General features: G+C 65.8%; 193 protein-coding genes, 8 tRNA genes and 2 pseudogenes. 114 read left to right on the forward strand and 89 right to left on the reverse strand.

The annotated features are described in order from the left end of the window. Positions 1–575: 575 nt before the first annotated feature. A tRNA-Trp gene (locus tag GV027_RS15670) sits at positions 576–652 on the reverse strand. A gap of 315 nt (positions 653–967) precedes the next feature. Between GV027_RS15670 and rpsL the strand changes: the two genes are divergently transcribed. From rpsL to tuf, 4 genes are all read left to right on the forward strand, one after another. Further along, positions 968–1,339 (forward strand): 30S ribosomal protein S12, encoded by a 372-nt coding sequence (rpsL, locus tag GV027_RS15675; protein WP_010164594.1) that lies wholly within the window; start codon positions 968–970, stop codon positions 1,337–1,339. A gap of 76 nt (positions 1,340–1,415) precedes the next feature. Further along, positions 1,416–1,886: a 30S ribosomal protein S7 gene (gene rpsG, locus GV027_RS15680; protein WP_031393769.1), complete on the forward strand. Its 471-nt coding sequence runs from the start codon at positions 1,416–1,418 to the stop codon at positions 1,884–1,886. Positions 1,887–2,009: 123 nt separating this feature from the next. Then, positions 2,010–4,106 carry an elongation factor G gene (gene fusA, locus GV027_RS15685; protein ID WP_031393768.1) on the forward strand — a complete coding sequence of 699 codons (2,097 nt, stop codon included), beginning with the start codon at positions 2,010–2,012 and terminating at the stop codon, positions 4,104–4,106. Positions 4,107–4,212: 106 nt separating this feature from the next. After that, positions 4,213–5,406, forward strand: coding sequence for an elongation factor Tu (tuf, locus tag GV027_RS15690; protein ID WP_031393767.1), 1,194 nt, complete (start codon positions 4,213–4,215; stop codon positions 5,404–5,406). 676 nt (positions 5,407–6,082) lie between these two features. On the opposite strand, the gene GV027_RS15695 is transcribed toward tuf, so the two are convergent. Beyond that, positions 6,083–6,478 (reverse strand): endonuclease domain-containing protein, encoded by a 396-nt coding sequence (locus GV027_RS15695; RefSeq protein WP_268893570.1) that lies wholly within the window; start codon positions 6,476–6,478, stop codon positions 6,083–6,085. A 186-nt stretch (positions 6,479–6,664) separates the two neighbouring features. Between GV027_RS15695 and rpsJ the strand changes: the two genes are divergently transcribed. The 33 genes from rpsJ (at position 6,665) to GV027_RS15860 (ending at position 29,140) form a co-directional block, all read left to right on the forward strand. Beyond that, entirely contained in the window at positions 6,665–6,973 is a 309-nt protein-coding gene (gene rpsJ / locus GV027_RS15700; protein ID WP_007406109.1) for a 30S ribosomal protein S10, read from the forward strand. 287 nt (positions 6,974–7,260) lie between these two features. Continuing rightward, a complete protein-coding gene (gene rplC / locus GV027_RS15705; protein WP_031393765.1) occupies positions 7,261–8,007 on the forward strand; it encodes a 50S ribosomal protein L3 in 747 nt (248 codons plus the stop codon). A gap of 2 nt (positions 8,008–8,009) precedes the next feature. Further along, a complete protein-coding gene (gene rplD, locus GV027_RS15710) occupies positions 8,010–8,636 on the forward strand; it encodes a 50S ribosomal protein L4 (RefSeq protein ID WP_031393764.1) in 627 nt (208 codons plus the stop codon). After that, positions 8,629–8,943 (forward strand): 50S ribosomal protein L23, encoded by a 315-nt coding sequence (locus tag GV027_RS15715; protein WP_031393763.1) that lies wholly within the window; start codon positions 8,629–8,631, stop codon positions 8,941–8,943. Before rplD ends, GV027_RS15715 begins: the two co-directional genes overlap by 8 nt. 4 nt (positions 8,944–8,947) lie before the next feature. Beyond that, positions 8,948–9,787 carry a 50S ribosomal protein L2 gene (gene rplB / locus GV027_RS15720; protein WP_031393762.1) on the forward strand — a complete coding sequence of 280 codons (840 nt, stop codon included), beginning with the start codon at positions 8,948–8,950 and terminating at the stop codon, positions 9,785–9,787. A 1-nt stretch (position 9,788) separates the two neighbouring features. Further along, the gene (rpsS, locus tag GV027_RS15725; protein ID WP_031393761.1) at positions 9,789–10,064 is read left to right on the forward strand and encodes a 30S ribosomal protein S19; all 276 of its coding nucleotides are present in this window, start codon (positions 9,789–9,791) and stop codon (positions 10,062–10,064) included. After that, positions 10,064–10,441, forward strand: coding sequence for a 50S ribosomal protein L22 (gene rplV / locus GV027_RS15730; protein ID WP_037529220.1), 378 nt, complete (start codon positions 10,064–10,066; stop codon positions 10,439–10,441). Before rpsS ends, rplV begins: the two co-directional genes overlap by 1 nt. After that, positions 10,441–11,148, forward strand: coding sequence for a 30S ribosomal protein S3 (gene rpsC / locus GV027_RS15735; protein ID WP_031393759.1), 708 nt, complete (start codon positions 10,441–10,443; stop codon positions 11,146–11,148). The genes rplV and rpsC overlap by 1 nt, the downstream gene beginning before the upstream one ends. A 15-nt stretch (positions 11,149–11,163) precedes the next feature. Continuing rightward, positions 11,164–11,598, forward strand: coding sequence for a 50S ribosomal protein L16 (rplP, locus tag GV027_RS15740; RefSeq protein ID WP_031393758.1), 435 nt, complete (start codon positions 11,164–11,166; stop codon positions 11,596–11,598). Between the two features lie 4 nt (positions 11,599–11,602). Continuing rightward, positions 11,603–11,809, forward strand: coding sequence for a 50S ribosomal protein L29 (rpmC, locus tag GV027_RS15745; protein ID WP_031393757.1), 207 nt, complete (start codon positions 11,603–11,605; stop codon positions 11,807–11,809). Between the two features lie 10 nt (positions 11,810–11,819). Continuing rightward, on the forward strand, positions 11,820–12,092 hold the full coding sequence (gene rpsQ, locus GV027_RS15750) for a 30S ribosomal protein S17 (protein ID WP_031393756.1): 273 nt from the start codon (positions 11,820–11,822) through the stop codon (positions 12,090–12,092). A 164-nt stretch (positions 12,093–12,256) separates the two neighbouring features. Further along, positions 12,257–12,625: a 50S ribosomal protein L14 gene (gene rplN / locus GV027_RS15755; protein ID WP_031393755.1), complete on the forward strand. Its 369-nt coding sequence runs from the start codon at positions 12,257–12,259 to the stop codon at positions 12,623–12,625. Further along, positions 12,625–12,942 carry a 50S ribosomal protein L24 gene (gene rplX / locus GV027_RS15760; protein ID WP_031393754.1) on the forward strand — a complete coding sequence of 106 codons (318 nt, stop codon included), beginning with the start codon at positions 12,625–12,627 and terminating at the stop codon, positions 12,940–12,942. Before rplN ends, rplX begins: the two co-directional genes overlap by 1 nt. Then, positions 12,935–13,549, forward strand: coding sequence for a 50S ribosomal protein L5 (rplE, locus tag GV027_RS15765; protein ID WP_042466294.1), 615 nt, complete (start codon positions 12,935–12,937; stop codon positions 13,547–13,549). Before rplX ends, rplE begins: the two co-directional genes overlap by 8 nt. Before the next feature lie 65 nt (positions 13,550–13,614). Then, entirely contained in the window at positions 13,615–13,920 is a 306-nt protein-coding gene (rpsN, locus tag GV027_RS15770) for a 30S ribosomal protein S14 (RefSeq protein ID WP_031393752.1), read from the forward strand. Positions 13,921–13,930: 10 nt separating this feature from the next. Continuing rightward, complete coding sequence (gene rpsH, locus GV027_RS15775) at positions 13,931–14,326, forward strand: 30S ribosomal protein S8 (protein ID WP_031393751.1); 396 nt, start codon at positions 13,931–13,933, stop codon at positions 14,324–14,326. After that, a complete protein-coding gene (rplF, locus tag GV027_RS15780; RefSeq protein WP_031393750.1) occupies positions 14,326–14,859 on the forward strand; it encodes a 50S ribosomal protein L6 in 534 nt (177 codons plus the stop codon). The genes rpsH and rplF overlap by 1 nt, the downstream gene beginning before the upstream one ends. Further along, the gene (rplR, locus tag GV027_RS15785; protein WP_031393749.1) at positions 14,859–15,215 is read left to right on the forward strand and encodes a 50S ribosomal protein L18; all 357 of its coding nucleotides are present in this window, start codon (positions 14,859–14,861) and stop codon (positions 15,213–15,215) included. The genes rplF and rplR overlap by 1 nt, the downstream gene beginning before the upstream one ends. 3 nt (positions 15,216–15,218) lie before the next feature. Further along, entirely contained in the window at positions 15,219–16,010 is a 792-nt protein-coding gene (gene rpsE, locus GV027_RS15790) for a 30S ribosomal protein S5 (RefSeq protein ID WP_043156692.1), read from the forward strand. Between the two features lie 6 nt (positions 16,011–16,016). Continuing rightward, positions 16,017–16,193, forward strand: coding sequence for a 50S ribosomal protein L30 (rpmD, locus tag GV027_RS15795; protein ID WP_031393747.1), 177 nt, complete (start codon positions 16,017–16,019; stop codon positions 16,191–16,193). Positions 16,194–16,310: 117 nt separating this feature from the next. After that, entirely contained in the window at positions 16,311–16,853 is a 543-nt protein-coding gene (rplO, locus tag GV027_RS15800; protein WP_159512427.1) for a 50S ribosomal protein L15, read from the forward strand. Between the two features lie 324 nt (positions 16,854–17,177). After that, the gene (secY, locus tag GV027_RS15805; protein ID WP_031393745.1) at positions 17,178–18,542 is read left to right on the forward strand and encodes a preprotein translocase subunit SecY; all 1,365 of its coding nucleotides are present in this window, start codon (positions 17,178–17,180) and stop codon (positions 18,540–18,542) included. 51 nt (positions 18,543–18,593) lie between these two features. Then, the gene (locus GV027_RS15810; RefSeq protein WP_159512428.1) at positions 18,594–19,244 is read left to right on the forward strand and encodes an adenylate kinase; all 651 of its coding nucleotides are present in this window, start codon (positions 18,594–18,596) and stop codon (positions 19,242–19,244) included. A gap of 210 nt (positions 19,245–19,454) precedes the next feature. After that, a complete protein-coding gene (locus GV027_RS15815) occupies positions 19,455–20,147 on the forward strand; it encodes a winged helix-turn-helix domain-containing protein (RefSeq protein ID WP_031395241.1) in 693 nt (230 codons plus the stop codon). A 6-nt stretch (positions 20,148–20,153) separates the two neighbouring features. Then, positions 20,154–21,497, forward strand: a complete 1,344-nt coding sequence (locus GV027_RS15820; protein ID WP_056674861.1) for a sensor histidine kinase — start codon at positions 20,154–20,156, stop codon at positions 21,495–21,497. 49 nt (positions 21,498–21,546) lie between these two features. After that, positions 21,547–21,780, forward strand: a complete 234-nt coding sequence (locus GV027_RS15825; protein WP_159512429.1) for a hypothetical protein — start codon at positions 21,547–21,549, stop codon at positions 21,778–21,780. A gap of 215 nt (positions 21,781–21,995) precedes the next feature. After that, complete coding sequence (gene rpsM, locus GV027_RS15830; RefSeq protein WP_031395238.1) at positions 21,996–22,364, forward strand: 30S ribosomal protein S13; 369 nt, start codon at positions 21,996–21,998, stop codon at positions 22,362–22,364. A gap of 84 nt (positions 22,365–22,448) precedes the next feature. Continuing rightward, positions 22,449–22,838 carry a 30S ribosomal protein S11 gene (gene rpsK, locus GV027_RS15835; RefSeq protein WP_031395237.1) on the forward strand — a complete coding sequence of 130 codons (390 nt, stop codon included), beginning with the start codon at positions 22,449–22,451 and terminating at the stop codon, positions 22,836–22,838. Positions 22,839–22,938: 100 nt separating this feature from the next. Beyond that, positions 22,939–24,009: a DNA-directed RNA polymerase subunit alpha gene (locus tag GV027_RS15840; RefSeq protein WP_031395236.1), complete on the forward strand. Its 1,071-nt coding sequence runs from the start codon at positions 22,939–22,941 to the stop codon at positions 24,007–24,009. 252 nt (positions 24,010–24,261) lie between these two features. Next, positions 24,262–24,684 (forward strand): 50S ribosomal protein L17, encoded by a 423-nt coding sequence (gene rplQ / locus GV027_RS15845; RefSeq protein WP_031395235.1) that lies wholly within the window; start codon positions 24,262–24,264, stop codon positions 24,682–24,684. A gap of 94 nt (positions 24,685–24,778) precedes the next feature. Further along, positions 24,779–26,335 carry a glutamine-hydrolyzing GMP synthase gene (gene guaA / locus GV027_RS15850; protein WP_159512430.1) on the forward strand — a complete coding sequence of 519 codons (1,557 nt, stop codon included), beginning with the start codon at positions 24,779–24,781 and terminating at the stop codon, positions 26,333–26,335. A gap of 107 nt (positions 26,336–26,442) precedes the next feature. Further along, positions 26,443–28,059, forward strand: a complete 1,617-nt coding sequence (locus tag GV027_RS15855; protein WP_159512431.1) for a carboxylesterase/lipase family protein — start codon at positions 26,443–26,445, stop codon at positions 28,057–28,059. Positions 28,060–28,708: 649 nt separating this feature from the next. Further along, entirely contained in the window at positions 28,709–29,140 is a 432-nt protein-coding gene (locus GV027_RS15860; RefSeq protein ID WP_159512432.1) for a c-type cytochrome, read from the forward strand. A gap of 6 nt (positions 29,141–29,146) precedes the next feature. Here GV027_RS15860 and GV027_RS15865 read toward each other — a convergent pair. Beyond that, positions 29,147–29,223, reverse strand: a tRNA-Arg gene (locus GV027_RS15865). Between the two features lie 106 nt (positions 29,224–29,329). Between GV027_RS15865 and GV027_RS15870 the strand changes: the two genes are divergently transcribed. Beyond that, entirely contained in the window at positions 29,330–30,031 is a 702-nt protein-coding gene (locus tag GV027_RS15870) for a queuosine precursor transporter (protein ID WP_236559256.1), read from the forward strand. A 106-nt stretch (positions 30,032–30,137) separates the two neighbouring features. Here the strand turns inward: GV027_RS15870 and purQ are convergent, their stop codons facing one another. From purQ to GV027_RS15900, 6 genes are all read right to left on the reverse strand, one after another. Next, positions 30,138–30,806, reverse strand: coding sequence for a phosphoribosylformylglycinamidine synthase subunit PurQ (gene purQ, locus GV027_RS15875; protein WP_159512434.1), 669 nt, complete (start codon positions 30,804–30,806; stop codon positions 30,138–30,140). Continuing rightward, the gene (purS, locus tag GV027_RS15880; protein WP_031396309.1) at positions 30,803–31,033 is read right to left on the reverse strand and encodes a phosphoribosylformylglycinamidine synthase subunit PurS; all 231 of its coding nucleotides are present in this window, start codon (positions 31,031–31,033) and stop codon (positions 30,803–30,805) included. Before purS ends, purQ begins: the two co-directional genes overlap by 4 nt. Further along, a complete protein-coding gene (gene purC, locus GV027_RS15885) occupies positions 31,034–31,813 on the reverse strand; it encodes a phosphoribosylaminoimidazolesuccinocarboxamide synthase (protein ID WP_031396310.1) in 780 nt (259 codons plus the stop codon). Between the two features lie 148 nt (positions 31,814–31,961). After that, complete coding sequence (locus tag GV027_RS15890; RefSeq protein ID WP_159512435.1) at positions 31,962–33,065, reverse strand: acyltransferase family protein; 1,104 nt, start codon at positions 33,063–33,065, stop codon at positions 31,962–31,964. 140 nt (positions 33,066–33,205) lie between these two features. Then, the gene (gene kynU, locus GV027_RS15895) at positions 33,206–34,420 is read right to left on the reverse strand and encodes a kynureninase (protein ID WP_159512436.1); all 1,215 of its coding nucleotides are present in this window, start codon (positions 34,418–34,420) and stop codon (positions 33,206–33,208) included. Positions 34,421–34,454: 34 nt separating this feature from the next. Then, positions 34,455–35,351 (reverse strand): alpha/beta hydrolase, encoded by an 897-nt coding sequence (locus GV027_RS15900; protein ID WP_159512437.1) that lies wholly within the window; start codon positions 35,349–35,351, stop codon positions 34,455–34,457. Positions 35,352–35,573: 222 nt separating this feature from the next. Here GV027_RS15900 and parC point away from each other — a divergent pair, with 222 nt between their 5' ends. Beyond that, entirely contained in the window at positions 35,574–37,823 is a 2,250-nt protein-coding gene (parC, locus tag GV027_RS15905) for a DNA topoisomerase IV subunit A (RefSeq protein ID WP_159512438.1), read from the forward strand. Between the two features lie 186 nt (positions 37,824–38,009). After that, positions 38,010–39,686, forward strand: coding sequence for a putative bifunctional diguanylate cyclase/phosphodiesterase (locus GV027_RS15910; protein ID WP_159512439.1), 1,677 nt, complete (start codon positions 38,010–38,012; stop codon positions 39,684–39,686). Between the two features lie 4 nt (positions 39,687–39,690). Here GV027_RS15910 and GV027_RS15915 read toward each other — a convergent pair whose 3' ends face one another. From GV027_RS15915 to GV027_RS15930, 4 genes are all read right to left on the reverse strand, one after another. After that, entirely contained in the window at positions 39,691–40,884 is a 1,194-nt protein-coding gene (locus tag GV027_RS15915) for a CCA tRNA nucleotidyltransferase (RefSeq protein ID WP_159512440.1), read from the reverse strand. Further along, entirely contained in the window at positions 40,875–41,471 is a 597-nt protein-coding gene (locus GV027_RS15920; RefSeq protein WP_031395196.1) for a CoA pyrophosphatase, read from the reverse strand. The genes GV027_RS15915 and GV027_RS15920 overlap by 10 nt, the downstream gene beginning before the upstream one ends. After that, positions 41,468–42,058 (reverse strand): DUF1285 domain-containing protein, encoded by a 591-nt coding sequence (locus GV027_RS15925; RefSeq protein WP_081877670.1) that lies wholly within the window; start codon positions 42,056–42,058, stop codon positions 41,468–41,470. Before GV027_RS15925 ends, GV027_RS15920 begins: the two co-directional genes overlap by 4 nt. Positions 42,059–42,134: 76 nt before the next feature. Next, the gene (locus GV027_RS15930) at positions 42,135–42,644 is read right to left on the reverse strand and encodes a GNAT family N-acetyltransferase (protein WP_159512441.1); all 510 of its coding nucleotides are present in this window, start codon (positions 42,642–42,644) and stop codon (positions 42,135–42,137) included. A gap of 138 nt (positions 42,645–42,782) precedes the next feature. Between GV027_RS15930 and GV027_RS15935 the strand changes: the two genes are divergently transcribed. Together GV027_RS15935 and GV027_RS15940 are read left to right on the forward strand one after the other, a co-directional pair. Then, the gene (locus GV027_RS15935) at positions 42,783–43,154 is read left to right on the forward strand and encodes a dihydroneopterin aldolase (RefSeq protein ID WP_031395199.1); all 372 of its coding nucleotides are present in this window, start codon (positions 42,783–42,785) and stop codon (positions 43,152–43,154) included. 4 nt (positions 43,155–43,158) lie between these two features. Continuing rightward, positions 43,159–43,449, forward strand: coding sequence for a Rossmann fold domain-containing protein (locus tag GV027_RS15940; protein WP_159512442.1), 291 nt, complete (start codon positions 43,159–43,161; stop codon positions 43,447–43,449). A 24-nt stretch (positions 43,450–43,473) separates the two neighbouring features. On the opposite strand, the gene GV027_RS15945 is transcribed toward GV027_RS15940, so the two are convergent. Then, on the reverse strand, positions 43,474–44,433 hold the full coding sequence (locus GV027_RS15945; protein ID WP_236559257.1) for a hypothetical protein: 960 nt from the start codon (positions 44,431–44,433) through the stop codon (positions 43,474–43,476). Positions 44,434–44,687: 254 nt separating this feature from the next. Here GV027_RS15945 and GV027_RS15950 point away from each other — a divergent pair, with 254 nt between their 5' ends. The 5 genes from GV027_RS15950 (at position 44,688) to GV027_RS15970 (ending at position 47,829) form a co-directional block, all read left to right on the forward strand. Continuing rightward, on the forward strand, positions 44,688–45,368 hold the full coding sequence (locus tag GV027_RS15950) for an energy transducer TonB (protein ID WP_056406249.1): 681 nt from the start codon (positions 44,688–44,690) through the stop codon (positions 45,366–45,368). 51 nt (positions 45,369–45,419) lie between these two features. After that, on the forward strand, positions 45,420–46,214 hold the full coding sequence (locus GV027_RS15955) for a MotA/TolQ/ExbB proton channel family protein (RefSeq protein WP_031395815.1): 795 nt from the start codon (positions 45,420–45,422) through the stop codon (positions 46,212–46,214). 92 nt (positions 46,215–46,306) lie between these two features. Then, positions 46,307–46,786, forward strand: a complete 480-nt coding sequence (locus GV027_RS15960) for an ExbD/TolR family protein (protein WP_031395816.1) — start codon at positions 46,307–46,309, stop codon at positions 46,784–46,786. 33 nt (positions 46,787–46,819) lie between these two features. Beyond that, entirely contained in the window at positions 46,820–47,248 is a 429-nt protein-coding gene (locus tag GV027_RS15965) for an ExbD/TolR family protein (RefSeq protein ID WP_031395817.1), read from the forward strand. 233 nt (positions 47,249–47,481) lie between these two features. After that, on the forward strand, positions 47,482–47,829 hold the full coding sequence (locus tag GV027_RS15970) for a tetratricopeptide repeat protein (RefSeq protein WP_235516361.1): 348 nt from the start codon (positions 47,482–47,484) through the stop codon (positions 47,827–47,829). A gap of 90 nt (positions 47,830–47,919) precedes the next feature. Here the strand turns inward: GV027_RS15970 and dcd are convergent, their stop codons facing one another. Then, a complete protein-coding gene (gene dcd / locus GV027_RS15975) occupies positions 47,920–48,474 on the reverse strand; it encodes a dCTP deaminase (protein WP_031395819.1) in 555 nt (184 codons plus the stop codon). Between the two features lie 119 nt (positions 48,475–48,593). On the opposite strand from dcd, the gene GV027_RS15980 reads away from it, so the two are divergent. Further along, positions 48,594–50,135 carry a porin gene (locus GV027_RS15980; protein WP_159512443.1) on the forward strand — a complete coding sequence of 514 codons (1,542 nt, stop codon included), beginning with the start codon at positions 48,594–48,596 and terminating at the stop codon, positions 50,133–50,135. Positions 50,136–50,142: 7 nt separating this feature from the next. Here the strand turns inward: GV027_RS15980 and GV027_RS15985 are convergent, their stop codons facing one another. The 3 genes from GV027_RS15985 to GV027_RS15995 are packed head-to-tail and all read right to left on the reverse strand — an operon-like array spanning position 50,143 to position 51,773. Beyond that, the gene (locus GV027_RS15985) at positions 50,143–50,607 is read right to left on the reverse strand and encodes a cytidine deaminase (RefSeq protein ID WP_159512444.1); all 465 of its coding nucleotides are present in this window, start codon (positions 50,605–50,607) and stop codon (positions 50,143–50,145) included. Continuing rightward, positions 50,604–51,281 carry a GH25 family lysozyme gene (locus GV027_RS15990; RefSeq protein ID WP_031395822.1) on the reverse strand — a complete coding sequence of 226 codons (678 nt, stop codon included), beginning with the start codon at positions 51,279–51,281 and terminating at the stop codon, positions 50,604–50,606. The genes GV027_RS15985 and GV027_RS15990 overlap by 4 nt, the downstream gene beginning before the upstream one ends. A 9-nt stretch (positions 51,282–51,290) precedes the next feature. Next, the gene (locus tag GV027_RS15995) at positions 51,291–51,773 is read right to left on the reverse strand and encodes a UPF0262 family protein (RefSeq protein ID WP_031395823.1); all 483 of its coding nucleotides are present in this window, start codon (positions 51,771–51,773) and stop codon (positions 51,291–51,293) included. A 143-nt stretch (positions 51,774–51,916) separates the two neighbouring features. Between GV027_RS15995 and GV027_RS16000 the strand changes: the two genes are divergently transcribed. Beyond that, on the forward strand, positions 51,917–53,407 hold the full coding sequence (locus tag GV027_RS16000; protein WP_031395824.1) for a replicative DNA helicase: 1,491 nt from the start codon (positions 51,917–51,919) through the stop codon (positions 53,405–53,407). Between the two features lie 162 nt (positions 53,408–53,569). Here GV027_RS16000 and GV027_RS16005 read toward each other — a convergent pair whose 3' ends face one another. The 5 genes from GV027_RS16005 to cobA form a co-directional block, all read right to left on the reverse strand. After that, entirely contained in the window at positions 53,570–54,322 is a 753-nt protein-coding gene (locus GV027_RS16005; RefSeq protein WP_056674896.1) for a phosphoadenylyl-sulfate reductase, read from the reverse strand. After that, positions 54,315–54,755 carry a DUF934 domain-containing protein gene (locus GV027_RS16010; protein ID WP_031395826.1) on the reverse strand — a complete coding sequence of 147 codons (441 nt, stop codon included), beginning with the start codon at positions 54,753–54,755 and terminating at the stop codon, positions 54,315–54,317. The genes GV027_RS16005 and GV027_RS16010 overlap by 8 nt, the downstream gene beginning before the upstream one ends. Next, positions 54,748–56,379: a nitrite/sulfite reductase gene (locus tag GV027_RS16015; RefSeq protein WP_159512445.1), complete on the reverse strand. Its 1,632-nt coding sequence runs from the start codon at positions 56,377–56,379 to the stop codon at positions 54,748–54,750. The genes GV027_RS16010 and GV027_RS16015 overlap by 8 nt, the downstream gene beginning before the upstream one ends. Before the next feature lie 279 nt (positions 56,380–56,658). Then, complete coding sequence (locus GV027_RS16020; RefSeq protein ID WP_159512446.1) at positions 56,659–56,955, reverse strand: DUF2849 domain-containing protein; 297 nt, start codon at positions 56,953–56,955, stop codon at positions 56,659–56,661. After that, the gene (gene cobA / locus GV027_RS16025; RefSeq protein WP_159512447.1) at positions 56,952–57,740 is read right to left on the reverse strand and encodes a uroporphyrinogen-III C-methyltransferase; all 789 of its coding nucleotides are present in this window, start codon (positions 57,738–57,740) and stop codon (positions 56,952–56,954) included. The genes GV027_RS16020 and cobA overlap by 4 nt, the downstream gene beginning before the upstream one ends. 199 nt (positions 57,741–57,939) lie before the next feature. Between cobA and GV027_RS16030 the strand changes: the two genes are divergently transcribed. Further along, positions 57,940–59,757: a DUF885 domain-containing protein gene (locus GV027_RS16030; protein WP_159512448.1), complete on the forward strand. Its 1,818-nt coding sequence runs from the start codon at positions 57,940–57,942 to the stop codon at positions 59,755–59,757. A gap of 63 nt (positions 59,758–59,820) precedes the next feature. Here GV027_RS16030 and astD read toward each other — a convergent pair whose 3' ends face one another. After that, the gene (gene astD, locus GV027_RS16035) at positions 59,821–61,233 is read right to left on the reverse strand and encodes a succinylglutamate-semialdehyde dehydrogenase (RefSeq protein WP_159512449.1); all 1,413 of its coding nucleotides are present in this window, start codon (positions 61,231–61,233) and stop codon (positions 59,821–59,823) included. A 69-nt stretch (positions 61,234–61,302) separates the two neighbouring features. Continuing rightward, positions 61,303–62,682 carry a protein adenylyltransferase SelO gene (locus GV027_RS16040; RefSeq protein ID WP_159512450.1) on the reverse strand — a complete coding sequence of 460 codons (1,380 nt, stop codon included), beginning with the start codon at positions 62,680–62,682 and terminating at the stop codon, positions 61,303–61,305. A gap of 37 nt (positions 62,683–62,719) precedes the next feature. Here GV027_RS16040 and GV027_RS16045 point away from each other — a divergent pair, with 37 nt between their 5' ends. From GV027_RS16045 to GV027_RS16055, 3 genes are all read left to right on the forward strand, one after another. Next, positions 62,720–63,601, forward strand: a complete 882-nt coding sequence (locus GV027_RS16045; protein WP_159512451.1) for an alpha/beta fold hydrolase — start codon at positions 62,720–62,722, stop codon at positions 63,599–63,601. Between the two features lie 62 nt (positions 63,602–63,663). After that, positions 63,664–64,422: an SDR family oxidoreductase gene (locus tag GV027_RS16050; RefSeq protein WP_159512452.1), complete on the forward strand. Its 759-nt coding sequence runs from the start codon at positions 63,664–63,666 to the stop codon at positions 64,420–64,422. Between the two features lie 139 nt (positions 64,423–64,561). Continuing rightward, complete coding sequence (locus GV027_RS16055; RefSeq protein WP_159512453.1) at positions 64,562–65,677, forward strand: glycosidase; 1,116 nt, start codon at positions 64,562–64,564, stop codon at positions 65,675–65,677. Between the two features lie 35 nt (positions 65,678–65,712). On the opposite strand, the gene GV027_RS16060 is transcribed toward GV027_RS16055, so the two are convergent. Further along, the gene (locus GV027_RS16060; protein ID WP_236559258.1) at positions 65,713–65,958 is read right to left on the reverse strand and encodes a hypothetical protein; all 246 of its coding nucleotides are present in this window, start codon (positions 65,956–65,958) and stop codon (positions 65,713–65,715) included. Between the two features lie 100 nt (positions 65,959–66,058). On the opposite strand from GV027_RS16060, the gene GV027_RS16065 reads away from it, so the two are divergent. From GV027_RS16065 to GV027_RS16080, 4 genes are all read left to right on the forward strand, one after another. Continuing rightward, entirely contained in the window at positions 66,059–67,195 is a 1,137-nt protein-coding gene (locus GV027_RS16065) for a glycosyltransferase family 4 protein (protein WP_159512455.1), read from the forward strand. Between the two features lie 68 nt (positions 67,196–67,263). Next, positions 67,264–68,667 (forward strand): NAD(P)H-dependent flavin oxidoreductase, encoded by a 1,404-nt coding sequence (locus tag GV027_RS16070; protein WP_159512456.1) that lies wholly within the window; start codon positions 67,264–67,266, stop codon positions 68,665–68,667. A gap of 25 nt (positions 68,668–68,692) precedes the next feature. After that, entirely contained in the window at positions 68,693–69,319 is a 627-nt protein-coding gene (locus GV027_RS16075) for a LysE family translocator (protein WP_031441353.1), read from the forward strand. Positions 69,320–69,441: 122 nt separating this feature from the next. Next, the gene (locus GV027_RS16080) at positions 69,442–69,690 is read left to right on the forward strand and encodes a hypothetical protein (RefSeq protein ID WP_197975206.1); all 249 of its coding nucleotides are present in this window, start codon (positions 69,442–69,444) and stop codon (positions 69,688–69,690) included. Positions 69,691–69,737: 47 nt separating this feature from the next. Here the strand turns inward: GV027_RS16080 and GV027_RS16085 are convergent, their stop codons facing one another. Then, positions 69,738–69,929, reverse strand: a complete 192-nt coding sequence (locus tag GV027_RS16085; RefSeq protein WP_031395371.1) for a hypothetical protein — start codon at positions 69,927–69,929, stop codon at positions 69,738–69,740. A gap of 90 nt (positions 69,930–70,019) precedes the next feature. Beyond that, complete coding sequence (locus GV027_RS16090; protein WP_107929601.1) at positions 70,020–71,042, reverse strand: 2-hydroxyacid dehydrogenase; 1,023 nt, start codon at positions 71,040–71,042, stop codon at positions 70,020–70,022. 162 nt (positions 71,043–71,204) lie between these two features. Between GV027_RS16090 and GV027_RS16095 the strand changes: the two genes are divergently transcribed. The 9 genes from GV027_RS16095 to GV027_RS16135 all read left to right on the forward strand — a co-directional run bounded on the left by GV027_RS16095 (position 71,205) and on the right by GV027_RS16135 (position 84,958). Then, positions 71,205–71,696 (forward strand): SH3 domain-containing protein, encoded by a 492-nt coding sequence (locus GV027_RS16095; RefSeq protein ID WP_159512457.1) that lies wholly within the window; start codon positions 71,205–71,207, stop codon positions 71,694–71,696. A gap of 32 nt (positions 71,697–71,728) precedes the next feature. Next, positions 71,729–72,196 (forward strand): GNAT family N-acetyltransferase, encoded by a 468-nt coding sequence (locus GV027_RS16100; protein WP_159512458.1) that lies wholly within the window; start codon positions 71,729–71,731, stop codon positions 72,194–72,196. A gap of 61 nt (positions 72,197–72,257) precedes the next feature. Continuing rightward, the gene (locus tag GV027_RS16105) at positions 72,258–73,031 is read left to right on the forward strand and encodes a prepilin peptidase (RefSeq protein ID WP_236559259.1); all 774 of its coding nucleotides are present in this window, start codon (positions 72,258–72,260) and stop codon (positions 73,029–73,031) included. Further along, entirely contained in the window at positions 73,028–73,471 is a 444-nt protein-coding gene (locus GV027_RS16110; RefSeq protein ID WP_159512459.1) for a hypothetical protein, read from the forward strand. Before GV027_RS16105 ends, GV027_RS16110 begins: the two co-directional genes overlap by 4 nt. A 154-nt stretch (positions 73,472–73,625) precedes the next feature. After that, positions 73,626–75,743, forward strand: a complete 2,118-nt coding sequence (locus tag GV027_RS16115; protein WP_236559260.1) for a BamA/TamA family outer membrane protein — start codon at positions 73,626–73,628, stop codon at positions 75,741–75,743. Beyond that, a complete protein-coding gene (locus GV027_RS16120) occupies positions 75,743–79,999 on the forward strand; it encodes a translocation/assembly module TamB domain-containing protein (RefSeq protein ID WP_159512460.1) in 4,257 nt (1,418 codons plus the stop codon). Before GV027_RS16115 ends, GV027_RS16120 begins: the two co-directional genes overlap by 1 nt. Before the next feature lie 725 nt (positions 80,000–80,724). Further along, positions 80,725–82,014 carry an EAL domain-containing protein gene (locus GV027_RS16125; RefSeq protein ID WP_201302632.1) on the forward strand — a complete coding sequence of 430 codons (1,290 nt, stop codon included), beginning with the start codon at positions 80,725–80,727 and terminating at the stop codon, positions 82,012–82,014. Continuing rightward, a complete protein-coding gene (locus GV027_RS16130) occupies positions 82,015–84,501 on the forward strand; it encodes an ATP-binding protein (protein ID WP_236559261.1) in 2,487 nt (828 codons plus the stop codon). Positions 84,502–84,565: 64 nt separating this feature from the next. Then, on the forward strand, positions 84,566–84,958 hold the full coding sequence (locus GV027_RS16135) for a response regulator (RefSeq protein ID WP_031394137.1): 393 nt from the start codon (positions 84,566–84,568) through the stop codon (positions 84,956–84,958). 22 nt (positions 84,959–84,980) lie between these two features. Here GV027_RS16135 and GV027_RS16140 read toward each other — a convergent pair whose 3' ends face one another. The 10 genes from GV027_RS16140 to GV027_RS16185 all read right to left on the reverse strand — a co-directional run bounded on the left by GV027_RS16140 (position 84,981) and on the right by GV027_RS16185 (position 96,257). Beyond that, positions 84,981–86,135, reverse strand: a complete 1,155-nt coding sequence (locus tag GV027_RS16140; RefSeq protein ID WP_159512462.1) for an N-acetyltransferase — start codon at positions 86,133–86,135, stop codon at positions 84,981–84,983. Positions 86,136–86,203: 68 nt separating this feature from the next. Then, positions 86,204–87,301, reverse strand: coding sequence for an LPS export ABC transporter permease LptG (lptG, locus tag GV027_RS16145; RefSeq protein ID WP_031394135.1), 1,098 nt, complete (start codon positions 87,299–87,301; stop codon positions 86,204–86,206). After that, positions 87,298–88,491, reverse strand: a complete 1,194-nt coding sequence (gene lptF / locus GV027_RS16150) for an LPS export ABC transporter permease LptF (protein WP_031394134.1) — start codon at positions 88,489–88,491, stop codon at positions 87,298–87,300. Before lptF ends, lptG begins: the two co-directional genes overlap by 4 nt. A 115-nt stretch (positions 88,492–88,606) precedes the next feature. Beyond that, the gene (locus GV027_RS16155) at positions 88,607–90,496 is read right to left on the reverse strand and encodes an ATP-binding protein (protein WP_159512973.1); all 1,890 of its coding nucleotides are present in this window, start codon (positions 90,494–90,496) and stop codon (positions 88,607–88,609) included. A 124-nt stretch (positions 90,497–90,620) separates the two neighbouring features. Next, on the reverse strand, positions 90,621–91,883 hold the full coding sequence (gene spt, locus GV027_RS16160; protein WP_159512463.1) for a serine palmitoyltransferase: 1,263 nt from the start codon (positions 91,881–91,883) through the stop codon (positions 90,621–90,623). A gap of 135 nt (positions 91,884–92,018) precedes the next feature. Then, positions 92,019–92,264, reverse strand: a complete 246-nt coding sequence (locus tag GV027_RS16165) for an acyl carrier protein (RefSeq protein ID WP_031394130.1) — start codon at positions 92,262–92,264, stop codon at positions 92,019–92,021. Positions 92,265–92,322: 58 nt separating this feature from the next. Continuing rightward, positions 92,323–93,222 (reverse strand): NAD-dependent epimerase/dehydratase family protein, encoded by a 900-nt coding sequence (locus tag GV027_RS16170; protein ID WP_159512464.1) that lies wholly within the window; start codon positions 93,220–93,222, stop codon positions 92,323–92,325. 34 nt (positions 93,223–93,256) lie between these two features. Beyond that, complete coding sequence (proB, locus tag GV027_RS16175) at positions 93,257–94,357, reverse strand: glutamate 5-kinase (RefSeq protein WP_159512465.1); 1,101 nt, start codon at positions 94,355–94,357, stop codon at positions 93,257–93,259. A gap of 187 nt (positions 94,358–94,544) precedes the next feature. After that, a complete protein-coding gene (gene obgE / locus GV027_RS16180; RefSeq protein WP_107929587.1) occupies positions 94,545–95,591 on the reverse strand; it encodes a GTPase ObgE in 1,047 nt (348 codons plus the stop codon). 66 nt (positions 95,592–95,657) lie between these two features. Then, on the reverse strand, positions 95,658–96,257 hold the full coding sequence (locus GV027_RS16185; RefSeq protein ID WP_159512466.1) for a TetR/AcrR family transcriptional regulator: 600 nt from the start codon (positions 96,255–96,257) through the stop codon (positions 95,658–95,660). Between the two features lie 33 nt (positions 96,258–96,290). Here GV027_RS16185 and GV027_RS16190 point away from each other — a divergent pair, with 33 nt between their 5' ends. Continuing rightward, positions 96,291–97,190 (forward strand): metal-dependent hydrolase, encoded by a 900-nt coding sequence (locus GV027_RS16190; protein WP_159512467.1) that lies wholly within the window; start codon positions 96,291–96,293, stop codon positions 97,188–97,190. Positions 97,191–97,392: 202 nt separating this feature from the next. On the opposite strand, the gene GV027_RS16195 is transcribed toward GV027_RS16190, so the two are convergent. The 4 genes from GV027_RS16195 to hspQ form a co-directional block, all read right to left on the reverse strand. Continuing rightward, on the reverse strand, positions 97,393–97,944 hold the full coding sequence (locus GV027_RS16195) for a GNAT family N-acetyltransferase (RefSeq protein WP_167396665.1): 552 nt from the start codon (positions 97,942–97,944) through the stop codon (positions 97,393–97,395). Between the two features lie 175 nt (positions 97,945–98,119). Next, positions 98,120–98,410, reverse strand: a complete 291-nt coding sequence (gene rpmA, locus GV027_RS16200) for a 50S ribosomal protein L27 (protein ID WP_031393730.1) — start codon at positions 98,408–98,410, stop codon at positions 98,120–98,122. A 13-nt stretch (positions 98,411–98,423) separates the two neighbouring features. Then, entirely contained in the window at positions 98,424–98,768 is a 345-nt protein-coding gene (gene rplU, locus GV027_RS16205; protein WP_031393729.1) for a 50S ribosomal protein L21, read from the reverse strand. 173 nt (positions 98,769–98,941) lie between these two features. Continuing rightward, entirely contained in the window at positions 98,942–99,376 is a 435-nt protein-coding gene (hspQ, locus tag GV027_RS16210) for a heat shock protein HspQ (protein WP_159512468.1), read from the reverse strand. Positions 99,377–99,521: 145 nt separating this feature from the next. On the opposite strand from hspQ, the gene GV027_RS16215 reads away from it, so the two are divergent. From GV027_RS16215 to GV027_RS16225, 3 genes are all read left to right on the forward strand, one after another. Beyond that, positions 99,522–99,611 (forward strand) — tRNA-Ser (locus tag GV027_RS16215). A gap of 204 nt (positions 99,612–99,815) precedes the next feature. Beyond that, positions 99,816–100,136, forward strand: coding sequence for a hypothetical protein (locus tag GV027_RS16220; protein WP_037529079.1), 321 nt, complete (start codon positions 99,816–99,818; stop codon positions 100,134–100,136). Between the two features lie 268 nt (positions 100,137–100,404). After that, the gene (locus GV027_RS16225) at positions 100,405–101,658 is read left to right on the forward strand and encodes a glycosyltransferase (RefSeq protein ID WP_159512469.1); all 1,254 of its coding nucleotides are present in this window, start codon (positions 100,405–100,407) and stop codon (positions 101,656–101,658) included. A 209-nt stretch (positions 101,659–101,867) separates the two neighbouring features. On the opposite strand, the gene GV027_RS16230 is transcribed toward GV027_RS16225, so the two are convergent. Both GV027_RS16230 and GV027_RS16235 read right to left on the reverse strand, forming a co-directional pair. Next, positions 101,868–102,950, reverse strand: a complete 1,083-nt coding sequence (locus GV027_RS16230) for a cellulase family glycosylhydrolase (RefSeq protein ID WP_159512470.1) — start codon at positions 102,948–102,950, stop codon at positions 101,868–101,870. Between the two features lie 244 nt (positions 102,951–103,194). Then, positions 103,195–103,268: transfer RNA gene (locus tag GV027_RS16235), tRNA-Cys, on the reverse strand. Between the two features lie 181 nt (positions 103,269–103,449). Between GV027_RS16235 and GV027_RS16240 the strand changes: the two genes are divergently transcribed. From GV027_RS16240 to GV027_RS16270, 7 genes are all read left to right on the forward strand, one after another. Then, positions 103,450–104,652, forward strand: a complete 1,203-nt coding sequence (locus GV027_RS16240) for a helix-turn-helix domain-containing protein (RefSeq protein ID WP_236559262.1) — start codon at positions 103,450–103,452, stop codon at positions 104,650–104,652. A 148-nt stretch (positions 104,653–104,800) separates the two neighbouring features. Further along, on the forward strand, positions 104,801–105,430 hold the full coding sequence (locus GV027_RS16245; RefSeq protein WP_107046053.1) for a protein-L-isoaspartate O-methyltransferase family protein: 630 nt from the start codon (positions 104,801–104,803) through the stop codon (positions 105,428–105,430). Between the two features lie 8 nt (positions 105,431–105,438). Beyond that, a complete protein-coding gene (locus GV027_RS16250) occupies positions 105,439–106,968 on the forward strand; it encodes a TolC family outer membrane protein (RefSeq protein WP_159512472.1) in 1,530 nt (509 codons plus the stop codon). 35 nt (positions 106,969–107,003) lie between these two features. Beyond that, on the forward strand, positions 107,004–107,615 hold the full coding sequence (locus GV027_RS16255) for a DUF2497 domain-containing protein (RefSeq protein ID WP_236559263.1): 612 nt from the start codon (positions 107,004–107,006) through the stop codon (positions 107,613–107,615). 148 nt (positions 107,616–107,763) lie between these two features. Continuing rightward, entirely contained in the window at positions 107,764–109,365 is a 1,602-nt protein-coding gene (locus tag GV027_RS16260) for a histidine kinase famiy protein (RefSeq protein ID WP_159512473.1), read from the forward strand. A 39-nt stretch (positions 109,366–109,404) separates the two neighbouring features. After that, positions 109,405–112,206 carry a valine--tRNA ligase gene (locus GV027_RS16265; RefSeq protein ID WP_159512474.1) on the forward strand — a complete coding sequence of 934 codons (2,802 nt, stop codon included), beginning with the start codon at positions 109,405–109,407 and terminating at the stop codon, positions 112,204–112,206. A 114-nt stretch (positions 112,207–112,320) separates the two neighbouring features. After that, positions 112,321–113,790: an MATE family efflux transporter gene (locus GV027_RS16270; protein WP_159512475.1), complete on the forward strand. Its 1,470-nt coding sequence runs from the start codon at positions 112,321–112,323 to the stop codon at positions 113,788–113,790. Positions 113,791–113,798: 8 nt separating this feature from the next. Here GV027_RS16270 and GV027_RS16275 read toward each other — a convergent pair whose 3' ends face one another. Further along, the gene (locus GV027_RS16275) at positions 113,799–114,746 is read right to left on the reverse strand and encodes a diacylglycerol/lipid kinase family protein (RefSeq protein ID WP_159512476.1); all 948 of its coding nucleotides are present in this window, start codon (positions 114,744–114,746) and stop codon (positions 113,799–113,801) included. Positions 114,747–114,864: 118 nt separating this feature from the next. On the opposite strand from GV027_RS16275, the gene hemB reads away from it, so the two are divergent. Genes hemB through GV027_RS16290 form a run of 3 tightly spaced genes read left to right on the forward strand, consistent with a single transcriptional unit; the run spans position 114,865 to position 118,601 of the window. Then, positions 114,865–115,857: a porphobilinogen synthase gene (gene hemB / locus GV027_RS16280; RefSeq protein ID WP_031396015.1), complete on the forward strand. Its 993-nt coding sequence runs from the start codon at positions 114,865–114,867 to the stop codon at positions 115,855–115,857. Continuing rightward, entirely contained in the window at positions 115,850–116,395 is a 546-nt protein-coding gene (locus tag GV027_RS16285) for a GNAT family N-acetyltransferase (protein WP_159512477.1), read from the forward strand. The genes hemB and GV027_RS16285 overlap by 8 nt, the downstream gene beginning before the upstream one ends. Then, entirely contained in the window at positions 116,388–118,601 is a 2,214-nt protein-coding gene (locus tag GV027_RS16290) for a hypothetical protein (protein WP_236559264.1), read from the forward strand. The genes GV027_RS16285 and GV027_RS16290 overlap by 8 nt, the downstream gene beginning before the upstream one ends. Before the next feature lie 16 nt (positions 118,602–118,617). On the opposite strand, the gene GV027_RS16295 is transcribed toward GV027_RS16290, so the two are convergent. Continuing rightward, positions 118,618–119,133 (reverse strand): hypothetical protein, encoded by a 516-nt coding sequence (locus GV027_RS16295; protein WP_159512478.1) that lies wholly within the window; start codon positions 119,131–119,133, stop codon positions 118,618–118,620. A 94-nt stretch (positions 119,134–119,227) separates the two neighbouring features. Between GV027_RS16295 and GV027_RS16300 the strand changes: the two genes are divergently transcribed. The 6 genes from GV027_RS16300 to GV027_RS16325 all read left to right on the forward strand — a co-directional run bounded on the left by GV027_RS16300 (position 119,228) and on the right by GV027_RS16325 (position 124,231). Then, positions 119,228–119,304 (forward strand) — tRNA-Arg (locus tag GV027_RS16300). 65 nt (positions 119,305–119,369) lie between these two features. Then, positions 119,370–119,446 (forward strand) — tRNA-Arg (locus GV027_RS16305). Positions 119,447–119,676: 230 nt separating this feature from the next. Continuing rightward, positions 119,677–119,753 (forward strand) — tRNA-Pro (locus GV027_RS16310). 284 nt (positions 119,754–120,037) lie between these two features. Continuing rightward, positions 120,038–120,721 carry an NAD(P)H-dependent oxidoreductase gene (locus GV027_RS16315; RefSeq protein WP_159512479.1) on the forward strand — a complete coding sequence of 228 codons (684 nt, stop codon included), beginning with the start codon at positions 120,038–120,040 and terminating at the stop codon, positions 120,719–120,721. A 79-nt stretch (positions 120,722–120,800) separates the two neighbouring features. Next, the gene (locus GV027_RS16320; protein WP_443029544.1) at positions 120,801–123,197 is read left to right on the forward strand and encodes a phosphoketolase family protein; all 2,397 of its coding nucleotides are present in this window, start codon (positions 120,801–120,803) and stop codon (positions 123,195–123,197) included. Beyond that, entirely contained in the window at positions 123,185–124,231 is a 1,047-nt protein-coding gene (locus GV027_RS16325) for an acetate/propionate family kinase (protein WP_159512481.1), read from the forward strand. Before GV027_RS16320 ends, GV027_RS16325 begins: the two co-directional genes overlap by 13 nt. A gap of 23 nt (positions 124,232–124,254) precedes the next feature. Here the strand turns inward: GV027_RS16325 and GV027_RS16330 are convergent, their stop codons facing one another. From GV027_RS16330 to GV027_RS16355, 6 genes are all read right to left on the reverse strand, one after another. Continuing rightward, a complete protein-coding gene (locus GV027_RS16330; RefSeq protein ID WP_159512482.1) occupies positions 124,255–124,668 on the reverse strand; it encodes a response regulator in 414 nt (137 codons plus the stop codon). 70 nt (positions 124,669–124,738) lie between these two features. After that, positions 124,739–125,371 carry a response regulator transcription factor gene (locus GV027_RS16335; protein ID WP_159512483.1) on the reverse strand — a complete coding sequence of 211 codons (633 nt, stop codon included), beginning with the start codon at positions 125,369–125,371 and terminating at the stop codon, positions 124,739–124,741. Then, positions 125,364–126,911 carry a PAS domain-containing sensor histidine kinase gene (locus GV027_RS16340; RefSeq protein ID WP_236559265.1) on the reverse strand — a complete coding sequence of 516 codons (1,548 nt, stop codon included), beginning with the start codon at positions 126,909–126,911 and terminating at the stop codon, positions 125,364–125,366. The genes GV027_RS16335 and GV027_RS16340 overlap by 8 nt, the downstream gene beginning before the upstream one ends. Before the next feature lie 186 nt (positions 126,912–127,097). Further along, positions 127,098–127,673, reverse strand: a complete 576-nt coding sequence (locus tag GV027_RS16345; protein ID WP_159512484.1) for a GNAT family N-acetyltransferase — start codon at positions 127,671–127,673, stop codon at positions 127,098–127,100. 163 nt (positions 127,674–127,836) lie between these two features. Continuing rightward, positions 127,837–127,911: transfer RNA gene (locus tag GV027_RS16350), tRNA-Glu, on the reverse strand. A gap of 113 nt (positions 127,912–128,024) precedes the next feature. Next, complete coding sequence (locus tag GV027_RS16355; protein ID WP_031441317.1) at positions 128,025–129,398, reverse strand: class II 3-deoxy-7-phosphoheptulonate synthase; 1,374 nt, start codon at positions 129,396–129,398, stop codon at positions 128,025–128,027. Between the two features lie 208 nt (positions 129,399–129,606). Between GV027_RS16355 and GV027_RS21290 the strand changes: the two genes are divergently transcribed. Continuing rightward, positions 129,607–129,762 (forward strand): hypothetical protein, encoded by a 156-nt coding sequence (locus GV027_RS21290; protein WP_183936458.1) that lies wholly within the window; start codon positions 129,607–129,609, stop codon positions 129,760–129,762. A 37-nt stretch (positions 129,763–129,799) separates the two neighbouring features. Here GV027_RS21290 and GV027_RS16360 read toward each other — a convergent pair whose 3' ends face one another. Together GV027_RS16360 and cysS are read right to left on the reverse strand one after the other, a co-directional pair. Further along, positions 129,800–130,738: a D-2-hydroxyacid dehydrogenase gene (locus tag GV027_RS16360; RefSeq protein WP_159512485.1), complete on the reverse strand. Its 939-nt coding sequence runs from the start codon at positions 130,736–130,738 to the stop codon at positions 129,800–129,802. Between the two features lie 61 nt (positions 130,739–130,799). Next, positions 130,800–132,266, reverse strand: coding sequence for a cysteine--tRNA ligase (gene cysS, locus GV027_RS16365; RefSeq protein ID WP_159512486.1), 1,467 nt, complete (start codon positions 132,264–132,266; stop codon positions 130,800–130,802). Positions 132,267–132,452: 186 nt separating this feature from the next. On the opposite strand from cysS, the gene rpsU reads away from it, so the two are divergent. Beyond that, positions 132,453–132,659, forward strand: a complete 207-nt coding sequence (rpsU, locus tag GV027_RS16370; protein ID WP_031394635.1) for a 30S ribosomal protein S21 — start codon at positions 132,453–132,455, stop codon at positions 132,657–132,659. 133 nt (positions 132,660–132,792) lie between these two features. Further along, positions 132,793–133,356, forward strand: coding sequence for an FKBP-type peptidyl-prolyl cis-trans isomerase (locus GV027_RS16375; RefSeq protein ID WP_159512487.1), 564 nt, complete (start codon positions 132,793–132,795; stop codon positions 133,354–133,356). Positions 133,357–133,799: 443 nt separating this feature from the next. On the opposite strand, the gene GV027_RS16380 is transcribed toward GV027_RS16375, so the two are convergent. Next, entirely contained in the window at positions 133,800–134,045 is a 246-nt protein-coding gene (locus tag GV027_RS16380; protein WP_201302633.1) for a hypothetical protein, read from the reverse strand. 169 nt (positions 134,046–134,214) lie between these two features. Continuing rightward, positions 134,215–135,015 (reverse strand): metallophosphoesterase family protein, encoded by an 801-nt coding sequence (locus GV027_RS16385; protein WP_159512488.1) that lies wholly within the window; start codon positions 135,013–135,015, stop codon positions 134,215–134,217. Between the two features lie 92 nt (positions 135,016–135,107). Between GV027_RS16385 and GV027_RS16390 the strand changes: the two genes are divergently transcribed. Next, positions 135,108–136,196 (forward strand): M48 family metallopeptidase, encoded by a 1,089-nt coding sequence (locus GV027_RS16390; protein ID WP_159512489.1) that lies wholly within the window; start codon positions 135,108–135,110, stop codon positions 136,194–136,196. On the opposite strand, the gene wecC is transcribed toward GV027_RS16390, so the two are convergent. Then, positions 136,193–137,488 carry a UDP-N-acetyl-D-mannosamine dehydrogenase gene (gene wecC, locus GV027_RS16395; protein ID WP_159512490.1) on the reverse strand — a complete coding sequence of 432 codons (1,296 nt, stop codon included), beginning with the start codon at positions 137,486–137,488 and terminating at the stop codon, positions 136,193–136,195. The two genes, GV027_RS16390 and wecC, sit on opposite strands and share 4 nt — an antisense overlap. A gap of 12 nt (positions 137,489–137,500) precedes the next feature. Then, a complete protein-coding gene (gene wecB, locus GV027_RS16400; RefSeq protein ID WP_159512491.1) occupies positions 137,501–138,652 on the reverse strand; it encodes a non-hydrolyzing UDP-N-acetylglucosamine 2-epimerase in 1,152 nt (383 codons plus the stop codon). Positions 138,653–138,776: 124 nt separating this feature from the next. Between wecB and galU the strand changes: the two genes are divergently transcribed. Next, a complete protein-coding gene (gene galU, locus GV027_RS16405; protein WP_031441309.1) occupies positions 138,777–139,646 on the forward strand; it encodes a UTP--glucose-1-phosphate uridylyltransferase GalU in 870 nt (289 codons plus the stop codon). Positions 139,647–139,704: 58 nt separating this feature from the next. Here galU and GV027_RS16410 read toward each other — a convergent pair whose 3' ends face one another. The 7 genes from GV027_RS16410 to GV027_RS16440 all read right to left on the reverse strand — a co-directional run bounded on the left by GV027_RS16410 (position 139,705) and on the right by GV027_RS16440 (position 146,303). Then, positions 139,705–140,460, reverse strand: coding sequence for a HesA/MoeB/ThiF family protein (locus GV027_RS16410; protein WP_159512977.1), 756 nt, complete (start codon positions 140,458–140,460; stop codon positions 139,705–139,707). Then, positions 140,457–140,972, reverse strand: a complete 516-nt coding sequence (locus GV027_RS16415) for a hypothetical protein (RefSeq protein WP_159512492.1) — start codon at positions 140,970–140,972, stop codon at positions 140,457–140,459. Before GV027_RS16415 ends, GV027_RS16410 begins: the two co-directional genes overlap by 4 nt. Continuing rightward, positions 140,969–141,409 (reverse strand): dUTP diphosphatase, encoded by a 441-nt coding sequence (gene dut, locus GV027_RS16420; protein WP_159512493.1) that lies wholly within the window; start codon positions 141,407–141,409, stop codon positions 140,969–140,971. The genes GV027_RS16415 and dut overlap by 4 nt, the downstream gene beginning before the upstream one ends. Positions 141,410–141,419: 10 nt before the next feature. Beyond that, positions 141,420–142,613: a bifunctional phosphopantothenoylcysteine decarboxylase/phosphopantothenate--cysteine ligase CoaBC gene (gene coaBC, locus GV027_RS16425; protein WP_159512494.1), complete on the reverse strand. Its 1,194-nt coding sequence runs from the start codon at positions 142,611–142,613 to the stop codon at positions 141,420–141,422. Positions 142,614–142,623: 10 nt separating this feature from the next. After that, the gene (locus GV027_RS16430; RefSeq protein ID WP_159512495.1) at positions 142,624–143,745 is read right to left on the reverse strand and encodes a hypothetical protein; all 1,122 of its coding nucleotides are present in this window, start codon (positions 143,743–143,745) and stop codon (positions 142,624–142,626) included. A 13-nt stretch (positions 143,746–143,758) separates the two neighbouring features. Next, the gene (ubiB, locus tag GV027_RS16435; RefSeq protein ID WP_159512496.1) at positions 143,759–145,291 is read right to left on the reverse strand and encodes a 2-polyprenylphenol 6-hydroxylase; all 1,533 of its coding nucleotides are present in this window, start codon (positions 145,289–145,291) and stop codon (positions 143,759–143,761) included. 232 nt (positions 145,292–145,523) lie between these two features. Further along, the gene (locus GV027_RS16440; protein WP_159512497.1) at positions 145,524–146,303 is read right to left on the reverse strand and encodes a class I SAM-dependent methyltransferase; all 780 of its coding nucleotides are present in this window, start codon (positions 146,301–146,303) and stop codon (positions 145,524–145,526) included. A 56-nt stretch (positions 146,304–146,359) separates the two neighbouring features. Between GV027_RS16440 and mutM the strand changes: the two genes are divergently transcribed. The 3 genes from mutM (at position 146,360) to dnaA (ending at position 149,474) form a co-directional block, all read left to right on the forward strand. Next, positions 146,360–147,175, forward strand: a complete 816-nt coding sequence (gene mutM / locus GV027_RS16445) for a bifunctional DNA-formamidopyrimidine glycosylase/DNA-(apurinic or apyrimidinic site) lyase (protein WP_056675002.1) — start codon at positions 146,360–146,362, stop codon at positions 147,173–147,175. A gap of 107 nt (positions 147,176–147,282) precedes the next feature. Then, a complete protein-coding gene (gene rpsT / locus GV027_RS16450; protein WP_031394736.1) occupies positions 147,283–147,546 on the forward strand; it encodes a 30S ribosomal protein S20 in 264 nt (87 codons plus the stop codon). 461 nt (positions 147,547–148,007) lie between these two features. Further along, the gene (gene dnaA, locus GV027_RS16455; protein WP_236559266.1) at positions 148,008–149,474 is read left to right on the forward strand and encodes a chromosomal replication initiator protein DnaA; all 1,467 of its coding nucleotides are present in this window, start codon (positions 148,008–148,010) and stop codon (positions 149,472–149,474) included. Positions 149,475–149,644: 170 nt separating this feature from the next. Here the strand turns inward: dnaA and trpS are convergent, their stop codons facing one another. From trpS to secB, 3 genes are read right to left on the reverse strand one after another with little or no spacing between them, the layout of a single operon-like run. Continuing rightward, complete coding sequence (gene trpS, locus GV027_RS16460; protein ID WP_056675004.1) at positions 149,645–150,652, reverse strand: tryptophan--tRNA ligase; 1,008 nt, start codon at positions 150,650–150,652, stop codon at positions 149,645–149,647. A 9-nt stretch (positions 150,653–150,661) separates the two neighbouring features. Further along, positions 150,662–152,227, reverse strand: coding sequence for a murein biosynthesis integral membrane protein MurJ (murJ, locus tag GV027_RS16465; RefSeq protein ID WP_159512499.1), 1,566 nt, complete (start codon positions 152,225–152,227; stop codon positions 150,662–150,664). A 23-nt stretch (positions 152,228–152,250) separates the two neighbouring features. After that, positions 152,251–152,760, reverse strand: coding sequence for a protein-export chaperone SecB (secB, locus tag GV027_RS16470; RefSeq protein WP_031394740.1), 510 nt, complete (start codon positions 152,758–152,760; stop codon positions 152,251–152,253). A 184-nt stretch (positions 152,761–152,944) separates the two neighbouring features. On the opposite strand from secB, the gene GV027_RS16475 reads away from it, so the two are divergent. Genes GV027_RS16475 through GV027_RS16485 form a run of 3 tightly spaced genes read left to right on the forward strand, consistent with a single transcriptional unit; the run spans position 152,945 to position 155,518 of the window. Then, positions 152,945–153,592: a Tim44/TimA family putative adaptor protein gene (locus GV027_RS16475; protein ID WP_159512500.1), complete on the forward strand. Its 648-nt coding sequence runs from the start codon at positions 152,945–152,947 to the stop codon at positions 153,590–153,592. Further along, positions 153,589–154,959, forward strand: coding sequence for a murein transglycosylase A (gene mltA, locus GV027_RS16480; RefSeq protein ID WP_236559267.1), 1,371 nt, complete (start codon positions 153,589–153,591; stop codon positions 154,957–154,959). Before GV027_RS16475 ends, mltA begins: the two co-directional genes overlap by 4 nt. Next, on the forward strand, positions 154,934–155,518 hold the full coding sequence (locus tag GV027_RS16485) for a Smr/MutS family protein (RefSeq protein ID WP_201302634.1): 585 nt from the start codon (positions 154,934–154,936) through the stop codon (positions 155,516–155,518). Before mltA ends, GV027_RS16485 begins: the two co-directional genes overlap by 26 nt. Positions 155,519–155,527: 9 nt before the next feature. Here GV027_RS16485 and dapE read toward each other — a convergent pair whose 3' ends face one another. From dapE to GV027_RS16525, 8 genes are all read right to left on the reverse strand, one after another. Then, positions 155,528–156,649, reverse strand: coding sequence for a succinyl-diaminopimelate desuccinylase (gene dapE / locus GV027_RS16490; RefSeq protein WP_159512501.1), 1,122 nt, complete (start codon positions 156,647–156,649; stop codon positions 155,528–155,530). After that, a complete protein-coding gene (locus GV027_RS16495) occupies positions 156,646–157,320 on the reverse strand; it encodes a glutathione S-transferase (RefSeq protein ID WP_031393802.1) in 675 nt (224 codons plus the stop codon). Before GV027_RS16495 ends, dapE begins: the two co-directional genes overlap by 4 nt. A gap of 66 nt (positions 157,321–157,386) precedes the next feature. Then, positions 157,387–158,049: a ribosome biogenesis GTP-binding protein YihA/YsxC gene (gene yihA / locus GV027_RS16500; RefSeq protein WP_031393803.1), complete on the reverse strand. Its 663-nt coding sequence runs from the start codon at positions 158,047–158,049 to the stop codon at positions 157,387–157,389. 26 nt (positions 158,050–158,075) lie between these two features. Beyond that, positions 158,076–159,785, reverse strand: a complete 1,710-nt coding sequence (gene yidC / locus GV027_RS16505) for a membrane protein insertase YidC (protein ID WP_159512502.1) — start codon at positions 159,783–159,785, stop codon at positions 158,076–158,078. Next, the gene (gene yidD, locus GV027_RS16510) at positions 159,782–160,030 is read right to left on the reverse strand and encodes a membrane protein insertion efficiency factor YidD (RefSeq protein ID WP_159512503.1); all 249 of its coding nucleotides are present in this window, start codon (positions 160,028–160,030) and stop codon (positions 159,782–159,784) included. Before yidD ends, yidC begins: the two co-directional genes overlap by 4 nt. Positions 160,031–160,226: 196 nt before the next feature. Next, on the reverse strand, positions 160,227–160,619 hold the full coding sequence (gene rnpA / locus GV027_RS16515) for a ribonuclease P protein component (RefSeq protein WP_159512504.1): 393 nt from the start codon (positions 160,617–160,619) through the stop codon (positions 160,227–160,229). A gap of 32 nt (positions 160,620–160,651) precedes the next feature. Further along, the gene (gene rpmH, locus GV027_RS16520; protein WP_031393806.1) at positions 160,652–160,786 is read right to left on the reverse strand and encodes a 50S ribosomal protein L34; all 135 of its coding nucleotides are present in this window, start codon (positions 160,784–160,786) and stop codon (positions 160,652–160,654) included. Between the two features lie 87 nt (positions 160,787–160,873). Next, positions 160,874–161,191 carry a hypothetical protein gene (locus tag GV027_RS16525; protein ID WP_236559268.1) on the reverse strand — a complete coding sequence of 106 codons (318 nt, stop codon included), beginning with the start codon at positions 161,189–161,191 and terminating at the stop codon, positions 160,874–160,876. A 137-nt stretch (positions 161,192–161,328) separates the two neighbouring features. Between GV027_RS16525 and GV027_RS16530 the strand changes: the two are divergent. After that, positions 161,329–161,970: pseudogene (locus tag GV027_RS16530) on the forward strand (magnesium chelatase domain-containing protein); the annotation flags it as partial. 32 nt (positions 161,971–162,002) lie between these two features. Next, a complete protein-coding gene (locus tag GV027_RS16535; RefSeq protein WP_159512506.1) occupies positions 162,003–163,610 on the forward strand; it encodes a recombinase family protein in 1,608 nt (535 codons plus the stop codon). A 45-nt stretch (positions 163,611–163,655) separates the two neighbouring features. On the opposite strand, the gene GV027_RS16540 is transcribed toward GV027_RS16535, so the two are convergent. The 5 genes from GV027_RS16540 to GV027_RS16560 all read right to left on the reverse strand — a co-directional run bounded on the left by GV027_RS16540 (position 163,656) and on the right by GV027_RS16560 (position 166,879). Next, on the reverse strand, positions 163,656–165,140 hold the full coding sequence (locus GV027_RS16540; RefSeq protein ID WP_159512507.1) for a hypothetical protein: 1,485 nt from the start codon (positions 165,138–165,140) through the stop codon (positions 163,656–163,658). Positions 165,141–165,451: 311 nt separating this feature from the next. After that, entirely contained in the window at positions 165,452–165,742 is a 291-nt protein-coding gene (locus tag GV027_RS16545; RefSeq protein WP_159512508.1) for a hypothetical protein, read from the reverse strand. Next, entirely contained in the window at positions 165,739–165,915 is a 177-nt protein-coding gene (locus GV027_RS16550; RefSeq protein WP_159512509.1) for a hypothetical protein, read from the reverse strand. Before GV027_RS16550 ends, GV027_RS16545 begins: the two co-directional genes overlap by 4 nt. 159 nt (positions 165,916–166,074) lie before the next feature. Beyond that, positions 166,075–166,278 (reverse strand): hypothetical protein, encoded by a 204-nt coding sequence (locus GV027_RS16555; protein ID WP_159512510.1) that lies wholly within the window; start codon positions 166,276–166,278, stop codon positions 166,075–166,077. 376 nt (positions 166,279–166,654) lie between these two features. Then, positions 166,655–166,879, reverse strand: a complete 225-nt coding sequence (locus GV027_RS16560) for a hypothetical protein (protein WP_159512511.1) — start codon at positions 166,877–166,879, stop codon at positions 166,655–166,657. Between the two features lie 432 nt (positions 166,880–167,311). Between GV027_RS16560 and GV027_RS16565 the strand changes: the two genes are divergently transcribed. Continuing rightward, positions 167,312–168,475 (forward strand): plasmid recombination protein, encoded by a 1,164-nt coding sequence (locus tag GV027_RS16565; RefSeq protein WP_159512512.1) that lies wholly within the window; start codon positions 167,312–167,314, stop codon positions 168,473–168,475. A gap of 111 nt (positions 168,476–168,586) precedes the next feature. Here the strand turns inward: GV027_RS16565 and GV027_RS16570 are convergent, their stop codons facing one another. After that, on the reverse strand, positions 168,587–169,909 hold the full coding sequence (locus GV027_RS16570) for a hypothetical protein (RefSeq protein ID WP_159512513.1): 1,323 nt from the start codon (positions 169,907–169,909) through the stop codon (positions 168,587–168,589). A gap of 85 nt (positions 169,910–169,994) precedes the next feature. Here GV027_RS16570 and GV027_RS16575 point away from each other — a divergent pair, with 85 nt between their 5' ends. The 11 genes and pseudogenes from GV027_RS16575 to GV027_RS16625 all read left to right on the forward strand — a co-directional run bounded on the left by GV027_RS16575 (position 169,995) and on the right by GV027_RS16625 (position 182,526). Continuing rightward, complete coding sequence (locus tag GV027_RS16575) at positions 169,995–170,834, forward strand: AbiV family abortive infection protein (protein WP_159512514.1); 840 nt, start codon at positions 169,995–169,997, stop codon at positions 170,832–170,834. Between the two features lie 249 nt (positions 170,835–171,083). Then, positions 171,084–171,338, forward strand: a complete 255-nt coding sequence (locus GV027_RS16580) for a hypothetical protein (protein WP_159512515.1) — start codon at positions 171,084–171,086, stop codon at positions 171,336–171,338. A 272-nt stretch (positions 171,339–171,610) separates the two neighbouring features. After that, positions 171,611–173,344, forward strand: coding sequence for a retron Ec67 family RNA-directed DNA polymerase/endonuclease (locus tag GV027_RS16585; RefSeq protein WP_268893571.1), 1,734 nt, complete (start codon positions 171,611–171,613; stop codon positions 173,342–173,344). 314 nt (positions 173,345–173,658) lie between these two features. Next, positions 173,659–174,690 carry a phospholipase D family protein gene (locus GV027_RS16590; protein ID WP_159512517.1) on the forward strand — a complete coding sequence of 344 codons (1,032 nt, stop codon included), beginning with the start codon at positions 173,659–173,661 and terminating at the stop codon, positions 174,688–174,690. A 233-nt stretch (positions 174,691–174,923) separates the two neighbouring features. Then, positions 174,924–175,802, forward strand: a pseudogene (locus GV027_RS16595) (YifB family Mg chelatase-like AAA ATPase); the annotation flags it as partial. A 167-nt stretch (positions 175,803–175,969) separates the two neighbouring features. After that, a complete protein-coding gene (locus GV027_RS16600; RefSeq protein WP_328799483.1) occupies positions 175,970–176,815 on the forward strand; it encodes an EAL domain-containing protein in 846 nt (281 codons plus the stop codon). A gap of 139 nt (positions 176,816–176,954) precedes the next feature. Next, positions 176,955–177,767, forward strand: coding sequence for a DUF1206 domain-containing protein (locus tag GV027_RS16605; RefSeq protein WP_031441669.1), 813 nt, complete (start codon positions 176,955–176,957; stop codon positions 177,765–177,767). 83 nt (positions 177,768–177,850) lie between these two features. Beyond that, on the forward strand, positions 177,851–179,482 hold the full coding sequence (locus GV027_RS16610; RefSeq protein ID WP_159512518.1) for a M28 family peptidase: 1,632 nt from the start codon (positions 177,851–177,853) through the stop codon (positions 179,480–179,482). A 145-nt stretch (positions 179,483–179,627) separates the two neighbouring features. Then, positions 179,628–181,205 carry a L,D-transpeptidase family protein gene (locus GV027_RS16615; protein ID WP_236559269.1) on the forward strand — a complete coding sequence of 526 codons (1,578 nt, stop codon included), beginning with the start codon at positions 179,628–179,630 and terminating at the stop codon, positions 181,203–181,205. Between the two features lie 11 nt (positions 181,206–181,216). Continuing rightward, the gene (locus GV027_RS16620) at positions 181,217–181,570 is read left to right on the forward strand and encodes a hypothetical protein (protein WP_201302635.1); all 354 of its coding nucleotides are present in this window, start codon (positions 181,217–181,219) and stop codon (positions 181,568–181,570) included. Positions 181,571–181,575: 5 nt separating this feature from the next. Further along, the gene (locus GV027_RS16625) at positions 181,576–182,526 is read left to right on the forward strand and encodes a D-alanyl-D-alanine carboxypeptidase family protein (RefSeq protein WP_236559354.1); all 951 of its coding nucleotides are present in this window, start codon (positions 181,576–181,578) and stop codon (positions 182,524–182,526) included. Between the two features lie 69 nt (positions 182,527–182,595). On the opposite strand, the gene GV027_RS16630 is transcribed toward GV027_RS16625, so the two are convergent. Beyond that, positions 182,596–182,892 (reverse strand): hypothetical protein, encoded by a 297-nt coding sequence (locus GV027_RS16630; RefSeq protein ID WP_031393817.1) that lies wholly within the window; start codon positions 182,890–182,892, stop codon positions 182,596–182,598. 37 nt (positions 182,893–182,929) lie between these two features. Further along, on the reverse strand, positions 182,930–183,439 hold the full coding sequence (locus tag GV027_RS16635; RefSeq protein WP_159512519.1) for a hypothetical protein: 510 nt from the start codon (positions 183,437–183,439) through the stop codon (positions 182,930–182,932). Positions 183,440–183,702: 263 nt separating this feature from the next. Between GV027_RS16635 and GV027_RS16640 the strand changes: the two genes are divergently transcribed. Beyond that, positions 183,703–184,932 carry an ROK family transcriptional regulator gene (locus tag GV027_RS16640; RefSeq protein WP_159512520.1) on the forward strand — a complete coding sequence of 410 codons (1,230 nt, stop codon included), beginning with the start codon at positions 183,703–183,705 and terminating at the stop codon, positions 184,930–184,932. Between the two features lie 71 nt (positions 184,933–185,003). Next, a complete protein-coding gene (locus GV027_RS16645; RefSeq protein ID WP_159512521.1) occupies positions 185,004–185,900 on the forward strand; it encodes an ROK family protein in 897 nt (298 codons plus the stop codon). A 54-nt stretch (positions 185,901–185,954) separates the two neighbouring features. Here the strand turns inward: GV027_RS16645 and GV027_RS16650 are convergent, their stop codons facing one another. The 4 genes from GV027_RS16650 to GV027_RS16665 all read right to left on the reverse strand — a co-directional run bounded on the left by GV027_RS16650 (position 185,955) and on the right by GV027_RS16665 (position 189,484). Then, a complete protein-coding gene (locus GV027_RS16650) occupies positions 185,955–186,647 on the reverse strand; it encodes a dienelactone hydrolase family protein (RefSeq protein ID WP_236559270.1) in 693 nt (230 codons plus the stop codon). A gap of 86 nt (positions 186,648–186,733) precedes the next feature. Further along, positions 186,734–187,792, reverse strand: coding sequence for a sensor histidine kinase (locus GV027_RS16655; RefSeq protein ID WP_159512523.1), 1,059 nt, complete (start codon positions 187,790–187,792; stop codon positions 186,734–186,736). A 70-nt stretch (positions 187,793–187,862) separates the two neighbouring features. Continuing rightward, a complete protein-coding gene (locus tag GV027_RS16660; protein ID WP_159512524.1) occupies positions 187,863–188,663 on the reverse strand; it encodes a class I SAM-dependent methyltransferase in 801 nt (266 codons plus the stop codon). 170 nt (positions 188,664–188,833) lie between these two features. After that, the gene (locus GV027_RS16665; RefSeq protein ID WP_159512525.1) at positions 188,834–189,484 is read right to left on the reverse strand and encodes a carbonic anhydrase; all 651 of its coding nucleotides are present in this window, start codon (positions 189,482–189,484) and stop codon (positions 188,834–188,836) included. An 873-nt stretch (positions 189,485–190,357) separates the two neighbouring features. Here GV027_RS16665 and GV027_RS16670 point away from each other — a divergent pair. After that, positions 190,358–193,192, forward strand: a complete 2,835-nt coding sequence (locus tag GV027_RS16670) for a TonB-dependent receptor (RefSeq protein WP_236559271.1) — start codon at positions 190,358–190,360, stop codon at positions 193,190–193,192. 178 nt (positions 193,193–193,370) lie between these two features. On the opposite strand, the gene GV027_RS16675 is transcribed toward GV027_RS16670, so the two are convergent. After that, positions 193,371–194,195: a Crp/Fnr family transcriptional regulator gene (locus GV027_RS16675; protein ID WP_159512526.1), complete on the reverse strand. Its 825-nt coding sequence runs from the start codon at positions 194,193–194,195 to the stop codon at positions 193,371–193,373. Between the last annotated feature and the right edge of the window lie 420 nt (positions 194,196–194,615).

Consider the following 194,615-nt stretch of genomic DNA (forward strand, 5'->3'; position numbering starts at 1 on the left):
CCTGTGAAGGGTCGCCCCGTCAATAGGGCCCCGTCAAAGGGGTCGGGCATGCGTCCGTCTCGCTGTCGGATGGCGGCGCAGATAGCTTCCGCGCCAACGGAACGCAAGGGGTGGGGCGGCAGCGCCCGCCGGGCGGCCCCGTTATGACCCGACTCGGCAGCGCATGAGGCGCCCTGCACCAGCCTTTCGCGCATGATTGAAAGCATAAGGGGATGCGTGGGAGGCGGGACCGGAAGGCGCGGGGGCGGGCGTTTGCGCCCTCTCCCCCGCCGGCCGTCAACCGGTGCCGGTCTTGCCGGCGGCGCCTCTCCTGCGTTTCTGTTATGTTTGCCGGCGTGACGGACCGACATCGGTATATCAGCGCACAGACCAAAAAAAAGGCCGGTCAAAGACCGGCCGTAAAAGTTTTAGGAGAGGATGCCTGAAAGGCACAGTCTTTGTGCATCGCAGCAGCGAATTTCACAACTGCGCAAATTGCATTGTGAAATGCGTTTTGTGCAATCGCGATTGACGCGACTTTACTGATCCCTGACCCCATGGTCAGAGATGCATATCGACGACGATGTGAGAAGATCTGGCAGGAGTGCTCGGATTCGAACCGAGGGCCTTCGGTTTTGGAGACCGACGCTCTAACCAACTGAGCTACACTCCTGTGCGGTGGCGGGCTCTAGCGCCATGTCCGCGGCAGGGCAAGCGCCTGTTCATGCCCGACGTACGATTGTCGAACGTGCAACCAATCTGGCGTCGGGTTCAGGGCAGGGTGGGGTGATCCCCGTGTTGACCGCAGCTGACTCCTGACCTATAGGCGCGCCCTGTTCTTCGGGAGTCTTTCCCGCCGGGCATGCTTGAACATTGCTGGATGCATTCCAGGGCCTGAGGAGCGTTTTGCGCTTCCTAGGGTCCTTTTTGTATTCTCAGGCGCCTCAATGGCTCCAGCAAAGTAACCATTTGAAAGGTGAAGGCTTCAATGCCGACGATCAACCAGCTGGTCCGCAAGGGCCGCGATCCGCAGAAGGCCAAGTCGAAGGTCCCTGCGATGGAAGCCAACCCGCAGAAGCGCGGCGTTTGCACCCGCGTCTACACGACGACCCCGAAGAAGCCGAACTCGGCTCTGCGCAAGGTGGCCAAGGTTCGCCTGACCAACCAGCGCGAAGTCATCAGCTACATCCCGGGCGAGGGCCACAATCTTCAGGAGCATTCGGTTGTCCTGATCCGTGGCGGTCGTGTCCGCGATCTTCCCGGTGTTCGCTATCACGTCCTGCGCGGCGTGCTCGATACACAGGGTGTGAAGGACCGCCGTCAGTCGCGTTCCAAGTACGGCGCCAAGCGTCCGAAGTAAGCCGATCAATGCCAACCGACGCAAGTCGGCACTGGTATGTTTGATCACACAGGCTGAAGTTTAGAAGGAATATAAAATGGCACGTCGTCGTCGTCCCGAAAAGCGGGTCATCCTGCCTGATCCCAAGTTCGGGGATGAGGTTCTGTCGAAGTTCATGAACAGCGTCATGCTGGACGGCAAGAAGTCCGTCGCAGAGCTGATCGTGTACGGTGCATTCGAAACCGTCGAGAGCCGCGCCAAGCGCGACCCGATCGGCGTTTTTCATGATGCGCTGAACAACGTGAAGCCGGGCATCGAAGTCCGTTCGCGTCGCGTCGGTGGTGCAACCTACCAGGTTCCCGTCGAAGTGCGTCCCGAGCGTGCACAGGCGCTGGCGATCCGCTGGCTGATCGGTGCGGCACGTTCGCGCAGCGAGAACACGATGGCCGCACGGCTGTCGGGCGAGCTGATGGACGCGGCCAACAACCGCGGCAACGCGGTCAAGAAGCGCGAAGACACGCACCGGATGGCAGAAGCCAACCGTGCATTCTCGCACTACCGCTGGTAACAGCGGGCTTCGAAGCCTAGCATTGGTAACCGTGTCACGGGCGGTCTTTCGCCCGTAACGCAAACACCTATATATTGGGGAGCCGGCACGTTCGGCTCCCCATATCCTTAAGGAAGCACGATCATGGCCCGCAGCCATCCGCTCGACCGTTACCGCAACATCGGCATCATGGCGCACATCGACGCCGGCAAGACGACGACGACCGAGCGCATCCTCTATTACACCGGCAAGTCCTACAAGATCGGCGAAGTGCATGAAGGCACCGCGACGATGGACTGGATGGAGCAGGAGCAGGAGCGCGGGATCACGATCACGTCGGCTGCAACCACCTGCAAGTGGCGCGCCGAAGAAGGTAAGGGTGAAGAGCACCTTATCAACATCATCGACACCCCGGGCCACGTCGATTTCACGATCGAAGTCGAGCGTTCGCTGCGCGTCCTCGACGGCGCGGTCGCGTGCTTCGACGGCGTTGCCGGTGTCGAGCCGCAGTCCGAGACCGTGTGGCGTCAGGCCGACAAGTACGGCGTGCCGCGCATGTGCTTCGTCAACAAGCTCGACCGCACCGGTGCCGACTTCTACTTCTGCGTCGACTCGATCATCGAGCGTCTCGGTGCGCGCCCGGCGGTCCTGTACCTGCCGATCGGCATGGAAGGCGGCTTCAAGGGCCTGGTCGACCTCGTCGAGAACCGCGCGATCATCTGGCTCGAAGAGAGCCTGGGCGCGAAGTTCGAATATCAGGACATCCCGGCGGACATGGCCGACAAGGCCGCGAAGTATCGCAGCGACCTGATCGAGATGGCTGTCGAGCAGGACGATGCTCTGATGGAAGCCTATCTTGAGGGTAACGAGCCCAGCGTCGCCGACCTCAAGAAGCTGATCCGCAAGGGTACGCTCAGCATGGCGTTCGTCCCCGTGGTCTGCGGTTCGGCGTTCAAGAACAAGGGCGTCCAGCCCCTGCTCGACGCCGTGGTCGACTATCTGCCGTCGCCGCTCGACGTTCCCGCGATTCAGGGTCTGAAGCTCGACGGCGTGACGCCGGACGAGCGTCCTTCGTCGGACGAGGTTCCGTTCTCGGCACTGGCGTTCAAGATCATGAACGATCCGTTCGTCGGCACGCTGACCTTCGCCCGCATCTATTCGGGCAAGCTGGAGACCGCATCGCAGGTCACCAACTCGGTCAAGGACAAGAAGGAAAAGGTCGGCCGCATGCTGCTCATGCATGCGAACAGCCGTGAGGACATCCAGGAAGCGTTCGCGGGCGACATCGTCGCTCTCGCAGGCCTCAAGGACACGACCACGGGCGACACGCTCTGCGCGATGAACGCACCGATCATCCTCGAGCGGATGGAATTCCCCGAGCCCGTGATCGAGCTGTCGGTGGAGCCGAAGACCAAGGCCGATCAGGAGAAGATGGGCGTCGCGCTCAATCGTCTCGCACGCGAGGATCCGTCGTTCCGCGTGTCGTCGGACCCCGAGTCGGGCCAGACCATCATCAAGGGCATGGGCGAGCTCCATCTCGAGATCCTGGTCGACCGCATGAAGCGTGAGTTCAAGGTCGAGGCCAATGTCGGTGCTCCTCAGGTCGCGTATCGCGAATATCTGAAGAAGCCGGTCGACGTCGACTACACGCACAAGAAGCAGTCGGGCGGCACCGGCCAGTTCGGTCGCGTGAAGGTCAAGGTCACGCCGGGCGAGCGCGGTTCGGGCATCACGTTCAAGGACGAGATCAAGGGCGGCAACATTCCGAAGGAATATCTGCCCGCGATCGAGAAGGGCTTCCGCGAGACCGCCGCGTCGGGTTCGCTGGTCGGCTTCCCGATCATCGATTTCGAGATCGTGCTGTATGACGGCGCGTATCACGACGTCGACTCGTCGGCTCTGGCGTTCGAAATCTGTGCACGTGGCGCAATGCGCGAAGTCGCGCAGAAGTCGGGCATCACGCTGCTCGAGCCGGTCATGAAGGTTGAGGTCGTCACCCCGGAGGACTATCTGGGCGACGTCATCGGCGACATGAACAGCCGTCGTGGCCAGATCCAGGGCACCGACAGCCGCGGCAACGCGCAGACGGTCGAGGCGATGGTGCCACTGGCCAACATGTTCGGCTATGTGAACTCGCTCCGCTCGTTCACGCAGGGCCGCGCGCAATACTCGATGCAGTTCTCGCATTATGATGAAGTGCCGCAGAACGTCGCTGACGAGGTGAAGGCGAAACTGGCCTAACCCTTTAAGGGGGTAGGGCTAGCGTCAGGCTTTAACAGCCGCTATGGGGCCGCGTTCGCGCGGTTCCCGGTGTGGCACCGGAATACGAATCAGAAGGTAGGAAACAATGGCCAAGGCAAAATTTGAGCGGAACAAGCCGCATCTCAACATCGGCACCATCGGTCACGTCGATCATGGCAAGACGTCGCTCACCGCTGCGATCACGAAGGTTCTCGCCGAGACGACCGGCGGTACCGCTGTCGACTTCGCAAACATCGACAAGGCTCCCGAGGAGCGCGAGCGCGGCATCACGATCTCGACCGCACACGTCGAGTACGAGACGGCCAACCGTCACTACGCGCACGTCGATTGCCCGGGCCACGCCGATTATGTGAAGAACATGATCACCGGCGCAGCCCAGATGGACGGCGCGATCCTCGTCGTTTCGGCGACCGATGGCCCGATGCCGCAGACCCGTGAGCACATCCTGCTCGCACGCCAGGTCGGCGTGCCTGCCATGGTCGTGTTCATGAACAAGGTCGATCTGGTCGACGACGAGGAAATCCTCGAGCTGGTCGAGATGGAAATCCGCGAGCTGCTCAGCTCGTACGACTTCCCGGGCGACGACATCCCCGTCATCAAGGGTTCGGCAACCTGCGCGCTGTCGGGTTCGAACCAGAAGCTCGGCGCCGACGCCGTCACCGAGCTGATGCAGGCTGTCGACGACTACATCCCGCAGCCCGAGCGTCCGCTCGACAAGCCGTTCATGATGCCGATCGAGGACGTGTTCTCGATCTCGGGTCGTGGTACGGTCGTCACCGGCCGCGTCGAGACCGGCATCGTCAAGGTTGGCGAGGAAGTCGAGATCGTCGGTATCCACCCGACCGTTCGCAAGACCACGGTCACGGGCGTCGAGATGTTCCGCAAGCTGCTCGACCAGGGCCAGGCTGGCGATAACGTCGGCGCGCTGATCCGCGGCGTCGCTCGCGACGAAGTCGAGCGTGGCCAGGTGCTCTGCAAGCCAGGCACGATCAAGCCGCACACCGACTTCAACTCGGAAGTGTACGTGCTGTCGAAGGAAGAGGGTGGCCGTCACACGCCGTTCTTCGCCAACTACCGCCCGCAGTTCTACTTCCGTACGACGGACGTGACCGGCACCGTCGAGCTGCCTGAGGGTACCGAGATGGTCATGCCAGGCGACAACGTGTCGCTCGGCATCAAGCTGATCGCACCGATCGCCATGGACGTGGGCCAGCGCTTCACGATCCGCGAAGGCGGCCGTACCGTCGGTGCAGGCGTCGTCAGCCAGATCGACAAGTAAGCATCCTCTCCTTCGGGAGATGATCGAAGAGCCCGGCTTCTCGCGAGAGAGGCCGGGCTTTTTGTGTTTGGGAAAGTGGCGTTCGGGAAGTGTGTCGATCAAATCGATCAGCGTCCTCGGCGGCCGCCCGCTAGCGGACATTCGTGATACCGGGCAAAACAAGCGTATGGCATTTCAAAACCCTCTTCCGCTCATCGCTGCCTGCCTTGCTCTTAGCGGGTGCGGACAGGCTGTGGAGGAGCTGCCCGAGATCCTTATCGGCGCCACGACGACAGGAGGGAGCAACTCGCTATGCGAAGGCGGTAATGATCACGGCTCTCCGACTGAAACTGCATCCCACTCGCCTGAAATCGTCGAGCGGCTTCGGGCTGACTATCCAGCCGGATCGCCAGCTTCGAAACTTAGGACCACCCTCTTGCGGCAAGGGTTCATCATTCACGACGGTTGCTCATTCGACAAAACCGTAAGCTGGGCTGAGTTTCGGCAGCGGCGGTCGAACGGAGTTGCGACTTATCAAGCGGCGTTTGGGACCGTGTATTGGAAGCAGGATCCCGCTGGTCGTGTGATTTGGGCGACTGGCGATATTGCCTACACTGGCTTGTAGACCTGCCTTCCGTGCAAATCCTCCCCCGCTAGGGGGAGGTGGCGCCTGAGGCGTCGGAGGGGGAGGGGGCGATCAGCTCTCGATGGTGGTCCGGCGTTGCAGTGCGACGGACGTGATCTGGCGGACGACGTCGTCGAGATTGGCCAGCATTTCGCGGGCTGGGTAGCGGAGGACGCGGATGTCTTGGGCGATTAGCCAGGCGTCTCGCGTTGCATCTCGTTCGGGGCGGTTGCCGTGATTGTGGGCTTCGCCGTCGACTTCGATCGCAAGTTGGGCTGCGGCGCAGTAAAAGTCCAACACATACTGCCCTGCAGCATGTTCTCGTCTGAAGCGGAGTCCTGCCTCGTTACCTCGTAACGCCAGCCACAATGCTATCTCGGGCGGGGTCATCTGTTTCCGTAGCCGCTTGCGTTGCTGCGGCCGGTCAGGGATCCTTCGAGCTACATCACTTTCCTCCCCCTCCGTCACGCTTCGCGTGCCACCTCCTCTGGAGGGGAGGATCGATGGGTAGCATGGCGTTCGACAGATCGATCCGGAAAACCCACAACCGCCGGTTGCATTTCACCCGACTCTCCCGTAATGGCCCGCCTTCGGTTTAAACATCAACCAGCAAGAGCCCGGAAACGGGCCCGCTCTTTCGCATCGGTAGGGACTATGGACAGCAATATCCGCATTCGTCTGAAGGCGTTCGATCACCGTGTGCTCGATCAGGCCACTGGCGACATCGCCGACACCGCACGCCGCACCGGCGCGCTCATCCGCGGTCCGATTCCCCTTCCGACGCGCATCGAAAAATTCACCGTGAACCGCGGCCCGCACATCGACAAGAAGTCGCGCGAGCAGTTCGAGGTGCGCACGTACAAGCGTATGCTGGATATCGTCCAGCCGACGCCGCAGACGGTCGATGCGCTGATGAAGCTGGACCTCGCCGCTGGCGTTGACGTCGAGATCAAGCTCGCCTAAGGGCGAGCGCGGCGCGGTCGACCGGTAACGGTCCCGCGCCGTTCGACATTGGGATACCGCCGTCGGTGCAAACCGACGGGGCAGCGTCCCCCGTCACGCTCTCGCATTCGCAGGAGCACCAGCCCGGGACGGGGCGCGTTTCGTATTTACCGGGTTGATCCGACTCCATTCAGGGCTTTTGCCGTGGATGGGGTCAGGTGGATGCATCATGGAGCTTGCTCCGGACATGGTCCGCAAGCCCCCGAGGAATAGTCCGACGGGGCCTCTGTCTAGGAAGGGACAAGATCATGCGTACTGGCGTGATCGCGAAGAAAATGGGGATGACCCGCCTGTTCCAGGAAGATGGTCGGCACGTGCCGGTCACCGTTCTGGCACTCGAAGGCAATCAGGTCATTTCCGTTCGCGAAATGGATCGTGACGGCTACACGGCCGTCCAGCTTGGTGCAGGCGTTGCCAAGTCGAAGAATGTCGCAAAGCCGCAGCGCGGCCATTTCGGCAAGGCCGAAGTGGAGCCCAAGGCTGTCGTCCATGAGTTCCGTGTGAACGCAGACGGCCTGCTCGACGTTGGCGCCGAGATCTCGGCCGACCATTATGTCGCAGGCCAGATCGTCGATATCCAGGGCAAGACCCAGGGTAAGGGCTTCCAGGGCGGCATGAAGCGTTGGGGCTTCGGCGGTCTGCGGGCAACCCACGGCGTGTCGGTCTCGCACCGTTCGCTCGGTTCGACCGGTCAGCGCCAGGATCCGGGCAAGGTCTTCAAGAACAAGAAGATGGCCGGCCACATGGGCGACAAGTATCGCACCCAGCAGAACCTCGAGATCGTATCGACGGACGTCGAGCGTGGTCTCCTGTTCGTCAAGGGTTCGGTTCCTGGCTCCAAGGGCGGCTGGCTCTTCGTCAAGGACTCGGTGAAGGTCGCGCGCCACGCCGACGCACCGTTCCCCGCCGGTCTCAAGACCGTCAACAGCAACACCGCAGCAGACACGCCGGCCGAAACGACCGACGCACCTGCAGCCGACGGCCAGGAGGGCTGAGCGTGAAGATCAAGCTTTCATCTTTCGCCGGCACCGAGGGCGCGGACATCGAGCTCAACGACGAGATCTTCGGTCTCGATCCGCGCGCCGACATCCTGCACCGTGTGGTCACCTGGCAGCTCGAGAAGCGTCGCGAGACGGCTCGTGGCACCCGTGAGCGCGCAGACGTCGCTCGCACCGGCAAGAAGTTCGGTCGCCAGAAGGGCGGCGGTACGGCACGTCACGGCGATCGCCGCGCGCCCGTGTTCATCGGTGGTGGTAAGGCACACGGCGCTCGCGTCCGTGACTTCAACCCGTCGCTGAACAAGAAGGTTCGCGCGCTCGGTCTGCGCATGGCGCTCAGCAGCCACGCCAAGGCGGGTTCGCTGGTCATCATGGACAGCCTGGCTGTCGAGGGTGGCAAGACCAAGACGCTGCAGGGCGATCTCGCCAAGCTCGGCTTCGGCAAGCGTGCGCTCGTCATCGACGGCGACATGGTCGACACCAGCTTCGCATTCGCTGCGGGCAACCTGTACGAAGTGAACGTGATGCCGGCAGCTGGCGCGAACGTTTACGACATCCTGAAGCATGACACGCTGGTGCTGACGCGCGCCGCTGTCGAAAAGCTGGAGGCGCGCTTCCATGGCTAAGAAGCAGAAGGCGGGCATCGATAATCGTCATTACGACGTTATCCTCGCCCCGCACATCACCGAGAAGACGACGACCCTGTCGGAGCACAACGCGGTGGTGTTCAAGGTGTCCAACGACGCCACGAAGCCCGAGATCAAGGCGGCCGTAGAGGCACTGTTCGACGTGAACGTCGTCGGCGTGAACACGCTCGTCCAGAAGGGCAAGACCAAGAAGTGGAAGGGCACGAACTACTCGCGCTCCGACATGAAAAAGGCAATCGTGACGTTGAAGGACGGTCAGTCCATCGACGTGACGACGGGGATCTGAGGCCATGGCACTCAAGCATTATAATCCGACATCGCCGGCACGCCGCGGTCTCATCCTGGTCGACAAGTCGTCGCTCTGGAAGGGCAAGCCCGTCAAGGCGCTGACCGAAGGCAAGCACAAGACCGGCGGCCGTAACAATAAGGGTCATGTGACCTCGCGCGGCATCGCCGGTGGTCACAAGCAGAAGTACCGCTACATCGACTTCAAGCGTCGCAAGTGGGACGTCGAGGGTACGGTCGAGCGGATCGAGTATGATCCCAACCGCACCGCGTTCATCGCCCTGGTCAAGTACCCGGACGAGGAACTCGCCTACATCCTGGCGCCGCAGCGTCTGGCCGTTGGCGACAAGGTCCTCGCGGCCAAGAAGACCGACGTGAAGCCAGGCAATGCCATGGAACTCGGTCAGATGCCGGTCGGCACCATCGTCCACAACGTGGAGATGAAGCCGATGAAGGGTGGTCAGATCGCCCGTTCGGCCGGCACGTATGTGCAGGTTGTCGGTCGCGATAAGGGCATGGTGATGGTCCGCCTGAATTCGGGCGAGCAGCGCTACATCCGCAGCGATTGCATGGCGACGGTTGGCGCGGTTTCGAACCCCGACAACCAGAACCAGAACCTGGGCAAGGCAGGGCGTTCGCGCTGGCTTGGTATTCGTCCGCTGACGCGCGGCGTCGCCAAGAACCCGGTCGACCATCCGCACGGCGGTGGTGAAGGCCGCACCTCGGGTGGCCGTCATCCGGTCACGCCTTGGGGCAAGCCGACGAAGGGTGCGCGCACGCGTCACAACAAATCGACCGACAAGATGATCATCCGGTCGCGTCATTCGACGAAGAGGAAGGGCTAACATGGCTCGTTCAGTCTGGAAGGGTCCGTTCGTGGACCTTCATCTGCTCAAGAAGGCAGAAACCGCCCAGGACACCAACGCGCGTTCGCCGATCAAGACCTGGTCGCGTCGCTCGACGATCCTGCCGTCGTTCGTGGGCCTCACGTTCAACGTCTATAACGGCCGCAAGTTCGTGCCGGTCTCGGTCAACGAGGACATGGTCGGGATGAAGCTGGGCGAGTTCGCGCCCACGCGCTACTTCCCCGGCCACTCCGCCGACAAGAAGGGCAAGCGCTGATGTCTAAGCAAGTCAGCCCGCGCAAGGTCGCGGACAACGAGGCGCTTTCGGTCGGTACGCAGATCCGCGGTTCCGCGCAGAAGCTCGGCCTCGTGGCTGCGCTCATTCGTGGCAAGAAGGTCGGCGATGCGATGAACATCCTCGCCTTCTCGACCAAGGGCATGGCGATCGAAGCCCGCAAGGTGCTGGCCTCGGCCATCGCCAATGCGGAGAACAACCACAACCTCGACGTCGACTCGCTGGTCGTCGCCGAGGCATCGGTTGGCAAGTCGATCACGATGAAGCGCTTCGCGACCCGCGGCCGCGGCAAGTCGACCCGCATCCTCAAGCCATTCAGCCGTCTGCGCATCGTCGTGCGCGAGCAGGAAGAAGCATAATGGGTCAGAAGAGCAACCCCATCGGTCTGCGTCTGCAGATCAACCGTACCTGGGATAGCCGCTGGTACGCCGAAGGCGCCGACTATGGTCGGCTCCTGCTCGAGGATCTCAAGATCCGCGCATATATCATGAAGACGCTGCCGCAGGCTGCGATCTCCAAGGTTGTGATCGAGCGTCCGGCCAAGCTGGCCCGCATCTCCATCTTCGCTGCACGCCCCGGCGTGATCATCGGCAAGAAGGGTGCGGACATCGAGAAGCTGCGTTCGACGATCGGCAAGATGACGTCGTCGACCGTGTCGCTGAACATCGTCGAGATCCGCAAGCCGGAAGTCGATGCGCGTCTCGTCGCGCAGGGCATCGCCGATCAGCTCGAGCGTCGTATCGCCTTCCGTCGCGCCATGAAGCGTGCGGTTCAGTCGGCGATGCGTCTCGGTGCCGAAGGCATCCGCGTGAACTGCGGCGGCCGTCTTGGCGGCGCCGAGATCGCACGGTCGGAGAGCTATCGTGAAGGTCGGGTTCCGTTGCACACGCTGCGCGCGAACATCGATTATGCCGAGGCTACGGCGCACACGTCTTATGGCGTTTGCGGCGTGAAGGTCTGGGTCTTCAAGGGCGAGATTCTCGGCAACGATCCGACGTCGTACGACCGCATCATGATGGAGGCTCAGACCTCCGGCGTGCGGCCGCAGCGCGACGATCGTCGCTAAGGGGCAGGAACAGACATGCTGCAACCAAAAAAGACCAAGTTCCGGAAGGCCTTCAAGGGCAAGATTTCGGGCGACGCCAAGAGTGGCTTCTCGCTCAATTTCGGCTCCTACGGCCTGAAGGCCATGGAGCCCGACCGGATCACCGCACGTCAGATCGAGGCGGCTCGCCGCGCGATCACGCGCCACATGAAGCGCCAGGGGCGTTTGTGGATCCGCATTTTCCCAGACCTTCCGGTCTCGGGAAAGCCAGCCGAAGTCCGCATGGGTAAGGGCAAGGGCGCGCCGGAATATTGGGCCGCTCGCGTCAAGCCGGGTCGGATCCTGTTCGAGCTCGACGGCGTCGACGGCAAGATCGCCGCCGAGGCATTCGAGCGGGCGGCCATGAAGCTGCCGATCAAGGTAAAGGTCGTTGCCCGCCTGGGCGACACCTCGCATCTGGGAGGCGAGTAAGATCATGGCTCGTATCGACGACATGAAGGCCAAGAGCGACGACCAGCTGTCGGAGTCGCTTGGCGAACTGAAGCGCGAGCAGTTCAACCTGCGCTTCCAGGCCGCCACGAACCAGCTCGAAAAGCCGAGCCGCGTTCGTGAGGTCCGCCGCGACATCGCTCGCATCAAGACCCTGCAGGCTCAGCGCACCAGCGCTGACGCCGCGAAGTAAGGAACACATCATGCCGAAGCGCGTGCTGACCGGTCTGGTCGTGTCCGACAAGGGCGACAAGACGGTGGTCGTGAACGTCGAGCGTAAGGTGAAGCACCCGCTCTACGGGAAGATCATCCGTCGCTCGAAGAAGTATCATGCTCATGACGAGAGCAACGAGTTCAAGCAGGGCGAGACCGTGCGGATCGAAGAGACCGCACCGATCTCCAAGCTGAAGACCTGGAAGGTGATCGAGCGGGTCAACACCCACGCGACGCCGGAGCGGGCTTCGGCCGAGGGCTGAATCAAACATGAGGGCAGGGGGGCAACTCCCTGCGCTCTTGTTTTCGTAGCCAGGAACGGCTAAGCGGCCGCTCCTCCCCGTTGCGGATTCGTCCGCGGCGGGGTGATTTTTTAGGCGGGGTTCGGTCGGTATCGACCCCAGAGACAGAGAAGGGATACGGATCCATGATCCAGATGCAGTCCAATCTCGACGTCGCTGACAACAGCGGCGCGAAGCGGGTGCAGTGCATCAAGGTGCTTGGGGGTTCCAAGCGTCGTGTTGCAGGCGTTGGCGACATCATCGTCGTCAGCATCAAGGAAGCGCAGCCACGGGGCCGCGTGAAGAAGGGCGACGTTCACCGCGCGGTGATCGTTCGTACCGCCAAGGATATCCGCCGTGCAGACGGTACAGTCATCCGCTTCGACGGCAACGCCGCGGTGCTGGTCAACAAGAACGAGGAGCCGATCGGCACCCGTATCTTCGGCCCAGTCGTTCGCGAGCTGCGTGGCAAGAAGCACATGAAGATCATCAGCCTTGCGCCGGAGGTGCTGTAATGGCGAGCCAGCGTATCAAGAAGGGTGACAAGGTCATCATCCTGTCCGGCAAGGACAAGGGCAAGACCGGCGAAGTCACGATGTCGATGCCGAAGACCGACAAGGTCGTCGTCTCGGGCGTGAACATCGCGGTGCGCCACACCAAGCCGACCCAGGGTGACCCGCAGGGTGGCCTGGTTCGCAAGGAAGCACCGATGCACGTCTCGAAGGTCGCTCACGTGACCGCAGACGGCAAGCCGACCCGCGTCCGCTTCGAGGAGCAGGATGGCAAGAAGGTCCGCGTGGCCGTCAAGACCGGGGAGAAGATCAATGGTTGATCAGAACACCGCCGCTGGCACCGAGGCCGCCTACACGCCGCGCATGCGGAAGATGTATGATGAGACGATCATCAAGGCGATGACCGAGAAGTTCGGCTACAAGAACGTCATGGAGATCCCCCGGATCGACAAGATCGTGCTGAACATGGGTGTCGGCGAAGCGACGCAGGACAAGAAGAAGGTCGACCAGGCAGCCCAGGAAATGGAGCTGATCGCCGGCCAGAAGCCCGTCGTGACGAAGGCCAAGAAGTCGATCGCGCAGTTCAAGCTGCGTGAGGGCATGCCGATCGGCGTGAAGGTTACCCTTCGCCGCGAGCGCATGTACGAGTTTCTCGACCGTTTCATCACGATCGCTCTTCCCCGCGTCCGCGATTTCCGCGGTCTCAATCCGAAGAGCTTCGATGGCCGTGGCAACTATGCCTGCGGTATCAAGGAGCAGATCGTGTTCCCAGAAATCAGCTATGACCGGGTCGACAAGGTCCGCGGCATGGATGTGATCGTGACGACGACCGCCAAGACCGACGACGAGGCTCGCGAGCTTCTCCGTCTCTTCGGCTTCCCGTTCCCGATCGAAGACGACGCTGCCGACGAGAAGAAGGCAGCTTAACTACCAACCGCCGCCCCTGACCTCGTGTCACGGGCGGCGCTTCAGGAAAGAAAGAACTTAAGTCGATGGCGAAACTGAGTTCAGTCAACAAGAACGAGCGCCGCAAGCGCATGGTCAAGCAGTATGCCCCGAAGTACGCGGCACTGAAGGCGATCGCAGCGGACAAGACGCTCGACGATGGTGAGCGTCTGATCGCTCGCCTCAAGATGGCGGCAATCCCGCGCAACGCGAACCCGACCCGTATCCGTAACCGGTGCGAGCTGACCGGTCGCCCGCGCGCCTATTACCGCAAGTTCCGGCTCTGCCGTATTCAGCTGCGCGATCTGGCCAACAAGGGCCTGATCCCCGGCGTCACGAAGTCGAGCTGGTAAGGACTACATCATGGCAGTGACCGATCCCCTGGGTGATTTGCTCACCCGTATCCGTAATGGCCAGCGCGCGAAGAAGGACTCCGTCCTGACTCCGGCGTCGAAGCTGCGCGTCCGCGTGCTCGACGTTCTGCAGCGTGAAGGCTATATCCGTGGCTATAGCGAAGAGCAAATGGGCCCCGCGGCCGGCCTTCGCATCGAGCTGAAGTATTTCGAGGGCCAGCCTGCGATCAAGCATGTCGCGCGCGTCTCGAAGCCCGGCCGTCGCGTCTATTCCGGCTCGCAGGAACTTCCCCGCGTCCGTAACGGCCTCGGCATCACCATCGTCTCGACGCCCCGCGGCGTGCTTTCGGATTCCGAAGCACGTGAGCAGAACGTCGGCGGCGAAGTCCTCGCGGAGGTGTTCTGATGAGCCGTATTGGTAAGAAGCCGGTCACCGTACCGGCGGGCATCACGCCGACGATCGAGGGTAAGCAGCTGACGATGAAGGGCCCCAAGGGAACCCTGAAGATGCCGCTGCGTGACGAGATCAGCTACACGATCGAAGACGGCGGCATTTCGGTGCAGCCGGCCAACGACACGAAGCGCGCCCGCGCGTTCTGGGGCATGCAGCGGACCATGGTGCAGAACCTGGTCACCGGTGTGTCGGAAGGCTTCACCAAGAAGCTGCTGATCAGCGGCGTCGGCTATCGTGCCGCAGCCCAGGGTCGCAACCTCAAGCTGCAGCTTGGCTACAGCCATGACGTCAACATCGACGTGCCCGAGGGCATCGAGGTGAAGACGCCGGACAACACGACGATCGAGATCTCGGGTTCGGACAAGCAGATGGTTGGCCAGCTGGCCGCGGAGATTCGTCAGTGGCGCAAGCCCGAGCCGTACAAGGGCAAGGGCATCAAGTACGACGGCGAGTTCATCTTCCGCAAGGAAGGGAAGAAGAAGTAATGACCAAGGGACTTTCTCTTTTCGCCAAGCGGCGTCGCCGCAACCGTACCGCGCTGCGCGCACGCGCCGGCACCCGTCCGCGCCTGTCCGTGCATCGCTCGGGCAAGCACATCTATGCCCAGGTGATTGACGATGCCGCCGGCACGACGGTCGCTTCGGCCTCGACGCTGGAGAAGGACGTGCGCGGCACGTCCGGCGCCAACATCGACGCGGCGACCTCGGTCGGCAAGCGCGTCGCCGAGGCTGCCAAGGCGGCGGGCGTGACCCAGGTCGTGTTCGATCGCGGCGGCTTCCTCTACCACGGTCGCGTGAAGGCTCTTGCCGATGCCGCGCGCGAAGCCGGATTGGAGTTCTAAGACATGGCTGACGAAAACAACACGCCAGCGGTAATCGCACCCGAGACGACCGCACAGGACGTCACGGCTCAGAACGTGCCCCAGAGCACCGGGTACCAGGGCAACAGCGGCGGTGGCCGTGGTCGTCCCGGTGGCGGCGGCGGTGGCGGTCGTGGTGGCCCCGGCGGCAATCGCGGCGGTGGCCCCGGTGGCAACCGTGGTGGTCGCGATGGCGGTCGTGGCGGTCGTGACAATCGTGGCGGTCGTCCGGGTTCGGACGATGGCGGCGAAGAGCTGATCGAGAAGCTGGTGCACATCAACCGCGTCTCGAAGACGGTCAAGGGCGGTAAGCGCTTCGGCTTTGCAGCACTTGTCGTCGTCGGCGACGGCAAGGGCCGTGCAGGCTTCGGCCATGGCAAGGCACGCGAAGTGCCGGAAGCCATCTCGAAGGCGACGGCAGCTGCCAAGAAGAAGATGGTTCGCGTTCCGCTTAAGGACGGTCGCACGCTGCATCATGACGGCAACGGTCACTTCGGTGCCGGTAAGGTCACGCTGCGGTCGGCGCCTCAGGGTACGGGCATCATCGCCGGTGGCCCGATGCGCGCCGTCTTCGAGTCGCTGGGTGTCGCAGACGTCGTGACCAAGTCGGTCGGCACGTCGAACCCCTACAACATGATCCGCGCAACGTTCGAAGCCCTTGGCGAGCAGACCTCGCCCAAGGCCGTCGCACAGCGTCGCGGCAAGAAGATCGCCGACCTGCTCGGCCATGGTGGTTCGAAGACCGCCGAGGCCGATGCAGCTGCGATCACGGAGTAAGCGATCATGGCTACCATCAAGATCACGCAGACCGGTTCGCCGATCCGCCGCGAGAAGGACCAGCGCGCAACGCTGGTCGGTCTCGGCCTGAACAAGATGCACAAGACCCGCGAGCTGGAAGACAGCCCAGAGGTCCGCGGCATGATCCGCAAGGTGCAGCACATGGTGTCGGTCGAAGGCTGAGCCTTCACGACCCACGTGACAAATACGGGAAAGGGGGCTAACGGCCCCCTTTCTTATTCCAGAATCCAACCCCGGTTTTTCAACCAGCGCGTAACAAGCGAAAGCGAGTGCATTACCATGAAGCTCAACGAACTCCGAGATAACGAAGGTGCCCGTAAGTCCAAGATGCGCGTCGGACGCGGCATCGGCTCGGGCAAGGGCAAGACCGGCGGCCGCGGCCAGAAGGGCCAGAAGAGCCGTGAGGGCGTGTCCATCGCCGGCTTCGAAGGCGGCCAGATGCCGCTCCACATGCGTCTGCCTAAGCGCGGCTTCAACAACATCTTCCGCAAGGACTTCGCAGAGGTCAACCTCGGCGCGATCCAGCTCGCGGTCGATGCCGGCAAGATCGAGGCGAACGCCACGCTCGACCACAACGCGCTCAAGGCCGCTGGCCTGGCACGCGGCGGCAAGGACGGCGTCCGCCTCCTCGCCAAGGGCGAGTTGACCACGGTCCTCTCGTTCACCGTCGACGGCGCGTCGAAGGGCGCGATCGAGGCGGTCGAGAGGATCGGCGGCAAGGTCGAAGTGATCCACTTCGTCCCCGCAGCCGAGAAGGCTGCCGCCAAGAAGGGCGTGAAGTACAAGGAGCGTGCGGCGCACAAGGCGTCGTTCAAGGCCTGAGCCGAACAAGAAAGGGGGCGGGTGCGAGAGCGCCGGCCCCCTTTTTATTTGCCTGACCTGGCGGCTACCTGTCGCCCGCTTCCGACCCGCCCGTTTTTCGGGACCACCCTCTCCTTCGTTCGCCCTGAGCGTAGTCGAAGGGTACGTCACCTGGGGCAACGTCCTTCGACTTCGCTCAGGACGAACGGGGCAGGGGGCGACCGAGCGCCCCTCGGGCTCGCATAACGCACCTAGGCATTAGACAAGCGCGCTCCTGCGCCTATATGAGCGGCGGGGGCGGTCACAACGCTTCCCGCCTTCTTTGTTTCCAGGACGATCACACGTATGGCATCCGCAGCCGACCAGATGGCGCAAAGCGTCAGCCTGTCCAAATTCGCCAAGGCGACCGATCTCAAGAAGCGGTTGTGGTTCACGATCGGCGCCCTGATCGTCTTCCGCCTGCTCAGCTATGTCCCGTTGCCGGGTGTCGACCCGACCGCGCTGGGGCTGTTGTCGCAGCAGACGCAGGGCGGCGTGCTCGACTTCTTCAACACCTTCTCGGGTGGCTCGCTCAGCCGCATGTCGCTGATCGCGCTCGGCGTGATGCCCTACATCACCGCCTCGATCGTGGTGCAGCTCGCGACCTCGCTGAGCCCCACGCTCGCCGCGATCAAGAAGGACGGCGAATCGGGCCGCAAGCGCCTCAACCAGTATACCCGCTACGGCACCGTCGGCCTGACCGCGGTGCAGGGCTATTTCATTGCCGTCGGGCTCGAGACGCTCGGCGCGAACCAGGGCATCGCCGCGGTGATCGAGCCGGGCATGACCTTCCGTATCGCGGCGGTCATCTCGCTGATTGGCGGGACGATGTTCCTGATGTGGCTGGGTGAGCAGATCACCAGCCGCGGCATCGGCAACGGCGTCTCGCTGATCATCATGGCGGGCATCGTCGCGCATCTGCCGACGACGCTGGTCAACCTGCTCGAGGGCGGCCGTTCGGGCAGCCTCGATCCGATCAAGCTGATCGGCATCATCGTCGCGGTCGTCCTGCTCGTCCTGTTCATCTGCTTCATGGAGCGCGCGCAGCGTCGCATCCTGATCCAGTATCCCAAGCGCCAGACGCAGCGCGGGATGCAGGCGGATCGCAGCCATCTGCCGCTGAAGATCAACACCGCCGGCGTCATCCCGCCGATCTTCGCCTCGTCGCTGCTGCTGATGCCGCTGACGATCTCGCAGTTCGCCGGACAGCGCGTCGCGGGTGAGTCACAGTGGGGCGATTTCATCATCACCCTCAACCAGTATCTGCAGCACGGCAGCCCCGTGTACATGCTGCTCTACGGTGCCGGCATCATCTTCTTCTCGTTCTTCTACACCGCGATCGTCTTCAACCCCGAAGAGACGGCGGACAATCTGAAGCGGCATGGCGGGTTCATCCCCGGCATCCGTCCGGGCAAGAACACCGAGAACTACTTCGATTATGTTCTGACGCGCATCACCGTCATCGGTGCCGCCTATCTGACGATCATCTGCCTGCTGCCCGAATATCTGGTCACGGCGCTGTCGATCCCCTTCTATCTCGGCGGCACCAGCCTGCTGATCGTCGTCAACGTGACGATGGATACGGTGACACAGATCCAGAGCCATCTGCTCGCGCATCAATATGGCGACCTGATCAAGAAGGCGAAGCTGAAGGGCGGTCGACTTCGCTAAGTTGCGGGGTTACCGGTTTATAATCCTGCACGAACGAGGGGAGTGCGTTTCGTGAATATCATCCTTCTTGGCCCGCCAGGCGCGGGCAAGGGCACGCAGGCCGCGACGCTCGTGGCCGAACGCGGCATGGTCCAGCTGTCGACCGGCGACATGCTGCGCGCTGCGGTCGCGGCGGAATCACCCGTCGGCCTTCAGGCGAAAGCCGTGATGGCCGCCGGCGGCCTGGTCAGCGACGACATTGTGTCGGGCATCATCGGTGAGCGGCTCGACAAGCCCGATACCGCAAACGGCGTGATCTTCGACGGCTATCCGCGCACCGCGGCCCAGGCCGAGGCGCTCGACGGGCTGCTTGCAGCTCGCGGTCGCACGCTCGACTACGTGATCGAGCTCGGTGTCGACGAGGCCGCGCTGATCGACCGCGTCGTGGGCCGGTACACCTGTGCCAACTGCGGCGCGGGCTATCATGACCGGTTCAAGCAGCCGGCGGTTGCCGGGGTCTGCGACGTGTGTGGCTCGACCGAGTTCAAGCGCCGTCCCGACGACAATGCCGAAACCGTCAAGACGCGGATGGCCGAATATCGCGCCAAGACCGCGCCGATCCTGCCGATCTACGATGCGCGTGGTCTCGTGCGCCGCGTCGACGGGATGGCGGACATCGGCCATGTCGGCGTCGCGATCGCAGCGATCCTCGACGACCGCTGATTAGACGATCACCGACCCGAACATGACAGGTTTGTCATGTTCGGGTCATCCCCCTGTCGAGTGCCCGATCCTAAGAGACGCGTGTCGCCCGAAAGAGCGGCGCGAGTTTCCAGAGATCGGTGCCCGTCACTCCCGGGGGTACCGTGGGGGCCGGCGGGAAGTGATTTCCGCCGGCCTTTCCGTTATGGGACAGGGGAAAGCGATGACGCCGTGAACCGCAAGATCCTGATTGTCGAAGATGATGTCTCGACCGCGAGCTATCTAGCCAAGGGGCTGACCGAAGCGGGTTATGCCGTCGAGACCTGTGGCGATGGACGTGACGGACTGTTTCTCGCCAGCGAGGGCATCTTCGACCTCATCATCGCCGACCGGATGCTGCCGGGGCTCGACGGTCTCGCCATGGTCAGCGCGGTCCGCGCGGCCGGCATCGTCACCCCGGTTCTCATCCTCTCCGCGCTCGCGGCGGTCGACCACCGCGTCGACGGGCTGAAGGCCGGGGCCGACGACTATCTGTGCAAACCCTTCTCGTTCGCGGAACTGTCGGCGCGTGTCGAGGCGCTGGTGCGCCGGTCGGACCGCCTCGCGAGCGATCCGCAAAAGACCAAGCTGTCGGTCGGCGATCTCGAGATCGACCTGCTTTCACGCGTCGTGTCGCGCGGTGGGCACACCATCCCGCTGGGTGCGCGTGAATTCAACCTGCTCGAATTCCTCGCCCGGCATGCAGGGCAGGTCGTGACGCGGACGATGATGCTCGAGAAGATCTGGAACTATCACTTCGATCCGGGATCCAACGTCGTCGACGTTCATATCGGCCGTCTGCGGCGCAAGCTCGAGGACGGGTTTCCGACGCCGATCCTCCATACGGTACGCGGGGCAGGATACCGGCTCGCCGTGGAGGGCTGAACCGCGATGCGCCTGTCGGTCACCGCGCGGATCGCGCTGCTCGCGATCATGCTGTCGCTGGTGTCCAACCTCGCGCTGATCGGCTTCGTCTGGAAACAGACCAGCGCCGATGCGATCGATGCGATCCGGCGCGAGACCACCGAACAGTCGGATGCGCTGCGCACCGTCTGGCAGGTCGGCGGTATTCCTGAATTGCGGCAGGCGATCGGCGAGGCGGTCAGCCCCGGCGACGTCTCGCTGGTACTTGCGCTCGTCGACGCGGACGGACGGACCGTCCAGGGGGTGGCGCCCGCGCGACTGACCGTGCCGCTGCGGATGACCCGGTTCAGGATTGCCCGGCTTGGCGACGATGCGTTGTGGAACGCGCGCGAGACGGGGTACGCCCTGTATCCGATCGGCCGGCAATGGCTGCTGACGGGCCGCAACCTCGATCTGATCGCGGCGGAGGAACGTGCGATGGAGCGCGCGCTGGCCTTCGCCATCACCCTCTCGCTCGCGCTCGGCATCGTTGGGGGACTCGTTCTCGCGCGCTATGTCGGGCGGCGTCTCGACGGGATAGCGAGCGTCGTCGAGGCTGCGGGCGAGGGTGACCTGTCACGCCGTGTGGCCGTGGTCGCGGGTGGCGGTGACGCGTTCGACCGGCTGGCCGCGCGGCTGAACGTCATGCTCAGCAAGCTCGAGGGGGTGATGGCCGAGCTGCGCGTCGTGACCGACAGCCTGGCGCACGACCTGCGCTCGCCGCTGGCGCGTCTGCGGACCAAGACCGAGCAGGCGGTGCTGATCGCGGATCCCGACGCGCGTGAAGTGGCGCTGGGCGGGCTGCTGACCGAGACTGACCTGGTCATGCGGATGCTGACGATGGTGATCGAGATCAGCCGGTCGGGATCGGTGTCGCGCGACCGGTTCATCCAGGTGTCGCCTGCAAACCTGCTCGAGGAGATCGGTGAGCTCTATGCCCCGGTCGCCGAGGATGCGGGCCTGAGCTTCGTCGTGGCGATCGATGATCGGCCACCGGCCATGGCGCTGCACCGCGAACTGCTGAGCCAGGCGATCACCAACATGATCGACAACGCGCTGCGGCATGGGGCCAGTGGTGGCATGGTAACGCTCCGCCTGATCGAGCGCGGTGACGGCGTCGTGATCCAGGTCGAGGATCGCGGGCCGGGGATCGCGGTGGCGGACCGCGCGCAGGCGCTCAAGCGATTCGGTCGGCTCGACAGTGCACGCACGACTCCGGGGGCGGGGCTGGGCATGGCGCTGGTCGAGGCGGTCGCGCGGCTGCATGACGGGCGGTTCGAACTGGGTGACAATGCGCCCGGCCTCGTCGCGCGGATCGTCCTGCCGGTCTGACCGCGCGCGGGGATGGCTTTGTACGTGCGGACGCGGCAAGAGGCGGCCGATGGACGCACTTTCGCTTTTCGGGCTTGCCGCGGTCTCCTTCACCCTGCTGTGCTATGCCAGGGAATCGGGATCGCACTGGTGGACGTTCGGCTTCGCGGTGGGGTGCCTGTTCGGATCGGCCTATGGCTTCCTGCAGGGGGCATGGCCGTTCGGCCTGGTCGAGCTGATCTGGTTCGTCGTCGCGCTGCGGCGCTGGATCGTGATGCGACGGGTGGCCGAGCCCCGGCCCTGACGCGGTTGCGCGGCGCGCATCGCAGGGGTGCATCACGCGGGCGGCGGAACCCGCGGCTTGACAGTTCGTTAGCGCGCGCCTAATTCGACCTCCCCGATACGACGGTTCCCGGCGGCGCTCTTTTGCGTTCGCCGTTATCGTGCGTTTCGGATCATCGCTAGGAGATGAGGGCCGTGCAGCCATGCCGGACCTCGTGGAGCAGGAGAACCAAGTTCATGGCACGTATCGCGGGTGTTAATATCCCGACCAACAAGCGCGTGGTGATCGCGCTGACCTATATTCACGGCATCGGTTCGACCAAGGCCAAGGAAATCGTCGCGAAGCTCGGCATTGCCGACACCGCGCGTGTCCAGGACCTGACCGACCAGGAAGTGCTGCACATCCGTGAGGCGATCGACGCCGACTACACCGTCGAAGGCGATCTGCGTCGCCAGGTGTCGATGAACATCAAGCGCCTGATGGATCTCGCCTGCTATCGTGGTCTTCGTCACCGCAAGGGCCTGCCGGTCCGCGGCCAGCGCACGCACACCAATGCGCGCACCCGCAAGGGCAAGGCTAAGCCGATCGCCGGCAAGAAGAAGTAATCCGACCCAACACCGGATTACTCCGCCGGCGCTGGTCCCGAGGGACCGCCCGGCGTCACGCAGATACAGGTCAGGAAATACACCATGGCACGCGAACCTCAGCGCATTAAGCGGCGCGAGCGCAAGAACATCACCTCTGGCGTCGCACACGTGAATGCCAGCTTCAACAACACCATGATCACGATCACCGATGCCCAGGGCAACGCGATCTCGTGGTCGTCGGCCGGCGCAATGGGCTTCAAGGGCTCGCGCAAGTCGACTCCGTACGCGGCGCAGGTCGCAGCGGAAGACGCGGGCAAGAAGGCCGCCGAGCACGGCGTCCGGACGATCGAAGTCGAAGTGAAGGGCCCCGGTTCGGGCCGCGAGTCGGCACTGCGCGCGCTGCAGGCAGTCGGTTTCCAGATCACGTCGATCCGCGACGTGACCTCGATCCCGCACAACGGCGTTCGTCCTTCGAAGCGTCGTCGCGTCTGATTTCTCCGACGTTGCCCGTGCGCGGTTGATCGCGCGGCACGGGTGCATATTCATGGCCGGTGGACGTCCTGTCCGCCGGCCCCCAAATTAGGGGAAGCAAGTGTCTGTCAACGCAAAGAACTGGCAGGAACTCAAGAAGCCCAGCGGCCTGGAGAAAAAGGCCGGTGGCGACACCAAGCGCAAGGCGACCTTCATCGCCGAGCCGCTCGAGCGTGGCTTCGGCCTGACGCTCGGCAACGCGCTGCGTCGCGTGTTGCTTTCGTCGCTGCAGGGCGCGGCCGTGACCTCGATCAAGATCGAGAACGTGCTGCATGAGTTCTCGTCTCTGGCCGGCGTCCGCGAGGACGTGACCGACATCGTCCTCAACGTGAAGCAGATCGCGATCCGCATGCAGGGCGAGGGGCCCAAGCGCCTCCAGCTCTCGGCAACGGGTCCGGGTGAAGTCAAGGCCGGCGACATCGCCGTCTCGGGCGACATCGAGATCATGAACAAGGATCTCGTGATCTGCCACCTCGATGAGGGTGCGACGCTCAACATGGAGCTGACCGCCGACATCGGTAAGGGTTACGTGCCCGCGACCGCAAACCGCCCGGCCGACGCGCCGATCGGTCTGATCCCGGTCGATGCGCTCTACTCGCCGGTACGTCAGGTGTCGTACAAGGTCGACCCGACCCGCGTCGGTCAGGACCTCGATTACGACAAGCTGACGCTGACGATCGAAACCGACGGCACGATCACTCCGGAAGACGCAGTCGGCTATGCCGGTCGCATTCTCCAGGACCAGCTCGCGCTGTTCGTGCACTTCGACGATTCGTCGGTCACGCGTTCGTCGGCCCCGATCGGCCAGGCAGCACCCGCTGCCGGTGGTGCGGAGCCCGCAGGCGACACGCAGCAGATCAATCGTTACCTTCTCAAGAAGGTCGACGAGCTCGAGCTGTCGGTGCGTTCGGCGAACTGCCTCAAGAACGACAACATCATCTATATCGGCGATCTGGTCGGCAAGACCGAAGCCGAGATGCTGCGCACGCCTAACTTCGGCCGCAAGTCCTTGAACGAGATCAAGGAAGTGCTGTCGTCGATGGGTCTTCGCCTGGGCATGGAAATCCCGGGCTGGCCGCCTGAGAACATCGAAGAGATGGCCAAGAAGCTCGAGCAGGAAATCATGGGCTGATCTGGCACCGGGGCAGCCATGCTGCACCGGAGACCAGACAGCCCGGCCGGCGGGTCGGTTTCGACCGACCCGTTCGACGACACGGCTTTGCCGGGTCGCCACACGGCTGAAGACAAAGTGGGCCAGGTGCGGGTTTCGTGATTGACGAAACCCGTCCTTGCCGTCTTTACGAAGGCAACGGTCGCCGGCCTTAACGGCGACCAGCTCCCGGGTACCTCATACGGCCCCTGAACGAACGAAAAGGTATTAAACATGCGCCATCGCGTAGGCGGCCGTAAGCTTCAGCGGACCTCGGCCCACCGTCTTGCTCTGTTCCGCAACATGAGCGCCGCGCTCATCAAGCACGAGCAGATCACCACTACCGTCGCCAAGGCGAAGGAACTGCGTCCTTACATCGAGAAGCTGATCACGCTCGCGAAAAAGGGTGGCCTGTCCAACCGTCGTCTCGCGCACGGCAAGCTGCTCGACGATGCCCAGCTGGTGAAGCTGTTCGACGTTCTGGCGACCCGCTATGCGGATCGCAACGGCGGCTATACCCGCGTCATCAAGGCTGGCATCCGCATGTCGGACGCCTCGCCGATGGCCGTCATCGAGTTCGTCGACCGCGACGTCTCGGCGAAGGGCCAGGATTCGGGTCCGGTGATGTCGGACGAGGATTACAACGAAGCGGCATAATCCCCGCCTCTCGTTAGTCGAATTGCAGGCCGCGTTTCCCATCCGGGAGGCGCGGCCTCTTTCGTTACGGGTCCCATCCGGCTATGCGCCCGACATGGAGCACCCAGACAGCATTCTCATCGTCGATTTCGGCAGCCAGGTAACCCAGCTGATCGCCCGCCGCGTGCGCGAGGCGGGCGTCTATAGCGAGATCGCCCCCTTCCAGTCCGCCGCGGCCGCGTTCGAGCGGATGCAGCCAAAGGGGATCATCCTGTCGGGTGGCCCCGCTTCGGTCACGACCGAGAACAGCCCCCGGGTGCCGCAGCATTTCTTCGAGGCGGGGATCCCGATCCTCGGCATCTGCTACGGCCAGCAGGTCATGTCCGCGCAGCTCGGCGGCAACGTGATCGTCTCGGGTGACGGCGGCGAGTTCGGCAGCGCCTTCGTCGAGGTGAAGTCGCCTTGCGCGCTGTTCGACGGGCTGTGGGCCGAAGGCGAGCGGCACCAGGTCTGGATGAGCCATGGCGACAAGGTCGATGCGATCCCCCCAGGATTCACCCCCGTCGCGGTATCGACCGGTGCCCCCTATGCGATCGTCGCCGACGAGGCGCGGCGCTTCTACGGCGTGCAGTTCCACCCTGAGGTCGTCCACACGCCCGATGGCGGCAAGCTGATCGCGAACTTCGCGCGGCACGTCTGCGGTCTCAGCGGCGACTGGACGATGGCCGAGTTCCGCGAGACCAAGATCGCCGAGATTCGCGCGCAGGTCGGTAGCGGCCGGGTTATCTGCGGCCTGTCGGGCGGCGTCGACTCGGCGGTGGCGGCGGTGCTGATCCATGAGGCGATCGGCGAGCAGCTCACCTGCGTCTATGTCGACCACGGGCTGATGCGCGCAGGCGAGAGCGAGCAGGTCGTCAGCCTGTTCCGCGGCGCCTACAACATCCCACTGATCCATGTGAACGTCGAGGAGCTGTTCCTGACCGGTCTCGCCGGGATCACCGACCCCGAGCTGAAGCGCAAGTTCATCGGCAAGACCTTCATCGACGTGTTCGATGCCGAGGCCAAGAAGCTAGGCGGCGCCGAGTTCCTGGCTCAGGGTACGCTCTATCCCGACGTGATCGAGAGCGTCAGCTTCACCGGCGGTCCGTCGGTGACGATCAAGAGCCACCATAATGTCGGCGGTCTGCCCGAGCGGATGAACATGAAGCTCGTCGAGCCCTTGCGCGAACTGTTCAAGGACGAGGTCCGCGCGCTTGGTCGCGAGCTCGGGCTGCCGGAAATCTTCGTTGGCCGTCATCCGTTCCCCGGACCCGGCCTCGCGATCCGCATCCCCGGCGAAGTCACCAAGGAACGCTGCGACATCCTGCGCAAGGCGGATGCGATCTACCTCGAGGAGATCCGCGCGGCGGGGCTCTACGACACGATCTGGCAGGCGTTCGCGGTGCTGCTGCCCGTGCGCAGTGTCGGCGTGATGGGCGACGGCCGAACCTACGACAACGTCCTCGCCCTGCGCGCGGTGACGTCGACCGACGGGATGACCGCGCAGGCGTTCCAGTTCCCGGGCGATTTCCTGCCGCGCGTGGCGACCCGGATCATCAACGAGGTCAAGGGCATCAACCGCGTCACCTACGACTATACGTCGAAGCCGCCCGGCACGATCGAGTGGGAGTGAGCCCCATGGGCGGCGTGCGCCTCTTCGCCTGAGCGGTTTCCCCGATTGCAGGATGGGCGCGGGTGTTCCATTCCCTCGGAGACAAGCAGAACCGGGGGAGAGCGGTGATGAGCATGCAGAGGGCGTCGAAGGCGCTGGCGATCGCGATGACGTGTGTTGCCGCGATGGTCCCGGGCACAGGCGCGGCGCAGGGCGTGACGCCCGCGGTCAAGGTCGAGGGCGGGTCGGTGACCGGCACGACGGACGCAGGCGTCGCGGTCTTCAAGGGCATACCCTTTGCAGCGCCGCCGGTCGGCCCCTTGCGCTGGCGGGCGCCGCAGCCGGTGCAGACATGGTCGGGCGTGCGCGCGGCGGACCGTTTCGGGCATGACTGCATGCAACTGCCCTTTCCGAGCGATGCGGCGCCGCTCGGCACGACGCCGGCGGAGGATTGTCTCGTCCTCAACGTCTGGCGTCCGGCGGCGTCAGCGGCGCCGAAACCCGTGCTGGTCTGGATCTATGGCGGCGGGTTCGTGAATGGCGGGTCGTCGCCTGCGGTCTATGACGGGTCGGCGTTCGCACGGCAGGACGTCGTGTTCGTCAGCTTCAACTACCGGCTCGGACGGTTCGGCTTCTTCGCGCATCCCGCGCTGAGCGCGGCGAACGAGGGACCGCTCGGCAACTATGCGCTGCTCGACCAGATCGCGGCGTTGCAATGGGTGCGGGCGAATATCGCGAAATTTGGGGGCGATCCGGCGCAGGTCACGCTGATGGGTGAATCGGCAGGGGGCGCTTCGGTTTTGAACCTGATGGCGTCACCGATGGCAAAGGGCCTGTTCGCGCGGGCGATCGTGATGTCGGGCGGCGGGCGTACATTGATCGGTGGGGTTCCGCTTCGCGCCGAGGCGGGCGGCAGGGCTTCGGCCGAGATGATCGGCGTCAACTTTGCGACGACTCAGGCCATTACGGGACAGTCTGCGGCGGAAACGCTCGCGGCGCTTCGCGCATTGCCCGCCGAGCAGGTGCGCGGCGACTTGAACCTTGCCTATCGGGGCCCGGTGGATGTGCCGACCTATGCGGGCGGACCGATCGTCGATGGCCGCGTCGTGGTCGGCACGACCGACGGGGCGATGCGGCGGGGGACCGCGATGGCGGTACCGATGATGGTCGGGACCACCGATGCGGATATCGCGGGCTTTGGCGAGACGTCCAAGGAGGGGCTGTTCGCCAGCTTCGGTGCGCAGGCCGACGCCGCCCGCGCCGCCTATGATCCCGCGGGCACGCAGGAGCTTGCCGCGATCGGTCCCGAGGTGGGACGCGACCGCCTGATGCACGAACCCGCGCGGCTCGTCGCGCAGCAGACGCAGCGCGTGGGCCAGCCCGCCTATCTCTATCGCTTCGGCTATGTCGCGCAGTCGATGCGCAAGGACTGGTCGGGCGCACCGCATGCCACGGACATCCCGTATTTCTTCGACACGGTTGCCGCGAAATACGGCGCGGCGCTGACCCCGCAGGATGCCCGCGCCGCGCAGCTCGCCAACCGCTATGTCGTCAATTTCGTGCGGAAGGGCGATCCCAACGCGCCCGGACTACCGCGCTGGCCGGCCTTCGACGCCCGCCGGGGCGCACTGCAGCTGCTGCAGGCCGATGCGAGTGCGATCAACGGCGTGGATCCGCTCAAGGCCCGGCTGGACGCGGTACAGGGGGCCGCCGACGCCGTGGCAGCAGGCCCCGAACGGCGCTGAGGCACGCCGCGCAGCCGCTTGCGCACATAGTTCGAGCGTCTGGCGTCCGCGTCTTCTGTCGATTTCAGTAGGAATCGGCCCGCTCGAGAAAAGGGGATAACTCGTGCGGGCCGCAGTCCAGCGCCGACGCTGCTGTCTTGGGGAAGCGCGTCGGACTGATCGGATATGGGCGGAATGCCGCGATGTATCAAGACTTTTGAAAGGAAGTTGTGCTGACCGATTGCGGGACAGACCTGGAGATCGAGTTGCGATTCGGCGATCCCGATTGCGCTGTGTGTGGTCTGCACCGAACGATGCCGACAAAGCAGGGAAGGATGGTGCTGCGCGCCCCGCCGGCCCGTGTGACTGAAAACTGGCGGGGCGCTGAAGGTTACGCGATACTCGGCAACGCCTCTGCCCATGGCTTATGCCAAGCAGTCGTGAATTGAAAATGAACGGGGCGCCCCGCCCGTCCGTGCGACACTCTCGTATCCAGGCGGGGCGCCGAGGACGCGATGCCGTATCGGCACTGCGTCGCTGACAACAAGCTAGCATCGGCGGCGAAACTTGACAGCACCGCTCGTCACGCCGCTGCCTCGTTTCGCCCGAAAATCTGCGCTAGGCGGGGGACGCGGCCGTTCGGACGGGCCGGTGGTATCGGAGCGAAGGCATGCGGAGGATCGGGGTGACACTGGGGCTGATGCTCGTCGGCGCATGCCAGCAGACGGGCGATGGCCGGGATGCCGCCGCCGTGGAACGCCGCGTGGTGGTCGGGACGCTGACGGGCGACCCCGTGGCGGGTGCGCGCGTGTTCGTTCAGTGCAAGGCCTGCCACACGATCGGTGCGGACGCCCCCGATACCGACGGTCCCAATCTCTACGACGTGGTCGACGGCCCGGTCGCGCAACGCCGATCACGTTTTGCCTATACCGCGGCGTTGCAGGCAATGGGCGGGCGCTGGGATGCAGCGCGGCTCGATGCGTGGCTTCGGGCACCGCAGGGCCTGGTGCCGGGGACGACGATGCGCTTTGCCGGTCTGTCCGATGCGCAGCAGCGCGCCGACGTGATCGCCTATCTCGCGACCTATCGCCGAGACCGTTAGGGAAATTGGCGCGCCCGGAGGGAGTCGAACCCCCGACCGAGGAGGTAGAAGCTCCTTGCTCTATCCAACTGAGCTACGGGCGCGCACGCGTTCCGATTAGCGTGCATTGCACGAGCTTGGAACCGTCATCATAACGACGCGATGAATATCGTGGATCACGACGCGCCCGAACCCGTGGCGGCCACTGCCATGCGCAGCGAACAGTTCCGCTATTTCGATTTCGTGATGGCGGCATTCGTCACGATCCTGCTGCTGTCCAACGTCATCGGCGCGGGCAAGCGGGCGGTGGTCGACCTGCCGTTCATCGGTGCCTGGCCGTTCGGCGCGGGGATCCTGTTCTTCCCAATCAGCTATGTGATCGGCGACGTGCTGACCGAAGTCTACGGCTATGCGCGCGCGCGCCGCTGTATCTGGGCCGGGTTCGGCGCGATGCTCTTCATGGTGTTCATGTCGACCGTCGTCGTCGCGCTGCCGCCGGACGCGGGGTGGACGGGGCAGGCGGCCTATGAGTCGGTGTTTGGACAGGTGCCGCGGATCGTGCTGGCCTCGATCTGCGCGTTCTGGGTTGGCGAGTTCGCCAACAGCTTCGTGCTCGCGCGGATGAAGATCTGGACCAAGGGGCGCATGCTGTGGACGCGGACGATCGGCAGCACGGTAGTGGGGCAGGCGTTCGACAGCCTGATCTTCTATCCGCTGGCCTTTTACGGCGCGCCCGACTGGCCGGTCGAGGCGATGCTGATGGTGATGGTCAGCCAGTTCGCGCTGAAGGTGTCGTGGGAGGTGCTGCTCACGCCGCTGACCTATGTCGCGGTGGGGTGGCTCAAGCGGCGCGAGGGGGTCGACGTGTATGACGAGGGGACGGACTTCTCGCCGTTCCGGACGCGGGTGTGACACACATCCCCCCGTTCGTGCTGAGCGAAGTCGAAGCACCTGGGTCTCAGGCCCTTCGATTTCGCTCAGGGCGAACGGATGGGGTGAGGTGGGGTGACGAACCCGATTAAGCGCTGACGGCTTCCATCAGGCCTTCGAACAGGCGCCGGCCATCGGTGCCGCCATGCGCCGCTTCGATCCGGCGTTCGGGGTGCGGCATCATGCCAAGTACGTTGCCCTTGTCGTTGAGCAGGCCAGCGATGTTGCGCGCCGATCCGTTGACGCTCTCGGCATAGCGGAAGGCGACGCGGCCTTCGCCTTCGAGGCGGTCGAGCGTCTCGGTGTCGGCGAAGTAATTGCCGTCGTGATGCGCGACCGGGAAGGAGACGCGTTCGCCAGCGCTATAGCCAGACGTGAAGCGGCTCGAGGACGTCTCGACAGTCAGCGCGACGTCACGGCAAACGAAGTTCAGCCCCTGGTTGCGCATCAGCGCGCCGGGCAGGAGCCCTGCCTCGGTCAGCACCTGGAAGCCGTTGCAGATGCCGAGCACGGGCAGGCCCTTGCCCGCCTCCTCGACGACCGCGCGCATGATCGGCGAGCGTGCGGCGATCGCGCCCGAGCGCAGGTAATCGCCGTAGGAGAAGCCGCCGGGCACCGCGACCAGCCCGACATCGCCCGGCAGGTCGGCGTCGCCGTGCCAGACCATGGTCGGCTTGACGCCGGTCACCGTTTCCAGCGCGACGGCGATGTCACGGTCGCAGTTGGAGCCGGGGAAGACGATGACCGCGGTCTTCATGCCTTCTCGACCCGGTAATTCTCGATCACCGTATTGGCGAGCAGCTTGCGGCACATGCCGTCGATCGTCGCGTCGTCGGTATTGTCGGCGACCTCCAGCTCGATCAGCTTGCCCTGGCGGACGTCCTGCACGCCGTCGAAGCCGAGGCTGCCGAGTGCGTGATGGATGGCGCGGCCCTGCGGATCGAGCACGCCGGGCTTGAGTGTCACGAAAACCTTGAGTTTCATTTACTTGCCCCGGTTCTTGCGATGCTTTTCGAGGTCGAGGACCGAATTGTCGCCGCCTTCGGGCAACAGGCCAAGACGGCGAGCCACCTCCTGATAGGCCTCGACTTCGCCGCCGAGATCGCGGCGGAAGCGGTCCTTGTCCATCTTCTCGTTGGTTTCCATGTCCCACAGACGGCAGCCATCGGGGCTGATCTCGTCCGCGAGGATGATGCGGCCATAGTCGTTGTCGAAGATGCGGCCGAATTCGAGCTTGAAGTCGACGAGGCGGATGCCGACGCCGGCGAACAGGCCACACAGGAAATCGTTCACGCGGATCGCGAGGTCGGCGATGTCGTGCATCTCCTCCTGGCTCGCCCAGCCGAACGCGGCGATATGCTCGTCGGAGATCATCGGATCGCCGAGTGCATCGTCCTTGTAGTAATATTCGATGATCGTGCGGGGCAGCTTGGTGCCCTCCTCGATCCCGAGGCGCTTCGAGATAGAACCCGCGGCGACGTTGCGCACGACGACTTCGATCGGGACGATCTCGACCTGGCGGATCAGCTGCTCGCGCATGTTGAGCCGGCGGATGAAGTGCGTCGGCACGCCGATATGATCGAGCAGCGTGAAGATGTGCTCGGAAATCCGGTTGTTGAGAACGCCCTTGCCGTTGATCGTGCCCTTCTTCTGGGCATTGAACGCGGTGGCGTCGTCCTTGAAATACTGGATCAGCGTGCCGGGCTCGGGACCCTCATAGAGGATCTTGGCCTTGCCTTCGTAGATCTGGCGGCGGCGAGCCATGCGCGGTCCCCTGAAAATTGAGCGGCCCCGACCCCCACGATAATCTTCGCGGAGCCGAGGCCGGAATAGGCCGCGCCTATAGGCGAAGGGCGCGGGCGGTGCAATCGGATCGGCGTACCGGTGTGAACGGAATGCAAGGCTGTCGATGCTATCCGGCGACTTCGGGAAGCGGCTGGTCCACCGGTGCCGCCCGGGCGGGGCGGGCCGGGGTCAGTCGGCGAACGAGACCGAGCAGCGGTTTCTCTACCAGCAGATGGGCGAGCAGGCCGATGATGATCGCGATGATGACGATCAGGACCACGACGGGTTGCTGCGGCAGTCGGCTGGCCGCGGGGATCTTCACCAGCCATCCATAGCCCATCATCACGAAGGCGTGGGTGAGATACAGCGCATAGGAGGCGTCGCCGAGCAGGACGAGGAACCGCGCCACCGCGTTGCGTGGTGCACCGATCGTCAAGACGCTGGCGACGACGACGACTGCGGGCAGGCCCCACGCCGCGATGCGCGGCAGTTCGGGCAGGCTGGTGGTGGCGTCGTGCGCGACGAACAGCGGCACGACGGCCATGACCGCCATTGCGACAAGTGCCATGACGGGCGGCACGGGCCAGGCCCGGTCGCGGCGTGTCCAGGCGGCATAGCCATATCCAAGGACGAGGCCGAAGCAGAATTCGAGCGATAGCGGGCTCGCTAGAAACTTGGCGGTGGCGGTCGGAGGCATCAGCGATCCCGCGACCTGCAGGCACAGGATCGCCGCGATCGTCGCGATCACCGATAGCGTCGCCGAGCGCGCCCAGAGCGTGGCCGCGAAGAGAAGGTAAAAATACATTTCAAAGACGAGCGTCCACGCGGTTCCGAGCAGCGCATTGCCCGGCAGCAGGATCAGCGCGCCGGCGATCGTCCGTGCGGGATAATGGTTGGAAGCAAGGAATCCCATCGCCGAGATCGTCAGGACGGCGAGGCAGCACAACCAGTAGAAGGGGTAGATGCGGGTTGCGCGGCGGAACAGGAAGGTCCCGGGTGTCGGCGGGCCGCGGCGATCCCTGAACGTGACGTGGAACATGATGAAGCCGCTGATGACGAAGAATATGTCGACGCCGGAGGCGCCCGATGTCGTCAGCCAGTCGGGGCTGAACTTTCCGATCGCACCCCCCGACTCCTCCAGCGTGTGATGGACGACGACGGCCAGCGCCGCGATCGCACGCAGCATCTGAATGCCGTATAATTCGACATGACCCGACTGTTTGATTGTCACTGTTACGCCCCCGCGGCGCGACGCTCCCCATGCGCCGCGCCTATCGGCTAACAGATCATGTAATGAAAGTCAGTGTTGCTTCGTCGGATACAAAGCGGCGTTATTTTACAACTCTTGGCCGTCAGCGAAGGCTTCTATTCTCAGGTAACGGCAAGTCGTTCCGAATACTGTGGATTCTGCCACTCTCGTGTTTCGACGATCTTTTTCAGCATCTCGCCCGCGCACCAGACGTCTTCATGACTGAGATAGAGCGGGGTCAGGCCGAGGCGGAGGATGTCGGGGTCGCGGAAGTCGCCGATGACGCCGTGCGCGATGAGCGCCTGCGTGATCGCATGCGCATGGGGGTGGCGGAAGCTGATATGGCTGCCGCGCTGGGCGGGATCGCGCGGACTGACGCAGTCGAGCTCGAGCGCGTTGCCGGCGGCGGCGAGGATGTCGAACAGACGCGCGCTTTTGGCGGCGGCGGCGTGCTGGTCGATATCGGCCCAGAGATCGAGCGCGGTTTCGAGCGCGGCGGTCGACAGCATCGCGGGGGTGCCCGCGAGCCAGCGCTTCATCCCCGGCGCAGGGCGATATGCGTCCTCGAACGCGAAGGGCGCGGCGTGGCCCATCCAGCCGGAAAGCGGGCTGGCGAGCTTGTCCTGCCAGCGCGTCGCGACGTAGATAAAGGCGGGCGCGCCGGGGCCGCCGTTGAGATATTTATACGTGCAGCCGACCGCCAGATCGGCGTCGGCGCCGTTCAGGTCGATCGGCACCGCGCCGACGCTATGGCTGAGGTCCCAGAGCATCAGCGCGCCGGCATCGTGGGCGCGGGCGGTCCACGCGGTCATGTCGAAGCGCTCGCCGGTCTTGTAGTGGACATGGGTGAGCAGCAGCACCGCGGTGTCCTCGTCCAGCGCCTCTGCGAGATCCGCACGCGCGACCACCTTCAGCCGGGCGTCGGGGACGCAGGCGACCGCGCCCTCGGCGATATGGAGGTCGGTCGGGAAATTGCCGGCCTCGCTCAGGACGGTGTGGCGGTCGGGGTCGGCGCGCAACGCCGCGACCAGCGCCTTGAACAGATGCGTCGAGGTCGTGTCGCCGATGATCACCTCGTCGGCGGCGGCGCCGATCAGCGGGGCGATCTTCGCGCCGATCCGCTGCGGCGCGTCGATCCAGCCTTCGTTCCAGCTGCGGATCAGCCGATCGCCCCATTGCCGGGTGGCGACGTCGGCAAGTGCGGCGGGCGTCGCCTTGGGGAGCGCGCCGAGTGAATTGCCGTCGAGATAGATCACGCCTTCGGGCAGCGCGAACTGCGCCCGGTAGGCTGCCAGAGGATCGGCGGCGTCGAGTGCGCGGACTTCGTCGAGGGTCATGGTCGGGCCTTTGTAGATACGGGCGGGTTCAGGGTCATTTCAGGGCAGCCGCGATCAGCCGTTTCGCTTCCGCCCAGGCGGGCGTCTCGGGTGCGACGAGTTCGACATGGCCGGTCGCCGGAATGGTGTGGAGGACGGCGACGTCGCCTGCGGCTTTCGCCCTGGCGACATAATCGGTGGCGAAGGGGAAGGGGATGATCCGATCCTCGCGGCCGTTGACCAGATCCTGCGCGATGCCGAGCGGAAGAAGGCGCGGGACCGAGGTGTCGGCGTACACATCCGCACGGGCCGCGCTGGGTGTACCGACGAGCTTGGCAACGACCTCCGTGCCGCAGCCATTGGCGGGGGTGGCCGCCGTCGCCTCAAGATCGGGCAACCCGCCGAGGCTGATGACATGGTCGATGCGAAGCGGCGCGCTGCTGTGGAGCGGGCTGGCAGCAGGCATCTTTGCGCGGGCGGCGAGCCAGAGCGCGAGATGGCCACCGGCGGAATGGCCGATCGCGACGATGCGGCGCGTGTCGAGACTGAAGGTCGCCGCGTTCGCAGTGAGCGCGTCGGTCGCCTTCGCCGCGTCCTCGAAGGTCCCCGGATAACCCCCGCCGGCGCGGTCGACGCCGCGATAATCGATGTTCCAGACCGCGATGCCGTCCCTGCGCAAATCGTCCGCGACCCAGTTCATCAGGGTGCGATCGGCGATGCTCGTCGTCCAGCAGCCACCATGCACCATCACCACGACCGGGAAGGGGCCTTTGCCCTTCGGCCGCCAGAAATCGACCTTCTGCATCTGGTCTGGGCCATAGGCGATGGTCACGTCGGGGCTGGGCTTCGGGCGTTTGACGAGGTCGGGCCAGGTCAGGAGCTTGGGTGCGGGCGGTTCGGCGATCACCGGTGTGGAGATGGCGGCGAGCGCGAGAAAGGCAAGGCGGATCATGGGGTTGCGGGGCCTTTCGGGGAGCAGGTGACGAACGCAGCAGCGGTCATGGTCTGACGGTGGCGGACGTTGCGGGTGGACGCAATATCGGTGGGAGGCTTGGCTCGTGGGTCCTGATGTTCGTCAGGGTGACGGGGAGCGGATGAGGACAGGGCGGCCTGGTCGGGGTGTTGAGAACAACAGTGGAACCTTTGGGCCGCGCTTGCTATCCACAAGGCAACTATGGTCACCGATTTCAAAGATCCCTTCGATTCCATCGTCGACGCTCCGTTCGACAGCGCGCTGAGCGAGCGGTATCTCGTCTATGCGCTCTCGACGATCACCGCGCGGTCGCTGCCCGATGTGCGCGACGGGATGAAGCCGGTGCACCGGCGGCTGCTCTGGGCGATGCGTCTGCTGAAGCTCGATCCGAGCCAGGGCTACAAGAAATGCGCGCGCGTCGTCGGCGACGTGATCGGCAAATATCATCCGCATGGCGACCAGTCGGTCTATGACGCGATGGTCCGTCTCGCGCAGACCTTCTCGCTGCGCTATCCGCTGGTCGACGGGCAGGGCAATTTCGGCAATATCGACGGGGATAACGCCGCCGCCTACCGCTATACCGAGGCGCGGCTGACGCAGGTTGCGGTCGACCTGATGGACGGGCTCGACGAGGATGCGGCCAATCTTCGCCCGACCTACAATGGCGAGGACGAGGAACCCGAGCTGTTCCCCGGCATGTTCCCCAATCTGCTCGCCAATGGCGCGAGCGGGATCGCGGTCGGGATGGCGACGAGCATCCCGCCGCACAACGCCGCCGAGCTGATCGAAGCGGCGATCCTGCTGATCGATCAGCCCGATGCCGACAATGACGCGATCCTGGCGCATGTGACGGGGCCGGACTTTCCGACCGGCGGGCTGGTCGTCGATCCGCCCGCGGTGATCCGCGAATCCTATGCCACCGGGCGCGGCGGATTCCGGGTGCGCGCACGCTGGAGCATCGAGCGCGAAAAGGGCGGGATGTGGACGCTGATCGTGTCCGAGATCCCCTATGGCGTTCAGAAGGGCAAGCTGATCGAACAGATCGCCGACCTGATAAACGCCAAGCGCCTGCCGATCCTGGCGGACGTGCGCGACGAATCGGACGCCGAGATCCGCATCGTGCTGGAGCCGCGGAGCCGGACGGTCGATCCGCAGGTGCTGATGGACGGGCTGTTCCGGCTGACCGATCTCGAGACGCGGGTCAGCCTCAACCTTAACGTGCTCGACAAGGATCGCACGCCGCGCGTGATGTCGCTGCGCGAGGCGCTGGCGGCCTGGGTCGAGCATCAGTTCGTCGTGCTGACCCGGCGCACCCAGCACCGGCTGGAAAAGATCGCGGACCGGATCGAGCTGCTCGACGGCTATCTGATCGCCTATCTCAATCTCGACCGCGTGATCGAGATCATCCGCACCGAGGATGAGCCGAAAAAGGTGATGATCGCCGAGTTCAACCTGACCGATCGTCAGGCGGAGGCGATCCTGAACATGCGACTGCGGTCGCTTCGCCGGCTCGAAGAGTTCGAGATCAAGACCGAACGCGACAAGCTCGATAAGGAACAGGCGACGCTGACCGCGTTGCTCGCCGATCCCAAGCTGCAGAAGAAGCGGATGAAGGCGGACCTGCGCAAGATCCGCGACCGCTATGGCGCCGAGACGCTGCTCGGCAAACGCCGCACGACGATCGAGGAGGCCGCGCCGACCCGCGACATTCCGCTCGAGGCGATGATCGAACGCGAGCCGATCACGGTGATCCTGTCACAGCGCGGCTGGATCCGGGCGATGCGCGGGCATAATGATTTGGCGAGCCCCGAGGCGCTGAAGTTCAAGGAGGGCGATGGCCCCGCCTTCGCCTTCCATGCGCAGACGACCGACAAGCTGCTGCTCGCGGCGGAGAATGGCCGATTCTTCACGCTGGCGGCGGACAAGCTGCCGGGCGGGCGCGGCTTTGGCGAACCGGTGCGCGCGATGATCGACCTCGACGGCAGCGTCGGGATCGTCGCGCTCTTGCCCGCGGCGCGGCAGGCCAAGCTGATGGTCGCGGCGACTGACGGTCGCGCGTTCATCGCGACCGCGGCGGACGTGATCGCGGAGACTCGCAAGGGCAAGACGGTGATGACGCCGCGGATCGGTGAGAAGGTGAAACTGGTCCGCCCGGTCGACCCCGCGGACGATTATGTCGCGGCGATCGGCGACAACCGCAAGTTGCTGGTGTTCCCGATCAACGAACTGGTCGAGATGAATCGCGGGCAGGGGGTGCAGCTCCAGCGCTACCGTGACGGCGGGCTGGCGGATGCGATCACCTTCGTCTTCGCCAACGGCTTGAGCTGGGCGATGGGCGGCGAGACCAAGCGGACGCGGACCGAGGCGGATCTGGGGCCGTGGCGCACGGCACGCGGCGCGGCCGGGCGGATGCCCCCCACAGGTTTTCCCCGCGACAACCGGTTCGGCTGAAATTCGTCTATGCTAAGGCGATGCGTGCTGACCATCGCGATCTGACTCCAGGGTAAATCGGGGGCCAGCGGCCGGGTCGTCGCGGACTGGTGCCGGGCTGTCTGAACCGGCGTTGAAATAATCGTACTCGTTTTGGGTCTTTTGTAAATTTCACGCGGCCTTAACGAAGCCGGGTTAGGCAGGACTATGGAATGGGTTCTTCACGAGGCCGAACAACCGGCAACCGTCTCGGCTGAACTCGTCGCGCGGGGCCTCGAGCTGAGCCCGATTCCGATGGTCCACCTGACGCTCGAGAACGGTGGGCTAGAGCTGTTCGCGATGAACCGGGCCTATCGCCTCGCCGGGCTGGGCGTCGTCGCGACGCGGTCGCCGATGATCGCCGATCTGGGCGATCGGATCATCGCCTTTCTGCTGACGTCGCAGACCCGACTCGACTTCGACTGGGCCTTTGGCGACACGATCGATTGCCGGCATTACCGCGTGACGATCGCGCGGAGCAGCGCAGCGATCCACGACCGGTGCACGCTGAGCTTCGTCGATCGGACCTCGCAGATCCATACCGAACGCAGCATGCGGCGCGAGATGACGACCGACAGCCTGACCGGGCTGCTCAACCGCGAAGGGTTCGAGGATCTGGTCGAGGCGGTCGAGGATCACGCCGCGCGCGCGGTCCTGGCGATCGATATCGACCGGTTCGGGCGGCTGAACGCGTGTCTGGGATCTCTGGTCGGCGACGAGATGCTGATCACCGTCGCGCGGCGGATCAAGGGCGCGCTGCGGGTGCGCGATACGCTGGCGCGGGTCGGCGGCGGGCAGTTCGCGGTGCTGATGACGATCGACGAGGATCCCGCAGAGGCACTGCGTCTCGCCGACCGGATCCAGCGCGCGCTGATCGCGCCGTTTCGCCTGACCGATTACGAGATCCGGGTCGAATGCTCGATCGGCATCGCCTATGGCCGGGACGAGACCGGCGACACCGCCGAGATGATCCGCCACGCGCAGTTCGCGGTGAAGCGCGGCAAGGCGACGGGTCGGACCGAATGCTATCAGCGCCAGGAATTCGTGATCGCCCGCGAACAGTTCGGCATGGAGACCGCGCTGCGTCGCGCGATCGAGAATGACCGGCTGCGGCTTGCCTATCAGCCGATCTGCGATCTTGCGACCGGGCGTATCGTCGCGTTCGAGGCGCTGGCGCGGTGGACCGACGAGGATGGTCGCGAGATCCCGCCGACACAGTTCATTCCGGTCGCCGAGGAATCGGGGCTGATCGTTCCACTGGGGCGCTGGGCGATCGATGCGGCGGCGCGGACGCTGGCGGCGTGGGACGTACGTGCCGGCGGGCATTGCGGCGTTCGGGTCGCGGTGAACCTGTCCGCGATCCAGCTGCAGCGCGACGCGATCGCGCCGGTGGTCGAGTCGGCGCTGTCTCGCTCGCGACTCGGCGGCGATCGGTTCACACTCGAATTGACCGAAAGTGCGATCGTGTCCGACCCGGACCGGATCGCGCAGGCGATGCATGCGCTGAAGGATCTCGGCACGACGCTCGCCATGGACGATTTTGGGACCGGTTATTCCAATCTCGCCTATCTCCAGAAACTGCCGATCGATGTGCTGAAGATCGACCGGAGCTTCGTGACGGGGATGCTGGCGGACCGCGACAAGGTGTCGATCGTCCGCGCGATCCTCAGTCTCGCGCAGGCGCTCAACATGCAGACGACCGCGGAGGGGATCGAGACGGGCGATTTGGCCCAGACGCTCGCAGCGCTCGGATGCACCTATGGCCAGGGCTATGTCTTCGCGCGGCCGCTCGAGGCGGCTCAGGCGTTCGAGTCGATCTTCAACCGGGTCCCGATCCTGGCCTGAAGGTTCAGGCGAGCGTTTCGGTGACCGCCTTGTCCGCGATCGCATCGACTCTGGCCTGATCGGGAAAGCCCTCCGCGATCCACTGAGTCTCGATCCGCCGGCGCATCGCCGCGACATCGGGCCCCTTGCGCAGGCCGCGTTCGACCAGCGCGCCGCCGCTGATCGGAAATGCCGGCGGCGACCAGTCGGCGATCGGCGCGACGTCCGCACCCGCGATCAGCAACCGGTCGATCGCGCCAGCCACACCGTGGCGATAGGCGAGTGCGCGAGGGCCCTCGTCGCCAATCCCCTGCGTCGCCGCGACGACGCGTTTGCGATTGGTGTTCGACAGTTTCAGTCGTGCAGCGACCACATCGCCGTCGCGGGCGGGGATCAGTGCAGCCAGACGGCGGATCGGATCGGGCGCAATGCCGGCCGCATGTTCGTGATCGACCAGCGCGGCAAGTCTTGCGACCCCGTCGGCGTCGATCTCGGGCAGCACCGCGCGCCAGATGCCGCGCTCGACCATCAGTGCGATCACCGCAACGGCGCGCGCCGCGACGAGCAGCTTGAGCAGTTCGGCGGCGATCCGCTCGCGGGACAGCGCCATCAGGTCGTTGGCGCGGGTGGTGCACGCCTCCAGCCCGGCGGCGTCGATCTGGGTCCCGAACCGCGCATGGAAGCGGAAGAAGCGCAGGATCCGCAGGTGATCCTCCGCAATCCGCTGCAACGGATCGCCGATGAAGCGGACGCGTCCTGTTGAAAGATCGTCCAGGCCGCCGAAATAGTCGAAGATCTCTCCGCTGACGGGATCGGCATAGAGCGCGTTGATCGTGAAATCGCGGCGCGCGGCATCCTCGCGCCAGTCATCGGTATAGGCGATCGTCGCATGCCGCCCGTCGGTCGCGACGTCGCGGCGCAGCGTCGTAATCTCGACGGTTCCCCCCTCGGTCACCGCGGTGATCGTGCCATGCGCGAGCCCGGTCGGCACCGCGCGGATCCGCGCATCCTCGAGCCGTTCGAGCACCTCCTGCGGGGGAAGGCTCGTCGCGATGTCGATGTCGATCGCGCCGGTATCGGCAGGCGCCAAGCCGAGCAGCGTGTCGCGCACCGCCCCGCCGACGAAGCGCGACTGCGCCGACGCCCCGCCCAGCACGGCGGTCAGCGCGGCCAGGCCGGGGCGCGTGCGCCAGGCGGCATTGGGAAGGCTCATGCCCATTGCAGTCGTCGCCTCAGATTGACGATCATCGCCGCGGTGGCGCCCCAGATGCGGCGGTCGTTCCAGATGATCTCGTAATAATGCCGCTCATGACCCTGCCACTCGACGCTGGCTTCGACATGATTGCCCGAATCGAGCAGGAATTCGAGCGGAACCTCGAACACGTTAGCGACCTCCGCCTCGCTCGGGTGAAGCACGAGGTCGGGGGGGATGACGCCGATCACCGGCGTCACCTGAAAGCCGGTGACGGTGCGATAGGTATCGGCCTGGCCGATGACGGTCACGCGGTCGCGCGGCAACGCGATCTCCTCCTCGGCCTCGCGCAGTGCGGCGGTGACGATATCCTCGCCGGGATCGATCCGGCCGCCGGGAAAGGCGATCTGGCCCGCATGCTTGCGCATCGTCTCGGTACGCTGGGTCAGGATCACCCCGGGTTCGGCACGATCGGTCACCGCAATCAGCACCGCCGCGGGCAGCAGCGTATCGCCGGGCGGCAGATCGATATCGTCACGGTCGCCGGTCAGCAGGATCATGCCCGGCTCGACACCCCGCGACAGCGCGCTGCGCAGCCGATCGGCGAGCGTCACGCGGCGATGTCTTCGGGCGACGGCATCGCGGGTTCGAGCGGGAAGAACTGGCCGTCGCTCCACAGCCCAACCGGCGACTCGCCGCCCGCGATCGCGCGGTCGGCGAGCTCGTAATAGACCGGCCGGGCGACCACCGCCTCCATCCCGCCACGGACCATCAGATAGGGTCGCGGGCCGTCTTCATCCTCGACGAAGCGGATCGGGTGCGCGGCCCCCGCGGTGACCAGGTCGCCGGTGTTGAGCCGGAAGGTCAGCCTGGTCGCCGGACCCTCGCCATCGATCTTCACCTCGACCGCGACGAACGGCACGTCCTCGACGACGATGTCGAGCTTCTCGACCGGGGTAACCAGAACATAGCCGCCCGATGGCTCGCGCCGGAGGATCGTCGAGAAGAGCCGGACCATCGCCTCGCGGCCGATCGGCGTGCCCTGATGATACCAGGTCCCGTCGCGCGCGATCCGCATTTCGCTGTCGCCACAATGCGACGGATTCCATTTGTCGACCGGCGGCAGTTTCTGCTCGTCGGCGAGCCGGGCGATTTCGGCGAGGCTCAGCGAGGCAAGATCGGGGAGGGGGTCCATAGGCATGAGCGCGAGGTAGGGTGCGCATGGCCTCTCGTAAAGTCTCGCCGCAGGCGAAGCGCCAGGCCGCGCTGCGGCGTCGTCAGCCGGCTGCGCCTGGGCGCGGGCCGAGCATTCCAGCGTCGTCGGGTACGGCCCCCCCTAGTGCAAGAAGCCGGTGACGTTCGACCGGACCCGGTGCCTGCCACGCGGCTGTGCGCTCGGCGGAAAAGCCGAAGAACCGGCCATAATAGTCTGGATCGCCGATCAGCATCAGCGCGTTGCCCAGATCGCTCGCCGCAGCGACCTCGAGTGCGCGCGCCACCAGTGCACGGCCGATACCGTCGCCCTGATGCCCCGGCGCGACCGCGACCGGGCCGACCATCACCAGCGGCAATGCCGCCTGCGCGGTCATGAGCGCGATCGGCCAGCACTGGATCGAGCCCAGCAGCATGTCGCCCGACACGGCGGCGAAGCTGAGCGTCGGGATCGCGATTCCGTCGCCGCGGATCATATAGGCGGTCCGGCCATGACGATCCTGCCCGAACGCGCGGTCGAGCAGCGTCTCGACCTCGGCATGCGGGACGGCGTTCAAGGGGACGAGTTCGAACACCGGCTTCTCCAGCGCCGGCGCAGGAACGTCCGGGGCCGCGCGCTTTACGCAGCACGTCGCCGAACGCAAGCGGAACCGGCGCAGCGGCGCGTCCGCCCCGGGCCTTCCCTACGGTCGCGGCTCTGCTAGAGCGCGGCGATGCAAGACAGTCTTCAGCTCGAAGTGCACGACATGGAAGTGCAGGTGCTCACCGGAATCTATTCGGAGGAGACGCATCTGCCCCAGCCGCTGCGGATTTCGCTCACCGTCGATCTCACCTGCCCGAGCCGGTTCGACCCCGACACGCCCCTGTCGGCGTCGAAAAACTATCTCGATCTGAAACACGCCGCGACCACGGCCTTGCCGACGGGCGTGCATTTCACGCTGATCGAGGCCGTTGCCGACCATATCTGCGAGACGTTGTTCCTGCAGGACGCGCGTGTTCAGCGGGTCGCGGTGAAGATCGTCAAGCTGGCGATCGCCGAAGCGGGCGAGGCGATCGGCGTGACGCTCGTGCGACATCGTCGGTGAGATCGTGCGGCTGATCCTGAGCGAGCGTGACGATATCGCGGCGTGCGTGCGCGATGCGCGCGCGGGGCTGGGCATCGACGACAGCCTGGTCGTCGTGATTCGCGAAAGCAGCGATTCGCTTTTTGCCGCCCAGGCCCGCGCGTTGATCGCACCGCTCGCGATCGAGGCGGCGCCGGTGACGCGAATCAACGCCATCCTGTCCCATAATGGGGCGCGGGCCGCCGATGTCGAAGCGGCGATCAGCTACCTAGAGGCCGCCCTGTCGACGACCGGGCAGATCCTCGAGATCCGCTGAGCGGACCCTCGCTCGGCGGTCCGGTCAGCGCCGCGGGCTGCGTCCGCAGGGGCCGAGCGCACGCAGAACGAATTGATAATCCTCACGCGCGATCACCGCGTCGGTGGCGGCCATCGACGCGACGCTGCGATCCGGCATCGCGGCGGGAAGCGCGCAGGCCAGCCGGTACCACAACAGCGAACCACGCGGCGGAGGGGCCGCGGCCTCGTCGACGATCTCGCTCAGCGCGACCGCCCAGCGGGGTTGCTCGCCGGGCCGCCGCAGGATCGACAGCGAGACGGGACGCTGATCCGAAGTGGTCAGGAAGATCTGCGTTTCGCCTTCGCCGGGCAGGGCGCCCGGCACGTGAAAGGCGTTGCCGATCCCGGTGATGACGGGCGGCGCGTCGGCGGCGAGCACCTCGCGGGCGATGCGGCGGACCTGCGCGTCGAGGGCCGGCGTCCAGTCGCGTTGCGCGTCGCGCGCGACGAGCTGGATCTGGGCGGTCGATGTTCCGGCGGTACGTGCAAACAGCAGCACGCGCGCCTTTTTCAGCTTTGGTAGGCGACCGTTCGAATCCGGTGCAACATCAAGCAGATAGCCGAGTCTTGGGGCCACACCACCACTGCCGCGAATCAGCGCGGTTACGTCGGCCTCGACATAGAACCGGACGAGCCCGGGTGCGACATCCGCCGCCTCTGCGCCCTTGATGCGCGCGGTCGAGCGAATCGTCGCGTCGGCGATCACCGGCGCTGCGAGAACGAGATCCGCAAGGTCCGCATAGCCGGCACCCTGGTCGACGGCCGCGGGCTGGGCCGGCTCCGCGCCAGCCGCTCCAGCGGGCGCTGCATCGCGCGCGCCTTCCCATTGCCGATCAAGCTGTTCGGGGGTCAGCGTCGTCGAGTCGCCGGCGCTGTTTTGCTGCGGCGCGGTCGGCACGGATTGCGGCGGGGGGGCCGTTTGCGCAACGATCGGGGCCGCGGCGATGACGGCGAAGAGGGTCATGAGCGGTGGGATGGAACGTGGGGATATCATCGCCATGGGCTACGCGATGGCGCATGAACGTTACAGAAATAAAATTGCCATCATACGCTTGTACGTTTGTTGCGTCCGACAAAGCGTTTGCGTGTCGCATGGCGTGGCGATAGACATTGCGCACTGCCGCGTGGAATTTTTGCTTCACGGCACACGTTTGCGTTGCGCCTGCCCCCATGCGCGACTGCGTGAAGGCAGACAGAATAAGGGAGTGTCGTTGCTGAATGGCCTATGTTGACCAGAAGATGTCCTCAGGCAAAATCGTCGCGATCGTCATCGTCGCGCTGATTCATGCTGCCTTGGGCTATGCTTTCGTCACCGGCCTCGCGTTTCAATACGTGAAAAAGGCCACCGAAAAGTTAAACACGTTCGACGTGGAGCCGCCGCCACCGCCGCCTCCGCCCGACGAGCCCCCGCCGCCGCCGCCTGACCAGCCCAACCTGCCGCCGCCGCCGACCACCGTCGTCGTGCCGCCGCCGGTCGTTGTTACGCCGTCGCCCGCTCCGGCGATCACGACGTCGAACATCATCCCGCTGAGCCAGCCAACGGCACCGCCGGCGCCTCCCGCGCCGCCAGCGCCGCCGGCCCCGCCAGCAGCACCGACGGTCAGCAAGGCCGCGGGCGCCAAGGGTAATCCGGCGACTTGGGTGAGCCAGGACGACTATCCGCCGAGCGCGATCCGTGCCGGCGAACAGGGTGCGGTCGCGATGCGCTGGGACATCAATGCCCAGGGTCGTGTCGAGAACTGCACCGTGACGTCGTCGAGCGGTTCGCCTGCTCTCGATCGGGCAGCCTGTGCGGCGATGACGCGACGTGGTCGCTACTCGCCGGCGCTCGATCAGGCCGGGAACCCGATGCGTTCGAGTGCGACGCAGCGTATCCGGTGGACGTTGCCGGAAAATTAATCTGCGTCTCGGCGCACTTAGACCAACGAATCTTAAGAGGATCATCCGACCATGTTCACCACTATCCTTGCCGCGGCGGCGCCCGCAGCAGCCGAAGCCAACCCGTACGGCCTCGAAGCGGCACTTCGCGAAGGCGGTCTCATCTCCCAGACCGTGTTCGGCATTCTGGTGCTGATGTCGGTGGTTTCGTTCTACATCCTGTTCTCCAAGCTGTTCGAGCAGCAGAAGATCATCGGTCAGGGCAAGCGCGTCCGTCAGGCCTTCTGGTCGTCGAACAGCCTTCGCGAAGGTTCGGCCAAGCTCGAGAAGAACTCGGCCTACAAGCAGATCGTCGACGACGGCCTGGCCGCTCAGGAGCAGCATTCGAAGCTGACCGATCCGGTCGAGGCGCATGACTGGCTGCACGGTTCGCTCGCGCGTTCGGAAGCTGCGATCAACTCGAAGCTGGGTGGCGGTCTCGCCTTCCTTGCAACGGTCGGTTCGGTTTCGCCGTTCATCGGTCTGTTCGGTACGGTTATCGGCATCTACCGCGCACTCGTGAAGATCGGTGCATCGGGTCAGGCATCGATCGACAAGGTCGCAGGGCCGGTCGGTGAAGCACTGATCATGACCGCACTGGGTCTCGTCGTCGCGGTTCCTGCCGTTCTGTCGTACAACTGGCTGCAGCGTCGCAACAAGTCGATCGCAGAGGACCTGTCGGCCTTCTCGAACGACGTGCTCGGCTTCCTGGCATCGAACGGTGCCGTGCGTCCGATCACCGCTTCGGGCGTCAAGCCGGTTGTGGCCAAGCCTGCTACGGCGACCACGACTGCCGGTCAGACCGGTGGCGTGCCGCGCGCTAACTAAGACGCGAGAAAGGCGGGGCTGCCGTTCGCGGCAGCTCCGCTTCCTTCCCGCCGGCGGTGCCGGTGGCGATAAAAGAATAGGATAGTTCGCACATGGCGATGAGTGTTGGTGGCGATTCCACCGAGAAATCGATATCGGACATCAATACGACGCCGCTGGTCGACGTCATGCTCGTGCTCCTGATCATCTTTCTGGTGACGACGACCGTCGCGGTCCAGGCGGTGCAGCTGAAGCTCCCCGAGGTCAAATTTGATCCGACCACGACCAAGCCCGAAAATGTCTCGCTGTCGGTGACGACAAATGGCGATGGCAGCTGTGCAGTGTATTGGAACATGACCCCGGTCACCTCGACCGAGCTGCTCGATCGCGCGGTCGCCAAGCTGAAGACCGAGATCGATCGTCAGGGTGGCGTGAATGCCGCAGGTCTTGAGCTGCCCGAGGCGCATATTCGCGGCGACGTGAACACGCCGTACAAGTGCATCGGCGGCACGATCTACACGATGCAGCGCGCCGGCTTCGCCCGCGTCGGCTTCATCTCCGAGCCGCCCCCCGGCGGCACCACCGAACGCTGACGATCGCTCGGACGTATTTAGGAGTAGTATAGAATGGCAATGGGCGGCGGCAAAGAAGATGACGGGCCGATGATGGAAATGAACATGACGCCGTTGATCGACGTCCTGCTCGTTCTCCTCATCATGTTCATCATCACGATCCCGATCCAGACGCACGCGGTCAAGGTCGACCTTCCGGTCAACAGCAAGAACCCGCCGCAGAACCCGATCGACCCCGAGAAGAACAAGATCTCGATCGACGCATCGGGCACGGTGGCCTGGAACGGGTCGCCGGTCGACGAGGTGACGCTGCGCCAGTATCTGGACCAGACCGCGGGCATGAACCCCGAGCCGGAACTTCACTTCCAGCCGGACCCGCAGGCGCGGTACGAAGTCGTCGATCGCACGCTGGCCGTCGTGAAGCGGTCTTCGATCACGAAGCTCGGCTTCATCGGTAACGAGCAGTACCGCAACGACTTCTAAGTCACGCGACACGATCGATACGATGCCAGGGGCGGTCCGCAAGGGCCGCCCCTTTTGCATGTCCGACGTCCATGACACCGGGGGCGGAAAGAGCGCCGGCATGCCGCGCGCGCACCTCACGGCCTTACCAGGGCAATATCCGTAAAAATCCCATATTGCGCCACAGTCATCGAAGTGACACAACAGTGTCACAAAAGTGAAACCTTTCGACTCAGAAGGGCGATGGAGACGGGATGATGCGCAAATTCGGCTTTGTAGTTCTTGCCCTTGTCGGCGCGGCAGCACCGGCGCTCGCGGCGGATCAGAATGGCTACCAGGCGATCGTGTCGGGCGATCTTGCCGCGGCCGAACGCCATATCCTGGCAGAACAGGCGGTCTATCCGGGTCGCCCCGAACTGATGCTCAACCTTGCCGCGGTTTACCGGCGGACCGGCCGCGAGGCGGACGCACGGGCGTTGTACAAGCGCGTGCTCGAACGCCGCGACATCGCGATGGACCTACCCTCGGGTGCGGTGGCCTCGTCGCACGATCTGGCACGACGCGCGCTCGGCGTGGCCCCGGTACAGATCGCCACGCGCTAAACCAGGGGCGACGCGCTCGTCCGGCGCCGGTCCTGTGGTTCCGGTAGTGAGGCAGAGGCGTCGACCTCGCGCGGTCGACGCCTGAGGCGGTCAGAGCCGGGGCAGGGTGACCCCGCGCTGGCCCATATATTTGCCCGCGCGGTCGGCATAGCTGATCTCGCACGGCTCGTTGCCGCGCAGGAACAGGAACTGGCAGGCGCCCTCGTTCGCGTATATCTTCGCGGGCAGCGGCGTGGTGTTCGAGAATTCGAGCGTCACATGCCCCTCCCATTCGGGCTCGAGCGGGGTCACGTTGACGATGATCCCGCAGCGCGCATAGGTCGATTTGCCCAGACAGATCACCAGCGTGTCGCGCGGGATGCGGAAATATTCGACCGTCCGCGCCAGCGCAAAGCTGTTCGGCGGAATGATGCAGACATCCGTCTTGCGGTCGACGAAGCTGTTCGCGTCGAAATTCTTCGGATCGACGATCGCACTGTCGACATTGGTGAAGATCTTGAACTCGTCGGCGACGCGCGCGTCATAGCCATAGGAGGACAGCCCGTAGCTGATACAGCCATCGCGGCGCTGCGCCTCGTGAAATGGCTCGATCATCGCATCGCCCAGCGCGCGTTCGCGAATCCAGCGGTCGGACATGACGGACATGAGACATTCCCCTTTTCGCCGCTGCTTTCGCGCGGATGGTCGATGGCGGCAAGAGCGCGCGCACGCGGAGAGCGATTTTGCCGTTGCAGCCGGCGTGTCGGGCGGTCATGGGGCGCGGCATGAACCAGATTCGGCAGCCTTTTCCGCGCGGTACGTCCGTCGAGCCACAGCTTCCGGACCATGATGGCGAGCGGGATCGCGCCGCGATCCGCGCGCGCCGCGCCAGCCGCTATGTGCGGATCGCGCTGGTAGGATCGATCGCGCTGTCGGGTACGACGGCACGGGCGCAGTCGGTGCAGGACCTGCAACGCCAGATCGACGAACTGAAGGCGACGATCGCCGAGCTCAAGGCCGCGCAGAACGGACCGATTGCCCAAACGGCGCCAGTCCCTGCGCCAGTCCCCGCGCCGGTTGCGGTTGCGGCAACGCCTGCGCCCGCCCCGGCGCCCAAGCCGGCACCAGCGGCCGCCCCCTCGACGCAATTGGCCGCGGCAACGCCCGAGCCGAAGCGCGCCTGGTATGATCGCATCGCGATCCGCGGCTATACGCAGATGCGGTTCAACGAGATCGTGTCGGGCGATCGCACCGCGCCGGACGGCCAGTCGCGGTTGCGGTCGGTGCATGACGGCAGCATCGGCGACAATACCGGCTTTTCGCTCCGCCGCGTCCGGCTGGTCCTGCAGGGCGATCTGACCGACCGGGTGTCCTTCTATCTCCAGCCCGACTTCGCGGTGAACGTCAGCAACCAGTCGGGCGGCGAGCGACGCGAGGGCTTTGCCCAGCTGCGCGACGCCTATGTCGACACGTTCCTCGACGCGGATCGCCGCTTCCGGCTGCGGTTCGGGCAGTCGAAGGTGCCATTCGGCTGGGAGAATATGCAGTCCTCGTCGAATCGCATCACGATCGATCGCAGCGACGGGATCAACAGCGCGGTCCCCGGTGAGCGCGATCTGGGCATCGTCGCCTATTACACGCCCACCGGCGTGCAACGGATATGGGACCGCCTTGAGGAGGACGGGCAGAAACTGTTCGGCAATTACGGTGCGTTCGCTCTTGGCGTCTATAACGGCCAGGGGATTAGCCGTGCCGAGACCAATGATGGCGCGATGACGGTGGCGATGGCGACGTGGCCGTTCGCGCTCGACGGGCTTGGCGGGGCGTTCACCGGACAGGTGTTGGAGGTCGGCGCGGCGGCGTTCCGCAACCGCGTCCAGCCCGAACTGCGCAGCGGCGGGGTCAGCGACACGAGCTTTGCCGATGAGCGGTTCGGCGTCCACGCGATCCTTTATCCGCAGCCCTTCGGGTTTCAGGCGGAGTGGAACTGGGGGCGCGGCCCCGAATATGACGACGTGTCGCAGTCGATTACGACCAAGCGGCTCAACGGCGGCTATGTCCAGGCGATGGCGCGCGTGCGGTCGTCGCCGCTCGGCCCGTTCATGCCCTATGCGCGCCGGCAATATTATCGCGGCGGGTGGAAGGCGCTGCCCAACGCGCCGCGGCTCGAGACCGACGAGTTCGAGCTGGGGATCGAATTCCAGCCGACCCCGCCGATCGAGCTGACCATCGCCTATGCGCGGATGACGCGGCGCGAGGCCGACGAACGCCGCGAGGGCCGGGCGGAGGGCGATCTGATCCGCACGCAGTTGCAGTTCAACTACTGACCGCGGATCAGCCGATCCCGAGGTCCGCCGGGCCGAACGCGTCGGGTAGAAGCTCCGACAGGCGGTAGCTGCGGACAGCCTCGCCCTGCGCCGCGCCGCAATGCACGGGGAGATCGCGCCCGCCCATCTGCGCCGCCTCGTTGATCACTTGGCGGCAGCGGCCGCACGGGCTCACGGGAGCGTTGCCGGTCGCGCGACCTTCTGAGTCCATAGCGCCGCCGATCACGCCGATCGCAACGACGTCACGCAGGCGGCCCTGCGCGCTTGCGGTCGCCAGCGCGACGGTTTCGGCGCAGAGCGACAGGCCATAACTCGCATTCTCGAAATTGGCGCCGGTGATCACGCTGCCGTCGTCGAGCAGCACCGCGGCGCCGACCGCGAATCGTGAATAGGGCGCATGCGCGTGACGCGCGGCGTCGCGCGCCGCGGCGATCAGGCGGGTCGCCTGGTCGGTATCGAAACCATCGTTCATCCTGCCACCACGTCCCAGTTCACCGGTCCCTCGATTCCCTCGACACGCCGAAAATTGCTCGCGCGCCACATTCGCCATGGCCGTGCCGCATAATCGGGCTTGAGCAGATTGGCCATCGCCCAGACCGGCCGCGGCAGTGCCGCCGACAACGCATAGCTGCCCTCGACCGACTTGCCGATGCGCAGCAGGACGGGCTTGCCGGTATGCGTCTCGACCATCGTCACGAAGCGCGTCAGATCGGCGACCAGCGCGGCCTTTTCGGGGCGGGCGACGCAATCATCCCGGAACTGCACGTCTACGGCGACGGGCAGCGCATCGGCGGCGGCTGGCACGAAGGTATTGAATGCATTGGCCTGTTCGACCGCAGGCTGGCACAGCGAATAGATATGCACCGCGCCGCGCCGCAGCCCGGCTTCGGGAAGCGCCGCCCAGTTCGCCTCGAACGCCGGATCGCGGCGATCCTTGCCCGAGGTCGCGACGATATAGGCGAAGTCGACGCCGCGCGCGCGCACCGTTCCCCATTCGACCGGCGCGGGATTTTCGCCGAGGTCGACGCCTTGCAGCGGATAGGTCTCGGTCGCGGGATGCCACTGCGTCGCATAGGCCCAGCCGCCAATCGCGATGCCGCCCGTGCCGAACAACAGCGTCGCAAGCTTCAGCAATGTTGTCGCCATCAGCGTTGCTCAGCCACGCAGATGAAGGACGCAGATGAGCGTGAACAACCGGCGGGCGGTGTCGAAATCGACCTCGATCTTGCCCGACAGCCGGTCCTTGAGCAGCTCGGCAGCCTCATTGTGGACGCCGCGCCGGGCCATGTCGACGGTTTCGATCTGCGCGGGCGAGGACTGGCGAATCGCCTGGTAATAGCTGTCGCAGATCGCGAAATAGTCCTTGATCGGTCGGCGGAAACGGCCGAGCGCGAGCACCAGTGTCTCAAGATGCGTGTCGTCCTCACGATGAATGTGAATGCCGAGACGGCCTTCCTCCGTCTCGAGCCTGATGCGGTACGGGCCGGCATAGCCATCGGCATGCTGGCGCTGCGGCGCGAAATAATTACCCTCGATCAGGTCGAAGATCGCGATCCGGCGTTCCTGTTCGATATCCGCGGAGCGCCACGCAATCGTGCGCTCGTCGAGCTGTATGTCGATGATCCGCGGGTCGGCCATGCCATGTGCGATAGCGATGGTCGTAACGCGTGTCACTTGTCGCCTGCACCGGCGGCCGCCGATCGCGGCGGGCTGGTCGACTTATCCCCATCATTCTGGCGCAGTTGGCTTGGAGCGATCGCGCGCAGTGCGTAGAACGCAGTATGGCAACCCTCGCATTCCCCGTCCCCGCCGTGGCCGAACCACAGCAGCTTCCCCGCAACGTCGAGGCCGAAGCCGCGATGCTCGGCGCGATGATGATCGACAACCGGCTCGCCGACGATCTGGTCGACAAGCTCGAACCCACGCATTTCTTCGAACCCGTGCACGGGCGCATCTTCGCCGCGATCAAGACGCTGCGCGGCAACGACATGCTGGTCACGCCGGTCACGCTGCGGCCGATGTTCGACGCGGACGAGGGCATGCGCGAGCTGGGTGGCCCCGCCTATCTGGCCGGCCTCACGGGCAGCGGCGCAGGGCTGATCGGTGCGCGCCAGTTTGCGCAGCAGATCTATGACCTGGCGATGCTGCGCGCGCTCGTCTCGGTCGGCCGCACGCTGGTCGACCGCGCGATGGATACCTCGGAGGAGGTCAATCCGCGTGCGCAGATCGAGCTGGCCGAGGAGGAATTGTTCAAGGTCGCCGCCGATGGCGGGGCGGAGAACTCGGTGAAGACGTTCGCGCAGGCGACCACTGCGGCGGTCAAGATGGCCGAGCGGGCGCTCAATTCGGGCGGCAATCTGTCGGGTGTCACGACGGGTATCGACTCGATCAACGCCAAGATCGGCGGCATGCATCACAGCGATCTCATGATCCTCGCCGGGCGCCCGGGCATGGGCAAGACGTCGCTCGCCACCAACATCGCGTTCAACGCCGCGCGGCGCTGGATGCGCGACATGGCCGACGGGATCGCGCCGAAGGATTCGGTCGGCGCGAAGGTCGCGTTCTTCAGCCTCGAAATGTCCGCGGATCAGCTGGCGACGCGTATTCTCGCCGAGCAGTCGCAGATCAGTTCCGAATCGCTCCGCATGGGCAAGATCAGCCGCACCGAGTTCGCGCAGCTTGCGGCCGCGGCGGCTGAGCTCGAGAACCTGCCGCTGTTCATCGACGACACGGGCGGCCTGTCGATCGGCGCGCTGCACACGCGCGTCCGCCGGCTGCAGCGTCGCCACAATAACGAGATCGGGCTCGTGGTGGTCGACTATCTCCAGCTGCTGTCGGGGTCGGGCAAGAGCAAGGACGGCAACCGCGTCCAAGAAATCTCCGAGATTTCGCGCGGGCTGAAAACGCTGGCGAAGGATCTGAACGTGCCGGTGCTGGCACTGTCGCAGCTGAGCCGCGCGGTCGAAAGCCGCGAGGACAAGACGCCGATGCTGTCCGATCTTCGCGAATCGGGGTCGATCGAGCAGGACGCCGACATGGTCTGGTTCGTGTACCGCGAGGATTATTACGTTGCGTCGAAGGAGCCCAAGCGTCCGGCCGAGGGCGACAGCGCGAAGATCTTCGAGGATCACGCGTCCTGGGCGGCCGAGATGGAGCGGGTCTACGGTCTTGCCGAGCTGATCATCGCCAAGCAGCGCCACGGCGCGACCGGCAAGGTGCGGATGAAGTTCGACCCGACGATCACGAAGTTCTCGGATCTCGCGGAATATTGACCGCTTCTCCCTCTCCCCGCGGGGGAGAGGGAAGGGGCCCGCGGCACTTGCCGTGGGAAGGGTGAGGGGTGTGAGGCGCGGGACGGTTCGCCCCAACGCCCCTCACCCTTCCGTCGCCTGCGGCTCCTCCCTCCCTCTCCCCAAAGGGGCGAGGGAATTCAGTCAGATGATCGGGTCGTAACCCCCGGGGGCGTGGATGCCGCATTCGACCTTGTCGAAACTGCGCCAACGCCCCGCGCGCGGATCCTCGCCGGGGGCGACCTTGGTCGTGCAGGGCGCGCAGCCGATCGAGAGATAACCCTGCGCCTCGAGCGGATGCCGCGGCAGGTCATGCTCGCCGAAATAGGCGTCGAGCTTGGCCTTGTCCCAGTCGGCGAGCGGGTTGATCTTCAACCGGCCCTCATCCTCCTCGAACCGCGGCAGCGCGGTGCGCGTGCCCGACTGGAAGCCCTTGCGCCCCGAGATCCACGCGTCGAACGGCGCGAGCGCGCGTCGGAGCGGCTCGACCTTGCGCAGGTCGCAGCAGCCATCCGGGTCATAGGACCAGCGTTCGCCGGCCCGATCCTTGATCGCCAGCAGCCGCGGATCGGGTCTGAACACGCGCAGGTCGGTGAGGCCCAGCCGTTCGGCGAGCGCATCACGATAGGCGAGCGTCTCGCCGAACATCTTCTGCGTGTTGGTGAAGACCACCGGCACGTCGACATCGACCTGCGCGACCATGTGCAGCAGCACCGCCGATTCGGCACCGAAGGACGAGACCGACGCGATCCGCCCGGCCAGCTCGCCGGTCAGCAGCTCGCGCAGCATCTGCGCCGCAGGAACGCCGGCGAACCGGTCCTGCATCGCCTGTGCATCCGCCTTCGTAAAGGCGGGGGTGACGTCGATCGTGTCGATCCGGCGGAGCGCTTCACCCATGGCGCAGCTTCCAGACCGGCACGGCGCCGTCCGCCGCCTTCTGATAGGGCGTGTCGTAGCGCGCGAGGCTGGCGCGGAGCACGTCGATATCGATCGGGGCCTCGGGCGCGAAGCTGTCGAAGCCGCAGCGGCGCATCAACGGAATCTGGTCGACAAGCACGTCGCCCGCCGCACGCAGCTCGCCGGTATAGCCCGCCTCGCGCAGGATCCGCGCCGCCGAATAGCCGCGCCCGTCGCGATAGCCGGGAAAGCTCACCTCGATCAGCGCGAGCTGGTCGATCTGCGGCAGCAGCGCGCGCGCATCGTCACCCGCTTCGAGGCGGACGGCGGCGGCGTTGCTCTGGCCGATGAACGAATCGAGCGTCACCGCAGGCTCGTCATGCGGCTCGTCATCGCGGAATCGGAGCAGCGTCTGGTCCGGATACTCAACCATAGATCGCCTCCTTGAACGTCTCGAAGCCGACGCGGCGATAGGTGTCGAGGAAGCGCTCGCCGGGGTCACGGACCTGGAGATAGCGGTCGGTAACGCGTTCGATCGCGTCGACGACGCCATCCTCCGAGAAGCCGGGGCCGGTGATCTTGGCGAGGCTCACATCCTCCGCGCCCGATCCGCCGAGCGAGAGCTGGTAATTCTCGGTGCCCTTCTTGTCGACGCCGAGGATGCCGATGTGCCCGGCATGGTGATGCCCGCAGGCGTTGATGCAGCCGCTGATCTTGAGCTTGAGCTCACCCAGCTCGCGCTGACGGCCGAGATCGCCGAAGCGCGTCGCGATCTTCTGCGCGAGCGGGATCGACCGCGCATTGGCGAGGCTGCAATAATCGAGGCCGGGGCAGGCGATGATGTCGCTGATCAGGTCGAGATTGGCCTCGGCCAGACCGGCCTCGTTGAGCGTCGACCACACCGCGTGTAGATCGGCCATGCGGACGTGCGGCAGGACGATGTTCTGCGCATGCGTCACGCGCAGTTCGTCGAAGCTGTAGCGCGTGCCGAGATCGGCCATCACGTCGATCTGGTCCGCCGACGCGTCGCCGGGGATGCCGCCGACGGGCTTCAGGCTGATGTTGACGATCGCATAGCCGGGCTGCTTGTGCGCCTTCACATTCTGGTCGAGCCAGACCGCGAAGTCGGGATCGCTGCGGTCGATCTCGGTGGACGCGTTTTCCTCGAATGCGGGCGCGCCGAAATGGCTCGTGATCCGCTCGAGTTCGGCGCGCGGCGGATCGAGGCCGAGGCCCTTCACCGCGGCGAATTCCTCCTCGACCTGGCGACGATATTCGTCGGGGCCAATCTCGTGCAGCAGGATCTTGATCCGGGCCTTGTAGATGTTGTCGCGGCGGCCGTAGCGGTTGTAGACGCGCAGGCACGCCTCGAGATAGCTCATCAGGTCGTCGGCGGGGACGAAATCGCGGATCTCGTGGCTGATCATCGGCGTGCGGCCCATGCCGCCACCGACATAGATCTTCGCGCCGAGTTCACCGTCGCGGACGTGCAGCCCGATGCCGATGTCGTGCAGCCGCATCGCCGCGCGATCCTCGTCCGCCGCGATCACGCAGATCTTGAACTTGCGCGGGAGGTAGGTGAATTCGGGGTGGAACGTGCTCCACTGACGGATCAGCTCGGCCCAGGGGCGCGGATCGGCGACCTCGTCCGCGGCGGCGCCGGCGAACTGGTCGGAGCTGATGTTGCGGATGCAGTTGCCCGAGGTCTGGATGGCATGCATCTCGACCGTCGACAACTCCTGGAGGATGTCCGGGGTCTGGTCGAGCTGGATCCAGTTGAACTGGATGTTCTGCCGCGTCGTGAAATGCCCGTAGCCGCGATCATATTTGCGCGCGATATGGCCGAGCATCCGCATCTGCCGGCCGTCGAGCGTGCCGTACGGCACCGCGACGCGCAGCATGTACGCGTGCAGCTGGAGATACAGGCCGTTCATCAGCCGCAGCGGCTTGAACTGGTCCTCGGTCAACTCGCCCGACAGGCGGCGGCGGACCTGATCGCGGAACTCGTCGACGCGCTGGTCGACGATGGCCTGGTCGTATTCGTCGTACTTATACATGGGGGGGTCCCGGTAGAATTTGGTTCACGCGGCGCCTGTCCTGAGCGAAGCCGAAGGAGCGCGATGGCGCGAAGAGATTCAGAAGAATTTTGTTCGCGCGGAGACGCGGAGACGCGGAGGAGAAAGAAGAGGGAACTCCCGCGCCAGCGGGTATCGAACCTGTCGCGGCTAGTGATTGTGAAGGCCGCTGCGCGGCGAGCGCAACACCTCCGCGTCTCCGCGTCTCCGCGCGAACCACCTTCTCACTAAACTCTTCGCGCATTCGCGCCTTCGCGTGAATCATATCACCCAACTCCCAGCGCTAGGATCGGCCGGCTTGAGCGTAAGGTCGGGCCGCATCGTCGGACCCAGCGCACGGATGCGGTCCTTGATGTGCGCAGGGCGGGGGCCGTCTGCGGTCGCGGTCGCCTCGATCAGATAAGGGACGTTGACGCGGCGTGCGCCTTCCTCTGCCTGGAGGATCGATTCACCCGCGACGCCGACATCGGCCGCATCCTCGATATGGCGCGACCAGCCGTCGCCGGTCCACCAGATCACGTCGCCGGTGGGAAGGTCGTTTCCAGTCAGGAGCTTCATGCGGCGGCCTCTGCGATTCGTGCCCAGCGGGCGAGCTTGTCCTGCGCGTTGGAGAGTTCGACGACCTCGCCGACGACGATGATCGCGGGGCTCTTGACCGCCTCGCGCTGCACCATCGGGCCGAGATCGGCGAGCAGGGTCCGCATCGCACGGCTGCCCGATAGCGTGCCGCGCTCGAGCACCGCAACCGGCATGTCGGGCGCGACGCCATCGGTCATCAGCTTGTCGGCGATATCGGTCGCGGTCGCGATGCCCATGTAGATGACGAGCGTACGGCCCTGGCCGGCAAGTCCCGACCAGTCCTGTTCGGTCAGACCCTTGCACTGGCCCGCGACGAAGCTGACCGCGCTCGAATGATCGCGGTGGGTGAGCGGCAGCATCGCCTCGGCCGCGCAACCCAGTGCTGCGGAGACGCCGGGGATCACCTCGACCGGCAGGCCCGCCGCACGCACCGCCTCGACCTCCTCGCCGCCGCGACCGAACACGAACGGATCGCCGCCCTTCAGCCGGACGACGATCGCGCCGGTCTTCACATGCGCGATGATCAGAGCGTTGATCGCCTCTTGCGGCAACGTGTGGCGCGCGCGCTGCTTGGCGACCGAGATGCGCTGCGCTGCAGGCGGCGAAATGTCGAGCACGCGCGGATCGATCAGCCCGTCATGGACGACGACGTCGGCGATCTCGAGCGCGGCGACCGCACGCACGGTCAACAGTCCGGGATCGCCGGGCCCCGCCCCGACGAGGATGACGCGCCCGCGGGCACCGGGGTCTAGCAAGCTTACCATGTCAAGAAGATGGGCTCTGGGCGGGCGGTTGGCGAGCCCAGCATTATTTGCCCCGGGGCTAGTCCTGCTTTCCCACGCGGCGCGGGTGCCAACGCACGAAACGTTCGCAGGCCCCGGTCACGGGCTGGTGGCGGTGGAATCCGCGCGATAGGAAGGCGCGACGAACCGGGTAACCCGGACGCGATGGGGAACTTCGATAATGCGCCTGACCTGCCTTGCCGCCATGTTGCTGGCGACCACCTTCATCGGCGCGGTGCCGGTGTCGAGCCAGGCGCTGCCGCCGCCCGCGCCGATCGCCGGCGACGGCCCCGAGGATCCGAAGCTCAAGCAGCTCTTCTATGCGAGCGACGAACGCGATCTGAAGAATGATCCGCTGCAGGCGATCTTCCGCGGTGACATGCGCTATGCCGATCGCTTCGGCGAATATCTGACCGATGCGCGCACCGCGCAGGACAAGCGCAATGTCGAGCAGGACTTGGCCGCGATCGCCGCGATCGACCGGGCGAAGCTGACGCGGGTCGACCAGATCGCCTATGACGTGTTCCGCAACGGCCGCGAGGTCGCGCTGCGCGGGTTCGCGCCGAACCTGGTCGCGATCGACCGGTTGTTGCCGCTCAGCCATTTCGGCGGATTCCAGACCTTCTATCCCGATTTCGCGTCGGGCAAGGGCGGCGCGCCGTTCAAGACGGTCGCGGATTACGAGAACAACCTTCTTCGCAATGCGGGCTATGCCGCGGTCTATGACCGGGCGATCGCGCGGTTCCGTGAGGGGATGGCGAAGGGCGTGACCCAGCCCAAGCTGGTCGTGCGCAACATGATCGGCCAGTTCGACAATCTGATCGCCGAGGGTGTCGAGAAATCGACCTTCTACGCGCCGGTGACGATGTTCCCCGCGTCGATTTCGGCGGCCGACCGCACGCGCCTGACCGCGGCCTATGCCAAGCAGGTGCGCGAGGTGATCAATCCCGCGCATGTCCGGATGCGCGACTTCCTCGCCAACGAATATCTCGCCAAGGCGCGCGACACGGTCGGGCTGTCGGCGCTGCCGGGCGGTGCCGCGCTTTATGCCCAGCGGATCGAGGACAGCACGACGCTGCCGCTCGAGCCCGAGGCGGTGCATCAGCTCGGCCTGTCGGAGGTCGCGCGGATCACGCAGGCGATGGAGGCGCAGAAGACCGCGGTCGGGTTCAAGGGCACGCTCGCCGCCTTCTTCGATCATCTGCGCACCGATCCCCGCTTCCAGCCCAAGTCGGCGGCGGCGGTGCGCGAGGGCTATGAGGCGATCGGCAAGCGGGTCAACGCCCGGATCGCGACGCAATTCTCGCTGGTGCCTAAAAGCCCGCTCGAGATCCGTGCAGTGCCCGATTTCCGCGCGAAGACGGATGCGGCGGGGTCGTATCAGCAGGGGACCCCCGACGGCACGCGGCCGGGGATCTTCTACTACAACACCTATGACCTGCCGACGCGGTATTTGTGGGGGATGGAGACGCTGTACCTGCACGAGGCGGTGCCGGGGCATCATTACCAGATCAGCCTGGCGCAGGAGAATGTCGCGCTCCCCGCGTTCATCCGGTTCGGCGGCAACACCGCCTATGTCGAGGGCTGGGCGCTCTATGCCGAGACCTTGTGGAAGGAACTGGGCGTCGAAAGCGATCCCTATCAGCGGATGGGCGGCCTGAACGACGAGATGCTGCGCGCGATGCGGCTGGTCGTCGATACCGGGATCCACGCCAAGGGGTGGAGCCGCGACCAGGCGATCGCATACATGCTCGCCAATTCGCCGATGGGGCGGACCGACGCGACCGCCGAGGTCGAGCGCTACATCTCGATTCCCGGGCAGGCGCTGGCGTACAAGATCGGCCAGCTGACGATCCTCAGGATGAAGGCCAAGGCGCAGGCGGCGCAGGGTGCCGCGTTCGATCCGCGCGCCTTCCATGCGCAGGTGCTCGATACGGGGGCACTGCCGATGCCGGTGCTGGAGAAGAAGATCGACGACTGGCTGGGCGGGGCGAAGTAAGCCCCATGATCCTCCCCCTGGCGGGGGAGGATTGCAGTTCAGCTTTGGGGGCCGCTACCTGCCTCAGCCGTCGCGAAGGCCGATGCCGATGCTCGCCCGCGCGCTTTCGGATTCGCTGCTGACGACCGGATAGGCGCAATAGTCGGCGGCGTAATAGGCGCTGGGGCGGTGGTTGCCCGACCAGCCGACGCCGCCGAACGGCGCGCCCGACGAGGCGCCGTTGGTGGGCTTGTTCCAGTTGACGATGCCGGCGCGGATATTGGCCCAGAACCGGTCGTAGAGCGCGGGCGTCTGGCTGATCAGCGCGGCGGACAGGCCATAGCGGGTGTTGTTCGCCTCGGCGATCGCGGCGTCGAAATCATCGGAGCGGAAGACCTGCAGGATCGGTCCGAACAGCTCGAGATCGGGCCGCTCCGCCATGTCGGTGACGTCGATCATCGCCGGGCGCAGGAAGGGCAGCGTATCGACCGGGCGTTCGAGATGCCGGATCGGGCGGCCGCCGCGCATCAGCAGCTCGAGAAAGCTCTCGGTCAGCTGGTCCGCCGCCTGGTTGTCGATCACCGGGCCCATGAACGGCGCCGGGTTCGCATGCGGCTCGTCGACGATGATCCGCGCGATCATCCGCTCGATCGTGTCAAGTAGCGGCTGGGCGAGCCGTTCCTGGACGATCAGCCGGCGCGCGGCGGTGCAGCGCTGGCCGGCGGTGGTGAAGGCGGACTGGACGACGAGCACCGCCGCGGTGTGCAGGTCCGGCGTGTCCCAGACCATGATCGGGTTGTTGCCGCCCATTTCGAGCGCGAGGATCTTCTCGGGCTTCTCGGCAAAGGCGCGGTTGAGCGCGAGGCCGGTCTGGGCCGAACCGGTGAAGAGCAGGCCGTCGATATCGGGATGCGCAGCCAGCGCCTTGCCCTCCGCGGGGCCGCCGACGAGCAGTCTGATGCAATCCTCGGGCACACCCGCGGCGCGGTAGCATTCGACGAGGAACGCGCCCGATGCGGGGGTCTTCTCGGACGGTTTGAAGACGACCGCGTTGCCGGCGATCAGCGCGGGGACGATGTGGCCATTCGGCAGGTGTGCCGGGAAGTTATAGGGGCCGAGCACCGCGAGCACGCCGTGCGGCTTGTGGCGCAGCGCGACGCGGCTGTTCATCGGCGCCTCCATCCGGCGCTGCGCGGTGCGTTCGGCATAGGCGCTGACCGAGATGTCGACCTTGGCGATCACCGTCTCGACCTCGCCGCGCGCTTCCCAGATCGGCTTGCCCGTCTCGCGCGCGATCAGGTCGGTGAACGCGTCGTTGCGCTGGCGGACGACATTGGCGAACCGGCGCATCGTCTCGATCCGGAACGCGAGCGGCTTGGACGCCCAGCCGGCCCAGCCCGACCGCGCGGTCGCCACTTCGGTATCGACATCCCCGATCGGGTGACGCCACAACAGCGTACCGGTTGCGGGTTCGTAGGAGAGGATCTCATCGGCCATATCGGGCTCTTGCCCCAATTTTAGAAGAGTTTCCACCACCCGCCGCACCGTCGGCCGCGGCACCCGCGATCAGGCAAGAGCGTCGCCCATCGCCCGGATCGCCGCGACCTTCGCGGTAAGACGGCTCCAGTCGTCGGCGTCGGCGATCGGCGCCCAGATCGATTCCACCTCGTCGATAAGCAGGCTGCACGGCGTGCCCGACCAATAGGAATGGGTGCGATCCTTGCGCGCGGCATAGCCGCCAAGCGCGGCGCGGACCTCGTCCCAGTCGGGGCCGTAGCTTGCGGGAAGCTCGCCGCCGAACGCATCGAAGAAGAATCGGTCGATACCCGCCCCGCTGGTCCGCAGCGCGCGTTCGGTCGCCTGGACGAGCGCGCGGTCGCTGTCGGGATCGCGCGGGCGGACGCCCAGCCGCCACAGGATCGCCGCGCCCACTTCGGTCTGATAGGCGGGGCCGAAACCGTCGAGCGCGGCGATCAGCGGATCGCTCTCGGCGATCGTGCGCAGCGATACCGCGAGCTGCATCACGTCCCAGTGGATCGCCTCGGGCTGGCGACCAAAGGCGTACAGCCCCTGATGATCGAAATAGGCGGCGGTGAAGCCCGGGTCCCAGGTCGGCGCGAACCGCCACGGGCCATAGTCGAAGCTTTCGCCGGTGACGTTGATGTTGTCCGAATTGAGCACGCCGTGGACGAAGCCCGCGGCCATGTAGCGCGCCGCAAGCCGCGCGGTCCGCGCGACGACGAGCGCGAGGAGGCGGACCGGATCATCGCCTTCCCCGTTCCCGTCCTCGTCGAATAGGTTGCACAATGTATAGCCGACCAGCCGGCGCAGGGCGTCCTCGTCGCGATGATAGGCAAGGCGCTGGAACGTGCCGATCCGGACATGGCTGTGGCTGAGCCGGACCATGACCGCGGAGCGGGTCGGGCTCGGCTCGTCGCCGCGCTGCAGGTCCTCGCCGGTTTCGATCAGCGACAGCGTGCGCGAGGTCGGGACGTTCAGCGCCTCGAGCATCTCGGTCGCAAGGATCTCGCGCACGCCGCCTTTCAGCGTGAGCCGGCCATCGCCCGCGCGGCTCCACGGCGTCTGCCCCGAACCCTTTGTGCCGAGATCCATCAGGCGGCCGCGATCGTCGCGCATCTGGGCAAAGGTGAAGCCGCGCCCGTCACCCAGATCGGGATTGTAGTTGCGGAACTGATGACCGTGATAGCGCAAGGCAAGCGGCCCGGGCAGCGTGCCCGGCAACGGCGCGAACCGGCCAAAATGCCGGGTCCATTCGTCGTCGTCGAGCGTCGCCAGGCCGACCTGTGCGGCGGCGCGATCGTTGCGGAAGCGGAGCTCGGTGCGCGGGAAATCGGCCGCCGCGACCGGATCGAAGAACGGGTCGCCCAGGTCGAGCAACGTGGTTTCGGGGCGATAGGCGGGGAAGGCTTGCGGGTCGATGGGCATGCGGCGATATGGTGGCCGCTACCCGAAGGACGCAACCATGGCCGCTTACGAAAACCTCTATTGGTGGTCCAGGGACGGGCTGCGGCTGCACGCACGCGACTATCCGGGCGGCGGCGATGGTCGTCCGCCGATCCTGTGCCTGCCCGGGCTGACACGCAACGCGCGCGACTTCGATGCGCTGGCGGCGCGGCTGGCGGGACGCTGGCGGCTGATCGCGATCGATCTCCGCGGGCGCGGCGAGAGCGCCTATGCCAAGGATCCGATGTCCTATGTCCCGCTGACCTATGTCCAGGATGTCGAGGCGTTGCTGGCCGAGCATGGCATCGACCGTTTCGTCGCGTTCGGGACGTCGCTCGGCGGGATCGTCACGATGCTGATGGCGGGGCCGGCGCGCGGGCGAATCGCAGCCGCGCTGCTCAACGATGTCGGCCCCGAGATCGACGCGCAGGGCCTGTCGCGGATCCGCGGCTATGTCGGCAAGGCGAGCGTTTTTCCGACCTGGATGCATGCTGCGCGCTGCGTGTCGGAGAGCAATGCCGACGTCTATCCCGACTGGACGATCGAGGACTGGCTGGCGATGGCCAAGCGCATCTACCGGCTCAACAGCTCGGGCCGGATCGTGCTCGATTACGACCTGAAGATCGCCGAACCGTTCCGCGTGCCGGGCAGCGAGGCCGGGCCGGACATGTGGCAAGCGCTGGCGGGCCTGCGCGAGATCCCGACGCTGATCGTGCGCGGTGGTCGATCCGATCTGTTGTCCGCCGCGATCGCGGATCGGATGGTCGCATCGCTCGACCGCGCGACACTCGTCACCGTGCCCGGGGTCGGTCATGCCCCAACGCTGAGCGAGCCGATCGTCCAGGCGCCGATCGACGACCTGCTGGCGCAGGTGCTTGAGGGGGATGCTGTCCGCGCCTAGGGGACGGGGACGAGGCGTCGCATCTGTGCCTCGTCCCGCCTGCTCGATGACCGGAACAGCTTATGACCGCACCCGCCGACCTTCATGTGAATCATCGCTCCCTTGAGGGTCGACGCGCGATCATCACGGGGGGGACGACAGGGATCGGCCGGGCGATCGCGGTGCTGCTCGCGGCGGGGGGCGCCAAAGTCTATATCTGCGGTCACGATGCGGGTCATCTCGAGGACGCGCTCGCCTGCATCCGCGCGGTCGGCGAAGGCGACGGGATGGTCACCGAGCTTGCCGATCCGGACAAGGTCCGCGCCTTTTTCGATGCCGGCGAGGCGTATCTGGGCGGGTTCGACATCACCGTCGTCAACGCCTCGATCGCCGCGGGCGGGCTGACGCAGATGGACGAGGACGCGCTGCGCTACGCGATCGCGGTCAATTTCACCGCCTATCTGCTCAGCGCGCATCATGCCGCGCACCGGATGACGCCGATCGGCGACCTGGTCCTGATCGGTTCGCTCAGCGCGCATATCCTCGGGCCGAGCTCGACCGTCTATGCGGGCATCAAGTCGGGCATCGCCGGTTTCGCCGAGGCGCTGCGTCGCGAGCTGGGGCCGAAGGGGATCCGGGTGTCGCTGATCGAGCCGGGCAAGGTCGGCTCGAACATGCAATATCCCGACGTGCCCGACGAGAAGCAGCGGCAGATGATCGCAGCGGAGCAGATGCTGCGCGGCGAAGACATCGCTGCGGGCGTCGAGTTCCTGCTGACGCAGCCGACGCGAAGTGTGATCCAGCAACTCGTGATCGTGCCCCGCGCGCTGGAGGGGGAATAGCGACACCGCTCATCCGTCCCGTTCGTGCTGAGCGAAGTCGAAGCACCTCCGCTCGGGGCATGCCCTTCGACTTCGCTCAGGGCGAACGGGAGAGGGGCGGGGCGGGGCGGCCGAACAACAAGAATTTTAGGAGAATAGCATGTTCGATCAGCTCGTCTTCACTCCCGCCGACATCGACCTGTCGCGCTCGCCGCTGGCGGGCAAGGTCGGGGCCGAGACCTATGTGCTCGGCGCCTTCAATCCGGGGATGACGCGGCTGGCGAACGGCAATCTGCTGCTGATGGTGCGCGTGGCGGAGGCGTTGCGCGAGCCGGTCAAGGGCGGCAACGTCCATGCGATCCGCTGGCAGGACGGCGCCTATCTGCGCGATGCGTGGCCGTTACAGATGGTCGACACCAAGGATCCGCGCAAATTCCTGATCCCCGGCGGCGGATGGAAGGTGATGGCGCTGACCTCGCTGTCCTGGCTGCTGCCGGTCGAACTCGACGCCGAGGGCCGTTCGGTCGTCGCGGTCCATTACGACAGGGCGATCGCGCCGCGCACGCCCTACCAATGCTACGGCGTCGAGGATGCCCGCATCTCGAAGGTCGGCGACCGCTATCTGATGACCACCTGTTCGGTCAGCCCGGAACGGCATTCGACCACGCTTTATTCCTCCGCCGACGCGCTCGACTGGCAGCTCGAGGGGATCGTGCTCGATCACCAGAACAAGGACATGCTGATCTTCGAAGGGCTGATCGGCGGGCAATATTGGGCGCAGACGCGGCCGCTCGGCGAACTGTATTTCGCCTATCCACCGGGCAGCGAATGGCGCGCCGGGCCGTCGATCAACCTGTCGCGCTCACCCGACGCGCTCCACTGGAAGCCGCACGACAAGCCCGGCATCCGCCCGCACGCCGCCACGGTCTCGACCGCACGGATGGGCGGGGGGACGCCGCCGATCCTGACCGATCGCGGCTGGCTGAGCCTGTGGCACGGCGTCGAGCCGTCGGGCGTGGTCGGCATCTACCGCACCTATTGGTCGATCCTCGACAAGGACGACCCGTCGATCACGATCGCAACCCAGCACGCGCCGCTGCTCGAGGCGAACCCCGCGCTGACCGAGCCGCTGAAGGACCAGATGTACGTCGACAATGTCGTCTTCACGACGGGCATTGCGGACGCAGGCGACTTCTACGTGGTCGCGAGCGGCGAGGCGGATCTGGCGTGCCGGATCACGCATATCGCGAAGGCTGCGTTCGACCCGCCCGCTTGATGCGGTTTGCGGCGTATTTTGGTGGGGAGCGGACGTTACCTCTTCAAGGCTGACACAAGACTGGTGAAAGCATCTACGTTCGCTTTCTGATGCGAAAGCACCCCGGCAGTAATATCCTGCGTAGTGCCATCCGGCATGACAAGCTGTGCCTTCACTCCGCCGTTACTGAAGAGATCGACCTGTCGCAGAGATTCTTTGCGCTGTTCGTTCGCCCATTCGATCAAGTCATTCAGTGTTTTCACCGTCCGCCCCTCTCCGTTGTCGGCATCATAGCACGGCATGAAATTATGCTTCTAGTGTCCGATTGTGGGCGGCAGCGGACAGCGATCCGGCGCGCCTGCTCCCTTGAAACCCCGGCGAGAAATCGGCATCGCGTCGGGCATGGCCGCACCCGTCAACATCCTGCATCTCCACTCCTCGTTCGACCTCGGCGGGAAGGAGGCGCGGGCGGTGCGGTTGATGAATGCGTTCGGCGATCGCGCCAAGCACACCATCGTGTCGGGCGTGCCCGATGCGCTGGGCGCGCAGGCGTCGATCGCCAAGGGGATCCGCTACGAGATCGCGCAGAACCCGCCGCCGCTGACGGGCAAGCCGTCGGTCGCGCGCTACGAGGCGATCGCGCAGTATATGCGGCGGTTCGACCTGGTGCTGAGCTATAACTGGGGGGCGATCGACGGGGCGATGGCGCGCCGCGCGTTCGGCAAGGGCGCGCCGCCGCTGGTTCATCACGAGGACGGGTTCAACGCCGACGAGGCGGGTGGGCTGAAGATCGAGCGTAACATCTATCGCCGCCTCGCGCTGGGCGCGGCGCATGCGCTGGCGGTCCCGTCCGAGGTGCTCGAGGCGATCGCGCTGAAGACCTGGAAACAGCCGCGCGAGCGGGTGCACCGGATCGTGAACGGCATCGGCACCGCCTATTACGCGCAAAAGCCCGAACCCAAGGCGATCCCGGGGTTCGTCCCGAAGGCGAAGGAGGTCGTCATCGGCGCGCTGGCGGGCCTGCGCGAGGTGAAGGACCTGACCGCACTGGTGCGTGCGGTCGGCGGCGTGTCGGGGCGGGTGCGGCTGGTGATCGTCGGCGAAGGACCCGAGCGCGCGCGGATCGCCCAGGCGGCAGCGGCGATGGGAATGGCCGACACGCTGGTCCTGCCGGGATTTCTCGATCGGCCCTATCGTTATATCGGACATTTCGACATCCTCGCTCTGTCGTCGCGCAGCGAGCAGTTTCCGATCTCGGTGGTCGAGGCGATGGCCGCCGGCCTGCCGATCGCGAGCTATCCGGTCGGCGACGTTGCGCGGATGGTAGCGCCCGAAAACCTGCCGTTCATCACCGAAGCGCCGAGCGAGGTACGGCTGCGCGATGCGTTGCAGGCGCTGGTCGCGGATCCCGCGCTGCGCGCGTCGATCGGCGCGGCGAATCAGCGGCGGGCGCGGGCCGAATTTGACGAATCGGTGATGATCGCGCGCTACCGTGCACTGTACGAAGAGGCGCTCAGCAGACCCGGCGCGCTAACCTAGGTCTTAATTTGCTCGCACGCTGCGTCCTTGCGATATAGGGGGCCGTATTTTCCGGGAGAGGTGACGTCGTGTTCAAGGGCCTGAAGCCTATCGTCTATAACGGTCGCGAAGTGTGGCCGCTGGTGGAAGGCGGCAAGGGAGTCGCGGCGACCAACCATGCGTCGGCCGGAGCCTGGGCCGCCGCAGGTGGCATCGGCACGGTTTCTGCCGTGAATGCCGATAGTTACGATCCAGAGGGCAAGATCATCCCGCAGGTCTATGCCGCGCTGACGCGGCGTGACCGGCATGAGGAGCTCGTCCAGTATGCGATCGACGGTGCGGTCCAGCAGGTCGAGCGCGCCTATGAGATCGCCGACGGCAAGGGCGCGATCAACATCAACGTGCTGTGGGAAATGGGCGGCGCGCAGCGGATCCTGCACGGCGTGCTCGAGCGGACGCGCGGCAAGGTGGCGGGCGTCGCCTGTGGTGCGGGCATGCCCTACAAGCTCAGCGAGATCACCGCGTCCTACGGCGTCAGCTATCTGCCGATCGTCAGTTCGGGGCGGGCGTTCCGTGCGCTGTGGAAGCGCGCCTATTCGAAGGCGGCACAGTGGCTCGCCGCGGTCGTGTACGAGGATCCCTGGCTCGCGGGCGGGCATAACGGCCTGTCGAATGCCGAGGATCCGCTGAAGCCGCAGGATCCCTATCCGCGCGTGAAGGAACTGCGCGACGTGATGCGCGAGGGCGGTATTTCGGACGACGTGCCGATCGTGATGGCGGGCGGCGTCTGGTATCTGCGCGACTGGAACGACTGGATCGACAATCCCGAGCTCGGCACGATCGCGTTCCAGTTCGGCACCCGCCCGCTGCTGACGCGCGAAAGCCCGATCCCGCAGGGATGGAAGGACGCGCTGACGAAGATCGAGGAAGGCGATGTGCTGCTGCACAAATTCTCGCCGACCGGTTTCTATTCCTCGGCGGTGCGCAACCCGTTCCTGCGCAGCCTCGAGGCACGGTCCGAGCGCCAGATCGCGTTTTCGACGCAGGAGGCGGGCGACCACATCTTCCAGCTCGACGTCGGCGTGAAGGGCAAGAATTTCTGGGTGACGCGCAACGACCTGCTGCGCGCACGCCAGTGGTTCGGCGAAGGCTTCACCGACGCGCTCAAGACCCCGGACAACACGCTGGTCTTCGTCGGTCCGGAAGAAAAGGGCATGATCCGCAAGGATCAGGCGGATTGCATGGGCTGCCTGTCGCAATGCTCCTTCTCGAGCTGGGCGGATACCGAGACCAACTCGACGGGGCGGCTCGCCGACCCGCGCAGCTTCTGCATCCAGAAGACGCTGCAGGATATCGCGCATGGCGGCGACATCGACCAGAACCTGATGTTCGCAGGTCATGCGGCGTATAACTTCAAGAAGGACCCGTTCTATTCCAACGGGTTCGTGCCGAGCGTCGGGCAGCTGGTCGATCGGATCCTGACCGGCGACTGAGTCGGTCAGGGTAGGGGGCAAAGGCATGACGCTGCATGCGTGGACGGTGTTCCTGGTCGCGGTGATCCTGTTGTGCGGGACGCCGGGGCCGAACATGCTGCACGTCATGACGCGCAGCATGACCTTCGGCGCGCGGCGCAGCCTGGCGGCGATGGCGGGGTGCCTGACCGCGCTGGTCCTCGTCCTCGCGGCATCGGCGGCGGGGGTTGCGGCTTTGCTGACTGCCTGGCCGCGGGTGTTCGATGCGCTGCGCTATGCCGGTGTCGCCTATCTGATCGTGCTGGGGATCAAGGCGTGGCGCGGTGCCGGCGGGCCGGTCGATCTGGGCGCCGACACGCTGCCGCGCACGATGTCGGCCGCACGGCTGTTCCGCGGCGGGTTCGTGATCGGGATCAGCAATCCCAAGCTGCTGCTGTTCGCAGCCGCCTTCCTGCCGCAGTTCGTCAACCGCGCCGCGCCGCAGGGGCCGCAGTTCGCGATCCTCGTCGTCACCTTCGCAGTGGTCGAAAGCCTCTGGTATGCGGTCTATGCGATGAGCGGGCGGACGCTCGCGCGGCATCTGACGCGACCGGCATTGCGGCGCGCCTTCGACCGCGCGACGGGGGCGGTGTTCGTCGGCTTCGGGCTCGCACTGCTCGGAACACGCGTCTGACGCGGCGGCCGAGGTTGCCGATCGGCAGGATAGCGCGCATACCGGACGCATTGCGGCGCTTCATTCGGGCAAGCCACGACTGAGAGACGTATCGCGCTCCCGCTCCCTGCCGGGATTATCAGATGACCACCACGCCCAGCGCCGATGTTGCGCCCATTTCGCGTGCGATGAACGTACGCGTCACCGAGGCCCAGGCCGTCGCGATGTGCGCCAAGCACAAGGCCGAGATCAGCGCGATCGAATCGCTGCCGTCGGGCGGAACACGGATCGTCCTGATGAACATTGCGGATGCCGCGACCGTCGCCAAGGCGTTCGGGTCGAAGGTCCTGACGGGCACCGTTCAGCGGACCGGCTGGATCCGCGCACGGTGACTTGAGGGGCGACGCGCGGACCTTCAGGCCCGCGCGCGCCAGACGTTTCAGTCGGCGACCGTGCCGACCACCGCGCCGCCGGCACCACCGACCGCTGCGCCCTTTTCGACGCTACCGCCCGTCGCCGCGGCGACACCCGCACCGCCGGCTGCACCAATGCCTGCGCCCTTGAGCGTCGAACAGGCGCTCATCGACACGGCGGACGCGATCAGCAGCGCGGAAACAGCAATCTTCTTCATGGGATACTCCTTTTTCTCTCCGGGGGTATCCAACAAATGCCGCACTGCGGAATCAGTTCCGGGCACGGGAAAGGGGACGGGGAGCGGCCGTCAGGCCCAGCCTTCGAGCACCTGGTCTGGCGGACGGTGGCCATCGGCCCACATCCGGATGTTCTGGATCACCTTCTCGCCTGTCGCGATCCGCCCCTCGAACGTCGCCGATCCCATGTGCGGGAGCATCACGACGTTATCGAGCGCGAGCAGCCGCGGATCGATCTGCGGCTCGTGGCGCCAGACGTCGAGTCCTGCACCGGCGAGCCGCCCTGCCTCGAGCGCGTCGACCAGCGCGGTCTCGTCGACCACGCCGCCGCGCGAGGCGTTGATGAGGAAGACATGCGGGCGCATCAGCGCGATCCGCCGCGCGTCGATCATGTCCCGGCTGTCGGCGTTCAGCGGGGTGTGGATCGTGACGATGTCGACTGCGCCGAGCAGCTCGTCGAGCGAGGCGTGCCACGTCGCCCCGAGCGCCTGTTCGAGCGCGACGGGCAGGCGGCGGCGATTGTGATAGTGGATCGAGAGGCCGAATGCGGCGGCGCGGCGCGCGACCGCCTGTCCGATCCGGCCCATCCCGACGATGCCGAGTGCCTTGCCGCCGATCCGGTGGCCGAGCATCCCGCCGGGGCTCCAGCCGGTCCATGCGCCCGAGCGGACGAGCTTCTCGCCCTCCGCCAGCCGCCGCGGCACCGACAGGATCAGCGCCATCGTCATGTCCGCGGTGTCTTCGGTCAGCACCCCCGGCGTGTTGGTGACGATGATCCCGCGCGCACGCGCCGCCTTCAGGTCGATATGGTTCACGCCCGCTCCGTAATTGGCGATCAGGCGAAGGCGATCGCCCGCGCCGGCGATCAGCGCGGCGTCGATGTCGTCGGTCACTGTCGGGACCAGCACGTCGCAATCGGCCATCGCCGCGGCCAGCTGGTCGCGGCTGAGCTTGGCATCGCCGTGGTTGTTGGTCGTGTCGAACAGCGCCGCCATACGGTCCATGACCGCATCGGCGAGTTCGCGCGTGACGACCACCTTGGGGTTGGGGCAGCGCCGGGTGTCGGGCCAGCTATCGGGGCGTGGATCGGGCATGACCGTGGCTTGGCGAACGTCATCCACGGCGTCAACGATGGAGCGGCAAAACCGCGCTGCCATCCGTGGAACGGCGGCGCGCGCGCTTAGCAGTTGAAACCGCCGCCGCGGTGGCGATAGAGCTTGGCCGGACACGAACCGCGTCGGCAACAGGACATCAGCATGCGCATTCTCGCCTTCGGGCTCGCCGCCCTCGTCACGGCGGCGCTGGGCACCGAGCCTGCCGCCGCCGCGGATCCGGTACGCAAGCTCCCTTATTATGCCTCGATCTCGGCGGGGCGCGCGCGGTTGCGGACCGGGCCGGCCCGCGCCTATCCCGCCAGCTGGCTGTATCAGCGTGCCGACCTGCCCGTGCGCGTGATCGCGATCCACAAGGAATGGCGCAAGATCGCCGATCCTGACGGCACCGAAGGCTGGATGCAGGCCAATCTGATGAGCAGCACGCGCACCGCGATCGTGCGCGGCACGACCCCGATCGCGATCCTCGACCGCCCGAGTGACACCGGACGCCTGCAGTGGCGCGCGGCCCCCGGCGTCGTCGGTCGGCTGAGCCAGTGCGGCAATGGCTGGTGCAAGATGGACATCAAGGGACAGGCCGGTTTCGTGCGCGTCGACGCGCTGTGGGGAATCGATGCGGACGAAGCGTTGCCCTGAGCGATGACGCGCCGTCGCACCCGGATCGCGTCATGCGGATAGAGCGCGACGATCTGACGCGCGACGCGGTCGTCGATCTGGTCGCGCTGCACCAGCGCGCCGCGCATGCCAATTCGCCGCCGGGCTGTGTCTTTGCCCTCGACCTCGCCGGGCTGCGCGATCCGTCGGTGGTGGTGTGGTCGGCCTGGGACGGGGCGGGGGGCGATTCGACCCTGCTCGGGATCGTCGCGGTGAAGCCGCTCGACGCGGGGCATTGCGAACTGAAATCGATGCGGACGCATCCCGACCATGTACGCCGCGGCGTCGGCGCGGCGCTGCTGGAGCATGCGATCCGCCATGCCAGAGACATGGGCGCGGCCCGGATCAGCCTCGAGACCGGGAGCAACGCCGCCCATGCCGCGGCGCGCGCACTGTACGAACGCGCAGGCTTTGTCCGCTGTAAGCGGTTCGGGTCCTATCCGCCCTCGCGGTTCAGCCGATATTACACGCTAGGTCTCTGACGCCGGCAACGCCGGCCGGGATCGACTTGACGGCGCGGGACGTGCCCGGCACGCGCGGCGGATGATCGACGCCATGCCCGTGCCGAGCCCGATGATCGCCGCGGCGGCGCTGGGCGTGCTCGGTGCGATCGTCGGCAGCTTCATCGCCGCGCTGGTGATTCGCTGGCCGCAAGACCGGTCGGTCGTTCGCGGGCGGTCGGCGTGCGATGCGTGCGGGCGCACGCTGACCGCGATCGATCTCGTCCCACTGGTCAGTGCGCTGCTGCTGCGGGGGCGGTGTCGGTCTTGCGGTGCGCAGATCGATCCGTTGCACTGGCGGATCGAGGCGTGCGGGCTGGCGATCGGTATCGCCGCGGGGCTCGTCGCGCCGGGGCAGGCTGCCTTGTGGGGTGCGGTCTTCGGCTGGCTGTTGCTGGCACTCGCCGCGCTCGACCTCGTCGCCTTCTGGCTGCCCGACCGTCTGACCCTCTTGCTCGCGCTCGGCGGTGCGGCGGGCGGCGTCGCCGGACTGGCGCCCGGGGGACTCGACCGGCTGATCGGCGGGATCGCGGGGTTCGCCCTCCTCTGGGCGATCGCGGCGGGCTATCGTCGAATCCGTGGGCATGACGGGATGGGCAGCGGCGATCCCAAGCTGTTCGGTGCGATCGGCCTGTGGCTCGGCTGGCAAATGCTGCCCGCCGTGTTGCTGATCGCCAGCATGGTCGGGCTGGGCGCGGTGCTGACGATGCGCGTCGGCGGCAAACCCGTCACCGGGCAGACCGCGATGCCGTTCGGCGCATTGCTGGCGATCGCGGCTTATCCGGCCTGGCTCTTCATGATAGCGTCGGGCGGATGATGCTATTGCTTATCGCCGCGGCCGTGCAGGCCGCCACGCCCGCCAAGACGGTGCCCGGCGACACCACCAAGGCTCCCGCGACGCTCGGTCCGATCGGCAAGCAGGCGATGCCTGCACGGGGATGCGCGGCGTATCTCTGGTCGACGGGCGATCGCGCGCTGGTGGCGATGGCGACCGCCGACTTGGCGCGGTTGCGTCTCGCAGTCGACGGCAAGCCGGTCGATTATGCGCGAGTCGACGAGGCCGGGCCGGGTGGCTACGGCTTTGCCGGGGTGACGACCTATCGCGGTGGCGACCTGACCGTCGCGCTCGACATGACGATCGTCACGCGCGAGGATCTGGCGTCCGGCGCGATGGTACCCAATGCGACGCTACGGCTTGAGCGGCCGGGCCGCGACACCATCGTCCTTCCGGTGGCCGGTATGATCGGCTGCGTGTGAATCGCCGGATGACGGAAACCAACCCAAGTTTCGTGCGTTGCGAGGGATTAACGGGGATGAATCGAACGCGGTCGCCCTTCGAAAGGGGATCGTGTTTCCTGTGACGAGTTCGACAAGACGGCACTATTGGCTCGCGATCGCTCTGGCGGCGACTGTGGCTGCTCCCGGCGAGGCCCAGCTGGCAAAGCCCGGTACCGCGCCAGCGAAGGGACCCGACGCACCCACCGCCGAGCAGCGATCCGATACCGGTGATGCCGATCCCAAGGGCAATGCCCCGATCGTCCCCGACGCGGAATTCAACCAGGCGCTGCCGCCGCTTTCGAACGACATCAACGCACCGCTCGAACCGATGGCGAGCGAAACCGCGCCCGTGACGCCCGCGACGGATGTGACCTCCGCGACGACCGCGACGGGCGCCGTATTGCCCCCCATCGGTCCCGAAGATCCGCAGCTGGTCGTGCCGCTTCCCGCGCTCGCGAGCTACGACACGGCACCGCTGGCGACCGCTGCGGACATCAAGGACAAGGATGCGCCCGAGATCCGCTATGATGCGGAGATCAAGGGTCTGGCCGATGCGGGCGACGGGCTCGAGGCGCGCTACAAGGCCCTGTCGGCGCTGAAGGGTGGCGGCAAGGCGGCCAACACGACGCAGGTTTCGGCGCGCGCGAAGGAAGACGAGGCGCTGGTCGTCCGGCTGCTGAAGTCGCTCGGCTATTATGATGCGACCGCGATTTCCACGATCGAGGCAGTTCCCGAAAAGCCCGGCCGGCTGAAGGCGATCGTCAGCGCGCAGCCGGGGCGGCTCTACACGCTCGGTTCGATCGACGTGAAGACCGCGCAGACCATTCCGCCGGATCTGGTGCGCAGCCAGTTGCCGCTGAAGGTCGGCGATCCGATCCAGGCGGACCGGATCCAGGGGGCGGAAGCCAATGTCTCGCTGATGCTGCCGCAGATGGGCTATCCCTTCGTCAAGGTCGGCGAGCGCGACATCCTGCTCGACGACGAGGCGCAGGTCCCGACCGGTGCCTATACGCTGCCCGTCGATACGGGTCCGCGCGCCTCGTTCGGGCAGTTGCGCACCGAAGGCGACGCAGTGTTCGACATCGAGCATCTGAACGTCTTTCCGCGGTTCGAGGAAGGGCAGCTCTACGACAACCGGATGACAGACGACCTGCGCGACGCGCTGGTCGCGACGAGCCTGTTCCAGAGCGTCTCGGTGGTGCCGCAGCGGACCGGCCGCACCAACCCCGACGGCACCGAGCAGGTCGACCTGCTGGTCCGGCAGGAAAAGGGCCCGGCGCGCACGCTGGGCGGCAATGTCGGCTTCTCGACCGGGCAGGGCTTCCGCGCCGAGGGGACCTGGCAGCATCGCAACCTGTTTCCCTATGAGGGTGGCCTGCTCGCGTCGGTGATCGCGGGGACGCAGGAACAAGGGCTTGCGGGCACGTTCCGTCGCGCCAATGCCGGGCGTCGCGACCGCACCTTCAGCCTGACGGCGGGGGCCAATCATTCGAACTACGACGCCTATGAGGCGTTCACGACGAGCGTCGGCATCCGCTGGAGCTATGATTCGACGCCGATCTGGCAGAAGCCGATCACCTATTATTATGGCGGCGAACTCGTCGGCACGAACGAGAGCGTGTACGATTTTGCCCGCGGCGAGAACGTCCGGCGGACCTACGGCATCGTCGCGCTGCCCGGACAGCTGTTGTTCGACCGCTCCGACAGCCTGCTGAACCCGACCAAGGGCTTCCGCCTGCGTTTGAACGCCAGCCCCGAAACATCGGTGCAGGGCTCGGTCAAACCCTATGTCCGCGCGATGGTCGAAGGGACCTTCTACTATCCCGTGTCGAGCAGCATCGTGATCGCCGGCCGCGCCAAGGCGGGAACGATCCAGGGCGTCGCGCGCGACGACCTAGCGCCGTCGCGGCGCTATTATGGCGGTGGCGGCGGATCGGTCCGCGGCTATGGCTATCAGCGGCTCGGGCCGTTCGATCCCAATGGCGATCCGGTCGGCGGTCGTTCGCTCAACGAGTTCGCGCTCGAGGCGCGCTACCGCTTCGGCGATTTCGGCATCGTGCCGTTCATCGACGCGGGCAACAGCTATGAGAGCAGCACGCCGAACCTGTCGAGCCTGCGCTATGGCGCGGGTATCGGCGGTCGCTTCTACACCAGCTTCGGTCCGATGCGCATCGACGTCGCGACGCCGCTGAACCCACGCGAGGGCGACGGCAAGGTCGCGCTCTACATCTCGATCGGGCAGGCATTCTGATGGCCGAAAACGGCGCACCCCCTGCCGACCAGGGTCCTATCGATCAGGCTGACGACAGCGTCGTGGCCCGTCGGCCGCTGTGGCAGCGGATCCTCAAGGGGATCGTGATCCTGGTCGTGGCGCTGATCGCACTCGTGCTGATCGTGCTGTTCGGGATCAACACCGATCCCGGTCGCCGTCTCGTCGCGGATCAGATCGGTGGCTACACGACCGCGTCCGGCCTCAACATCAAGGTCGGCCGGATCGACGGATCGATCTACGGCGCGATGACGCTCAGCGACGTCCGCGTGTCGGACCCGACCGGCGTGTTCCTCACCAGCCCGAAGCTGCGCGTCGACTGGCGCCCGTTCGCCTTTGCCAGCAACCATGTCGATGTCCGGTCACTGACCACGCCGCTGGTCACGCTGCAACGGCGTCCGGTGCTCAAGGCAACCCCGACCGATCCCAACGCGCCGCTACTGCCCGATCTCGATATCGACGTGAACCGGCTGGTGATCGACCGGTTCGTGATCGGCAAGCCGGTGACGGGCCAGACGCATATCCTCAAGATCGACGGCGCGGTCCATATCGCGGACAAGCGTGCGCAGCTGACGACCAACGCCGCCGCGCTGACGGGCCCCGGCATTGCCGGCGGCGACCGGCTGATCCTCAAGCTCGACGCGGTGCCCGAACAGAACAAGCTCGACGTCAACGTCAAGCTGACCGCACCCGTCGGCGGTGTGGTCGCGACGATGGGGGCGCTCAAGGCACCGTTGACCGCGACGGTCGACGGACGCGGAAGCTGGGCCGCATGGCGCGGTCGTGCAGTCGCGACGCTGGGCGGCGGCGAGCTCGCCAATCTCGGCCTGACCGCGAAGAACGGCCATATCGAGGTGCGCGGCGCGACCCGCCCCGGCCTGTATCTCGAAGGCCCGGTCGAGCGCCTGACCGCGCCGCAGCTCGACGTGGCGATCGACACGACGCTGAACGACCGCAAGGCCGACACGCGCATGACGCTGAAGTCGGATGCGCTCGCGGTCGATGCCGGTGGCCTGATCGATCTCGCCAACAGCCGGTTCGCCAACTTCGCGGTCGATGCCAAGCTTCTGACCCCAGGGGCGATCCTGCCCAATCTGCGCGGTCGCGATGTCACCGCGCGCGTCGTCCTCGACGGGGCGTTCGCGACCCCGACGGTCGACTACAAGGTCCGGGCCGCGACGATCGCCTTCGGCGACATGGGTGTCGAGAACCTCTATGCCGAGGGTCTCGCGCGCGTGAATGCCGACCGCATTCTCCTGCCGATCAAGGCGCGCGCACGTCGCGTGACCGGGCTCAATGCGGCGGTTGGCGGCCTCGCGACCAACGTCGCGATCGACGGGGACTTCGCGATCTCCGGCGTCAACGTCCTGTCCGACAACCTCAAGATCCGTTCGGACAAGATCGACGCGACCGCGGTCGTTGTCGCGAACATGTCGACCGGACGCTACACCGGCGCGCTCAAGGGGCGGGTCAACAACTACCGCGTTGACGGGATCGGCATCGTCAACCTGACGACCGATGCAAAGCTGGTGCCGGGCCCCAATGGCGGGTTCGGCATCACCGGCCGCGTCGTCGCGCAGACCGCACAGATCTTCAACGAGGGCGCGCGCAGCTTCCTCGGCGGTAACGCGATCGTCCGGTCGGACATCGGGTACAGCCCCGAGGGGATCGTGACCTTCCGCAACCTCCGCATGAACGCGCCGCAATTCCGCGTGACGCGCGGTGAGGGGCGGTTCGATCCGGCGACCGGTGCGGTGCTCGTCAACGCGGATGCCTATTCGACCGTCTACGGTCCGCTCTCGGCGCGGGTCACGGGCAGCGCGACCGCGCCGGTCGTCGTCCTGCGCGCACCGCGGCCGGGCGTCGGCGTCGGGCTGGTCAATCTCCAGGCGCGGGTGGTCGGGCGAAACGGGGCCTATGCCGTCGTCGCGAGCGGCGGCACCGATTACGGGCCGTTCACCGCCGATGTGCTGGTCACGCCGGGCACGCAGCTTGCGGTCGACGTGCGTCGTGCGGTCTTCGCGGGCATCGTTGCACGCGGCCGGATCGTGCAGAGTGCGGCGGGGCCGTTCGGCGGTGCGCTGCAGTTCGCGGGGCAGGGGCTGACGGGCAATGTCCGTCTCGCCAATCAAGGCGGGTATCAGCGCGCCGATGTCGCTGCGCGGGCCTATGGCGCGAAGATTCCGGGGATGGTCGATTTCACGATCGGCCGCGCGATCGTCGATGCCAGCGCCGTGCTGTATCCAAAGGCGCCCGAGGTGATCGCCGACGTCCAGATCGCCGACATGCGCTACGGCGAGGTCGTGTTGTCCGCCGCGCGCGCAAAGGTGAATTACGTCGGCGGCAAGGGCACGGCCCAGGCACTGGCGACGGGGTCGAGCGGCGTACCGTTCCGCCTCGCGATGAATGCGAAGCTGAGCCCCGATAACTATCTGGTCGCGCTCAAGGGCCAGGCGAACGGGATCGACTTCCGCACCGCCAATCCCGCGCGGATCCAGGCGACGCAGGGCGTCTATCGCCTTTCGCCGACCCGGATCGACTTCGGTCAGGGGACAGCGGCCGGCGCAGCACGCCTTGCCGGCAGCTATGGCCGCGGATTGAACGCACAGGCGCGGCTCGACAAGCTCGACCTGTCGGTGCTGAGCGCGCTGATGCCGAACCTCGGGATCGGCGGCACCGCGACCGGCAGCCTCGACTTCGCCCAGGCCAACAGCACTGCGGTGCCCACGGCGAACGTCCGTGCGACGGTGAGCAACTTCACCCGTACGGGAATCGCGGCGGTGTCCGATCCGGTCGACATCGTGTTTGCCGGCACGCTGAATGCCGATGGTGGGACCGGCCGCGCGCTGGTTCGGCGCGGGCCGACGGTGGTGGGGCGCATGGTCGCCAATCTCCGGCCGCTCGGTGATGGCGCATCCTGGTCCGAACGGCTCATGGCGGCACCACTGTCGGGTGGCATTCGGTACAACGGGCCATCGGCAGTGCTGTTCAGCCTGGCCGCGCTGCCCAACCAGCAGCTGTCCGGGCCGATCGCGATCGCGGCGGACTTCTCCGGGCGTGTCCAGGCGCCGCGTCTGAACGGCATCGTCCGGGCCGATTCGCTGACCTATGACAATGAGGTCTACGGCACGCGGCTGTCGCAGATGGCGATCAACGCTCGGTTCAACAACGACCGGCTTGAACTGACGCAGCTGCGGGCCCGTGCCGGCAATGGCAGTGTACAGGCCCAGGGCAGCGTCGGGCTTGCCGCGGACAGCGGCTTCCCGATCGATCTGCGCGCGACCCTCGACAATGCACAGCTTGCCAAGAGCGACGCGCTCAGTGCGACGACGACCGGGTCGGTGCGGTTCACCTATGGCCGCGATGGCGGACTGCTCAAGGGTGACCTGCAGATCCCGGAGGCGCGCTACGAGATCATCCGCCAGGGTCAGGCGGAAGTCGCCGAGCTGACCGGTATCCGTCGCAAGAGCGAGATCCGGCCGGCCCTGCCGACCGATCGTCCGGCGCGGCCCGCGCCGCCGAGCCTGATCAAGCTCGACCTCCGGGTGCGGGCGCCGAACCAACTGTTCGTGTCCGGCATGGGTCTCGAATCGGAATGGGAGATGGACATGCGGATCACCGGCACGTCGACCGCGCCGGTCGTCACCGGTGGGCTCGACATCGTCCGCGGTACCTATTCGTTCGCGGGCAAGCGGTTCGAGGTCAATCGCGGCACGATCCGCTTCCGTGGCGGGGCGCTGACTGATCCGGACATCAACATCCAGGCGACGACGACCACGAACAACATCACCGTCGTCATCAACGTCACGGGCACCGGCCAGCGGCCGCAGATCGCCTTCACCTCGACCCCGGCGCTGCCACAGGACGAGGTGCTGAGCAGGCTGTTGTTCGGGACCAACCCCGAGAATCTCTCGGCGACCGAGGCGATCCAGCTGGCGTCTGCGCTCAATTCGCTGCGCGGATCGGGTGGCGGGCTGAACCCGCTCGGCAAGCTGCGCTCGGCGACCGGCTTCGATCGTCTGCGCGTCCTTGGCGCCGACGAGGCCAGCGGGCGTGGCACTAGCCTTGCGGCAGGCAAGTACCTGACCGACAACATCTATGTGGAGATCGTGACCGACGCGAAGGGCTTCACCTCGACCCAGCTCGAGATTGCCCTGACCAAGGCGCTCAGCCTGCTCTCGTCGGCCGGCGCGCAGGGCGGGACCAATGCCAGCGTGAAATACTCCAAGGACTATTGATCGCTTCATCCCGTGGCGGCGCGAATCACGCCCGCCACGGGATCTCGCTTGATCGGTGATTTCCGCTTGCGGTCAGGCTCGCGCGTCCATTGACGTCGCGTGTGCGGGCGCAGGGATGTTGCGCGAAGGCCTGAGCCGTTCGTGAGACGATGCCGGGTGCCCGGGCTTTCCGCCGGCGATGTGGTGGTCCGTTCGGACTGATGACAGGAATGACGGCCGTCGCTGATTCGTGACCCGATACTGTCCTGCAGTGCGGTTCTACGCCTGTGGCACATCGCGGTCAGCGCACGGGGCAATGCCGTTCGCGGCGGGCCGGGGGGGGCAGGCCGGGCTGGATCTTAAACTACTATAGTTGAACGTCGCTAAATTGGCCCGGTGCCGATGGAAGCCGAACCACGAAACCGCGGATCTTTCCAAAAACGCCGGGCCGGCACCTGTTTACCAGGGGCGCATCGAGTCGCCATAGACGAGCGAAAGAATGAACTTCAGCACTTTTTTCTCCCTTATTCACGCCGTTTCGGACGCTTGATAAAGTTAATCAGGCGTTAATTGAAACACAACATGGTTTATTGATCGTTAACCATGTTTACGTGTCGTAATGGGAGGCTTAACGCTATCTTCAGTATCGGCAGCTAGCGTTTCGGAGATGAATGACCGGTCGCATCTTCCTTCCGACTGCCGTTGCGACGTGCGTGAGTGCGGGTATGCGTCGACGGGGCGGTCCTATGACTGACGTCCCGGAGCACGTGACTGTGCCTTGCCTTCCGGTCGCCTATCATGGCTGGCAGTTCGTCATCCTGGCAGAAGTGGCGAATTTCGCGATGCTTCGCCGGCATGTCGGGCGGGGCCGTGCAGACACGTTGGTCGGCGACATCGCGATCCGGATCGCAGCCTTGCTGCCACAGTCGCGCACCGAAATCGCCGCCCGCGACCTGATCGACATCGCGCTGCTGGGGGATCAGCAGAGCGATCTCGATCTGGCGCTCGACCAGATCGCGCACGCCTTCACCACGCCGTTCGACATCGATGGCGAGCTCTATCATGTCGACCTGACGCTGGGCGGCGCGTCGGTCCGTGCGCCACAGCACGACGAGGTTCGCCTGGTCGAGGAAGCCGAGCTCGCGCTTGCCGATGCTCGGGTCGAGCGCGGACCGATCGCACGCGACGTATCGGCGGCCAGCGCGTCGCTCGACCGGCTGATGCTGGCGCGCGAGCTGCACAAGGCGATCGGCGGCGACCAGCTGTTCCTTCAATATCAACCCAAGGTCCATCTGCGTCGGCAGGAGATCGTCAGTGTCGAGGCGCTGGTCCGCTGGCGCCATCCGCAACGCGGCCTCGTTCTGCCAAGCGACTTCATCCCGATCGCGGAGGAGAGCCGCGACATCGTCGCGCTCACGCTATGGACGATCGAGCAGGTTATCGGCGACCAGCGGATCCTGGCGGCGCATGGTCATGAACTGCCGATCTTCATCAATATCGCCGGCGTCTTGCTCGCCGATGCGCGATTCGTGCGGCAGGCGTGCGAGATGATCACGTCGAGCGGCGCGCGTCTGGGCTTCGAGATCACCGAGACGTCGGTGATTCGCGATCCGGAAAGCGCGATCCGGAATTTGCAGATCTTCGCGGATATCGGCATCGTGATCGCGATCGACGATTATGGTGCCGGCCTGTCGTCGCTCGCCTATCTCAAGCAGCTTCCCGCCAGCGAGCTCAAGATCGACAAGCTCTTCGTCACGCAACTCACCAGTTCGAACCGCGATCCGCTGATCGTCCGGTCGACCATCGATCTGGCGCATGCGCTCGAGATGGAAGTTGTGGCAGAAGGGGTTGAAACCCCGGCAGCAATGGCATTGCTGTCGGTCATGGGGTGCGACATGGTGCAGGGATTCCTGATCAGCCGCCCGATCGGGCTCGATGCGCTGCTCCCGTTCCTGGCGGAGGAACGTCACCTCGCAATCGCGCAGGATGTGCGGTCGCCTTTCACGCGGGTGGCGGCCTTTCGGAAGAGCGGCTGAATGCACAGGTCGATCCGATCGCGTGTGATCGCTTGCAGCCTGGCGGTGGGCGTGATGTTGGCAGCGCCCTTTCTGACGGCTGCGGCCCCGGTCGTGAAAGTGTCCGCCGCGACATCGGCGGTACGGTTCGACGCCGCGATAGCCGACGCGAAGTCGGCGATGCAGGTCGATCCTTCCGTGGCAATCCGTAAGGCAAAGGCAGCCGAGACGATCGCCCAAGGCATCAATGATCCGGTCCGGAAGGAGAACGCGCTCGCCACCGCCTGGTGGTTGCAGGGTGAGGCATTGATCCGGGTCAGCGACCCGGATCATGCCGAACTGCTCATCGCGCGGTCGCTGGCGATCGTTCAGCGGCGCGACCCCAATTCGAACCTGCACGCCAACGTCCTGCTGTCGCGGGGCGGGGTGCATGCGGCGCGCGGGCAGGTCGCCGCGTCGCTGGCCGACTACCAGAACGCGCACAACATCTTCCGCGCGCTTTCGGATAATCGCAATCGCGCAAAGGCGCTGATGTTGATTGCGGCGCTCTATGGCGACAGCAATGATGCCGAGTCGGCGCTGAAGTATCTGGGCCAAGCACTGGACACTTATGACGGCGATCCTGGTCTGCTAGTTTCAATCTATAATAACAGCGGGTCGTATCTGCAGGATCTTGGCCGTTACGATCAGTCCGCGGCGCAGTACCGCAACGCCCTGCGGCTTGCGGGGCAGATGAAAAGCCCGCTTTTGCAATCCCGTATCCAGGGAAATATTGCTAGGACGCTTCTCAAGGCTGGTAAGATCGCTGCGGCAGCGAAGGCCGTCGCGTCGAGCCAGCGCCTTACCCTGCGATCAGAAGCTGCGGTGTGGCGCGTTCAGCTCCTGCCGATCGCCGCCGAAGTTGCGTTAAAGCAGGGCAATCTGCAGCGCGCGTTGGCGCTGATTTCGGAACGTTTTGCGGGCGTCGATGTCGAAAAAACCAGCTTGTCGTTTAGGGAAGCGCACCAGACAGCTTATGTAATCTACAAAGCGCTCGACCGCCCTGCAGACGCACTCGTCCATCTCGAGGCGCAGAAGCGTCTGGATGATCAGGCGACCAAGCTTGCTACCAATATGAGCACGGCTTTGCTGGCGGCACGATTCGACTTTGCGAATCAGGAACTGAAGATTTCGAAGCTGCGCGCCAACGACCTCGAGCGCAGCGTGCGGTACGAGAAGGATCGGGCGAAGACACAGCGGCTGATGTTCATCGGCGCGATCGCCGCAGTTTCGATCATCATTGGCATGCTCGCGATCGGCCTGGTGACGATCCGTCGCAGTCGCGACAAGGTCCGGGCGGCGAATGACGATCTCGCGATCACCAATGCCGCGCTTGGCAAGGCACTCGCGGCGAAGACCGAATTCCTTGCCACGACGAGCCACGAGATCCGCACGCCGCTGAACGGGATCTTGGGCATGACCGAGGTCATGCTCGCTGACTCGCGCCTGACGCCCGACCTGCGCGATCGCCTTGGCATCGTGCGCGGCGCGGGGGCGACGATGCGCGCGCTGGTCGACGACATTCTCGACATCGCCAAGATGGAAACCGGCAACCTGACGATCGAGTTCGCGCCGTTCGATCTGTGCGCCACGGTGACCGATGCGGCGCAGATGTGGGAGGAGCAGGCCCGGTCGAAGGGGCTGTCGTTCACGCTCGACATGGCCGACTGCCCCGCCCGGATCATGGGCGACGCCGCGCGGGTGCGGCAGATCGTGTTCAACCTGTTGTCGAATGCGCTGAAATTCACCCGCGTGGGCGCGGTGACGGTGGCGTTGCGGACCGGGGAAGACCGGTTGTGGCTCGACGTATCCGATTCGGGCATCGGCATTCCGGCAAACAAGCTCGACGAGATCTTCGAATCCTTCCGCCAGGCGGATGCCGGAACGACGCGGCAGTTCGGCGGAACCGGGCTCGGCCTGTCGATCTGTCGCAACCTCGCGCGCGCGATGAATGGCGACGTCACGGTCACCAGCCGCGAAGGGCAGGGCGCCACGTTCACGCTCAGCCTGCCGCTGGTCCATGCGGAGGCGATCGCGCTCGGCGACCTTGGGGCCGATCAGGGCACCGGCGCGGCGACGCTGATCGTCGACCGCAATCCGATCATGCGCAGCATGTTCCGGACACTGGTGACGCCGCATTGCGACATCGTCCTGACCGCCGCCTCGATCGACGAGGCTGTCACACTGCTGGCGCAGACGGTGGTCGCAAACATCGTGATCGACGATGCGACGTTGCGCGCCGGTGCCGATCCGGGGCTGGCGCTGGAGCAGCTGACACGGGCGGCGGGTGATGCCGCGACGACGCTGTTGTGGCCCGCCGATCGGCTCGACGATCCGGCACTGCTCACTACTGCCATTACACGCATCGTTGCGAAGCCGGTATCGGGTGCGGATCTGGTCGAAGCGATCTTCGCGTCGCCGGTAGTTAAAAACAACGCAATTCCCGATCTTGTCTCGCGGGCGGCTTGATGCGTAAACGCCTAGCAATGACGGACAGTGCGCCTCTCCCGGTCGACCCGTCACGGAGGATATGTTGAACATATTGTTCATCGAGGACGATCGGATGAACCGCCGCGTGGTGGGCGACATGCTCGACGTGGCCGGCGCGACGATGGTCGAGGCGGAAAGCGCCGAGCGTGGCCTCGAAATCCTCGACGAGCAGGATTTCGAGATGGTGCTGGTCGACCTGCGCATGCCGGGCATGGACGGGATCACCGCGATCCGCCACATTCGCGCGCGGTCCGACGCCAAGGGCATGGTCCCGATCATCGTTGTGACCGCGGACGTCGCCCCCGACCTTCGCCAGCGCTGCCTTTCCGCGGGCGCCGACGACGTGATTTTCAAGCCGGTCGCGATGGATTCGCTGTTCGACGCGATCGGCCGGATCCTCGCACGTGAGGCACAGGGCGACGGGCTGATCGGCTGATCACAGGCCGGTCATACGGCCGCTAGAGCGTCTTTTCGTAGACCTGATAGACCTTGTTCATGCGGCTCTCGATCGTCTCGGCGATCGAGCGCATCCCCTGATTGTCGTCGAGGATCCAGCCGATCTCGGCGCGGGTCGCGCCGTAATCCTGCGAAGCGGAACGCCGGATATATTCGATCATCATGAAGGCGAGCTGGCTTGCCATGCGCGACGACTGCAGCTCCCGGACGACGCCCATCAGCGGGACGCGGACTGTTTTTACCTTTGGTTTGCGCAGCCACAGCAACAGCTTGGCCCAGCCGAACGGCAGGAGCGACCCGCGCAGCGGCTTGATCGCCTCGTTCAGGTCGGGCAGCGTGATCATGAACGCGACGGGCTTGCCGTCGACCTCGGCGATCCGGATCAGGTCGTTGAAGACGATCGGCTTGAGCTTGACCCCGACATCCTTGATCTCGGGCGGCGTCAGGGGCACGAACCCCCAGTTGCTCGACCAGGCATCGTTGAGGATGGCGAGGATGATCGCGGCCTCGTCCTCGAACCGCGACTTGTCGACCTCGCGGATGACGATCCGCGGGTTCTTCTCGCCCGACTTGATGATCCGCTGGACGATCGGCGGGAACTGCCGCGTGACGTCGACCTCATAGGTCATCAGCCGCTTGACGGGGACCTGGCCCGACCGCTCGACCCAGTCGCGATATTCGGGACGCGCATGCCCCATCATGATCGTCGGCGCGTGATCATAGCCTTCGACGAGGAGCCCGGGCTCCTCCCAGATCGACATGCTGATCGGGCCGAGCATCCGCGCCATGCCCTGCGCGCGCAGCCAATCCTCGGCCGCGGCGAGCAAAGCCTGGAACACCGGCTCGCTCTCCGCCTCCATCAGCCCCCATTGGCCGACGCCGGGGCCAAAGCCCTGTTCGGCGGGCATGGTGAGCGCGAGCGTGTCGATATGCGCCGAGATGCGACCGACGACCCGGCCATTCGCCTCGGCGAGGAACAGCTGCGCCTTGGCATGGCTGAACCAGCCATTCTTCTCGGGCGTGATCAGCCCGAGAGCCTCGGTCTTGAGCGGCGGGACCCAGTGCGGATCGTCGCGATAGAGGCCGAAGGGCACGTCGACAAAGACCTTGCGATCACGCTTCGTCTCGACCTTGCGGATCGTTATCGTACCGGCCATTGGCTCGCCCCTCAGCGCTGCGTCGTCAGCCGCTGCGGATATCGACGATCACGCAGTTCGTACAGCGGCTATTCCTCGGTCCGGAACAGGACAGCCTCGCCGATCAGGAAGAACAGGAGGAAGGGCGCCCAGGCGGCGAGGAACGGCGGATAGGCGCCAAGATTGCCCATCGCGAGCGCGAAATTGTCCGCGACGAAATAGGCAAAGCCCAGCCCCATGCCGATCACCGCGCGGACGAACAGCTTGCCCGACCGGGCGATGCCGAACGCCGCGACCGCGCCGAGCAGCGGCATCAGCACCGAGGAGAGCGGTCCCGACAGCTTGTGCCAGAGCGATCCCTCGAGTGCCTTGGTCGGGCGCCCCGCATCGGCCAAATCGCCGATCGCAGCCTTCAGCGCGCCGAAGGACAGGCTGTCGGCGTCGACGCTCGCGAGCGTGAACTGGTCGGGCCGGACATCGCGCCCGACGACCACCGAGCCGAGCGTGGTCAGCGTGCCACTGGCGACGTCGAACCGCGTTGCGGGGCCGATCTCCCAGCCCCCGGCGACGCGCTTGCCATTGGGGGCGCGGATAATCGAGACGAGGCTGCCGCCGGCGCGATCGTAGAGCGTCACCCCGCCGAGCCGCGTGCCCGCGCCCTTGCCGCGCGTCTGGTTCACCTGGATCAGGTCGTCGCCGTCGCGGACCCAGACATTGGCACGGTCGCCGCGGTCGATCGGCATCGCGCCGTAATTGACCTTCTGCCACTGCGACAGGGTGGCGGTGGCGCGCGATACGACGCGGTCGTTGAAGCTGAAGCTGACGATCGCGACAACCAGGCTGGCGATCAGCAGCGGGGCGAGCACCTGATGCGCGGACAGCCCCGACGCCTTGAGTGCGATGATCTCGCTGTTCTGATTCATCGTGATCAGCGTCAGGATGGTGCCGAGCAGCACCGAGAACGGTAGCGCGAAGGCGATGATCTGCGGTGCGCGCAGGCTGACATATTGCCAGACCTGCGCGTCGCCATTCCCCGCTTGCGCAAGGATGTTGCCCGATTCGCTCAGCAGGTCGAGCGCCTGGAGCACGAGCACCAGCGCGGCAAGGATGCTGAACGTCCGCGTCATGAACAGCCGGCCCATATAGACCGCGACCGTGCGCGACGGAAAGATCGTGATCCTGCTCATGCCGTCTTCTCTTTGCGGCGCCCGGGCAGCCGGCTGGTGATCGCCTTGCCGATCCGGCCGACGCCGCGCTCGAGCGCACCGATCGGCTCGCCGCCGGGGACATAGGCGATGGTGTAGTACATCCACAGGATCAGCCCTGCGAACACCGTGAACGGCACCCAGAGCGCGATCAGCGGGTCGATCCGGCCAAGCTCGCCGACGTCCGCCGCATATTGGTTCACTTTGTGATAGGTGACGATCATCACGATCGACAGGAAGACGCCGAGACCGGACGTCGACCGTTTCGCCGGCACGCCGAGCGCGACCGCGAGCATGGGCAGCAGGAACATCATCGCCACCTCTGCCAGACGGAAGTGGAATTCGGACCGGCTCGCATCGCGGAGCTCGGGCGTCGCCGCCTCATGCCCTGCACGCGCGAGTTCGGGCAGCGTGAATTCCAGGTTGCGCCCGCCGCGGACGCGGAAGCTCTCGAACTTGGGCAGGTTGATCGGCAGGTCATGGCTGCTGAAGGTCAGCACGCGCGGCGTCTTGAACTCGGGCCGTTCGTGGATCAGCGTCCCATTGGCGAGACGAAAGATGATGACGTTGGGATCGTCGGTCGCGAGGAAGCGTCCCTTTTCGGCGGTGACGCCGATCCAGTCGTTCTTCGGCGTCTGCGCATGGACGAAGATGCCCGACAGCTCGCGCCCCTTGTCGCGGCTCTGCTCGATCCGCAGCGTCATCCGGTCGCCCAGATGCGTGAACTCGCCGACCTTGATCGACGCGCCGAGCGCGCCGGTCCGCAGCTCGAAGCGGAGCCCCTCGTAATAATAGCGGGCGATCGGCTGGAGATAGCCGACGATCAGCAGGTTCGCGATCGCCAGCACGATGGCGAACATATAGGGCACCCGCAGCAGCCGCGTATAGCTCATCCCGACGCTGCGCAGGACGTCGAGTTCCGACGTCGTCGCGAGCTTGCGGAACGCGAGCAGGATGCCGAGCAGCAACCCGATCGGAATCCCGAGGCCGAGATATTCGGGCAGCAGATTGGCGAGCATCCGCCAGACGACGCTGATCGGTCCGCCCTCGGTCGCGACGAAATCGAACAGCCGGCGCATCCGGTCGAGCACGAGCAGCATCGCCGCGATGATCAGCGTCGAAAAGAGCGGGACCGCGATCAGCCGGGCCATGTAGCGATCGATGGATTTCATGAAGCGGGGGCTCTGCGAGCGCCTCGAACGCGAGGCGTGGGGCGGGTCTATATCAGCTTTTCGCGCGGGATATAGGGTCAGGGATATAGGGCGGACGGGGCGGGCCTGTCACGGTCTATTCGGCCGCCATCTGGCGGGGCGGGGTAGGGCGGTCGGTGCCCATCGCCGCCGCGACCGCGCGTTCCAGGCCGCTCAGCGTGAAGGGTTTGCGCAACACCTCATGCTCACCGAATTCGCTCGTCGCGGCTTCACCCGCAAAGCCCGTGACGAACAGGATCGCGATGTCGGGGAACAGCGGCCGCAATGCCGCGATCATCTCAGGCCCCGTCTGCCGCGGCATCAGCACGTCGGAAATGATCAGGTCGATCGCGCCGTGACGCGCGAGCATCGCCGCCGCATGGGTCGGGTCGTCACAGGCGACCGGATGATGGCCAAGCTCCTCGAGCGCACCGATCGTCGCGGCGAGCACGCGGGGATCATCCTCGACCACCAGCACGTTCAGCCCCGTCGGCGCGACTGGCTGCACCGGCTCTGGCAGGTCCGCAAACGGCAGGACGGGTTGCGGCTCGATCGCGGGATCGCTGGTGTCGCGGGGCAGATAGAGCGTCACCGTCGTCCCTTCGCCGACTACGCTGGCGATCGCGATCTCGCCGCCCAGTTGCCGGACGAGGCCGAAGATCTGGCTGAGGCCAAGGCCGGTGCCCTTGCCGGTTTCCTTGGTGGTGAAGAACGGCTCGAACACGCGCTCGGCGACGTCCGGTGACATGCCGCTGCCATCGTCGGCGACCGTGATGGTGGCGAAGTCGCCCGCCGGGCAGTCGCCGATCGCGCCCGCAGCCAGCACCGCCGCGCCGGTGGTCACGATCATCGTGCCGCGGCCGTTCATCGCGTCGCGCGCGTTGACCGCAAGGTTGAGCACCGCATTTTCGAGCTGGACGCGATCCGCGCGGACCCGCCAGCCCTCGGAGGCGTCGACCACGTGCAGCGTGATCGCATCGCCGAGCGTCCGATCGAGCAGGTCGGACATGCCCTCGACCAGCCCTGCAACCCCCATCGTCTCGGGCTTTAGCGAATCCTCGCGGCTGAAGGCGAGCAGCCGGCGGGTCAGCGCGGCGGCGCGGGTGGCGCCGTCGGTCGCGCTCTCGATGTGCCGCCGCGCGGTCGGCGGATCGCGCGCGATGTTGCGCAGCGCCAGTTCCAGGCCGCCCAGAATGACGGCAAGCATGTTGTTGAAATCATGCGCAATACCCCCGGTCAAGCGGCCGACCGCGTCCATCTTCTGGACCTGGCGCAGCTTGGCGTCCTGCACGCGCAGCTCGGCGGTCGCCTGTTCGACCGCGGCGGACAGTTCCTCGGCACGGCTGCGCTCCATGTCCGCGTCCGCCTGCGCCACCGCCCGGTCGCTGACCGCGCGGATCGTGAACCAGCCCAGCCCGATCGCGCCCAGCACGATCAGCATCCCGAACACCGCCAGCACGCCCGCGATCGAGCTCGAGCGTTCGACCGAGGCCATCGCCCGCGACGTCCGGTTGTCGAGCAGCGCCCGCTCGCGCGCGATGAGCCGGTCGAGCGTGCGGTTGATCGCGATGAGCGTAGGGGCGTTGCGGCCTTGGTAATAGCGCGCGAACGCCTGCGAATTCTTGCCGTAATTGGTGCTGAGCGCGGTCATCGACAGCTCGCGGCCGCGGTCTTCATAGGCCTGGCGCAGTTCGGCGATGTGCCCGCGCTGTTCGCCATTGTCGTAGGTCAGCCGCTCGAGCCGGTTGAGCTGCGTCCCGGCCAGGACCCATTCCTCGAAATAGAGCCGGCCCAGTTGCCGGTCGCCGCTGATCACATAGCGGCCGAGCGACGCTTCGGACCGGGCGATCGTGCTCGACAGCGTGCGAGCGAGGATCATCACGTCATAGCTGTGCGCCTGCAGCCGCAACGCGCTGTCGCGCTGGCGGTTCGCGCTGCTCAGCGTGGCGATGAGCCCGACCAGAACGGCGGCGCCCAGCAGCGCCATCACGATGAGCGTGATGGTCCGCCAGGTCGCACCGCCCCCAAGGGCTGCCGCGTCGGCCTCGTCCTGCGTCACCCCGCGACGATAGCGTGCGTATTGCTCCCGACGCAATGACAGCGGCCGGCTGCTAGCCGATCACGCCGACGGCGCGACCCGCGTCGCGGAACATGCCCAGGATCGTCTCGACCTGCGCGTCGGTATGTTCGGCGCACAGCGAACAGCGCAGCAGGAACGTGCCCGCAGGCGTCGCCGGCGGGCGCGCCATGTTCACGTACAGCCCGCCCTCGAGCAGCGACTGCCAGATCGCGATCGCCTGTTCCTGGTCGGTCAGGATGATCGCGATGATCGCCGAATCCGACGTCTCGGTGCCGAGCTTGAAGCCCATCGCCTTGAGGCCCGCATGCATCGCGCGCGCGTTCTTCCAGAGCTGCGCGCGCTTGTCGTGCGCGGTCATGAGCTTGCGGATCGACGTCGCGGCGGTGGCGACGACCGAGGGGGGAAGCGAGGCGGTGAAGATGTACGGGCGGCAGGCGAAACGGACCATCTCGAACTTCGGGTGGTTCGACACGACGAACCCGCCGACGGTGCCCACCGATTTCGAGAAGGTGCCGACGACGAAATCGACCTGGTCGGTCAGCCCCATCTCCTCGTACACGCCGCGGCCATTAGGGCCGAAAAAGCCCATCGAATGCGCCTCGTCGACCAGCACCATGCAATTATGCTTCTTGGCGACCGCGACCATTTCCTTCAGCGGGGCGATGTCGCCGAGCATCGAATAGACGCCTTCGAGCACCACCAGCTTGCCGGCCTCCTTCGGCAGGCGACCGAGCCGCTTGTCCAGATCGGCGACGTCATTGTGGCGGAAGCGGACGATCTCGGCATTGCCCTGCTTGCAGCCGTCATAGATCGACGCATGGCTGTCCGCGTCGAGGATGACGTACTCACCCTTGCCCGCAAGCGTCGAGATGATCCCGAGATTGGCCATGTAGCCGGTCGAGAACACGATCGCGCCGCTCATGTCGTAAAAGTCGCGCAGTGCCTGCTCGACGTCGATATGGTCGTGGAACGTGCCGTTGAGCATCCGGCTGCCATTGGTGCCCGACCCGAATTTCTCGAGCGCGTCCTTGCCCGCCTGGATGACGTCGGGGTCGAACGTCATGCCCATATAGTTGTAGGTGCCGAGCAGGATCGTGTCCTTGCCGCGGATCACCGCCTGGGTCGGCGACTTGACCTCGTCCATCACGATCGTGAACGGATTGCGCACGCCGGACTTCACCAGCGCCTCGCGTTCGGCGATCAGCCCGTCGAACTTGCTCATCAGGTCGCGTTCGGGCGCGACCTCGGGGGGATCGACGGGGAGGGCGTGGGCGGTGGTGGCGGCTTCGGTCATGTTCGGTTCCAGATCAGGACGGTATCGCCCCTTGCCGTTCGCCCTGAGCGAAGTCGAAGGGCCTGTGTCTCATGTGCTTCGACTACGCTCAGCACGAACGGAGGTTATGGGCGAGGGGCAGGGGCGAGCATTGGCTCAGGCGGCCTTCAGTTTGGCGACGGCATCGACCAGCTGGCCGACGGTTTCGATCTCGGCCTGCATGTTCATCGTGATGATGATGTCGAATTCATCCTCGATCGCGGCGACGAAATCCATGACGGTCAGGCTGTCCCATTCGAGATCGCCCTGGAAGGTGGTCGCATCGCTCAGCGCGACGCCCTTCTTGTTGAACGGCTCGATCTGCGCGGTGACGGTGTCGTAGATCTGCTGACGGTCGCTCATGCTCTTCCTTCCGGGTGTCGACGCAATCCTGACAGCGAATTGCGGCGGCTTTTCGGCGCTATAGCAGCCCCGCCGCGCGATACCACGCCGCGGTTTGCGCCAGTGCCTGCGGCGTCGGGACCGAGGGCGTCCAGAGCGTAGCCGGCGGCGGCGTGTGCGAGACCCAGTCGGGATGGCAGAAATAGCGGACCCGGTCGCGCGTCAGCTTGGCCTTGCCGCGCCGGACGAGACGGTCGGCGGCCGACGCCAGCGACAGGACCACGCGCGGCATCGACAGCGGCCTCACCGATTTGCCGACCGCGACGCCGATCGCGCGCGCGAAGTCACGATTGTCCCAGCCCTTGGGCGTGCCGTCATCGGGTTCCATGATCGCCGGCGCGACCGGGATCTCCGCCAGCGCGAGGAGCAGCGCGGTCAGGTCCTCGACATAGAGCAAGGAGACGCGCGTGCCGGCAGGGGGCATCGGCACATATCCCGATCGCGCCGCCTTGAACACGTCGAGCAGGTCGTGATCGCGCGGGCCGAAGATCGCCGGCGGGCGGACGATCGTCCAGTCGAGCCCCGACCCAGCAACGCACGTCTCCGCCTCGGCCTTCGACCAGCCATAGTTGGAGAGCGCCGGCGCGCGCGCCGCCAGCGACGAGACCTGGACGAAGCGGCGGATCCCCGCCGACCGCGTCGCGTCGACGATCGCCTGGGTGCCGGCGATATTGCCCTCGGCAAAGCCCGCGCGATCGGCGGCGTTGACCACGCCGGCGACGTGGATCACCACGTCCGCGCCCTCGACCAGCGTCGCCAGGCTCTTCGGCCGATCGAGCGCGCCTTCGATCCAGGTCACGCCGATGCGCTTGGCCTGGGGCTTGCGGGCGAGCGCGCGGATCGTGTGCCCCGTCTCCAGCGCGTGATCGATCAGGTGGCTGCCGACGAACCCGGTGCCGCCGGTGATGGCCAGGATCATGACGGCTCGCTCCAGATCGACGTTTGCGCGGCAGTCATACGAGTGCCAGATGATTGCGATGGACGAGCGCCGAGCGCGGCGCATAGCCGAGGATCGCGGCATGATCGTCGCTATGGCGGCCGAGCAGACGCGCGGTGTCCGCCGCGTCATATTCGGCGAGACCGCGCGCAACGATGCCGGCCGGCCCCTCGATCGTCACCAGATCGCCACGCACGAAGCCCCCGTCGAGCCCCGTCGCACCCGCGGCCAGCAGGCTGCGCCCCTGGCCGAGCGCGGCGGCGGCGCCGGCGTCGACATGGATCGTGCCTTTCGCGGTCAGCCCGCCCGCCAGCCAGGCTTTCCGCGCAGACGCGGTGCGCTCTGCGCTGAAGATCGTGTGGCGGGCAGGGGTGGAGAGCGGATGGTCGATCCGGCCCGAGGCGATCACGAGCGGAATGCCCGCCGCCGTGGCGATTCGCGCGGCGGCGATCTTGGATGCCATGCCGCCCGATCCCATTCCGGACCCCGACCCGTCGTCCGCCATCCCGGCGACCGCGTCGATTCGCGGGACATCGGCGATGTGGGTGGCGGCCGGGTCGACATGCGGATTGGCGGTATAGAGTCCGTCGACGTCGGACAGCAGGATAACCCCCTGCGCTCCCGCGGCCTGCGCGACCCGCGCTGCGAGCCGGTCATTGTCGCCGAAACGGATTTCGGCGGTCGCGACGCTGTCATTCTCGTTGATCACCGGCACGACCCCGAGCGACAGTAGCCTGTTGAGCGTCGCGGCGGCGTTGAGATAGCGGCGGCGGTCCTCGAGATCGTCGAGCGTCACCAGCATCTGCGCTGCGTTCAGCCCCTGCGCGGCGAGCAGCTCGGCCCAGACCTGGCTCAGCGCGATCTGCCCGGTGGCGGCTGCCGCCTGCGCATCCTCGAGACTCGCGCGGCCGCCCTTGGCGAGGCCAAGTCGCCGCGCGCCGAGCGCGATCGCCCCGGACGACACGATCGCGACCTGCTGCCCTGCACTGGTGCGCGCGGCGATGTCGGCGACGAGCCCGGCGAGCCAGTCGCGCCGGACGCTGCCGTCGGGACCAACGAGCAGTGCCGAACCGATCTTCACGATCAGCCGCGGACAGGAGGACGGCGGAAACATCATTGGTCGACCCCGTAGGTCCTCCCCGTAGGTCGTCATAGCCTGCAACACCCTATCGTCATTCCCGCGGAGGCGGGAACCCATATTGGCTGGCCTCACCACCGAATCGCATACCCCTGAGGCTATGGATCCCCGCCTGCGCGGGAATGACGATGGCGTACATGATCGAGCTACGGAGCGGTTTTGGACGCTACAGCGGCGACCATGCGACCGGCTCTTCGCCCTCCGCCAGTTCCTTCGGCGCACCCGGTGCCGGGCCGATCTCGCCGATCAGCTTGTCGAGCACCGCCTCCACGCCGGCACCACTCGCGCCGGACATCGCCATCACCTCGGCACCGCTGGCCTCGGCCAGTTCGGCCGACAGCGCCGCGATCAGCTCGGCGTCGAGCATGTCGGTCTTGTTCAGCGCGACGATCACCTTCTTGTCGGTGAGGCCCTCGCCGTAATTGGCCAGCTCGTCGCGGACGATCCGGTAGGATTCGCCGACATCCGCGTCGTTCGCATCGACCAGATGCAGCAGCACGCGGCAGCGTTCGATATGTCCGAGGAACCGGTCGCCGATGCCTGCGCCCTCGGCCGCACCCTGGATCAGCCCGGGAATGTCCGCGACGACGAATTCGCGCTGCTTGTGGCGAACCACGCCCAGCTGCGGCCGGGTGGTGGTGAAGGCATATTCGCCGACCTTGGCCTGCGCGTTCGTGACCTGGTTGATGAAGGTCGACTTGCCCGCATTCGGCAGGCCGACGAGACCCGCATCGGCGAGCAGCTTCAGTCGCAGCCAGACCCAGGCCTCGCCGAACGGCCAGCCGGTGCCGTGCTGGCGCGGGGCGCGGTTGGTCGACGTCTTGTAGCTGGCGTTGCCACGGCCGCCATCGCCGCCGCGGAACAGCACTTCGCGCTGGCCGACTTGCGTGAAGTCGATCAGCACCTCTTCCTTGTCCTCCGACAGCACCTGCGTGCCGAGCGGGACGCGGATCACGAGGTCCTCGCCGCCCGCGCCGGTGCGGTTCGAGCCCGAGCCGCCCGAGCCGCGCGGGGCACGGAAATGCTGTGTGTAGCGAAAGTCGATCAGCGTGTTCAGGCCGGCGATGCATTCGAACACGATGTCGCCGCCCTTGCCGCCATTGCCGCCATCGGGGCCGCCATATTCGATGAATTTCTCGCGGCGGAAGCTGACGGCACCGGGGCCGCCCTCACCCGAACGTACGTAGATCTTGGCTTGGTCTAGAAAATGCATCGCCGCCCCATAGCGAAATTGGCGAAAATCGCCAGCCTCTGCGACTCGGGCCCTGGTCGGCGTTGCTCAGGCCGACGGGCAGGTGGCAGCGTCCTTGCTCGCGAGCAGCGCGTCGAGCGCGAGTTCGCGCGCCCTGGTCGCGGGAAGGCCGAGCGCGCGGGCCATCGGCGCGCCCATCAACGCGTCGCCCAGCGCCATCAGGACCAGCGTCAGCGTCTGGTCTTGGATCGGCTGGTCGCCGGGCATGTCGCCCTCGGCAAGTTCGTCGACCAGATCGTGGATCGCGGTGAGAATCGGGTCGAGCGCGTCGGTGTTGCCCGACAGGATCATCCAGCTCGCCAGCGCGCCCGCGCCGCCCTTGCCGAATGCGTCGAACGTCATCTCGACCACTTCGCGCGGATCCAGCTCGCCCGCGCGCACGCGCAGCACTGCGGCGCCGATCGTGCCGACGATGTCCGCCGCCATCCGCGTGATCAGTGCGGTCTGCAGCGCCTCGGCCGAGCCGAAATGGTGGAGCAGATTGGCGTGCGTCCGCCCGATCCGGCCTGCAACCGCCTTCAACGTGACCGCGCCGGGACCGCTTTCAACCAGCAGCGCGCGCGCCGCCTCGACGGCGGCATCACGCGATTCGGTCGGGGAGAGGCGCTTGCGGGGTGTTGACGTCACGAAATGAAAAACCTACTTACAACTGTGTCAGTAATGACAATCTGTCTCTTTTTGGAGGTTTCCGTGGCGAAAGCAACCACACCCGTCGATCTGACGATCACGCCGCGCGATCGTCGATTTGGCCGGGGCTCGCCGATTCGCCGGTGGTGGCTGAACGACGATCCGATCGCGACGGCCTTTTACAACGCCTTGTCGGTCACCTTCCCCAAGGGCGAGGGCTATTTCGTCGACAGCGTTCGCCGGTTCCGCGACGGCACGCCGCCCAAGCTGACCGCCGAGATCAACGCGTTCATCAAGCAGGAGGTGATCCACACCCGCGAACATGTCGCGTTCAACCGGCACGTCACCGACCAGGGGTATGACGTCGCGCCGCTGATCGCCGATGTCGACGCCGCGCTGGCACTGACCAAGGGGCGCCCGCCGATCGCGAGCCTCGCCGCGACGACCGCGCTCGAGCATTTCACCGCGATGCTCGCGCATGAATTGATCGCGAACCCCCGGCACCTCGCCGGCGGCGACCAGCAGGCCGCGGCGCTGTGGCAATGGCACGCCGCCGAGGAGATCGAGCATAAGGGCGTCGCCTATGACACCTGGCTGCATGCGACCCGCGACTGGCCGCGGTTTACCCGCTGGCGGGTCAAGTCGCTGGTGATGCTGATCACCACGTGGCGCTTCTTCACGGGGCGGGCGCGCGGCATGACCGAATTGCTGCGGCAGGACGGGCTCACGGGCCCGCGGATCTGGGCGCGGATGGCATGGTATGCGTTCGGCAATCCGGGGATGGCGCGCAAGATCGCGGGCGTCTGGGCGGCCTATTTCCTGCCCGGCTTCCATCCCTGGAAACACGACGACCGCGCGCTCATCGCGCTGGCCGAAAGCGATTATGAGGCGGCGGTGCTGCCGGTCGAGAAGCGGGCGGTGGCCACAGCCTGAGTTACGGTTGCGGCCTTTCCTCTCCCGGATTCTCCCGCAAAGTATGTGGGGCGAATACGTCGCCAGGCATTCCACCCCGGCGGAGGCCGGGGCCCAGTTGGAAAGGTCGTAGTAACAACGCGATGACCGCAGTCAGCGACGTCCCCCAACTGGGCCCCGACCTTCGCCGGGGTGGTGCAATTTCAAGGCCGGGATGCGCGAATCACGCCGCCATCGGCATCGGTGCACATCGGTCCTCATCGAGCACCAGCTCGAACAGCACGGCCTGAGCCTCGCCGCCACGCCCGCGCGACGCCCGAGGCTCGACCCGCCCGGTCGGCCGGAAGCCGAGCTTGGCCAGCACGCGACCGGACGCGGGATTATCGACGAAATGGAACGCCTCGAGCCGCCGGAGCCCGAGCGCATGGCGTGCGATCGCGATCACCGCCTCGCCCGCCTCGGTCGCATAGCCGCGTCCCCAGGCATCGGGCGTCACCCAATAGCCGAGCTCATGGCCATACCCGTCCGGCGATGTATGGATATCGATGCCGCCAACCAGTCGCGGCGCGCCGGGGTCGAGCGCATCGATCAGGAAGCGCGGCTGATGCTCGCCGCGCGGCTGCGCCAGAAAGGCCGCCGCGTCGCCGAGTGAATAGGGCCAGGGTGCCCGCGTCAGCTTGGCGATCACGGCTTCGTGCCCGATCGCCTGCGTCAGCGCAGGCGCATCCTCGGGCCAGCCGGGCCGCAAGGTCAGTCTCTTCGTGCGCGCGAACATTGCTCTCTTCCTCTCGCGTCGTCGGCTGCGCGCATGCCACGTCAGGATGACGGGACGGCGACAGCCAAGGGGAGGGAGCAATAAAAAAGGGAGCCGGGGTGACCCGTCTCCCTTGTTCAGGTTCGCTTTCGCGACCCGGGTCACCCTGGTGGGCAACCCGGATGGTTACCCGATGTTATTCGGCTGCAACTGCCATGTCGGCGGCATCATTCGCTGCCAGCTCGACCGAGCAGAACTTGCGACCAAGTTTGCCCTGGCTGAACACGACGCGGCCATCGACCAGCGCGAACAGCGTGTGGTCCGTGCCGATGCCGACATTGGTGCCCGGATAGAACTTGGTCCCGCGCTGGCGCACGAGGATGTTGCCGGCAACGCATGCCTGGCCACCGAACTTCTTCACGCCGAGACGACGACCGGCTGAATCGCGACCGTTGCGCGAAGAGCCGCCTGCTTTCTTATGTGCCATCTGAAGCTACTCCTTATGCCTGAGCGGCCGGGGCGTCAGCCTCGGTCTGCTTGGCGGTCTGGCCGCCGACGGACACGATCTTCAGGATCGTGTGCTGCTGGCGATGGCCGTTCTTGCGACGATAGTTGTGACGACGACGCTTCTTGAAGACGATGACCTTGTCCGCCTTCGCCTGAGCGATGATCTCTGCAGCGACGGTGAAACCCTCGACCGAGCGCAGTTCCGAGCCTTCGCCCGCCAACAGCACATCACCCAGCGTCACCGACGCACCTGCATCGCCCTCGATCTTCTCGACGACGATCTTATCTCCGGCGGCGACGCGATACTGCTTGCCGCCCGTGCGCACGACTGCGAACATGGCCCTTGTCACTTTCCAAATACATGTGCCCCACGAACGCAGGGTCCGCCGGGAGAAGCCGGGGAGCTAAGCGAGGGGCGTGACGATGTCAACCAAGAAGGGCCATTGCGGGGGGTTAAAACATCGCAGGCCCTGGCATGAACCGCGTCAGGACGCTGTGCCCGACCCGACGATCAGTGCCGGTGGACGGCGCGCAGCGTGTAGCGACCATCGGCGAAGTCGGTGAACAATCCGGCGATGCCCGGATGATCTAACGGCTCGTCGCCCGCGTCGGACACCAGATTCTGCTGGCTGACATAGGCGACGTAGCTCGACTCGCGATTCTCGGCGAGCAGATGATAGAAAGGCTGGTCCTTCTTCGGCCGCATCTGTTCGGGAATCGCCTCATACCATTCATCGGTATTGGCAAAGACCGGATCCACGTCGAACACGACCCCGCGGAAATCGAACAGGCGGTGCCGGACGATGTCGCCGATCGAGAAATTCGCATGGACGATCGGCGGGGCGACGACCTCGACCGCCGCCGCCGGTGCCGGCTCGGACGAGAGGGCATCGGACGCGGCGATGTCGGGGGTGGCGGGGTCGATGGGGATGTCGTGGCGGGGCATGGCGACAATTTAAGCGCTGTTTCGCGACGCACAAGCCGGGCCGCTCCTGATTGCAAAAACCCTCTTGCACTGCGGCAAGGTCTGATTTAGAGGCCCGCCCTCGACCGATCGGAGGCGCTGCTCGCAGCACTTCGGATGACCTTGCGGAGAGGTGGCAGAGTGGTCGAACGTACCGCACTCGAAATGCGGCGTACCCGCGAGGGTACCGTGGGTTCGAATCCCACCCTCTCCGCCATTTACCTAGCGCCATGTGGATCAAAGAGATCCCTGGCCCCCGCGCCGGGGCCGCGCACTTCTCTATAGCTATCGTCCGATGATCCGCTGCTGTGGACAGCGCATTCATGTGCTCAGAGTAGCAGGCGCGGGACGACAGTCGGGGAGGGCGTGCGTTGTCTCCCATGCCCGTCCCGGCCAAGGCCCCCTCCAGATCGAGACCGCGATGCGTACGTTCCTTCTGAACATCCTGCTGGCGGCCGGGCTGGTGGCCCTGGCCGTCCTTTCGCGGTTCATGCTGCTCGATACCTATTCCCGCTGGCAGATCGCGGCGTTCTGGCTGCTGGCGGCGCTGCTCGAATGGGGCGTCAAACCGCGGATCGGTCTGAAAGCACGCTGGCTGACCGCGCTCGCCACCGCGATCGCGACGACGCTGGCGATCCTCGCCGTGCGCTGGCACGTCGAGGGCCTGTGCCCGCACACCTGGCCGCAATGCGCGTCCTATCCGTTCTGGCGTGTCGTCCTGCACCTGATCCAGCGCGCGTAGACCGGACGTGCGCCCCGGTATCGCCAAAGCAACGCCGGAAGCGTGGCCCGACGGCAACAAGTCCCGATAAAGTACAGGGATCGCCGATAGACCCGAAATTTTTCGTGGAGAAATTCTTCTGTATCCGCCTAGGCGTTGAATTGCTTGAACTCGCCTATGTGCTGGCTCGGCGTGAACCGCATCGACGGCGCTCGTAAGCAATGCTGCATTGCCCAGTGGCGTCGCCAGTCCGGTTTCATCATTCGTTCAATATACCGGGCGGCACGTCATGAAGATTGCTTTCTTTCTTTCGAATTATCCCGTTCTTTCGGAAACGTTCGTCGTTCGTCAGATCAGGGGTATGATCGACCTCGGGCATCAGGTTACGATCATTACCGGCCAGCATGATCTTTCTGTCGATGATCCACTATCCGGTGCCGCGCGCATCGTCTCCGTTCGCGCGAATACAGGAGACGCATCGCCGATCGCGCAATTGCTGAAAAAGTCGGCTCGACTTCTGCTTGGCGCGCAATCCGGCAAGAGCCGACGGCGAATTCGCGCAGGACTTACTGGCTTGCGCGATGGAATCGTCGCGCCGATCGTCGATATTCTCAGTGTCGGCGAACAGGGACTTGGTCATTTCGATGCCATCATCGCGCATTTCGGTCCCGCGGGCGTGCGGGCCATGTATCTGCGCGATGCCGGTCTGATCTCGGGCCCGATCGCCACAGTCTTTCATGGTCTTGACGTGACCGAGCATAGTCTCGTCAAAAAATTCCTGCCGCATTACCGCCGCCTTTTCACCCAGACCGAATCACTGCTTCCGATCAGTGAATTGTGGAAGAAGAAGCTGATCGGCTGGGGTGCTGACCCGGCGATGATCACGGTCCACCGGATGGGGGTCGACGTCAGCGACTTTCCAATGCCGCAGCCACGTCGCGGCGCTGCCGGGCCATTGCGGCTGCTGACGACGGCGCGCTTCGTCCAAAAAAAGGGGCTGATCTACGCGATCAACGCCATGTGCGCCGCGCCGGGCGACTCGCATCTGTCGATCATCGGCTACGGGCCGCTGGAAAAGGAACTGCGCGAGGCCGCTGCGGCCTGTCCTGCGCGCGTGACGTTCCTCGGCAAGATCCCGCACCGCGAGGTGCTTGCGGAGCTCAAGCGGTCCGACGTGTTCCTGCTGCCCTCCGTCGTCGCCGACAATGGCGACATGGAAGGGATTCCCGTGTCGTTGATGGAGGCCATGGCGCTCGGCGTCATCACCGTCTCCACCTGGCATAGCGGCATCCCGGAACTCATCGACGACGGCGTCGAAGGTTTTCTGGTCGAAGAGCGCAATGCCGGACAGATCGCCGACATCATAACGACAATCGAATCGGGGGAGGTGGATCTGGCGAGCATGCGGGTGGCGGCACGCGCCAAGATCGAGCGCGAATTCGACAATAGCGAGCTCGATACCAGACTCGAGCAGATTGCGTTCACGCTAGCGGGCATCGTTCCGGCGACGGAGCCGGTACGCGTGGCGGAAGCGGTGTCCTGATGCTCATCTGCTGGCATCGCCTCGGCGAATGGCGCGTTGTTTCAGTGGATGAGGCCGGTGGCGAGACTTGGGTGCGGCAATGCAAGAAGTGCGCATACTCCCAATCGCGCTTTTCCTTCGGGAGACGGCCGCACCAGCGTTGATGCTGCCGTCCCGAAATCGGGTATCGTAAGTCCGACTTTATACCGCCCGGCCACAACCGCGCGGGGTCAGCGGCCGAGCAGGCGGTCGAGATAGGCGTCCTTGTGCTTGGGGCCAAAACCGCCCTTTTTCGGTTCGATCTTGAACAGATACCGCTCGTTCCAGGCCGCGCCGCCGCCCCACCAGGTCACGCCGACGACCGTATCGGCATTGGTTTTGAGATAGGCGATCGCCGCTGCGCCTGCCGCCTCGCAGCTCGGCGGTATCGCCCCAGCGCGTCCGAACGCCGATTCGGTGATGATCCCCTTCAACCCGCGCGCCCGCAGCTCGGACGCGAAATTGTCATAGCCCGGCGTCCCCGTGCAGCTTGGCTGGGTCCCGCTCGATCCCTTGTCGAAATAGCGGTGCCCGTTGATGATGGTCAGGCCTAGCGGATCCTTCAGCCCGCCCGCGCTGTCGAGTGCGACCAGCGCACTTTCGGACGGCTTGGCGGCGTCCTCGCGCTTGCGCAGCCGGAAGGTGGCGGAGGACCCGGGATATTCCGGCGCGATGACATTGCGGATCCCGGCGGCGCGCAGGCCCGCGATGATCTGGTTGGTATCGCGCGCCCATTGATCCCAATCGTTGGTCAGCACCGGGTCGTCGAAATGCTTGGGCTCGTTCATCGGGTCGATGATGATCCGGCCGGACCGCGGCATGCTCGCCATCAGCGACGTCCAGAATGCAACCTGTTCGGATACCGATGGCCAGCTATAGTCGTGACGATCGAGCACGACATAGGCACCGCGGTCGAGCGCGGCGTGCGTCGCTGCCACCAATTTCCTGCGGATCACCGGGTCCGCCATCTGCGGTCCCTTGAACGGCAGGCGGACCATCGTGAATCCCTTGTCGAGATAGGCGCGGACCGACGCCGGCGTCGGGCAGAGCGTACCGTCGGCGACAAAGCTGCACCCGGCAATGTTCACACCGAAGACGGGGCCCCTGATGCGGACATTGGCGCTCGCGCTGGACCTGACGGGCGCGTTTGCTTTTTGGGGTGCGGGGGGCGGCTGCATGCGTTGCGGGGAGGGCGCGGCCGAGGCCGGACAGCCCAGTCCGGCGGCGGCGATGGCAAGGCCGACAAGGCCGGCGGCGATCGATGGTCGGGTCATGACATGTACCTGGCGAATAAGGGTGAAAGCGAATCGCTCGCGCTTCGGATCCGCCTCCCTATCATCGAATGTCGGGATGCCTGGCGTCGATCGAGGACCGGGGTCTAGGGCCGCGTCATCGCGGGGACCTGTCCCGAGACTGCTCTCATGCCTGGCAAAGCGCCGTCGAGATCCGCGCGCATCATGCCACCGAGCGCGATCGCCGCAGTGCATCGCGTCATGTGGCAACGATAGGATATGAGATTGGAGGCCCGACCGGGAATCGAACCCGGGTGCGAGGATTTGCAGTCCTCTACGTCACCACTCCGCCATCGGGCCTCGATGCGGAGCGCGCAAATGCGGGCTTTTGTGCGGCGGGTCAACCGGGCGATCGCGTTTGTGGGCTAAAATAGTCGCGGGGTGTGCCACGGTGGTGCGCCGCCGGGTGGGGGACGGCTTGCACGCCGGCGATGGATTGGGCACGATACGGTCCAATCCCTGGCTTCATATGGAGTTTCTTTTGGACGTGATGCAGGTGTCCGGGGGAACGAACCGCGCAGGGCTGGCGCCCGATGTCTTCGCGATGCCCGCGGGCATGGCGATCCGATATGACCAGCCCTGCGATGCGCTTACCGACCTCATCACCGGCTACCATGTCTATCGCGCGACCGGTCCGGCCAGCATCGGCCAGGTCAACCGCTTCCTGCCGGGGACGGCCAATGTCCGGTTCGCGTTCGAGGCGGGACCGATCAGCGTGGCGATCGGCCGGCGGACGTTCGGGCCCCTGCCGGCGGCGACGCTGTACGGCCCGACGGGGACCGCGCTGAAGGCGACGACCAATGGCGGCATCATGATCGGGTTCGGGGTCAGCGCGCTGGCCTGGAGCCGGCTGTTCAACCGGTCGGCGGCGGAGTATCGTGACCGGATCGTGCCGCTTGCCGACGCGCTCGGGCCGGTCGCGACCCAGCGTCTGACGACCGCACTGCGGGCGGCCGAACGCGACGACCAGGTCGCGGCGATCCTCGATGCCATCCTGTGTGATCTGCTCGGGCCGCCGCATCGCGAATCCGCGACGATCCGTCAGCTTACCCGGCTGATCGGGCAGGACGGCGGCGATGACGTCGCCGCGGTCGCGGGCAAGCTGGCGATCAGCCCCGACACGCTGCGGCGGCTGGCGGTGCGTCATTTCGGCTTCACGCCGAAGATGCTGCTGCGGCGCGCACGGTTCCTGCGCTCGTTCCTGCGCGTGTTCCGGACGCCCGGCGGCACCGATTATTCGGCGATCGACCCGAGCTATTTCGACGTGTCGCATTTCCTGCGCGACGCCGGCACGTTTCTCGGCATGACGCCGCGGCGGTTCATGGCGATGAGCACGCCGTTTCTCGACGCGAGCGTCCGCGCGCGCGCCGCCGTGCTCGGCGCGCCGACCCAGGCGCTGCAGGTTCCGGCCGAAACGAGCGACCGGATCATCAGCGCGGTGCCCGGCGGAAATTCCGATGCCCGATCAGGGCGCGCCCGTGCTAGGCGCCTGAACGAGGTGTTGCCGCATTCTGCGTGCGCCCTCGGCGTCCCGCCCGCGGCATTTCGGTGTCACACGGGCGGGCGGGGCGCCCTAGTCCCGGCATCCGGCCCCTGTGCCGTTCCGACCTCTGTGCCGTTCCGAGCCGGGCCGTCTCGCGCGATTCGCGACAGGTCGCTTGGCGCGACGCTGGCGGCACGGTAGAGATTGACGCAAGCGAACAAGTGTATTGCGCAACTAAAACAGCTGTGCGACAGGATGGACCATGACGACGATCAGCCTTGATACGAACTCCACTACCCGCACGCGTGCGGCTGTCGGCACGTCCGACGGCAGTCCCGATTTCGCGGTCATGCGCCATGCTATGGTCGCCAGCCAGCTGCGCACCAACGCGGTCAGTGACCAGCGCGTCGTCGCGGCGATGGCGCGGGTGCCGCGCGAGGCGTTCGTGCCTGACGATGTCCGGTCGATCGCCTATCGCGACGCGCCGATCCCGCTCGGCGGCGGTCGTTACGCCAACCTGCCGATGGCGACCGGGCGGTTGCTGACCGAGGCCTATCTGACCGCCACCGACCGGGTCCTGCTGATCGGTGCTGCGACGGGCTACACGGCCGCGGTTCTCGCCGAGATCGTCGGCACGGTGGTTGCGGTCGATAGCGATGCGTCCTTGCTTGGCACCGCGCGCGACGCGCTGGGTGCCACGCCGACGGTCGAACTGGTCGAGGGGCCGATGGCACAGGGCCATGCCGCGGGCGCGCCCTATGACGTGCTCGTCATCGACGGCGCGGTCGAGGCGATCCCCGACACGCTGGTGGCGCAGATCCGGTCGGGCGGCCGCATCGTCGCCGGGATCGCGGATCGCGGCGTGACCCGGCTCGCATCGGGACGAAAGACCGATGGCGGCTTTGCACTGGCAGCGTTCGTCGATGTCGAGTGTGTGACGCTGCCGGGTTTCGAAACACCCAAACCCTTCAAGTTCTGAGGCACATCATGCCGCGCGCCGTTCAAGTCCGCCGTCTGCTCTCGGGTGTTGCGCTGCTATACAGCGCTGCATCGGTCCATGCGGAGACGCTCCGCGAGGCGCTGGTCAAGGCCTATACGACCAACCCGACGATCACGGCGCAGCGCGCGACGCTGCGTGCGACCGACGAGAATGTCCCGATCGCGCGTGCCTCCGGGTTGCCCTCGGCGAATGCGACCGGCGATTACACCGAATTCGTCGTGACCGCGGCGAACAGCTTCATCGCCTTGCCACGTCAGGTCGTGGCACGCGCGAACGTCTCCGTGCCGCTCTACCAGGGCGGGCAGGTGCGCAACTCGGTCGCCGCGGCGAAGACTCGGGTCGAGGCGGGCCGCGCGACGCTGCGCGGTACCGAGGCTGATCTGTTCACCAACGTCGTCGGCGCCTATATGGACGTGATCCGCGACGAGGCGATCGTCGGCCTGAACACGCAGAATGTTCGCGTGCTCGACATCAATCTCCAGGCCAGCCGCGACCGGTTTCAGGTCGGCGACCTGACCCGCACCGACGTCGCCCAGTCCGAGGCGCGGCTCGCGCTCGCCCGGGCGCAGCTCCAGTCGGCCGAGGCGCAGCTGATCACCAGCCGGGAAAACTATATCCGCTTTGTCGGCACGCCCGCCGGCACGCTCGATACGCCGCCGACCCTGCCGCATCTGCCCGACAGCCCCGCCCTGGCGGTGACGGTGGCGATCGACAATAATCCCGTGCTGATCGCGGCGGCGAAGGAACGCGACGCGACGCGGTACGATGTCGGTGTCGCGCGGGCGAGCCGCCTGCCGCAGATCAGTGCGACCGGCGGCGCCAGCTACACCAACTATCTTGGATCGGCGTCGACGACCGACGGCAGCATCAACACCTTTCCCAATGCGAACAAGGCGGTACAGGCGGGCCTGTCGCTGACGATGCCGCTGTTCCAGGGCGGTCGTCCCGCCGCGCAGGTCCGCCAGGCCGAGGCGTTTCAAAGCCGCGCGATCGAGAATGTCACCGCAGCCGAGCGCAATGTGATCGCGCAAGCACGCTCGGCCTATGCCGTCTGGCGTTCGTCGGAACAGGTGATCCAGTCGTCCGAAACCGCGGTCAACGCGAACAAGCTGAGCCTCGAGGGTGTCAGGGCGGAAAACAGCGTCGGGACGCGCACGATCCTCGACATCCTCAACGCCGAGCAGGAGCTGCTCAACAGCCAAGTCACGCTCGTGACGGCGCGTCGCGACGCCTATGTCGCGGGCTTCGCGCTGCTCGCGGCGATGGGACAGGCGGAGGCGCGCGATCTCGGGCTCGACGGCGGCGTGCTGTACGATCCGGTCGCCAATTACGACCGCGTCCACAAGAAGATCTGGGACTGGGGCGGTGACGGCGAGCCGGTGCCGGTCGCGACGCGTACCGTCCAGTCGCCCACGCAGGACGCCGCCGTGCGCCGTGAACTTGACCCGTTGCTCGACAGCCCGGTTGACAGGAACCCGGCATTGACGACAGGTAAGGATGCGCCGAGCCGCCAATAGGGGCGCGTGGGGCGACGGGGTTTGGAATGGTCCGTATGGGGGATATCAGCGCGGAGCCGTCGATGGAGGAAATCCTCTCGTCGATCAAACGCATCATTGCCGAAGAAGGCGACGGCATGCCCAGTCGCCAGCGGCGCCACCAGCGGGCGATGCCCGCATCGGCGGCCACCGATTACGCGGCCGATTACGACGACGACGCGATCGACGACGATGAAATCCTCGAACTGAGCGACCCGATGCCGATGGTTGACCGCACCCCCCGCCCGCCGAAGTCGCCGGTGCTGACCTCGGTCGACGCCGCGCCGGAACCACGCCAGGCGCCGCCGCGCAGCCAGCCCCAGCCTCATGTCGCACCGCATGTCGCGCCCACAGCCTCGCATGCGCCCCAGCAGCATGCTCCGCAGCCTGCAGAAGAGCCGGCCCAGCCGATCATGTCGCGCGAAACCGCTGCGGCGACGCGTGCGCCGCTCGAGGCGCTGACGCGGATGATGGTCAAGCCCGAGGGAAGCAGCGACGGCACGCTCGAAGGTCTGGTCCGCGAGATGCTGCGCCCGATGCTGCGCGAATGGATCGACGCGAACCTGCCCGACATGGTCGAGGACATGGTCGCGCGCGAGATCGCCAAGATCATGAACCAGCAGCCCTGACCGGGCCGGCCGCAGCGTCTCGCGCTGCGGCCTGTATCGGGACCTGGCCGGCCGGCGACGATCGGACGATGCTCACCGGGTTCTGGTCCAAACTACTGTAATGTCACGACGAGCGGAACCGTGACGGTTCCGCTATGGTTGTTGGCAAATGTCCGATCACAGTGTGTCCGCGCCTGAAATCCCCACCCGTCTCGCCGCTCAGGGCGTCCGGGGCGATATCGCGCCGGCCGATGCCAGCAGCGACATCTTCTTCGCGGCGGTGCGGACCACGCGGATGCCGATGGTGGTCACCGACCCGCATCGGCCCGACAACCCGATCATCTTCTGCAACGACGCCTTCTCGTTCATGACCGGCTATTCGCAGGACGAGATCCTCGGCTACAACTGCCGCTTCCTGCAGGGCCCCGAGACCGACCGCACGGTCGTCGGCGAATTACGCGCCGCGATCGCCAAGCGTGAGGAAGTCTCGGTCGAGATGCTCAATTACCGCAAGAACGGCTCGACCTTCTGGAACGCGCTCTACGTCTCGCCCGTGTTCGGCGACGACGGCGAGTTGCGCTATTTCTTCGCGAGCCAGCTGGACATTTCGCGCCGCCGCGAGGCCGAGGAGGCGCTGCACGAGGCGCAGCGGATGGAGGCCGTCGGCAAGCTGACCGGGGGAATCGCGCACGATTTCAACAATCTGTTGCAGGTCATCCAGGGCTATGCCGACATCCTCGACGCGCGGATCGACGCAAGCGATCGATCCGCGCGGCGGGCGGTCGATGCGATCTCGACCTCGGCCTCGCGCGCGGCGACGCTCACGCAACAGCTGCTCGCCTTTGCACGCAAACAGGAATTGCGCCACCGGCTGATGAACCTCAGCCAGCTGCTGGGCGATTTCCGGCCGATTCTCGACCGCAGCATCGGCAGCGGAATCACGCTGAAGCGCGACCTGGCGACCGATCTGTGGAATTGCCGCGTCGATCCGGTGCAGGCCGAAATGGCGCTGCTCAACATCATCGCCAATGCCCGCGACGCGCTCGACGGCACGGGCGAGATTACGATCACGACGCGCAACGCCGTCCTCCCCGAGGATGGCGGTGTCGCGAGGCTGGAGCCCGGCGAATATGTCGTGCTGAGCATTCGTGACAACGGGCCCGGGATCGACCCCGGCACGGTCGACAAGATCTTCGAACCCTTCTTCACGACGAAGGAGATGGGCAAGGGTGCCGGGCTGGGGCTCGCGATGGTCTACGGCTTCGTGCGCCAGTCGGGCGGCCTTGCGACGGTGCGCAACCTCAACGGGGGCGGTGCCGAATTCTCGCTCTACTTCCCGCGTGCGAGCGGTGCGGTCGAGCGCAAGACCGCGGGGCCGATCGCACCGCATGCGGGCGGTGCCGAGCGGGTGCTGATGGTCGAGGATCAGCGCGAAGTGGGCGAGCTTGGGCGGACGATCCTCGAGGATCTCGGCTATGACGTCGTCCTGGTCAACAGCGCGCGCGCCGCGCTCGACACGCTCCGTCAGGATTCGGAATTCCGCCTGCTGTTCACCGATATCCTGATGCCCGGCGGCATGAACGGCGTCACCCTGGCCCAGTCGGTGCGGCGCGACTATCCGCACACCGCGGTACTGCTGACGACGGGCTTTGCCGACGAGGCGATCGACGAGGGCAGCCGGTCGTTCGAACTGATCCGCAAACCCTATCGGCGGAATGAGTTGAACGACCGGATCCGGGCGGTGCTCGACAAGCCGGGGGCGCGGACGTGAGGCTGGTCTAGCCCGGACACGCTCGCTAAGGCACGGGGTATGAGCGAGCTTCCCAAAACCTTCGACCCCGCCTCCATCGAATCGCGCTGGTATGCGCATTGGGAGGCCAGCGGCCAGTTCCGCCCCGACCGCCCGAACGCCGAGCCCTGGACGATCGTCAACCCGCCGCCCAACGTCACAGGCAGCCTGCATATCGGCCATGCGCTCGACAACACGCTGCAGGATATCCTGACGCGCCATGCACGCCTCAAGGGCAAGGACGCGCTCTGGGTGGTCGGCACCGATCACGCGGGTATCGCGACGCAAATGGTGGTGGAGCGTCAGATGGGCGCGATGACCCCGCCGCAGAAGCGCACCGACCTCTCGCGCGAGGACTTCATCGCCAAGGTCTGGGCGTGGAAGGAAGAGAGCGGCGGCGAGATCACGCAGCAGCTCCGCCGGCTCGGCTGCTCGATGGACTGGGCGAACGAACGCTTCACGATGGACGAGGGCTTTTCGAAGGCCGTCCTGAAAGTGTTCGTCGACCTGCACAAGCAGGGGCTCCTGTACCGCGACAAGCGCCTCGTGAACTGGGATCCGGGCCTCGGCACCGCGATCAGCGACCTCGAGGTCGAGACGCGCGAGATCAAGGGCAGCTTCTGGCACCTGCGCTATCCGCTCGCAGACGGATCGGGGTTCATCGAGGTCGCGACGACGCGCCCCGAGACGATGCTCGCCGACATGGCGGTCGCGGTGAACGGCGCGGACGAGCGCTACACCGCGCTGATCGGCAAGCAGGTGAAGCTGCCGATCACCGGGCGGCTGATCCCGATCATCGCCGACGACCATGCCGATCCCGAGCTCGGATCGGGCGCGGTGAAGATCACGCCCGGCCACGACTTCAACGATTTCGAGGTCGGCAAGCGGGCAGGCATGGCCGCGGGCGCGATGCTCAACATGCTCGATGCCAAGGCGCGCGTCGTGCAGGTGTCCGACGGGCTCATCCCCGCCGAGCTGCTCGGGCTGACGACCGCGGAGGCGCGCAAAGCCGTCGTCGCCCAGTTGAAGGCCGAGGGCTTCCTGATCGCGCATGTCGACAAGGACGGCGTCGAGCACGACGCCGAGCCGCGCACGATCCAGACGCCCTATGGCGATCGCTCGGGCGTGGTGATCGAGCCTTGGCTGACCGACCAATGGTATGTCGACGCCAAGACGCTCGCGCAGCCCGCGATCGAGGCGGTGCGCGTCGGCGCGATCGATATCGTGCCCAAGACCTGGGAGAAGACGTTCTTCAACTGGATGGAGAACATCCAGCCCTGGTGCGTGTCGCGCCAGCTCTGGTGGGGGCATCAGATCCCGGCGTGGTTCGGGCCCGACGGTACGCCGTACGTGGCTGAAACCGAGGCCGAAGCGCAGGCGCTCGCTGGCGCGGGCGTCGCGTTGACGCGTGATCCCGACGTCCTCGACACATGGTTCTCCTCCGCACTCTGGCCGTTTGCAACGCTAGGCTGGGACGGCTCTTCTTACCCCTCCCCTTCAGGGGAGGGGCAAGGGGTGGGGCCGTCCCATCTCATCGAGACCGACGCGCGCGGGGCGGCTCCCCACCCCAACCCCTCCCCTGAAGGGGAGGGGCTTGCCCCCGCGTCTCAACTCGGCGGGCGCTATCCCAACGACGTGCTCATCTCCGGCTTCGACATCCTGTTCTTCTGGAACGCGCGGATGATGATGCAGGGGCTGCACTTCATGAAGGACGTGCCGTTCCGCACGCTCTACCTGCACGGCCTCGTCCGCGCGGCGGACGGTGCGAAGATGTCCAAGTCGAAGGGCAATGTCGTCAACCCGCTCGGGCTGATCGACCAATATGGCGCCGATGCGCTGCGCTTCTTCATGGCGGCGATGGAGAGCCAGGGCCGCGACATCAAGATGGATGAGAAGCGGGTCGAGGGCTATCGCAACTTCGCGACCAAGCTGTGGAACGCCGCGCGGTTTGCGCAGGCCAACGGCATCGTCGCGAGCACCACGCTCGAGGCGCCGCGCGCGGAACTCGCGGTCAACAAGTGGATCATCGCCGAGACGATCGCGACCGTGCAGCAGGTCGACCTCGCACTCGCCGACTACCGCTTCGACGGCGCCGCCAACGCGATCTACCAGTTCGCGTGGAGCCGCTTCTGCGACTGGTATCTCGAACTCATCAAGCCGCAGATGGTCGATGACGTCCGCGGCCAGATCGACGAGGAATCCAAGGCGGTCGCGGGCTGGGTGCTCGACCAGATCCTGGTCCTGCTCCACCCGTTCATGCCGTTCATCACCGAGGAGCTGTGGCACGCGATGGGCGAGCGCGATCACGACCTGATCGTCGCGCAGTGGCCGATGGCCGATGCGCGCTCGCTCGATCCCGAGGCGAGCAGGGAGGTCGACTGGCTGATCCGGCTCGTCGGCGAGATCCGTACCGCGCGCAACGAGCTGAACGTACCGCCGGGTGCGCGTCTGCCGCTGCACGTCCGTGATGCCAACGCGGCGACTCTGGCGCGGCTCGAACGCCAGGCCCCCGCGCTCGCACGCCTCGCGCGCGTCACGCATGCCGAGGGCGAAGCCACCGGCGGCGCGGCGCAGGTCGTGGTCGACGAGGCGACCTTCGTCCTGCCGCTCGAAGGCGTGATCGATCTCGACGCCGAGCGCACCCGCCTGACCAAGGCGATCGCGGCGGCGGAGAAGGAGCGCGACGCGCTCGCAGGGAGGCTCGGCAATGCGAGCTTCGTCGAGCGCGCCAAGCCCGAAGCGGTCGAGAAGGCCAAGGCCGACCATGCCGACAAGGCCGCCGAAGCCGCGCGGCTGCAAGCGGCGCTGGGACGTCTGGGCTGACCTGACCCCGTCCGATGTGCGGGACGGGGCCGGGGTGTGCGTACGCGTGCTGCGAGCATGCGGGGTCGGGGACTGTCCTAACCCCGCATGCAAAGGGGAGGGAACCCGACTGCGATGCCTGATGCGACGGACACGCCTGCACCAAGGACCGGCCAGCGCGACCTGACCACGGGGCCGATCGGCAAGACGTTGCTCGCGTTCGCGCTGCCGACGCTCGGATCGTCGGTCCTGCAATCGCTCAACGGCTCGATCAACGCGGTGTGGATCGGCCAGTTTCTCGGCGAGCGCGCGCTGGCGGCGACGACCAACGCGAACATCATCATGTTCCTGCTGGTCGCCGCGGTGTTCGGCTTCGGCATGGCGTCGACGATCCTGATCGGCCAGAATATGGGGCGGCGCGACATCGATGCGGTGCGCCGCGTGCTCGGCACGTCGTTCGGGCTGTTCACGATCATCTCGGTGCTGACGGTGGTAATCGGCTGGCTGGTCGCGCCGGCGATCCTGCGCGTGCTGGCGACGCCTGCCGAGGTCTATCCGCTCGCGCTCGCCTATCTGCGCGTGATCTTCGTCGCGATGCCCGCGGGGTTCCTGACCGTGCTGCTGACGATGGCGCTGCGCGGCACCGGCGATTCGCTGACCCCGCTGAAGTTCATGGCGCTCGGTTCGGTCGTCGACGTCGCGCTCAACCCGCTGCTGATCCGCGGCTGGGGGCCGATCCCCGCGCTCGGGATCGAGGGATCCGCGCTCGCTACGCTGATCGCCAACACCGTCTCGTTCGTCGCACTGCTCGCCTATATCTATGCGAAGGACCTGCCGATCCGGCTGCGTGGCGCGGAGCTGCGCTATATCCTGCCCGATCGTGCGCTGCTGAAGACGATCGTCGTGAAGGGCGTCCCGATGGGGTTGCAGATGCTCGTCGTCTCGACCTCGGCACTGGCGATGATCGGGCTGGTCAACCGGCACGGCACCACCACGACCGCCGCCTATGGCGCCGCCAACCAGCTATGGACCTATGTGCAGATGCCCGCGATGGCGGTCGGTGCGGCGGTCAGCGCGATGGCGGCGCAGAATATCGGCGCGGGGCGCTGGGACCGGGTCGACCGGATCACGCGCGCGGGGCTGATGATGAATCTCGCGCTGACCGGCGGGCTCGTGGCGCTGCTGACGCTGCTCGACCGGCACGTGCTGTGGCTGTTCCTCGGGCAGGATGCGGGCGCGATCGGCATCGCCACGCGGATCAACCTGATCGCGGGGTGGAGCTTCATCCTGTTCGGCGTGTCGATGGTGCTATCGGCGACGGTCCGCGCGAACGGCGCGGTGGTCGGCCCCTTGCTGATCCTCGCGGTTGCGATGGGGCCGGTGCGGTTCGGGCTCGCCTATGCGCTCGAGCCGATGATCGGCGCGGATGCGATCTGGTGGAGCTTTCCCGCGGGGTCGCTCGCCTCGATGCTGCTGACGATCGGCTATTACCTGCATGGCGGCTGGCGCAGGGGTCGGATCGTTACCGAGCCCGCCGCACACGAAGCAGGCGAGGCAGCCAAGGCGGATTGCGAGCCCGCCAGCCGATCCATGCCGGTCGGCTGAGCGCCGCCCTAGGTTTGGGGCGGCGTCACCGGGGCCATGACCTGAATGATCCCGGCGGCGATCCTGGCCGTCACCGGGGTCTTGGCGAGCACCTCGCCATCGATCGAGATCGGCAGCTTGGGGATCGTGTCGACGCGCATGCTCTTGCCGCGGAAGTCGCGGACCTCCTCGTGGCGCGATTCGTGACGGAAGACGCTGGCGACCCAGTTCTGGACCAGCCGCCGCTTCATCTTGCCCATCACCGCCTGCACGACGATCTCACCCGAATCGACCGCCGCCGCGTCGACCAGCTCGGTCCCGCCATGATAGGGGCCGTTCGAGATACGCACCTCGACGACGCGCATCCGCACCGCGTCCGGGCCCTCGCCGACGATCAGCGTGAACGGGCGGAAGCGCATGAACTGATACGCTGCCCAGCCGAGATAGCCGACCCGGCCGAGTACCTTCTTGAGGCCATGCGGGACGGTCTCGGCGATCTTCGGGCTGATCCCCATTGCCGCGCAATTGGCGAAATAATCGCCGTCGATCATGCCGAGGTCGATTCGTCGCGGGGCACCCGTCCGGATGACCTCGACCGCGCCCTCGATCGTCAGCGGAATGCCCAGCGTCCGCGCAAAGCTGTTCGCGGTCCCGAGCGGGAGCACGCCGAGGATGACGTCGTGCCCGACCATCAGGTCGACCAGCCCGCTGATCGTGCCGTCGCCGCCACCCAGGATCAGCAGATCGGGCTTGGCGGCGAGCGCACGGCGGACGGTGGGCTCGAGATCCTCGGGGTTCTCGACCGCATGCGCGTCGACCTCATAGGGAAGCCCCGACATCGCCGCACAGGCGCGCTTGAACAGCGCCTGTCCCTTGCGCGACTTCGCGTTCACCACAAGCGCGGCGGAGCGGATCGGCCGGTCGCGCGCCGGTCCGGTATCAGGGGCCTGGGTCGTGTCTGTCGTGGTGGCGGTCATGCGAGGCCCAACGCGCGAAAGGGAAATGCGTCCCCGAGGCCGAATCGGCAGCGATCGGTTTCGTTCGCGCCGACCGTAACGCTTGCCTGCGCGGCGTCCATCCCGCAAAAGCCGCGCCATGTCCGCAAGCTATCCCGCGCTGCGCCTGCGCCGCACCCGCTCGTCCGACTGGAGCCGCCGGCTCCATGCCGAGACCGTCCTCACGCCGGCCGATCTGATCTGGCCGCTGTTCGTCGTCGAGGGGGAGGGCGTCGAGCAACCGATCGCCAGCCTGCCCGGCGTTTCGCGCTGGTCGGTCGACCAGATCGTCGCGCGCGGTCGCGAGGCGCGTGACCTCGGCATCCCGTGCATCGCGCTGTTTCCCTACACCCAGCCCGAGCGTCGCACCGAGGATGGTCGCGAGGCGCTCAACCCCGACAATCTGATGTGCCAGGCGATCCGTGCGCTCAAGGATGCGGTGCCCGAGGTCGGCGTGCTGACCGACGTCGCGCTCGATCCCTATACCAGCCACGGCCATGACGGGCTGGTCGACGCCGCGGGCTATGTCGTCAACGACACCACCGCGGAGATGCTCGTCGCGCAGGCGCTGAACCAGGCGGCGGCGGGCGCGGACATCATCGCGCCCAGCGACATGATGGACGGCCGGATCGGCATGATCCGCACCGCGCTCGAGGCGGAGTCGCATCACAACGTCCAGATCATGTCCTATGCCGCCAAATATGCGAGCGCCTTTTACGGCCCGTTCCGCGATGCGGTCGGCAGCCGCGGGCTGCTGAAGGGCGACAAGAAGACGTACCAGATGGACAACGCCAATGCCGAGGAGGCGCTGCGCGAGGTCGCGATGGATCTCGCAGAGGGCGCGGACACGGTGATGGTCAAGCCGGGCCTGCCCTATCTCGACATCATCGTTCGCGTCCGTCAGGCGTTCGAGGTGCCGGTCTTCGCCTATCAGGTGTCGGGCGAATATGCGATGATCGAGGCGTCGGCCGCAGCGGGCGCGGGCGACCGCGACGCGCTGGTGCTCGAGACGCTGATGGCGTTCAAGCGCGCGGGCTGTTCGGGCGTGCTGACCTATCATGCGGCGCACGCGGCCCGGCTCCTGAATGGATGAGTTCAGGCTCGAGACCGAGCGTCTCATCCTGCGCGCGTGGCGGGACGCGGACGTCGAGCCGTTTGCGGCGATGGGGCGTGACCCCGATGTGATGCGCTTTCTCGGGCCGCCGGCGACGCTTGCCGAGACGCAGGCGGCGGTCGGCCGGATGGTCGATCGGCAACGTGCATCGGGACATTGCTTCTGGGCGATCGAACGCAAGGCGGATGCCGCGTTTCTCGGCTTTTGCGGTCTCGTGCCGGGCAAGCCGCCGATCGACGGCGCGATCGAGATCGGCTGGCGTCTCGCGCGTCATGCCTGGGGGCAGGGCTATGCGTCCGAAGCCGCGGCGGCGAGCCTCGCCTGGGGCTGGGCCAATCTGCCCGTCGCGCATATCGTTGCCATCACGGTTCCCGCGAACATGCGCAGCCGCGCGCTGATGGAGCGGCTGGGCATGACCCATGTCGAGGACGGCGATTTCGACCATCCCGATCTCGCCGCCACCGACCCGCTGCGCCGGCACGTCCTCTATCGGATCCATCGCCCCACCAATGTCTGATCCTTCCCCGATGGCACGGTGGTGCCGCGCCCTGTTCGTCGCGACGATCCTGGCAGGGTCGTTCCTGCTGTTCCTCGTCCAGCCGATGGTCGCGCGCATGGCGTTGCCGCGGCTCGGCGGCGCGCCTGCCGTGTGGAACTCGGCGATGCTCGTCTATCAGGCGCTGCTGCTCGGCGGCTATGCCTATGCGCACTGGCTCGGACGGGTGAAGCCGCGCGCGCAGGCGGTCATCCATCTCGGCGTGCTCGCGGTCGCGGCTTTGTGGCTGCCGATCGGGCTGTTCGCGCTCGATCTGCCCGCCGATGCGCAGCCTGCGGTGTGGGTGCCCTGGCTGCTCGGCCTGTCGATCGGGCCGCTGTTCTTCGCGGTCTCGGCACAGGCGCCGCTGATCCAGCGCTGGTTCAGCGCGTCGAGCGGCGGCGCGGATCCCTATGCGCTCTATGCCGCGTCCAATCTCGGCAGCTTCGCGGGGCTGATCGCCTATCCGCTGGTCGTCGAGCCGTTGCTGGCGATCCACGGCCAGAGCCTGTTGTGGACCGCAGGGTACGCGGTGCTCGTCCTGCTTGTGGCGCTCTGCGCGACGCGGCTGCCGCGCACCGCGTCGGCCGAGCATATCGCCGCGACCAGCCCGGCGCCGGGCGCGGCGCGGATCCTCCACTGGATCGCGCTCGCGCTGGTGCCGTCGGGGCTGATGCTCGCCACCTCGACCTATATCACCACCGACATCGTCGCGATGCCGCTGCTCTGGGTGCTGCCGCTCGGGCTCTATCTGCTCAGCTTCACCATCGCCTTCGCGCAGGACCGCACGCTCGCCGATCTGCTGACCCGGATCGCGCCGGTGACGATCCTGCTGTTCGGCGGGGTGATCATGGGCGGGTTCAACGACAAGCCTGTGTTCAGCGCGACGATCGCGCTGACCCTGCTGTTCATGGTGTCGGTCGCGCTCCACACCGCCATGTATCGCCGGCGTCCGGCCCCCGACCGGCTGACGGGCTTCTATCTCGCAATGTCGGTCGGCGGCGTGCTGGGCGGGGTGTTCGCGGCGTTGCTGGCACCTGTGATCTTCGACTGGACCTATGAATATCCGCTGCTGATCCTGGCAGCCGGCGTGCTCGTGCCGCAGATGTACCTGATGGCGACGTTTCGCGCGGTCTGGTCGGGGCCGGCGGTACGGCGCCATCTCGGGCTCGCGGCCATCATCCTTGTCATGGCGGTGGCGGCCGGGCTCAGGATCAGCAACCCCGACGGCATATTGGGCGACCAGCATCAGGGTGCGGCCTTCCTGATCGTCGCCGCGATCGGCCTCGCCACGCTTGGCGCACGGCTGCCCTATGTCGTCGTGCTCGCCAGCACGCTGGTGATGTTCGGGGGCTATCGTGCGCTGGAACTCAGCGCCGAGCGGGGTGCGCGCGAGCGCAGCTATTTCGGGGTCTACACGGTGCGTGACGGCGAGGGGGTCCGCGAACTCGATCACGGCACCACCGTCCACGGCATCCAGCTGCGCGGTTCGCCCGCGCGCGAGCGGACGCCGACCACCTATTATGTCGCCGGATCAGGCGTGGGGCAGGCGATGCTGGCGCTCGGCCCGCTCTATGGCCCGGCGGCGCGGGTCGGTGTCGTCGGGCTGGGGACGGGCACCTTGTCCTGCTACGCGCGTCCGGGCGAGCAGTGGCGTTTCTACGAGATCGATCCGGCGGTCGTGCGGATCGCGCGCGATACCGGCCAGTTCAGCTATCTGTCGCGCTGCCTGCCCGATCCGGTGATCCGGATCGGCGACGCGCGGATCGCGCTGGCGGGGGAGCGGACCGCGAGCCTCGACCTGCTCGCGCTCGACGCCTTCTCGTCGGATACGGTGCCGATGCACCTGATGACGCGCGAGGCGTTCGCGACCTATGGCCGCGTGGTGTCGCGCAACGGGCTGCTGCTCGTCCATATCTCGAACCGCTATATCGACCTCGAACCCGTGGTCGCAGCCGCCGCGCGCGAGGCGGGGTGGCACGCCGTCCACCTGCTCTATCGTCCCTCGCCGCTCGACGCCGATCATCCCTCGCCATCGGACTGGATCGCGCTGTCGCGCGACCCGCGGGCGATCGCGCTGCTCCGGCAACGCAATTCGGGCTGGGAGCCGATCGTCGCACGCGATGGCATGGCTGCCTGGACCGACGATTATTCGACGATCCTGCCGCTGCTCAAGGGGCTCTGGTAGGCTGAGGGGGGCGGCGTCAGGCGGCGGGGAGGCTCGCCTGGATCTGCGCGATCGTCGTTCCCTGCTTCTCGGCTTCGGCCTGCGCCGCATCGCGCACCGCATCGAGCGCGGGATAGGCCGGCGCGAGCGTCGCCGCGCGATCGGTCGCGCGACGCTCGATATCGGTGACCAGCAGCGACGTCTGCGCCCGCCAGTCGTCGAGACCGGCCAGCGCGGTCTGGGCCGTCAGCCACGGCTCGCTACCGACCGCACCGCCGCGTGCGGCACGGGCGGCGGCCTGGGTGCTAGCCGCATCCTTCGCAAAGCCCGTCCTGATCCGGTCGAGCTGCGTCCGGAACGCTGCAATGTCGGTGTCGAGCGTCGGATCGGGCTGGACCACCACCGGCTTGCCCGCGGGTTCGCCAAAGCCGATCGATTCGGTCGGGCGGATCCCGAGCGAAGGATAGCTGGCGGTATCCTTGCTGCAGGCGCCGACCGCCAAAGCGGGTGCGAGAAGAAGGGCGATCAGCGCGGGGCGGGAAGGCTGTTTCATGCCCGCCGCTCTATGCCGCCGGCGCGGCGTACACAACTTTATCGCGCAACACCCTTGCGCCGCGAAAAATGCCTGCTATCAGCGCCCCTCCAGTGCACCCATAGCTCAGCTGGATAGAGCATCAGACTACGAATCTGAGGGTCGGGCGTTCGAATCGCTCTGGGTGCACCAGGATTTCCTGCCTCGCGGCGGGGCCAGACGGCCAGACACGGGCCGGCCGTAAACGGCATGGCGATGCACCCATAGCTCAGCTGGATAGAGCATCAGACTACGAATCTGAGGGTCGGGCGTTCGAATCGCTCTGGGTGCACCATCGTCCACAACCTGCCGCGGCACGACGCCGGACGCGGTTATCTCCCATCTCATCCGCAATGCATTGACGTCGCGACGCAACTGTCCCGTCGCATCACGTGATGCCCCCGTGCTTTTCGACATCCCCCAAAAACTTCTTGCCGCGGCCGCTTGCACAGCCGCGAAGTGCTGGGTATAGGCGCCCCTCCAGTCACCGGTCGGTCCCCCAAGGGCGTAACGATCGGACTCCGTCGGGGAGTAGCTCAGCCTGGTAGAGCACTGTCTTCGGGAGGCAGGGGCCGGAGGTTCGAATCCTCTCTTCCCGACCATCATGCACCGCATGATCATGGCACGCCCAGGCGGCAGGCCGCTATTTAGCAACATCAAAGCCGTTGAGGCCAACAAGGTCTTGGTCGCGTCGTGTCCGCGCTCGAGCGGCATTTTGACCTGGCCCCCTCCGGGCCAACGGGGCGCGCAGGCTTACAGCGCGCTGCCTAGTGCGTAGTTTCCGAGGCTGAGATCGCACGGGGCGATCCCGTACTCCTCGACTCCCTGACCGTCTCCGGCGCGGCGCGCGATCGGATGAGGGTCGGCGCAGGATGGAGTCGGCGCGATGATGGATGACGAGCCCGGTGCGGCCCAGCCTCGGCATGCCGTGATCCTGTGCCATCCGGACCCTGCGAGCTTCAACCACGCGATCGCGCACCGCTATGCCGATGCAGTGCGCGCGAACGGCCAGCACGTCGTACTGCGCGACCTCTATGCGCTGGGCTTCGATCCGGTGCTCAAACCGGCGGAATTGCCGACGCGGGATGCGGCGGTCCTCGCGCAGGACGTGCAGGACGAACGCGCGGCGATCGCGGGCTGCGACGTGTTCGTCCTCGTCTACCCGCTCTGGTTCGGATCCCCGCCGGCGATGATGAAGGGCTATATCGAGCGCGTGTTTGGTGCAGGGATCGAGCCTGTCGCGGTCCAGCAGCGTGCGCGCAGCCTGCTGCTCGGCGGCAAGCGGCTGCTGACCTTCACGACCGCGGCGGGCAGCCGGGTCTGGCTCGACGATCAGGGGCTAGGGGCGGGGCTGACGACCATGGTCGACCAGTATCTGGTCCACGCCTTCGGCATGCGGTCGCAGGAACAGCGCCGATTCGCCAATATCACCAGCCATCTCGATCCGCAGGTCGCCGGCCAGCATCTCAACGCCGTCACCGCGCAGGCAAACCGCACCTGCGCGCAACTGGCGTTCGGCGACGAAGCGCTGCTGCGCGACCCTTCGCTGACCAGCCGGCTGGCCGGCTGATGCGGCCCCATCAAAGGACTATCGACATGCATCCCACCCTGCACGCGATCCCCGCCGCTCGTCCATGGGCGCCGCACTCTTGACCGGCTTGGCCCACAAGGCACCGCCGCATGCCGTGACGCGCCCCGATCCGTTGTCGCCCGATGAGCTGCAGCGGATGGACGCCTATTGGCGCGCCGCCAATTATCTGTCGGTCGGCCAGATCTATCTGCGCGACAACGCGCTGCTCGAACGCCCGCTGACGATCGCCGACGTCAAGCCGCGGCTGCTCGGCCACTGGGGCACGACGCCGGGCCTCAACTTCCTCTACGTCCACCTCAACCGGCTGATCGTCGCGCACGATCTCGACATGATCAACATCATCGGGCCGGGGCATGGCGGGCCGGGGCTGGTCGCCCACACCTATCTCGAGGGCTCCTATACCGAGCGCTATCCCGCGATCGAGCGCAGCCGGTCGGGGATGCACCGGCTGTTCCGGCAATTCTCCTGGCCGGGCGGCATCCCCAGCCACGTCGCGCCCGAGACGCCGGGGTCGATCCACGAGGGCGGCGAGCTCGGCTATTCGCTGGCGCATGCTTACGGCGCGGCGTTCGACAATCCGGACCTGCTGGTCGCCTGCGTGATCGGCGACGGCGAGGCGGAGACGGGGGCGCTGGCGGCGAGCTGGCATTCGAACAAGTTCCTCAACCCCGCGCGCGACGGCGCAGTGCTGCCGATCCTGCACCTCAACGGGTTCAAGATCGCCAACCCCACGATCCTTGCGCGGATCGACGAGGACGAGCTCGACGCGCTGCTGCGCGGCTATGGGCATGAGCCGCTCTATGTCGGCGGCAGCGACCCCGCGCTGGTCCACCAGCAGCTCGCCGCCGCACTCGACACCGCGCTGGCGAAGATCCAGGCGATCCAGGCCGAAGCACGCATCCCCGGCGCGACGCCCGAACGCCCGCGCTGGCCGATGATCGTGTTCCGCACGCCCAAGGGATGGACCGGCCCGAAGACCGTCGACGGCAAGCCGGTCGAAGGCACGTGGCGCGCGCATCAGGTCCCGATCGCCGACTTCAAGGACCCCGAGCATCTGCGGCTGCTCGAAGAGTGGATGCGCAGCTACCGCCCCGAGGAGCTGTTCGATGCGACAGGCAAGTTCCTCGACATCTACGCCTCGCTCGCCCCGACCGGGCATCGGCGGATGGGGTCGAACCCGCATGCCAATGGCGGCGAGACGATGGTGGCGCTGTCGCTGCCCGACTTCCGCGCGCATGCCGTGCCGGTCGCCGCGCCGGGCACGGTCATGGCCGAGGCGACGCGGGTTTTCGGTCGCTATCTGCGCGACGTGATGAAGCTCAACATGCCGAACGTGAACTTCCGCCTGTTCGGGCCCGACGAGACCGCGTCGAACCGTCTCGCCGATGTCTATGACGTGTCGGGCAAGGTCTGGATGGCCGAGGTCGAGGCGGTCGACGAGCACCTGACGTCCGACGGCCGCGTGATGGAGGTGCTGAGTGAGCATCTGTGCCAGGGCTGGCTCGAGGGCTATCTGCTTACCGGACGCCACGGGCTGTTTTCCTGTTACGAGGCGTTCGTCCACATCGTCGATTCGATGGTCAACCAGCATGCCAAATGGTTGAAGGTGACGCGCGGCATCCCGTGGCGGCGGCCGATCGCGTCGCTCAACTATCTGCTGACGTCACATGTCTGGCGACAGGATCACAACGGCCTGTCGCATCAGGATCCGGGGTTCATCGATCACGTCGCCAACAAGACCGCGGAGGTCACGCGGATCTATCTGCCCCCCGACGCCAATTGCCTGTTGTCGGTCGGCGACCATTGCCTGCGCAGCCGCGGCTATGTGAACGTCATCGTCGCGGGGAAGCAGCCCGAATGGCAGTGGCTGGGGATCGACGCGGCGGTGCGGCACTGCACCGCGGGCGCCGGCATCTGGGACTGGGCTGGCGACGATGCGGAGCCCGATGTGGTGATGGCGTGCGCGGGCGACGTCCCGACGCTCGAGACGCTGGCTGCGGTCACGCTGCTGCGTGCCTATGTCCCCGACATCCGGATCCGGGTGGTCAATGTCGTCGACCTCATGGTGCTGCAGCCGCGATCCGAACATACGCACGGGCTCGACGAGCGCGAATTCGACGCGCTGTTTACGCGCGACACACCGGTGATCTTCGCGTTCCACGGCTACCCGGCGATGATCCACAAGCTGACCTACCGCCGCGCCAACCACGCCAACATCCATGTCCGCGGCTACAAGGAAATGGGCACGACGACGACGCCGTTCGACATGGTCGTGCTGAACGATCTCGACCGGTACCGGCTCGCGCTCGACGCGATCGAGCGGATCCCGCGGTTCCGCGACCGCGTCCCGCGCGAGACCGCGCGCTACTGGACGACGATGGAACGGCACAAGCTCTACATCGCCGAACAGGGCGACGATCTGCCGGAGGTGCGCGACTGGCAATGGGCGCGCTGATCCTCGCGCTGAACAGCGGGTCGTCGACGTTGAAATACGGGCTCTACGCCGTCGACCCGGAGCCTGCGTTACTGATCGGCGGGACGATCGAGACCGCCGACGGTCACGTTTCGGTCCTGGACGCGCTCGACGCCGCGTTGCGGGACAGCCCGGCGCCGACCGCGATCGGCCACCGGATCGTCCATGGCGGCCTGCATCGTACCGCGCATTGCCTGATCGACGATGCCGTGACCGCGGATCTGGTCGCGGCCTGTGCGTTCGCGCCGCTGCACGGTCCGGCGGCGCTTGCGCTGATCGCGGCTGCACGCGCGCGCTATCCCGGGCTGCCGCAGGTCGCCTGTTTCGACACCGCCTTCCATGCCGATCTGCCAGACGTCGCGCAGGTCCTGCCGATACCGCGCCGATACCGCGCGAGCGGGGTGCGGCGGTACGGCTTTCACGGCCTGTCGTGCGAATCGATCCTGGCGCAGCTCGGCGACGGCGTCCCGTCGCGCCTCGTCATCGCGCATCTCGGCAATGGGGCGAGCGTCACCGCGGTGCGCGACGGGCGATCGGTCGATACCAGCATGGGGCTGACGCCGTCGGGCGGCGTGACGATGGCGACGCGGACGGGGGATATCGACCCCGGCATCCTGCTGTACCTGCTGCGCGAGACCGGGCTCGACGCCGCGGCGCTGGCGACGATGATCGATCACGTATCGGGAATGGCGGGGATCTCGGGACTGTCGGGGGACATGCGCGTGTTGCGCGCGGCGGCCGGGAACAACCCCGATGCCGACCTCGCGATCCGGATGTTCGAGCGATCGGTCTGCAAGCAGATCGCGGCGATGGCTGCGACGCTCGGGGGGCTCGACCTGCTCGTGCTGACCGGCGGGATCGGCGAACATGACCGCGCGACCCAACAGGCGATCGGTACCGGCCTGGCATGGGTACCGGGCTTGGAGATGCGGATCGTCGCCTCGCGCGAGGATGACGAGATCGCCCGTCATGCCGCCCGGCTCAGCCAAGTGGGGGGCGTCCGACCCTCACGCTGACCCCATCGGTCCGCGCGGCGTCCTTACCCGGCGAGCGTCAGCATGGCGGCCGCGATCGCCGCGAGCAGCGCACCGTCGGTGGTCGCGCGGTCGAGGATCCGGTCACCCTGACGGGCCGCCGCGGCGAGCAGCTCCGGCGACGGTGCCCGCCCGTCGAGCAGGATCGCCCGCCCAGCCCAGCCCAGGCCCCGCATCGCGGCAAGCGCCGCCATGGCGTCGTCATCCTGCCCCGCGAGCCGGGGATCGGAGAGGTCGAGGATGATGCACGCATGCTCGCGCGATGCCGGATCGGACACCAAAGCCGTACAGCTTGCATAGGACCGTACCCGATAGCGTTCGGACAGCAGCAGGATCTGCCGCGCACGGCGTCGCGCGGAATTGCCGTCGACCAGCGAGATGCCCGGGCTGGTAGGCAGAAACGGGGCCGGTGGGGTCATCGTCGATCCTTGTCGGACCTTCGATGACAGGACCCGCGGACCCGGTCTGTACGTAAAACACGGGGGGCGCTCAGGCGGGGTCGACAGGTGCGCCCAGGCCCGCGGCAAAGGCGATGCGCAGCACGTCCGACAGGCTGCGCGCCATCAGCTTTTCCATCAGATTGGCGCGGTGGACCTCGACCGTCCGCGTCGCGATGTCGAGATCGAACGCGATCAGCTTGTTCGGCCGGCCCAGGACCATCCCGTCGAGCACGTCGCGCTCGCGCGGGGTCAGCGCCGCGAGCAGGACGCTGGCCTCGGCCGCGGCGAGCTGGTCGCGGCCGATCCGTGCGGCCTTGGCGAGCGCGGTCTCGATCGCCGCGAGCAGCGTCGCGCGCTCGAACGGCTTTTCCAGAAACTCGATCGCCCCCGCCTTGATCGCACGCACCGCGAGCGCGACGTCGCCGTGCCCGGTCAGCATGATCACGGGCAGGGCGATGCCGCGCTGCGCCAGCGTCGCCTGGACCTCGAGCCCGTCGATATCGGGCATCCGCACGTCGAGCAGGACACAGCCACGCGCCTCGCGCGTGACGTGCTTGAGGAAATGCGTGCCCGACACATGCGTCTCGACCGCATAGCCCGCCTTGCGCAGCAGGAAGCCGACCGACTGGCGGATCGCGGGATCGTCGTCGACGACGTGCACGACGCGGCTGGTCTCATCCATCGACAACATCCTGTGTGGCGAGCGGTATCGTGAAGTGGAAGGCGGTACCGGCGGGGCATGTCGGTTCGACCCAGATCCGGCCACCATGCGCCTCGACGATCGTCCGACAGATCGACAGGCCAAGGCCCATGCCGTCGCTCTTGGTCGTCGAGAACGCGTCGAACAGGCGCTCGCGGATCGCCGGATCGATGCCCGCACCGGTATCGGCCACGCTGATCCGCACCCAGCCGTCGCGATCCGCCAGCGTCGCGATCGTCAGTCGCTTGTCGGGCGCGCAGGCCATTGACTGGATGGCGTTGCGGATCAGATTGACCAGGACCTGCTGGATCTGGATGCGGTCGACCCGCACCAGATCGGCGCCCTGGCGGATATCGGTGGTGACCGTGATCCCCGCCTCGTGCGCGCCGAGCAGCCCCAGGCTGATCGCCTCCTCGACAAGCGCGGCGAGTGGTTCGACGCGAAGCGCGGTGTCGCCGCCCTCGACGAACGCGCGCAGCCGCCGGACGATCGTGCCGGCGCGCAGCGACTGCGCCGCCGCCAGCTCGAGCGCCTCGGCGATCTCCGCCAGCAGCGGGGACGGCGCGTCGCCGATCATGTCCCGCGTCGCCTCCAGATAGTTGGCGATCGCGGTCAGCGGCTGGTTGATCTCATGCGCGAGCGTCGATGCCATCGTGCCCATCGCGCTGACCCGCGAGACGTGGACCAGCTCGGCCTGCAGATCCTTCAGCCGGCGCTCGGTCGCCTGGCGCTGGCTGATGTCGCGGATGAAGCCGGTGAAGATCCGCTCGCCCGCGATCGACGCCTCGCCGACCGCGAGCTCGATCGGAAAGACCTCGCCATTCTTGCGCAGCGCGTGTTCGAGCCGGACATTGCCGATGACGTGCCGCACCCCGGTCCGCCGGTAGGTGTGCAGATGCGCGTCATGCGCAGCGGCATTCGCGGGCGGCATCAGCATCGCGACGTTGCGACCGATCACCTCGTCCGTCTCATAGCCGAAGACGAGCGCGGCGGCGGCGCTGAACGATACGATGACGCCGTATTCGTTCATCACGATCATCGCATCGGGGACGGTGTTCAGGATCGAGCGGAGATGATGTTCGCGGCGCAGGATCGCGGCCTCCGCCGCCTTCTCGTCGGTGATGTCGCGGATCACCTTGCCAAAGCCGCGCAGCGCGCCCGCGTCGTCATGCAGCGCGGTGATCGTCACGCTCGCGAGAAATTCCGATCCGTCCTTGCGGACCCGCCAGCTTTCCTCCTCGATCCGGCCACCGGCATGCGCGCGCTCGAGATCGGCGCGCGGCTTGCCCGCCGCGACGTCTTCGGCCGGGTAGAAGATCGCGGCATCGCGGCCGATGATCTCGGCCTCGGTCCATCCCTTGATCCGCTCGGCGCCCCGGTTCCAGATCGTCACCCGCCCCTGCGGGTCGAGCATGTAGATCGCATAGGTCGTCGCCGCGTCGATCAGCAGGCCGAGTTCCTCCGCCAGCACGGCGGGACGTCCGGCAGCCGCGTCGCCCATGTCGGACGGATGCACGATCATGCGGGCGGGGCGACTAATTGGACTAGGCGCGTGCGGTTCATCGGGCTCTGGGCCTTGTCCGGCGGTCGGGTCCGATACGCCGATGGCCAAGATCCTGGTCGCCGGTACGGGCCGGCCTGCATGATAGACCAGAACCGCCGCACCGGCCACCGCCAGCCGTTCGCATGCCGCTGTGACCAGAACGGGTCAGGCGGGCGGCGATGCCACCGTCAGTCGCACGATCATCGCGGAGGGATCGCCAGGGCAGGGGGAGGCGGTCCACCCGCGCTCGCGCTCCATGTCGATCGCCTGGTGATTGTCGCGGCTCTCGATCGATTCGAGCGTGCGGAGGCCCTTGGCGCGCGCGAACATCGCGACGTGATCGAGCAGGACCCAGCTGATCCCGCGCCGCTTGAAATCGCTGCGGATCGCGACCGCGACCTCCGCGCGCAGGCCGTCGTCATCACCGACCAGCATCGCGGTCGCGAGGATCCGGCCGCTGCCGATCTCGCAGGCGAGGAAATGCTCGCTATGCTCGTGATCGACGCGCAGCAGCGCGAGCAGTTGCTCGTGCCCGACATGGTCGATCGCGCTGAGGAAGCGGAAGCGCAGATCCTCCTTGCCGACATGCGTGAAGAAGTCAGCCAGCGCCGCCTCGTCGTCCGGCGTGATCGGGCGGACGTGAAACGCGTAGCCGGTCCGGGTCGTCAGATCCGCGCTCCAGTCGGGGGCCGGCGCGGGGAGGGTATCTGGCGAATCGGTGTTGCGGGCGGCATCGGCCATGCTGGCATCCTTCCACGGGGTGCGCGCCCTCGAAAATGAGGACGGCCCCGGGTAGCGCCCGCTCGCCCGTCACTGCACCGTCGGGAAACACGTAGCGACACGGTCGCCGCGCATACGAATGCCGCAGTGTACTACGTTCCAGCGATGTCAGGATGGGTAGACTTGGTGACCCCTACGAGAATCGAACTCGTGCTTACGCCGTGAGAGGGCGTCGTCCTAACCGCTAGACGAAGGGGCCGTGTAGTCAAGCCGCGCTCCTACGGAAGCGGGGCGCGGGCGTCAAGGCGGTGCGGCGGCAAAATCGCGCGAGGTGCACGTTTTGCCGCCGGATCGCCTTGACGGTCGTCGTCGTCAGGCAGCGACCTTCTTGCGCTCGGCCATTTCGGCGTTGAGCATTTCGGCCAGAAGAAACGCCATCTCAAGGCTTTGGCTGGCGTTCAGGCGCGGATCGCAATGCGTGTGATACCGGTCCGCCAGGCTCTGTTCGGTGACGTCGACCGCGCCGCCGGTGCATTCGGTGACGTTCTGCCCGGTCATCTCGATATGGATGCCGCCGGCATGCGTGCCTTCGGCGCGGTGCACCGCGAAGAAGCCGCGGACCTCGGCAAGGATGCGCTCGAACGGGCGGGTCTTGTAGCCATTGGCGGCCTTGACGACGTTCCCGTGCATCGGGTCGCACGACCAGACGACGGGATGCCCCGCGCGGGTCACCGCACGGACAAGCTTGGGCAGCGCGGCCTCGATCGAATCATAGCCATAGCGCGTGATCAGCGTCATCCGGCCGGGAATGCGCGCGGGATTGAGCGTGTCGAGCATCCGCAGCAACGCATCCGGCTCGAGGCTCGGACCGCATTTGATGCCGATCGGATTGCCGATACCGCGCAGATATTCAACATGGCTCGACCCCTCGAATCGCGTCCGGTCGCCGATCCACAGGAAATGCGCGCTCGTGTCGTACCAGTCGCCGGTCAGCGAATCCTGCCGGGTCAGCGCCTGCTCATATTGCAGCAGCAACGCTTCGTGGCTGGTGTAGAAATTGGTCTGGGCGAGCTGCGGCACGGTTTCGGGATCGATCCCGCAGGCCGCCATGAACTCGAGCGCCTCGCCGATCCGGTCCGCGGTCTCGGCATATTTCTTCGACCAGGGGCTGCGGCCCATGAAGTCGTGCGTCCAGCGATGCACCTGATGCAGGTTGGCATACCCGCCCTGCGCGAAGGCGCGGAGCAGGTTGAGCGTCGCCGCTGACTGCGAATAGGCGCGGATCATCCGCTGCGGATCGGGGGCCCGCGACTCGGCCGTGAAGGCGATGTCGTTGACGTTGTCGCCGCGATAGCTCGGCAGCTCGACGCCGCCGATCGTCTCGGTATTGGCCGAGCGCGGCTTGGCGAACTGCCCCGCCATGCGGCCGAGCTTCACGACCGGCAGCTTGGAGGCGAAGGTCAGCACGACCGCCATCTGCAGGATGACGCGGAAGGTATCGCGAATGTTGTTCGCGCTGTGCTCGGCAAAGCTCTCGGCGCAGTCGCCGCCCTGGAGCAGGAACGCCTTGCCCGCCGCAACCTCGGCGAGACTCGCGGTCAGGTTGCGCGCCTCGCCCGCGAAGACGAGCGGCGGAAACGTCGCAAGCTGTGCGGTCGCGGCGTCGAGCGCGCCGGCGTCGGGATACGAGGGGAGCTGGCGGGCTTCGTGCGTGGTCCAGCTGTCGGGGGCCCAGTTCGCGGCCATAATTGTTCGTCCGATTGGTGAATTCGAGGCGCGGCCATGCGCCGAATCGGCTTTTGGCGCAATCAAGTAAAGCTTGCAGGCGGACGAGTACCGGATCCAGGGCTTGGCTGATCGCAGCGATCCGGTCGGTCAGGGGTTGCCCGAGATTGTATAGAAAGCGCTTCTCAATGTCGGGCAGGTTTGGCACAGGGCGACGATGGATCTTCCCTTGCGAATTATCATTGCATTTTCGATCGTTGGCGTCGGTGTCGCGATCGGCGTGCCCGTCCTGATCATGACGATGAAGCGCCGCCGTCGCGACAAGCGCCGCCGTCGCGGGATCAAGGACTATAATAGCCCGAACAACGGCACCGCGCGCAGCTGATCGTGCGACCGCCGGTGCCCGCCACCGACGGTCTCGTTCAATAGCCCGCGCCGAGATCGGCGACGTTCCGCATCGCGGACCCCGCGCGGTACGCCTCCAGATTGTCGAGGAACAGCGCCGCCCCGCGCTGGAACATCCTCGTCTGGCTGCGGCCTGACAGATGCATCGTCAGGATCGTGTTCGGCGCGGACCATAAGGGGTGATCGGCGGGCAACGGTTCGGGGTGCGTCGGATCAAGGAACGCCCCGCCAATCTGTCCCGAACGCAAGGCGGCGAGCAACGCCTCGTCATCGATCATGTCGCCACGCGCGATGTTGATCAGCCATGCGCTGTGCTTCATCGCGGCAAGCTCGCTGCGACCGATCAGCGTCTTGGTCGCATCGGTCGAGGGCGCGGCAAGCACCACCCAGTCGAACTCCCCGAGACGGTCGCGCCAGGCATCGGGCGTGAGCGTCGCGTCGCGCCCGGTCCGGGTCACGCCGGTGACGTCGATGCCGAAGGCCGCGAGCCGATCGCCGATCATCGCGCCGATCGTGCCATAGCCGATGACCAGCGCGCGCGTGTCGGCAAGCTCGATCTTGCCCGGCGCGTCCTTCAGCCAGACATGTTCGGCCTGCGCGCGGAGGACGGTGTCGAGGCGCTTGGCGGCGACGAGTATCCCCATCACCGCATATTCCGCGACCGCGACGGCGTTGATGCCCGCGCCGTTGGTCAGGATCACGCCCCGGTCGTGCAGCCATGCAAGAGGGAAGGCGTCGAGTCCCGCATAGATGGTCGACACCCATTTCAGCTGCGGCCCGGCGGCGCGAATCGCGTCCGCCACCAGGTGAGTCGGCTGCATGTCGACCCAGGCGATGTCCGCATCGGCGATCGCCGCATTCGCCTCGCTTGGTGTTGCAAACCATTCGACGTCGAGATCGGACGGCAGATGCGGTTCGAGCAGCGGGCGGGCGGCGGCGGGGAGGACGGCTTTCATCCCCGCCTCTGTACCGCGCTTCGGGTGCGACGCCAAAGCGCGGAGTCGTCTCCGCCGCTGATCAGCCGATCCGCCAGTCCCAGCCAAGCGGATCGCCGTCCATCACGTCGACCCCGGCGCTGGCGAGGTCGTCGCGGATAGCATCGGACCGCGGGAAGTCCTTCGCGGCGCGCGCGGCGCGGCGCTCGGCAAGGCGTTCGTCGACGGCTGCGGCGTCGAGCGTGGCCGAGGCCGGACGGACGCGCAGATCCTCGCGGCGCAGGGCTGCGAGATCGAGTCCCAGCACCGCATCGAAATCGGCCAGCGCGGCGAGTCGGTCGGCGGGCGACAGTCGCTTGTCCGCGAGCAGTTCGTCGAGGACCGGCAAGGCACGCGGCGTTGCAAGGTCGTCGCAGACCGCGATGTCGAGTCGGTCGCGGTAGCCGGCGAGCAGCGCGCGGACGGCGTCGGTCGCGGGCTTGGCGGGATCGCTCGCCGAATTGCCTGGGGCCGCCCGGTCGCGCAACGCCTGCACGGTGAGTGCAAGCCGCTTCAGCCGCGTCGTCGCCGCCGCCAGATTGTCCCAGGAGAATTCCAGCTCGCTGCGATACTGCGCCTGCAGGCACATCAGCCGATAGGCGAGCGGGTGGAAACCGCGATCGATAAGCGTCTGGAGCGTCGTGAACTCGCCGCCGGATTTCGACATCTTTCCCGAGCGTTCGACAAGAAAGTTGTTGTGCATCCAGAGGTTCGCCCCGGTGTCCGCACACCCGCAACGCGCCTGATTCTGCGCAATCTCGTTCGGGTGGTGGATCTCGCGGTGGTCGATCCCGCCGGTGTGGATGTCGAACTGCGGCCCCAGATATTTCTGGCTCATCACCGAGCATTCGAGATGCCAGCCGGGTGCACCGCGTCCCCAGGGCGAGTCCCATTCCATCTGGCGCATCTCGCCCGGGGCCGATGTCCGCCAGATCGCGAAATCCTGCGGGTGGCGCTTGCCCGCGACCGGATCGATCCGGCTCTCTCCGGCATCGTCGTTCGACCGGGCGAGCCGGCCATAATCCGGGACCGTGCTGGTATCGAAATACAGCCCGTCCTCGAGCAGGTAGCAATGCTCCGGCGCGATGGCCTCGGCAAAGGCGATCATCTCCGCGATATGGTCGGTCGCGAGCGGGAAGCGGGTCGGCGTGCGGATGTGGAGGTCGATGAGGTTGCGTTTGAAGGCTTCGGTGTAATGTCTTGCGATCGCCCAGATATCCTGCCCGCTGGTGCGCGCGGCGGCCTCCATCTTGTCGTCGCCCGCGTCGGCATCCGACGTCAGGTGGCCGACATCGGTAATGTTGACGATGTGCGTGAGGCCAAAGCCCTTCCACGTCAGCGTCCGCGACAGCGTGTCGGTGAAGACATAGGCGCGCAAATTGCCGATATGCGCATAATTGTAGACGGTCGGTCCGCAGGAATAGAGCCCGACATTGGCGGGATCGATCGGCGCAAACGGCTCGAGCCGGCGCGTCAGGCTGTTATACAGGGTCAGGGCGTGCGTGGTCATGCGCGGCTCTTAGCGCTCGCTTAGCCGGCGCGTAAACCGGTGCCCGACGTCAATCCCGACACGGATAGGGCGGGTTTGGCTTGAAACAGCCGGCACACGCTGTTAGGGGCTCCCGTTCATGCGGCGCGGACTTGTTCGCGACGGCACTATCCATTCGTATCTATTCGACCGGAGCTTAACGGGTTTATGCAAATCATCGTCCGCGACAACAACGTCGACCAGGCCCTTCGCGCGCTCAAGAAGAAGCTGCAGCGTGAAGGCGTGTATCGCGAGATGAAGTTGCGCCGCCACTACGAGAAGCCGTCGGAAAAGCGCGCTCGCGAGCGTGCGGCTGCGATCCGTCGTTCGCGCAAGCTCGAGCGCAAGCGCGCCGAGCGCGACGGCGCACGCTAAGCTTCGCCTGCAGTAGGAACCCTCGGCTGCACGCGCAGCCAGGGTTTTGGGGGCCGCGTCACCGTGGCTCCGATTACGAATTCTACGGCACGCGCGGCGCTCCGGCGTGACCAGATGACCCGGGGTTTGTCCGATGTCGACCGTCACCGCCGTTCCGCTGCAGCCGACCAAGCGCAGCTATCTAATCTATCTGTGGCTGGGCATCGCGCTCGCGCTGATCGGCGCCGTCGCGCTCGCGCGCCAGGGTGACGATCCGCTGACCCGCAACGGGCGCGCCAAGGGCGTCGTCACGACCGCGTCGGGCCTCCAATACAAGATCCTGACGCCGGGCAAGCCCGGTGCCGCCAAGCCGACCGATGCCGATGTCGCGCTGGTGAATTACGAGGGCAAGCTCCTCAACGGCACCACCTTCGACAAGTCGCAGCAGCCGACGCCACTGCCCGTCACCGGCGTCGTTCCCGGCTTCTCCGAAGCGCTCAAGCTGATGCCAAAGGGCGGCAAGTACCGCTTCTGGCTGAAGCCCTCGCTCGGCTATGGCGACAAGGCGAGCGGACCGATCCCGGCCAACTCGACGCTCGTGTTCGACGTCGAACTGCTCGACTTCCTGCCGCAAAGCGTCGTCCAGCAGATGCAGGCGCAGCAGCAGATGCAGATGCAGCAGGGTGCGCCCGGCGGCGCGGTACCGCAGCCGCGCTGATCGCCTCGTCGGGCGGTGCGCCGCCCGACCCGCCGGACTCGGCATCATGATACAGGGCCGTCCGTGACTCATCGTCGCGGGCGGCCTTGTTATGTCGGCGTGACGCGGATCATGCAGGGTTCGGCCGACGCGCCCGGTGACGCTTGGATTATCTCGCGCCCGCCTGCCTTGGCCAAGGGTGGGTGCGCCGCGTCAGGGGTCAAACACCATCCGGCAATACGGCGGCATGGCGGATCTTGCTCGATTGCCGGAATTCCTGTGCAGGCCTCAGTCCCGCGGATCGTCGCAATCTATCGTCGATCCCGGTGGCACGCGGTGGCTTGCGCAGCCGTGCACGGCGGGGAGGGGGCGCTGGAACATCGCCGCATCCGCCCCGGACCCATCTGCGGCAGACAAAAAAATAGCGGCCCGAAGACCGCTATTTTCCAGAACTGAGCCTAGGCTTAGTTGCTGTCGCTGTCGTCGTCGTTATCGGCAACGATAACGATGCCGCCGACAACGGCTGCTGCTGCGAGGACTGCAACGATGATGCCGCCGCCTGCAACCTTGTTCTTCTTCGCGGTAACCGAACCGGCGCGAGCCGACTTCGCAACCGAAAGGCTTGCTGCCGAATTAACCGGCGCTGCCATGGCCGGAGCAACTGCCATCGTGGCTGCTGCTGCGGTCAGGATATACTTCCCAAGACGCATGATGAACTCCCTTTGTGCTCGTCGCGTCAGTCTCTGGCACGAAACCCGACCTTGCGCAACCGAGGTAACTGGAACGGTACGGAAGAGTTCCATACTGTTGCGAGCGGGCAACATGCCCTGATCGCCCTGGGGGTATACCCTATTGTAGTAAGACGAGAAGGCATAGTTTTCAGGATTCGAGAGAATTTTCCGACGAACCGGGGCGCGGCGCGGTCTGCAACGTCCATGTGCGATCGCCCTCGATTCCCAGCGCAGTCAGCCGACCGGTCGCATAGGCGCCCGTATCTATGCCGATACGATGCGCCATCGTCTGGACCTCTTCGATCACCGTGTGGCCATGGACGATCATCTTGTCGAGCGGACTGCGATGATCGAGAAACGGGTCGCGGATCCAGCGCAGATCCGAACCGCGCTGGTCCTCAAGCGGCGTTCCCGGACGGACGCCCGCATGGACGAACGCATAGTCGCCGATCGTGATCAGATCCTCGAAGCCCGCCAGGAACGCGCGATGTGCCTCGGGTACGAGCTGCGCAAGACGCTGCACCAGCTCCTCGTAATCGAGCCGCTCATATTCCGCCGCATCCATGCCATAGCTCAGCACCGTCTCGCGACCGCCGATCCGGCAGAAGAGGCGTAGCGCCTTGGGCTCGCCGTCGAGCGCGCCGAGGAAGATCTCCTCGTGATTGCCCTGCAGGAAGCGCACGTCGGCGCGGGTCGCGGCATAGCCGATCAGCCGATCGATCACCGCGGCCGAGCCCGGACCCCGATCGACGATATCGCCGAGGAAGATGACCGTCGTCTCCGCCGCGCCGCGCGCCGCATCGTCCGCGTCGATCTGCGCGATCAGATCGTCGAGCAGATCGGCACAGCCATGGATGTCGCCGACCGCATAGACGCGTCGGCCGTCGGGGATCGAGCAGGAGCGGCCCGCGGATCGCGGGGCCTTGGACCGAAAGAATCTTGAAATCATAAAGTCTATATCCGTTGGCACCGCACATAGAGGCTCGGGCGCGCCGTCGCAACGCGGCGCGGTTCGTCGACTCCTGTGCGAGGGTGGATGGCGTGCGGCTGAAAGCCGTCTATCAGGGCCGCATGTCGATCGTCATGCGTCTCCTGCCCGCAGTCCTGCTAAGCGCAGGTGCGGCCTCCGCGGTTCCGCCGCTGCCCGTCTCCGTCTCCCTCGCCGGCACCACCGCCGGTCCGGCTGCAGCACCCGCGGAGGCCCCGCCCCGGACGTTCTTCGAAGCACTGCGCGCCGCGGACCTGCGGCTGGCGACGATCGGATACCGGCTGACCTCTGCCAACCCCGCGCTGTGCGACCGCCTGCAGCCGCAGATCGGCATGCCGATCCATGCGCTCAACCAATATAGTGCGGAGGCCAGGCCGAATGCGATCGGCGTGTTCGGGTTCGAAACGCGGCTGGGGGTCGAGGCGGTGGTCGCCGACGGACCGGCCGCGCGCGCCGGCGTCCGGTCGGGAGATTCGATCCAGCTGCTCGCGGGCAAGCGGCAACCCGGGATCGGTGCCGCCGACGCCGCGGAAACCCCCGCCGACCGCGACGCCGCTGAGGCCCTGATCGCAGCGCAGCCGCCCGGCGCACCGATCGCGATGACGGTCCTGCGCGACGGACGCGCGGTCACGGTCTCGATCCCGGCCGTGGTGGGGTGCCGCTCGCGATTCGAGATCCTGCTCGGCAGCGGTCTCGATGCGAGCGCGGACGGCGCGGTCGTCCAGATCGGCGAGAAATATTTCGAAGGTTACAGCGACGCGGAGATCGCGGTGATCGTCGCGCACGAGCTGGCGCACAACATCCTGCGCCACCGCGACCGGCTCGACGCGGCGAAGATCAGCCGCGGGCTGATGGCGGAGCTCGGCCGCAACGGCCGGCTGATCCGCCAGACCGAAGACGAGGCGGATCGGCTCAGCGTCTATCTGCTCGCCAATGCCGGCTATGATTCTCGCTCGGCCCCGCAATTCTGGCGCGAGAAGGGGGGCACGATCGATGGCGGCCTGTTCCGCAGCCGCACCCACGCCTCGTCCAAAGCGCGGGCGACCGCGCTCGACGCCGTCGTCCAGGACATTGCCCGCCGCCCCGAACGGCCGATCCTGCCCGCCGACGTCCTCGCGCTGCGGACCCAGCCGCTCCGCTAGCCCGCGGTCCGCGCCGCCTGCTGCGCCGGGCCGCGCGGCTGGTCGGGCCAGATCCCGCGCGTATCGAGCACCGTCTTCTCGCCACGCTCCTCGAGCGGGATCGAGCGGAAGACGTCGTGATCGACCAGCACGACCATGATCGGGCAGGTCTCGATCGCGGTGTCGACGTCGATCAGGGTCGCGCCGGTGCCGGCAAAGCCCGGTGGCAGCGTGCTGGCATAGGGCTCGACGATCCGGACGCGATCCCCGAAGCGATTCGCCACCGCCAGCGCGACCTTCATCGCCGGGCTCTCGCGGAAATCGTCGATATTGGCCTTGAACGCGAGGCCCAGGCACGCGACCGGCGCGGTCGGATCCGCCGCGATCATCGCGGCGACCTGCGCGATGACGTGATCGGTCTTGCCGTCATTCACCTCGCGTGCGGTGCGGATCAGCGGCGTCTGGTCGGGCGCGGCATGGACGAGGAACCAGGGGTCTACCGCGATGCAATGCCCGCCGACGCCGGGCCCGGGCTGCAGGATGTTGACGCGCGGGTGGCGATTGGCGAGCCGGATCACCTCCCAGACATCGACGTTCATCGTGTCGGCGATCAGCGACAGCTCGTTGGCGAACGCGATGTTGACGTCGCGAAACGCATTCTCGGTCAGCTTCGTCATCTCCGCGGCGCGCGCGGTGGTGGTGACGCACGCGCCGCGGACGAACCGGCGATAGAAGGTCAGCGCCTTGCGTGCACAGCGCGGCGTGATCCCGCCGATGACGCGGTCATTGTCGATCAGCTCGACCAGGATGCGTCCCGGCAGCACGCGTTCGGGGCAATAGGCGATCGCGATATCGGCCTGGTCCCGGGTCCGCCCGGGCACGCGCAGATCGGGGCGCAAGGTCGCCAGCAGGTCGCGGACCTTCTCGGTCGTCCCGACGGGCGAGGTCGATTCGAGGATGACGGTATCGCCGGGCTTCAGCACCGGCGCGATCGTCGTCGCGGCCCCCAGGACATAGCTGATGTCGGGTGCATGCGCGGCGTCGAACGGCGTCGGGACCGCGATCACGAAGACGTCGGCGGGCTCGACCGTCATCGCCGCGCGCAGCGTACCGCGCGCGACCACGCCCGAGACCAGACCGTCGAGATCGACCTCCTCGATATGCACGCGCCCCGAATTGATCGTCTCGACGACGCGTTCGGTGACGTCGACGCCGAGCACGCGCGCGCCGGTCCGCGCGATGATCGCCGCGGTGGGCAGGCCGATATAGCCCAGCCCCATGACGACGACGTTCAGTTCAGTATCGGAAAGCATGACGGATGTTCCTCAACGATGGGCCGGTGCGCTGGCGACCGCCTGGGCCATGGTCTGCGCGATGGTCTGGGCGATCCGGGCGGCAGCATGGCCGTCGCCGAACGGATTGTGTGCGCGCGCCATCGCGGAATAGGCTGCTTTGTCGTCGAGCAGCGTGAAGATTTCGGAAACGATGCGGTCCTCCGACGTCCCGACCAGCCTTGCGGTACCCGCCTCGACGCCCTCGGGGCGCTCGGTCGTCTCGCGCATCACCAGCACCGGCTTGCCGAGCGCGGGCGCCTCTTCCTGCACGCCGCCCGAATCGGTCAGCACGATCTCGGCCAGCCCCAGCGCGCGGACGAAGCTCGGATAATCGAGCGGCGCGATCCGCACGATATCGGGCTGGTCGCCGAGGATCCGGTCCATCACCGACACGACATTCGGGTTGGGATGCACGGGAAAGACCACCGCAACGTCATCGCGCGCGGCGATCCGCGCGATCGCCCGCGCGATCCCGGCCATCGCGTCGCCGAAATTCTCGCGCCGGTGCGTCGTGACGAGGATGATCCGCTTGCCCGCAGTATCCGCCACGACCGGGTCGAGCGCGGCGCCGAGCGCCGGATCCGCGGCCACCCGCGCATGGGTCCAGTGCAGCGCGTCGATCACCGTGTTGCCCGTGACGTGGATCGTCGAGGGGGCGACATTCTCGCGCAGCAGCGCGTCCGCCGCAGTCTGGGTCGGCGCGAAGTGCAGGGCGGCGATCGGCGCGACGATCCGCCGGTTCACTTCCTCGGGCCAGGGATGATGGATGTCGCCCGAGCGCAGCCCCGCCTCGACATGCGCGACCGGGACCTTGCGGTAATAGGCGGCGAGCGCGCCGGTCATTGCGGTGGCGGTGTCGCCCTGGACGACGACCATGTCGGGCTGCTCGGCGTCCATCACGTCGCCCAGCCCGACCAGCAGCCGCGCGGTCAGCCGATCGAGCGTCTGCCCCGGCTCCATCAGGTCGAGATCGATATCGGGGGACAGCCCCGCGATCGCGAGCACCTGGTCGAGCAGTCCGCGATGCTGTGCGGTCACGCAGGTCCTGACGACCAGCCCCGGCTGCGTCTGCAACGCCCGGATGACCGGGAAGACTTTGATCGCTTCGGGGCGCGTCCCGAAGATGACGAGTATTTTTGACATGGAACCCGCCTACACCCCACGTCTTTAATGACGCGCTAACCGCCGCAGTTGATTTGCCGAGTCCGTTCGGCGGCTTTATGCACCCGCAACGATCTGCACCCGCAACGATACAAGGGACTACTGAATGACGATCAAACCGCTGCGCAAGGCCGTATTCCCCGTTGCTGGGCTTGGCACGCGATTCCTTCCGGCGACCAAGTCGATGCCCAAGGAGATGCTGACCGTCGTCGACAAGCCGCTGATCCAATATGCCGTCGAAGAGGCGCTGGAAGCGGGGATCGAGCAGATCATCTTCGTCACCGGCCGCGGCAAGGGCGCGCTCGAGGATCATTTCGACATCTCCTACGAGCTCGAGGCAACGATGCGTGCGCGCGGCAAGTCGCTGACCGTGCTCGACGGCATCCGCCAGAAGCCCGGCTCGCCCGTCTATGTCCGCCAGCAGGAGCCGCTGGGTCTCGGCCATGCGGTCTGGTGCGCGCGCGACATCGTCGGCGACGAGCCGTTCGCGGTGCTGCTCCCCGACGAGCTGATGGTCGGCAAGCCCGGCTTCATGAAGCAGATGGTCGAGGCGTATAACAAGGTCGGCGGCAACGTCATCGGCGCGCTCGAGGTCGCCGATTCGGAAACCGACAAATACGGCATCATCTCGCCCGGCGCGACCGACGGTCGCCTGACCGAGGTCACCGCGCTGATCGAGAAGCCCGCCAAGGGCACCTCGCCGTCGAACCTGATGATCCCGGGCCGCTACATCCTCCAGCCCGAGGTGATGCGTATCCTCGAAGGGCAGGAAAAGGGCGCCGGCGGCGAGATCCAGCTGACCGACGCGATGGCGCAGCTGATCGGCAACCAGCCGTTCCACGGCTTCACCTTCGATGGCCAGCGCTACGACTGCGGCGACAAGGCGGGCTATATCCAGGCCAACCTCGCGCTCGCGCTCGCACGCGACGATATCGGACCGGTCGTCCGCGCGTTCGCCAAGACGCTGCTGGGCTGAACGATCTGCAAGATGCGGGGCGGGTGGGTTCAGCCCATCCGCCCCGCACTCTTGCGGATCAGCCGCTGCCGCAGCAGGGGCAGCCGGGATCCTTGGGCAGCCGGATCGTCCGGAAGCGGAGCGACAGCAGGTCGATCAGCAACAGCTGGCCCGCCACATCGTTGCCGAACGGCGCGACCGCACGAATCACTTCCAGCGCGGCCAGGCTGCCGACCACGCCCGTGACGGGGCCGAGGATGCCGTCCTCCGCACAGCTCGTCTCGGCACGCTCGGGATTCTCGCCGACGAAACAGCGATAGCAGGGCCGGTCGGGCTCCCAGCCGCGATAGACGCCGAGCTGGCCTTCGAACTGGCCGACCGCCGCCGAGACCAGCGGAATCCGCGCCGCATGCGCCGCATCGGCGACGACGAACCGCGTTGCGAAATTGTCGCAGCCGTCGAGCACCACGTCCGCGCCCGCGATCAGCGCGCCGATATTGCTCTGGTCCACCCTCAGGCGGTGCGTGTCGACCGTGACGTTCGGATTGATCCGGCGCAGCGCGGCGGCGGCGGCCTCGACCTTGGCGAGACCCTGGTCTTCGGTGCGGAAGATCGTCTGACGCTGCAGGTTCGACGTCTCGACCGCGTCGTCGTCGATCAGCACGAGGCGCCCGATCCCGGCGGCCGCGAGATACTGGATCGCCGGCGAGCCGATGCCGCCGGCGCCGATCACCACCGCCGTCGCCGCCTTCAGGAGGAGCTGACCGGTGCCGCCGAACTCGCGGAGAACGATGTGCCGGGCATAGCGCGCAAGTTCGTCGTCGGAGAGCGTCATGCCTTCCACGCGAACACCATCGTCGTGCGGTACCAGCTGTCGGTGGCGGCGCCGCGCAGATCGACATTGTTGCGCGCCGCGCCGAGCAGCAGGCCGGCGGCGAACTGCTCGACCGTCGGGCAGTCGATCGCGCGCGGCGTGACCCGTCGCACCCGGCCATCTGCCGCGGCGAGCAGCGCGAGGTCGAGGTTCAGGACCCAGCCCTGCGGCGTCCGCGTCGCGCCGCCGCACCGCCCGGCCAGTACCTCGCGCTGGACGAAACTGCTGGCATCCAGCGACGGGGCGACCGCGCGCCGCAGCCGCAACACCGGCAGCGCGCTCCAGTCCTGTGGCGGCAGCGGGACGCCACCGACTGTCTGCGGCGGCGCGGACGGCGCAGGCGCGGGGGGCAGGGTCGGAACGACGGGCGGGGGGATGATCCGCGGCACGGGCAGCGCCGGTGCGGTCTGCACATCGGCGGCCGGGGCCTGCACGGCGCCCAGCGACGCTGCCAGAAGAAGCAGCGCGATCATCGTCCGGTCGACCCGAATCCTCCATGCCCGCGCACCGTGTCGTCGAGCGTCTCAACCTCGCCGACGCTCGCGCGCACCACCGCTGCGGGAACGAGCTGTGCGATCCGGTCGCCGCGGGCGATCTCAAAGGGGGCATCGCCGAGATTGGCGAGGATGACCTTCACCTCGCCGCGATAGTCGGAATCGATCGTCCCGGGCGTGTTGAGGCAGGTCACGCCGTGCTTGAGCGCAAGCCCCGAGCGTGGCCGCACCTGGACTTCGTAGCCTTCGGGAATCGCGATCGCAAAGCCGGTCGCGACCGCCGCGCGCGCGCCCGGTGCGAGCGTCAGCGGCTCGGCCGCCACCACGTCCATGCCCGCGGCACCCATGGTGGCATAGGCGGGCAGGGGGAGGCCATCGCCATGCGGCAATCTCTTGAGGTCTATACGGATCGTCATGCGGCGCGGTTTAGCGCATCGGCTGTGCGGGTTCCAGCGCATCGGCGACGCGCCGTGCCAGCTGCGCCGCGACTGCATCCTTGCCCTGCCGCGGCCAGCTCTCGACGCCGTCCTTCGTGACGATGTGGACGCTGTTGCTGTCGCCGCCCATCACGTCGCCCGACACGTCGTTGGCGACGATCCAGTCGACGTCCTTGCGCGCGCGCTTGGCGGTCGCATGCTCGACGACGCGTTCGGTCTCGGCCGCGAAGCCGATCAGCAGCGCGGGTCGCTGCGGGCTGCGCGCCAGCGTCGCGAGGATGTCGGGATTCTCGGACAGCGAAAGCGTCGGCGTCGCATCGCCCTTCTTGATCTTCTGCACCGCGGCGTCGACGTGCCAGTCGGCGACCGCCGCGACCATGATCGCGGCATCGACGGGCAGGGCGCGGTCCACCGCATCGGCCATCTCTCGCGCGGTCTCGACGTCGATCCGCGTCACGCCGGCGGGGGTCGGCAGCGTCACCGGCCCCGCCACCAGCGTCACCCGTGCGCCAAGTGCCGCCAGCGCGCCCGCGATCGCGAAGCCCTGCCGCCCCGACGACCGGTTGGCGATATAGCGGACGGGATCGATCGGCTCGTGCGTCGGCCCTGCGGTGACGAGGACGTGCCGGCCCGCCAGACGCTGCGGCTCGGCCTCGAGCGCCGCATCGATCGCGTCGGCGATCCGGTCGGGCTCGGGCAGCCGCCCCCGTCCGAATTCACCGCACGCCATCGGCCCCTCGTCGGGCGCCATGACAGTAATGCCGTCCGCGCGCAGCTGCGCGACGTTGCGCACCGTCGCGGGGTGCAGCCACATCCGCACGTTCATCGCCGGCGCCGCGAGCACCGGCTTGTCGGTCGCGAGCAGCAATGTCGTCGCAAGATCGTTGGCGAGCCCGCCCGCCATCCGCGCGATCAGGTCCGCGGTCGCGGGCGCAACGACGATCAGGTCGGCCTGCCGGCTGAGCTGGATATGCCCCATCTCCGCCTCGTCCTTCAGGTCCCACAGGGTGGTATAGACCTTGTCCTCGCTGAGTGCTGCGAGCGTCATCGGGGTGACGAAATGCTGCCCCGCCTCGGTCAGCACGCAGCGGACCGCATGGCCCCGCTTGCGCAGGAGTCGGACGAGTTCGCTCGCCTTGTAGGCGGCGATGCCGCCCCCGACGATCAGGAGAATACGCTTCATGCCGCGAGTCCTAGCGGATCACGCGCGTCACCGTAATCCGTCGTGTATCGCGCGCCGCGACGATCATGTCGCGCAGGCCATCGACCGCGAAGACGATCCCGACCAGCAGGACGGGGGTGGTGATCAGCGCCCAGGGGAAATCGTCGCTGCGCACGCCCAGCGCAATCACCGCCGCATAGCCCAGCAGCGTCGCGAGCGCGCGGACCGCGGCAGGATCGCGCCACGCCAGCCACCCGAACAGCGCGGTCGCGATCAGGACCGCCGCCAGCCAGTCCGGCAGCAGCGCGAGGCCCGACGACAGCGTCACGAGCTGCACATAGAAGCCGAACCCCTCCAGACCACTCAGCCCCTGCGCACTCCGGTCGAGCGGACCGGTGACCAGCGTCACCGCATGCGCATGCGCGGCGAGCGCGACGAAGAAGACAAGAGTCGCGCCGACCCATGCCGCCGCCTCGCGGCGCTCGCCCTCGATCCAGGCGATCACCGCCATGATCACGACATAGACCAGCGCGGTCTCGCGGATCAGCATCGCCGACAGGCCGAGCGCGACCGCGGGGATCCACTCACCGGGGCGCCGCAACGCGAGCGAGAGCGCGATCAGAGCCCCCGCCCAGACTTCGGGGAAGACGACCAGCGGCGGCTCGAGATGCACGTAGAGCCCCGTCAGGATCAGCAGCCCCGCGATTCCCACGGGGATCGGCCCGGTCATCGCCGGGCGCAGCCGGACGATCCACGCGCCCATCGCGCCGATGCAGAGGAGCGGCAACAGCGCGGTGACGAGCAGCGGCGGCACCGCGGACTGCACCACCGCCAGCGTCGGCAGCCGGACCGTCGTATAGGGCTTGAGCGGGGCATGCGCGACGCGGTGCGCCTCGGCCGCCGCGACATAATAGGGCGTGCCGCTGCGCACGTTTGCGACGACGCTCTGATAGAGCAGCAGCTCGGTCTGGCCCAGCGGTGCGGACGTCATGCGCGCCTCGCTCGGTCGCGGTCCGGGCGCGCTGATCGCGGTCAGGCACGCGAGCAGCAGCGTCGCGAACAGCGCGAGCCCCAGCCGCGCCTGCGACCGGGACATGCCGGCGAACCGGCTCGGGCCGACCAGCCACAGGGGGGCGCCCCGCCGCGTCCTCATCCGACGTGCAGGCTCAACCGAAGACCAGCGTGGCGGCAACCCCGGCCATCGCCGCGATCACCGCGACGAGGCCATAGCGCCAGCCGCCGCCGATCCGGATGACCTCGATCTCGCGCAGCGGCATCGTCGGTGGCGCACCGCCGGGTGCGGGGTAATGCGCCTCGATCCGGCGGACCAGTTCGGGCAGCCGGGTCAGCGTACGCACGTCCTCGATGATCCGGTCGGCGATCGCCGCTTCGGGGCCGAGTTCGCCGCGGATCCAGTCGCGCACGAACGGCTCCGCGCTCTCCCACAGGTTGATGTCGGGATCGAGGCTGGTCGCCACGCCCTCGACCATCACCATCGTCTTCTGCAGCAGCAGCAAATGCGGCTGAGTCACCATGTCGAAATCGCGCGTGATCGAGAACAGGCTGTCGAGCATCATGCCGATCGACATGTCCTTGACCGGCAACCCGCGCATCGGCTCGCCGACCGCGCGCAAGGCGGTGGCGAATTCGGCGACGTCGTGGTGCGCAGGCACATAGCCCGCCTCGAAATGGATCTCGGCGACGCGTTTATAGTTGCCGGTGATCAGCCCGTAGAGGATCTCGGCGAGCCAGACGCGCGCGCGCCGGTCGATCCGGCCCATGATGCCGAAATCGATCGCCGCGATCCGGTTGCCCGGCAGCGCGAACAGGTTTCCCTGGTGCATGTCGGCGTGGAAGAACCCGTCGGCGATCGCCTGGCGCAGGAAAGCGCGCACCAGCGTCTGCGCAAGGCCGGGCAGGTCGTAGCCGGCCGCAACCAGCGCGGGACGATCCGACAGCTTGATGCCGTTGATCCACTCGATCGTCATGACCTTGGCGGTCGATCGGGCCCAGTCGATTGCGGGGATGACGAAATCGGGCTCGGCGGTCATGCCGTCCGCGAGCTCGGACGCCGAGGCCGCCTCGCGCCGGAAGTTCAGCTCGCGCAGCGTCCAGCGCTTGAACGTCTCGATCGTCAGGCGCGGGCGCAGACGCATCGCCTCGGGGCTCAGCGCCTCGAGTTGCGCCGCCGCCCAGCTATAGGTGTCGATCGCCCGCGCGAAATCATCCTCGACGCCGGGGCGGAGCACCTTGACTGCGACCTGGCGGCCATCGGTGGTCGTCGCGCGGTGGACCTGCGCGATCGACGCGGCACCGACCGGGACCTGCTCGATCCGCGAGAACAGCGTTTCGAGCGGCTTGCCGAAGCTCGCCAGCATCGCCGCCTCGATCGTCTCGTAAGGGACCGGCGACAGCTGGTCCTGCAGCCGCAGCAAATCCTGCGCGGCATCCTCGCCGACCAGATCGGGCCGGGTGGCGAGCGTCTGCCCGAGCTTGATCGCGGCGGGGCCGATGGCCTGGAACGCATCGGCATAGCGCGGCACCTTCGGCACGCGCGCACCGAACCGGGCGATCCGCGCGAGACGACGCACCGCGGCCGGCGTATTGGGATCCCGCTCGATCCCCCGCAGCGCGCCGTGCCGGGCGAGAATGCGACCCCATTTGAGGAGCCGCCAGACATGAGTGGTCGAGGCGGTCATCGGGCTTGTGCGTCGTGAGAAGAGGTTTGTTCACGCGAAGGCGCGAAGGCGCGAAGAGAAGAATTTGGTTCGCGCGGAGACGCGGAGGCGCGGAGAAGGTGCACCCTGCCGCGACTGCGGCTTTCCCACACTAATGTTGTAGCAAAATGATGCTGCCGCGCGCGCAACATCTCAGCGTCCTCTGCGCCTCTGCGCGAAACCCTCTTCGCGCCTTCGCGCCTTCGCGTGACCACTAAATCTTCCAACCCGAATGAATCGCAACCAGACCGCCCAGCAACGGCTCGACCTTCGTCTGCACGAAGCCCGCATCCGCGATCATGCCTTTGAACTTGGGCATGTCCGGGAACCGACGGATCGACTCGATCAGATAGCGATAGCTGTCGGCATCCTGCGCGAGCAGTTGCCCGAGCTTCGGCACCATCTTGTGCGAATAGGCATCGTACACCTCGGCAAAGCCCGGCCACACGGTGGTCGAGAATTCGAGACAGTAAAACCGCCCGCCACGCCGCAGTACGCGGTGTGCCTCGCGCAGCGCCTTGGGGATGTCGGTCACGTTCCGGATCCCGAACGCGATCGTGTACGCGTCGAAGAACCTGTCGGGGAAGGTCAGCGTCTCGGCATTCGCCTCGGTCCAGACCAGCCCGTCGAGTCCGCGCTTGTGCGCGCGTTCCATGCCGACTTCGAGCATCTGCGGATTGATGTCGGCAACCGTGATCGATGCGCCCGACGGCTCCATGCGGAACGCGATGTCGCCGGTGCCGCCCGCCATGTCGAGGATCTGCTCGCCCTCGCGCGGCTTCACGCGGCGCACGAAGCGGTCCTTCCACAGCCGGTGCATCCCGCCCGACATCGCGTCGTTCATCAGGTCATATTTGCTCGCGACGTTCGAAAACACGCCGCCGACGCGCGCGGTCTTCTCGGTGGCGGGAATGTCCTCATAACCGAACGAGACGGTATCGGCCTTTAGGGCGGGGTCGGGGATGAGAGCGGGGGCGGGCGCGATGTCGTTCATGCCCCGTGCTCTAGCGGCGCCTTGTGGCGCGGGCAAACGCAACCTAGCTGGAAAGCGTGCCAGAACTTCCCGAAGTCGAAACCACCGTGCGCGGGCTCGAACCCGTGCTGCTCGGCCAGCGCCTGGCCTCGGTCGAACCGCGCCGTGCGGACCTGCGCAAGGCGATTCCCGTCGACCTGCGGCAGCGCATGACCGGCGCGACCGTCACGCGGCTGTCGCGGCGCGCCAAATACGGACTGATCGACACCGATCGCGGCGATACGCTCGTCTTCCATCTCGGCATGTCGGGACGCTGGCGGGTCGACCCCAGCGCGATCCTGCCGCACGACCATCTGCTCATCGGCACCGCGGCCGGGCGGACGGTCGCGCTCAACGACCCGCGACGCTTCGGCTTTCTCGATCTCTGGTCCAGCGAGGCGATCGCGCAGTATCCGCCGTTCCTCGCCATGGGCCCCGAACCGCTCGGCCCCGATCTGACCGCAGCCTATCTCCTCGCGGCGCTCGAAGGGCGGGGCGCGTCGATCAAGGCGATGCTGCTCGACCAGCGGATCGTCGCGGGACTCGGCAACATCTATGTGTGCGAGGCGCTGCACATGGCGAAGATCGCGCCGAGCCGGGCGGCGGGGCGGATCGCGCTGCCGCGACTCGAACGGCTGGTCGAGGCGATACGCGCGGTGCTGACCGCCGCGATCCTCGCGGGCGGGTCGAGTCTGCGCGACTATGCGCGACCCGACGGCGAGCTTGGCTATTTCTCGAAACAATGGCGCGTCTATGGTCGCGAGGGCGAGCCCTGTTCGTGCGGCGCGCTGGTCCGCCGCAGGACGGAGGGCGGGCGTTCGACCTTCTGGTGTGCGCGCTGCCAAAAGGCATGACGGAACGCGGTTGACGATTCGGTGCGGAGTGGGTAGGAGCCGCGCTTCGAGAGGGCGTAGGAGCAATCCGGCGCCCCTTTTTATCATTCGAACATCCAGAGGGCTTCATGGCGAACACGCCGCAGGCGAAAAAGCGTATCCGTCGCAACGACCGTCGCGCGGAAGTGAACGGCAACCGCGTTGGCCGTATCCGTACCTTCATCAAGAAGGTCGAGGCCGCACTGGCTTCGGGCGACAAGGGCGCAGCGACCACCGCACTGGCCGCGGCACAGCCTGAGCTGCAGCGTGGCGTCGCCAAGGGCGTGCTGCACAAGAACACCGCGAGCCGCAAGTTCGCGCGTCTGACCAAGGCTGTGACCGGGCTCGCCTGAGCGACCCGACATGGCCGGAGCGGATTGCCCGCCGGGATCTTCCCGGCGGGTTTTTTGCGTCTGCAAAGGGAACGGAAGGCGCGCGCGCGCAACCCACGGATTCCCCGCGATTCGAGTGAAGCCGGATCATGCCGCACCGGCTCCGAAATCGTAAAAATTGGCCAAACACAGCCACTTATAAAAATATCGACGCATTTCCGGGGCTTGATCAAGTCAACCCGCTTTATTTCGAAAATGTGACGTGCTCGGGCCTTGCTAGACTCGCCGATCGCTTCATAACTGAGCGAACGGCGGCGGTGAATCACGGACGTGAATCACCACTGCGCAAGCAACAGGGCGAAGATGCCGGGCGACCCTATGGGTCGTCACGGGGGATCATTTTCTGTCGGGACTATATCACCAGCGCGGCTGTCGCGCGGGGTCGGAGAAGTGTGCGCGTGACGAATTGGCAAGGATCGACCGTGCACGCTTCGGAGGCCGAAAAGGCCTGGGACCGCGTGCGCTCGTCCCTGCGCGAGTCTGCCGGCGCGCGCCTGTTCGAGCAGTGGCTGAAGCCGATCGAGCTGATCCCGAGCGACGACGAGGAGTCGATCCGTCTCGCCTTGCCGTCCGCCTTCATGACCAACTGGGTCCGCAACCATTATGCGGACCGGCTCGCACTCGAATTCCGGCAGATCCTGCCGCAGGTCCGCACCGTCCAGATCGAGACGCGCAGGCCCGGCCCGAAGCCCGTGCTGCTGGTGATGCCGACCCCTGCGGAGGTCCTGGACCGCACCACCGCCGCTGCGGCCGTGGAACCCGCTCAGGTCCTGGTCAAATTCGGCGTCGACCCGTCGCTGAAGCCCGCCCCCGCCCCCGTCACCGCGGCACAGCCCGCGCCCGCCTACGACACCATCATCCCCGAGCGCCCGCCGCTCGATCCGCGCTACACGTTCGACCGCTTCGTCGTCGATGCGTCGAACAAGGTCGCGTTCAACGCCGCCAAGGTGCTCGCCGAGCCCGGACCCGTCCGGTTCAGCCCGCTGTTCCTCCACAGCAACACGGGGCAGGGCAAGACGCATCTGATGCATGCGATCGGCCATGCGTTCCTCGCCGCCAACCCGCACGCGGTCGTGCTGTGCATGTCGGCCGAGCGGTTCATGTATGATTTCGTCGCGGCGATGCGCGCGCGCGACACGCACGCGTTCAAGCGCCGGCTGCGCGGCGCCGACCTGCTGCTGATCGACGATCTCCAGTTCATCGCCGGCAAGGACGCGACGCAGGAGGAATTCTTCCACACGATCAACGAGATCATGACCGCCGGCAAGCGGCTGGTGATCTCCGCCGATCGCTGTCCGCAGGCGCTCGAGGGCGTCGAATCGCGGATCATCAGCCGCATGGCGGTCGGGCTGGTCGCCGACATCAAGGCGCCCGACCTGCTGCTGCGCCGGACGATCCTCGACCGCAAACTCGTCGACCTGCCCGACCTGCGCGTGCCGACCGACGTGCTCGATCTGATCGCGAGCCGGATCCACGCCAATATCCGCGAGCTCGAGGGCGCGCTGAACCGCGTCATCGCCTATGCACAGCTGACCGGCGAGACGATCGACCTCGAGTTCGCGATCGCGACGCTCGGCGAAGTGCTGCGCGGCGCGCAGAAGCGCGTGACGATCGACGAGATCCAGAAGCTGGTGACGGCGCATTTCGAGCTGAAGCCGCTCGACATGATCTCGGCACGCCGCGCCCGTGCGGTCGCGCGGCCGCGGCAGATCGCAATGTATCTCGCCAAGCGGCTGACGACGCGGTCGCTGCCCGAGATCGGACGCAAGTTCGGCGGCCGCGATCACTCGACGGTGATCCACGCGGTCCGCAAGATCACCGAACTGCGCGACCAGGACCGCGACATCGACGCCGCGGTCCGTGTGCTGATGCGGGAACTCGAGGGCTGAGGCCTTCCCGCCTCATTCCGTCGTTCCATTCCCCCGTCATCCTGACGAAAGTCAGGACCCAGAGCCACAAACCACACCGCCTGTTACCCTGGGTCCTGACGTTCGTCAGGATGACGGGAGGGGGCGTCAGTATGACGGGAGGGGCGTCAGTATGACGGGTGCGAGGCAGCCTAGACCTGCAACCCCATCGCATCCTGCGTCCGCTTCAGCACCGGCGCCGCCAGCGCGCGCGCCTTCTCCGCGCCGTCGCGCAGCACTGCGGTCACCGCGCTGCGATCGTCGAGCAGCCGCACCATCTCGTCACGAATCGGCCCGAGCTTGGCGACCGCGAGATCCGCGAGCGCCGGCTTGAACGCGCCGAACCCCTTGCCGCCATATTCGCCCAGCACGGTCGCGACGTCGCTGTCCGCCAGCGCGGCATAGATCGTCAGCAGGTTGCGTGCCTCCGCCCGGTCGCCGAGCTCGTCGACGGTCGCGGGCAGCAGGTCGGGATCGGTCTTCGCCTTGCGGAACTTGTCCGCGATCGTGTCGTCGCTGTCGATCAGCTTGACCACCGACTGTTCGGACGGGTTCGACTTGGACATCTTCGCCGACGCATCGCGCAACGACATGATCCGCGGCGCCGCCTTGCTGATCAGCGGCGCGGGGAGCGTGAACAGGTCGACGCCGTAATCGCCGTTGAACTTGGTCGCGATGTCGCGTGCGAGCTCGAGATGCTGCTTCTGGTCCTCGCCGACCGGCACGTGGGTCGCATTGTAGAGAAGCACGTCGGCCGCCATCAGCACCGGATAGTCATACAGCCCGACGCTCGCGCCCTCGCGGTTCTTGCCCGCCTTGTCCTTGAACTGCGTCATGCGGTTCAGCCAGCCGACGCGCGCGACGGTGTTGAGCAGCCACGCCATCTCGCTGTGCGCGGGCACGCGCGCTTGGTTGAACAGGATCGACTTGGCCGGATCGACGCCCGCCGCGATCATCGTCGCGGCAACCTCGAGCGTGTGTGACGAGAGTTCGGCCGGCGCGATCCATTCGGTCGGCGCGTGCAGATCGGCGATGAAGAACATCGACTCTCCGCCCTGCGCGACGACGTCGTCCTGCAACGCCACCCATTGCTTCACCGCCCCCAGGTAATTGCCGAGATGGAGATTACCGGTGGGCTTGATGCCGGAGACGACGCGCATGGGAAAACCTTATTTGGAACGACGCAGGAGCGTGGAGATGTCGCCCAGCCGGAACGCGCCGGTGAGCAGGGTGGCGATCGCATAGACGACCCCGCCGGTCGCGACCAGCACGAGCATCGCACCCCAGCGCTCGGTCCCGCTGCCCGTGACGAACGGCTGGAACAGGTCGTTGAGAAAATACATCACGCCGCCCATGATCAGCGCGGCGACCAGCAGCCGCCACGTCCGCCGCACCAGCCGCGCATCGGGGACGAAATGCCCGCGACGGACGAGCGTCCGGTAGAGCATCGCGACGTTGACCGTGCTCGCGATCGCGGTGGCGAGCGGCGGACCCATATGGCCGAGCGGCTTGATGAAGGCGAGGTTGAGGACGAGGTTCACGACCATCGACATCGTCGCATAGCGCACCGGCGTCTTCGTGTCGGACCGCGCATAATAGCCCGGCGTCAGCACCTTCACGAGGATATAGGAGGGCAGCCCGATCGAGAAAGCGGCGAGCGCCTGCGCGGTGAGGATGCTGTCGTCGAGCGCGAACTTGCCGTGCTGGAACAATGCGCCGACGATCGGCACGCCGCAGACGATCAGCGCCACCGTCGCGGGCAGCGTCAGGAACAGCGCGAGCTCCATGCCGCGGTTCTGCGTCGCCATCGCCTCCGTCTCCTCGCCGCGACCGAGCTGGCGCGAGATGGTGGGGAGCAGGACGGTGCCGAGCCCGATGCCGATCAGCCCGAGCGGCAGCTGGTTCAGTCGGTCCGCGAAATAAATGTACGAGACCGAGCCCGCGGGCAGCAGCGCGGCGGCGAGCGCGGTCGAGACGACGAGGTTGATCTGCACCGCACCCGCACCCGCGGCGGCGGGCCAGATCAGCGACATCAGCCGCTTCACCTCGGGATTGAGCTGGGGCCGCTTCAGCCGGAGCACGACGCCCGATCGGCGGCAGGCGTAGATCAGCCAGAGCAACTGCAGCGCGCCCGACACCGTGACCGCGATCGCCTGGTTGCGCGCGGTCATCAGCGGCAGCCGCTCGTGGAACAGCAGCAGCGCGGCGATCAGCGTCGCGTTGAGCAGGATCGGCGCCGCGGCGTTGATCCAGAATTTATGCAGCGAATTGAGGATGCCGCCGAGCAGCGAGACGAGGCTGATCAGCAGCAGATAGGGCAACATGATCCGCGACAGGTGGACGACATAGGCGAAGCGCTCGGCGCTCGCCCCGTTGAACCCGAAGGTCAGCAGCCAGGTGACGGGCCAGGCGGCAAGCTCGAGCAGCACCGTCATGCCGATCAGCACCGGCAGCAAGACCGACAAGGCGTCCTCGGCAAAGGCGATGCCGTCGGGCAGGCCGCGGCCATCCTTGTCGCCGACCTTGCGGTTGAACATCGGGATGAATGCGGCCGAGAACGCGCCTTCCGCGAACAGCGCGCGGAACATGTTCGGGAGGCGAAACGCGATCAGATAAGCATCCGATGCGAACCCCGCGCCGACGAACCGCGCGAACAGCGAATCGCGCACCAGCCCCAGGATGCGGCTGGCGAGCGTCAGCCCGCCAACCGATCCCAGCGCCTTGGTCAGGTTCACCTATGCGCCCTCCGGTCCGGGCTTCACGCCTGGCCGAAATCGCCGACGTTCGGCTGGATGCCCTGCTGCTCCGACTGCTGGAGATAGAGCTGCGCGAAATCGATCGGCTCGAGCAGCAGCGGCGGGAAGCCGCCGTCACGCACCGCATCCGACAGCACGCGGCGCGCGAACGGGAAGAGCAGGCGCGGGGCCTCGCCCAGCAGGAAGGGCTGGACATGCTCGGCGGGGATGTTGCGCAGCCCGAACAGGCCCGCAAAGGACAGGTCGACGATGAAGGCGACCTGGCCGTCGGTCTCGGCGCGGACGTCGATCTTCAGCACGACCTCGTGCACCTCGTCGCCGACCTGCGCCGCGCCGATGTTGAACTGGACGTCGATCGCGGGCGGGGTCTGGTTCTGGTAGACTGCGGGCGCGTTGGGGTTTTCGAACGAGAGATCCTTGACGTATTGCGAGATCAGGCCGGCGGCGGGCGCTTCGTCGGCACCATTGGCAAGCGGCTGATCCGCGATCGACATGCCGTTCTGGTCGTCCATGATCTGCGAATCCTTCGTATAAATGAGGTGGGACCGAAGCGGACGGGTCGCGCGTTCGTGTCTTGAGGCAGTGCGCGTAGCAGTGCCCGACGGGTGTTTCAACGGCTACGGATCCCACGGAATCCTAGGCGGGTTTGAAAAGAGACGCCGTTGCCCTATGTTGGGACGAAGATCGGAGGCACGGTTGTTTTACGTAGTACTTCTCGCGATGGTCGCAGGGTTCCTGGCGATGCGTCTTTATAGCGTGCTCGGAAAGCGGACCGGTCATGAACAGCAGCCCCTGCCGCGTGCGGCAGAGGAGCGGTCCATACCCGTCACGATCCCGCGCACGATCGATGCGGCCGCCGAACAGCGGACGATCGCGAGCCGCAACATCGACGCGCGCGCCGAACCCGGCCTGCGCTCGATCATCGCCGTCGAGCCCGGCTTCGACGTCAACCAGTTTCTCGAAGGCGCGCAGGCGGCCTATCGCATGACGCTGGAAGCCTTCTGGAAGGGTGATGCCGATACGCTCGCCGATCTGGCCGAGGACGACGTCCGCACCGCGTTCGTCGAGGCGATCGCGGCGCGCGAGGCGGCGGGCGAGACGCTCGACAATCGTCTGGTGACGATCGAACGCGCGGTGATCGCCGACGCGTCGGTCTCGGGCCGTGAAGCCCGCATCTCGGTGCGCTTCGATGCGGACATCGCCGCGATCACGCGCAACGAGGCGGGCGAAGTCATCGCCGGGTCGCTCACCGACGCGGTCGAGACGCATGACATCTGGACGTTCGTCCGGACGCTGAAAAGCGCCGGCCCGAACTGGAAGCTCGCGGACACCGACGAGGCGTGACGCGCGCGATCAGGGGGATTGGCGGTTCGTTCGCGCTGGCCCTGGCACTCAGCGGGTGCGTCGGCGGTGTCGCGGCACCGACCGACCGCCCGTCCTCGCCCGGCACCGCATCGCCGGCGACCACCGCCGGAAAGCCGCCCCGGGGTCAATTTACCCCAAACAGTGACAACATTCGCAACATTCGCGGCATCCAGATACCCGCCCGCATCGTCGGGGCGGTTCCGCTGGCTGCTGTGCCCGTCGCCCCGCCCCTGCCCGGCGCGCTCGCCCCGGTCAGCGCGGTCACGGCCGGCGTAACACCGGGGCCGTCGCTCGCAACGCTGCCGATCAGCGATGCGCAGGCCGAGGCTGCACGTCTCGCCTTCGTCACAAGCTGCCCCGGACTGCAGCGTCGTTCCGACCAATCGGGGCTGACCCGCGGTGCCGATTGGCAGCCGGCCTGCGCCGCGGCGCAGGCGACCGGGCCCGGTGGCGCGCGCGCATTCTTCACCCAGTGGTTCGAGGCGGTCCAGGTCGGCGACGGCAAGGCCTTCGCAACGGGCTATTACGAGCCCGAGATCGCCGGCTCGCTCGAACGTCGCGACGGCTATGCCCCGGTCTATGGGCGCCCGCGCGATCTGATCGACGTCGATCTCGGCGCCTTTTCGACGTCGCTGAAGGGCAAGAAGATCCGCGGCCGCGTGTTGGGCTCGAACTTCATTCCCTATTATGACCGCACCGCGATCGAGCAGGGTGCGCTCGCCGATACCGCGCCGATTCTCGCCTGGGCGAAGGATCCGGTCGAGCTCTTCTTCCTGCAGATCCAGGGGTCGGGACGTCTTCGTCTGCCCGACGGGTCGATCCTCCGGATCGGCTATGACACGCAGAACGGCCGCGACTATACCGGCATCGGCGCCCTGATGAAGACGCGCGGGCTGTTGCAGCCCGGCCAGACGTCGATGCAGGGCATCGTGCGGTGGCTCCACGATCACCCTGTCGAGGGGCAGGCGATCATGCGCGAGAACAAGAGCTTCGTGTTCTTCCGCGAACTCGACGGCGCGCCACAGGGTGCGATGGGCTATCCCGTGACCGGGCAGGTCAGCGCGGCGGCGGACGTGAAGTTCGTGCCGCTCGGCGCGCCGGTGATCCTGTCGCTCGATCGGCAGGACGCAACTGGCCTGTGGATCGTCCAGGATACCGGTGGCGCGATCAAGGGCAGCAACCGGTTCGACACCTTCTGGGGTGCCGGCGCCGCTGCCGAGGCGACCGCTGGCGGCATGGCGGGGCGCGGCACCGCGTTTCTTCTGCTCCCGATCGGCACCACCGCACGGCTGAACGCCGCAACTGCGAACGGGGCGCGCTATGACGGGTCGTCCGCTCAACCCTGACGAGGCGCATCTCTGGGCGCGCGTGATGCAGACCGTGCGCCCAATGCGCGCGGTCCCCAAGCTCGTGCCGCCGGTCGTCCCGGTTGCCGCGCCCGTCGCGACGACGCGCAAGGTAAAGCCGACCAAGGGCATCCGCCTGCCAACGCTTCCGCCCCCGCCCGGCGCCGCGCCGCTGAAGACGGCGGCTCGGAGCTTGTCGCCGGCCAACACGCTCGACGGAGGCTGGGACAAAAGGCTGTTGCGCGGCGCGGTCAGTCCCGACAGTTCGATCGACCTTCACGGGCACACGCTCGCCTCCGCCCATGCGATCCTCGACACCGGCCTGTCCCGCGCGATCGCCCGCGGCGACCGCGTGCTGTTACTGGTGACGGGCAAGCCACCGCGCCCCGAGAGCGAACGCCCGCACGCGCGCGGCGCGATTCGTGCGGCGGTCATCGACTGGCTGTCAATCTCGCGTCACGCCGGCGGGATCGTCGCGGTCCGCGGCGCGCATCCACGGCACGGCGGGGCAGGGGCGCTCTACATCATCCTGCGCCGCAGCCGCGAACAGGGCGGCTGACGCGATGGGTTATCCCCGCTCGACCGCGCGGACGATGACATCGGCATAGATGTCGGTCAGGCGGTACAGGTCCTCGACCGCAACCGCCTCGTCGACCTTGTGCATCGTCGCATTGATCAGCCCGAATTCGACCACCGGGCACAGCTTCGCCAGAAACCGCGCGTCGGACGTGCCGCCCGTCGTCGACAGGTCGGGGACGACGCCCGTCACCGCGGTGATCGCGTCGGACATCAGAGTCGACAACGGCCCGGGTTCCGTCAGAAAGGCTTCACCCGACACGCGACCGGTGACGATCGCTGCTGGATCATGCCGAGCCGCCAGTGCGGCGATCCGGGCGATGAGCGCGTCGCCGCTATGCGTGTCGTTGAACCGGATGCTGAGCCGCGCCGACGCTGCGGCCGGGATGACGTTATGCGCGGGATTGCCGACCGCGATATCGGTGACCTCGATGTTCGACGGCTGAAACCAGTCATTACCCTGGTCAAGCGCGACGGTCTCGATCTCGGCAAGGATCGCCACCAGCCGCGGGATCGGGTTGTCGGCAAGGTGCGGATAGGCGACGTGACCCTGCCGCCCGGGAACGCTGATCCAGATATTGACCGAGCCGCGCCGGCCGATCTTGATCGTGTCGCCAAGCGCGGCGGTGGAGGTCGGTTCGCCGACGATGCACTGGTCGGGACGGATGCCCCGCGCCGCCATCCGGTCGATTAGCGCGCGCGTCCCGAAGGTGGCAGGACCTTCCTCGTCCCCGGTGATGATCAGCGACACGGTGCCCGCGTCGGTACGGCTGGCGGCAGCGGCAAAGGCGGCGATCGCGCCCTTCATGTCGACTGCGCCGCGCCCGTAGAGCAGGCCGTCGCGAACCTCGGCCGACCAGGGCGAGCCCTGCCACCCCTCGCCCGGGGGTACGACGTCGAGATGCCCTGCAAATGCAAGGTGTGGCCCGGATCCGGTCCGGACCGCGAGCATGTTCTCGACCGGACCGTCGGGCGCTTCGCCGATTGTGAAGCGGTCGATGTCAAAGCCGATCGGCGTCAGCGCCGCCTCCAGCACGTCAAACACGTGGCCGCGCGCTGGCGTAATGCTGTCTTCGGCCAAGAGCGCCTGCGCCAGCGCCAACGGATCGATCACCGCAGCGCGCTCGGTGCCGGCTGCTCATATTGTTCGATCACCCAGTCCTCTTCCTGCGCACCGGCGATCCAGTCCTGCATGAAGGGGTGGTCGAACATCGCCTGCATATAGCCCTGCGCGAACCGGGCGATCGGCAACTGATAGGTGACGATCCGCGTGACGACGGGCGCGTACATGATGTCGGCCGCGCCGAACGTCCCGAACAGGAAATCGCCGCCACCGCCAAAGCGCGCGCGCGCCTGAGCCCAGAGCTCCATGATCCTCTGGAGATCGACCAGGACATCGTCGTCGGGGCGCTGTGCCGGAAAGATCTGGCGGACGTTCATGCTGTGCTTCTTGCGCAGCGCGGCAAAGCTCGAATGCATTTCGGCCGCCATCGAGCGGGCCATGGCGCGGGCCGCCTCGTCTTCGGGCCAGAAGCGGTCGCGACCCACCTTGTCCGCGAGATAGTCGACGATCGCGAGACTATCCCATACGACCGCCTCGCCATCCCAGAGGATCGGCACCTTGCCCGACGAGGGGGCGAATTCATCGCCCTGGCGCCGCTTTTCCCATTCCGCATCGTAGAGCGGGACGACGACCTCGTCGAAGGGCAGCCCGGACTGCTTGCAGGCGAGCCAGCCGCGAAGCGACCAGGAGGAATAGGCCTTGTTGCCGATGACGAGTTTCATGGCCCGGGGACTAGCGGGCGGGAGCGGCGAGGGCAATCTCTGCCGCCCTCGTCGGATGCACGGGCGTCAGCTGACGGCTTCGACGACCGCCGCGCGCAGTTCGGGGATGCCCATGCCGTATTCGCTCGACGTCACGAGGATGTCGGGATGCGCGGCGGGGCGCTTGCGAGCCTCGACCGCGGTGCGCTCGGTGACCTCGACGAGTTCCGATGCCTTGATCTTGTCCGCCTTGGTCAGCACCATGCGATAGCTGACCGCAGCCTTGTCGAGCATCTCAAGGATCTCGCGATCGACGTCCTTGATGCCGTGGCGCGAGTCGATCAGCACGAGCGCGCGCTTGAGCACGTCGCGGCCGCGAAGGAAGTCGTTGATCAGGAAGCGCCACTTCTTGACGACATCCTTGGGCGCCTTGGCAAAGCCGTAGCCGGGCATGTCGACGAGGCGGAACGCGAGCGGCGCGCCGACCTCGAAGAAGTTCAGTTCCTGCGTACGTCCGGGCGTGTTCGACGTACGCGCCATCGAATTGCGGCCGGTCAGCGCGTTGAGCAGCGACGACTTGCCGACGTTCGACCGCCCGGCAAACGCCACCTCCGGCACCGACGCATCGGGCAGGAATTCGAGCGTCGGTGCCGATTTCAGGAAGCCGACATGGCCGGCGAACAGCTTGCGCGCATGCTCGAGCTGCTCCGCGGTGAACGGCGCGTCGGTCTGCTCGAGATCGGGACCCAGATTCGGGGCGGCGGTCGGAAGGTCGTTCACTTGGTCACCGGTGCTTGCAGGCCCGGATGCCGGGCGTAGAGGAGCTTCTGCTGAAGGATCGTCAGGCAGTTGGACGTGATCCAGTAGACCTGAAGACCGACGGCGAACGGCGCCATCACGAACATCAGCACCCAGGGCAGCAGCTTGAAGACCTGCTTCTGCGTGTCGTCCATCGGCGTCGGGTTCAGCTTGAACTGGAAGTACATGCTGATGCCGAGGATGATCGGGACGATGCCGATCGCGATCATGTGCGGCGGGGTGAACGGCAACAGACCGAACAGGTTAAGCGGCGTCAGCGGATCGGGCGCGGACAGATCCTTGATCCACGCGACGAACGGCTGGTGACGCATTTCAATCGTCAGCATCAGCACCTTGTACAGCGCGTACATGATCGGGATCTGGAGCAGCGTCGGCGCGCAACCCGCGAGCGGGTTGACCTTCTCCGCCTTGTACAGCGCCATGACCTCCTGCTGCATGCGGACCTTGTCGTCCTTGTACTTCTCCTGCAGCGCCTTTGTCTTGGGCTGGACGGCGCGCATTGCGGCCATCGACTTGAACTGGCGCTGCGCGATCGGGAAGAGCAGGCCGCGGATCGTCACCGTCAGCAAAATGATCGCGACGCCGAAATTGCCGACCGTGCGGTACAGCCAGTCGAGATAATAGAAGATCGGCTTCTCGACGATCCGGAACCAGCCCCAGTCGATTGCATAATCGAGCTTGGCGACGCCGCCCGCCTGATCGGTATAGCGATCGAGCAAGCGGACTTCCTTCGCGCCCGCAAAGAAGCGCGACGTCTGGGTCACCGCCTGGCCGGGGGCGATGAGCTTGGGCTCCAGCGCGTAGTCGGCCTGATAGGCCTTGTTGGCGCCGGCACGGAACTGGCCGTCAAACGCCTGACCCTGATCGGGGACCAGCGCGGTCAGCCAGTATTTGTCGGTGAAGCCAAGCCAGCCGCCGGTGGTCGTGAACTTCTGCGGAGCCTCGTCGATGTCGTCATAGTTCGGCCGGTAATGCGCACCGCCATTGTCGACCGACATCGGCCCGACATGGATCGTCATCGACGACGGATCCTTCGAGATGCCGACACGGTTGACGAGGCCGTAGGTGGCGACGGGGACCGGTGCGGTGCCAGCGTTGAGCACGGTCTGGCGGACCGTGAACATGTAATCGCCGTCGACCGCGATCTGGATGCGGAAGCGCTGGCCCGTGGCGTTGGTCGCGTCGAGGGTGACCGGAGTCATGGGCGTCAGCGTCGTCGCGCCCGACGCAGTCCAGACGGCGTCAGCGGCAGGCGGAGCAAGCCCCTGCGCGCGCCAGCCGAAGCTCGCGAAATAAGCGTCGGGTGCACCGGCCGGTGAAAGCAGACGGATCGGCGGAGAATCCTTCGCGACGGTCTCGTCATAGCCCTTGAGGACGAGATCATCGATCCGCGCACCCTTCAGGTTGATCGAGCCGGACACCCGCGGGGTTTCGATACGGACGCGCGGCGTCTCGGCGATGACCGCGGCGCGATCGCGCACTGCGGCGGCACCGTCGGCGGCCGGATCGGCGGCGGGGTTCGCGACGGGCTTGGTCTTGCCGCCTTCGATTTTCGTCACCGGTGGATTGGCCGTCGGGAAGAATTTGCCCTGGATCATCGGCCATCCGAACAGGATGAGCGCCGCGATAACCGCGAACAGCACGAAATTCTGCTTGTCGTCTTTCACAGGGCGGCGTCTTTCAATTTCTCAGGCTTCAGCTCTGGGACTGGGTCGGGTCCGTACCCGCCCCACGGATGGCAGCGCGCGATGCGCTTCGCCGCCAACCAGCCCCCCTTGCGCGCGCCATAGCGCCCAACGGCCTCGATTGCATAGGCGGAACAGGAAGGATCGTAGCGACAGCTCGACGGCAGGACCAGTGAAGGACCGAGTTGCCAGCCGCGCGCGACGAGGATGAGGATGCGGGCTAGCACGATGCGGCCGGGACCAGTGCACCCCAAAACTGTTTCCCCGCGAAGGCGGGAATCCAGACTGGACTCCCGCGTTCGCGGGGGACCAAGAAGCGGGGCAAGATCGCGCCTTCGGCACCGCGCCATTCCAGACTGCGGACCACCCCGGCGTAGGCCGGGGCCCAGTTGGGGGAAGCTAGTGACGAGTGGCCGCGGTGCATTAAGTGGGCTTTCCCACCTGGGCCCCGGCCTTCGCCGGGGTGGTGGTATCCGCTAAAGCAGCCGCTGCTGCTGCTGGCGGCGTGACCTTGCGGAAAGCCTTGCCGAGCTCGGTTCGCAACAGCGCATAGTCGCGCTCGATGCCGCCATTGCGGCCGATCAGTACATGATCAGCGCCCGCGACACCGCGCTCCGCCAACAGCTCACGCGCCAAAGCCCGCAACCGCCGTTTCATGCGGTTACGGACAACGGCGTTGCCGATCTTCTTGGTGACAGTGAAGCCGATTCGCATCGTCTCGTCACCGTCATCGCGGGGGCGCATGAGCAGGACGAATCCCGGCATCGGTGCGCGCTTCCCCGAATTCGCCGCGAGAAAATCGCGGCGTTTCGACATGATCGTCAGGCCGGCATCGCCGGCCGCGACGGTCAGGCCGACAGCTTCTTGCGACCGCGGGCGCGGCGGGCGTGGATCACTGCCCGGCCGCCGACCGTGGCCATCCGTGCGCGGAAGCCGTGACGGCGTGCACGTACCAGGTTGCTCGGCTGAAAGGTCCGCTTCATTGGTCATTCCCTAGGTCATCAAATAGAAAACGGCCGCCACGGGGACGGCCTTGATGGGTGGGCGCTTAGGCAAACTAGGCGGACAAGTCAATTCACGCGCTCCGTCTTCGCTGAATCGCCTCGCTGCGAAACCGCGGCGGCACGATCACGGGCGTGCCGTCGCAACGCGCTGCGCCGGCGCATCATCCGGTCGACGAAATGGCCACCCCGCGGCCAGCGGCGCTTCAGACGCCCCCAGCGTCGCCGTGCCCGTGGCGAGTTGCGCAGCACCAGGACCATGCCGCCGGCGAACACGAAGACGCCCGCCGGTCCGGGCACCGGTGTCAGCAGGGGCGCGGTGAGGATCATCATCCCGCCGCACAGCAGCTGGACGAGACGATAGGTCGAGGAGCGGACGGCGTTCACGCGAGGCATTTGGGACCGGTGTGTTAGGTTGGCAAGACGGCACCGTGCCGCTCGCCATTGCCCAATGGTCAAATCCGGTATGAATAGGGCGTGACGGTGGCGATCCGCCATGACGAGCGACGCGGCGGGGGATTTTCATGGCGGCGATCGTGTCGACGGTGGCGTATCTCGGGCTGGAAGCGCGCGCCGTCGAAGTACAAGTTCAGCTGATTCCGGGACTTCCTGCGTTCAACCTCGTCGGGCTGGCGGACAAGGCGGTCGGCGAAAGCCGCGAGCGGGTCCGCGGCGCGATTGCGGGGATGGGGCTGGCATTGCCGCCGAAACGGATCGCGGTGAACCTTTCGCCGGCGGATCTGCCAAAAGAAGGATCGCATTTCGATCTTCCTGTCGCGCTCGCATTGCTGGCGGCGATGGGGGTGATCGATGCGGAAATGCTCGCCGATTATGTCGTCGTCGGCGAGCTCGGCCTCGATGCGCGGATCACCGCGTCGCCCGGTGTCCTGCTCGCCGCGCTGCATGCGTCGAACGAGGGCAAGGGCCTGATCTGCCCGGCCTCGCAAGGGTCTGAAGCGGCTTGGGCCGGTTCGATCGAGGTGGTCGCCGCGCCCGACCTGCTCGCGCTGATCAACCATTTCAAAGGCCATCGCCTGCTGCGCGCGCCCCAGCCCGGCGAGGTCGATGTCGCGCCGGCCGGGCCGGACCTTGCGCAGGTTCGCGGGCAGGAGACCGCCAAGCGTGCGCTGGAGGTCGCTGCGGCGGGTGGGCATAATCTGTTGATGTAGGGTTTACCTACACCTGATAGGACGATTCGATGGATTGTGTCATCTACGTGCGCTGGTCGAGCAGCGAACAGTTGAGGGGTTCGAGCAAGGAACGCCAGCTGGAAGACTGCCGGCGTTACGCCGCGTCGAAGGGATGGAACGTCGTCGATGAGCTGGTCGACGATGGCGTGTCGGCGTTCAAGGGCCGTCACGTGGCGATCGGTGCCCTAGGACAGTTCGTGGAGGACGTCGCGACGGGGCGACACCCTGACGGGATCGTGCTGCTTGTCGAGAAAATGGATCGGCTGTCGCGACAAGAGCCCGACGAAGTGTTCGCCTGGCTGAAGCAGATCACGAAGGCCGGTGTCGTCGTGGCGACGATCGACAGCGATCGGACATACCGGGCGGGCAGCTTCGGCATGGTGGAGATTATCGAGATCGTGGTGAAGGCGCAGCTGTCGTACGAGGAATCGCAGAAAAAGGCGGATCGTCTGTCGGCAGCTTGGCGGACGAAGCGGAATCGCCTGGCGAACGGCGAACGTCTCGTGATGACGAGGCGCGCACCCGCCTGGGTGACGGTCGAGGGGGCACCGCCGGCGTTCGTGCTGATCGCCGATCGTGCGGCGATAGTCCGACGCGTGTTCGAAGAGACGGTGGCAGGACACGGGAAGCACACGATCGCGCGCCGTCTGAACCAGGAAGGCGTCGCGACGTTCGGTCGCGCGTCAGGATGGCACGCGAGCTACATCCAGAAGATCCTGTCGTCGACGACGGTCCTGGGCGAGATGCAGCCCGGACGAAAACCACGCGGGTCGGCGCGTGAATTTGAGGGCGATCCAATTGCCGGGTACTATCCAGCCGTTGTCGACGCCGATCTGCACGCCCGCGCCATGCGGAGCATGGCTGGACGGTCGCGCCAGGTCGCAGGCCGCGGGCGTCGCCTGGTGAACTTGCTGTCGGGCCTGGCGAAGTGCGACGAGTGCGGCGAGCGCATGACGTTCCGCGGCAAGGGCGAGAAGGTGCGCGCGGACGGCGAACGCGTGAACGAGGATTATCTGGTGTGCGACAGTTACCAACGGGGCCGCGGCTGCGGGAACGGACAGCACTTCAACTACCCGGCATGGGAAGCAGCGATCCTGAACGCGATTCTGACGAAGGCCATGGGAGACGAACACTTCGCGTCGAGGCGCGAGGTCCTGGCGATCGAGGTCGAACAGGCGGAGACTGTCCGGCGGCGCGACGCGGCCGAGCGGAAAGGGGCGACGGCGCTGTCGCTGTACGTCGAGACGAGCAGGGACGAAGCCAAGGCCGAATGGTCGCGGCTGCTGGCGGAGAAGGACGAGTGCGACGCGGCGCTGGTCTTGCTGCGGAAACGGATCACTGCGGCGAGAGGGGCCGTCACGCCTGCGGAGCATCAACGGCGGATCGCGGGGATGTTCGAACAATTGGCCGACGACGACGAGAACACGCGGTTCGAGGCCCGTTCGCGGGTGATGGAGGCGGTGCACGAGCTGACGGCGTCGATGTCGTTCGCGACGGGGCCGGCGCGGGTGCAGATCACGACGAAGGCGGGTCTAGGCATCGGGATCCAGCACGTCGGCGGGCGCGGGCCGGATGCGGAGTTCTGGTACAAGTTCGACAAGGGGTTTCTCGACTGACAGCCGACATGTCCCGACGCGAGGCTTCGCGCCGGGACAGCTCGATCATGGCTTCTTCTTGCTCGTCCTCGTCCGCACCGGGAAGGTCGCAACCGACTTCTTCGGCACGTGGATCGGCTTCAGCACAGGCCGAAAATGCATACCCGTCTCGAAGTCGTCGTCTTCGGTCGCGTAGATGAAAACGTCCTCGAACAGCATCTCGCCGGTCTCGTCATCGTACGTGGGTTCCATGATCGTCGACGACTCGGAGACGGTGGTGAGCACCCAACCCTGCTGACGCAGGGCCTCCGATAGCGACAGTTCGGCGTCCTCGACATCGCGGATGGCGCGGTCGAGTGATCCGCGCGAGTAGCGCCGCGCCCGCCAAGCGTCATCGGCGGCGATGTCGACCCGCTCGATCACGAAGTCCGCCGGGAGAGCCGGTTCGACGACTTTGCCATCCTCGTCCAGCACGATGGGCTCATCATCGAACACCCACTCAGGATCGGACACGACGAGCTGCTCGTCGGTGCGATGATCGACGGCACCGAACAGGCGCCGGATGTCGCGCGCGCCCCTCGACCATTCGAGCTGCCGCCGGCCAAAGGTCGCCTTGGCGTATTCCAGGAACAGTTCCTCGTCACGACGCTCGCCAGTGTCGAGCAGCTGGAAGGGCATCCTCGACTTGGCCTCGGCACTGCGCTCCTTGAGGTAGCCCTTCGTCATCTCGTTCTCGGCACCCCAGCGCTTCTTCCCTGCCTTCTGCTTCGCCTCGGCGGCCTCTGGGGACTTCACCGGATAGTCGGTCGCGGTCCAAACGACCTTCACGTCGAGACCATACTTGAAAGACGGCGGACGGGGCGATCCCGATGCGAGCACGCAACGCTTCCACGTCTCGAACACCTCGCACTTCACCTTCAAGGCCCAGGCAGCGTCGTCCTGCCGGGACGTCACGCCAGCTCCCTCGTAGATTTCGATGGCGTGGAAGTGGACATGCCAGCCGTTGTCGTGACGGTCCTCGTCGAGCGCGAGGGTGATTTCCATCGCGACGAGGTGTCCGACATAGCCGAGTCCCTTGCGTCGCTCGCGCAAGGTGCCGTGCACCGTGAAGCGGGTCATCGCATCCCGCGCGCGGGCGATGCTGACGCGTAAGGGGACGCACTTGTCGTGCGGAGCGGTGTACGTCACCATTGCAACGCGGAAGCCCTGCTGGCGTGCCGTCTCGATGATCGTCTTCACCTGCTTCGATCGAGCGACGGCGACATGCTGTGCACAGCACGGGCAGGTCCAGATCGAGCCGCACTTGAAGATGCCGAGACGCTCCACGCGTCCTGTCAGGCGGTGTTCCAAAGCCATGCCCGGTCCCCACGGCACGATGCCGCAGGCGGACACCGGGAACCACTTGCCACGGTTGCGCGCGTCCAAGACGTGGCGGTCGTCCGGCGCGCTGCCTGTGAACGTGTCGACGGGCGACTTCCAGCGCAGAAGCAGCCCTGCGGCGGTCCTGCGACGATTGAGCCGGCGACGGGGTTCTTCGGGCTTGTCGGCCACGCCGAAACATTCGTGGCAGTGCTCGGCACCATCCTCGTCGGTCCAATCGCCATACGTACGCTCGTGCCCACAGCGCTTGGGGGTTTCATTTGGGCGCGATCGATCTGCTATGAAGCACTCGTTACAGTGCCGGGCACCATCCTCGTCGGTCCAGTCCAGGAACGTCCGCTGGTGCCCGCAGGGTTTGTGGGCGACATTTCTGCAGGATTGTTCCTTTATACCATCTACCGAGAGGGAGCCCTTCCCGGGGCGGGGGGCCGGACCCCTCGCGGCGAGGACCGTTTCGGCGTCCTGAAACCTGACACGGGCGCTCACTTCCCGTCATCCGGCGAAGGGGGGATGTTGTATTTGCAGCGCAGCTGCTCGACGAGGGCATCGACTTGGCCGATTTCCATGCGGAAGATGTCCGTGGCCGGCATGATGCGCCAGACGGCCAGTGCGACGATCTGCAAGCCGTCGAGGACCAGCGCGAGGTCGTGCGCGTCTACGATGCACTGTTCGAGAGGATGCACCATGGCGCACGGGCCGGAACACGAACGGTTTTCGAGGCCGTCGATGTAGTCGACGAGATCGAGCTGACGTGGATCGTGCTGGGTCCTCACAGCGACCTCCCCAGCAGACGGTCGGCGAACATCTTCTCGTAGACGATGCGCGTGACGCGACCGTCGTCGAACGTCACGATAACGGTCGACGTCAACTGGTTCACGACGTTCTCGACGGAAGCGATGTGTCCGACCTGCTCCAGCTCGTTCATCAACTGATAGACCTCGGACATCCCGTCACGATGGTAGACAGCACAGTATGGAGAGTTGTTCATAATTGCCTCGCTGATTACGCGGGCGACCACTTGACTTCGGGCGTCGACCTTTTATGTTTTGCAGTGTCAGTAAGTACGACGCTCAGAACCTAGTGGGGCGACCCGCTAGGTTCTTATTTACTTGGCGTTGAATGTGCGCAGCGCTGCCCGCTTCGAAGGGAAGGCGTTGATGATCCGGCCGCGATCATCGACGATGACCGCGCCACCGTGGGCCTTGCTTAGGCTGGTGATGATCCAGAGATCGGCGCTGCGGACGTAGTACGCGGGGACAATGTCGCGGTGGGTGCTGATGTCCCTGAGGGCGGTGGTGATGGTGCTCACGATCGAATCCTGATCGGACGAAGACTTGCTCGACGGCTCCCACACTCCGGTCCATCCTCAGCGGAACTGCCGGCTGTTCGAGTTCGAACACGTGATCATCTAGGATTCTGAATTTCTGGGCGCTCGCGTCCCAGGCGGTCAGATTACCGCTGCCTATCGTACCAGCAGGCCGCTCGACCTGCGGGGGCTACGTTGTCACGCTGTCCCGCCGGCTATCGGTTCCTGTGTACTCATGCTGTGATGAAAAACAGCGCCCGTCAATCGATATCCGGTCAAAAGACTGTTCAATTTTGCTTCACTATGTTCGTCGGCGTGCTCAGTCTACTTCGTTGCCGCGTGCGGGCCGCTGGGCACGATCGACCTCGTCGTCATCGGTTTATTTGAACGAGCCGATCGGTGGCAGTCCGGCGCGGTGTCGCTGCTCGTTCAGCGCGGCGTTGAACTTGGCACCGCTCTCCGACCACGCCTTCGTCCCGACCGCGGAATTGTCCATCATGCGTTGGGAGAGGCGGATGGTCGGCTCGATTGCGGCGTCGGACATCGACGACGGGTTCTTGAACACCGTGTTCTTGCCGACGCCCAGCACGCGGCGAAAACCCACACGGCGACGACAGCGAGGGTGAGGTAGAGCATGGGCCGACACTATCGTGCGGCGCGCGCGATTGTCGACCTGGTGCGACTTCGTCTTCTTCGACCCCCGCCGGCGAAGCGCGGATGAAAGCGCTGGCGTAGCCGGGCGGGGTCGATCGTCCGCTAGGACGATGCCAGCAGGGGTCCAGGGGGCGGCGATAGCCCCATGGCGAAGGGGAATTGTGGAACACAATTCCGTCCTGAGTGACGGAGTTGTCACTCCGTTCGTCCCACTTCCACTGGATGGGGGGAAGACTAAACCTACGTAGGGGAATATATTGGTAGCCGTAAAGAACGGGGCTGAGGCTATGAATAAGATAAAAGCTAGGTATACTTCTGATAGCTGCCCTGGATCGTTGCTTACCGTCGGAGTAATGTTTGGCGTCTATGGCATGATCGTAAGATGAAAGCCTTCGCAATCATCCGCCACGCGAAGATAAAGCACGGCCGGCACTTAGTGTCGACTGGGTTGCACAACATCCGCGGCGTGAAGACGCCAAATGCGGACGCGAACGCGCCACCCGTCGAGATCCTCGTTGGCTCGCTGAAGCCGTGGCGCGACGTCGACGATGTGTTGAAGGCGTTGGACGTCGGCAAGATTCGCAAGAACGGGAACGTCGCGATCGAAGTCTTCGTCGGCGCGTCGCCGGAATGGTGGGAATCGCATGGCTGGGTCCGCGGCGAGGAACCGACCGGGACGGCCGCGATCATGGTCGAGGCCTGGAAGCAGCAGCAGATGGCCTATCTGCGGTCCCGCTTCGACGAGCAGATGATCGCGTCGGTGGTCTTCCACGGCGATGAGGCCTCGCCTCACCTGCACGCCTTGGTTGTGTGCGCTTCAAAACGCGTCGACGGTCGCGAGAAGGGCAAGGGCGCCGGACGGGTCAAGTGGCGCCTGTCAGCGGAAAAGTTCCTGCCGGGGCCGTCTGCGATGAAGGCGATCGTCACCGACTACGCGAAGAGCATGGCGAGGTTCGGCCTGGTGCGCGGCGAGGATCGCCCGACCGGGACCCTCGACCACAAGCCGTTAAAGGAATGGCAGGCGGAACAGGCCGAACTGTCGAGGACGCTAAAGGAGGCGAACGTGAAGCAGGATGAGGTGTTGAAGGCCGCGGAAGCGGAGGCGGAGCGCATCAGGCGCGACGCGCTGGACTATGCGGCCGGCATGAAGGCTCGCGTGGATCGCGAGGCGGAGGATGCGGCCAGGCTCGCGGCTCTCCGAGAAGAGATGCTGCGTCGCAAGGAGGACGCATCGTCGGCCGCGCTGAAGGACATCGACCGCGTGAAGGTCGCGACCTTGGCCAAGGCGCGCGAAGTCGAGGCGGAACGGCGCGAGGTGAGCGTTCTGCGTACGAAGCTCGAACAGATGGTCGGGGTCGTCGACACGTTGTTGTCGAAGGTGCGTAGTTTCGCCGATCAGTACCTGAACGCCCCGTCGTCGTTGATGAAGCAGGCACTGGGATCGAAGGGGCCATCGGCGGCACGGATCGCGTCGAGCGAGGAGGCGCAGGAACTGGACGCCATCAAGGCGTTCCTCGGTGGTCGGGGGCGGGGTTCAGGGCGGTGATCTGCTGCCCAGTCTCGATCCGTGCGTCCGGGCGGAGCGGTCCTCGCTTCGCGGTGGCTCGCTCCGTCGGGGCGCACGGGCCGTACCCCGGGGGGGGGGCGCCACATCCGATCAAACCGGGACATCCGTCTCGCCTATGCCCATCTCGTCCATGGAATTCACAGCATCAGTGATCATCTCGTCGGTTAGGCACCCCCACTGTGCCTGGAAGGGCATAAGGATGAACTGAGCCTTTCCGCTATTCTCGCTCGTCGGCCCCAGCCGTTTGACCTTTTTGCCGCCCGGCTTCTTCCGAGTAACTTCCGCGTCGAACGCGCATGTCTCGCCAACGCTGTTGCCGGAGATCAATGCCAGCGCTTCACCACGGTTGGGTGCTTCTGCCGCGTAGCCGCTCCTTGGCACGTCACTGCCATGCGCGGTCCACGCTTCTGATATAAGGATCACGCCGTCCGCACGACACGCTGATGCGAACTTGGCCAACTCCCGCATCATCACATAGCGGCTTGCGCGGCTGGGATGATCCGTGCCGACAGTCTCAACGGTCTTCGTCCCGCGAAGCAGGAACGCCATGCTGCGATGATAACCATCCTTGGCCATGACGACCCGCGCATGTTCAAAGTATGCCTCCGCGACCTCGCGAAAGGTGGTAGCGTTTTTGAGCCGGGACCAGTCTGGACTTACGCCATACCGCTTAAATGATCTTTTCCGCGCCTTGTCTCTGTCGATCATCATGAAGCGATTTCGAAGGCGGACACCAACGGGCTGTCCGGTTGCTACAGATAGGTAGAGCGCCCGATCCATGGCGAGCTGCCCCATCGGCTCCGGCCGCGACTCCATGAGGCCGGGGGGCGCTGAAATGCCGTGACGCTGTAAAAGGTCTGCAATCAGATCGCAGAATTGGCCATCAACATGAGCTAGAGCTTCCAAGACTTCCGTGCCGGGAAGGGATGAGGCCACCCAGCGCCGCTCGATCAGGAGGGTCCCGTTCTCAATGACTTGGGGGACACGATACTTCTTGGGAATACCTTGCCATATAGCGATTGGCGAAGCGAATAGCTCGCTGGGTGACCATTCGGTCGCAGGGCCGGGAAGAAATCCCGCAATTAACTCAGCCCGGACCTGACTATGCGTCTCTAAATCGCCCTGCTTTTCAATAGTGTTTCTCGCATCTCGCGCCCACGTCATGATAGGATCGTTGCGCCACCGCTCCTGGTAAGACGCATACCAAGGTTCGAAGGCACGGAATGCCGCCTTGTTGCTCTGCAAGATGAAGGTGACGGTGCGCGAGGTCGTGATGCATTGCTGAAGCATGAGGAAGAACTTGGTCGGCTCGAAATAGGCGTCCGCGGCCTCGTTCCAGAGCCGTCGCATATCCAGCAGCCGCTTCATGACGTTGATGGCAGCTTCCACCGCCTGTTTTTCGAACTGTGACATCGGGACATGGTATGGGTGGGTGCCAGCGATGCCAACGCTTCGTAAGCCGACGAAACCGGAAAAGTGCTGAGGTCTTCGGTGTATCGTGGAGCGTTTGACGCCAGCTCCCCCGGTCGCAATCCCCGATCTGAGGGGAGGGGTTCTCCGCCGTGCGGTCATTCCGACAATCGACAGCAAGGCCGGGATCAGCGAAGCTCACTTGATGCCACCGGAAAGCCAATCTCGCGACAAGATCAACGCATCTATGCAGGCGACGATTGGTAACGCTCGTCGCCTTTACGAGGAGACGTATGACCTCGAATTCCGCACTCCAGCCGCCACCCGTTATTTCTTGCTGGTAATCGCGCAGGAAGAGACCGCAAAGGCCTTCCTTCTCTATTTAGTTCGGGACGGAATCGTGCCGCTGACCTCTGCAGTCCGGAAGGCAATCAACGACCACACCTGTAAGCACCTGATTGGCATAATCATGGATTACATGATTATGCACTGGGAGGAGTACGAGGAACTGAAAAGCATCATGGCTCGCGACGCCGAGCTAGGGGACCACTTTCCAGACGACATCGGGAGCGCGCTTAATATCCTTCGATACGAGAAGATCGGCCGCTGGGCCGCCAAGCATTGGGTGTGGGCGGAGGATCCGAATTACAATCGCGAAGTGCTCAAGGTCGCGAATGGTAAACGGGACCGGCGAAAGCAGGACGCGCTTTACGTTCGGATCGGCGCAACCGGGGAGCTGGCATCGACCCCAGCGACGATCACCGCAGTTGAGGTGACGGCCGAGTTAGAGCGAACCAGCAGGTATATCAATTTCACTGAAGCTCTGACGAAGACCGAAGACAAAAATGCGTTCGACAAGAACCGTTTCGTGAAGGTCATGGGCGCGCTCAATTTGCTATTCGACAAAAGTAATAGCCGCTCGCTGTAGCTTCGCGGCTCGATGACTGCGGCGGAGGGTGTCTCCGCCGTGATTGTCGCGCGAATGTCCGGGAATGGGCGCTACTTCCGCATCCGGCTCGGTACAAAGGTGGTTAGGCAACCCGGGTCCAGGACGTTGCTGGTCAGGCGTCAGTAGTTCCGGCTATGATCTGCTGGTGCGGGCGCGAGCGGCCAGTATTTGCCCGCTGCTGCGCCGTGGCGCTCGGTCGTGTCTAGTTTTCCGTTAAGGAGAGAAACGTTGAACGATGATGGTACTGTGGGTGACCCGCCTCAAGACACGCTGGATCACATCTGGGCTTCGTTCAGCCAGGCCGCGCTGGACGACATCGCCGGCGCGTACGCCGCGGCTCGTCGGCGGCCGTCGAACGATGCTCTTGACGCCATCGGCGCGGTCATCGGCAAGAGCCACAACGAGATCAGGCGCTATTTCGCTCGCGCCGCCAAGGCGCAGGGAAGCGACTTTATGAGCGAGCACCTTCTCGCCGGCGAGTAACCGGCGACGGCGAGCCGTTCCCCAAGGCTCGATCGACTGTCCTCAGGGCTGTCCGCTGCCCGAGACTCGGCGCTTGAATGGAAGGCCTATTGCGATTGACTCAATAAGCGCTAGGGTCATTGCGGGCTTATAGGCAGATTTTTTATCGTGCTTCGCGATACGTGAAACTATTGTCCGAGGGATTGCTCTGGACGTGCCTTAATGTGCAATCTTTATGCGCTATGGCTGCATACGAGTGCCTATAAGCCCACCGAGCGGACGTCGGGGGGAAGATGACAAGGTTGGAGATTCTGCGGACGGCTAAAAGCCTATCTGACGTGGCATATATTTTGGGCGTTACGCCGAAGGGGCTTGCTTACACCATCAGGATACAGCCACTCGCCAATCGCTATAGTTCCTTTACCATCCCGAAAAAAACCGGTGGTTCACGAAACATAGACGCCCCAGAAGTTGGTTTAAAGTTGGTTCAATCTCGACTGGCCGACGTCCTTCAGGACTGTATATCAGATATTGATAAAGAGCGCGGGTATCCCGAGAAGATTTCACATGGTTTCAGGCGAGGCCATTCGATAATAACCAACGCCAGGAACCATTCAAACAGAAGATTTGTTCTCAACGTAGATATAGCGGACTTCTTTCAGACCATAAATTTCGGCAGGGTCTTAGGCTATTTTCTGAAAAATAGAGATTTCTGTCTTGACAAAAATGCTGCGGTTACGCTCGCGCAAATCGCATGTCACAATAACGGTCTGCCTCAAGGCGCCCCCTCGTCCCCTGTGATATCAAATCTTATTACCCATATACTTGATATTAGACTTGCCAAAATAGCCAAGAATTATGGCTGTTATTATACAAGATATGCGGACGATCTTACATTCTCAACAAATCTCCGTGATTTTCCAGAAAAACTCGCTCGCTTAGATTCGGTGAGTGGAAAATGGATAGTTGGTCGCTCTTTAGAAAAGGCGATTACACAGTCAGGCTTCGCGCTAAATGCGTCGAAAACTCGCGTCCAGTTGAAGCAATCTCGTCAAGACGTCACAGGTATAGTTGTAAACGACGGCGTCAACGTTCGTCGAGAATACTATAAAAACGCACGCGCATATTGTGCCGAGCTTTTTAAAACTGGTAAGTTTTATATCAATGTAAAAGACATTGATGAAAATGGACAGGTATCACTCAAAAAAATTGACGGAACTCGGCAACAGCTGAAGGGAATACTGAGTTTTATTGATCAAGTTAAATCACATCGTCCAAAGATTACGCTTGAGAAAACAACTCCCGATAGGAAGGGCGTAAAGGGTTTTAACCTCCTATATAAGAGGTTTTTTTACTTCGATGCGTTCTTTGCAAACGATAAGCCAATGATATTGTGCGAAGGTAAGACCGATAATATCTATATTCAAAGTGCTGTCGCAGCAATGTTTAACAAATTCCCAACTTTGTCAGGTGAAAAAAACGGCAAAGCTGATTTTAAGTTTAAATTGTTCAACTACACCAAGACTTCTCTAAAGATTATAGGCATTGGGGGAGGCACTGGTCAGCTAAATGCTTTTATAAGTAATTATAAGTCAAACGTTGGAGACTTCAAATATAAGGGTGAAAAACACCCAGTCATCATAGTAATAGATAATGACTCGGGATCGTCTAGTATATACAAGACAATGAAGACGATTTTAAACATTGATGTAAAAGGCGATAAGCCGTTTTATTTTATGGGGGAAAATCTTTATATTGTTCCGACGCCGCGAGGCGTCAATGGCGAAGAAACTATGATTGAAAGTTTTTTGCCGCAAAAGTGGATAGACTATAAATTGAACGGCAAGAAGTTCAACATGAACAATAAGGGTCTTGATACTAAAGCTGAAATTGGTAAGGCCCTATTTGCAGAATATGTTGTAAAGAAGTTCAAAAAGGACATTAGCTTCGATAACTTCTCGCCACTTTTGGATAATATAACGTCGGCTATCAATGACTATTACGCAATGGTTGCAATCAAACCGTAACTATTTATCGTAAAGCAGGTCAGGCCGAACCTATTTTCATTGGGTTTACCTACCACGTGGCGCTGATCAGTTCCCACACGCCGTTAGACGCCCCCCCCCCTCCGTGCGGAGCAGATCGCGTTCGTTCGGCCGCAACTCCAAGGCAACCGTGAGACGACGTCAGTCGACCTGGCCGGTTGGCGGTCGGCCAATGCGTAGCATATCCAAACATCCTGGCGACGTCGCGACCCGCGGCGGACAGGTCGCGCGGTGATCCTTCCATCGACACCCGATCGGACGGCGCGCCCGACTACCTTATGCAGCGGAGGTCTGGAATGAAGATACTGCACGGCCACGAACTCGCCACGGCGATCCTCGATCTCTTCCGCGAACCCGGCCGCCTCCGCTGCGCGGTGGCGTTCTGGGGCTCGGAGCTGGGCGCGATCGCTCGCAAGAGGAAGGTCGAGGTCGTGCTCGACATCTCGATGGGCGGCACGTCGCGCAACGCGCTCAAGGCCCTGGGCCTGCGCAGGAAGAGCATGCCTCAGGCCGATGGGCGGGTGACCCTGCTCGACGGCCTGCACGCCAAGATCTTCGTCGGCACGCGCTATGCCGTCATCGGTTCCGCCAATGCCTCGCGACGGGCGCTTGGACGCGACGGCCTCGGGCCGAGCCTCCAGGAGGCGGGGGTTCTCTTCGATCGCGCGGAGGATCCTGACGGCTATGGCAAGCTGGAGGAGCTCTACGAACACTATCGCGGTCTCTCGCGGGCCATCCTCCCGGGCGATCTCGACCGCGCGCCCCGCGTCGCATCCAATCCGGCGGCGAGGGACTTCCAGGCCGGTCCGAAGTCCACCTCGGCGTCCGTGTTGAGCGCCCTGCTGGCCGATTTCGATCGCTTCTCCAGGACCTCCTTCATCTTCGGGGACCATCGCATCGAGCACTGGGACTGGGTCAAGGCCAAGGAGGCCTACGCGGATGAGGTCGGGGAGCCGCCCGAGGCCGCCGGTCGGACTCACATCTGCTCGGCGAAGGACGATCCGGATACGGACGGCGTCCTTCGCGATACAGCCCACGTGTTCGTGTACTGGTTTGGAAGCCCGTTGGGCGTCTCGGCCTATCACGATGTTGTGCGGATCGAGCACAGGGATGGCACCGTCAGCTATTTCGGCCGCCTTGGCTGGACGGCGGTGCGCAGCGCCCACCGCCTCCCCGCGGCGACGAAGGCGGACACGTGGCGCGCGGACTCAACGATCGCCGAGGCGATCGCGAACTCGGACGAGGATAAGGTCAAGGAGCGTTTCGTCGCCCTTTCCTCCGGCGACCTCTTCGAGTTGCTGGAGAGCAATTTCGCCGGGGATCTGTGATGCGCCCCATGCAAGTTGGGGGCGCACGTCCAGCGAGCGGGGAAGGCCGCCCGGGAGGTGGCGCCCAACCATGTGGAGGGGGGGTCCAAGAAGGTTGGCGAAGCCGGACTCGTGCCTGCCGCCCTTCTGGCGGTGCGCGGTACCGGGCGCGCTAGACCTGACGCTCCCGCGGAGGAACAGGCCAGCCTGGACAGGGGTCGGACCGTCAGGCGTCCTTCGGTGTAGCCATATCGAACCTGTTGATGTGCGGGCCCCCGGGGTCGGGCAAATCGCTGATGGCGGCGTGCCTGCCGGGGATCCTGCCGCCACTCGACCCCGCCGAGGCGCTCGAAGTGTCGATGGTCCAGTCCGTCGCAGGCACGCTGTCGGGGGGACGTCTGACCCGGACCCGGCCGTTTCGCAGCCCGCATCATTCGGCGTCGATGGCTGCGCTGACCGGGGGAGGCTTGAAGGTGAAACCCGGGGAGGTCAGCCTGGCGCATCTGGGTGTGCTGTTCCTCGACGAGTTGCCCGAGTTCCAGCGGGCGGTGCTCGATTCGCTGCGCCAGCCGCTCGAGACGGGAACGATCAGCGTTGCGCGCGCCAATGCGCATGTGACATTCCCCGCGCGCGTCCAGCTGATCGCGGCGATGAACCCGTGTCGTTGCGGTCATCTCGGCGATGCCGGCCTTGCCTGTGCGCGGGCACCGCGCTGTGCCGCGGACTATCAAGCGAAGGTGTCGGGGCCGCTGCTCGACCGAATCGACCTGCACATCGATGTGGCAGCGGTCACGGCGGCGGATCTCGTCCTGCCCCAGGCCGGCGAGGGATCGGCAGCGGTGGCGGCTCGAGTGGCGGTGGCGCGCCGAGTGCAGACCGAGCGCTATCGCGATCATCCCGTGCGGACGAATGCCGAAGCGGACGGTCCGTTGCTCGAGTCGGTCGCTACCCCCGATGCGCCGGGACAGCGTCTGCTCGTGCAGGCGGCAGAGGCGATGCGGCTGACCGCGCGGGGTTATACGCGAATACTGCGCGTCGCGCGGACGATCGCGGATCTGGCTGGCGCCGATCACGTAGCGCGGATCCATGTCGCGGAAGCGCTGAGCTATCGCCGCCGTCCGCCGACCAATTGACGCATGTTTTCACGTCTACAAGATACTTGATCTATGATAATAAGCTAGTACTACTCATTCTGTTAATTGTTGTAGATTAACAATGACCTCACCGAGTTTGGAGTGAGGTGGCGTCGCGCCGGTCCTTGTGCCCGTCCGGCCCCGACAGAGCGCGGTAAGGAGCGACAGTGACATTTATCGACCCCGCCCCATTCCGGGCTGCATTCCGCGCTCCAGCGGACGCGATCGCACCAGTCGAGACGGCGACCCGTGTGACGTGCGGTGCCTGTGGCACCGGCAGCATGCTCCCGTTCGATTTCACGATGGCGTTCCAGCCGATCGTCAACATCGCGACGGAGCGGGTCTGGGCCTATGAAGCGCTGGTTCGCGGCACCGACGGCGCGGGCGCGGGGGCGATCCTCGACAGGGTGTCGGGGGACATGATCTACGGGTTCGATCAGGCTTGCCGTGTGCGCGCGGTGGAGATGGCTGGCGCGCTGTTCACGCCGGGCGAGGACGTGAAGCTGTCGATCAATTTCATGCCTAACGCGGTCTATGAACCCAATGCCTGTATCCGGGCGACGCTGGGGGCAGCGGCGCGGGTCGGCTTCGACAAGCGCAACCTGATGTTCGAATTCACCGAGAACGAACGCATGCGCGACGTCCCGCATGTACGGCGGATCATCGAGGCGTACCGTGCGCAAGGGTTCGTGACCGCGATCGACGATTTCGGCGCGGGCTATGCGGGGCTGGGGCTGCTCGCCGAACTCAATCCCGATGTCATCAAGATCGACATGGCATTGATCCGCGGGATCGACGGGTCCGCCGTGAAGCGGGCGATCGTCGCCGCGGTCATCGCGTTGTGCGACGAACTTGGCATCATCCCGATCGCCGAGGGGATCGAGACTTCGGGCGAACTGGCGGCGTTGCGCGCGCTCGGGGTGCGGTTGTGCCAGGGCTACCTGATCGCGCGTCCCGCGATTGCGCGCCTTCCGGTCCCCTTCGCGGACGCCGCACAGGTGGTCCACGCCTGACGGTCCGGTGCGGCCCGGGCGCGGTACCGGGCTGCGCCGATCCGCGTCGCCGCGGCGATGTCGTGACCGCCGGCGGAACGTCGCTGCGCACGGCGGGTTTAGCCGGCGTAACGATCAATATGATCCAGGGGGATTTGCGGTGACCATCTCGGATGTCCGTGCGACGCAACTCGCACGTCTCGGCTTCGCCGCGCGCGGGCTGGTCTATTGTCTGGTGGCCTGGTTTGCGGTCGATGCCGCAATGCGCGGCGGGACGATCGCCGACAATCAGGGTGCGATCGGATCGCTGGCGGACGAGCAGCTAGGCGCCGTCCTGCTGGCCGTCATTGCCGCGGGTCTGCTCGGCTATGCGGTGTGGCGGCTGACCGAAGCGATCGCCGATCCGGAGCAGATCATGCGCGACGCCAAGGGCGCCTTGACCCGGATCGGGCACGTCGTCAGCGGGATCGCTCACCTCATCCTTGCCTGGAGTGCGGCACGTCTCGCCTGGCAACCAAGGACGGGCGGCGGCGGGCAGTCCCCGGGTGACGAGAGCGCCCGCGACTGGACAGGCTGGCTGCTGTCGGTGCCGTTCGGACGCGTGCTGGTTGCCGTGGTCGCAATCGGTATCCTCACCGCGGCGGTGATGCAGGCGAAGAAGGCTTGGAAGGGCGATTTCGTCAAGGACCTGCACAATGACGGCTCGCTGCCTTCCTATGTCTGCACGATGGGGCGGCTGGGCTATGGCGCCCGCGCAGTCGTCTTCACGATTATCGCCGGCTTCTTTGCGGTCGCGGCATGGCAGGCGCACGCCACCGAAGCCGGCGGCATGGCCGACGCGCTGGCGATGCTGCAGGACCAGCCGGGGGGCAAATGGCTGTTGGCCGCGACGGGCGTCGGGCTGGGATTGTTCGGCGTCTACAGCTTTGTCGAAGCGCGCTTTCGCCGCGTTCAGGTTCGTCTGCCTGGCTGAACGTCGCAGCCTAAGGCGCGGAAATAGCGCGTGATCTCATGCGTTCGCTTGTGCACGTGAGACATCTTGGGCAGGTTGAGCCGATGAAACGCCTCCTGCCGCTGCTGCTGCTCACCGTCTCGGCCACTACCGCCGCCATCGCCGCTGATCCACGGCCGCCCATCCTGTCGCCGGACCGGATCAAGGCGGACGTCAAGACACTGAGCGCGGATGCATTCCACGGGCGCGGGCCTACCCAAGCGGGTGAGGCGGTCACGCTCGAATTCCTCGAGCGACGCTTCAAGCAACTCGGGCTGAAACCCATTGCCGGCGCCAGCTATCGGCAGCGTGTGCCCCTGCTGCGCTGGACCCGCGATGCCGCAACCTTCACGCTGCATCTCGGCGATCAGTCGGTGCCATTACGGCCGGGGATCGAGATCGCGGCATCGTCGCGGATCGTCGGCACGACCGCGCTCGATCATGCCGATATCGTGTTTGTCGGCTATGGCGTGGTCGAGCCGAAGCTCGGCTATGATCCGTATCGCGGGGTCGATGTGCGCGGCAAGATCGTCATCGCCCTTGCCGGCGATCCCGATGTCGAGGCGGGACGCGACCTGGGATTCGGCGGACGCGCCTCGAGCCCTGCTGCACGAACCAAGCTCATCGAGGCGCAAAAGCGTGGCGCTGCGGCGTTCCTGACGATCCACGAGACGTTCCCAGCCAGCTATCCCTGGCTGCAGATCGCGAACGGCGACGCGGTACCGGGCTATGCGCTCGACACGGGGACGGTGCCTGCGGCGTTCGGACTGCGCGGCAATCTGCGCAACGACATCGGAATCCGTCTGCTGCGGCAGGCGGGCATGGATTATGCCACGGTAAAGGCTGCCGCACAGCGCGCAGACTTTGCCGCGATCACGTTGAAGGGGGCGACCCTGTCGGCGCGCGTCGAAACGCGGATGGAACATGTCGCGAGCCACAATGTCGTCGGCGTTCTTCCGGGCACCGATTCCGCGGCGGGCAGCATTCTCTATGGCGCGCATTGGGATGCCTATGGGGAGAACGCGTTCGATCCGCCCGCGGACCGGATCCGCAACGGCGCGATCGACAACGGGACCGGCACCGCGACGCTGCTCGAGATCGCGCACGCCTATGCGGGCGCCGCCCGGCCGCGGCGGTCCGTCGTGTTCGCGCTGTGGACTGCGGAAGAAAAGGGACTGCTCGGCGCAAGCTGGTATGCCGACCACCCGGTCCTGCCGCTCGCGACGACCGCAGCACAGTTCAATCTCGACCCGCATGTCGTGCTGGGGCGGACGCGCGATCTCGAGCTGATCGGCGTCGGGCGAACGCCGATGGAGCGCGATCTCGAGCGGGTTGCGGCGGCGCAGGGGCTGCGGATCGTGCCCGAGGAAAATACCGAGGCGGGCTGGTATTACCGCTCGGACCATTACGCGCTCGCGCAGAAGGGCGTGCCGGGGGTGTATTTCCGCGCGGGCCGCGATCTTGTGACGGGCGGGGCGAAGGCGGGTGAAGCAAGGCGCGATCGGTTCAACGCACGATGCTATCACCAGACGTGCGACGAATTCGACGCACGCTGGGACATGACCGGCGCCGCGCAGGAGGGCAGCGTCGCCTATGCGCTGGGCCGCGAGGTCGCCGAGGGGACGGCATGGCCGGTCTGGAACGCGTCCGAGCCGTTCGCGGCGGAGCGCGACACGACTCGGGCGGCGCGCAAATGACGGGTACGGCCGCGCCCAGGCCGAAGGGGGCGTTGGGCCCTGTGATATTCGGCGAGGCGGCGGGAAATATCGCGTCGTCCGGGCTTTATTCAGGCTAGGGCGATATTGCCCGTGCGACGCAGGACGCGATCGCTATAGGGACGCTATGCAAAGCCTTTCAAAGACAAAGACGAACGCCCCCTGGTTCGGCACGATGCTGAGCGGTGCCGCGGTGGTGGCCCTGTTGCTCCCGGTCGACGCCGTTTCGGCCCGAGCGCCGCAGGAGCAGCTGGTGCCGCCGCAACTGTTCCAGACCCAGCCGCAAAGGCCCGTCGCCCCATCGGCCCCGCCGGCCAGCCAGCCTGCGCTTCCGGCGCAGGCGATGACGCCGCGCATGGCGGTGCCGCCGGTGGTGCCTACCGTTCGCATGCCGGTGCTGTCCGTTGCCCAGGTCAAACAGCTGCAGAAGCTGCTTGCGTCGGACACGATGGGGCAGGGGCTTGCCCTCGCGCGGCCGGCGCTGGTGCTCGACGTCGACAACGACACATTGGTCCGCGAAGCGCTCGACCATGCCCGCGCGGTGCATGCCGGGCGTTTGTCCGAGGCAGACTTCCAGCGTGACTGGGGCATGCGCCCGCCCGCCTTCGATCCGCTGCCGGGCTTTGCCGATGCGGTGAAGCGTGACCGGATCGCCGCGTGGTTCGCCGCGTTGCCGCCGCCCTATTCAGGGTATGACGGGCTCAAGGCCGGGCTCGAGCGCTATCGCGCGATCGCGGCGGCGGGCGGTTGGTCCATGCTGGCGAGTGGCCCGGATATGACGATCGGCGCGACGGGCCCACGCGTGACCGCGCTGCGCCAGCGCCTTGCGATCGAGGACAAGGACGTATCGGCCGGCGGCGACAGGTTCGACGCTGCGCTGCTCGAGGGGGTACGTCGCGCGCAGCGGCGCTACGGACTCAATCCGAGCGGGATCGTGTCGGGGCAGACGCTGGGTGCGCTGAACGTCTCGGCGACCGATCGCGTCCGCCAGATCATGGCGAACATGGAGCGCTGGCGCTGGCTGCCGCAGGAGCTGCCCAAGGATCGCATCCAGGTGAACATCGCCGCCGCGGTCCTGACGGTATTCGACGGCGACCGGCCGATCACTTCGATGCGCGCGGTCACCGGGCGCCCCGGCGACGAGACGCCAATGTTGACCTCGACGATCCACAGCGTCGTGATCAACCCGCCCTGGAACGTCCCGACCTCGATCGCGACGCGCGAACTGTGGCCGAAGGAAAAGGCCAATCCGGGATACCTGAAGCGCAACGGCTTCAAGGTGATTGGCGGCACGCGGCTGCAGCAGGCCGCCGGTACGCAGAGCGCGCTGGGGCGGTACAAGTTCGATTTCGACAATCCCTATTCGGTGTATCTGCACGACACCCCGTCACGCGCGAAGTTTGCGAGCTTCAGCCGTCTGGCGAGCCACGGGTGCGTCCGGCTCGAAAAGCCCGCCGAACTTGCCAACCTCCTGCTCGCGGGTGATCCGCAATGGACCCCCGAGATGGTCGCGGCGACGGTCGACAAGGGCACGACGGTGCGGGCGCGGCTCAGCAAGCCGGTGTCGGTCTATCTCCTCTATTGGACGGCATTCGCCAGTGGTAACGGCCAGATGAACTTCCGCGCGGATCCCTATAGCTGGGATTCGACACTCGCCTCCAAGATCGAGGCGCGGTCGGCGGCGCAGGCGATGGCAGCACGATGAGGGACATGACCATGACGACCAAGACACATGCGATCCGCTTCGCGCTCGGCGCGAGCCTATTGGCGACCGCGCTCGGCGGCTGTTCCCCGTCCGAGCCGGACACCGCACCCGTGACCGAAAACAGCGCGTATGAGGAAGAGGCCCCGGCTGAAGCCGAGGCGCCGGCGGTGGTCGAGGAAGCGCCTGCGCCCGCCCCTGCAGAGGTGAAAGCCGAGGCACCGCCCGCTCCGGAAATCGCGCCGGACGTTCAGATGCAGGACGATGCCGATGCGACGGGCATGACTGCGCGCGTCCGCCGCGACGGCAGCAGCGCGAACGAACCCGCCGATGACATGCCCGCCACGAACGAGATGGAGCCGCAGTGAGGCTGATGCCGACCGGCGCCTATCAGCGCCGTATCCCGGCCGTGCTGGCGGCGCTGGCCACGCTGGTTCTGCCCATGTCGTCTGCGGTCTCGACGGCGTCGCCCGCCGGGGTGGCGAGCCGCGCCGCGCCGGTTCCGCTGGTGGCGATTCCCGGGACGGCGATGGCGGTTCCGGCTTTGGCTGAACCCGTGCTCGCCGCGCCATCGCCCGCGGCGGCGCGGACGGTGTCGGCCATCCTGATCGATGCGCGCGACGGCAGGGTATTATATGCCCAAGGGGCCAATCTGGTCCGTCGACCCGCGTCGCTGACCAAGATGATGACGTTGTTCCTGGCGTTTGACGCGCTCGACGCGAACAAGCTGCAACTGTCCGACACCGTCAAATTCTCACGCGCTGCGGCAAACCAGCCGCCGTCACGGCTCGGTCTGCGACCCGGTGCCGGGCTGACGGTCGGCGAAGCGATCCGGGCGATCGCGGTGAGTTCGGCCAATGACGTGGCGGTAGCGCTTTCCGAAAAACTGGGTGGCAGCGAAGCCGGCTTCGCGCGGCGGATGACTGCGAAGGCGCGGACGCTCGGCATGCGGCGGACGTCGTTCACCAACGTCACCGGATTGCCCGGCGCGAATCTCACGACCGCGACTGACATGGCCATGTTGTCCAAGGCACTGATCGACCAGCATGCGGATCGCTATGCCTATTTCAGCACCCGGTCGTTTCGCTGGGCTGGACGGCAGTTGCAGAACCACAATCACATGCTCGGCGCCTTTGACGGGCTCGACGGCATCAAGACCGGCTATACGGTCGAGGCCGGGTTCAATCTGGCGGCATCGGCCAAGCGCGGCAACCGCCGACTGATCGCCGTCGTCCTGGGTGAGCGAACCGCGCGCTCACGCGATCGGCTCGTTGCACAGATCCTTGAGCGTGGCTTCAACGGCGGCGAGGGCGCCCCGAGCTAATCCGTTGCGGCACAAGCCAGGGCACCCCGTACGCCACGGCGCACAGGGTGCCTGATTGGCGCGGGCGCGTCAGGTGCGTTCGATCAACTCGATCTCGGCCTCGACCTCGATCTCCTCATCCTCGCCGCCGTGCGTGCCGTCATCCTCTGGGATGATCAGGTCGACGGTCCAGTCATAGACCTTCTCGCGGTTTTCGCCCTGTACCCAGACGCGCACTGCGCCCTTGGTGATTTCTCCACCCATCTGCCCGACAAAGTCGGAGATGAGTGTCTCGGCGGCATCCTCGTGATCGGTCGCGCCGGAGATGCACGCGGACTGCATCTCCTCCTCAAAGTCGATCAGCTGTGCCCAATATTGTTTCGCCATGTGTCGGTCCTGTTCGTGGGGCGCTGCGTGCGCCGGGTCAGCGTGCGATACCGCCCGCCGGGGTCGAGACCGGAGCGATTTGCCCCGACGCCGGGATCAACGCCAGTGCCGTCTTGTAGCAATCCTCGATATGCGCGTTGCCGACCAGCTTCATCGCCCCGAAGCTGATCGTGGCTGCGAAGGCAGAACCGACGAACGGTACGTATTTGGCAAGCGATCCCGCCGCGACCCGCGCACCGACGCGCCGCAGCAGCGCCGCCACGACCCGCTTGGTGACCATGCGCCCGATCACATTGTTGCCCATGCTCGACGCCATCACGAGCACCTGCTGCGCGAGATGCGGCTCGAGCTTTTGCACCTGCTCGTGATCGAGCTGGAACATTTCGCTGATCTTCGGCAGCAGGGTCGTCAACAGGCCGACATCGGCGACCAGGTCGACGCCCGGGATCGGTACGACCGCGGCGCCCGCCGACATCAAGGATCGCCGGGTGACAAGCGACCGGCTTTCGGCGCGGACCCGCTCCAGATCTTCGAGCCGTGTAATCATCGATGTCGATCTTTCCAAATGGTTGAATTGCGGCGCGATACCACAGGCTTTGCAACTGCGCGACGTGGCATGTTCGCTGCCGGGTGCAGGCTGCCGTACCGGGCCGATGCGGAGATATAACCAACTTGGCATATTCAATTGACCGGCTGGGGTGGATGTCGGACTATAGGATCGCATTTGGGGCCGTCGGCACGCACGACTGACGGGGCGGCGCGCGAAGTCACATCGATGCGCGCCTCGACGTTCCGGGGAGGGAGCAAGCCGTGGATTTCTCGGATTTCGAGCCGCATGCCGGTGGCGGGGTGACTGCGGAGGAACGCGCGGTGCGGCTCGGCCCAAGCCTGTCGGGCACCAATCTCGAACGGGCTGGCGACTATAACCAGCGCGTCGTGCTCCAGGTCATCCGTCGAAATCCGGACATCACCCGGACCGAGATCGCGACGATGACCAACCTCACCGCGCCGACGATCGCGAATATCACGGGGCGCCTGTTCGAGGCTGATCTCGTCGTCGATGCCGGGCGCCGCAAGGGCGGACGCGGCCAGCCGGCGGTGCGGTTGCGGATCAACCCCGATGGATGCTTCGCGATCGGGTTGAACATCGACCGTGATCACGTCACGCTCGTATCGCTCGATCTGGCGGGGCAGGTCCGGTCCCGGTTCACACAGCAGATCGCGTTCGCGATGCCCGACGACATCATTGGTATCGTCGGCAAGGAGATTGCCGAGATCCGGCGATCGGACGTGTTGCGCGCCGACCGGATCCTCGGCGTCGGCGTGGCACTGCCCGACGATCTGGGGCAGGTGGCGTTGCCGCATCGTCCGGCGGGCTATGAATGCTGGGGTGCTGTCGACCTCCAGGCACTGCTCGCCGGTGTCGTTCCCTGGTCGGTCCATATCGATAATGACGCGGCGGCGGCGGCGATCGGCGAGGCGCAGTTCGGTGGCGGGCTCGACCATGCGAGCTTCTTCTACATTCTGGTCAGCGCAGGGCTTGGGGGCGGGGTCGTCATCGACGGATCCTATTACCGCGGCGCCGACGCGCGGAGCGGCGAACTCGGCTTTCTGCCGCTGACGGGTATGCCGGGACAGGTGCTTCAGGACGTGGTGTCCTTGTCCGCGCTCGCCGCGCGGCTTGAACAGGCTGGCTTGACCACGCCGTTCGACCCGGCGCTGGACGTTGCCGAACAGTTCGGTGCGACACTTGATGCATGGGTCGACGAGTGCGCAAGCGCCCTCGTGCCCGCGCTGACCGCCGTCAACTGCCTGATCAATCCGGCCGCGGTGCTGATCGGCGGACGCCTGCCCGATACGGTGCTCGACCGACTGGCGGCGGAAACGGCCTGCAAGCTGCTCGCGGCAGCGCCGACGATCCCGGCGCGTGCACCGATCCGGCGCGCCACACTGTCGCGTGATGCACCTGCCGTCGGCGCTGCGATCCTGCCGTTTCTCGACCGGATCCTGCCGTCGGACGCCATCCTGATCAAGGGCTGATTGTTAAAGCAAATTGACTTTATCTTTCTCACGGGCAGGGTGCCGGAAAATCAAAGTCAGAGAGAGATGCAGTGATCCAGATCGGTATCGACGTCGGCGGCACGAAGATCGAGGCAGCGGCCCTCGACGCCAACGGTCAGTTTCTCGCCCGCGTGCGCAGCCCGAACCCGGGAAATTACGACGGCGCCATCCGGACGATCGGCGAGCTGATCGCCAGAGCCGAGAGCGAGGCGGGCGCCATGGGCTCGATCGGCGTCGGCACGCCCGGGTCGATCAGTCCGCGCGACGGGCTGATGCGCAACTCGAACGCGACCTTCCTCAATGGCCGCGCTTTCCGCGAGGATCTGGAGACTGCGCTGGGCCGTCAGGTTCGGATGGCCAATGACGCAAACTGCATGGCACTGTCCGAAGCGGTCGACGGCGCGGCAGCCGGCGCGCGGTCCGCCTTTGCGGTGATCGTCGGGACCGGCGTCGGAGGCGGGCTGGTCGTCGACGGGCACATCGTCGAGGGCGCGAACGGCATGGGCGGCGAATGGGGCCATGTCCCGCTTCCGTGGATGACCGCGGCGGAATATCCCGGTCCGTCCTGCTGGTGCGGACAAAGCGGGTGCCTCGACATGCTGATATCGGGGACCGGTTTCCGGCAGGATCATGCCGCCCGGTCCGGGCAGATGCTCGACGGCGCCGCGATCGTCGAGGCCGCGCGACTCGGCGAAGCCGACGCGGTCGCATCGCTCGACGCCTATGTCGATCGGCTTGGACGCGCGCTGGCAATGATCGCCAATATCGTCGACCCGGATGTCTTCGTGTTTGGCGGCGGCATGTCGAATGTCGAGGCGATCTACGCCCGGCTTCCCGCGGTGATCGATCGCTACAGCTTCGGTGGCGACTGGAAGGGGCAGGTGGTGCCGGCCCGTTGGGGTGATTCCTCAGGCGTGCGCGGCGCAGCGCGGTTGTGGCCGCGCTGAGCCTCCTGCGTCGGAGCCCGCGAGGCGCCTAGCCGGCTGACCGGCGGTGCGCCGTCATCCGGCTAGGGTGCGGTTAAATAGAGCGATGACCGCGTTCAGCGTCTGGGTGAACAGGGCGGGATCATAGCGTGGTCCCTCGTCACGCAGAAACGCGTGCTGGCCGTTGACCTCGAGCCAGCCATAATTGGCGCCGACCGCCTCCAGCCGTGCGCGGATCGTCTCGCGCGCGGCAAACGGGACATGCGGGTCCTGCCGCCCCCAGATGAACAGCGTTTCCGCCTTCAGCTCCTCCATGCGCGCCAGACTGTCATCCTGCTTGCCTTCACCCAGCGTGCCGCTGTGGATGTCGGTCGCGTAAAAGCACGCCGCTGCTGCGACGCGGGGATCGAGTGCGGCGCGGTAGGCAAGATGTCCCCCCAGGCAGACGCCCATCGTCGCGAGCCGCCCGGTACAGGCGGGGTGCATGGCGAGGCCGTCGAGCGCCGCGACCGCATCCGCATCGAAGGCGTGAACCGGTTTCGTGACCTTCAGCGCGTTGCCGCGATCGGTGCCGGCCACGTCGTAGCGCAGCACCGTCCCGGGTCGCTCATACTCATGATAGACCTCGGGCACCGCGACACAGAAGCCGTGGCCGGCGACATAGGCGGCGAGTCGGCGGATCGGATCCGTGACCTGGTAGATTTCCGAGAACAGTAGAACGCCGGGATAGCGTCCCTCGACCGCGGGGCGGAACAGGTGCGTGCGCATGACGCCGCCTGGTGACGGCATGGCATCATCCGAAGGAGTGCCGCTGGCGATGCGAGGGATATCGATGAATTCGTCGCTGCGGATGATCATGGGGTAGGGGGCTGTCCTGCGGGGGAATGGGGGATGGTCAGCACGCTCTGTGCGCCGACCGGATCGGCGCTTCTGACGTCGAAGCTGCCACCGAGCTGTCGCGCTAGCGTGGTGGCGATCTTCAGACCGAGGCTCGTCGAGCCGCGCATATCGAATCCCTCGGGCAATCCGGCGCCGTCGTCGGTCACGCAGAGTTGCAACCCCGTGGTGGTCTGGACGAGATCGACCCGGATGCTGCCATGATCGCGTCCCACCAGTCCATGCTCGATGGCGTTGGCGATCGCCTCCGCCATGATCAGCGCAACGGGGATCAGCGCGTCGGGGGGGAGCATGACGCCGGGCGGTGCTGAAACGGAGTGGACGATACCGGGATTGCCGCCCGCCTCGATCACGTCGGCAGTCAGTTGATGAAGGAACTGGTCGAGCGCGATCAGCGATCCGCTGGTATCGTAGAGCTGCCGCTGGATCCGGCCGATCAGCGTGATCTTGGTCGCTGCATTGTCGAGCGCGAGAGCCGCGGCAGGGTCGGCGATACCGCGCTTCTGCAACGCGAGGACGGCCCCGATCATCTGGAGATTATTCGATACGCGGTGCTGCAATTCGCGGAACAGCACCTCTGTCCGATCAGCCAGCAGCCCGCTGCGCAGCGCAAGGTCGGCGTTGCGTTCGCGCTCGTCGCGCAGCCGGTGATTGGTCTGCTGCATCCAGTGGACCAGCGCGATGTCGACGGCAGCGACTGCGGCATAGAAGAGCAGTGCTACCGCGGTATCGACGCCGAGTGTGAACCCTTGGCGTGGCGCGATGAAATAATACCAGGCCAGCACACCGCACAACAGTGCAGCCGCTGAACCGGGACCGCGCCCGAGCAGGAAGGACGATATGATGACCGCCGGGAAGAAGGTCAGGAACGGAAAACCGGGCGGCAGCAGGTGATCGACGCCGATCCGGATCGCGCAGGCGGCGATGGAGAGGGCGACCGCAACGCCGTACGCGATGGCGCGGCGATCCCATAGCAGCGGCAGACGTTCGAGGAAACGGAGTGGGGTGGCGGTCACACGAGTGTCGTAACAGCGTAGCCCGCCGCTTCCAAATCTTGGATGCGGCGGGTGACACTCTGCGCGGCGATCAACGGGGTTTGACGAACTTGAGCGTCATCCGGTCGCTTTCGCCGATCGCGGCATAGCGCGCGCGGTCGACATCGCCCTCGGCGTAATTGGGCGGCAGGGTCCACACGCCCTTGGGATAGTCATGCGTATCCTTCGGGTTCGCATTGACCGCACTCTCGCCTGCCAGCTTGAATCCTGCCTTGGTGGCATAGGCGATGACCGACGACCGCTTCATATAGCCGCTCTTGCCTTCCTCGATCTTGCCCGACGCTTCGGGCAAATGGTGTTCGACAAGGCCAAGCGTGCCGCCGGGCTTGAGCATCGCGAACATCTGGTCGAACGCGGCCTGGGTCTGATCGGCGGCCCCGAACCGCCAGTTGTGCACGTTGCGGAAGGTCAGCACGACGTCCGCCGAGCCTGCGGGAACGGTCGGCTGGCCGGCGACTGCCGGGAACATGGCATAGCGCAGCGCGCGATAGGCTTCGGGCATCGCCTGGCGCTTGGCCCGGACAGCTGCGAGACCCTTCTCGCTCGGCGCAGCGGCATAAAGCGTGCCGCGGGCCGCGAGATAGGGCGCAAGGATCTCGGTATACCAGCCGCCGCTGGGCCAGATCTCGACGACCGTGTCACCAGGCTTCACACCGAAAAACGCCAGCGTCTGGGCGGGGTGGCGGAAAGCGTCGCGCGCGATCGTCGCGGGCGTTCGCGTCCCGGCTTTGGTCGCCGCGACGAGAGCGGCGCTCGGCGCAGGATCGGGTGCGGCATATGCCGCTGTGGCGGCCGACAGACCGGCAGCGATAACCAAGGCAAGGCGCGTCATAGGACCTCCAGTCAGAAGCCAGCAACATAGCGCCCTAATCTGACGGGCCGCAACCCGCGTACAGTCTCGGTTTCCCGTGACTATTTGCGAGGAGGCGCGACGACCAGCAGGTGAGGTTTAAACTAAGGATGCGCCGGGCCGACGACACTTTCGCCGGCCCGGCCTCGGCATCAGTCCGCGCGGGGCTGAGCCGGCGTGAACCCGCCATCCTCGTCCATCACGCGCAGAATGCCGTCGTCGATCGCAAACACCGCGCCGCGGATCTCGAGATCGCCGGCAGCCTCTGCATCGCGGACGAACGGGAAGGTCCGCAGATTTTCAATCGACGTCCGAACGGCAGCCTGCTCCATCGCCTCGCGAGCCTCTTCAGACTTCAGATCGGCATGATCCTTGGCGACGGACTCGCGTGCGCCGTCGAGCAGATGCACCCAGTCACTGATGAAGCCACCCTGGCCGCGCTCTGCCTTGTCGAACGTGCCTGCGAGCGCCGCCTTGCAGCCGCCGCACTGGCCATGGCCGAGCACGACGATCTCAGCGACCTTGAGCTGCGTGACCGCAAATTCCACCGCGGCAGAAACGCCGTGATAGCCGCCACCCGTCTCGAACGGCGGAACAAGGTTGGCGACGTTGCGGACGACGAACATCTCACCAGGCAACGTGTCGAAGATCTGCGCGGGTTCGACCCGGCTGTCCGAACAGGCGATCACCATGACGCGCGGTTCCTGTCCGACTTTCAATTTCTCCCAACGGTCATGCTGGCGGCGCCAGTCAGACGTCCGAAACCGCTGGTATCCATCTACAAGATCGGCAAAATCAGTCATTGTGTATCGTCTCCCGGGATACGGCCAAAACGGCCAATTTCAGAAACCCCTTGTCATGCGAGCGGTTCCCCGGGAAGCCCGCAACACTGCCGATCCTGCGATAGGGCGAGCGATCTGCCCCGCGAGTGGCGCAGGTGCGGGGGAATCGTAGGCACGCCCCCCACACGGATGAATTGCGCGACCATGGGGTTGGTCAGGCCCTATGCCATGGGCAGGGGCCCCGGCGCCGTGGACAGGGCGCTGCCGCGCGCAGCATCTCGCAACGCGGATGTTCCGCGCTCGCCTGATCAGCGCTTACGCTAGGGGTGGTAGCGCCATTCGCTGTGCGCAAACCGCATGGCTCGTTGAACGCCCCAAATATCCTACTTTGGTATGGAATGTTGCCCTTATTTGCAGTTCGCCAGCGAATACTACTCGAGCCTAAGTGAGTATTCGATCCGCTGCGGTCGGCCCAGGCGTCGGCTTCCGTGGTCATGATGCGCTAGCGCCTGTCAGTAAGCGCGGGTAAGTCCCTCGAAAGGTGAAAGAGTGTGCCTTTGATCCGCGCCTCACACCATCTTTGGAGGCGGGGAGTATATTGGCAAATTGATGCGCTGACGCGTCTTGCCTTGTCGAACGGACTTGGCCCGGGTCTCGCTGGCGTCAGGTCCGCAGCCACGGGGCAACCGCCGGACTGGAATGCGTTCCTCCCAGAATTGGTAATAAAAAGGTAATTTTCACATTAGATTCGGAAAATGGATTTGATATAGGTAGCGGCGCCTAGACATCGACCTGGCTACCAAAAGAATACCGGGCGATTCGCGGGATTTACGGGTGCAGGCATGGGCTGCATCGGGATGGCGCGATGGCGCCTATGAAAAGGGGCTTTGACCAATGGTTTTTCCTAAGCAGATGTTGCTCGCATCCACCGCCGTGATCGCCAGCGCGATCGCCGGGCTGATCGCGCCTGCGGGCGCACAGACCGCGCCGTCATCGGCCCCGCCAGCCGCTGCCGAGCAGCCCGCATCCGCGCAGACCCCCCCCACGCAGGCCGCCCCCTCGGGGGACGCGGACAGCGACATCGTCGTCACCGGTATCCGCGGCAGCCTGCGCAGCGCGATCGCGGTCAAGCGCGAGGCCAATGCCGTGGTCGACGTGATCAGCGCCGAAGCGATCGGCAAGTTTCCCGACCGCAACGTCGCCGAATCGCTGTCGCACATCCCCGGCGTGAGCATCGATCGGCGCTTCGGCGAGGGCGAGAAGGTCGCCATCCTTGGTACCGATCCCGCGCTGAACAGGATGCTGCTCGATGGTCATGCGCTCGCGTCGGCGGATTGGGGCGGCAACGACAATGACCCGTCGAGCCGCACCTTCAACTATTCGTTGCTCGCGCCCGAACTCGTCGACCGGCTGGAGGTGTACAAGTCGCCCGAGCCGCGGATCGAGGAGGGGAGCCTCGGGGGCACCGTCATCGTCCGCACCCGCCGGCCGCTCGAGCTCAAGGCCAATTCGATCTTCGCGTCGGGCGGCTATTCGTACAACGACCGTTCGGACAAGGGCAATGTTCGCGGCTCGGGGCTGTACAGCTGGAAGAATGATGCGGAGACGTTCGGTGTGCTGGTCGCCGCGACCTATGACAAGCAGAGCCTGACGCGCGCCGGCGTGGAATTCTTCGGCTATGACAATGCCGCGGCGAATGCGGACGGCACCTATAACAGCCCGTTCGTCAACCGCGCGCAGGACGGCACGCTCAGCCTGAAAAGCCCGGGTGCGACCATCACCGGCGGAACGATTGCGGATCTCTACAAGGCCGCGTCGCCGTTCGGCATCAACTATGCCTATTTCCAGCAGACGCGCGAGCGCAAGAGCGTGTCCGGCACCGTGCAGTACCGCCCCAGCTCGGAGCTGACGCTGACGCTCAACGGCCTTCACATCAATGGCAATTACGACAATTACAGCCAGTCGATGTACACCATCCCCGGGGCATGGACGGGCAACGTGCTGCAGTCGGCCAATATCAGCAACGGGGTCGTCAACGCCGCGACCTTCGGTGCTGCCACGAGTCAGAGTGCACAGCTCGACACGCTCGTCCGCAAGACCAAGCTGACCACTGACAATCTGAACCTGTTTGCGGATTGGGAAGGCGATGACGGCGCCAAGGTGTCGTTCGCGGGTGGCTGGAGCCGGGCGAGGGGCGGGCGCAATCCCGAATATCTGTTCAACGTTCAGACCAGGCTGCCATTCAGCTATGCCTTCACCAACGATACGGCGACGGTCAATTTCACCGGCGATCCGACCAACCCTGCAAACTACTTCACCAACCCGAACAACAATCCGGCACAGATCGAGGGCAGCCCGGTGCTGGTCGGCGGCACGCAGCTGAACGCGGCGCAGATCGGCGGGCTCGATTACAGCGTGACGACCGATCGCGACATCTTCGGCGGCTATGATGCGACGATCCCGGTGTCGTTCGGGCCGTTCACGCAGCTGATGCTCGGCGCACGCGTCACCGACCATGTCAACCGCATCAACGGTCGCGGCATCAACACCTATCTCACCACGTCGCAGCTTGCATCGCAGCTCAACGTGCCGACCGCGTCGACTCCGGACGGCACATTCAGCGGCAGCGGCGGGTTGGGCAACGCGACGCAGTATCTGAACCTGTCCGAACAGTCGGTGATCGACATCCTGGCGAATGCGATCAATTCGCCGCTGATCCGCAAGATCGGCGCGTCAACCCGGGTCAAGGAAACCGTCGCGGCGAGCTATGCGCAGCTCAATTTCGAACAGAGCGGCTTTCGCGGCAATATCGGCGGCCGGCTGGTCTATACCAAGGACGTTTCGGACTACGCGCTGACGCTGTCGACGGCGGCCAACCCCAACCCCGTGCCGACCCCGACGACCACATCGACCGACTATCTGAAGTTCCTGCCGAGCTTCAATATCGCCTATGAGGCGAGTTCGTCGCTCATCTTCCGCGGTGCGGTCGCCAAGGTGATCTCGCGGCCACGCTATCAGGATCTGGCGGCATCGATCTCGCAAAACGATACGACGCGCGATGCGGGTGGCGGCAATCCCAATCTGAAGCCGTATGAGTCGACCAATTACGAGCTGACCGCGGAATTCTACCCGCGTCCGGGCAGCCTGCTCGCGGTCGAGGCCTTCCGTCGCGACATCAGCAACTACATCATCACGACCCGGACCGAGGGGGTGACGCTGTTCAATTCGCTGACCGGGCGGCTGGAGAACAATTACAGCGTTTCGCAGCCGATCAACGGCGGCAAGGCGAAGGTGAACGGGATCCTCGTTTCCGGGCAGAGCGAGATCTGGGGCGGGTTCGGGCTCCAGGCGAATTATACCTATCAGGACAGCACGACCTCCTCGACCGACGCGTCGGGCGCCGATCTCAACCTTCCCTATCTGTCGAAGCACACCGTCAACGTGATCCCCTATTTCGAAAGCGGACCGTTCCAGGCGCGGTTGAGCTACAATTACCGGACGAAGTATTTCCGCACGATTGGCCGTCTCGGCTCGCGCGAAATGGTCGCCGCGTATAACCAGCTCGATCTGTCGGCAGGGTTCAATCTGACCAAGCAGGTCACGCTGTCGCTCAACGCGCAGAACCTGCTCGACGAGACCTATCGCCAGTATAACGCGACGCCCGATCGGCCCACGGCCTTCTACAAGAACGGGCGGACCTATGTCGCGTCGCTGTCCTTCCGCCTGTAGGTCTGGCGGCCGCTAGATAGGCCGCGTCTAGTTTCGCTCGCCCAGAGACCGCCTGTCTGCAGACGGCTCTGTGGCGAGCGGGCGTTCATGGCTTAACGGGGTGGCGTGGCGCGCCGGAGCGGCAACGCCGCCTTTGCTGGACCTCTATGAAGAAGCCGACCGCCACCCGGGTCGCTGTTTAGCCAAGGGCCGCACGATCGCCGGACGTGCCAGACTCTTTGGACAGTTGGAGATAGGCGGGGTCGAACGCGGCCAGATCGACCAGCGCCGGCCAGTCGTGGATCGTCAGGCGTCGGGCCTCGAGCGACAGCAAGCCGTCACGGCGCAGCTCTTGAAGCGCACGATTGGTGTGGATGGACGTCAGCGCACAGGCATCCCCCAGATGAAACTGGGTCAACGGCAGCGCACAGCTGCCGTTTTGTACGAGCCCAACCCGGTCCATTCGCAGATATAGCTCGCACAACAGATGTGCGATTCGCTGTTTGGCACTGCGTTGCCCGACATTGAGCGTCCAGGCGCGCTGGATCGCGGCGGCGGTCAGCGATTCCCACCACAGGGCCTGCGTCAGGGGCGGGTGGTCGATCGCAAGCCCGGCCAGCATCGGGGCATCGACCACCGCAACGCGTGCAGGGGTGATCGCGGCGATCGTCTGGTCCATCCCCGCCAGCAGGAAGACGTCGAAGTCACAGACATCGCCCGGAAGATAAAAGGCGACGATCCGGCGGCGGCCATCGACGAGCATCGTGTAGCGGCACGCCCAGCCGTCAAGCAGGACATGGATCCCGCTTGGCTGCATCCCCCGGTCGAGCAACACCGTTCGTCCGGAAATCGGCCCGGCCTTGGCCGCAAGCAACGTGTTAAGCGCGACCTCCTCGGCAGCCGACAGGGGATGCCGGTCGCGCAGCTTCCGGACGAGCTTGTCCGCCGCGGTACTCCGCGTCGCAAAAGACGTGCGTGGGCCTGAGGTGCTGCCGGGGCGATGTTCGGATAAGACGCTGGTCATCAAGTAGGAACGAGAACGCCTCTGCGGGGGATGACCGGGGAAGTGTGTGATGCGCTCGGCTCACCGTTCGAATCGCTCGACTTATGGAATATCCTGATCCCGCTCAGTGGCAACGCAGTTGGATCGCGTCGTTCCGTCGGCCGGCTCGTACACTTATCACTGACCGGACCCTGTTCCGCGCCGTTGGGGGCGCAGAACGCGCCAGTTCGCAAAAATTGCCATAAAAGTGAAATTTGCGTTTGACGGGATTGTGGGAGGGCCCTAGAGGGGTGTCACCGCAGCGAACGGCCACACGGTCTGGTTGCTGAGGTCGCAAACAACCAGATGCTCCAAGCCTTCCGCGAGGGAGGTTATGCGAGTGTCGGTATTTTTGTCGGCTATTTGACATTGTAGGTTTAGATGAAGGGACATGTGGGCGGC

It is taken from the genome of Sphingomonas sp. T1, assembly GCF_902506585.1.
Classification (GTDB): Bacteria; Pseudomonadota; Alphaproteobacteria; order Sphingomonadales; family Sphingomonadaceae; genus Sphingomonas; species Sphingomonas aerolata.

Bases quoted from the DNA above. Each gene is read 5' to 3' on its own strand.
- rpsL (WP_010164594.1), top strand. From the start codon at position 968: ATGCCGACGATCAACCAGCTGGTCCGCAAGGGCCGCGATCCGCAGAAG.
- rpsG (WP_031393769.1), top strand. From the start codon at position 1,416: ATGGCACGTCGTCGTCGTCCCGAAAAGCGGGTCATCCTGCCTGATCCC.
- fusA (WP_031393768.1), top strand. From the start codon at position 2,010: ATGGCCCGCAGCCATCCGCTCGACCGTTACCGCAACATCGGCATCATG.
- tuf (WP_031393767.1), top strand. From the start codon at position 4,213: ATGGCCAAGGCAAAATTTGAGCGGAACAAGCCGCATCTCAACATCGGC.
- rpsJ (WP_007406109.1), top strand. From the start codon at position 6,665: ATGGACAGCAATATCCGCATTCGTCTGAAGGCGTTCGATCACCGTGTG.
- rplC (WP_031393765.1), top strand. From the start codon at position 7,261: ATGCGTACTGGCGTGATCGCGAAGAAAATGGGGATGACCCGCCTGTTC.
- GV027_RS15715 (WP_031393763.1), top strand. From the start codon at position 8,629: ATGGCTAAGAAGCAGAAGGCGGGCATCGATAATCGTCATTACGACGTT.
- rplB (WP_031393762.1), top strand. From the start codon at position 8,948: ATGGCACTCAAGCATTATAATCCGACATCGCCGGCACGCCGCGGTCTC.
- rpsS (WP_031393761.1), top strand. From the start codon at position 9,789: ATGGCTCGTTCAGTCTGGAAGGGTCCGTTCGTGGACCTTCATCTGCTC.
- rplV (WP_037529220.1), top strand. From the start codon at position 10,064: ATGTCTAAGCAAGTCAGCCCGCGCAAGGTCGCGGACAACGAGGCGCTT.
- rpsC (WP_031393759.1), top strand. From the start codon at position 10,441: ATGGGTCAGAAGAGCAACCCCATCGGTCTGCGTCTGCAGATCAACCGT.
- rplP (WP_031393758.1), top strand. From the start codon at position 11,164: ATGCTGCAACCAAAAAAGACCAAGTTCCGGAAGGCCTTCAAGGGCAAG.
- rpmC (WP_031393757.1), top strand. From the start codon at position 11,603: ATGGCTCGTATCGACGACATGAAGGCCAAGAGCGACGACCAGCTGTCG.
- rpsQ (WP_031393756.1), top strand. From the start codon at position 11,820: ATGCCGAAGCGCGTGCTGACCGGTCTGGTCGTGTCCGACAAGGGCGAC.
- rplN (WP_031393755.1), top strand. From the start codon at position 12,257: ATGATCCAGATGCAGTCCAATCTCGACGTCGCTGACAACAGCGGCGCG.
- rplX (WP_031393754.1), top strand. From the start codon at position 12,625: ATGGCGAGCCAGCGTATCAAGAAGGGTGACAAGGTCATCATCCTGTCC.
- rplE (WP_042466294.1), top strand. From the start codon at position 12,935: ATGGTTGATCAGAACACCGCCGCTGGCACCGAGGCCGCCTACACGCCG.
- rpsN (WP_031393752.1), top strand. From the start codon at position 13,615: ATGGCGAAACTGAGTTCAGTCAACAAGAACGAGCGCCGCAAGCGCATG.
- rpsH (WP_031393751.1), top strand. From the start codon at position 13,931: ATGGCAGTGACCGATCCCCTGGGTGATTTGCTCACCCGTATCCGTAAT.
- rplF (WP_031393750.1), top strand. From the start codon at position 14,326: ATGAGCCGTATTGGTAAGAAGCCGGTCACCGTACCGGCGGGCATCACG.
- rplR (WP_031393749.1), top strand. From the start codon at position 14,859: ATGACCAAGGGACTTTCTCTTTTCGCCAAGCGGCGTCGCCGCAACCGT.
- rpsE (WP_043156692.1), top strand. From the start codon at position 15,219: ATGGCTGACGAAAACAACACGCCAGCGGTAATCGCACCCGAGACGACC.
- rpmD (WP_031393747.1), top strand. From the start codon at position 16,017: ATGGCTACCATCAAGATCACGCAGACCGGTTCGCCGATCCGCCGCGAG.
- rplO (WP_159512427.1), top strand. From the start codon at position 16,311: ATGAAGCTCAACGAACTCCGAGATAACGAAGGTGCCCGTAAGTCCAAG.
- secY (WP_031393745.1), top strand. From the start codon at position 17,178: ATGGCATCCGCAGCCGACCAGATGGCGCAAAGCGTCAGCCTGTCCAAA.
- GV027_RS15820 (WP_056674861.1), top strand. From the start codon at position 20,154: ATGCGCCTGTCGGTCACCGCGCGGATCGCGCTGCTCGCGATCATGCTG.
- GV027_RS15825 (WP_159512429.1), top strand. From the start codon at position 21,547: ATGGACGCACTTTCGCTTTTCGGGCTTGCCGCGGTCTCCTTCACCCTG.
- rpsM (WP_031395238.1), top strand. From the start codon at position 21,996: ATGGCACGTATCGCGGGTGTTAATATCCCGACCAACAAGCGCGTGGTG.
- rpsK (WP_031395237.1), top strand. From the start codon at position 22,449: ATGGCACGCGAACCTCAGCGCATTAAGCGGCGCGAGCGCAAGAACATC.
- rplQ (WP_031395235.1), top strand. From the start codon at position 24,262: ATGCGCCATCGCGTAGGCGGCCGTAAGCTTCAGCGGACCTCGGCCCAC.
- guaA (WP_159512430.1), top strand. From the start codon at position 24,779: ATGGAGCACCCAGACAGCATTCTCATCGTCGATTTCGGCAGCCAGGTA.
- GV027_RS15855 (WP_159512431.1), top strand. From the start codon at position 26,443: ATGAGCATGCAGAGGGCGTCGAAGGCGCTGGCGATCGCGATGACGTGT.
- GV027_RS15860 (WP_159512432.1), top strand. From the start codon at position 28,709: ATGCGGAGGATCGGGGTGACACTGGGGCTGATGCTCGTCGGCGCATGC.
- GV027_RS15870 (WP_236559256.1), top strand. From the start codon at position 29,330: ATGCGCAGCGAACAGTTCCGCTATTTCGATTTCGTGATGGCGGCATTC.
- purQ (WP_159512434.1), bottom strand. From the start codon at position 30,806: ATGAAGACCGCGGTCATCGTCTTCCCCGGCTCCAACTGCGACCGTGAC.
- purS (WP_031396309.1), bottom strand. From the start codon at position 31,033: ATGAAACTCAAGGTTTTCGTGACACTCAAGCCCGGCGTGCTCGATCCG.
- purC (WP_031396310.1), bottom strand. From the start codon at position 31,813: ATGGCTCGCCGCCGCCAGATCTACGAAGGCAAGGCCAAGATCCTCTAT.
- kynU (WP_159512436.1), bottom strand. From the start codon at position 34,420: ATGACCCTCGACGAAGTCCGCGCACTCGACGCCGCCGATCCTCTGGCA.
- GV027_RS15900 (WP_159512437.1), bottom strand. From the start codon at position 35,351: ATGATCCGCCTTGCCTTTCTCGCGCTCGCCGCCATCTCCACACCGGTG.
- parC (WP_159512438.1), top strand. From the start codon at position 35,574: ATGGTCACCGATTTCAAAGATCCCTTCGATTCCATCGTCGACGCTCCG.
- GV027_RS15910 (WP_159512439.1), top strand. From the start codon at position 38,010: ATGGAATGGGTTCTTCACGAGGCCGAACAACCGGCAACCGTCTCGGCT.
- GV027_RS15915 (WP_159512440.1), bottom strand. From the start codon at position 40,884: ATGGGCATGAGCCTTCCCAATGCCGCCTGGCGCACGCGCCCCGGCCTG.
- GV027_RS15925 (WP_081877670.1), bottom strand. From the start codon at position 42,058: ATGCCTATGGACCCCCTCCCCGATCTTGCCTCGCTGAGCCTCGCCGAA.
- GV027_RS15935 (WP_031395199.1), top strand. From the start codon at position 42,783: ATGCAAGACAGTCTTCAGCTCGAAGTGCACGACATGGAAGTGCAGGTG.
- GV027_RS15945 (WP_236559257.1), bottom strand. From the start codon at position 44,433: ATGACCCTCTTCGCCGTCATCGCCGCGGCCCCGATCGTTGCGCAAACG.
- GV027_RS15950 (WP_056406249.1), top strand. From the start codon at position 44,688: ATGGCCTATGTTGACCAGAAGATGTCCTCAGGCAAAATCGTCGCGATC.
- GV027_RS15955 (WP_031395815.1), top strand. From the start codon at position 45,420: ATGTTCACCACTATCCTTGCCGCGGCGGCGCCCGCAGCAGCCGAAGCC.
- GV027_RS15960 (WP_031395816.1), top strand. From the start codon at position 46,307: ATGGCGATGAGTGTTGGTGGCGATTCCACCGAGAAATCGATATCGGAC.
- GV027_RS15965 (WP_031395817.1), top strand. From the start codon at position 46,820: ATGGCAATGGGCGGCGGCAAAGAAGATGACGGGCCGATGATGGAAATG.
- GV027_RS15970 (WP_235516361.1), top strand. From the start codon at position 47,482: ATGATGCGCAAATTCGGCTTTGTAGTTCTTGCCCTTGTCGGCGCGGCA.
- dcd (WP_031395819.1), bottom strand. From the start codon at position 48,474: ATGTCCGTCATGTCCGACCGCTGGATTCGCGAACGCGCGCTGGGCGAT.
- GV027_RS15980 (WP_159512443.1), top strand. From the start codon at position 48,594: ATGAACCAGATTCGGCAGCCTTTTCCGCGCGGTACGTCCGTCGAGCCA.
- GV027_RS15985 (WP_159512444.1), bottom strand. From the start codon at position 50,607: ATGAACGATGGTTTCGATACCGACCAGGCGACCCGCCTGATCGCCGCG.
- GV027_RS15990 (WP_031395822.1), bottom strand. From the start codon at position 51,281: ATGGCGACAACATTGCTGAAGCTTGCGACGCTGTTGTTCGGCACGGGC.
- GV027_RS15995 (WP_031395823.1), bottom strand. From the start codon at position 51,773: ATGGCCGACCCGCGGATCATCGACATACAGCTCGACGAGCGCACGATT.
- GV027_RS16000 (WP_031395824.1), top strand. From the start codon at position 51,917: ATGGCAACCCTCGCATTCCCCGTCCCCGCCGTGGCCGAACCACAGCAG.
- GV027_RS16005 (WP_056674896.1), bottom strand. From the start codon at position 54,322: ATGGGTGAAGCGCTCCGCCGGATCGACACGATCGACGTCACCCCCGCC.
- GV027_RS16010 (WP_031395826.1), bottom strand. From the start codon at position 54,755: ATGGTTGAGTATCCGGACCAGACGCTGCTCCGATTCCGCGATGACGAG.
- GV027_RS16015 (WP_159512445.1), bottom strand. From the start codon at position 56,379: ATGTATAAGTACGACGAATACGACCAGGCCATCGTCGACCAGCGCGTC.
- GV027_RS16020 (WP_159512446.1), bottom strand. From the start codon at position 56,955: ATGAAGCTCCTGACTGGAAACGACCTTCCCACCGGCGACGTGATCTGG.
- cobA (WP_159512447.1), bottom strand. From the start codon at position 57,740: ATGGTAAGCTTGCTAGACCCCGGTGCCCGCGGGCGCGTCATCCTCGTC.
- GV027_RS16030 (WP_159512448.1), top strand. From the start codon at position 57,940: ATGCGCCTGACCTGCCTTGCCGCCATGTTGCTGGCGACCACCTTCATC.
- astD (WP_159512449.1), bottom strand. From the start codon at position 61,233: ATGGCCGATGAGATCCTCTCCTACGAACCCGCAACCGGTACGCTGTTG.
- GV027_RS16040 (WP_159512450.1), bottom strand. From the start codon at position 62,682: ATGCCCATCGACCCGCAAGCCTTCCCCGCCTATCGCCCCGAAACCACG.
- GV027_RS16045 (WP_159512451.1), top strand. From the start codon at position 62,720: ATGGCCGCTTACGAAAACCTCTATTGGTGGTCCAGGGACGGGCTGCGG.
- GV027_RS16050 (WP_159512452.1), top strand. From the start codon at position 63,664: ATGACCGCACCCGCCGACCTTCATGTGAATCATCGCTCCCTTGAGGGT.
- GV027_RS16055 (WP_159512453.1), top strand. From the start codon at position 64,562: ATGTTCGATCAGCTCGTCTTCACTCCCGCCGACATCGACCTGTCGCGC.
- GV027_RS16060 (WP_236559258.1), bottom strand. From the start codon at position 65,958: ATGCCGTGCTATGATGCCGACAACGGAGAGGGGCGGACGGTGAAAACA.
- GV027_RS16065 (WP_159512455.1), top strand. From the start codon at position 66,059: ATGGCCGCACCCGTCAACATCCTGCATCTCCACTCCTCGTTCGACCTC.
- GV027_RS16075 (WP_031441353.1), top strand. From the start codon at position 68,693: ATGACGCTGCATGCGTGGACGGTGTTCCTGGTCGCGGTGATCCTGTTG.
- GV027_RS16080 (WP_197975206.1), top strand. From the start codon at position 69,442: ATGACCACCACGCCCAGCGCCGATGTTGCGCCCATTTCGCGTGCGATG.
- GV027_RS16085 (WP_031395371.1), bottom strand. From the start codon at position 69,929: ATGAAGAAGATTGCTGTTTCCGCGCTGCTGATCGCGTCCGCCGTGTCG.
- GV027_RS16090 (WP_107929601.1), bottom strand. From the start codon at position 71,042: ATGCCCGATCCACGCCCCGATAGCTGGCCCGACACCCGGCGCTGCCCC.
- GV027_RS16095 (WP_159512457.1), top strand. From the start codon at position 71,205: ATGCGCATTCTCGCCTTCGGGCTCGCCGCCCTCGTCACGGCGGCGCTG.
- GV027_RS16100 (WP_159512458.1), top strand. From the start codon at position 71,729: ATGCGGATAGAGCGCGACGATCTGACGCGCGACGCGGTCGTCGATCTG.
- GV027_RS16105 (WP_236559259.1), top strand. From the start codon at position 72,258: ATGATCGACGCCATGCCCGTGCCGAGCCCGATGATCGCCGCGGCGGCG.
- GV027_RS16110 (WP_159512459.1), top strand. From the start codon at position 73,028: ATGATGCTATTGCTTATCGCCGCGGCCGTGCAGGCCGCCACGCCCGCC.
- GV027_RS16120 (WP_159512460.1), top strand. From the start codon at position 75,743: ATGGCCGAAAACGGCGCACCCCCTGCCGACCAGGGTCCTATCGATCAG.
- GV027_RS16125 (WP_201302632.1), top strand. From the start codon at position 80,725: ATGACTGACGTCCCGGAGCACGTGACTGTGCCTTGCCTTCCGGTCGCC.
- GV027_RS16130 (WP_236559261.1), top strand. From the start codon at position 82,015: ATGCACAGGTCGATCCGATCGCGTGTGATCGCTTGCAGCCTGGCGGTG.
- GV027_RS16140 (WP_159512462.1), bottom strand. From the start codon at position 86,135: ATGGCCGGTACGATAACGATCCGCAAGGTCGAGACGAAGCGTGATCGC.
- lptG (WP_031394135.1), bottom strand. From the start codon at position 87,301: ATGAGCAGGATCACGATCTTTCCGTCGCGCACGGTCGCGGTCTATATG.
- lptF (WP_031394134.1), bottom strand. From the start codon at position 88,491: ATGAAATCCATCGATCGCTACATGGCCCGGCTGATCGCGGTCCCGCTC.
- GV027_RS16155 (WP_159512973.1), bottom strand. From the start codon at position 90,496: ATGGCGCTGCTGGGCGCCGCCGTTCTGGTCGGGCTCATCGCCACGCTG.
- spt (WP_159512463.1), bottom strand. From the start codon at position 91,883: ATGACCGAAGCCGCCACCACCGCCCACGCCCTCCCCGTCGATCCCCCC.
- GV027_RS16165 (WP_031394130.1), bottom strand. From the start codon at position 92,264: ATGAGCGACCGTCAGCAGATCTACGACACCGTCACCGCGCAGATCGAG.
- GV027_RS16170 (WP_159512464.1), bottom strand. From the start codon at position 93,222: ATGATCCTGGCCATCACCGGCGGCACCGGGTTCGTCGGCAGCCACCTG.
- proB (WP_159512465.1), bottom strand. From the start codon at position 94,357: ATGATGTTTCCGCCGTCCTCCTGTCCGCGGCTGATCGTGAAGATCGGT.
- obgE (WP_107929587.1), bottom strand. From the start codon at position 95,591: ATGCATTTTCTAGACCAAGCCAAGATCTACGTACGTTCGGGTGAGGGC.
- GV027_RS16190 (WP_159512467.1), top strand. From the start codon at position 96,291: ATGACAATCTGTCTCTTTTTGGAGGTTTCCGTGGCGAAAGCAACCACA.
- GV027_RS16195 (WP_167396665.1), bottom strand. From the start codon at position 97,944: ATGTTCGCGCGCACGAAGAGACTGACCTTGCGGCCCGGCTGGCCCGAG.
- rpmA (WP_031393730.1), bottom strand. From the start codon at position 98,410: ATGGCACATAAGAAAGCAGGCGGCTCTTCGCGCAACGGTCGCGATTCA.
- rplU (WP_031393729.1), bottom strand. From the start codon at position 98,768: ATGTTCGCAGTCGTGCGCACGGGCGGCAAGCAGTATCGCGTCGCCGCC.
- hspQ (WP_159512468.1), bottom strand. From the start codon at position 99,376: ATGCCCCGCCACGACATCCCCATCGACCCCGCCACCCCCGACATCGCC.
- GV027_RS16220 (WP_037529079.1), top strand. From the start codon at position 99,816: ATGCGTACGTTCCTTCTGAACATCCTGCTGGCGGCCGGGCTGGTGGCC.
- GV027_RS16225 (WP_159512469.1), top strand. From the start codon at position 100,405: ATGAAGATTGCTTTCTTTCTTTCGAATTATCCCGTTCTTTCGGAAACG.
- GV027_RS16230 (WP_159512470.1), bottom strand. From the start codon at position 102,950: ATGACCCGACCATCGATCGCCGCCGGCCTTGTCGGCCTTGCCATCGCC.
- GV027_RS16245 (WP_107046053.1), top strand. From the start codon at position 104,801: ATGCGCCATGCTATGGTCGCCAGCCAGCTGCGCACCAACGCGGTCAGT.
- GV027_RS16250 (WP_159512472.1), top strand. From the start codon at position 105,439: ATGCCGCGCGCCGTTCAAGTCCGCCGTCTGCTCTCGGGTGTTGCGCTG.
- GV027_RS16255 (WP_236559263.1), top strand. From the start codon at position 107,004: ATGGGGGATATCAGCGCGGAGCCGTCGATGGAGGAAATCCTCTCGTCG.
- GV027_RS16260 (WP_159512473.1), top strand. From the start codon at position 107,764: ATGTCCGATCACAGTGTGTCCGCGCCTGAAATCCCCACCCGTCTCGCC.
- GV027_RS16265 (WP_159512474.1), top strand. From the start codon at position 109,405: ATGAGCGAGCTTCCCAAAACCTTCGACCCCGCCTCCATCGAATCGCGC.
- GV027_RS16270 (WP_159512475.1), top strand. From the start codon at position 112,321: ATGCCTGATGCGACGGACACGCCTGCACCAAGGACCGGCCAGCGCGAC.
- GV027_RS16275 (WP_159512476.1), bottom strand. From the start codon at position 114,746: ATGACCGCCACCACGACAGACACGACCCAGGCCCCTGATACCGGACCG.
- hemB (WP_031396015.1), top strand. From the start codon at position 114,865: ATGTCCGCAAGCTATCCCGCGCTGCGCCTGCGCCGCACCCGCTCGTCC.
- GV027_RS16285 (WP_159512477.1), top strand. From the start codon at position 115,850: ATGGATGAGTTCAGGCTCGAGACCGAGCGTCTCATCCTGCGCGCGTGG.
- GV027_RS16290 (WP_236559264.1), top strand. From the start codon at position 116,388: ATGTCTGATCCTTCCCCGATGGCACGGTGGTGCCGCGCCCTGTTCGTC.
- GV027_RS16295 (WP_159512478.1), bottom strand. From the start codon at position 119,133: ATGAAACAGCCTTCCCGCCCCGCGCTGATCGCCCTTCTTCTCGCACCC.
- GV027_RS16315 (WP_159512479.1), top strand. From the start codon at position 120,038: ATGATGGATGACGAGCCCGGTGCGGCCCAGCCTCGGCATGCCGTGATC.
- GV027_RS16325 (WP_159512481.1), top strand. From the start codon at position 123,185: ATGGGCGCGCTGATCCTCGCGCTGAACAGCGGGTCGTCGACGTTGAAA.
- GV027_RS16330 (WP_159512482.1), bottom strand. From the start codon at position 124,668: ATGACCCCACCGGCCCCGTTTCTGCCTACCAGCCCGGGCATCTCGCTG.
- GV027_RS16335 (WP_159512483.1), bottom strand. From the start codon at position 125,371: ATGGATGAGACCAGCCGCGTCGTGCACGTCGTCGACGACGATCCCGCG.
- GV027_RS16340 (WP_236559265.1), bottom strand. From the start codon at position 126,911: ATGATCGTGCATCCGTCCGACATGGGCGACGCGGCTGCCGGACGTCCC.
- GV027_RS16345 (WP_159512484.1), bottom strand. From the start codon at position 127,673: ATGGCCGATGCCGCCCGCAACACCGATTCGCCAGATACCCTCCCCGCG.
- GV027_RS16355 (WP_031441317.1), bottom strand. From the start codon at position 129,398: ATGGCCGCGAACTGGGCCCCCGACAGCTGGACCACGCACGAAGCCCGC.
- GV027_RS16360 (WP_159512485.1), bottom strand. From the start codon at position 130,738: ATGAAAGCCGTCCTCCCCGCCGCCGCCCGCCCGCTGCTCGAACCGCAT.
- cysS (WP_159512486.1), bottom strand. From the start codon at position 132,266: ATGACCACGCACGCCCTGACCCTGTATAACAGCCTGACGCGCCGGCTC.
- rpsU (WP_031394635.1), top strand. From the start codon at position 132,453: ATGCAAATCATCGTCCGCGACAACAACGTCGACCAGGCCCTTCGCGCG.
- GV027_RS16375 (WP_159512487.1), top strand. From the start codon at position 132,793: ATGTCGACCGTCACCGCCGTTCCGCTGCAGCCGACCAAGCGCAGCTAT.
- GV027_RS16380 (WP_201302633.1), bottom strand. From the start codon at position 134,045: ATGCGTCTTGGGAAGTATATCCTGACCGCAGCAGCAGCCACGATGGCA.
- GV027_RS16385 (WP_159512488.1), bottom strand. From the start codon at position 135,015: ATGATTTCAAGATTCTTTCGGTCCAAGGCCCCGCGATCCGCGGGCCGC.
- wecC (WP_159512490.1), bottom strand. From the start codon at position 137,488: ATGCTTTCCGATACTGAACTGAACGTCGTCGTCATGGGGCTGGGCTAT.
- wecB (WP_159512491.1), bottom strand. From the start codon at position 138,652: ATGTCAAAAATACTCGTCATCTTCGGGACGCGCCCCGAAGCGATCAAA.
- galU (WP_031441309.1), top strand. From the start codon at position 138,777: ATGACGATCAAACCGCTGCGCAAGGCCGTATTCCCCGTTGCTGGGCTT.
- GV027_RS16410 (WP_159512977.1), bottom strand. From the start codon at position 140,460: ATGACGCTCTCCGACGACGAACTTGCGCGCTATGCCCGGCACATCGTT.
- GV027_RS16415 (WP_159512492.1), bottom strand. From the start codon at position 140,972: ATGATCGCGCTGCTTCTTCTGGCAGCGTCGCTGGGCGCCGTGCAGGCC.
- dut (WP_159512493.1), bottom strand. From the start codon at position 141,409: ATGACGATCCGTATAGACCTCAAGAGATTGCCGCATGGCGATGGCCTC.
- coaBC (WP_159512494.1), bottom strand. From the start codon at position 142,613: ATGAAGCGTATTCTCCTGATCGTCGGGGGCGGCATCGCCGCCTACAAG.
- GV027_RS16430 (WP_159512495.1), bottom strand. From the start codon at position 143,745: ATGAGGACGCGGCGGGGCGCCCCCCTGTGGCTGGTCGGCCCGAGCCGG.
- ubiB (WP_159512496.1), bottom strand. From the start codon at position 145,291: ATGACCGCCTCGACCACTCATGTCTGGCGGCTCCTCAAATGGGGTCGC.
- GV027_RS16440 (WP_159512497.1), bottom strand. From the start codon at position 146,303: ATGAACGACATCGCGCCCGCCCCCGCTCTCATCCCCGACCCCGCCCTA.
- rpsT (WP_031394736.1), top strand. From the start codon at position 147,283: ATGGCGAACACGCCGCAGGCGAAAAAGCGTATCCGTCGCAACGACCGT.
- trpS (WP_056675004.1), bottom strand. From the start codon at position 150,652: ATGCGCGTCGTCTCCGGCATCAAGCCCACCGGTAATCTCCATCTCGGC.
- secB (WP_031394740.1), bottom strand. From the start codon at position 152,760: ATGGACGACCAGAACGGCATGTCGATCGCGGATCAGCCGCTTGCCAAT.
- GV027_RS16485 (WP_201302634.1), top strand. From the start codon at position 154,934: ATGACGGGTCGTCCGCTCAACCCTGACGAGGCGCATCTCTGGGCGCGC.
- GV027_RS16495 (WP_031393802.1), bottom strand. From the start codon at position 157,320: ATGAAACTCGTCATCGGCAACAAGGCCTATTCCTCCTGGTCGCTTCGC.
- rnpA (WP_159512504.1), bottom strand. From the start codon at position 160,619: ATGTCGAAACGCCGCGATTTTCTCGCGGCGAATTCGGGGAAGCGCGCA.
- rpmH (WP_031393806.1), bottom strand. From the start codon at position 160,786: ATGAAGCGGACCTTTCAGCCGAGCAACCTGGTACGTGCACGCCGTCAC.
- GV027_RS16535 (WP_159512506.1), top strand. From the start codon at position 162,003: ATGGATTGTGTCATCTACGTGCGCTGGTCGAGCAGCGAACAGTTGAGG.
- GV027_RS16550 (WP_159512509.1), bottom strand. From the start codon at position 165,915: ATGTCCGAGGTCTATCAGTTGATGAACGAGCTGGAGCAGGTCGGACAC.
- GV027_RS16565 (WP_159512512.1), top strand. From the start codon at position 167,312: ATGAAAGCCTTCGCAATCATCCGCCACGCGAAGATAAAGCACGGCCGG.
- GV027_RS16570 (WP_159512513.1), bottom strand. From the start codon at position 169,909: ATGTCACAGTTCGAAAAACAGGCGGTGGAAGCTGCCATCAACGTCATG.
- GV027_RS16585 (WP_268893571.1), top strand. From the start codon at position 171,611: ATGACAAGGTTGGAGATTCTGCGGACGGCTAAAAGCCTATCTGACGTG.
- GV027_RS16590 (WP_159512517.1), top strand. From the start codon at position 173,659: ATGAAGATACTGCACGGCCACGAACTCGCCACGGCGATCCTCGATCTC.
- GV027_RS16610 (WP_159512518.1), top strand. From the start codon at position 177,851: ATGAAACGCCTCCTGCCGCTGCTGCTGCTCACCGTCTCGGCCACTACC.
- GV027_RS16615 (WP_236559269.1), top strand. From the start codon at position 179,628: ATGCAAAGCCTTTCAAAGACAAAGACGAACGCCCCCTGGTTCGGCACG.
- GV027_RS16620 (WP_201302635.1), top strand. From the start codon at position 181,217: ATGACGACCAAGACACATGCGATCCGCTTCGCGCTCGGCGCGAGCCTA.
- GV027_RS16625 (WP_236559354.1), top strand. From the start codon at position 181,576: ATGCCGACCGGCGCCTATCAGCGCCGTATCCCGGCCGTGCTGGCGGCG.
- GV027_RS16630 (WP_031393817.1), bottom strand. From the start codon at position 182,892: ATGGCGAAACAATATTGGGCACAGCTGATCGACTTTGAGGAGGAGATG.
- GV027_RS16635 (WP_159512519.1), bottom strand. From the start codon at position 183,439: ATGATTACACGGCTCGAAGATCTGGAGCGGGTCCGCGCCGAAAGCCGG.
- GV027_RS16650 (WP_236559270.1), bottom strand. From the start codon at position 186,647: ATGCGCACGCACCTGTTCCGCCCCGCGGTCGAGGGACGCTATCCCGGC.
- GV027_RS16660 (WP_159512524.1), bottom strand. From the start codon at position 188,663: ATGACGCGCCTTGCCTTGGTTATCGCTGCCGGTCTGTCGGCCGCCACA.
- GV027_RS16665 (WP_159512525.1), bottom strand. From the start codon at position 189,484: ATGACTGATTTTGCCGATCTTGTAGATGGATACCAGCGGTTTCGGACG.
- GV027_RS16670 (WP_236559271.1), top strand. From the start codon at position 190,358: ATGGTTTTTCCTAAGCAGATGTTGCTCGCATCCACCGCCGTGATCGCC.
- GV027_RS16675 (WP_159512526.1), bottom strand. From the start codon at position 194,195: ATGACCAGCGTCTTATCCGAACATCGCCCCGGCAGCACCTCAGGCCCA.